215 protein-coding genes, 7 pseudogenes, 2 riboswitches and 2 other annotated features (2 of these 226 running past the window's edge) are annotated in these 230,686 nt (G+C 36.0%); of the genes and pseudogenes, 173 read left to right on the top strand and 49 right to left on the bottom strand.

Going from position 1 to position 230,686, the window contains the following annotated elements; all coding sequences use genetic code 11:
• Positions 1 to 705: the 5' portion of a biotin synthase BioB gene (gene bioB / locus FSZ17_RS13910; protein WP_057771045.1), read on the bottom strand. 291 nt of this gene lie to the left of the window's left edge; the window shows 705 of its 996 coding nt (coding positions 1–705); the start codon lies at positions 703 to 705; its stop codon lies beyond the left edge, outside the window.
• Between the two features lie 19 nt (positions 706 to 724).
• The gene (locus FSZ17_RS13905) at positions 725 to 1,321 is read right to left on the bottom strand and encodes a biotin transporter BioY (protein ID WP_057771043.1); all 597 of its coding nucleotides are present in this window, start codon (positions 1,319 to 1,321) and stop codon (positions 725 to 727) included.
• A 271-nt stretch (positions 1,322 to 1,592) separates the two neighbouring features.
• On the opposite strand from FSZ17_RS13905, the gene FSZ17_RS13900 reads away from it, so the two are divergent.
• Complete coding sequence (locus tag FSZ17_RS13900) at positions 1,593 to 1,982, top strand: hypothetical protein (RefSeq protein ID WP_057771041.1); 390 nt, start codon at positions 1,593 to 1,595, stop codon at positions 1,980 to 1,982.
• A 264-nt stretch (positions 1,983 to 2,246) separates the two neighbouring features.
• Positions 2,247 to 3,896, top strand: a complete 1,650-nt coding sequence (locus FSZ17_RS13895; RefSeq protein ID WP_057771039.1) for a peptide ABC transporter substrate-binding protein — start codon at positions 2,247 to 2,249, stop codon at positions 3,894 to 3,896.
• Positions 3,897 to 3,971: 75 nt separating this feature from the next.
• Here FSZ17_RS13895 and FSZ17_RS13890 read toward each other — a convergent pair whose 3' ends face one another.
• A complete protein-coding gene (locus tag FSZ17_RS13890; protein WP_057771037.1) occupies positions 3,972 to 4,478 on the bottom strand; it encodes a DoxX family protein in 507 nt (168 codons plus the stop codon).
• A 254-nt stretch (positions 4,479 to 4,732) separates the two neighbouring features.
• On the opposite strand from FSZ17_RS13890, the gene FSZ17_RS13885 reads away from it, so the two are divergent.
• Positions 4,733 to 4,960: a hypothetical protein gene (locus FSZ17_RS13885; protein ID WP_057771035.1), complete on the top strand. Its 228-nt coding sequence runs from the start codon at positions 4,733 to 4,735 to the stop codon at positions 4,958 to 4,960.
• A 262-nt stretch (positions 4,961 to 5,222) separates the two neighbouring features.
• Positions 5,223 to 6,902, top strand: coding sequence for a dihydroxy-acid dehydratase (gene ilvD / locus FSZ17_RS13880; protein WP_185150626.1), 1,680 nt, complete (start codon positions 5,223 to 5,225; stop codon positions 6,900 to 6,902).
• 69 nt (positions 6,903 to 6,971) lie between these two features.
• On the opposite strand, the gene FSZ17_RS13875 is transcribed toward ilvD, so the two are convergent.
• From FSZ17_RS13875 to FSZ17_RS13865, 3 genes are all read right to left on the bottom strand, one after another.
• Complete coding sequence (locus tag FSZ17_RS13875; RefSeq protein ID WP_057771033.1) at positions 6,972 to 7,433, bottom strand: flavodoxin domain-containing protein; 462 nt, start codon at positions 7,431 to 7,433, stop codon at positions 6,972 to 6,974.
• Positions 7,430 to 8,476, bottom strand: coding sequence for a ribonucleotide-diphosphate reductase subunit beta (locus FSZ17_RS13870; protein ID WP_057771030.1), 1,047 nt, complete (start codon positions 8,474 to 8,476; stop codon positions 7,430 to 7,432). The genes FSZ17_RS13875 and FSZ17_RS13870 overlap by 4 nt, the downstream gene beginning before the upstream one ends.
• A gap of 101 nt (positions 8,477 to 8,577) precedes the next feature.
• Positions 8,578 to 10,866: a ribonucleoside-diphosphate reductase subunit alpha gene (locus FSZ17_RS13865; RefSeq protein WP_057771028.1), complete on the bottom strand. Its 2,289-nt coding sequence runs from the start codon at positions 10,864 to 10,866 to the stop codon at positions 8,578 to 8,580.
• A gap of 345 nt (positions 10,867 to 11,211) precedes the next feature.
• Positions 11,212 to 11,390, bottom strand: a riboswitch (cobalamin riboswitch).
• Between the two features lie 248 nt (positions 11,391 to 11,638).
• Between FSZ17_RS13865 and FSZ17_RS13860 the strand changes: the two genes are divergently transcribed.
• Entirely contained in the window at positions 11,639 to 13,003 is a 1,365-nt protein-coding gene (locus FSZ17_RS13860; RefSeq protein ID WP_057771026.1) for an amino acid permease, read from the top strand.
• A gap of 147 nt (positions 13,004 to 13,150) precedes the next feature.
• On the opposite strand, the gene FSZ17_RS13855 is transcribed toward FSZ17_RS13860, so the two are convergent.
• Positions 13,151 to 13,801, bottom strand: coding sequence for a LysE family transporter (locus tag FSZ17_RS13855; protein ID WP_057771024.1), 651 nt, complete (start codon positions 13,799 to 13,801; stop codon positions 13,151 to 13,153).
• A gap of 201 nt (positions 13,802 to 14,002) precedes the next feature.
• Between FSZ17_RS13855 and FSZ17_RS13850 the strand changes: the two genes are divergently transcribed.
• The 7 genes from FSZ17_RS13850 (at position 14,003) to FSZ17_RS23465 (ending at position 20,386) form a co-directional block, all read left to right on the top strand.
• Positions 14,003 to 14,335: a hypothetical protein gene (locus FSZ17_RS13850; RefSeq protein WP_057771022.1), complete on the top strand. Its 333-nt coding sequence runs from the start codon at positions 14,003 to 14,005 to the stop codon at positions 14,333 to 14,335.
• A gap of 22 nt (positions 14,336 to 14,357) precedes the next feature.
• Positions 14,358 to 14,816: a YndM family protein gene (locus tag FSZ17_RS13845; RefSeq protein WP_057771020.1), complete on the top strand. Its 459-nt coding sequence runs from the start codon at positions 14,358 to 14,360 to the stop codon at positions 14,814 to 14,816.
• A gap of 185 nt (positions 14,817 to 15,001) precedes the next feature.
• A complete protein-coding gene (gene galE, locus FSZ17_RS13840; RefSeq protein ID WP_057771018.1) occupies positions 15,002 to 16,030 on the top strand; it encodes a UDP-glucose 4-epimerase GalE in 1,029 nt (342 codons plus the stop codon).
• Between the two features lie 1,037 nt (positions 16,031 to 17,067).
• Positions 17,068 to 18,747, top strand: a complete 1,680-nt coding sequence (locus FSZ17_RS13830; RefSeq protein ID WP_057771016.1) for a DUF6044 family protein — start codon at positions 17,068 to 17,070, stop codon at positions 18,745 to 18,747.
• 18 nt (positions 18,748 to 18,765) lie between these two features.
• The gene (locus tag FSZ17_RS13825; RefSeq protein ID WP_057771014.1) at positions 18,766 to 19,803 is read left to right on the top strand and encodes a glycosyltransferase family 2 protein; all 1,038 of its coding nucleotides are present in this window, start codon (positions 18,766 to 18,768) and stop codon (positions 19,801 to 19,803) included.
• Positions 19,757 to 20,194 carry a GtrA family protein gene (locus FSZ17_RS13820; RefSeq protein ID WP_057771012.1) on the top strand — a complete coding sequence of 146 codons (438 nt, stop codon included), beginning with the start codon at positions 19,757 to 19,759 and terminating at the stop codon, positions 20,192 to 20,194. The genes FSZ17_RS13825 and FSZ17_RS13820 overlap by 47 nt, the downstream gene beginning before the upstream one ends.
• Before the next feature lie 27 nt (positions 20,195 to 20,221).
• Positions 20,222 to 20,386 carry a hypothetical protein gene (locus FSZ17_RS23465; RefSeq protein WP_156416234.1) on the top strand — a complete coding sequence of 55 codons (165 nt, stop codon included), beginning with the start codon at positions 20,222 to 20,224 and terminating at the stop codon, positions 20,384 to 20,386.
• A gap of 87 nt (positions 20,387 to 20,473) precedes the next feature.
• Here the strand turns inward: FSZ17_RS23465 and FSZ17_RS13815 are convergent, their stop codons facing one another.
• Entirely contained in the window at positions 20,474 to 21,208 is a 735-nt protein-coding gene (locus FSZ17_RS13815) for a YqcI/YcgG family protein (RefSeq protein WP_057771010.1), read from the bottom strand.
• A 176-nt stretch (positions 21,209 to 21,384) separates the two neighbouring features.
• Positions 21,385 to 21,807, bottom strand: a complete 423-nt coding sequence (locus tag FSZ17_RS13810) for a VOC family protein (protein ID WP_057771008.1) — start codon at positions 21,805 to 21,807, stop codon at positions 21,385 to 21,387.
• Between the two features lie 190 nt (positions 21,808 to 21,997).
• Here FSZ17_RS13810 and crcB (FSZ17_RS13805) point away from each other — a divergent pair, with 190 nt between their 5' ends.
• Both crcB (FSZ17_RS13805) and crcB (FSZ17_RS13800) read left to right on the top strand, forming a co-directional pair.
• Positions 21,998 to 22,387, top strand: coding sequence for a fluoride efflux transporter CrcB (gene crcB, locus FSZ17_RS13805; RefSeq protein WP_057771006.1), 390 nt, complete (start codon positions 21,998 to 22,000; stop codon positions 22,385 to 22,387).
• Positions 22,384 to 22,737 (top strand): fluoride efflux transporter CrcB, encoded by a 354-nt coding sequence (crcB, locus tag FSZ17_RS13800; protein ID WP_057771004.1) that lies wholly within the window; start codon positions 22,384 to 22,386, stop codon positions 22,735 to 22,737. Before crcB (FSZ17_RS13805) ends, crcB (FSZ17_RS13800) begins: the two co-directional genes overlap by 4 nt.
• A 183-nt stretch (positions 22,738 to 22,920) precedes the next feature.
• Here crcB (FSZ17_RS13800) and FSZ17_RS13795 read toward each other — a convergent pair whose 3' ends face one another.
• From FSZ17_RS13795 to FSZ17_RS13785, 3 genes are read right to left on the bottom strand one after another with little or no spacing between them, the layout of a single operon-like run.
• Positions 22,921 to 24,054 carry a Ger(x)C family spore germination protein gene (locus FSZ17_RS13795; protein WP_057771001.1) on the bottom strand — a complete coding sequence of 378 codons (1,134 nt, stop codon included), beginning with the start codon at positions 24,052 to 24,054 and terminating at the stop codon, positions 22,921 to 22,923.
• Between the two features lie 24 nt (positions 24,055 to 24,078).
• Positions 24,079 to 25,182: a GerAB/ArcD/ProY family transporter gene (locus FSZ17_RS13790; protein ID WP_057770998.1), complete on the bottom strand. Its 1,104-nt coding sequence runs from the start codon at positions 25,180 to 25,182 to the stop codon at positions 24,079 to 24,081.
• A gap of 27 nt (positions 25,183 to 25,209) precedes the next feature.
• The gene (locus tag FSZ17_RS13785) at positions 25,210 to 26,649 is read right to left on the bottom strand and encodes a spore germination protein (protein ID WP_057770996.1); all 1,440 of its coding nucleotides are present in this window, start codon (positions 26,647 to 26,649) and stop codon (positions 25,210 to 25,212) included.
• Between the two features lie 539 nt (positions 26,650 to 27,188).
• Here FSZ17_RS13785 and FSZ17_RS13775 point away from each other — a divergent pair.
• Genes FSZ17_RS13775 through FSZ17_RS13765 form a run of 3 tightly spaced genes read left to right on the top strand, consistent with a single transcriptional unit; the run spans position 27,189 to position 29,503 of the window.
• Positions 27,189 to 27,449, top strand: coding sequence for a FeoA family protein (locus tag FSZ17_RS13775; RefSeq protein ID WP_057770992.1), 261 nt, complete (start codon positions 27,189 to 27,191; stop codon positions 27,447 to 27,449).
• The gene (locus FSZ17_RS13770; RefSeq protein WP_057770990.1) at positions 27,433 to 28,155 is read left to right on the top strand and encodes a FeoB small GTPase domain-containing protein; all 723 of its coding nucleotides are present in this window, start codon (positions 27,433 to 27,435) and stop codon (positions 28,153 to 28,155) included. Before FSZ17_RS13775 ends, FSZ17_RS13770 begins: the two co-directional genes overlap by 17 nt.
• Positions 28,130 to 29,503: a nucleoside recognition domain-containing protein gene (locus tag FSZ17_RS13765; protein WP_057770988.1), complete on the top strand. Its 1,374-nt coding sequence runs from the start codon at positions 28,130 to 28,132 to the stop codon at positions 29,501 to 29,503. Before FSZ17_RS13770 ends, FSZ17_RS13765 begins: the two co-directional genes overlap by 26 nt.
• A gap of 310 nt (positions 29,504 to 29,813) precedes the next feature.
• Here FSZ17_RS13765 and FSZ17_RS13760 read toward each other — a convergent pair whose 3' ends face one another.
• Positions 29,814 to 30,908, bottom strand: coding sequence for a CdaR family transcriptional regulator (locus tag FSZ17_RS13760; RefSeq protein WP_057770986.1), 1,095 nt, complete (start codon positions 30,906 to 30,908; stop codon positions 29,814 to 29,816).
• 265 nt (positions 30,909 to 31,173) lie between these two features.
• Between FSZ17_RS13760 and FSZ17_RS13755 the strand changes: the two genes are divergently transcribed.
• From FSZ17_RS13755 to FSZ17_RS24130, 6 genes and pseudogenes are all read left to right on the top strand, one after another.
• Positions 31,174 to 32,313 carry a glycerate kinase gene (locus FSZ17_RS13755; protein WP_057770983.1) on the top strand — a complete coding sequence of 380 codons (1,140 nt, stop codon included), beginning with the start codon at positions 31,174 to 31,176 and terminating at the stop codon, positions 32,311 to 32,313.
• A gap of 19 nt (positions 32,314 to 32,332) precedes the next feature.
• Complete coding sequence (locus FSZ17_RS13750; RefSeq protein WP_057770981.1) at positions 32,333 to 33,673, top strand: GntP family permease; 1,341 nt, start codon at positions 32,333 to 32,335, stop codon at positions 33,671 to 33,673.
• A gap of 190 nt (positions 33,674 to 33,863) precedes the next feature.
• A pseudogene (locus tag FSZ17_RS13745) lies at positions 33,864 to 34,349 on the top strand (DUF255 domain-containing protein); the annotation flags it as partial.
• A 596-nt stretch (positions 34,350 to 34,945) separates the two neighbouring features.
• Positions 34,946 to 35,971: a polysaccharide deacetylase family protein gene (locus tag FSZ17_RS13740; protein WP_057770977.1), complete on the top strand. Its 1,026-nt coding sequence runs from the start codon at positions 34,946 to 34,948 to the stop codon at positions 35,969 to 35,971.
• 115 nt (positions 35,972 to 36,086) lie between these two features.
• A complete protein-coding gene (locus tag FSZ17_RS13735) occupies positions 36,087 to 36,884 on the top strand; it encodes a DUF2935 domain-containing protein (protein WP_057770975.1) in 798 nt (265 codons plus the stop codon).
• 234 nt (positions 36,885 to 37,118) lie between these two features.
• Positions 37,119 to 37,208, top strand: coding sequence for a putative holin-like toxin (locus FSZ17_RS24130; RefSeq protein WP_407643410.1), 90 nt, complete (start codon positions 37,119 to 37,121; stop codon positions 37,206 to 37,208).
• A 198-nt stretch (positions 37,209 to 37,406) separates the two neighbouring features.
• Here FSZ17_RS24130 and FSZ17_RS13730 read toward each other — a convergent pair whose 3' ends face one another.
• Entirely contained in the window at positions 37,407 to 38,657 is a 1,251-nt protein-coding gene (locus tag FSZ17_RS13730; RefSeq protein ID WP_057770973.1) for a bacillibactin exporter BcbE, read from the bottom strand.
• A 164-nt stretch (positions 38,658 to 38,821) separates the two neighbouring features.
• Here FSZ17_RS13730 and FSZ17_RS13725 point away from each other — a divergent pair, with 164 nt between their 5' ends.
• The 8 genes from FSZ17_RS13725 (at position 38,822) to trpA (ending at position 46,578) form a co-directional block, all read left to right on the top strand.
• Entirely contained in the window at positions 38,822 to 39,460 is a 639-nt protein-coding gene (locus FSZ17_RS13725) for an MOSC domain-containing protein (protein WP_057770971.1), read from the top strand.
• A 62-nt stretch (positions 39,461 to 39,522) separates the two neighbouring features.
• Positions 39,523 to 39,831, top strand: a binding site (T-box leader).
• A gap of 37 nt (positions 39,832 to 39,868) precedes the next feature.
• Positions 39,869 to 40,117, top strand: a binding site (T-box leader).
• Positions 40,118 to 40,172: 55 nt separating this feature from the next.
• On the top strand, positions 40,173 to 41,567 hold the full coding sequence (gene trpE / locus FSZ17_RS13720) for an anthranilate synthase component I (RefSeq protein WP_057770969.1): 1,395 nt from the start codon (positions 40,173 to 40,175) through the stop codon (positions 41,565 to 41,567).
• Entirely contained in the window at positions 41,551 to 42,168 is a 618-nt protein-coding gene (locus FSZ17_RS13715) for an anthranilate synthase component II (protein WP_057770967.1), read from the top strand. Before trpE ends, FSZ17_RS13715 begins: the two co-directional genes overlap by 17 nt.
• Positions 42,134 to 43,159 carry an anthranilate phosphoribosyltransferase gene (trpD, locus tag FSZ17_RS13710; RefSeq protein WP_057770965.1) on the top strand — a complete coding sequence of 342 codons (1,026 nt, stop codon included), beginning with the start codon at positions 42,134 to 42,136 and terminating at the stop codon, positions 43,157 to 43,159. Before FSZ17_RS13715 ends, trpD begins: the two co-directional genes overlap by 35 nt.
• Positions 43,160 to 43,933: an indole-3-glycerol phosphate synthase TrpC gene (gene trpC, locus FSZ17_RS13705; RefSeq protein WP_057770963.1), complete on the top strand. Its 774-nt coding sequence runs from the start codon at positions 43,160 to 43,162 to the stop codon at positions 43,931 to 43,933.
• A gap of 28 nt (positions 43,934 to 43,961) precedes the next feature.
• Entirely contained in the window at positions 43,962 to 44,582 is a 621-nt protein-coding gene (locus tag FSZ17_RS13700) for a phosphoribosylanthranilate isomerase (RefSeq protein WP_057770961.1), read from the top strand.
• On the top strand, positions 44,579 to 45,784 hold the full coding sequence (gene trpB / locus FSZ17_RS13695) for a tryptophan synthase subunit beta (protein ID WP_057770959.1): 1,206 nt from the start codon (positions 44,579 to 44,581) through the stop codon (positions 45,782 to 45,784). Before FSZ17_RS13700 ends, trpB begins: the two co-directional genes overlap by 4 nt.
• Positions 45,784 to 46,578, top strand: a complete 795-nt coding sequence (trpA, locus tag FSZ17_RS13690) for a tryptophan synthase subunit alpha (protein WP_057770956.1) — start codon at positions 45,784 to 45,786, stop codon at positions 46,576 to 46,578. The genes trpB and trpA overlap by 1 nt, the downstream gene beginning before the upstream one ends.
• Before the next feature lie 96 nt (positions 46,579 to 46,674).
• Here trpA and FSZ17_RS13685 read toward each other — a convergent pair whose 3' ends face one another.
• The gene (locus FSZ17_RS13685) at positions 46,675 to 47,130 is read right to left on the bottom strand and encodes a DinB family protein (protein WP_057770955.1); all 456 of its coding nucleotides are present in this window, start codon (positions 47,128 to 47,130) and stop codon (positions 46,675 to 46,677) included.
• 304 nt (positions 47,131 to 47,434) lie between these two features.
• Between FSZ17_RS13685 and FSZ17_RS13680 the strand changes: the two genes are divergently transcribed.
• Entirely contained in the window at positions 47,435 to 47,986 is a 552-nt protein-coding gene (locus FSZ17_RS13680) for a hypothetical protein (protein ID WP_057770953.1), read from the top strand.
• On the opposite strand, the gene FSZ17_RS23770 is transcribed toward FSZ17_RS13680, so the two are convergent.
• The 3 genes from FSZ17_RS23770 to chrA form a co-directional block, all read right to left on the bottom strand.
• Positions 47,954 to 48,184 carry a hypothetical protein gene (locus FSZ17_RS23770; RefSeq protein WP_057770951.1) on the bottom strand — a complete coding sequence of 77 codons (231 nt, stop codon included), beginning with the start codon at positions 48,182 to 48,184 and terminating at the stop codon, positions 47,954 to 47,956. The two genes, FSZ17_RS13680 and FSZ17_RS23770, sit on opposite strands and share 33 nt — an antisense overlap.
• 71 nt (positions 48,185 to 48,255) lie before the next feature.
• A complete protein-coding gene (locus FSZ17_RS13670) occupies positions 48,256 to 48,585 on the bottom strand; it encodes a hypothetical protein (RefSeq protein ID WP_057770949.1) in 330 nt (109 codons plus the stop codon).
• A 215-nt stretch (positions 48,586 to 48,800) separates the two neighbouring features.
• Positions 48,801 to 49,994 (bottom strand): chromate efflux transporter, encoded by a 1,194-nt coding sequence (gene chrA, locus FSZ17_RS13665; protein WP_057770947.1) that lies wholly within the window; start codon positions 49,992 to 49,994, stop codon positions 48,801 to 48,803.
• Between the two features lie 236 nt (positions 49,995 to 50,230).
• Here chrA and FSZ17_RS13660 point away from each other — a divergent pair, with 236 nt between their 5' ends.
• The 8 genes from FSZ17_RS13660 to FSZ17_RS13625 all read left to right on the top strand — a co-directional run bounded on the left by FSZ17_RS13660 (position 50,231) and on the right by FSZ17_RS13625 (position 55,617).
• Positions 50,231 to 50,986: a threonine/serine exporter family protein gene (locus FSZ17_RS13660; RefSeq protein ID WP_057770945.1), complete on the top strand. Its 756-nt coding sequence runs from the start codon at positions 50,231 to 50,233 to the stop codon at positions 50,984 to 50,986.
• Between the two features lie 41 nt (positions 50,987 to 51,027).
• A complete protein-coding gene (locus tag FSZ17_RS13655; protein ID WP_057770943.1) occupies positions 51,028 to 51,456 on the top strand; it encodes a threonine/serine exporter family protein in 429 nt (142 codons plus the stop codon).
• A gap of 339 nt (positions 51,457 to 51,795) precedes the next feature.
• Complete coding sequence (locus FSZ17_RS13650) at positions 51,796 to 52,674, top strand: carbon-nitrogen hydrolase family protein (protein ID WP_057770941.1); 879 nt, start codon at positions 51,796 to 51,798, stop codon at positions 52,672 to 52,674.
• A 2-nt stretch (positions 52,675 to 52,676) separates the two neighbouring features.
• Entirely contained in the window at positions 52,677 to 53,342 is a 666-nt protein-coding gene (locus FSZ17_RS13645) for a GNAT family N-acetyltransferase (protein WP_057770940.1), read from the top strand.
• 22 nt (positions 53,343 to 53,364) lie between these two features.
• Complete coding sequence (locus tag FSZ17_RS13640; RefSeq protein ID WP_057770937.1) at positions 53,365 to 54,036, top strand: GNAT family N-acetyltransferase; 672 nt, start codon at positions 53,365 to 53,367, stop codon at positions 54,034 to 54,036.
• Between the two features lie 233 nt (positions 54,037 to 54,269).
• Positions 54,270 to 54,473 carry a DUF1657 domain-containing protein gene (locus FSZ17_RS13635; protein WP_057770936.1) on the top strand — a complete coding sequence of 68 codons (204 nt, stop codon included), beginning with the start codon at positions 54,270 to 54,272 and terminating at the stop codon, positions 54,471 to 54,473.
• Between the two features lie 59 nt (positions 54,474 to 54,532).
• Entirely contained in the window at positions 54,533 to 54,739 is a 207-nt protein-coding gene (locus FSZ17_RS13630; RefSeq protein ID WP_057770934.1) for a DUF1657 domain-containing protein, read from the top strand.
• Between the two features lie 17 nt (positions 54,740 to 54,756).
• A complete protein-coding gene (locus FSZ17_RS13625) occupies positions 54,757 to 55,617 on the top strand; it encodes a DUF421 domain-containing protein (protein WP_057770932.1) in 861 nt (286 codons plus the stop codon).
• 81 nt (positions 55,618 to 55,698) lie between these two features.
• Here FSZ17_RS13625 and FSZ17_RS13620 read toward each other — a convergent pair whose 3' ends face one another.
• Positions 55,699 to 55,965, bottom strand: a complete 267-nt coding sequence (locus FSZ17_RS13620; RefSeq protein WP_057770929.1) for a hypothetical protein — start codon at positions 55,963 to 55,965, stop codon at positions 55,699 to 55,701.
• 308 nt (positions 55,966 to 56,273) lie between these two features.
• Here FSZ17_RS13620 and FSZ17_RS13615 point away from each other — a divergent pair, with 308 nt between their 5' ends.
• The 8 genes from FSZ17_RS13615 (at position 56,274) to FSZ17_RS13575 (ending at position 67,554) form a co-directional block, all read left to right on the top strand.
• On the top strand, positions 56,274 to 57,563 hold the full coding sequence (locus tag FSZ17_RS13615) for a C40 family peptidase (RefSeq protein ID WP_057770926.1): 1,290 nt from the start codon (positions 56,274 to 56,276) through the stop codon (positions 57,561 to 57,563).
• Positions 57,564 to 58,124: 561 nt separating this feature from the next.
• Positions 58,125 to 60,302 (top strand): malate synthase G, encoded by a 2,178-nt coding sequence (locus tag FSZ17_RS13610; RefSeq protein WP_057770924.1) that lies wholly within the window; start codon positions 58,125 to 58,127, stop codon positions 60,300 to 60,302.
• A gap of 57 nt (positions 60,303 to 60,359) precedes the next feature.
• Positions 60,360 to 61,130: an IclR family transcriptional regulator gene (locus FSZ17_RS13605; protein ID WP_057770923.1), complete on the top strand. Its 771-nt coding sequence runs from the start codon at positions 60,360 to 60,362 to the stop codon at positions 61,128 to 61,130.
• 282 nt (positions 61,131 to 61,412) lie between these two features.
• Positions 61,413 to 63,476: a formate dehydrogenase subunit alpha gene (gene fdhF / locus FSZ17_RS13595; RefSeq protein ID WP_228460212.1), complete on the top strand. Its 2,064-nt coding sequence runs from the start codon at positions 61,413 to 61,415 to the stop codon at positions 63,474 to 63,476.
• A 328-nt stretch (positions 63,477 to 63,804) separates the two neighbouring features.
• Positions 63,805 to 64,200: a GntR family transcriptional regulator gene (locus tag FSZ17_RS13590; protein ID WP_057770916.1), complete on the top strand. Its 396-nt coding sequence runs from the start codon at positions 63,805 to 63,807 to the stop codon at positions 64,198 to 64,200.
• Positions 64,187 to 65,086, top strand: a complete 900-nt coding sequence (locus FSZ17_RS13585) for an ABC transporter ATP-binding protein (protein ID WP_057770915.1) — start codon at positions 64,187 to 64,189, stop codon at positions 65,084 to 65,086. Before FSZ17_RS13590 ends, FSZ17_RS13585 begins: the two co-directional genes overlap by 14 nt.
• Positions 65,061 to 67,007, top strand: coding sequence for a DUF6449 domain-containing protein (locus tag FSZ17_RS13580; protein ID WP_228460210.1), 1,947 nt, complete (start codon positions 65,061 to 65,063; stop codon positions 67,005 to 67,007). Before FSZ17_RS13585 ends, FSZ17_RS13580 begins: the two co-directional genes overlap by 26 nt.
• A gap of 25 nt (positions 67,008 to 67,032) precedes the next feature.
• Positions 67,033 to 67,554 (top strand): RNA polymerase sigma factor, encoded by a 522-nt coding sequence (locus FSZ17_RS13575; RefSeq protein ID WP_228460208.1) that lies wholly within the window; start codon positions 67,033 to 67,035, stop codon positions 67,552 to 67,554.
• A gap of 65 nt (positions 67,555 to 67,619) precedes the next feature.
• Here FSZ17_RS13575 and FSZ17_RS13570 read toward each other — a convergent pair whose 3' ends face one another.
• Entirely contained in the window at positions 67,620 to 67,898 is a 279-nt protein-coding gene (locus FSZ17_RS13570) for an excalibur calcium-binding domain-containing protein (protein WP_057770909.1), read from the bottom strand.
• Positions 67,899 to 68,127: 229 nt separating this feature from the next.
• Here FSZ17_RS13570 and FSZ17_RS13565 point away from each other — a divergent pair, with 229 nt between their 5' ends.
• The 9 genes from FSZ17_RS13565 (at position 68,128) to FSZ17_RS13525 (ending at position 77,277) form a co-directional block, all read left to right on the top strand.
• Positions 68,128 to 69,681: a fatty acid--CoA ligase gene (locus FSZ17_RS13565; protein ID WP_057770906.1), complete on the top strand. Its 1,554-nt coding sequence runs from the start codon at positions 68,128 to 68,130 to the stop codon at positions 69,679 to 69,681.
• Positions 69,682 to 70,136: 455 nt separating this feature from the next.
• Positions 70,137 to 70,832: a CDP-diacylglycerol--serine O-phosphatidyltransferase gene (pssA, locus tag FSZ17_RS13560; RefSeq protein WP_057771519.1), complete on the top strand. Its 696-nt coding sequence runs from the start codon at positions 70,137 to 70,139 to the stop codon at positions 70,830 to 70,832.
• Positions 70,833 to 71,053: 221 nt separating this feature from the next.
• Entirely contained in the window at positions 71,054 to 71,701 is a 648-nt protein-coding gene (locus FSZ17_RS13555) for a GntR family transcriptional regulator (protein ID WP_057770905.1), read from the top strand.
• An 84-nt stretch (positions 71,702 to 71,785) separates the two neighbouring features.
• Entirely contained in the window at positions 71,786 to 72,988 is a 1,203-nt protein-coding gene (locus FSZ17_RS13550) for a CaiB/BaiF CoA transferase family protein (protein ID WP_057770903.1), read from the top strand.
• Positions 72,989 to 73,885, top strand: a complete 897-nt coding sequence (locus tag FSZ17_RS13545) for a hydroxymethylglutaryl-CoA lyase (RefSeq protein WP_057770901.1) — start codon at positions 72,989 to 72,991, stop codon at positions 73,883 to 73,885.
• Between the two features lie 14 nt (positions 73,886 to 73,899).
• Entirely contained in the window at positions 73,900 to 74,955 is a 1,056-nt protein-coding gene (locus FSZ17_RS13540) for a TRAP transporter substrate-binding protein (protein ID WP_057770899.1), read from the top strand.
• A 112-nt stretch (positions 74,956 to 75,067) separates the two neighbouring features.
• On the top strand, positions 75,068 to 75,574 hold the full coding sequence (locus FSZ17_RS13535) for a TRAP transporter small permease (protein WP_057770897.1): 507 nt from the start codon (positions 75,068 to 75,070) through the stop codon (positions 75,572 to 75,574).
• Entirely contained in the window at positions 75,571 to 76,851 is a 1,281-nt protein-coding gene (locus FSZ17_RS13530; protein ID WP_057770895.1) for a TRAP transporter large permease, read from the top strand. The genes FSZ17_RS13535 and FSZ17_RS13530 overlap by 4 nt, the downstream gene beginning before the upstream one ends.
• Before the next feature lie 213 nt (positions 76,852 to 77,064).
• Positions 77,065 to 77,277, top strand: coding sequence for a hypothetical protein (locus FSZ17_RS13525; RefSeq protein ID WP_057770893.1), 213 nt, complete (start codon positions 77,065 to 77,067; stop codon positions 77,275 to 77,277).
• Between the two features lie 13 nt (positions 77,278 to 77,290).
• On the opposite strand, the gene FSZ17_RS13520 is transcribed toward FSZ17_RS13525, so the two are convergent.
• Positions 77,291 to 77,914, bottom strand: a complete 624-nt coding sequence (locus tag FSZ17_RS13520; protein WP_057770891.1) for a putative periplasmic lipoprotein — start codon at positions 77,912 to 77,914, stop codon at positions 77,291 to 77,293.
• Between the two features lie 237 nt (positions 77,915 to 78,151).
• Between FSZ17_RS13520 and FSZ17_RS13515 the strand changes: the two genes are divergently transcribed.
• Complete coding sequence (locus tag FSZ17_RS13515; protein ID WP_057770889.1) at positions 78,152 to 78,844, top strand: hypothetical protein; 693 nt, start codon at positions 78,152 to 78,154, stop codon at positions 78,842 to 78,844.
• Positions 78,845 to 78,931: 87 nt separating this feature from the next.
• Here the strand turns inward: FSZ17_RS13515 and FSZ17_RS13510 are convergent, their stop codons facing one another.
• Positions 78,932 to 79,231, bottom strand: coding sequence for a hypothetical protein (locus FSZ17_RS13510; RefSeq protein ID WP_057770887.1), 300 nt, complete (start codon positions 79,229 to 79,231; stop codon positions 78,932 to 78,934).
• A gap of 679 nt (positions 79,232 to 79,910) precedes the next feature.
• On the opposite strand from FSZ17_RS13510, the gene FSZ17_RS13505 reads away from it, so the two are divergent.
• Both FSZ17_RS13505 and FSZ17_RS23935 read left to right on the top strand, forming a co-directional pair.
• Positions 79,911 to 81,734 (top strand): reverse transcriptase/maturase family protein, encoded by a 1,824-nt coding sequence (locus tag FSZ17_RS13505; protein WP_057770885.1) that lies wholly within the window; start codon positions 79,911 to 79,913, stop codon positions 81,732 to 81,734.
• A 54-nt stretch (positions 81,735 to 81,788) separates the two neighbouring features.
• On the top strand, positions 81,789 to 81,920 hold the full coding sequence (locus tag FSZ17_RS23935) for a hypothetical protein (protein WP_267128883.1): 132 nt from the start codon (positions 81,789 to 81,791) through the stop codon (positions 81,918 to 81,920).
• Here FSZ17_RS23935 and FSZ17_RS13495 read toward each other — a convergent pair.
• Complete coding sequence (locus FSZ17_RS13495) at positions 81,912 to 82,376, bottom strand: GNAT family N-acetyltransferase (protein ID WP_057770883.1); 465 nt, start codon at positions 82,374 to 82,376, stop codon at positions 81,912 to 81,914. The genes FSZ17_RS23935 and FSZ17_RS13495 overlap by 9 nt on opposite strands.
• Positions 82,377 to 82,592: 216 nt before the next feature.
• Positions 82,593 to 83,021: a GNAT family N-acetyltransferase gene (locus FSZ17_RS13490; protein ID WP_057770881.1), complete on the bottom strand. Its 429-nt coding sequence runs from the start codon at positions 83,019 to 83,021 to the stop codon at positions 82,593 to 82,595.
• A gap of 919 nt (positions 83,022 to 83,940) precedes the next feature.
• On the opposite strand from FSZ17_RS13490, the gene FSZ17_RS13485 reads away from it, so the two are divergent.
• Both FSZ17_RS13485 and FSZ17_RS13480 read left to right on the top strand, forming a co-directional pair.
• The gene (locus FSZ17_RS13485; RefSeq protein WP_057770879.1) at positions 83,941 to 86,136 is read left to right on the top strand and encodes a sensor domain-containing protein; all 2,196 of its coding nucleotides are present in this window, start codon (positions 83,941 to 83,943) and stop codon (positions 86,134 to 86,136) included.
• Between the two features lie 351 nt (positions 86,137 to 86,487).
• Entirely contained in the window at positions 86,488 to 87,207 is a 720-nt protein-coding gene (locus FSZ17_RS13480; protein WP_407643448.1) for a TerC family protein, read from the top strand.
• Between the two features lie 70 nt (positions 87,208 to 87,277).
• Here FSZ17_RS13480 and FSZ17_RS13475 read toward each other — a convergent pair whose 3' ends face one another.
• Complete coding sequence (locus FSZ17_RS13475) at positions 87,278 to 89,326, bottom strand: molybdopterin oxidoreductase family protein (RefSeq protein WP_057770875.1); 2,049 nt, start codon at positions 89,324 to 89,326, stop codon at positions 87,278 to 87,280.
• A 483-nt stretch (positions 89,327 to 89,809) separates the two neighbouring features.
• Between FSZ17_RS13475 and FSZ17_RS13470 the strand changes: the two genes are divergently transcribed.
• The 9 genes from FSZ17_RS13470 to FSZ17_RS13435 all read left to right on the top strand — a co-directional run bounded on the left by FSZ17_RS13470 (position 89,810) and on the right by FSZ17_RS13435 (position 101,574).
• Positions 89,810 to 90,874, top strand: a complete 1,065-nt coding sequence (locus tag FSZ17_RS13470; RefSeq protein WP_057770873.1) for a M14 family zinc carboxypeptidase — start codon at positions 89,810 to 89,812, stop codon at positions 90,872 to 90,874.
• Positions 90,875 to 91,155: 281 nt separating this feature from the next.
• Complete coding sequence (locus tag FSZ17_RS24015; RefSeq protein ID WP_322107582.1) at positions 91,156 to 91,278, top strand: hypothetical protein; 123 nt, start codon at positions 91,156 to 91,158, stop codon at positions 91,276 to 91,278.
• Positions 91,279 to 91,299: 21 nt separating this feature from the next.
• Positions 91,300 to 91,572: a hypothetical protein gene (locus FSZ17_RS24010; protein ID WP_057770870.1), complete on the top strand. Its 273-nt coding sequence runs from the start codon at positions 91,300 to 91,302 to the stop codon at positions 91,570 to 91,572.
• 158 nt (positions 91,573 to 91,730) lie between these two features.
• Positions 91,731 to 93,695: a putative thiazole-containing bacteriocin maturation protein gene (locus tag FSZ17_RS13460; protein WP_057770868.1), complete on the top strand. Its 1,965-nt coding sequence runs from the start codon at positions 91,731 to 91,733 to the stop codon at positions 93,693 to 93,695.
• Positions 93,692 to 95,635: a TOMM precursor leader peptide-binding protein gene (locus FSZ17_RS13455; protein ID WP_057770866.1), complete on the top strand. Its 1,944-nt coding sequence runs from the start codon at positions 93,692 to 93,694 to the stop codon at positions 95,633 to 95,635. Before FSZ17_RS13460 ends, FSZ17_RS13455 begins: the two co-directional genes overlap by 4 nt.
• Positions 95,636 to 95,657: 22 nt before the next feature.
• Positions 95,658 to 97,226, top strand: a complete 1,569-nt coding sequence (locus FSZ17_RS13450; protein WP_057770864.1) for a SagB/ThcOx family dehydrogenase — start codon at positions 95,658 to 95,660, stop codon at positions 97,224 to 97,226.
• 515 nt (positions 97,227 to 97,741) lie between these two features.
• Complete coding sequence (locus FSZ17_RS13445) at positions 97,742 to 98,797, top strand: DmpA family aminopeptidase (protein WP_057771518.1); 1,056 nt, start codon at positions 97,742 to 97,744, stop codon at positions 98,795 to 98,797.
• Between the two features lie 143 nt (positions 98,798 to 98,940).
• Positions 98,941 to 99,924 (top strand): HD-GYP domain-containing protein, encoded by a 984-nt coding sequence (locus FSZ17_RS13440; RefSeq protein WP_057770862.1) that lies wholly within the window; start codon positions 98,941 to 98,943, stop codon positions 99,922 to 99,924.
• 251 nt (positions 99,925 to 100,175) lie between these two features.
• Positions 100,176 to 100,260: riboswitch (cyclic di-GMP riboswitch) on the top strand.
• Between the two features lie 129 nt (positions 100,261 to 100,389).
• Positions 100,390 to 101,574 carry a sensor domain-containing diguanylate cyclase gene (locus tag FSZ17_RS13435; RefSeq protein ID WP_057770860.1) on the top strand — a complete coding sequence of 395 codons (1,185 nt, stop codon included), beginning with the start codon at positions 100,390 to 100,392 and terminating at the stop codon, positions 101,572 to 101,574.
• Positions 101,575 to 101,632: 58 nt separating this feature from the next.
• Here the strand turns inward: FSZ17_RS13435 and FSZ17_RS13430 are convergent, their stop codons facing one another.
• Positions 101,633 to 101,842 carry a hypothetical protein gene (locus FSZ17_RS13430; protein ID WP_057770858.1) on the bottom strand — a complete coding sequence of 70 codons (210 nt, stop codon included), beginning with the start codon at positions 101,840 to 101,842 and terminating at the stop codon, positions 101,633 to 101,635.
• Between the two features lie 278 nt (positions 101,843 to 102,120).
• Here FSZ17_RS13430 and FSZ17_RS13425 point away from each other — a divergent pair, with 278 nt between their 5' ends.
• The 13 genes from FSZ17_RS13425 (at position 102,121) to FSZ17_RS13365 (ending at position 119,474) form a co-directional block, all read left to right on the top strand.
• Positions 102,121 to 102,660, top strand: coding sequence for an NADPH-dependent FMN reductase (locus tag FSZ17_RS13425; protein WP_057770855.1), 540 nt, complete (start codon positions 102,121 to 102,123; stop codon positions 102,658 to 102,660).
• Positions 102,661 to 102,675: 15 nt separating this feature from the next.
• On the top strand, positions 102,676 to 103,782 hold the full coding sequence (gene menC, locus FSZ17_RS13420) for an o-succinylbenzoate synthase (protein ID WP_057770853.1): 1,107 nt from the start codon (positions 102,676 to 102,678) through the stop codon (positions 103,780 to 103,782).
• 789 nt (positions 103,783 to 104,571) lie between these two features.
• Positions 104,572 to 106,848 carry a type III-A CRISPR-associated protein Cas10/Csm1 gene (gene cas10 / locus FSZ17_RS13415; RefSeq protein ID WP_057770851.1) on the top strand — a complete coding sequence of 759 codons (2,277 nt, stop codon included), beginning with the start codon at positions 104,572 to 104,574 and terminating at the stop codon, positions 106,846 to 106,848.
• Positions 106,845 to 107,294: a type III-A CRISPR-associated protein Csm2 gene (gene csm2 / locus FSZ17_RS13410; protein WP_057770849.1), complete on the top strand. Its 450-nt coding sequence runs from the start codon at positions 106,845 to 106,847 to the stop codon at positions 107,292 to 107,294. The genes cas10 and csm2 overlap by 4 nt, the downstream gene beginning before the upstream one ends.
• A gap of 11 nt (positions 107,295 to 107,305) precedes the next feature.
• On the top strand, positions 107,306 to 107,986 hold the full coding sequence (csm3, locus tag FSZ17_RS13405) for a type III-A CRISPR-associated RAMP protein Csm3 (RefSeq protein WP_057770846.1): 681 nt from the start codon (positions 107,306 to 107,308) through the stop codon (positions 107,984 to 107,986).
• Between the two features lie 5 nt (positions 107,987 to 107,991).
• The gene (gene csm4 / locus FSZ17_RS13400) at positions 107,992 to 108,930 is read left to right on the top strand and encodes a type III-A CRISPR-associated RAMP protein Csm4 (protein WP_057770844.1); all 939 of its coding nucleotides are present in this window, start codon (positions 107,992 to 107,994) and stop codon (positions 108,928 to 108,930) included.
• A gap of 58 nt (positions 108,931 to 108,988) precedes the next feature.
• On the top strand, positions 108,989 to 110,470 hold the full coding sequence (locus FSZ17_RS13395; protein WP_146846478.1) for a hypothetical protein: 1,482 nt from the start codon (positions 108,989 to 108,991) through the stop codon (positions 110,468 to 110,470).
• Between the two features lie 9 nt (positions 110,471 to 110,479).
• A complete protein-coding gene (locus FSZ17_RS13390; protein ID WP_057770840.1) occupies positions 110,480 to 111,895 on the top strand; it encodes a magnesium transporter CorA family protein in 1,416 nt (471 codons plus the stop codon).
• A 13-nt stretch (positions 111,896 to 111,908) separates the two neighbouring features.
• Complete coding sequence (gene cas6, locus FSZ17_RS13385; protein ID WP_185150625.1) at positions 111,909 to 112,904, top strand: CRISPR system precrRNA processing endoribonuclease RAMP protein Cas6; 996 nt, start codon at positions 111,909 to 111,911, stop codon at positions 112,902 to 112,904.
• Between the two features lie 153 nt (positions 112,905 to 113,057).
• On the top strand, positions 113,058 to 114,293 hold the full coding sequence (locus FSZ17_RS13380) for a hypothetical protein (RefSeq protein ID WP_057770836.1): 1,236 nt from the start codon (positions 113,058 to 113,060) through the stop codon (positions 114,291 to 114,293).
• 4 nt (positions 114,294 to 114,297) lie between these two features.
• Complete coding sequence (locus tag FSZ17_RS13375; protein WP_057770834.1) at positions 114,298 to 117,423, top strand: AAA family ATPase; 3,126 nt, start codon at positions 114,298 to 114,300, stop codon at positions 117,421 to 117,423.
• A 1,174-nt stretch (positions 117,424 to 118,597) separates the two neighbouring features.
• Complete coding sequence (locus FSZ17_RS13370; RefSeq protein ID WP_228460204.1) at positions 118,598 to 118,984, top strand: hypothetical protein; 387 nt, start codon at positions 118,598 to 118,600, stop codon at positions 118,982 to 118,984.
• Entirely contained in the window at positions 118,974 to 119,474 is a 501-nt protein-coding gene (locus FSZ17_RS13365) for a hypothetical protein (RefSeq protein WP_057770832.1), read from the top strand. Before FSZ17_RS13370 ends, FSZ17_RS13365 begins: the two co-directional genes overlap by 11 nt.
• A gap of 79 nt (positions 119,475 to 119,553) precedes the next feature.
• On the opposite strand, the gene FSZ17_RS13360 is transcribed toward FSZ17_RS13365, so the two are convergent.
• Positions 119,554 to 119,778, bottom strand: a complete 225-nt coding sequence (locus FSZ17_RS13360) for a hypothetical protein (RefSeq protein ID WP_057770829.1) — start codon at positions 119,776 to 119,778, stop codon at positions 119,554 to 119,556.
• A 185-nt stretch (positions 119,779 to 119,963) separates the two neighbouring features.
• On the opposite strand from FSZ17_RS13360, the gene FSZ17_RS13355 reads away from it, so the two are divergent.
• Positions 119,964 to 120,590: a metal-dependent hydrolase gene (locus tag FSZ17_RS13355; protein WP_057770827.1), complete on the top strand. Its 627-nt coding sequence runs from the start codon at positions 119,964 to 119,966 to the stop codon at positions 120,588 to 120,590.
• Between the two features lie 295 nt (positions 120,591 to 120,885).
• Here the strand turns inward: FSZ17_RS13355 and FSZ17_RS13350 are convergent, their stop codons facing one another.
• Together FSZ17_RS13350 and FSZ17_RS13345 are read right to left on the bottom strand one after the other, a co-directional pair.
• Entirely contained in the window at positions 120,886 to 121,656 is a 771-nt protein-coding gene (locus FSZ17_RS13350) for a S1C family serine protease (protein ID WP_057770826.1), read from the bottom strand.
• Positions 121,657 to 122,072: 416 nt separating this feature from the next.
• Positions 122,073 to 123,323 carry a helix-turn-helix domain-containing protein gene (locus FSZ17_RS13345; RefSeq protein ID WP_057770823.1) on the bottom strand — a complete coding sequence of 417 codons (1,251 nt, stop codon included), beginning with the start codon at positions 123,321 to 123,323 and terminating at the stop codon, positions 122,073 to 122,075.
• 457 nt (positions 123,324 to 123,780) lie between these two features.
• Here FSZ17_RS13345 and FSZ17_RS13340 point away from each other — a divergent pair, with 457 nt between their 5' ends.
• The 3 genes from FSZ17_RS13340 to FSZ17_RS13330 all read left to right on the top strand — a co-directional run bounded on the left by FSZ17_RS13340 (position 123,781) and on the right by FSZ17_RS13330 (position 129,373).
• On the top strand, positions 123,781 to 127,860 hold the full coding sequence (locus FSZ17_RS13340; protein ID WP_057770822.1) for a S8 family serine peptidase: 4,080 nt from the start codon (positions 123,781 to 123,783) through the stop codon (positions 127,858 to 127,860).
• A gap of 206 nt (positions 127,861 to 128,066) precedes the next feature.
• Positions 128,067 to 128,624, top strand: coding sequence for a signal peptidase I (locus FSZ17_RS13335; protein ID WP_057770820.1), 558 nt, complete (start codon positions 128,067 to 128,069; stop codon positions 128,622 to 128,624).
• Positions 128,625 to 128,653: 29 nt separating this feature from the next.
• A complete protein-coding gene (locus FSZ17_RS13330; protein WP_057770817.1) occupies positions 128,654 to 129,373 on the top strand; it encodes a hypothetical protein in 720 nt (239 codons plus the stop codon).
• A 263-nt stretch (positions 129,374 to 129,636) separates the two neighbouring features.
• Here FSZ17_RS13330 and FSZ17_RS13325 read toward each other — a convergent pair whose 3' ends face one another.
• Positions 129,637 to 130,974, bottom strand: a complete 1,338-nt coding sequence (locus FSZ17_RS13325; RefSeq protein WP_057770815.1) for an aminotransferase-like domain-containing protein — start codon at positions 130,972 to 130,974, stop codon at positions 129,637 to 129,639.
• Between the two features lie 116 nt (positions 130,975 to 131,090).
• On the opposite strand from FSZ17_RS13325, the gene FSZ17_RS13320 reads away from it, so the two are divergent.
• Positions 131,091 to 131,999, top strand: coding sequence for a DMT family transporter (locus FSZ17_RS13320; RefSeq protein WP_057770814.1), 909 nt, complete (start codon positions 131,091 to 131,093; stop codon positions 131,997 to 131,999).
• On the top strand, positions 131,999 to 132,862 hold the full coding sequence (locus FSZ17_RS13315) for a DMT family transporter (protein WP_057770812.1): 864 nt from the start codon (positions 131,999 to 132,001) through the stop codon (positions 132,860 to 132,862). Before FSZ17_RS13320 ends, FSZ17_RS13315 begins: the two co-directional genes overlap by 1 nt.
• A 619-nt stretch (positions 132,863 to 133,481) precedes the next feature.
• On the opposite strand, the gene FSZ17_RS13310 is transcribed toward FSZ17_RS13315, so the two are convergent.
• Complete coding sequence (locus FSZ17_RS13310) at positions 133,482 to 134,102, bottom strand: DUF3298 and DUF4163 domain-containing protein (RefSeq protein WP_146846476.1); 621 nt, start codon at positions 134,100 to 134,102, stop codon at positions 133,482 to 133,484.
• A 158-nt stretch (positions 134,103 to 134,260) separates the two neighbouring features.
• Here FSZ17_RS13310 and FSZ17_RS13305 point away from each other — a divergent pair.
• Positions 134,261 to 135,460 (top strand): annotated as a pseudogene (locus FSZ17_RS13305) (iron-containing alcohol dehydrogenase).
• 262 nt (positions 135,461 to 135,722) lie between these two features.
• Positions 135,723 to 138,056, top strand: a complete 2,334-nt coding sequence (gene helD / locus FSZ17_RS13300) for an RNA polymerase recycling motor HelD (RefSeq protein ID WP_057770810.1) — start codon at positions 135,723 to 135,725, stop codon at positions 138,054 to 138,056.
• 94 nt (positions 138,057 to 138,150) lie between these two features.
• Here helD and FSZ17_RS13295 read toward each other — a convergent pair whose 3' ends face one another.
• Positions 138,151 to 138,633: a hypothetical protein gene (locus tag FSZ17_RS13295; protein WP_057770808.1), complete on the bottom strand. Its 483-nt coding sequence runs from the start codon at positions 138,631 to 138,633 to the stop codon at positions 138,151 to 138,153.
• 275 nt (positions 138,634 to 138,908) lie between these two features.
• On the opposite strand from FSZ17_RS13295, the gene FSZ17_RS13290 reads away from it, so the two are divergent.
• Positions 138,909 to 140,015 (top strand): HD-GYP domain-containing protein, encoded by a 1,107-nt coding sequence (locus FSZ17_RS13290; RefSeq protein ID WP_057770805.1) that lies wholly within the window; start codon positions 138,909 to 138,911, stop codon positions 140,013 to 140,015.
• A gap of 569 nt (positions 140,016 to 140,584) precedes the next feature.
• On the opposite strand, the gene FSZ17_RS23450 is transcribed toward FSZ17_RS13290, so the two are convergent.
• Positions 140,585 to 140,740 (bottom strand): hypothetical protein, encoded by a 156-nt coding sequence (locus tag FSZ17_RS23450; protein ID WP_185150624.1) that lies wholly within the window; start codon positions 140,738 to 140,740, stop codon positions 140,585 to 140,587.
• Between the two features lie 266 nt (positions 140,741 to 141,006).
• On the opposite strand from FSZ17_RS23450, the gene FSZ17_RS13285 reads away from it, so the two are divergent.
• From FSZ17_RS13285 to mtnA, 8 genes are all read left to right on the top strand, one after another.
• Positions 141,007 to 142,245 carry an ATP-binding protein gene (locus FSZ17_RS13285; protein ID WP_057770803.1) on the top strand — a complete coding sequence of 413 codons (1,239 nt, stop codon included), beginning with the start codon at positions 141,007 to 141,009 and terminating at the stop codon, positions 142,243 to 142,245.
• Between the two features lie 611 nt (positions 142,246 to 142,856).
• Positions 142,857 to 144,563, top strand: coding sequence for a methyl-accepting chemotaxis protein (locus FSZ17_RS13280; RefSeq protein ID WP_057770801.1), 1,707 nt, complete (start codon positions 142,857 to 142,859; stop codon positions 144,561 to 144,563).
• Between the two features lie 70 nt (positions 144,564 to 144,633).
• On the top strand, positions 144,634 to 145,758 hold the full coding sequence (locus FSZ17_RS13275) for a sugar ABC transporter substrate-binding protein (RefSeq protein ID WP_057770799.1): 1,125 nt from the start codon (positions 144,634 to 144,636) through the stop codon (positions 145,756 to 145,758).
• 504 nt (positions 145,759 to 146,262) lie between these two features.
• Positions 146,263 to 147,375 (top strand): sugar ABC transporter substrate-binding protein, encoded by a 1,113-nt coding sequence (locus tag FSZ17_RS13270; protein ID WP_057770797.1) that lies wholly within the window; start codon positions 146,263 to 146,265, stop codon positions 147,373 to 147,375.
• Positions 147,376 to 147,479: 104 nt separating this feature from the next.
• Complete coding sequence (locus FSZ17_RS13265; protein ID WP_057770795.1) at positions 147,480 to 148,988, top strand: sugar ABC transporter ATP-binding protein; 1,509 nt, start codon at positions 147,480 to 147,482, stop codon at positions 148,986 to 148,988.
• Between the two features lies 1 nt (position 148,989).
• Positions 148,990 to 149,991, top strand: coding sequence for an ABC transporter permease (locus FSZ17_RS13260; RefSeq protein ID WP_057770793.1), 1,002 nt, complete (start codon positions 148,990 to 148,992; stop codon positions 149,989 to 149,991).
• A gap of 15 nt (positions 149,992 to 150,006) precedes the next feature.
• Entirely contained in the window at positions 150,007 to 151,245 is a 1,239-nt protein-coding gene (gene mtnK, locus FSZ17_RS13255; RefSeq protein WP_057770791.1) for an S-methyl-5-thioribose kinase, read from the top strand.
• Position 151,246: 1 nt separating this feature from the next.
• On the top strand, positions 151,247 to 152,317 hold the full coding sequence (mtnA, locus tag FSZ17_RS13250; protein WP_057770789.1) for an S-methyl-5-thioribose-1-phosphate isomerase: 1,071 nt from the start codon (positions 151,247 to 151,249) through the stop codon (positions 152,315 to 152,317).
• Between the two features lie 210 nt (positions 152,318 to 152,527).
• On the opposite strand, the gene FSZ17_RS13245 is transcribed toward mtnA, so the two are convergent.
• Positions 152,528 to 153,289 carry a DeoR/GlpR family DNA-binding transcription regulator gene (locus FSZ17_RS13245; protein ID WP_057770787.1) on the bottom strand — a complete coding sequence of 254 codons (762 nt, stop codon included), beginning with the start codon at positions 153,287 to 153,289 and terminating at the stop codon, positions 152,528 to 152,530.
• 441 nt (positions 153,290 to 153,730) lie between these two features.
• On the opposite strand from FSZ17_RS13245, the gene FSZ17_RS13240 reads away from it, so the two are divergent.
• The 12 genes from FSZ17_RS13240 to FSZ17_RS13185 all read left to right on the top strand — a co-directional run bounded on the left by FSZ17_RS13240 (position 153,731) and on the right by FSZ17_RS13185 (position 162,024).
• The gene (locus tag FSZ17_RS13240; RefSeq protein ID WP_057770785.1) at positions 153,731 to 154,519 is read left to right on the top strand and encodes a class II aldolase/adducin family protein; all 789 of its coding nucleotides are present in this window, start codon (positions 153,731 to 153,733) and stop codon (positions 154,517 to 154,519) included.
• A gap of 202 nt (positions 154,520 to 154,721) precedes the next feature.
• The gene (locus tag FSZ17_RS13235) at positions 154,722 to 156,296 is read left to right on the top strand and encodes an aldehyde dehydrogenase family protein (RefSeq protein WP_082625217.1); all 1,575 of its coding nucleotides are present in this window, start codon (positions 154,722 to 154,724) and stop codon (positions 156,294 to 156,296) included.
• A 9-nt stretch (positions 156,297 to 156,305) separates the two neighbouring features.
• A complete protein-coding gene (locus tag FSZ17_RS13230) occupies positions 156,306 to 156,626 on the top strand; it encodes a BMC domain-containing protein (protein WP_057770783.1) in 321 nt (106 codons plus the stop codon).
• Between the two features lie 13 nt (positions 156,627 to 156,639).
• On the top strand, positions 156,640 to 156,930 hold the full coding sequence (locus tag FSZ17_RS13225; protein ID WP_057770781.1) for a BMC domain-containing protein: 291 nt from the start codon (positions 156,640 to 156,642) through the stop codon (positions 156,928 to 156,930).
• Positions 156,927 to 157,313: a BMC domain-containing protein gene (locus FSZ17_RS13220; RefSeq protein ID WP_082625216.1), complete on the top strand. Its 387-nt coding sequence runs from the start codon at positions 156,927 to 156,929 to the stop codon at positions 157,311 to 157,313. The genes FSZ17_RS13225 and FSZ17_RS13220 overlap by 4 nt, the downstream gene beginning before the upstream one ends.
• An 18-nt stretch (positions 157,314 to 157,331) precedes the next feature.
• Entirely contained in the window at positions 157,332 to 157,607 is a 276-nt protein-coding gene (locus FSZ17_RS13215) for a BMC domain-containing protein (RefSeq protein WP_053476391.1), read from the top strand.
• A gap of 55 nt (positions 157,608 to 157,662) precedes the next feature.
• Entirely contained in the window at positions 157,663 to 157,938 is a 276-nt protein-coding gene (locus FSZ17_RS13210) for a BMC domain-containing protein (RefSeq protein ID WP_057770779.1), read from the top strand.
• A gap of 14 nt (positions 157,939 to 157,952) precedes the next feature.
• Positions 157,953 to 158,615 carry a phosphate propanoyltransferase gene (locus tag FSZ17_RS13205; protein WP_082625215.1) on the top strand — a complete coding sequence of 221 codons (663 nt, stop codon included), beginning with the start codon at positions 157,953 to 157,955 and terminating at the stop codon, positions 158,613 to 158,615.
• A gap of 14 nt (positions 158,616 to 158,629) precedes the next feature.
• On the top strand, positions 158,630 to 158,914 hold the full coding sequence (locus tag FSZ17_RS13200; RefSeq protein WP_057770777.1) for a EutN/CcmL family microcompartment protein: 285 nt from the start codon (positions 158,630 to 158,632) through the stop codon (positions 158,912 to 158,914).
• A 119-nt stretch (positions 158,915 to 159,033) separates the two neighbouring features.
• Positions 159,034 to 160,365 (top strand): CoA-disulfide reductase, encoded by a 1,332-nt coding sequence (locus tag FSZ17_RS13195; protein ID WP_057770775.1) that lies wholly within the window; start codon positions 159,034 to 159,036, stop codon positions 160,363 to 160,365.
• A gap of 121 nt (positions 160,366 to 160,486) precedes the next feature.
• Positions 160,487 to 161,302 (top strand): CoA transferase subunit A, encoded by an 816-nt coding sequence (locus tag FSZ17_RS13190; protein WP_267128882.1) that lies wholly within the window; start codon positions 160,487 to 160,489, stop codon positions 161,300 to 161,302.
• Positions 161,299 to 162,024 carry a CoA-transferase subunit beta gene (locus FSZ17_RS13185; protein WP_057770772.1) on the top strand — a complete coding sequence of 242 codons (726 nt, stop codon included), beginning with the start codon at positions 161,299 to 161,301 and terminating at the stop codon, positions 162,022 to 162,024. Before FSZ17_RS13190 ends, FSZ17_RS13185 begins: the two co-directional genes overlap by 4 nt.
• Positions 162,025 to 162,052: 28 nt before the next feature.
• Here FSZ17_RS13185 and FSZ17_RS23445 read toward each other — a convergent pair whose 3' ends face one another.
• Positions 162,053 to 162,187: a DUF5634 family protein gene (locus FSZ17_RS23445; RefSeq protein ID WP_185150623.1), complete on the bottom strand. Its 135-nt coding sequence runs from the start codon at positions 162,185 to 162,187 to the stop codon at positions 162,053 to 162,055.
• A 220-nt stretch (positions 162,188 to 162,407) separates the two neighbouring features.
• On the bottom strand, positions 162,408 to 163,319 hold the full coding sequence (locus FSZ17_RS13175; protein ID WP_057771513.1) for an EamA family transporter: 912 nt from the start codon (positions 163,317 to 163,319) through the stop codon (positions 162,408 to 162,410).
• 626 nt (positions 163,320 to 163,945) lie between these two features.
• Here FSZ17_RS13175 and FSZ17_RS13170 point away from each other — a divergent pair.
• From FSZ17_RS13170 to FSZ17_RS13105, 14 genes and pseudogenes are all read left to right on the top strand, one after another.
• A complete protein-coding gene (locus tag FSZ17_RS13170; RefSeq protein ID WP_057770770.1) occupies positions 163,946 to 164,299 on the top strand; it encodes an acylphosphatase in 354 nt (117 codons plus the stop codon).
• Positions 164,300 to 164,771: 472 nt separating this feature from the next.
• Entirely contained in the window at positions 164,772 to 165,356 is a 585-nt protein-coding gene (locus FSZ17_RS13165) for a Crp/Fnr family transcriptional regulator (RefSeq protein ID WP_057770769.1), read from the top strand.
• Between the two features lie 180 nt (positions 165,357 to 165,536).
• Positions 165,537 to 166,505, top strand: coding sequence for an NAD(P)-dependent alcohol dehydrogenase (locus FSZ17_RS13160; RefSeq protein ID WP_057770768.1), 969 nt, complete (start codon positions 165,537 to 165,539; stop codon positions 166,503 to 166,505).
• A gap of 203 nt (positions 166,506 to 166,708) precedes the next feature.
• Positions 166,709 to 167,012 (top strand): annotated as a pseudogene (locus FSZ17_RS13155) (alcohol dehydrogenase catalytic domain-containing protein); the annotation flags it as partial.
• Between the two features lie 272 nt (positions 167,013 to 167,284).
• On the top strand, positions 167,285 to 167,428 hold the full coding sequence (locus tag FSZ17_RS24125) for a hypothetical protein (protein WP_407643409.1): 144 nt from the start codon (positions 167,285 to 167,287) through the stop codon (positions 167,426 to 167,428).
• Between the two features lie 487 nt (positions 167,429 to 167,915).
• Positions 167,916 to 168,110 (top strand): hypothetical protein, encoded by a 195-nt coding sequence (locus FSZ17_RS23760; protein ID WP_228460202.1) that lies wholly within the window; start codon positions 167,916 to 167,918, stop codon positions 168,108 to 168,110.
• Complete coding sequence (locus FSZ17_RS23755) at positions 168,111 to 168,413, top strand: DinB family protein (RefSeq protein WP_228460354.1); 303 nt, start codon at positions 168,111 to 168,113, stop codon at positions 168,411 to 168,413. It abuts the gene before it with no gap.
• 407 nt (positions 168,414 to 168,820) lie between these two features.
• Positions 168,821 to 169,294: pseudogene (locus FSZ17_RS13140) on the top strand (NUDIX domain-containing protein).
• Between the two features lie 97 nt (positions 169,295 to 169,391).
• Positions 169,392 to 169,937 carry a DUF1697 domain-containing protein gene (locus FSZ17_RS13135; RefSeq protein WP_057770766.1) on the top strand — a complete coding sequence of 182 codons (546 nt, stop codon included), beginning with the start codon at positions 169,392 to 169,394 and terminating at the stop codon, positions 169,935 to 169,937.
• Positions 169,938 to 170,246: 309 nt separating this feature from the next.
• On the top strand, positions 170,247 to 170,510 hold the full coding sequence (locus FSZ17_RS13125; RefSeq protein WP_057770764.1) for a hypothetical protein: 264 nt from the start codon (positions 170,247 to 170,249) through the stop codon (positions 170,508 to 170,510).
• Between the two features lie 41 nt (positions 170,511 to 170,551).
• Positions 170,552 to 170,755 carry a hypothetical protein gene (locus FSZ17_RS23750; RefSeq protein WP_057770762.1) on the top strand — a complete coding sequence of 68 codons (204 nt, stop codon included), beginning with the start codon at positions 170,552 to 170,554 and terminating at the stop codon, positions 170,753 to 170,755.
• A gap of 270 nt (positions 170,756 to 171,025) precedes the next feature.
• Positions 171,026 to 171,964, top strand: coding sequence for a DNA/RNA non-specific endonuclease (locus FSZ17_RS13115; RefSeq protein ID WP_057770761.1), 939 nt, complete (start codon positions 171,026 to 171,028; stop codon positions 171,962 to 171,964).
• A 425-nt stretch (positions 171,965 to 172,389) separates the two neighbouring features.
• Entirely contained in the window at positions 172,390 to 172,602 is a 213-nt protein-coding gene (locus FSZ17_RS13110) for a spore coat protein (RefSeq protein WP_228460200.1), read from the top strand.
• Positions 172,603 to 173,003: 401 nt separating this feature from the next.
• The gene (locus FSZ17_RS13105) at positions 173,004 to 173,723 is read left to right on the top strand and encodes a CPBP family intramembrane glutamic endopeptidase (RefSeq protein WP_057770757.1); all 720 of its coding nucleotides are present in this window, start codon (positions 173,004 to 173,006) and stop codon (positions 173,721 to 173,723) included.
• A 280-nt stretch (positions 173,724 to 174,003) separates the two neighbouring features.
• Here the strand turns inward: FSZ17_RS13105 and FSZ17_RS13100 are convergent, their stop codons facing one another.
• Positions 174,004 to 174,402: a YhfM domain-containing protein gene (locus FSZ17_RS13100; RefSeq protein ID WP_057770754.1), complete on the bottom strand. Its 399-nt coding sequence runs from the start codon at positions 174,400 to 174,402 to the stop codon at positions 174,004 to 174,006.
• Positions 174,403 to 175,024: 622 nt separating this feature from the next.
• Here FSZ17_RS13100 and FSZ17_RS13095 point away from each other — a divergent pair.
• Positions 175,025 to 175,468: a GNAT family N-acetyltransferase gene (locus tag FSZ17_RS13095; protein ID WP_082625213.1), complete on the top strand. Its 444-nt coding sequence runs from the start codon at positions 175,025 to 175,027 to the stop codon at positions 175,466 to 175,468.
• Positions 175,469 to 175,812: 344 nt separating this feature from the next.
• On the opposite strand, the gene FSZ17_RS13090 is transcribed toward FSZ17_RS13095, so the two are convergent.
• The 3 genes and pseudogenes from FSZ17_RS13090 to FSZ17_RS23440 all read right to left on the bottom strand — a co-directional run bounded on the left by FSZ17_RS13090 (position 175,813) and on the right by FSZ17_RS23440 (position 177,303).
• The gene (locus FSZ17_RS13090; RefSeq protein ID WP_057770752.1) at positions 175,813 to 176,352 is read right to left on the bottom strand and encodes a hypothetical protein; all 540 of its coding nucleotides are present in this window, start codon (positions 176,350 to 176,352) and stop codon (positions 175,813 to 175,815) included.
• 441 nt (positions 176,353 to 176,793) lie between these two features.
• Positions 176,794 to 177,120 (bottom strand): annotated as a pseudogene (locus FSZ17_RS13085) (redoxin domain-containing protein); the annotation flags it as partial.
• 15 nt (positions 177,121 to 177,135) lie between these two features.
• The gene (locus tag FSZ17_RS23440) at positions 177,136 to 177,303 is read right to left on the bottom strand and encodes a hypothetical protein (protein ID WP_185150622.1); all 168 of its coding nucleotides are present in this window, start codon (positions 177,301 to 177,303) and stop codon (positions 177,136 to 177,138) included.
• 601 nt (positions 177,304 to 177,904) lie between these two features.
• On the opposite strand from FSZ17_RS23440, the gene FSZ17_RS13080 reads away from it, so the two are divergent.
• The 3 genes from FSZ17_RS13080 (at position 177,905) to FSZ17_RS23435 (ending at position 180,536) form a co-directional block, all read left to right on the top strand.
• On the top strand, positions 177,905 to 179,137 hold the full coding sequence (locus tag FSZ17_RS13080; protein WP_057770747.1) for a CPBP family intramembrane glutamic endopeptidase: 1,233 nt from the start codon (positions 177,905 to 177,907) through the stop codon (positions 179,135 to 179,137).
• A 370-nt stretch (positions 179,138 to 179,507) separates the two neighbouring features.
• On the top strand, positions 179,508 to 180,068 hold the full coding sequence (locus FSZ17_RS13075; protein ID WP_057770745.1) for a GNAT family N-acetyltransferase: 561 nt from the start codon (positions 179,508 to 179,510) through the stop codon (positions 180,066 to 180,068).
• 306 nt (positions 180,069 to 180,374) lie between these two features.
• Positions 180,375 to 180,536 carry a hypothetical protein gene (locus FSZ17_RS23435; RefSeq protein WP_156416232.1) on the top strand — a complete coding sequence of 54 codons (162 nt, stop codon included), beginning with the start codon at positions 180,375 to 180,377 and terminating at the stop codon, positions 180,534 to 180,536.
• Positions 180,537 to 180,771: 235 nt separating this feature from the next.
• Here FSZ17_RS23435 and FSZ17_RS13070 read toward each other — a convergent pair whose 3' ends face one another.
• The 3 genes from FSZ17_RS13070 to FSZ17_RS13060 all read right to left on the bottom strand — a co-directional run bounded on the left by FSZ17_RS13070 (position 180,772) and on the right by FSZ17_RS13060 (position 181,983).
• Positions 180,772 to 181,266: a hypothetical protein gene (locus FSZ17_RS13070; RefSeq protein WP_057770743.1), complete on the bottom strand. Its 495-nt coding sequence runs from the start codon at positions 181,264 to 181,266 to the stop codon at positions 180,772 to 180,774.
• Between the two features lie 135 nt (positions 181,267 to 181,401).
• Complete coding sequence (locus tag FSZ17_RS13065; protein ID WP_057770741.1) at positions 181,402 to 181,662, bottom strand: hypothetical protein; 261 nt, start codon at positions 181,660 to 181,662, stop codon at positions 181,402 to 181,404.
• 48 nt (positions 181,663 to 181,710) lie between these two features.
• On the bottom strand, positions 181,711 to 181,983 hold the full coding sequence (locus FSZ17_RS13060) for a hypothetical protein (RefSeq protein WP_057770739.1): 273 nt from the start codon (positions 181,981 to 181,983) through the stop codon (positions 181,711 to 181,713).
• A 180-nt stretch (positions 181,984 to 182,163) separates the two neighbouring features.
• On the opposite strand from FSZ17_RS13060, the gene FSZ17_RS13055 reads away from it, so the two are divergent.
• From FSZ17_RS13055 to FSZ17_RS13040, 5 genes are all read left to right on the top strand, one after another.
• The gene (locus tag FSZ17_RS13055) at positions 182,164 to 182,376 is read left to right on the top strand and encodes a hypothetical protein (RefSeq protein WP_057770736.1); all 213 of its coding nucleotides are present in this window, start codon (positions 182,164 to 182,166) and stop codon (positions 182,374 to 182,376) included.
• An 84-nt stretch (positions 182,377 to 182,460) separates the two neighbouring features.
• Complete coding sequence (locus tag FSZ17_RS13050) at positions 182,461 to 182,970, top strand: MepB family protein (RefSeq protein ID WP_057777003.1); 510 nt, start codon at positions 182,461 to 182,463, stop codon at positions 182,968 to 182,970.
• Positions 182,971 to 183,090: 120 nt separating this feature from the next.
• Positions 183,091 to 184,122 (top strand): serine hydrolase domain-containing protein, encoded by a 1,032-nt coding sequence (locus FSZ17_RS13045; protein ID WP_057776583.1) that lies wholly within the window; start codon positions 183,091 to 183,093, stop codon positions 184,120 to 184,122.
• Positions 184,123 to 184,305: 183 nt separating this feature from the next.
• Positions 184,306 to 184,452, top strand: a complete 147-nt coding sequence (locus tag FSZ17_RS23430; protein WP_185150741.1) for a hypothetical protein — start codon at positions 184,306 to 184,308, stop codon at positions 184,450 to 184,452.
• 101 nt (positions 184,453 to 184,553) lie between these two features.
• Complete coding sequence (locus tag FSZ17_RS13040; RefSeq protein WP_057776584.1) at positions 184,554 to 185,189, top strand: FMN-dependent NADH-azoreductase; 636 nt, start codon at positions 184,554 to 184,556, stop codon at positions 185,187 to 185,189.
• 234 nt (positions 185,190 to 185,423) lie between these two features.
• Here the strand turns inward: FSZ17_RS13040 and FSZ17_RS13035 are convergent, their stop codons facing one another.
• The gene (locus tag FSZ17_RS13035) at positions 185,424 to 185,918 is read right to left on the bottom strand and encodes a DUF3267 domain-containing protein (protein WP_057776639.1); all 495 of its coding nucleotides are present in this window, start codon (positions 185,916 to 185,918) and stop codon (positions 185,424 to 185,426) included.
• A 224-nt stretch (positions 185,919 to 186,142) separates the two neighbouring features.
• Here FSZ17_RS13035 and FSZ17_RS23425 point away from each other — a divergent pair, with 224 nt between their 5' ends.
• Positions 186,143 to 186,316, top strand: coding sequence for a DUF6054 family protein (locus tag FSZ17_RS23425; RefSeq protein ID WP_156416288.1), 174 nt, complete (start codon positions 186,143 to 186,145; stop codon positions 186,314 to 186,316).
• A gap of 142 nt (positions 186,317 to 186,458) precedes the next feature.
• Entirely contained in the window at positions 186,459 to 186,632 is a 174-nt protein-coding gene (locus FSZ17_RS13030) for a DUF6054 family protein (RefSeq protein ID WP_228460198.1), read from the top strand.
• Between the two features lie 310 nt (positions 186,633 to 186,942).
• On the opposite strand, the gene FSZ17_RS13025 is transcribed toward FSZ17_RS13030, so the two are convergent.
• Positions 186,943 to 187,428 carry a pyridoxamine 5'-phosphate oxidase family protein gene (locus FSZ17_RS13025; protein ID WP_057776585.1) on the bottom strand — a complete coding sequence of 162 codons (486 nt, stop codon included), beginning with the start codon at positions 187,426 to 187,428 and terminating at the stop codon, positions 186,943 to 186,945.
• Between the two features lie 207 nt (positions 187,429 to 187,635).
• Between FSZ17_RS13025 and FSZ17_RS13020 the strand changes: the two genes are divergently transcribed.
• From FSZ17_RS13020 to FSZ17_RS12900, 25 genes are all read left to right on the top strand, one after another.
• The gene (locus tag FSZ17_RS13020; RefSeq protein WP_057776586.1) at positions 187,636 to 187,824 is read left to right on the top strand and encodes a DEAD/DEAH box helicase family protein; all 189 of its coding nucleotides are present in this window, start codon (positions 187,636 to 187,638) and stop codon (positions 187,822 to 187,824) included.
• 166 nt (positions 187,825 to 187,990) lie between these two features.
• Positions 187,991 to 189,304, top strand: a complete 1,314-nt coding sequence (locus FSZ17_RS13015) for a hypothetical protein (protein ID WP_057776587.1) — start codon at positions 187,991 to 187,993, stop codon at positions 189,302 to 189,304.
• Between the two features lie 206 nt (positions 189,305 to 189,510).
• A complete protein-coding gene (locus tag FSZ17_RS13010; protein WP_057776588.1) occupies positions 189,511 to 191,034 on the top strand; it encodes a Na+/H+ antiporter NhaC family protein in 1,524 nt (507 codons plus the stop codon).
• Positions 191,035 to 192,363 carry an argininosuccinate lyase gene (gene argH, locus FSZ17_RS13005; RefSeq protein WP_057776589.1) on the top strand — a complete coding sequence of 443 codons (1,329 nt, stop codon included), beginning with the start codon at positions 191,035 to 191,037 and terminating at the stop codon, positions 192,361 to 192,363.
• 258 nt (positions 192,364 to 192,621) lie between these two features.
• Positions 192,622 to 192,858 (top strand): hypothetical protein, encoded by a 237-nt coding sequence (locus tag FSZ17_RS13000; RefSeq protein ID WP_057776590.1) that lies wholly within the window; start codon positions 192,622 to 192,624, stop codon positions 192,856 to 192,858.
• A gap of 59 nt (positions 192,859 to 192,917) precedes the next feature.
• A complete protein-coding gene (locus FSZ17_RS12995; protein ID WP_057776591.1) occupies positions 192,918 to 193,592 on the top strand; it encodes a DUF6946 family protein in 675 nt (224 codons plus the stop codon).
• 231 nt (positions 193,593 to 193,823) lie between these two features.
• Positions 193,824 to 194,105: a hypothetical protein gene (locus tag FSZ17_RS12990; RefSeq protein WP_057776592.1), complete on the top strand. Its 282-nt coding sequence runs from the start codon at positions 193,824 to 193,826 to the stop codon at positions 194,103 to 194,105.
• A gap of 450 nt (positions 194,106 to 194,555) precedes the next feature.
• A complete protein-coding gene (locus tag FSZ17_RS12985; protein WP_057776594.1) occupies positions 194,556 to 194,957 on the top strand; it encodes a (deoxy)nucleoside triphosphate pyrophosphohydrolase in 402 nt (133 codons plus the stop codon).
• A gap of 127 nt (positions 194,958 to 195,084) precedes the next feature.
• On the top strand, positions 195,085 to 197,979 hold the full coding sequence (locus FSZ17_RS12980; RefSeq protein WP_057776595.1) for a DEAD/DEAH box helicase: 2,895 nt from the start codon (positions 195,085 to 195,087) through the stop codon (positions 197,977 to 197,979).
• A gap of 121 nt (positions 197,980 to 198,100) precedes the next feature.
• Entirely contained in the window at positions 198,101 to 198,424 is a 324-nt protein-coding gene (locus tag FSZ17_RS12975; protein ID WP_057776596.1) for a nucleoside triphosphate pyrophosphohydrolase, read from the top strand.
• Positions 198,425 to 198,452: 28 nt separating this feature from the next.
• On the top strand, positions 198,453 to 198,836 hold the full coding sequence (locus FSZ17_RS12970; RefSeq protein WP_228460196.1) for a hypothetical protein: 384 nt from the start codon (positions 198,453 to 198,455) through the stop codon (positions 198,834 to 198,836).
• 145 nt (positions 198,837 to 198,981) lie between these two features.
• A complete protein-coding gene (locus tag FSZ17_RS12965; protein WP_057776597.1) occupies positions 198,982 to 200,244 on the top strand; it encodes a hypothetical protein in 1,263 nt (420 codons plus the stop codon).
• A gap of 190 nt (positions 200,245 to 200,434) precedes the next feature.
• Positions 200,435 to 200,830, top strand: a complete 396-nt coding sequence (locus FSZ17_RS12960; protein WP_057776598.1) for an AbrB/MazE/SpoVT family DNA-binding domain-containing protein — start codon at positions 200,435 to 200,437, stop codon at positions 200,828 to 200,830.
• A gap of 2 nt (positions 200,831 to 200,832) precedes the next feature.
• Complete coding sequence (locus FSZ17_RS12955) at positions 200,833 to 202,014, top strand: macrolide family glycosyltransferase (RefSeq protein WP_057776599.1); 1,182 nt, start codon at positions 200,833 to 200,835, stop codon at positions 202,012 to 202,014.
• A gap of 169 nt (positions 202,015 to 202,183) precedes the next feature.
• Positions 202,184 to 202,828 (top strand): YczE/YyaS/YitT family protein, encoded by a 645-nt coding sequence (locus tag FSZ17_RS12950; RefSeq protein WP_057776600.1) that lies wholly within the window; start codon positions 202,184 to 202,186, stop codon positions 202,826 to 202,828.
• A gap of 338 nt (positions 202,829 to 203,166) precedes the next feature.
• Positions 203,167 to 203,835, top strand: coding sequence for a 7-cyano-7-deazaguanine synthase QueC (gene queC / locus FSZ17_RS12945; protein WP_057776601.1), 669 nt, complete (start codon positions 203,167 to 203,169; stop codon positions 203,833 to 203,835).
• Entirely contained in the window at positions 203,835 to 204,320 is a 486-nt protein-coding gene (gene queD / locus FSZ17_RS12940) for a 6-carboxytetrahydropterin synthase QueD (RefSeq protein ID WP_057776602.1), read from the top strand. Before queC ends, queD begins: the two co-directional genes overlap by 1 nt.
• Entirely contained in the window at positions 204,317 to 205,045 is a 729-nt protein-coding gene (gene queE / locus FSZ17_RS12935) for a 7-carboxy-7-deazaguanine synthase QueE (protein WP_057776603.1), read from the top strand. The genes queD and queE overlap by 4 nt, the downstream gene beginning before the upstream one ends.
• A gap of 118 nt (positions 205,046 to 205,163) precedes the next feature.
• Complete coding sequence (locus FSZ17_RS12930; RefSeq protein ID WP_082625444.1) at positions 205,164 to 205,622, top strand: ABC transporter permease; 459 nt, start codon at positions 205,164 to 205,166, stop codon at positions 205,620 to 205,622.
• A gap of 513 nt (positions 205,623 to 206,135) precedes the next feature.
• Positions 206,136 to 206,513 (top strand): SET domain-containing protein, encoded by a 378-nt coding sequence (locus tag FSZ17_RS12925; RefSeq protein ID WP_057776604.1) that lies wholly within the window; start codon positions 206,136 to 206,138, stop codon positions 206,511 to 206,513.
• 432 nt (positions 206,514 to 206,945) lie between these two features.
• Entirely contained in the window at positions 206,946 to 207,179 is a 234-nt protein-coding gene (locus FSZ17_RS12920; RefSeq protein ID WP_057776605.1) for a hypothetical protein, read from the top strand.
• A complete protein-coding gene (locus tag FSZ17_RS12915) occupies positions 207,172 to 207,510 on the top strand; it encodes a DUF2085 domain-containing protein (protein WP_228460194.1) in 339 nt (112 codons plus the stop codon). Before FSZ17_RS12920 ends, FSZ17_RS12915 begins: the two co-directional genes overlap by 8 nt.
• A gap of 120 nt (positions 207,511 to 207,630) precedes the next feature.
• Entirely contained in the window at positions 207,631 to 208,473 is an 843-nt protein-coding gene (locus tag FSZ17_RS12910; RefSeq protein ID WP_057776606.1) for a MerR family transcriptional regulator, read from the top strand.
• A gap of 104 nt (positions 208,474 to 208,577) precedes the next feature.
• Positions 208,578 to 209,600, top strand: coding sequence for an NAD(P)H-dependent amine dehydrogenase family protein (locus FSZ17_RS12905; protein WP_057776607.1), 1,023 nt, complete (start codon positions 208,578 to 208,580; stop codon positions 209,598 to 209,600).
• A gap of 912 nt (positions 209,601 to 210,512) precedes the next feature.
• The gene (locus FSZ17_RS12900) at positions 210,513 to 214,313 is read left to right on the top strand and encodes a S8 family serine peptidase (protein ID WP_057776608.1); all 3,801 of its coding nucleotides are present in this window, start codon (positions 210,513 to 210,515) and stop codon (positions 214,311 to 214,313) included.
• Positions 214,314 to 214,542: 229 nt separating this feature from the next.
• On the opposite strand, the pseudogene FSZ17_RS12895 reads toward FSZ17_RS12900, so the two are convergent.
• A pseudogene (locus FSZ17_RS12895) lies at positions 214,543 to 214,773 on the bottom strand (MFS transporter); the annotation flags it as partial.
• Positions 214,774 to 214,884: 111 nt separating this feature from the next.
• Here FSZ17_RS12895 and FSZ17_RS12890 point away from each other — a divergent pair.
• Positions 214,885 to 215,175 carry a hypothetical protein gene (locus FSZ17_RS12890; RefSeq protein WP_146846470.1) on the top strand — a complete coding sequence of 97 codons (291 nt, stop codon included), beginning with the start codon at positions 214,885 to 214,887 and terminating at the stop codon, positions 215,173 to 215,175.
• A 190-nt stretch (positions 215,176 to 215,365) separates the two neighbouring features.
• Here the strand turns inward: FSZ17_RS12890 and FSZ17_RS23745 are convergent.
• A pseudogene (locus FSZ17_RS23745) lies at positions 215,366 to 215,467 on the bottom strand (VOC family protein); the annotation flags it as partial.
• Positions 215,468 to 216,180: 713 nt separating this feature from the next.
• Between FSZ17_RS23745 and FSZ17_RS12880 the strand changes: the two are divergent.
• A complete protein-coding gene (locus tag FSZ17_RS12880) occupies positions 216,181 to 220,320 on the top strand; it encodes a S8 family serine peptidase (RefSeq protein ID WP_057776611.1) in 4,140 nt (1,379 codons plus the stop codon).
• Positions 220,321 to 220,378: 58 nt separating this feature from the next.
• Here the strand turns inward: FSZ17_RS12880 and FSZ17_RS23420 are convergent, their stop codons facing one another.
• Positions 220,379 to 220,537, bottom strand: coding sequence for a hypothetical protein (locus tag FSZ17_RS23420; RefSeq protein ID WP_156416291.1), 159 nt, complete (start codon positions 220,535 to 220,537; stop codon positions 220,379 to 220,381).
• 213 nt (positions 220,538 to 220,750) lie between these two features.
• Here FSZ17_RS23420 and FSZ17_RS12875 point away from each other — a divergent pair, with 213 nt between their 5' ends.
• Positions 220,751 to 221,191, top strand: coding sequence for a hypothetical protein (locus FSZ17_RS12875; RefSeq protein WP_057776612.1), 441 nt, complete (start codon positions 220,751 to 220,753; stop codon positions 221,189 to 221,191).
• Between the two features lie 207 nt (positions 221,192 to 221,398).
• Here FSZ17_RS12875 and FSZ17_RS12870 read toward each other — a convergent pair whose 3' ends face one another.
• The gene (locus FSZ17_RS12870; RefSeq protein WP_057776613.1) at positions 221,399 to 221,701 is read right to left on the bottom strand and encodes a DUF5634 family protein; all 303 of its coding nucleotides are present in this window, start codon (positions 221,699 to 221,701) and stop codon (positions 221,399 to 221,401) included.
• Positions 221,702 to 222,221: 520 nt separating this feature from the next.
• Here FSZ17_RS12870 and FSZ17_RS12865 point away from each other — a divergent pair.
• The 7 genes in view from FSZ17_RS12865 to FSZ17_RS12835 are tightly spaced (at most 23 nt apart) and all read left to right on the top strand, a layout consistent with a single transcriptional unit that may run on beyond the window.
• Positions 222,222 to 223,568, top strand: a complete 1,347-nt coding sequence (locus FSZ17_RS12865) for a M20/M25/M40 family metallo-hydrolase (protein ID WP_057776614.1) — start codon at positions 222,222 to 222,224, stop codon at positions 223,566 to 223,568.
• Complete coding sequence (locus FSZ17_RS12860; protein ID WP_057776615.1) at positions 223,537 to 224,739, top strand: M24 family metallopeptidase; 1,203 nt, start codon at positions 223,537 to 223,539, stop codon at positions 224,737 to 224,739. The genes FSZ17_RS12865 and FSZ17_RS12860 overlap by 32 nt, the downstream gene beginning before the upstream one ends.
• Before the next feature lie 5 nt (positions 224,740 to 224,744).
• Complete coding sequence (locus FSZ17_RS12855; RefSeq protein WP_057776616.1) at positions 224,745 to 226,079, top strand: M20/M25/M40 family metallo-hydrolase; 1,335 nt, start codon at positions 224,745 to 224,747, stop codon at positions 226,077 to 226,079.
• Positions 226,027 to 227,241, top strand: coding sequence for a M24 family metallopeptidase (locus FSZ17_RS12850; RefSeq protein ID WP_228460192.1), 1,215 nt, complete (start codon positions 226,027 to 226,029; stop codon positions 227,239 to 227,241). Before FSZ17_RS12855 ends, FSZ17_RS12850 begins: the two co-directional genes overlap by 53 nt.
• Positions 227,222 to 228,181, top strand: a complete 960-nt coding sequence (locus FSZ17_RS12845) for an ABC transporter permease (protein ID WP_057776618.1) — start codon at positions 227,222 to 227,224, stop codon at positions 228,179 to 228,181. The genes FSZ17_RS12850 and FSZ17_RS12845 overlap by 20 nt, the downstream gene beginning before the upstream one ends.
• 23 nt (positions 228,182 to 228,204) lie before the next feature.
• Positions 228,205 to 229,125 (top strand): oligopeptide ABC transporter permease, encoded by a 921-nt coding sequence (gene opp4C, locus FSZ17_RS12840; protein ID WP_082625442.1) that lies wholly within the window; start codon positions 228,205 to 228,207, stop codon positions 229,123 to 229,125.
• Between the two features lie 19 nt (positions 229,126 to 229,144).
• Positions 229,145 to 230,686: the 5' portion of an ABC transporter substrate-binding protein gene (locus FSZ17_RS12835; RefSeq protein WP_057776619.1), read on the top strand. 171 nt of this gene lie beyond the right edge of the window; the window shows 1,542 of its 1,713 coding nt (coding positions 1–1,542); it begins with the start codon at positions 229,145 to 229,147; its stop codon lies off the right edge, out of view.

Here is a 230,686-nt window from a genome sequence, read left to right as displayed (position 1 = left end):
GAGAAAATTGACTGGTATTGAATCTGCATCTAAAGCTTTTAAGCTTCTTGCCATGGAAACGACATCACTCTTTGTTTCCTTCATGCCAATAATTACTCCAGAACAAGGTGAGATTCCTTGCTCTTTAATTAATTCTACCGTGTTTACTCTGTCATTAAAAGTATGGGAAGTCGTAATCGATTCATGATGGTTTTCTGATGTGTTAATATTATGATTATAGCGATCTACTCCAGCATCTTTTAGCGATTTTGCCTGCTTAGGCTTTAATAGACCAAGGCAAGCACAAATCTTTAGATTGTATTTCTCTTTAATTTCTTTTACGGCAGATACAACGTGATCAACATCTTTATTACTTGGCCCTCTGCCGCTGGCAACGATACAATAAGTACCTACATTCATCTGGTAGGCCTGCTCTGCTCCCTTTACAATAGCATCCTTATCCATCATCCGATACTTTTCGATTGGTGCAGTAGAAATACTAGATTGTGAGCAGTATCCACAATTTTCAGGACATAGCCCTGATTTTGTATTGATGATCATATTCAGCTTAACTTTTTTTCCATAGTAGTGATAACGAATCTGATAGGCGCTTTGTAATAGCTCTAGAAGCTCTTCATCAGGGCTTTCCAAAATACTCAAGGCTTCGTCATCAGTTAGTTCATATCCTTTTAATACTTGTTGAGCTAATGTTTCCCATTTTGCCATCATCTTTCCTCCACTTTCATTATGATGCCCGTTGAATATTCCTAAATTGGCTTCGTGCAAGTACTTTGTGCTCTAATCGATAAGCCATCATCCCTGCACAAACAGAAAGTATGATATCCTTTGGAAGAGGTGGAATCATCCACATCCAAGCTAATTTATAAGTAAAACCATCTGGTGCTGCTGCCCAAAATTTATAAGCAAAATACATCCAGTTTGTACCGAAAACATAATTAATAACTAAGCCAACCAATGCAGCCGAAATATAAACGGGAAGGGTCCTTTTTCTTTCAATGATTTTTCCGGTTACATAGGCTGTAAGAATAAAAGAAAGAATAAAACCAAAGGTTGGACTTAATAAATGAGACAATCCTCCGCCAAATTTAGCGAACACAGGTGCTCCAACAAGGCCAACAAATGCATAAACAGCCATAGTGATTGCTCCTAATCTGCTTCCAAGAATGGCTCCTGAAAGAATAGCAAAAAACGTTTGTAAGGTGATTGGTACTCCGCCAATAACCATGAATGGAACAATTGAAGTGATATTAGCACCTACACACATCAAGGCAACAAACATTCCTGCAAGTGTTAATTCAATCGGTCTTAATCTTTTTTTCATATAATTTTTCCTCCAAAAACAGTTGTAATATAAATAAAGGATAAACCTTCATATCATAATATGTCAACTTGATAATAATAAAGTTAACATATTGCGATTGATTAATGACAGATTGTAAAGTACAGTTCATCTTCTGTTCATATTCAAAAGTTAAATTAAAGAAGTAATATTGTGTGGAATTAAACTTAATGAAATAAACCAAAAGCTTAATTTTGATTAGGCATAAATAATCTATTAAAATAAGAAGAAAAAACGAATGGAGGATAAAAAGATGAATAGTAAATATAGTAAATTATTATTAAGATTGTCAGCTTTATTTGGTCTAATCGGAGCTTTTTTAGGCTCACATATGGCTGGTTCAGGTGATTATGCTTTCAGACCAATACATGCACATATACTTGTTGTTGGATGGTTAACACTATTTGCATGGGCGATATATTATAAGGTGTTCTCACCAAAAATTGGGCTATTAGCTAAGCTTCATGTGTATTCAGCTTGTATAGGCTCAATTGGATTAACAGGTGGAATGGCACTTTATATCTTTAAGCCCGAATTTCTTCCTAGTGCATTAAACACTGTATTATATATTGTCGGAGGATCCATTTTATTGTTGAGCTTTCTGTTATTTTTCCTATTAACGTTTACAAAAGAAGATAGATAATTGAGGCACTTGCTACAAGTGCTTTTTTTTTGTCGAAAAATGTATAAGATAGTACAAAAATATCTCTTGCACCTAGTTTTTTGATTATTTATAATTATCTAAAGAAATAGTTTTATAACATAGGAACCGTCACAGTTTACAACTGGAATTAAATACTAGTTTAGAATTGTTTTTATTATGACCTAGTACTTTAGTTTAGGTTGTGTTTAAACAGGATGGCGCTATGGAACAGAGTTTGTGGAAAATTATAAAGGGGGAAAATAAGTGAATAAGAAATTTTTAGTCTTTTTTAGCATGTTATTAGTTTTTAGTATGTTCCTTACAGCTTGCAACGGCGAGAAGAAAACTGGTGGTGAAACAGCAACTGGGCCTGAAAAAACAGAAGAAAAGCCTAAAGTACCACAGGACTTACGAATAAACATTAATACTGAACCACCATCTTTACATCCTGGTTTAGCGAAGGATTCAACATCTGGAACAGTACTGCGCCAAACCTTCGAAGGGTTAACTCGTATTAATCCAGAAGGAAAAGCTGAAGCTGCAGCTGCGGAAAAAATTGATGTTTCTGATGACCAGAAGGTTTATACTTTCACTCTTCGTGATGCGGTATGGTCAAATGATGATCCTGTAACTGCTAAAGACTTTGAATATGCATGGAAATGGACATTAGATCCAAAAAATCAATCAGAATATGCCTATCAGCTTTATTATATTAAAGGAGCTCGCGCGGCAAATACTGAAGGTGGATCACTTGATGAAGTTGGAGTGAAAGCGTTAGATGAGAAGACGCTTGAAGTAACACTTGAAAATCCAACACCGTATTTCTTAGAACTGACAGCGTTCTATACCTATCTTCCAATTAATAGCAAAGTTGCTGAGGCAAATCCAAATTGGGCAAATGATGCAGGGGATAATTATACTTCCAATGGTCCTTTTGTGATGACTGAATGGTCTCACAGCGACAAAATTCTACTTGAAAAGAACGAAAAATATTGGGATGCTAACAATGTAAAACTTGATTCAATCCAAATGGTCATGATCAATGATCCAAACACCGAACTATCTATGTTTGAAAATGGTGAACTTGATTGGGCAGGATCTCCTAATGGGAATCTTCCGACAGATGCTATGCAGACTCTTAAAGATGAAGGCCGTTTAACAACACACTCAATTGCAGGTGTATATAATTACAAGTTCAATACAACAGCGGAGCCATTTAACAATGTTAACATCCGTAAAGCTTTTGCGCACGCAATCAACCGTCAGGAAATTATCGATAACATTACACAAGGTGAGCAATTGCCTGCTATGGCAATCGTTCCACCATCAATGTTCCCTGAGAATGAAAAAGGCTATTTCGCTGATAATGATGTAGAGAAAGCAAAAGAATATTTGCAAAAAGGATTAGAGGAATTAGGATATAAGGATGTATCTGAGTTACCAGCAGTTACTTTGTCTTTTAACACTTCAGAAGCTCATCAAAAGATTGCGCAGGCAGTCCAAGATATGTGGAAGAAAAATTTAGGTGTTGAAGTAACATTAGATAACGAAGAGTGGGCAGTTTACATTGATAAGCTTCACTCACTTGATTATCAAATCGGACGTTTAGGCTGGTTAGGAGACTTTAATGATGCCATCAACTTCCTTGAATTGTACCGAGATGCTGATGGTGGTAATAATGATACTGGATGGGAAAGTAAAGAATTCCAAGATCTGCTTGCAAAATCCTCACTTGAGGGTGATCATGAAAAGCGTCTGCAATTATTAAAAGATGCAGAAGCAGTCTTTATGGAAGATATGCCAGTATCACCAATTTACTTCTATACAAACAACTGGATCCAGAATGAAAGCTTAAAAGGAGTTGCTGTATCAGGACTTGGAGATGTTCAATACAAATGGGCATACTTTGAATAATTAAATATAAACAAAAAGGAATATGGGATATCCTCATATTCCTTTTTGTTTTCATATTAAATAGAATTTATTAACTTATGAAGCAATAGTTCCAGATGTGTTATTCTTTCCTTTAAATTGTTTACGAATAAAAGGTATAACAAAACGATCTAGTCCGAATTTTCCAGCGTTATAACCTGCCACTAGTATGAATATAGTTAATAAAACTAACTGTGGATTTGTACTAACTGTTCCAGAAAATAAGAATGCGAAGTTCATAACAATACCAAAAAATGCAGCCGCTGACGTTAAGCAACCTAAAATTAAGCCGATTCCCACCAATAGTTCTCCCCATGCAACCAGAAAACTAAATAATCCCGCATTAGGGATTGCAATCCCTTCTAAAAAGCTTGCCCACCAACCCTGTACTGCCGGATGTTCACCAGTTGCTTTAGCTAATGCACCTTGTAAGAAACCAGAAGCATCAAACCCCTCTACAACTTTATGATATCCAGCTGTAATCCATGAATAGCCAAGATATAATCGAATAATTGTTAATAATCCTGCAGCAATTTGACTTTCTCTTAACCATTTAACAAACATACAAATCTCTTCCTTTCAAAATAATTAATAATTATATGTTTATAATAGCATAAATATTTCCTATATTTAACAATATTGTGATACAAATCACATTTTTGCTAATAAAATGTGAATTATTTTAGAACGAACTATTAAATTGAAGGGATTCTAAATGTCAAGAAAAAAATAAGTGATATTTTGTCTTTTCTACGAATGAATTATTTGTAATTATCTTATAATTCTTATAAAATAGTGAAAATAAGGGGGGGATAAATATGGTTCGCTTAGGTATATCAGGAATAGGTGGATTTATTTTAATATTCCTTGAAGTTTATATAGTTATGTTTTTAAAAGGTTATCAATCAATTGAATTTGGAGGAATTAGCCCATTTATTTCGGTTTGGGCTATGAATTTCTTTCTATTATTCTCAATTCTTACTCAAATAATGAATTGGTATGATCAGCGTTCTACTGCTAAAGTGGAATCTTCAATTAAAGAATAGATGAATTTCCTAAAACCGTTCAGTTTACTGGACGGTGTTTTAGTATAGAAGAAAAATTAAATGGGGGCATTATTCTCCCCATTCTTATTGCGCAAGTAAATAAATTATGCAATATCTATCCAGTAAACATTTGAGAAAGTGAAGATTCCTGAAAAATTCCTTTACACAAGTAAAGAAGTGGTGTTAAATAAATAGTATTATTGAAATATTTTAATAATATAAAAAGTTTAAATTTTTTAATGGAATATGGAGGGGAATTACCGTGGCTGATCTACGCAGTAATATGATAAAAACAGGGTTTGATCGTGCACCACATAGAAGTTTGCTTCGTGCAGCTGGTGTAAGAGAAGAAGACTTTGATAAACCGTTTATCGCAGTAGTAAATTCATATATTGATATTGTCCCAGGCCATATTCATTTACAAGAATTCGGTCAAATCGTCAAAGAAGCGATCCGTGAAGCCGGAGGAGTACCATTTGAAATGAATACAATCGGAGTTGATGATGGTATTGCAATGGGGCATATTGGAATGAGGTATTCGCTGCCAAGCCGAGAAATTATAGCTGACTCTGTCGAAACGGTCGTTGCTGCCCATTGGTTTGATGGGATGGTTTGTATTCCTAACTGTGATAAAATTACTCCTGGAATGATGATGGCGGCCCTTCGTGTTAATATTCCAACGATATTTGTAAGTGGCGGGCCTATGAAAGCCGGAAAAGATAAAGCTGGTAATCCACTGGACTTAACATCTGTTTTTGAAGGAGTCGGTGCTTACCAATCTGGAAAAATTAATGAAGAAAGATTGCAAGAGATCGAGCAGTTGGCGTGTCCTACCTGTGGGTCCTGTTCAGGAATGTTTACTGCAAATTCAATGAACTGTCTAGCAGAAGGGCTGGGACTGGCTCTTCCGGGAAATGGAACGATCTTAGCTGTTGCTGAGGAACGAAAAGATTTTGTTAAACAGTCTGCTAAGCAATTAATGGAGCTAATTAAGAAGGATATTAAGCCTCGTGATATCGTAACGATAGATGCAATTGATAACGCATTTGCATTGGATATGGCTATGGGCGGTTCTACTAATACAGTTCTACACACATTAGCATTGGCAAATGAAGCTGAAATTGACTATTCACTTGAACGAATTAATGAAATAGCGAGCAGAGTCCCACATCTTGCAAAAATCGCTCCTGCGTCAGACTATCATATTGAAGATGTACATAATGCAGGAGGGGTAAGTGCCATCATCAATGAGCTGCTTAAGAAGCCAGGTGCTTTTAATGGTAATTGTTTGACTGTGTCAGGAAAGACAATTCGTGAAAATGTAGCTGGCAGTGATATTTTGGATAAGGATGTCATTCGTCCATTGGACCAGCCGCATTCTGAGCAAGGCGGGCTTGCTGTATTATTTGGCAACTTAGCACCAGATGGCTCTATTATAAAAGTTGGAGCAGTTGATGAATCTGTTGGCGGCTATCATAGAGGCCCTGCAATTTGTTTTGATTCTCAAGAAGATGCTCTATCCGGCATTATTACTGGCAAGGTAAAAGAAGGTGACGTTGTAGTTATACGTTATGAAGGTCCTAAAGGTGGGCCGGGTATGCCAGAAATGCTTGCACCAACTTCACAAATTGTCGGAAGAGGCCTTGGAGCAAAGGTTGGTTTAATAACAGACGGAAGATTCTCAGGTGCTTCAAGAGGGATTTCAATCGGTCATATTTCTCCAGAAGCAGCAGAGGGTGGCCCGATTGCTTTTGTACAAGATGGTGACGTCATCGAGCTTGATTTAAATAAACGTACTATTCAGTTGGAAATTTCAGATGAAGAATTTGAGAATCGTAAATCAGCCTGGAAAGGCTTTGAACCGAAAGTCAAAAAAGGATACTTAGCTCGTTACTCTAAACTAGTTACATCAGCTAGCACGGGTGGAGTAATGAAAATATAATGAAAAAAAACCTGTAGGAGTCTCAATGTATCCTACAGGTTTTTTGATTTAAATGAATCTGTAAATTCATTATGAATAAACATTTAGTTGATGCTTCATTTGTACACGTTCACTAATAATATTAACAAACTTCATGCAGCGATTTAAATCAAGTTCTTGTGGTAATAATTCGACCTTTAGTGTAACCGCTAGATCTGTACAGTTTTTTAATACATCCTTGAATCTGTCTACAGCTCCACAAAAAAGAGGATAAAAGCGATCACCAGTCCCAAAAATTCCTGTAATTAGGTTTTTTCGTTCTCTTTTTGCAATTTCTTGATAAAGCAGTTCCATTTCAAAAGGAATATCCCCATTTCCCCATGTATAGGTACCTATTACAATGGCGTCAAAGTTTTCTAATGTATGAAGTGGAAACTGGTCAATCCTATATAGAAATGTGTCGAATTGCTTCTTCTTGAATTGTTCAAAAAGCAATAAGGCTAACTCTTCAGTATTCCCAGTAATTGATGTATAAATAATAGCTGTTCTCATAGCTCATCAAAACCATTGTCTTGAGATACTTTCGTATAAGTTCGTGATTTTTGCTCGAAAAAGTCAGACTTAGTTTCATTCATCATTTCATCACTAAATACATGAATCCAAGGCATAGGGTTTTCACGTCCTTCGTAAAGGTTATCAAGACCTAATTGTCGAAGACGTTTGTTAGCAAGATACTCCACATAACTTTCATATTCAGTTAAATCAATCCCTTGAATATTTTTTAAAATAAACTGAGCCCACTCTTTTTCAAGCTGAACTGCTTTGTGAATTGTATCATAAACGAATTGTGTATTAAGATCTGTTTGTAACTCAGGATTTTCCGTTTGCAGGATCCGAATAAATTGTGCAATAAAGTAGGCATGCTGCATTTCATCCCTTTGAATATAGCTGATCATAGTACTAGTTTTGAGCATTTTTTGCTGACGGGCTAAGTTGTAAAAATAGGCAAAGCCAGCATAAAAATAAATTCCCTCTAATATGATTGAATGGATTCCAAGCTCAAATAAATTTTGCAATGAAGGACTATTTCTGAATTTTTCATAGCTCTCTAATATGAGTTGATTTCGTTTCTGGACAATCGGATCATCTTTTGCTTGATCAAACCTGTCAATTTGTTCACTTAATGGAATGAGCGAGCTTAGAATATAGGAATATGATTCATTATGAACAGCTTCCTGCTGTGAGATAACGGCGAAAATTGCTTTAAAGCTAGGATCTGTCACATAGTCCATTACTTGAGTCATTGTAGGTGTCTGCAGGCTATCAAGGGAAGCTAATTGTGTATTTATTCGTAAAAATACATCCTGTTCAATTGAACTAAGTATATCCCATTGTTTAATATCATCTTGCATATTAATTTCTTGAGCCTTCCAAAAATTAGATAATAATGTTTGATACATCCGATACATTTGCGGGTATTTTATGTCATTCCAATTTAGAATGCCGGAAGCTTGACCGTTAATTAAACCTGTAGATTTATTTGGAAACTCAGGGTTTAATAATTTTATTTTCCTGAGTGGTTGCTGGATATTCATGGAATCCCTCCGAAAATTTTTATAGATTATGATAATCAGAGGGTTAGGAAGTCTAACCCTCCATTTTCTTCGACTTAACATACTAAAGATTATGGCTAACTTTAACTATGACATGCTTCACATTCTTCAATTTCAGTTTGTGAAGTACTTCGTATATAATAAGTAGTTTTTAATCCTTGCTTCCAAGCTTCCATATGAAGCTGGAGTAGCTCTTTTGCTTTTATATCATGACGGACATATAAATTGAAGCTAATGGATTGATCAATATGACGCTGACGTGCTGCATTTTGTCTAATGCTCCATAATTGGTCAAGTTCATGTCTTACGCGTCGATAATAATTGTAATTATGGTGATCCAGATCAGGTGCAACTATTTTTAACTTGAAGTTTTTCTTTTCCTCGGCATATTCAATCGCATAAAGGGGATCAATTCCGTCTGTTGAACCGCCAATTTTTGCTGTTGAAGAATTTGGTGCTACAGCAAGCATCCACCCATTACGAACACCATATGATTGAATTTCTTCCTGAAGCTTTTTCCATCGTTCAGAATTGTATTTTTTTCTATTAAAATATTCGCCTGTTTGCCACTCTGAGCCATGAAACATTGAATAGTGGCCTTTTTCCATTGCAAGCTCCATTGAAGATTGAATGGAAAAATAGGCGATATCCTCATAAAGTTCATCTGCATAGTCAACTGCTTTCTCTGATTCCCAATAGATTCCTTCTGTGGCAAGCAGATGATGCCAGCCAAATGTTCCAAGTCCAACTGCTCTATATTTAGAGTTGGTTTGTTTTGCTTGTCCGACTGATATATTGTTTATATCAATTGTGTTATCTAACATTCTCATTTGGATACGAATGAGACGCTCTAATACATTTGCTCTGACCGCATTTGGGAGATGGATGGAGGATAAATTACAAACAACAAAATCTCCAGGCTTGCGGATAATGACGATATTTCCTTCATCGTCTTCGTATTCATTTTGTATTACAGTAGGTGACATATTCTGGGTAATTTCAGTACATAAATTACTGCAGTATATAGAAGTACGGCCTCTTCCTTTCACATGTTTGTTCGGGTTTTGCCGGTTGACTTCATCTCGATAAAACATATAAGGCGTACCTGCTTCAAGCTGAGATACCATAATTCGGGCCATAATATCCATTGCACGGTATGACTTTCTTGGAAGTAGAGGATGTGCAACAGCTTCTTCGTATTTTTCAGTAAAAAGCTTTTCATCTGACTCATCATAAAAATCTTCAAGCCCTAAAGGCGTTCCATTTTCATCCTTCCAGCCCATTATCAGTTTTATTTGATGCGGACAAAAAGTATGCCATTGCCCAACGCTTCGCCCAGTATCATCAATCTCTTCAAGCTTTTTCATAAATAGGTCTGGTATAGAAACGCCTGTGAAAATATCGTGAGCTTTACGACGCTCATCTCCATTATTTGTTTTTAAATCTAAAAATCCATTCATAATATCCTTATGGAAAACATCTAGGTAAACGGCAATTGCTCCTTGTCTTTGCCCTAGTTGATCAACGCTGACAGCAGTATCATTTAACAGCCTTATCCATGGAATGACACCTGATGAATTTCCTTTAAATCTTTTAATATCAGACCCTAAAGCCCGAACCTTTCCATAATAGATGCCAATGCCGCCACCATCTTTACTCAATCTAGCAATATCCCAATTATTCAAATAAATACTGTCTAAGGAATCATCAACTGTATCAATAAAGCAAGAAGAGAGTTGACCGTAACTTTTTCCTGCATTTGAAAGGGTAGGAGTGGCGACAGTCATATATAGATTGCTTAAAGCCCAGTAAGCCTCTCTTACTAATGCTACACGGTTTGATTTATTTTCATTCTTCATTAATGTCATTGCGATGATCATGAAACGTTCCTGAGGCAACTCATATACATTTTTTTCATAATCTTTCGCAAGATACCGATCTGCAAGTAAAAATAAACCTACATAATTAAACAAATGATCTCTTTCTGGAACAATTTCTTTAGCTAATTCAAATATTTCTTCTTTTGTGAATATTGAAAGTAAATCCTCAGAATAAATTCCAATCCTTGTTAACTTTTGAATTAACTCGTAAAAATCACCATATTTTTTTCCTCTTTCGTATCCTCTATTTTCAGCTGCTTTTGAATATAGTTCATTTAAATATAAATTTGCAGCTAGAAAGGTCCAGTTTGGCTTATCCATTGAAATTTGGTTTAAAGAATAGAGGAGTGAATGTTGATTTGCTGATTCACTGGTCAAATTTTGTTCAAATAATTGCTTTTTAAGCTCAGCTATATCTAGTTTGTATAAATAGGAAGCTTTGTCTATTGTTTCTATTACTGAATCCAAATTAATTTGAGTAATTGATGTCATTAAAAACGTTCCCCTTTAAATGAGTTTTTTATAAAGATAATTAAGTTCGACTAAAGTTGTGCCCTCTATGGATTGATATCAGGCGAAAGGACAATTTTTCTATGAATTGTGCTAGATCCATTCGATGATAATTAGTGGATCATTTCATACCTCTTTTCTAAAGTTGTATTTTCTGATTCCTAGGTATGAGGGGATAAAAGGGTAGATTTAGAGGAATAATATGCATCTAAATAAAAAACCCATCACTCAAAAAAGAGGATGGGTTTTAAAAACGTTGATATATTCATAGATAATAAAATATCTATCAAAATACCCTCGTTCTACCTTCCCAACTCCCGAAGAAGATAACACGCTATAAATACGGCAGGTCTCCTGACTTGTGCCTTTTCCTACTCTAAGCCCTTCCATCTTGATAGACAGTGGATTTACTTATTTCGATGGCACTTACAGTTGCGGGTACAGTTCTGGATTCTCACCAGATTCCCTATTAAGTCTTAATCGACACCATATTCATTGGTTTGTTACTGTATATTGTGTTAACGTTGTAAAAATAGCACTATATATGTACTTTTATGATTATAAGTCATACTCTAAATTTTGACAACCTTTTTAATGTACGATGAAATTCTATATCATTCGCAAAAGACACATTGAAATCAATTAACCTTTTCTCCCGTATAGCCATTATTCGCTAGACTAAAACGAGCCTAACAATACATATTTAATTGCCTAAAGCTAATAATAATTTGGATTTGAATGGGAGGGATTCTCAATGGAGATACCTGCTCGGGCGGCTTGTCAAGGCGATGAGAAGGGTAATAAAAAATTAGTGTGGTGGCAGCTGTCACTTATTGGTGTAGGATGTATTATCGGTACAGGTTATTTTGTTGGTTCTGGAATTGGGGTAAGAATGACAGGTCCAGGTATTCTAATCGCATTTGTACTTGCTGCCTTAGGTACATATATTGTTTTTGATGCCTTGGGAAAAATGGCTGCCAAAGACCCGCAAAAGGGTGCGTTTCGATCTTATGCCAAGAAAGCGTATGGCCATTGGGCTGGTTTTAGCAGCGGCTGGGTGTATTGGTTTTCGGAAATGCTGATTTCAGGGAGTCAACTGACTGCACTTTCTCTGCTAACTCGTTTTTGGTTTCCAAATGTTCCTCTGTGGATTTTTTCGATGATTTACGCAGTACTTGGGGTGCTTGTCGTAGTTATTGGGACGAAGGGATTTGAAAAGGCGCAGAATGTTTTTGCAGTAATAAAAATCGCAGCTATAATGATGTTTATTTTTTTAGCAATTGCAGTTTTATTCGGATTATTTGGTGGAAGCATAAAAGATTTCAATGTTCCGACTGATAAAAAAGAATTTTTGCCCAATGGGATGCATGGATTATGGTCAGCACTTATCTTTGGGTTTTATGCTTTTGGCGGGATTGAAATTATGGGAATATTAGCTACACGGCTAAAAAATAAAGAGGATGTACGGAAATCAGGAACTGTTATGCTAATGATGTTAACAAGCATCTACATAATTTCATTAGCCTTAGCAACAGGGTTGGCAGCAATAAACAAGTTTCATACAAATGAAAGTCCCTTTGTCATTGCTCTCGAAAAATATGATATTAATTTTTTCCCACATGTTTTTAATGGAGGAATAATTATAGCTGGTTTTTCAACAATGGCCGCATCCTTGTTTGCTGTAACAAGCATGATTGTCACCTTATCTGAGGATGGAGATGCGCCAAAAATTTTTTCTAAAAAAGGGAAACTAAAGATTCCTCCTTTTGCGCTTAGTTTAACAATTTGCGGGCTAATTACTTCAGTAGTGCTAGCTCTTGTCATGCCAGATGTTGTTTATGAGTATATCACTACTGCAGCAGGGCTAATGTTATTATACAATTGGCTTTTCATCCTCGTTTATTTTCCAAAGCTCATAAAAGCAACAGGATTTGATCATGTAAAACGGTTTGTTGGAATGATTTTGATCTTATTGGCCATAAGCGGAACACTTTTTCAAAAATCGAGTCGCCCAGGATTTTTTGTCAGTCTATTGTTTGTCGGGATAATAGTGATTGTGTTAACGATCATGAATATTAATAAAAAAAGGAAAAGAAATAGAGGATATAACCCTCAGTAAGCATAACTCCACATGTTATCAAAGTGGAGTTTTTTTAGCTAAAAGGAAAGTTTAAGTTTATTAACGTACTAAAGTAAAGTGTGTTATCAATTAAATATTTGCTAATAAGATCGCATAAGAAAAACTAAGGCATTCGCCAAAAAGGACTTAGCGAACGTCAAGTTTTTCTAATGTAAAAAACAGTAATAAAATAGCTTGGTAACCAAAATAAATACCGAAGCCGATTAAGGATAAACCTGAAATGATTGAGATAACAGCCAGGATTTTTCCTGTTAAAAATCTTTTAAAACTGCTAGCGACTACTGCCATAGTGATATCCCAAAGCAGAAGTCCGATAATGATCCCTGAACTATAAATCATAACCAGCGATTGATCATATTCTGCAACAGTTTTGGCAAGAACAGAACCATATATGCCTAACCAGAAAAGAATCGTCAAAGGATTTGATATGGAAAGCAGAAAGCCTGAAAAAAATGATTTAACTGCAGCTTCTTCACTTTTTCTTGTAAATGAAATCAATTTATTGGCACTTATTATACTTTCGACACCTGTATATACAAGTACGAAAAATCCAAACGACCAAAGAAAGATCTTAATGAAAGAAATCTCAAGAAAATTTACGAATCCGAGAAAGACCGCAATCATATAGATGACATCCGCAGCCATAGCCCCTAAACCTAAAAGCCAAGCATGAAAGAAACCGCTTTTAATACCTTTATCCAATTGGGCAGCATTGACAGGTCCAATCGGTGCAGCTAGAGACAAGCCGAGAAAAATGTAACTGAAGAATATAGCCATAAAAACAACTCCCTAATTTACATTTAAATATTTGTACAATTCTATTCTTTAGGGAAAGCTTGTACGACAACTATTTGGAGACAGATCTAAGCAAGCAGAATTTAATACTCCTTTAATTGAGTAAATGAATTACCGTGAATAATTAGGCTTTTCGAGCAAATAATAAAACAAAAATGTGTATCGTTTTAAGGGGGGCAGAAGATGTCTGTAATTGTTTATCAGACCTTTGAGATAAAACAGGAAAAATTTAAAGAAGGTATAGGAAATTTACAGGAAATTAAAAAGTACCGTAATGAAAATTATCATCATAGGGTTGACATATTAACACCCATTACGGGAAAGGATCATACATATGCCCTTATGTCAACTTATGAAGGCCTTGCAGAAATGGAGCTGCAAAACAAAAAAATGTTTGATGATGAGGAATATTTGAAATTAATTGGTGAATTTTTTCTTGAAAATATTGTACAAGGAAGCATGAATACGCAATTATATCGATCAATGAATGATAAGCAAGATAATAGAAAAACATAATAAAATAAAAGGAGATGATAATATGAAGCATGTTAAAGCATTGGCCATAAAGTTTATTTCATGTTTTGTCCTTTTATATATTATTCTCGGTGTATTTTATGGAATGTCCTTTTGGGGAGTGTTCATTGTTTCGTTCGGTTTAGTCTTTGTTTCCTATACTTTAGGAGACTTGCTCATTTTGCCGCGAACAAATAATATTGTTGCAACCTTAGCAGATTTTGTAATGTCCATATTTATCATTTGGCTCATGATCTATAGTCTAACCTTTGCTAATAACTTATTTATGAGGTCACTTATCGCATCAGCAGGCATTGCAATTTTCGAATTCTTCTTTCACAAATATATGACGATTCAAGTTATTAATAATACACAAATTAGCACGATTAACCCTTTAAAAGTGCAATTTCAGACCGAAGCTTCAGAAGAACTGACACCTAATAGAACAGAATTGAAAAAAATGGATGATGAAAATAATAAGTGATAAGCTTTTTGACATAGAATAAGGAGAGTCAAGCATCTCAAATGGGCTTGGCTTTTTTCTTTTGATGAATTGAAAATTTGCTGATTACGGTCTCTTGAGAAAAGTGTTTAGCAAAGCTAGTGAATACTTGACATTATCTCTGCATATAGAAAATTGAGTTACAAGATATTATGCGGGGTGATAATGTGGCGATTTTAGTAACGGGCGGTGCAGGTTATATTGGTTCACATACTGTCTATTTTCTGCTGAAGCAAGGTTTAGAGGTAATCGTAATAGATAATTTGCAAACAGGACACTTAAAAGCAGTTCATCCAAATGCAAAATTTTATGAAGGTGATATTCGCTCACCGAAATTCCTTGAAGATGTTTTTTCAAAAGAAAGAATTGAGGCTGTCTTTCATTTTGCAGCATCTTCCCTTGTTGGAGAATCTATTAAGGAGCCGCTAAAGTATTATGATACAAATGTATGTGGGACTTTGAACTTATTAGAATCGATGGGCAGGTTCGGTATAAATTTCCTCGTTTTCTCATCTTCTGCGGCAGTATATGGGAAGGCTAAAGTTTTACCTATTATTGAGAGTTCTCCACTTCACCCAACTAATCCATATGGAGAGACAAAACTGGCTATGGAAAGAATGATTAAATGGTGGGGGAATGCTTATGGAACTCATTACGTTTCCCTTCGTTATTTCAATGCAGCTGGGGCGATGGGAACAGGAGATATAGGGGAGGATCACACGCCTGAAACACATTTAATTCCGATTGTCCTACAAACTGCATTAGGAAAAAGAGATTCTGTTACAATATTTGGGGACAATTTTTCGACTAAGGATGGAACATGTATACGTGATTACATCCATGTAGAAGATTTGGCAGAAGCTCACCTGCTTGCACTCAACTATTTACAACATGGAGGTGAAAATAATGTATTTAATCTAGGCAGTAAAATTGGATATTCAGTTAGAGAAGTAATAAAAACAGCAGTTGAGGTAACTGGGGAAAATATTCATGTGATAATAGGGGAAAGAAGGAAGGGGGATCCTGCAGAATTGGTAGCTTCTTCGGAAAAAGCTGAAAAAATATTAGGTTGGAAGCCTAAGAAAATGATGAACCAAATCATTAAAGATGCGTGGGAATGGCATCAAAGATATCCTGAAGGCTATAATGACAAACGATATTCAATAGTACGCCCAACCAAAACTCATACTAATTAGGAAAGGCTTAGTGAGGAAAGCATAAGACAATGTGGCAGGAATGAAAATAATTGAATTTGTTTTAAGTATTGCAAAAGCCTTTCTTTAAATTCAGGCCTTTTAAATGCAAAGTCGATAGAGGCTTGTAAAAAAACGAACTTATTACCGATACCATACCTTTTTACTGTTAAAATATAGGAATGAATGTCCTCGTGTTTAAGCAGTAAATGCAATGCATCGGTAAGCTGTACTTCATTATTTTTGTCCGGATGCACTTGTTCGAGATGTCAAAAATAACGGTGTTAAAATATACCTGCCTATTATTTCTTGTGTGGATGGTGCCTCTTCGAAAGTGGGCTTTTCGATGAGGCTACTTACTTTATACAATTCTTCCTTTTGCTCTGAATAGTCTATAATTCCATATTTATTTCTGAGTGAGGCACCTCTTTACGCCTATTAATACTTGTTCTCGTTTTATTAAATTGTTGTATAAATGATATCGTCGCCTAAAAGAATAGCAAAAGGTTGATTGCCAGAGATTTTTTGCACATAATATGGCATGACCAAGCCCTAAAGGCACTTTTTGCCTAACAAAGTGAATATCGGTCATTTCTGAAATATAACGTACTTCCTCGAGCATCTCTAGTCTTCCTGTTTTCTGTAATAGTAGCTCCCATCTCAATTGAATTATCAAAGTGATTTTCAATTGCTCTTTTGTTTCTTCTTGTAACAATAATGATTTCTTCAATTCCTGAATTGATTGCTTCTTTTAATAATAAATTGAATGGCGGGCTAATCCACGATTGGCAGCATTTCTTTAGGCTGGGCCTTTGTTGCTGGGAGAAATCTTGTTCCTAAAACAGCAGCAGGGATAACCGCGTTTTTAATCATTCTAATCCCCCTTTATTTTTTTCTTTCCGTTCTCATTCAAATGAAATAAAAAGGTTGTATTATCCCTATACTTTACAGGAATTAAGTAAAAAGGAATAATTTCGTTTCCTAGGTACATCTTAAGATAGAGAAAATTTTTATTGAATCAACTTCATGGGGTGTAATGATTGCTGAAACAAAAACAATATGTCGAGCAAAGATTCATTATATTTGCCTTGCTCGCAATAGCTATATTTGTATCCCCGCTCTTTATTTTAGGGGAGGACGCACATATACGTGTTCATGATAATTTAGATTCCAATCTTGCGTGGTATAAGGTTCTTTCGGAAAGTGGTCAATTAACCGGTTCTGTTCATGCAAGAATTCCGCAAGTAATTAATGGATATTTATCTCGAAATGCATTTGGGACAGAATACAGTTTAATCGTTTGGCTGTATGAATTGTTTCCAACTATGGTTGCATATGCATTAAGCCAGACGGTAACAAGATTCGTTGCTTTTTTAGGGATGTATTTACTATTGAAAGCTCATTTTCTTAAAGGAAGAGGATGGGAGACATTAGCTATTAATATTGGCACCTCGCTAGCGTTTGCATTTACTCCTTTTTGGCCATCAGGTATGTTAAGCACACTTGGAATGCCTTTAGCATTATGGGCTTTCTTGAATATCCGAAAGGGAGAAAAAATGTGGAAAAGCTATGTTGTGCTAACTCTTCTTCCACTTTATTCAAGTATCGTATTAGGTTTTTTCTTTTTTTTAAGTGCAATGGGGCTTTTTTGGTTATCTGATGTAATAAGAAGGAAAGGGTTTAATTGGCGCTTCCTTCTATCAATAGCCTATATGACCATTATTTATATAATCGTAGAATATCGACTTGTTTATTCTTTCTTATTTGATGATGAGCCAAACAGCAGAGATGAATATTTTCACGCAAGATTGTCTTTTTGGCAGTGTATCCGTCTAACATTCAAAAATTATATTTTTGGCCACACTCATGTTGCGACAATACATACTATTATAATCCTGCCAGTTATGCTGATTGCATTTTTTATCGTTATTAGAAAAGGGTTGTGGAAGGAAGAAAAGGAGTTTGTATTTCTTTTTTTTCTAAATTTCGTTTTATCTGCATGGTATGCATTTTGGTTTTATAAAGGCTGGCTTCCATTAACAGAACGTTTTCATTTTATGGATACATTCAATTTTGCCCGCTACCATTTTTTAAGACCTCTAGTCATTTATGTTTTGTTTGCCATTTCTTTAAAAATACTGCTGAAAATAAATTGGACGTGGGCTGTTCCAGTCTTTATTGCTGCACAGATTTTCGTTGTTTCATTAACAAATGAAGAGATAATATTTCAAAATAAACCAACAGTTAGACAATTTTTTGCTGAGGAGCAATTTAATGATATTAAAGAATTTATAGGGATCCCTCAAGAGGAATATCGAGTTGCGAGCATTGGTATCCATCCTGCTATTGCGCAATATAACGGATTCTACACCCTCGACACCTATAATAATTTTTACCCATTAAGCTATAAATATCAGTTTAGAAGAGTTATCGAGAAAGAACTTGCAAAAAACAAAACGATTCGAACTTATTTTGATGAATGGGGCGGGAGATGCTATATATTTACAAAAGAGCTAGGTAAACACTATATGTTTAAGAAACATTCAAAAAGGCGGCTGAAGAACCTTGAACTTAATATGGCTCCATTTAAGGAAATGGGAGGCACTTATATTTTCTCAGCCATCCCTATTGATAATGCATCTGACAACGATTTGAATTTAGAAAAAATTTTTGAATCAAAAAGCTCTGCGTGGAAAATCTACCTATATAAAGCCATTTAACTGCCAGGAGGAAACAAAATGAAAAGTCCAGTGCTTACTATCGTCGTTCCATGTTACAACGAACAAGAGGTTCTTCCAGAAACCATTTTACAGCTAAGCAGCTTTCTAGGCGAAATGGTGAAGGAGGAACTTGTTTCGGAAAAAAGTAAAATCTTGTTCGTAGATGACGGAAGCAAGGATCATACTTGGCAGATCATTTACAAAAGCAGCTTAAAAAATGAGATGATCCGGGGACTGAAGCTATCAAGAAATGTAGGACATCAGAATGCACTTATTGCCGGACTCATGACCGCTAGAAAAGCATCGGACTGTGTGATTTCTATTGATGCTGATCTTCAAGATGATATACATACCATTCGAGAGTTTCTTATTAAATTTCAAGAAGGATATGACATTGTCTACGGCGTCAGACGCCGAAGGGATACCGATACTTTTTTCAAAAGGAATTCTGCCCAAGGCTTTTACAATTTAATGAAAAAAATGGGTGTGGATCTCATTTATAATCACGCCGACTTCCGTTTAATGAGTAAGAGGGCACTTGATGAACTCAGTCGCTATGAAGAGGTAAATCTGTTTCTGAGAGGTATTATTCCTCTTTTAGGACTAAGATCAACAACGATTTACTATGATAGAAAGCAGAGGCTGGCAGGGGAAACAAAATATCCATTAAAAAAGATGCTTGCATTCTCTTTTGAAGGTATTACTTCTTTTTCTATCACTCCTATTCGATTAGTATTGGTCATTGGGTTTATGTCTTTTTGTATTAGTTTCTTGTTCGGAGCATATTTTTTAGGATTAAAATTTTTTGGACATACAGAAATGGGCTGGACCTCCTTAATTACATCTATCTGGCTAATAGGAGGGCTTCAGTTGATCGCGATAGGATTAATAGGGGAATATATAGGGAAAATATATAGTGAGACGAAGCGCAGACCGAAATTTATGATTGATATAGATACATTTAATATGCCGATACCCCGACATATCATAAATGACGGAGGTAATGAAAATGAACTCTTTAACCCTGATTTTGGAAAAATATCTGAAACGAACTAATTCTTTTATTCGTTTTTTGCTCGTTGGAATCATGAATACATTGACAGGTCTTTCAATTATGCTTTTGCTATTAAATGTAATTGGGTTATCTTATTGGCTATCGACATTTATTGGAAATAGTGCAGGCGCATTTGTAAGTTATTTCTTAAACCGAAGCTTTACATTCCAAAGTGAATCGAAAATAACAAAAAGCCTACCCCGTTTTATTGCAGTCATTCTTGTTTGTTACTTCATTTCATTCACAGTTAGTCACACTGCAGCAGAAATCATATCCGATATCTCTTTCTTTGGTTACATTTTCCTTTCTAAAGAAAATCTAGCTGTTATTATTGGAACAGGATTTTATACAGTAATGAACTATTTCGGGCAGAAGCATCTCGTGTTTAATTAAAGTGACCAAAAAAATGGAGGTATAAAAATGAAAGAAAATCATTTAGGGCAAAATGGTGAAGAAATAAAGCAAAGCTTAAAAGGGACAACTAATAAAGAAGAGTTTGAAATTAGTTCTACTGGTTATGGATTAGAATCTGTAACTGCCGAAAAAAATCAGGAAAATAATAATTCTTCTTGCGGAGGATTGTAATTATTTCAAACTTTTGTACAAAAAAGTACAGGTATGGAAAGCTTTATTATTTTCCATTAAAAATCCTTCCATAATCGGAAGGATTTTTTAATTATTGTTCCTTTTTATAAATGGACATTGTATTAATTCAGTATGATCATCATGTAAATAATATTGTTTCCATTCAAAATTGTCTTTTTTTCCATAGCTATTTAAGGAAGAGTGGATTGGTAATGTATCATAATCTTTTAATCTGCTTCGAATCTGATTTTTTACTTTAAGTGCATATTGTTCATTTGTATTAAATTCCATTAGCGCAGATCGAGGGGTTATAGCTAATAACATATAAGGGGAATATCTGCTTTTTCTATTTTTATGAGCGGGAGTAGCACAGTACATAAAATATTGCTCACCGTGAAAACAAAACTCCCAAAAAGGATTATCTGGGTTTTTAGGAATCTTTACTGGCCATTGTACTTCATCAAGGTTATTTAAATTTATTAGATGTTGCCAAAAAAATACTTCGAAGTCTTCTACACTGGATTTTAATTTCAATTCTTGGGGAGTATTAAAAAAGACAATGAGTGATGTATATTTTCCGAAGTCTTTATAGTTAATCGAATAATCTTTTAGTAATTCTGCCAGTTCCTTGGAAGTTTCGGGTCTTATAGGACTACCAACAAACCCGTATCTTAAATGGTTTAATGAAAATGCCTGAGTGGCTGGTATACAGGGGAAAAGCTTCTCTTTATCGATTATTTTATTTTTAAAATGATTATAGGCATGATATTGCCAAGACTTTTTTGAAAGCTCTTCAAGTTGTGAATTTTGTAGTAAAGTCATCCATTTCACACTCCTTATCCTTAAAATATGTTTTATCTGCTAGTTAGGTGAAAAAGGATAAGGTTGAATTCATGTAGGAAGTAAGGGGACAATTCCACTAAAAGGAAATAACTAGAGGCATATAATAAAAAAATGGAACATCTCACTTATGTAGATGTTCCATTTTGTCAATTATATTACATTTCTTCACTTTCGAAGTTGAATTGCCAATTAATACCGAATTTATCAGTTAATTGTCCATAACATTTGCTCCAAAATGTTTCTTGAAGTTCCATGGCAACAGTACCACCAACTTTAAGTTTCTCGAAAGTAGATTTTAAACCATCTAGATCTTTATTGACAATGGCAAGGCTGATATTGTTGCCTTCAACAAACGGCATTCCTGGAAAAGTATCAGAAAACATTACGTTGCTGCCATCAATATTAAGTCGAGTATGCATGATTAAATCTTTTGCCTCATCTGGAAGGGGATAATTAGGATCTTGAGGTGATTCACCAAAAGTCATAAATTGTGGTTTCTCTGTTCCAAAAACCTCTGCGTAAAACTCTGCTGCTTCTCGGCAATTACCATTAAAATTAAGATAGACATTAATAGCCAATTCAGTCACCCCTAAAGCTCAATTTTAAAAACAATTTACATCAATTATTGTATCATTTCACGTTATATAATAAAAATATTTCAAGAAAAATTTACAAAATAATAGAATTACCTTAAGGACTCGTCAACCTTTATCTATTTTTTGGTATGATATCAATACAGATAAATATTAATTTGAGGTGTACTAATTATTGAATATTCTATTGGTGATGATTGGCGGATTTTTTGGTGCTATAACTAGATACGGCATCGGAGAATGGATACATATTAATAATGGATTTCCATTCGGAACATTTTGCATAAATCTTACAGGCTCTCTAGTTCTTGGGTGGCTCTTAACATTTATAAGTCAAAGAAGAAAAGGTATGAAAAGATTGTCATTATTTGTTGGTACAGGATTTCTAGGATCTTATACAACTTTCTCTACCTTTTCAGTGGAAACCATTAATTTAATTGCAAATAAAGAATATTTTTTTGCAATCCTGTATGTTTTTTTAAGTGTCGCCTTAGGATTAGTCTTTGCTTTTCTTGGATATAAATTAGCTATATTAAATAATAAAGAAAAAGTTGATGTCTTATGATTTGGCTTATTGGAGTAGGCGGCTCATTTGGGGCATTGTTAAGGTATTTAATAGGTGACCTTATTAATAATAGATCAAAAGGTACTTTTCCATTAGGAACATGGATCATAAACCTAACTGGGTCACTATTATTGGGATTGCTTGCAAAATTACATATAACAAACCAAATCCAAGATTGGGTATGGTTTTTGTTTGGAATAGGGTTCTGCGGGGCTTTTACAACCTTTTCAACATTTAGTTATGAAACCGTTAAACTTCTTCTAGAAAAACAATATAAAATAGCATTCATTTATGTTATAACATCAGTATTTTTTAGTGTGACAGGAGCTGCAATTGTATTTTTTATATAAATAAAATAGGGAGTGCAGATAGCACTCCTATTTTTGGCTAATAGGAAAGTTTAAGTTTATTAACGTACTAAAGTAAAGTGTGTTATCAATTAAATATCTGCTAATAAGGTCGCATAAGAAAAAATAAGGCATTCGCCAAAAAGGCTTGGCGAATGCCAAGTTTTTCTAAAAGTATGGAGAATTTCACAGACTGTCGTTTAATAAATAAGTATGGTTAATACTACTCTTAACCTCAATAGAATAATCAAGCTTGGGATAAAGATTTTTCCAGTCTTTGTTTATTTTCTTCCATCTTTCAGGGTATTTCCTATGGATTGATTCTCCAATACCAATTAGGTCTAAGTTTTCAGTTTTTGTATAATCCAAAAACTCTTCTACTTCTTTCTTTATTTTCTGATTCAACTTTTTTTCCCAACTAGCAATTTTTGCAGGTGTAATCTCATTAAAATCTCCATGTACATCCGCAATATTAAAATTAGCGAATATTTCTATGGATATCGCGGGTTTTCCTTGTGATAGGGAAGGTTCAATATTGGTGTGACTATTTAAGTTCTCAAATGTTATAAATTTACCTTTACCTTCATTCAAAGTTTCTACAGCTGATTTTGCTTCATTTATTAAGCGAAGATATTGTTTGGTAAAAGAAGCATCGATAAAAGATACTAAGCGATCATTTCTAAATCCATATAATCCAGTTGTTTTTAAAAGCCCTTTTTCTGTTTTACTATTTATAAAAATCGCAGGGATTGTTAATTCTCTATATTCATTTACTAAATCAGAATAGACCGTTTGTAACGTTGTTTTTTTTATTGTACTAGTAAGATTTTGTGATTTCATCAATCCTTTCAAACTGGTAGAGACCAAGTTTTCTTGGACAACTTTAGATTTAATAATTTCTTCAGCACTTCCAGAAGCAACAAAAATAAGTGCTGATTGGCGAAAGTGTCTTTGGCGATATAGGATATCCACTTGTTTTTTAAGTCCTTCTTCAGCTACATCTTTTCCAAAAATGATGACACTAGAATGCCCCCAAAAGACCGAACGAGATGATTTTTCTCTTAATTTCCTTGCTGCTTCAAACAAGGTATCTCCATCCTGACTAAGATACAACTTTTTTCCCATCAATCCGGATGGACCTTGAGAAGAACCGGTTATTTTCAAAAATTCAATCGTAAGCTTTACTTTGTTATTCTTTCCCTTATCAATTCCTGTAGTTTGTACCAATATTACTTCGTTTATTTCCTGATGTCCCCAGCAGCCTGTTAGTACAATGGTACATAATAGAATATATACCCAATTATACTTGCGCGAATTCATTTTGGTACCCCCTAACAAAGTTCTCTATGAAGTAACTACTTTATTTCGTTTCCACTTTTGTTTTATAAGGGCAAAAAGCAGGATGAGCAGCGGAACCAATGCCTGAAATGTTAAGAAATACATCCCATGCTCAGAATAAAATGTAGTCAGATCTGTATATCCATCAACCTTATATCGTGCAGAAACAATATAGACTAACACAATGGGGAAAATTATATATCGACGATCTCTAATAGAAAAAATTTGACACGCAGCTTCTGTGCTTGCCCACAAATACGATGTTATTTTTACATACAGACCTATCATCCAAAAAGAAACGACTATTACATCAAACCGATCAATGACACCGCCTATACTTATATTTGAAATTAACGAAAATATAGGATATGTTTCTTTTGAGGTGGCTTCAGCTCCCATTACTAAAATGGAACTTAACACGGTTAATAAGAATAAAAAAACAGTAACCCCCATCCCAGCTATTGCAAATAAAGATGTACGCTTCGTTGTTTTTACATAATTTATCAACATGGAAATACACACTATATCTCCAAAGAATGTAATGGTGGGAACAGAATGAATCAGGGGCTTAATCAAACCATTTTCTAAAACTGGAAGGAGGTATTCAAAGTGAACTAAATTTAAAGTCAGAAGGGCAATACTAATATATGTTAAGAGCTCAACTGGAAAAATAACTTCTGAGACACGTACAAAGGTTCCTAGTCCACAAAATATAGTATAGGCAGACATGACCATCCCGATTATTAGATAAACGAATAACGGCGTTGAAGGTTCAATGTTGGCCAATAAAAATTCTACGAACTCACGTAAAACCCATGAACCTAAATCTACGAAATAAAAAAGCATCACTACATTAATAATTCCCCCTAAGAACCTCCCGAAAACTTCTTGATTTATTTGAACTAGACTTTTTTTAGGGAATATCCGTACAAGCGATACAAATATCATGACAATGAACATCCCTATTAAGCCTGAAAAAATAACCATATACCATCCGTCTCTTCCCGCTCCCTTCGTTACCTCTGCGGGTAAGAAAAAAATAGGTGAAGAGACTGTAATTAGAGTAATCAAAATCATGAGTTGTCTGTTTGAAATCTGGGATCCTTCCATATGTCAAACTCCTTATTCGATGTGCATTCATTTTGTGAAATATGAATTCTTTTTCCTGTTCATGTGGCGACGCATCAGCAAGTCCTTTAATTGAGAAAAACGAAATGGATGAAGATACGGCACACCAAAGGAATTTAGAGAAGCCAAATGTATAAGAATTAACATGCCCACAAATACCAAACCAATAAAACCTAGAAATCCTGAAGAGAATATAACTAAAAATCTAAGCATACGAAGGGCATATCCAGCATTTTGTGCAGTAAGGGTAAAAGAACAAATACCTGATAAAGAAACGATAATAACTGTTATGGGACTAATAATTCCAGCCTGAACCGCTGCTTGTCCCAATACAAGAGCACCTACGATACTAACCGCTTGTCCAGTTTGACGAGGCAAGCGAACTCCTGCTTCTCGTAAAATTTCAAATGTTACTTCCATCATCAAAACCTCAACAATAACTGGATAGGCAATAGGTTCCCGCCCTTGTGCGACGCTCAATAAAAAAGCAGTTGGAAGAAACTCATGATGAAAGCTAACGGCTGAAATAAAAAATCCTGACAAAAATAGCGTAATGAGTCCACAAATCAACCGGGTAACGCGTAATATAGAAGAAACAAAATAATGCCAATAGTTATCCTCGCTAGATTGGAAAGTCTGAAGGAAAACATAAGGAATAAGAACGACTGAAGGAGAACCGTTAACAAGAATGGCTATCCTTCCATATATTAATGACTCAACGACCCGATCTGGTCTTTCTGTTGATTCGGTTAATGGAAAAATGGTTTGTCTATAGTCAGTTAAGCTTTCCGATAGATAATGGCTATCTAAAACCGCATCAAGCTGGATATTTTTAATTTTCTGATGCACTTGAGCTAGAATTTGTGGATCTACACAGTCAGTTACCGAAACAATAGCGATTTTTTGTTTGCTTACCTTGCCTAAGTGTAAATAATCAATTTTTAGTTTGGGGGTAGGTAAATGAAATCGAATTAATCCGATATTATTTTGTAATGACTCGGTAAAGCCGTCATGTGGACCTTTTACAGTTACCTCATTATCGGGTTCCTTTATGGAACGTGTCTCTATGTCTAAGGAGTCAATCGATATTCCTATTTGGTTTGAAAATAAAAATACTGTAGCTCCATAAATTAATTGATCAACTACGTCTCCTACTGTTTTTACTTGAGTTGTATTTTTTATTTTTAACATTTCTTCTATAACATTTTCTTCAATAGCATAATGCGTGTTATTCTCCAATTTTAGTTGTAATAGTTTATCAAAAATTGGAGTTGGATCTGCTAAATTTGATAGATACAAAACAGTGATAAAATGAGGTTTTTTTGAATTTTTCTCACTCAATGGAATGTTTTTGATAATTAAATCAACCGTATTTTGCATTACTTCTTTGATTGAACGTATATCTCCTTCTTTATTACTAATCATACGTCCAGGAAGATAGGCTTTCATTTCCATTCACCTCTAATGCATAACATAACCGACTTCATTCAATTATATGCCTTAATGAATAAAAACAGGGGTTTGGGAAATCATTCGTATAATAATGAATTTACGGAGGGTTACATGAAAGCTGTCATATTCCTGCATATTTTCTCTTTTGTTTGGCTGATGGTTATGATTTGGTACATTCCTAACAGTTTTATCGATTCAACTTATAAGCACTTCACTTGGCGATTTCTAATGGTCAATGGATTAACACTAGTTCCAATTACCATATTTATATTTATTGCAAGTCGTTTTCCATCATTTTCAGTACGAAAAAAATGAGGAAAGAGGAGGGAGCTAGTGAAAATATATGAAGGGGGACCACCAACAATACGCGATTTTTGTAGGCTAAGCGATTGCAGTCTTGTAGCATCTATATTGAGTGTAATTTTTTTGAAAATTATTAATGAATTAAGTTAATACCATTGACAATATAAAAATATATTCATATTATTATACTAAAAGTTGCGTTAGGGAAAAATAAAGGCAGGGGTGAAAAAAACATGCGTTCGACCAAGAGGTTGACCTTATATCAAGGGAAAAAAGGTGATTTCATCCGTATTACTGATATATTTTTAGAAGGTGTAATGAGAAGAAGGTTATTAGACTTAGGGTTTGTACCAGGAGCTATAATTGAAGTTTTGAAGAAAAGTCCGCTTGGAGATCCAATTGCTTTTCGAGTGAGTCAAACAACAATTGCATTAAGGAAAGAAGAAAGTTCTAAAATTGAAGGCGAGTTGATCAGCAATGACGAACCCAATTAGAATTGCCTTAGCTGGAAACCCGAATACTGGAAAAACCACCTTATTCAATGCCCTAACTGGTTTAAGACAACATACAGGAAATTGGGCAGGTAAGACCGTTTCGCTTGCAGAAGGTAATGTTCAATTTAAGGGAAAAACTTATCATTTTATTGATCTTCCAGGCACATACTCTCTATTTTCAAATTCAACGGACGAAGAAGTAGCTAGGAATTATATTGTGTTCGAAAGACCAGATGTAACGCTTGTCGTGTTAGATGCAACATCATTAGAAAGGAATTTCAATCTTGCATTGCAAATTTTAGAAATGACAAGGAATGTGATCGTTTGTATTAACTTAATCGATGAAGCAGAAAAAAAAGGGATTAAGATTAATGAGCGTTTATTGACTAACAGACTCGGTGTTCCAGTTATTAAGTTGTCAGCTCGTAACAAGGTAGGTTTTGATCTATTACTTGATACGATTGAACGGATTGTAAATGGAGCCATTGAATGTAATCCAACTCAAATGACATATTCCGATGAAATCGAAGAACAAATAAAAAAAATCGAACCCTATATAAGAGAAATGGTAGGAGATCGTTTATCGTCACGATGGGTTTCTCTTAGATTACTAGATGGGGATGAGAGGCTACTAGATGAAATAAAAAATCGTCTGCAATTGGAGGAGGTAAAGAAAACTAATGAATATCGAACAGCTATACTCTGAGGCACAACAACTGTCTTCACCAAAGCTAAGGGACGAGATTGTTCATCATTTATATAAGAGAAGTAGCCAATTGTGTCAAGAAGGGGTCACTTATTCAAAATCAAAAAGTGATACAAAGACAGAAAAGTTAGATGCGATATTTACTTCTCCGCTTTTTGGTTTCCCAATAATGATTGTTATGCTAGGGCTTGTTTTTTATCTAACCATTGCAGGTGCTAATATCCCATCTTCAATGCTCGCAGAGTTTTTTGGATGGTTGGAAAATTATATAACTGCATTCTTTACCTTTATTCATGCTCCTGAATGGCTTCATGGTGTATTGGTATTAGGTTTATATAGGGGAACAACTTGGGTCATAAGTGTTATGCTTCCTCCTATGGCTATCTTTTTTCCAACATTCGCCCTATTAGAAAACTATGGCTATCTGCCACGTGTCGCATTCAATATGGATCGGATATTTAAAAAAGTAGGGGCCCATGGAAAGCAATCATTAACAATGGCGATGGGGTTTGGTTGTAACGCAGCAGCAGTTATTTCAACTCGAATTATTGAATCGCCAAGAGAGCGTATGCTAGCAATATTAACGAATAATTTTGTTCCATGTAATGGACGTTGGGGCACATTAATTGTATTAGCATCTCTTTTTATGGCGGCAAATTTTACTGGAGGACTTAAATCGCTTGTAACAACTGGGGTAATAGTCGGACTGGTCTTATTTGGAATTATAGTCACCTTCTTTGTTTCATGGGTTCTTTCAAAAACAGCGCTTAAAGGTGTTCCTACTCATTATACGTTGGAATTACCTCCATACCGCCGTCCGAAGTTCTTTGATACGGTAATCCGATCATCTCTTACAAAATCATGGACAGTATTAGTGAGAGCTGTTAAGGTAGCAGCTCCAGCAGCGATATTAACTTGGGTTATTGCAAATATATACATTGGTGACACAAGTATCTTGATGTATATGGTTCAGTTTTTGGACCCGTTCGGACAATTGCTAGGATTAGATGGTTACATCATGTTGGCATTTATTTTAGGTATGCCTGCTAACGAAATTGTATTTCCAATCCTTTTGATGGGATATTTATCAACTGGCGCTCTCACAGAGGTTGATAACTTAGTAGACTTGAAGAATATTTTTCTTGAACAAGGATGGACGTGGGTAACAGCGCTTAACATGATGTTATTTTCTCTCCTGCATTATCCATGTGGAACAACATTAATTAATATTTACAAAGAAACCAAAAGTAAGAAATGGACTTTTCTTGCGTTCCTCATTCCAACAGTAATCGCTATTCTTGTACCATTTATTATTGCACAAACTGCAAGGTTGTTAGGGTGGATATAAAATAAACAAGAATAAAAAAAGAGTGAGTATAATTAGTTTAACTTCACCCCAATTGTTAGACACAACTAACAATTGGAGGTGTTTTTTTATGACTGACTATGTTAAAACTTAGTGTTGAAAATGCTATTTTGTTGTTGATTGGAGCTGAAGGCGCGAGACCCCTGCGGGAGAAGCGAGTCAAAGGGAGACCCCGCAGGAGCGCTCTTCGACGAGGAGGCTTCCAGACCGCCCGCGATCGCTAAGTGCCTGCAGCGAAAATCAACAGGGAAGTTTAACTGAAGGCAGTTATTACTATCTCCACATCTAATTCTTATTCCTCTCCTTCCATCTGCCATATCCAAATTGAAAGCTGTAATGTCATTGCATCATGGAAGGATTGAGGATCATATCCTGTTATTTCCTTGATTTTTTTTAATCTATAAATAAGCGAATTTCGATGAATATACATATTTTTTGCACATTCCCCAATGTTAAGGTTATGTGCAACGAATTGTTCTATTGTGTCAATGAGTTTTTCTGATAAATCTCCTAAAACTCTATTAGAAAATTGTTGTTTTGCTCGTGCATCAAGTTGATCTAAAAGTGCTTTCGTTTCTATTTCACTATACGCAATTAAGGGCTGCTCTTTCCTTCCCAGTTTTAAAGCGCATAATGCTTCATCATAGGAGTATCTTATATGTGCTTGATCTATAACCGGAGTCCCTATTCCAATTCTTACAGCAATTCCTTTTGACTTAAGGATACTTAATATCTGTAGCAATTTTTGTCTTAAATAGTCTTCAGGCAGGTTCAAGGCTAAAATGAATATACGATTAACGCTTAAAAAACCAATGAGCGTCTGTTTTAAAGGGAAAAAATCCTCAAATTGCTGAAGCAAATCACTTTTTGTTGATTCATTTAAATCTAATTCAACGACAGCTACTTGATTAGGCGACTCAATTTTACTCTCAATTAAATGTAGTCTTTGATTAATAGTTTCACTTTTTAATGGAATATTAATTAAATCTTCAAATATTAATTCCTTTAAGTGCTGTTTCCATTCAAGCTGTTCTGTTAGAAAGGAATGCTGAATGATCATTTCAGTAATCATTTTGACTAACTCTCCAAATTCCATAATTTCGTCTGGATTTCCCGTTATTCCAATTACTCCAATTATTTGATTTTGAAATTGGATTGGGAGATTAATTCCAGGGTAAGCACCCTCCCAGTGATGCCTATCCATTTCTCGAATAATAAGCGGTCTACCTGTTCGAAGTACTTCTATGGCACCAAAATGAGCCTGATTCATTCGCTTTAAATTACCGGAAGCAATAATGGTTCCGGTTTTATCCATAATATTAATATTTCGATTTAATCGTATCATTGTTTGCTTCACGATTTCTTTTGCTATATTTACCGTTAACATAAAGGACATCCTTTATAATTGTGATTTTTATCTATTATATACAATAAAACATATAAAAAAATACTATTTTTTGTTTATATTAAACGATGATTAATCTAGTTCAAGTAATTATAATATTAATTAAGAATTGTTGTGTTATATAACAAATTATTTTTCTGTAATTAGTTATATAAAAGAATGTTAGCTTTTTGAAATTCTGATCAATTCGTTGGATCAATTTGCAAAGTCCAAAGCAAATTATTTATTTAGTAAGGTGGCATGCGATATGAGAATAGTCATTGCACCCGATTCATTCAAGGGAAGTTTGACGGCACTTGAAGCCGCACAAGCAATTGAAAGAGGGGTGAAAAAGGCAGTACAGGGAGTAAAAACAGTTATCGTTCCTGTAGCAGATGGTGGAGAGGGGACGATGGAAAGCTTAGTTGCGGCAACTCAAGGCCGAATGGTTGAATTAACAGTTAAAGGCCCATTACAAGATCCTGTTCAAGCAGCTTATGGCATATTGGGTGACGAGGAAACTTGTGTAATCGAAATGGCAAGGGCCTCAGGCATATGTCTTATTGATTCTACAAAACTCAATCCGATGGATGCTACGACATACGGTACAGGGCAATTAATTAAAAAAGCGCTGGATGATGGGTTGCGAAAATTTATTTTAGCGATTGGTGGAAGCGCTACCAATGATGGTGGAATCGGCATGCTTCAAGCTTTAGGTATGAAGTTGTTAGATTCAGATAATCAACAAGTTGGCTATGGAGGCGGAGAACTTTCTGGAGTTATCCAAATTAATGACCAACATTTTGATTCTCGTATTGCCAAATGTGAATTTTTGATTGCAACAGATGTACAAAACCCATTGGTTGGAAAAGACGGAGCATCTCATGTGTTTGGACCTCAAAAAGGGGCTACACCTGAAATGGTAGAGGTTCTAGACAACAACTTACTTCATTGGGCGGATTTGGTTGAACAGAAGACAGGAATTCGATTACATGAGAAGCCTGGTGCAGGCGCAGCAGGTGGAATTGGTGGAGCTTTCCAAGCTTTTTTTCCATCCAAAACAAAAAGAGGGATTGACATTGTTATAGAATATTCAAAGTTAGTAGAACATTTAGCTGGTGCCGATTGTGTTTTTACTGGAGAAGGACAAATTGATTTCCAAACAGCATCTGGAAAAACACCGATGGGAGTGGCAGAGGCCGCTAAAAAGAAGGGAATCCCGGTATTTGCTCTTACTGGATCAATTGGTCAAGGAATTGAAGTTTTGTACCAGCATGGGATTACCAGTGTTTATAGCATTGTAAATGCCCCTATGACTCTTCAAGAAGCCATGACAAGAGGAGCTGAACTGCTTGAGCAGACAGCTGAGCAAGTCATCCGTACTTATATGATAGGTTTGCAAAAATAGAAAAAGCAGGAGGAAAAAAATGTTATTTCTTGTTATAGCCATTGGAGTATTGTTAATTATCGTTGCCACAACTAAGTTTAAATTGCATCCTTTCCTTTCACTTATGTTAGGTGCATTGTTTGTAGGATTTGCTTCTGGTATGCCGCTTATGAAAATTGTAGAAAATATCAATACAGGTTTCGGTGGAATAATGGGTGGTATTGGTCTCGTCATAGTATTCGGAACAATTATCGGGACAATCTTGGAAAAGTCTGGTGCTGCCTTACGGATGGCAGAAGTTGTGCTCCGTATTGTTGGGCCGAAAAGACCACAGTTAGCGATGAGTTTAATCGGTTACATTGTTTCAATCCCAGTCTTTTGTGACTCTGGCTTTGTTATTTTAAACAGTTTAAGAAAGGCGTTAGCGAAACGAGCAAAAGTTGCCCTAGCCTCTATGTCTGTTGCACTTGCAACTGGTTTATACGCAACACATACACTTGTTCCGCCAACACCTGGTCCGATTGCAGCTGCAGGGAATATTGGAGCAGATGGCTTCTTAGGGACAATCATATTAATTGGTTTAATTGTAGCTATACCTGCAACCGTTGTCGGTTATTTTTGGGCGACAAAGGTTGCTAGTAAAATAGAAGTGGAAGATGATGGCGAGGAATTAGACTACGATGAAATTGTTCGTTCATTTGGTAAAATGCCATCGACATTCAAAGCCTTTTTACCAATTGTATTACCAATCATATTAATAGGAATTGGTTCTGTTGTTTCATTTCTCAAAATAGAAGGAAATATAGGATCTTTCCTAAGTTTCTTAGGTCAACCGGTCATTGCATTAATGGCTGGTGTTATAGCGGCTCTTACTTTATTGCCAAAATTTAATGAAGAAACATTAACAAAATGGGTGGCAGAAGCCTTATTAGATGCAGCTCCTATTCTTCTCATTACTGGAGCTGGTGGTGCTTTTGGTACGGTGATCAAAAACTCAGGCATTTCTGAAATGATTCAAGGATGGAATCTTGCCGATTCATTTAGCGGTGCTTTATTCTTACTGATTCCTTTCATTATTGCAGCAGCTTTAAAATCAGCACAAGGTTCATCTACTGCTGCTCTTGTTATTACATCTTCTCTCATTGCTCCATTACTGCCAACAATGGGAATAGAAGGTGCTGTCCCTCTAGCCTTAGTTGTCATGGCAGTTGGTGCAGGTGCAATGACAGTCAGTCATGTGAATGATAGTTTCTTCTGGGTTGTTACCGAATTTAGTGGTTTGAAAGTGAAAGATGCATATAAAGCACAAACAATGGCTACATTGTTACAAGGTCTTGTAACGATAGTTGTAACGATGATTCTGTGGGTATTCTTAGTTTAATAGAATAATATAGACAGAGAGCTTAAGGTGGCTCTCTGTTTTTTTGATATTTATTTTGAGATATTAATCGTTCCATTGCGTGTTTTTTCTTTCTATGATGGAAATGATATATGTGTCAAATTTAGATAAAAGTGTTTGCTGTTGGGAATGGTTGTCGTTCTCCCAATTCTAATTTTTAGGAGTGTGGCTAATGCAGTCTTTCTTATCTGAGGATCGGTATTCACCTACATATAATTGGTTAGTGCAATCCAAAAGCCCATATTTAAAGCAATATGAAAAGAATCCTGTAAATTGGCTTGAATGGTCACTAGAGGCGTTTGAAAAAGCTAAGAGAGAAGGGAAGGCCGTTTTTGTTAGTATTGGCTATAGTGAATGTCATTTGTGCAACGCCATGAAACAAGAATCCTTCGAAGACGATGAAACAGCTAGGCTTTTAAATGAACGTTTTATTACAATTAAAGTAGACCGAGAAGAACTGCCAGATATCGATTCAATTTATATGAATGTTTGCGAGATGATGACTGGCCATGGTGGCTGGCCATTAAGTGTGTTTTTGACACCAGATCAGAAGCCTTTTTATGCCGGAACGTATTTTCCCAAAGAAAGCCTCAATGGTACACCTGGATTTAAGGAATTGATCATACAACTGTATGATCAATTTACAAATAGTCGTGATCGATGAGACTGTCCTTCTTTTCATGCAATTTAAGTTAAAAAAAATCAGATGAAAAATATCCGCTCATGTAAGCACATAAGATTATAAGGTTTTGGATTGATTGGAAATAAAACACAAAAACAACATATAGTGTTAAGTTAATTGAAAAACACTATATGTTGTTGTTTTTGAATCTATCATATTTGAACTTTAAGAGTAAATAGTTTTATTAGAATAATAGAAAAAATAATAACGAAAAAATTATATAGAAAGTTAAAAAAATCCATTAAAAAGCCTGGAAAGATTTGAAAATGATTTTGAGATTAGTTACTCTTAAAAGGAAGGGTAGTTTTATAGCGAAATATAAAAAGATTTGTAGATTTATAAAGAAATATGACAACTTTTTTTACATCTAATTCGTCTAATTAATGAAAGCATGAAAATCAAATAAATGCCTGATTCACTCCACAATCCTCTGAATGAAAAAGGCAGAGATAACCTCAGAAATAATCTGCGATGCTTTCCTTTAATAATCAATGCTTTTATAAAAATTCCTAAATTAATGTTTGTTTTTTTTTACAACAAAGTATGGTCAAGAAATGGTAAGGTGAACCCTCGTGAGAAGAAAACGAAAAAGAAAATCTATCAAAACAAGAACAAAACTGATGCTTTCTATGATGGTGTGTACTTCTTTAGTTTTAGTAAATTTTGATTCTAGCAAAAAGAATGAAACATTAGCAGTTTCTAGTTTGACTCAGCCAATTAACATTATGTATTCATTAATGACAAACAAGAATTTTCAACAATATGATGAAATGAATGGTCCTATACATAACTATTTTCGCAGAATCAATAATAATAATAATAAGCAAATAAAAGTTGAAAAGGATAAAAAAATTAACGAGGGTAAAGAAACGAATATAGAATCTCAAAAGCAAATAGTTAAAAAGGAAACAGTAGATAAAACAGCTGGAGTTAGTAATTCTAATACGACTGAGTCTTCAAATAAGGGAAATAAACAAACGCAAACAATTAAGCAGCAAAATGAATTGAAAAAAGTATATCTCACCTTTGATGATGGGCCATCGGCATATACAAATGATATTCTAGAAACGCTTAGTTCTTATGGAATGAAAGCAACCTTTTTCATGCTTGAACCTAATATGAGAACATATCCAGAAGAAGTAAAGAGTATTATTAACAATGGGCATATTCCGGCATTACACGGTGTAACACATAATACTTCGAAAATTTATAGTTCGGAAAAAACAGTAGTTGATGAGATGACAAAGGCACAAGCAACATTGAAGAATCTCACTGGCGAAGTTACACATCTAATTAGAACACCATATGGTTCTGCACCTTATATGAAGCCTTCCTATAAACAGGCAGTTGAAACGGCAGGGTTTCAATTATGGGATTGGACAGTTGATAGCGAGGACTGGAAATATAAAAATGGGGAATATGTTTCCCACGTTATTTATCAAATAGAGAATTACCCATACCGTGATAAACCAATAATTATTTTATTGCATGATAGAAAAACAACAGCTGAACATCTGCCAGCATTATTGGAATATTTAAAGTCAAAAGGATATGAAGCTGAGATATTAAATGAACAGATGACTGCCATTAATTTTTAAACCATGGGACTCTAGGCTTCCGTTTAGTAACGGAAGCGGAGTTCCTTTTTTATGTCATAAAAGTTAGATGTTACTGATAAGCTTTTATGAGAAAAGGATATAGGGAGGAGATTGTTTGGCTGCTAGCTTTGAAAAAGCTGCTAAATTAGAACATGGATTTTGGCTGCAAGTGTTAGGAGATCATGCCCGATTTATTTATGATTCACTCGCCCCAAAAGAAAAAGAATTAATAGATGAAGCGACTTATTTTATTCAGGTGTTTGACTCTCTTCTTACCAGGGTTGAAGTAGAAAACCTAGTAGAGCTTAGTATGAAGGCAGATGAAGAAGCAAAGAAAATTAGGGATTTTAAGCTAAAGATACTTGAACGCCATCTTGTTGGACAAATTAAGATTCATCTTGGTCCAACATTTATGAATCATATGGTTAATGAAGTGGAAGAATATTTACTTATTTTAAAATATTTAAAGAAAGGTGAGACACCTCCTGTATTTCATGAGCTCCATCATCATTTGATTTGGTTATTGGATGCCGCTGGTCATGCAAGTGCAATTTCACATAATATGGATCAAATTGAAATGAAAATTAAAAATAGGAGCGATAAATTTATAAAGGATTTTGAATCATTTTATATAAAAGCAGTTGAAATGGCGGGATTTCTTCGTTCAAATATTAAATCATTCCCTGCTTTGGAAAGATTTAATAAAGATATTTCAATTGAAATGAAGCTTTTCATGAATTTTTTAAATGAAATTGAGGAATTAGAACTTAGTAAAGAGGCTTTAGGAACATTTGCAGCATTAATGGCTGATCATATGTTTAGAGAGGAATGCTATTATTTAATGAAGCTCGCCGAATCAACTAACTTAGAAAAACCCGACTGTGATCCAACAAAACAGAGGATAAAGGAATAATTATATTTCCACCTGATTAGGTGGTTTTTTATTTCGTTTCAAACATGAAATAAAGAATTTTCAAATATTTATAATGCAAAAGCAGTAGTCTAACATCACGATATATAGGCTGGAAGGATCATTTTGCCTGAAATGGAACGCATGTTCTTTCTTGTGGACAACGATATGGTATAATGAAGAAGCAATAGGGAGTTTTCGGTAAGGGTGGTCGGCTAACCCCGTTGAAAGGGGGTGATGCCTATGACAGTATTCGAAACGATCATGATCATGATTTCATTTTCGAGTTTAATTATTGCTGTCTTGTCTTTTAACCACAAAAAATAGACCTCCCTTGACCTGATAATTGAGGAGAGGTCTAGTCTTTGTACTGGCCGATCCCCTAAAGGAACGACTATTGCAAGTGGCCGTGGGTGCGCCAACACCTGCGGTCATTTTTTTTACTATTTAGGTTTTTCTAATAAATGATTCTTCACCATTAGGATACCATATATGTGTCGGAAAGTCATCTAGAATTATATTATCTCAATCAGGCTTTATAGCCATAAATGTTGCAATGATCGCTATGGCAGTTAGGCCGCTTAGTACATAAAAAAGGGAATTTTCAGCGTTCTTCATCAATATTGCTACAGTCGGAGGTCCTGCAGCAACACCGATAAATCTCATCGAACTATATATAGACGTTATGGTTCCTCTTTCTTCCTTCTCAATTCCACAAGTAATTAATGCATCTAAACACGGTAAAGCAACACCAATACCGATTCCCCCAAAAATGAATAATATGATCATGAACCACACACCGTCCGAAAAACTTAGAATAGCAACGGCAATAGATGTTAGAGTTGAACCTCCAAAAATGATCCATTTCATTAAGACCTTATTTTCTTTAATCACTTTTCCTGTAATAAAGGAAGCAAGGCACAATGCTCCAAGCGGAACAGCAAGAAGGAACCCTTTTTTAATAATTTTTATATCATACGTTTTTTCGAGTACATCAGATAAATAAAAAAGAACTCCAAAGAGGACAAACATCATAATTGCCCCAATAATAAAGATGGCATATAGCCATTTTCCATTGTGGATAAAGGTGTCTTTTATATTTTGCAAAAACTTCTTAAATGGAATGGGCACCTGTCGTTCTTTAGGTGCTTTGATTAAAAGGGATACAAGCAAAATGGAGATTCCACAAAACACTGGAAACGCAAAAAATGGTAAATACCAAATGAATCCAGCTAGAAAGGCTCCAAGTATTGGACTTAATACTTTACCAAATGTATTAGAAGTTTCTATCATCCCAAGTGAACTGCTAATTTCATCATCATTATTAAACATATCCCCAATTAAAGGCATAACGATAGGTGCAGCTCCAGCTGCGCCTACACCTTGCAATGCTCTTCCACAAAGAATAATCCAATAGGCGTCATCTATTTTCCAAGCAGCCCATCCAGATACAATGCCACCGATACCAGCAATAATGAGGCTAGGAATAATAATCTTTTTCCTTCCGAAATGATCGGATAAGCACCCAGCAACAGGAATTAATATAATTGCAACTACTGAATAAACTGTTAATATCATACTTGTTTGAAATGGAGTGATATTTAAATTTTTCTCCATTTCTGGCAAAACTGGAATAAGCATAGAGTTACCAAGTGTCATGACGAGTGGTATGGAAGCGAGTGAAAGAATCGCCCATTTTTGCTTTTGAACATTATCTCTAGACCTTTTTTTATCTGCATTTTTGCTTCCAAATTTTAATTTCTCAACATGCTCCATTTAATGCTCCCATCCCTTAAATATAATCAAACTTAATAATAATATTTGTTTTATTATGTGAAAATAGAACGAACTATTTATGGAAATTTTAAAAAAAGAAATGATTGACTACCTATTTCTATAAAGGATAATATAGGGAATAATATTTTTTCGAGGTGAAAGAGATGGAGAGGAAGATTATTACATTAAATATTGGAAGGCCGAATTTACATAGATGGAATGGGATGACGGTTAACTCTGCTATTAGAAAAAAACTGGTAGAAGAAGTGATGCTGACAAAGGAAGGATTTATTGGCGATGCAGTTGCAAATAGAGAGTTTCATGGCGGACCGGATAGAGCCGTTTGCTTATATCCTTATGAACATTACGAGTTTTGGGAAAAAGAATTTAACAAACCATTGGAATCACCGGCATTTGGCGAGAATATTTGTGTACAGAATATGTTAGAAAAAGATGTTTATATAGGAGATATTTTTTCATTAGGTAAGGCAATTGTTCAAGTTACACAAGGTCGTATACCTTGCGCAGCAATCTCAAAACATAATGATGTGGATCAATTACTGAGAAGAGTTGTTGAGACTGGATTTACTGGTTATTTATTTAGAGTTATTGAAGAAGGCATTGTTGATATAGACTCAAATTTTGAGTTAATCGATCGAAAACAGGAAAAATTTTCAGTCCTCACAGGGAATCATTTAATGTTCCATGATCGAAAAAATCGAAAAGCGATTGAAGAATTCATTCAGCTAGAGGAGCTAGCAGAAGACTGGAAAACTAAATTCACTAAAGCGTTAAATCACTAAAAAAGAATATTTATCCATATTGACTTATTATAAAATTTAGAATACTATAAATATCAATATTAAGTAAGGCGTTGATGAAGAGGAGTAGCCTATACGAACTCTTAAGAGAGCTGATGGTTGGTGTGAATCAGTGTGTGCGCATAAGTGAATGGACTTCGGAGCCCCAAACCGAAATTTATTGAGGTTTATTGAAATGAGTTATTTAGAGTTTTTCACTCGTCTAACCACTAACCTCTATAATAAGTAGGCTTTGGCGAACAGTCTCATCGTTACAAGAGACAGGTATTCAAATGATTTTCATTTCGATACCTGTTAAGTGAGCTAATTTATTTAGCTAATGAAGGTGGCACCACGGGTTTCTCGTCCTTTTTAGACGGGAAACCCTTTTTGTTATTCAATAATTTTAATAGTAAATCGTTGAGTAAGAGTAGTACATTGCTTCTAATCGTTTCAGAGAGCCGGGTTAGGTGAGAGCCGGTACGACGAGGGCAAATGGAATGGACTTACGAGAGGCTTCTTGAAGGAGAGTAGGGAAGCACGGAATTCCACCGTTATAAGGATAGGATATCGATTGCTACAATCCGTATCCGAAAAAGGGAGCAGACTTTATTGCTCTAAATTTGAGGTGGCACCACGATCAGCGGATTCGTCCTCTATACACACTATTTATGTGTGTATAGAGGACTTTTTTTATTTTAAGGAGGGAAGAATCATGAAAACGAAAGATCAAATGTTAATAAAGGAACTTGAAGGAGATACATTGACTCCAATCCTTATCTTTCAACGATTAAGTGGCAAGAAAAAGTTCCTCCTCGAAAGCTCTTTAAAACATGAAAGGTCTGGCAGATTTTCTATTATTGGTGCAGACCCAACTTTTGAGTTGATTGGGGAGGGGAATTCATCCTTCGTTATTTCGGGAAATGAAAAAGAAATGATTCATGAAAAACCATTGGAAGTATTAAAAAAATTATTGCCCGAAGATCATTTACATGCATTAGAGCAATTTCCGTTTTGTGGAGGGGCGGTTGGTTTTATTGGCTACGATGTCATTAGACAATATGAAAATATAGGTGAGCCGCCAAAAGATGAATTAAAAATACCCGATGTGCACCTAATGTTTTTCGAGGAGGCCGTTGTATATGACCATCTTGAACAAAAGGTTTATTTAGTGGCTATCCCATTGAAGAGAAAAAGAATGGAACTCGAAAAGAGATTGGAAAAACGCAGTGCAGAAATTTTTAATGATTTCACAAATAGTAATTCTGGAAAAGCTGCTTTGTCTGCCTTTCAAGCTTCAATGAGTAAAGAGAATTTTATTAAAAAGGTTAAAAAGGCAAAAGAGCACATCTTGGAGGGCGATATTTTTCAAGTAGTACTGTCTCAGAGGCTTCAAGCCACTTTAGAAGGAGACCCATTTGAATTTTACAGAAAGCTAAGAGTCAAAAATCCATCACCATATATGTATTATTTAGATTTTGAAGACTATAAAATTGCAGGTGCATCCCCTGAGAGCCTAATAAAAGTGAATAGCAATAAAGTGGCCATTAACCCGATTGCTGGTACGAGGCATAGAGGAAAAACCGAAACGGAAGACAGCGACTTAGAGAAGGATTTACTACAAGATGAAAAGGAGCTTGCTGAGCACCGCATGCTTTTAGATCTTGGCAGAAATGATATAGGGCGCGTATGTGAGTTTGGTTCCATCCAAATTGAGAAGAAAATGCAAATTGAAAAATATAAACATGTGATGCACTTAGTTTCAGAAGTAAGCGGAAAATTAAAAAAACCTTATAGTGCCATTGATGCTTTGATCGCATGTTTACCAGCGGGTACTGTGTCAGGTGCTCCGAAAATTAGAGCAATGGAAATAATTAATGAATTGGAGGATGTGAAAAGAGGGGTTTACTCTGGGGCTATTGGATATTTTTCAGCAAATGGAAATATGGACTTTGCACTAGCGATTCGAACAATGCTAGTGAAGGATCAGAAAGCCTATATTCAAGCAGGGGCGGGAATCGTGCATGATTCCATCCCAGAGAAAGAGTATGAAGAGACGATTCATAAACTAAAATCTTTTTTGGAGGAACAAGATGATATTACTTATTGATAACTATGATTCCTTTACTTTTAATCTCTATCAATATTTTGGCGAGCTAGGTGAGGAAGTGAAGGTTGTTCGCAATGACATGATCTCTCTGGCAGAAATTACGAGCCTAAAGCCTGATGCGATCGTTTTATCACCTGGACCAGGTAGACCAGAGCATGCTGGTCAATGTCTAGCAATTATTGAATCTTTCCATCAATCAATACCGATATTAGGAATTTGCCTAGGACATCAAGCAATTGGATATGCATTTGGTGCGAAAATAGATAAGGCAAGAAGGATTATGCATGGCAAAATCTCAAACATAAAGCATACCGGTTCGGAATTATTTGAATACATGCCTCAGCCTATCACTGTAATGCGCTATCATTCGCTCGTTATTGCAAAAGGGACCATGCCAGCGAGTTTTAAAGTTCTTGCTAAATCGATGGATGACAATGAAATTATGGCAATTCGACACGAGACTTATCCTGTTTTCGGTCTGCAATTCCATCCTGAATCAATTGGAACAGATCTAGGTAAGCGTATGTTAGCAAACTTTTTACTTATTGTTAGGAGGGAAAGAAATCATGAAAAACATACTAAAGCGTTTAGCAGATCGTAAATCTTTATCAGAGTTAGAAATGAAGGAAGCAATGGATCATATTTTAGAAAATGATGTAACAGATAGTGAAATTGCTGCGATTATGATGAGTCTCGTTATTAAGGGAGAAACAGTAGAGGAAATTGCAGGGATCGCGAAGGCAATACAGGAGAAGTCCCATAAATTTAACAAAAAGATTCCGAATGTTTTGGATAATTGTGGAACAGGGGGAGATGGTTCTAAAAGCTTTAATATCAGTACAACATCTACGTTTGTTATAGCAGGAGCCGGAATCCCAGTGGCCAAACATGGAAACAGGAGCATAACAAGCAGGACGGGGAGTGCAGATGTTTTAGAGCATATCGGAATGAACTTGAATTTGTCACCAGAAAGAATAGAAGAAATCCTCGAGGATATTGGAATCGCCTTTTTATTCGCTCCAAATGTTCATCCACGTATCAAAAAAATTATGAAGGTAAGGAATGATTTAAGGATTCCGACAACCTTCAATTTAATCGGTCCGCTTACAAATCCAGTCAGGTTGGAATCACAGGTGCTGGGTATTTATCGCAGAGATATGACAGCGATATTTGCTGAAGTATTAAAAACACTGGGCAGAAAACGAGCAATCGTTTTGAATGGTGCTGGATATATGGATGAAGCATCTCTTCAAGGCGATAATCATCTTGCTATTCTTGAAAATGGAACAATCACAGAGAAAATTCTGCATCCGAATGATGTTGGATTGCCTACTTACACAAATGATGCCATTAGAGGTGGAGATTCAAAAGATAACGCTGAAATTTTGCTGAAGGTTTTAAAGGGGGAAAAGGGTGCGTTCAGAGACACAGTCCTTCTTAATGCTGGGATTGGCATTTTTACAGGCGGGAAGGCACGAACGATCCAACAAGGTGTAAAAATTGCGGAAGAGGTTATCGACTCTGGTGTGGCATTGGAAAAACTTGAACTGCTAATAAAATTAAGTCAATCCTCCCAGCAGGGGGTGATCTAAATGGCGACAATTCTTGATAAAATTTTAGAGCAAAAAAAACATGAAATTTTAACACTGAAAAAGGAAGCGTTGGTCGTGCCTAATTCCCCTTCAAGAAAGAAATGCTCCTTCTTGGAGCGGCTACAAACAGGCAAAGAAATAGCGATTATTGCAGAATTCAAGAGGGCGTCTCCATCAAAAGGAGATATTAACACCGAATTAGATCCTGTTTCCCAAGCCCTTTCCTATATTAAATATGGCGCAGATGCAATTTCTGTATTAACCGATACACCATTTTTTAAAGGAAGCTTCGCAGATCTAAATTCTATTCGAGAAGCGGTTAATGCCCCAGTTTTGTGTAAAGATTTTATCATTGATGAGGTTCAGATTGTAAAGGCGAAATCTGCAGGAGCTAATATAATCCTATTAATCGCAGCTGCACTAAATGAAGGAAGATTAAAGGAGCTTTACACTTTTGCAGTTAACAATGGGATGGAAGTGCTAATGGAGGTTCATAACGAGGATGAGCTTTATAAAGCTCTACAGGCTGGTGCAAGAATAATTGGAGTAAATAATCGAGATTTAAAAACATTTACAGTTGATTTGGCGGTGACAGAGAGACTTGGCCCTAAAATCAAAAGAGCTGGTGCCTTTCTTATTAGTGAGAGTGGCATTAGAACTAAAAAGGATGTCCAAAGAGTGATAAATGCTGGTGTGAATGGGATTCTCGTTGGTGAGGCTTTTATGCAAGCGAGTAACTTAGAATCATTAATAAGTGAAATGAAAAATTATTGAATAGCATTTCAAAAGAGGTGTAGGACAAATGAAAGTAAAAATTTGTGGCATTACAGATCTCGAAACGGCATTATTTGCCGTCCAATCTGGAGCGGATGCAATAGGTTTTGTATTTGCTGATAGCAAAAGAAGAATATCTCCCGAAATGGCAAAAAAAATCATCTTACAGCTACCCAAAAAAGTATTAAAGGTTGGAGTGTTTGTAAATGAGGTAGTGGAAGTTATTCAAAATATAGTGAATGAAACTGGCATTAATGTCATTCAGCTTCATGGAGATGAAACACCTGAATTTTGCACACAGTTTACTAACCCAGTGATAAAAGCGTTAAGCATCAAAACAACCGCTGATTTACAGCAAATGAAACATTTCTCATGTGAATATTTTCTATTGGACAGTCCGAGAGGCAAATACCATGGAGGAAACGGAGTCGCCTTTGATTGGAGCATTCTTAACAATGTTCAATTAGAGGGGAAGAAAATCATACTTGCTGGCGGTTTAACGAGTGAAAATATTTTGAGAGCCATTGAAATAACCGACCCACACATGGTCGATGTCAGCAGTGGGGTTGAAACAAATGGAAAAAAGGATATAGCAAAAATAAATGGCTTTATAGAAAGGGCTAAAAAACTTAAGGAGGAAGTATTATGACGTCATTAACTTACACATTGCCTGATGAACGAGGGCATTTTGGTGCATACGGAGGCAGGTATGTTCCAGAGACATTAATGCAGGCTGTTCTTGAATTAGAAATCGAATATAAAAAAGCGATGGCAGATCCATCCTTTCAAAGGAGTCTTCATGGACTCTTGAAAGACTATGTTGGTCGCGAAACCCCATTATATTTTGCCCATAACTTAACGGAGCATTTGAAGGGGGCAAAAATTTATTTAAAGCGGGAGGATCTCAATCATACTGGTGCACATAAAATTAATAATTCATTAGGGCAAGCTCTATTAGCAGAAAGAATGGGGAAAAGGAAGGTCGTAGCGGAAACTGGAGCCGGACAGCATGGAGTTGCAACTGCCACTGCTTGTGCACTGCTAGGCTTAGAATGCATGATTTATATGGGAGCTGAGGATATTCATAGACAGCAGATGAATGTTTTTCGAATGGAGCTCCTAGGTGCAAAGGTAATAAGTGTAAATTCAGGGAGTGCTACATTAAAAGATGCAGTTAATGAAGCTCTTCGTTACTGGGTAACAAATGTAGAAGATACTCATTATATTCTAGGGTCAGTTATGGGCCCACATCCTTTTCCAATGATTGTTCGTGATTTTCAAAGTGTAATCGGATATGAAACAAGAAAGCAATTTATTGAGAAAGAAGGTAAGCTTCCTGAAGCGGTTGTTGCCTGTATCGGAGGTGGGAGTAATGCTATGGGAATGTTTTATCCATTTATTAAGGATGAAACAGTTCGATTATTTGGTGTAGAAGCAGCTGGATTAGGGATTGATACGTATAAGCATGCAGCTTCCATGACAAAGGGGAAACCAGGTATTCTGCACGGAGCAATGATGTATTTACTTCAGGATGGGAACGGACAAATTCAAGAAGCACATTCTATTTCAGCTGGACTTGATTATCCTGGCGTAGGACCTGAACATAGTCATTTAAAGGATATTGGCAGAGTACATTATGAATCCATTAAAGATGAAGAAGCATTAGAAGCTTTAAAGCTGCTTTGTCAATTAGAAGGAATTATTCCTGCTTTGGAAAGCTCCCATGCGATTGCCTACGCACTAAAGCTAGCACCTACAATGAATCGTGATGATGGAGTTGTGATTTGTTTATCTGGCAGAGGAGATAAGGATGTAGAAACAGTGAGAGCAAGATTAGGGGGTAATGAGTAATGACCCGAATTCATAAGGTTATGCAAGAATTGAAAAATAATAATGGGAAGGCGTTTGTTCCATATGTTATGGCAGGTGATGGAGGATTACAATCTTTACCTGAGCGCATAACATTTTTAGAAAAAGCAGGTGCAACTGCGATTGAAATCGGCATACCCTTCTCAGATCCCGTTGCAGATGGACCCGTTATTCAGCAAGCTGGATTAAGAGCATTAGAAAATGGCACAACATTAAAAGCAGTCATACAGACCATAGGAGAAATTCGCCCCATTGTTCATATTCCTTTAATCATCATGACCTATATGAATCCTATATTGGCTTATGGAATACCAAAATTCATTGAAGATAGCTTTCGAGCTGGAGTAGATGGATTGATTCTGCCCGATTTGCCAGTTGAAGAGGAGGATATTATTGCTGGCCATGCGGATAAAGCGGGTATTGAGATAATAAGACTTGTTTCTTTAACAAGCCCGCTTGAGCGGATTCACAATATCGCTAACAGGGGAAAGGGATTTCTATATGCAGTTACAGTGAATGGGATTACTGGCGTAAGACAAGGATTTAATGAACAACTTCTTCAGCACTTGAAAAAAGTAAAAAACATAAGCAATTTGCCTGTTTTAGCGGGATTTGGTATTTCCACTTCAACTCATGTACAGGAAATAATTCAATACTGTGACGGAGTTATTGTTGGCAGCAAAATTATAGAGCTTTTTAACCAAGGAGATTTAGATGGGATTGTAGAATTAATTAATGCTGTGAAAACAGTAAAAAACAGTTTAAAAGATTTATAGAAGTTTGATAGAAGAATAACGGACTTGCTTTATTAAACTGTAATCTCCAGTTTGATGTGGGGCAGTTCCAATTAGGCAAGTCCGTTCCGATAATTTTTATTTTACATTCATATATAGTGGAAGCTCAATGTGCCCCATTTCCCGTACATATACAAACAAGTTGCCTTTATGATGTATTTCGTGTTCAATTGCCATTTGCACCATTTGGTGGCCTGTTACATTCATTCCAAATATTTTTGTCATATCGATATCACGATTCAACTCATCTTCTGTCAAGGATTCGAGAAGCTCTTTTGATAATTCTGTGTAATGTTCACCTAATTGTGAAAGATTAAATTCTGGATGCTCTAATTTCTCCATAAAAGGGGATCCATCTCCCACCTTCACCGTTTTAATAAATTTATAATAGGAAGTGTACATATGTGTAACAAGTTTTTCAGTGCTCATTGAAGTTTCAGTTGGTTTATAGGAGTAATTAGACTCCTCGATTTTTTTGACTAATTCATTTGTAACGTTACGGTGCGATAAAAAATGCTTTAAAAGCTGACTCATTTAAACGCCTCCTCGAAAATTAAGTTTCATTAATAAATTCCATCACAGATTATATTAATCCTGCAAGGAGAAATATTCAATATTCCAAAATGACTAAATGTTTTAATTCCCAAAGATCAATAATTTTTGTATAATAATGGATATGAAAATGGATTTAGAAGAATGTCAATACGCCTCTAGTCTTATAAAAATTTAAATCTCTAGTGTCTTTATGAATGGAAAATAGTTTGATTAAATGGAAGCAGATGGATAGAATACAGGCAAAAAAATCCTATCCGAGAAGTATTTTGCAGGAGGGTTATTTATGGGCGATAGAAGGGTATATCTTCTGCTTACCGATACCGGAACATTGTTTACTAGAATGATAAAATTATATACGAAGGAATGCCTCAATCATGCTTCAATTAGCTTTGATAGTGAGTTGACAGAGGTATACAGTTTTGGAAGAAAACGTCCAAGAAACCCCTTTATTGGCGGCTTTGTAAAGGAAGATATTCGTTCAGAGCTTTTTAGAAATGCATCTTGCGCGCTATACGTTTTTACAGTTAAGGATAATCAATATCATCGAATGGTGGAATTGATAAAAGAAATAGACGATAATCAGCAAAAATATAGATATAACTTAATCGGCTTGTTTGCTATCGCATTAAATAAACAAATTCATAGAAAGTATGCATTTTTTTGCTCTCATTTTGTTGCGATGATTTTAAAGGAAGGAAGGCTCCTCGAAACGAATAAGCATCTATGCATGATAACTCCGCAAGACCTTAAAGAAGCATCCTCTCACAGGCTAATTTACCAAGGAGATTTACACAACTATTTATCATATCGTGAAAAATACCTTGAAGCTCAATAAGGGTAAAAAATAAGAACCATCACTGCTTTGATTGAGTGATTGGTTCTTATATTTTTTACAATATAGATAATCTTTTTTAGTCTTCGTTTTTCTTGTCCTCATATCCGCGAAAATAAAAGGGCTTCGATTTGCTTCAGGATTTCTTTTCCCCTCACGAACAGATTTTTCACGAATTTTTTTTGCATTGGATTTAGCCAAATGTATCACTCCTTATTATAGATATCCTTATCATCATATATCTGGTGAATATGTTCGTCAATCTCTATTCATTAAGCGGGAGGGATGACTTTCGTTAACAATAAAATGAAAAAGATCAAACCGATAATTAGGAATAGGATGGATGCGAAGACTGCATAATTAGGTTGTAATTTAAAGTCTTCTCTTTCAGTAATTAATCCAGTTCTTGCGCTTGTCTGACTATCAATAAATTTTGTCATTGCTCCACCGCTGCTGGAAAACCAAATCGTAAATGCAGAAAATGCAGCCCCTGCGAAAAACATGATCTCAATAAAGCGGATAGAAAGCAGTGAGGCGATTAGAAATGTTAACCCGCTTTCGATGATTAATGTAATAAGGAAAATGATAATATTCTTTTTCATAATGAAATCCTCCTTTTACTTGTATACGAATCTCTTAAGGATAAGTTTCAGAAAATTTGGTATTCTATTTAATAAGCACTGTTTTGGACGTCTAATCGGAGGAACCCTTTCCATTCAATCCACAAAAGGGCGAGGAACAAAAATCATCCTCGAAGTGCCCTTATAAATACAAATAATTAAAAAAAGCTGCAAAAACTATGCAGCTTTTTGAATTATTATAGCATTCCAATAAAAACTCCACCTACTCCTCCTGTTAAAACAATGATCCAAGGAGGCAGCTTCCAGTATACGAGCATGCTGAACAATAATGAAGCAAATGCAAAATCAACTGGTTCAAAAATAGAACTTGTCCAAATTGGGTGGTAAAAGGCAGCAATTAATATCCCGACTACAGCAGCGTTAACCCCCATCAAAGCGCCATTAATCTTTGGATTTTTTCGAAGAATATTCCAAAAAGGCAAAGTACCAATGATTAATAAAAAAGCAGGTAAAAAAATAGCAAAGGTTGCTAGTAATCCTCCTTGCCAGCCATTTATGACCGCCCCAATATAAGCTGCAAATGTAAAGAGAGGTCCAGGCACTGCCTGTGCAGCACCATAGCCAGCTAGGAAGGCTTCCTCACTAATAAAGCCGGATGGAACAAATTCACGTTCAAGCAATGGAAGAACAACATGACCTCCTCCAAATACTAGAGAGCCAGAGCGATAGAAACTGTCAAACATAGTGAGCCAATCTATGGACAAGCTTCTACTTAAGATTGGCAAAGCAAAAAGCAAGGCGAAGAATAGGATTAGGTTTCCTGCAGCTAAACGCTTTGAAATAGGAAAATGAAATTGATTTTCTTCTAGTTCTTTATCATTTTTATAGAGAATAAACCCAATGAATCCAGACAATAAAATGATGCCCACCTGTATAAAAGCCGTTTGCCATAATAAAGCTGCAATAATCGCAAAAAGAGCGATAGCTTTCCTTTTTAAATCCGGTGCGAGCTTTTGTGCCATTCCTAAAATAGCATGTGCCACAACAGCTACAGCAACGATCTTCAATCCATGGATCCATCCTGCATTTGTTATATCCATGCCATCTAAAAGCTGAGCAAATAAAATCAATGCGATGACAGAAGGCATTGTAAAGCCAAGAAAAGCCACTACTCCGCCTATAAAACCACCACGTATGACTCCAATGCCAATCCCGACTTGACTGCTAGCTGGACCAGGTAGAAATTGGCATAAAGCAACTAAATCAGCATAGCTTTTTTCATCTAGCCAATTTCGTTTTCGTACATACTCATTATGAAAATAGCCAAGATGTGCAACGGGTCCTCCAAAAGAAGTAAGTCCTAGCCTCATTGAAACAAACAATATTTCTAACAATGATGTAAATCCTTTTGTTCGATGCTTTTGAATCATTTATCTTCTCCTTTTTTATTCCTCATTGAATATACTAACAATATCAAAGATTCTTAGTAATGAACGTGAATAAATCTTAAAAATATCTTTACATTTTAAATTGTATAAAAGGTTGCAAATCTTTCCTTTTGGTCTTATAGTAATTAAGCATTTCATAAAATTCGATTTCAATTTTAACTATAAATTTTATCTAGTGGAGTTTGTGATCAATATAAGGATTAAATAGGGGGATAAATATGGAAAATAAACTTCCTCAAACAATTGAAGTGATCGATTTATGCCTGCTTGCAGGAAAAATCATGCTTCAATGTGGAGCAGAAACATATCGGGTTGAAGATACAATGACTAGGATTGCTGCATCATTAGGCATCCCTTCATCACATAGCTATGTAACACCAACTGGAATTATTTTTTCAATTGATGGAACAGAGCCTGCTAAGCTCATTAGAATTTATGATCGTACAACCGATTTATATAAGGTCACAGTAGTTAATGGCATATCGAGGAAAATTAGCAGTGGAGAAATAAGTGCGAATGAAGCTTTTAAGAAATTAATGGATATAGAAAAAGCTAACTACACCTTTCCGTTATACCAACAAATTCTCGCTGCAGCCATTTCTAGCGGCTGCTTCCTAATGATGTTTTTAGGACAGTGGAAAGACTTTATTCCTGCTATCATTACAGGTGGGCTGGGATTTATTTGCTTCGTATATATTCATAATTTGGTAAAGATCAAATTCTTCTCTGAATTTATGGCATCTGTCGTCATAGGCTTAAGTGCCTATATACTTGTGTCATTAGGGATAGGGGTTCAACTGGATAAAATTATTATCGGATCAGTCATGCCGCTTGTGCCTGGACTTTTAATCACAAACGCAGTAAGAGATTTGATGGCTGGACATTTAGTTGCTGGATTATCAAAAGGGGCGGAAGCATTTTTAACTGCCTGTGCGATTGGAACAGGAATAGCTATTGTTTTTGCTTTTTATTAAGAACTGCATGTTCGTAATTGAATAATGGAGGATATCGAAAAATGATTGTACATTTAATAACAAGCTTTGTCGCCACAGCCGCTTTTGCCATCCTTTTCAATGCACCTAAAAAGACACTATTTCAATGTGGATTTGTCGGCATGGCAGGGTGGTTTGTCTATATATGTCTTGTGGAATATGATTATGATGCTGTCTTGGCATCATTTATCGCCGCTTTTTTTATTGCTATTATCAGTCAAATCTTTGCTAAAATGTATAAAACACCTATAATCATTTTCAGTATATCGGGAATTATTCCACTAGTACCCGGTGGGACCGCGTATGATGCAATGCGTCATTTTGTTGAAAATGATTATAATATGGCTATACAACTTGCTGCCAAAGCGTTCATGATATCTGGTGCGATTGCAGTAGGACTTGTTATTTCTGAAGTGTTAAACCAACTCATACTAAAAATTAAATTTAAATAGATGAATGGGAAAACTTTTCCTAAAAAAGCTTAAAAACCAAGAAAGGCAATGCTTTCTTGGTTTTTTTTATTTAAAATTCAAATAATTTTTAATTGAGTATTGTTATTTAAGAAGAAATATTTAATAATCAATATTGATTGAGTTTACAACTCATCTCTGATGTTTATCGCAGATTAACGGGCAGTAAGACCCCCACTTCAATGATTCGAGTAAAACAATGAAGAGTAAGTGGGGGATCAACTGCCCGTAAAGGCCCGATAAGTTCAACTAACAATCAGTGGGGGATGAGGAAAACCCCCACTGATTGAAGTTTCACTTTATTAGAAAAGGGGGATGACATTGAAATTACGTGTTTCTGCAGTGCAGTATCATCTTCATACAATTCATTCTTTTGAGGATTTTGCCAAGCAGTGTGAACATTATATTAAAACTGCACAAGAATTTGGTTCAGAATTCGTTTTGTTTCCTGAATTTTTTACGACTCAGCTTTTATCTATAGGAAGTCATCAAGGAAAAAATCTTACCATTAATGAACTTCCTGGTTTTACTGAACAATATCGAAATTTATTTTCTCAATTAGCGAAAGAAACAAATATGCATATTATAGGCGGCACACATGTGATAAATAATAATGGCCGCTTGAATAATGTTGCTCATCTTTTTTATCCAGATGGAAGAATCGCTGAACAGGCGAAATTGCATATGACACCAACAGAGGTTGAAGAATGGAATATGTCACCTGGTGAAGGATTAGAGGTTTTTGATACTGACAAAGGTCGAATTGCCATTCTCACTTGTTATGATATAGAATTTCCGGAAATCGTTCGGATGGCCAAGGCAAAGGGAGCAGATGTCATTTTCTGTCCATCGTGTACAGATGACCGCCATGGATTTCATCGAGTTCGTTATACTAGCCATGCGCGTGCCATCGAAAATCAAGTGTATGTTGTTGTCACAGGTACAGTTGGTTCCTTGCCGACTGTGGACTTCATGCGAGGCAACTTTGGTCAAGCAGCTGTTATTACGCCAAATGATGTTCCATTCCCACCAAAAGGAATTATGGTGGAAGGGGAGATTAATGATGATATGATCATTACGGCTGACCTTGATTTAAGTCTTTTATACGAAGTTCGGGAAAAAGGATCCGTCACAACTTGGCGAGATCGCCGAGTAGACTTATATACAGATTGGGAAAAACTGAATACTGAAGAGGTATAACAATGCCATATAAGAGCGAGTTTTATGCCTTTAATCAGGAGAAGCCAATTCCTATTGTCATTCGCAATTATTTGCAATCTGATTTTGATGAGCTGATCCAAATTCAGACTGAATGCTTTCCTCCGCCTTTTCCAGCTGAATTATGGTGGAATAAGAATCAGCTGAAGAATCATGCTACATTATTTCCAGAAGGGGCACTTTGTGTTGAGGTAGAAGGTCAATTAGCAGGCTCCATTACAGGAGTCTGTGTTGATTTTGATCCAACACATCCTTCACATAATTGGGAAGAGATTACGGATAGCGGTTATATTAGAAATCATAATCCACAAGGTAACACTCTGTATATCGTTGATATTAGTGTAAGGCCGAAGTTTCGTAAGCTTGGTCTTGGTTATTATATGATGCAAGCGATGTATCAGGTTGTCGTCCAACTTGGATTAGAAAGATTACTTGGTGGAGGAAGAATGCCAGGGTATGCTCAAAAATCAGATAAGATGACACCAGTTCAATACGTTGAATCCGTTATCAAGGGAGAAAGTAAGGACCCTGTTATTACTTTTCTACTTAAATGTGGCAGAACGCCTGTATCCATAATTGAAGACTATATAGATGATGAGGAATCTCATAATCATGCAGTATTGATGGAATGGAAAAATCCATTTAAATAGGGGAAGAGGAGAGAAAAAGCATATGGATTATAGAAGAATAACTAATATAGAAGATCCTTTATTTGTGAAAATGCATGATTTGATGAAAGAAGTTTTTCCTCCCGAAGAAGTTCTAGAATTTGAACTATGGAAGGAGCCATTAGAAGATCCAGGAATTCGCGTTTTTGTTGCTGTCCATGATGATGAGGTTGTTGGAGCCACTGAATACAGATATTATCCTGATTGGAATATTGCTATGACAGATTTTACAATCATTGGACATGCAGGATTAAGCATTGGCCGTTTTTTAGCACAAAATCGTCAAAAGGATTTAGAGGAATTGGCTAATGCTAATGGAAATCAGCTTTTTGGCATGTTCGCCGAAATTTATGATCCATATCAGTTAGACGATCACGAGTTTGGCGGAGTTAAGCCAATGAACCCTTTTGTTCGCCGTGAAGTTCTATCACATTTTGGCTATAAGCGCATTGAATTATCGTATTTACACCCATCTTGGAAAAATGATGGAGAGGGTGTAAAAGGCCTTGATTTATGCTTTATGCCAACTGAGGAGAATGTATTTGAAATTCCAGCTTCTTTAGTAGCGAAGTTTTTAACCACCTATTATTCAGTGCTATCTAACAAGCCCCAGGAATGGGTTCAAATGATTGAAGAAATTAATAGTAAAGAAAAAATACGCTTGTTACCATTATAAAATAGTACACCCCCGTTAAAACACGGGGGTGAACTTAAACGACTCATTATTTATTTTGCAAGTATCATTTAATATGGTACATTCTCCCTCGCGAAAAATAATCCTTTTTGTAATCTTTCCTCGATTTATTTTATTGCCCTTCTTAAATTACCAATAATAATAATCATAATCCTAAGTAAAAAAGAAATAATAGCTATTGTAAGTTATTTTTCATTAGGAATGAGGGAAAAGTAATGACAGTAAGTACAGAAGTCCAACAGACGATTGCCGGGTTAAAAAGTGCTCAGGCCAGCTTTGAAACATTTGCATTGGCTACAGATAATCAACAGGCAAAGCAATTATATAAAAATGCTGCACAGCAAACACAATCGATTATTGACAGTGTAGAACCACGTTTGCAGCAAATTCAACAAGAAGAACCACAATACAAACAATAGCATTAAATTGGTTGGCTCTTAGCCAGCCTTTTCAACATTTTTAGATTGGAGTAAAATTCATGACTGTTATTTCTAATGTTAAACAAAGCTTATCTACAATTAAAGGAATTGAATCTCAACTTTCAATTTTGGCATTAAATTCACAAGATCCTGAGGCACAAAGAACCTTTCATGAAATAATGATTATGATGAATGAAATTAAGAAAGATCTTCAAGTTCGCGTGAATGAAATGTTGTTAGAAGAACCGCAATATAAAGGATCTTAAGAATTAGAGGTGATAAAATGTCAGATTGGAGTCAGATTATTGTCCGTTCATTTATATTCCTTTTTGTTTTATTTATCATGACCAAAATATTAGGAAAGAAGCAAATTTCCCAAATTTCCTTTTTCGAATATGTTTCTGGAATCACCATTGGCAGTATTGCAGGCGAAGTAATTATGGGACTGGATGGAAATATTGGGCATGGTATACTGGCTATTGGTATTTTTGGTTTAGTCACTCTTTCCGTTGGTTTCATTTCATTAAAAAGCAATTCATTCCGTGATTTTGTTGAAGGCAAAGGGACTATTTTTATAAAAGATGGAAAAATAATGGAAGATAATTTAAAGAAGGAAAAATACTCTACAGATGAGCTTACGACATTGCTTCGGCAGAAAGATGTTTTTAGTCTAGCTGATGTTGAATTTGCCGTTTTAGAACCAACGGGTGATTTAAGTATTTTGTTAAAAAAGGAGAATAGGCCAATTACGCCTAAAGATCTTAACGTTAAGGTCGCGAATGATAAAGTTCCGCAAACCGTCATACGAGACGGACATATTGTATACGATTCCCTTGCATCAGCTGGGAAATCGCTAAAATGGCTAACAAATGAATTAGAAAAGCTAGAGGTTACACTTGATAATGTATTTTATGGGCAAGTGGATTCATATGGAGATTTAACGGTGGATCTTTACGATGATAAAATGAAACAGCCAAATCCTCAAACAAGGCCACTTTTAATGGCAATGCTCAAAAAATGCCAAGCAGATATGGAGATTTTTGAATTAGAAACTGAATCTGAAAATGCAAAAAAAATGTATCGAAAAAATGCAAAAAAGCTTAATGAAGCAATCAGTATTTTGAGTCCATATTTAACTAATTAATACTTACATAAATCAAAAATTTAAAAAGGGCTGTCCCGTAGGGTGTCTTGCATCCACTTAATATTCTATCTAGAATCCCATTCACTTATTGATTCTGAATATTATTCGTGGTGCCTGACACCTTTGCTTTCGGGACAGCGCTTTACAGTAGGATATAATAAAAAACGAATTTTGGTCATCAACCTTTAGAATTGGAAAGACTTTCCTTGTGATTTCAATATCTTGCTTAACATTCATTAAAGTTCTAGCTTGTTTTTGCATTTCATTGCCTTTTTCCACTTTAAAAAAAGCTACACGTTCCATTTCTAATTCCAATTCATGGATTCTTCTTGATAATACACTCTTCAACTTAACTGCTTCCTCATAAACCCCTTATTTTTGGTTTTATTATTGCTACTATATTTCATAAAGTAAAAGATCAATTATGTATTTTTATTGTGGAATTGGAAGTAGATGGCACTGATTGAAATACTTTTGTAATATAACTAAAATAGTCCTGTTAAATTAGGATGCTATAATTCTCTTTGAAGGAAACGAAAAACGATAAATAGTGTTTCTATATATACATAATCATATCATAAGACAGGTAAGTTAATTCGAGATACATATGCCAAAGATCAGCTAGATCTATACACATTTGGAAGGCAGGAATTGGAATGAAAAAGAAACTTGTAATCTTAAACACGACATTAATAATGGGTCTAAGTAGTGCATTTGTAATTCCGTCAGTTGATGCAGCATCTTTACATAGTCAAAATGTAGAATTACAGAAACAAAGATCAAGTGTTCAAACTAATCTTTCAAAAGCGGATCAAGAATTGTCAGCTGTGCTTGAAGAATTAGTTACATTACAAGCACAAATAAATCGAGTAAATCAAGCAATTGCTGATAATAACAATATGATAGCAAAAACAGAAAAAGATATCGTTAGTACAAAAGCAGAAGTCGAAAAGTTAAAAGTAGAATTGGCAGAAATACAAGAGAGAATTGATAAACGTAATGAAATTTTGAAAGAACGTGCTGTTGCTTACCAGCAGAATGGAAATAGCCCGATTGGGTACGTAGAAGTACTACTTGGGTCAACTAGCTTTGGTGATTTCATTGAAAGAGTTGGAGCCGTATCAAAAATTGCTGAAGCTGACCAAGATATTTTAGCTCAGCATGATGCTGATAAAAAAGCATTAGAAGAAAAAAAGGCAACTATTGAAACGAAGCTATCAGATTTAGAAAATATGAAAACTGAGTTAGTTGGCATGCGTTCATTAATGGATGAGCAAAAGCAAAAAAATAGTGATCTAGAAAATGAGCTTAAACAAAAAGAAAAAGAGATTACAGATTTAAAGACAAATCTAAAAATCCAAGACAGTGAACTAGCATCTAAACAAAATGAAATCCAAGAAAGAATGGAAGCTAGTAAGAAAATTCCAGCAAGACAAAGTTCATCAGTTCCTTCTGACTCTAATTCATCAGCTGGAAACAATGAATCAAATAAAAATAATAGTAATAGTAATAATAATAATTTTGAAAAACCAAAGCATGAAAACAATAAACCTGCAAAAGGAAACGTTAATACAGTTATTTCAGCAGGTTACAAATACATTGGTAATTCAGTATATGTTTTTGGCGGAGGAAGAACTCAAAGTGACATTGATAATGGCAGATTTGACTGTTCAGGCTTCGTATCATGGGCTTATTCCCAAGCTGGAGTTAGCTTACCAGCCTATACAGAGTCATTAAAAAATGCTGGACGACAAGTTTCATCAAGTGATATGCAACCAGGCGATCTTGTATTCTTTGACACGTATAAAAAGGATGGGCATGTTGGAATATACATTGGCGGTGGAAAATTCATCGGCTCTCAAAGCTCAACAGGTGTAGCGATCGCTAATATGAGCAGTGGATATTGGAAAGATAAATTTAATGGACGTGTAGTAAGAATCTTTTAATCATAGTTTTTCTAATAAACAGCTGGCCACAAAATTCTGTGGTCAGTTTATTTATTTATAAATGGTTCAAACCACCCGTTAGGATGTAGCGGAATTGTGAATAAATAACATAAAACATATGAAGGCATCGCATAAGGGTTAAGATATGCAGAAATTAAGTCATAATGAATTATTAATTTTTTGGCTGTGTTAAATCTCAGTGTTGATAATGCTATTTTGTTTTTGATTCTCGCTGCAGGCGCGAGTTCCCCGAAAATGCTAACGCATTTCCTGAGTGCGGTGATTTTTCAAGGAAGCTTATTCAATGTCCTGCGGGAGAGCGCGTCAAAGGGAGACCCCGCAGGAGCGATAGTGACGAGGAGGCTCCCGGACCGCCCGCGATCGCTAAGTGCCTGAAGCGGAAATCAACAGTGAAGTTTAATATAGATAATTTTTTGAATATTATTGAAATTATATAATGATTTATGTTACTCTTTTTTTAACGATAGAATGAAACGGTGTTTCGTAATACCAAACAATCAGATAAATAAGGTGTAAAAAAATTTTGAAGGAGGCCATAAAATGTCGGCTTATAAACAAATAGGAAATCTGCAAGTAGCCAGTGAGCTTTATGAGTTTATTAATCAAGAGGTTCTTCCAGGAAGTGATGTAAACGAAGTGAAGTTTTGGAATGGTTTTGAGGAAATCATTCATGATTTATCACCGAAAAATAAAGAATTACTTGCTGTAAGGGATGAGCTGCAAAGAAAAATTAACACATGGCATCTAGAAAATAAAAATTTTGATCTTACAAGATATAAAGCATTTTTGAAGGAAATCGGCTATCTTGAAAATGAGGTCGAGGATTTTTGCATATTAACTGAAAATGTAGATGATGAAATTGCGATTCAAGCTGGTCCACAGCTTGTTGTGCCTGTTAATAATGCCCGTTATGCTCTAAATGCTGCTAATGCTCGCTGGGGGAGCCTCTATGACGCATTATATGGGACGGATGTAATCACAGAAGAAGCTGGTGCACATAAGAGCGGAGCCTACAATCCTGTTCGTGGTGACAAGGTTATAGCCTTTGCAAGGACTTTTTTAGATGAAGCAATTCCATTAAAGACTGGGTCGCATAAAGATGCAAAAATGTACCTAATTAAAGATGGAAAATTATCTGTTACGCTCGACAATGGCAATGAGATAGGATTAGCAGATGAAGATAAATTGGCTGGTTATCAAGGAGAACATGATCATCCAAATGCCATTTTGTTAAAAAACAATGGACTTCATTTTGAAATTCAAATTGATCGTACACATCCAATTGGGCAAACAGATGAAGCGGGAGTGAAGGATATTCTTCTTGAGGCAGCACTGACAACAATCATGGATTGTGAAGATTCTGTAGCTGCCGTTGATGCAGAAGATAAAGTTTTTGTTTATCGTAATTGGTTAGGCTTAATGAAAGGGACTTTATCAGCCTCATTCAATAAAGGAAATATAACGATTACTCGAACACTTAATGCCGACCGAAGCTATTTATCGCCTAAAGGAGAACCTTTTACTCTATCTGGCAGATCATTAATGTTTGTCAGAAATGTTGGTCATTTAATGTCAATCAATGCGATTCTAGATAAGAATGGAGAAGAAATTCAAGAAGGAATTTTGGATACTGTTGTTACTAGTTTAATTGCAAAGCATTCTTTACTTGGAAACAGAGCTTATCGGAATTCAACAAAAGGGTCCATCTATATCGTCAAACCAAAAATGCATGGATCAAAGGAAGTTGCTTTTGCAAACGAATTATTTGATCGTGTTGAAGATCTAATAGGAGTAAAGAGAAACACACTAAAAATTGGCGTAATGGATGAAGAGCGCCGTACTTCATTGAATTTAAAGGGATGCATACGTGAGGTTAAGGAGCGAATTGCTTTTATTAATACAGGTTTCCTTGATCGCACTGGAGATGAAATTCATACTTCAATGGAAGCAGGATCTATGATTCGTAAAAACGATATGAAGGCAACTGAGTGGCTTGGTGCCTATGAAAAATCAAATGTCAATAATGGTTTAGCGACTGGATTTCAAGGTCGAGCACAAATTGGAAAAGGAATGTGGGCAATGCCTGACATGATGGCAGAAATGGTGAAGCAAAAAATTGGCCACCTTCAGGCTGGTGCAAATACAGCATGGGTTCCATCACCTACTGCAGCAACACTTCATTCACTTCATTATCACAAGGTTGAAGTGAGAAAAGTCCAATTTCAACTGCTTGAAGGAATAAAAGATTTAAGAGATGAAATTTTACAAGTACCAGTAGCTGATAAGCCAGAATGGAAGCATGAGGAAATCCAACAGGAGCTTGATAATAATGCACAAGGCATTCTTGGCTATGTTGTTCGTTGGGTAGACCAAGGAATAGGCTGTTCGAAAGTGCCGGATATCAATAATATAGGTCTAATGGAGGACCGTGCTACATTAAGAATTTCAAGTCAGCATGTAGCAAACTGGCTGCATCATGGAATATGTACGAAGGAACAAGTGGAAGAGACTCTGATGAGAATGGCAAAAGTAGTTGATGAACAAAATGCAGACGATCCTGCTTACCATCCAATGGCTTTAGACTACGAAAACTCTATTGCTTATCAAGCTGCATATGACCTCATTTATAAAGGCTATGAACAGCCAAATGGCTATACTGAGCCGATATTGCACTGCAGACGATTAGAGGCAAAAGCGAAGTTTGCTGTTAAACAATAAAAAAGATTGCTTCATTATTGAAAATAATAGACAGATTTCACCTTGGGAGAGAAAAATGTGGATAGAGAGAATATGGTTAAATCAGTAAGTAGGGCTCTCGATATTATCATGCTAGTGAGCATGAAAAAGGGAGGACTTGGAGTTACAGAGATTGCTAATCAAATTGATATTAATAAAAGCTCAGTTTATCGAATTCTTTCAACACTTGTCCAATATGGATTTGTTGAGCAGGACAATGAAACGGGGCGCTACAAGCTCGGATATAAATTTTTAGAAGTAAGCTCAAGACTGCTGGAATCTATTGATTTAAGAGAAGAGGCAAAGCCTTTTTTGAAGGAGCTTGAATATGAAACAAATGAGGTCATTCATCTCGTTGTATATGATCAAGGAGAAGTCGTCTATATAGAAAAATTAGATGGCAGTGAAACGCTGAGAATGCATTCGAAGGTAGGAAGGAGAGCCCCAATGCATTGCACTTCCGTTGGTAAAGCAATCCTTGCACATCTGCCTACAAATGTTGTGACAGATATTCTTGAACGGAAGGGATTACCTGTTCATACCGACAAAACCATGACAGATAAAGAGATGTTTCTTCAGGAGCTAAATCAAATACGTAAAAATGGCTATGCGTTAGATTTAGAAGAAAATGAGTATGGTATAACATGCATTGCAGTTCCATTATTTGATCATTTAGGAAAGGTGATCGCAGCTGTCAGTATTTCGGGACCGACGCTGAGAATGACGGCCGATCGATTAGAAAAGCTGCATCCAAGAATGATTCACATTGGCCGCGAAATTTCGGCAAGGCTTGGGCATATAATAAAATAACTTTAATAAAATATGCTTGATTTACCTCATATATTTATAGGTGAATTGAGCATATTTTTTTAGAGACATTTGGGCAGTTATTTCTCATAATATTCTTACTCTGCGTATTAACCGCCAAAATAATATATAGTATAATAAGGATATATTTAGAAAATTCAAATGTGTAACCGTTTCCTTTTCATCTTTTTGGAAACCAAGTTTTGTAAGAAGCTCTCTAATTATTGTTTAGAAATGATTGAACGATGCTAGAGACTCTTCTTGAAATAAAAAGGAGGCTAGAAAATGGAAGAGACTGCCAAGATCAAAACGGTTTGTGGGTATTGCGGAACAGGCTGTGGACTAATCCTTGATGTCGACCAAAATAAAATTGTAAAGATTCGCGGAGACAAAGATGCTCCAGTTAATAAAGGTCAGACATGTGTAAAAGGATCTTTTGCGTATGAATATGTCCATGCGAATAGCCGATTAACATCACCACTAATCCGAAAAGCTGGTAAGCTTGTGGAAACAACATGGGATGAGGCTTATCAATTTATTGTTGAGAAACTTAAAGAGATTAAAACTCAATTTGGACCTGACGCCATTACGATGTTTGCCACAGCTAGAAGTACGAATGAAGTTAATTATGTGACTCAAAAATTTATGAGAACGATCATTGGAAGTAATAATATCGATGGCTGTAATCGAACCTGACATGCCCCTAGTGTTGCCGGTCTGGCAACTGTATTTGGAAGTGGATTTCCAACAAACACTTTAGAAGATTTTGATAAGGCAGAAGTGCTTTTATTAATGGGCTCTAATACAACCGAAGCTCATCCCATTATAGCAAACCGTATGAAAAAAGCAGTAAAATCTGGATTGAAGATTATTGTAGTAGATCCTAGAAAGATAGATATGGTAAAGAGCTCTCATCGACATTTACAAATAAATGTTGGCTCGGATATTGCTTTAATGAATGCCATGATTCATGTCATTATTGAAGAAGAATTATATAAACCTAGTTTTATAAATAAATTCACTGTGGATTTTGATACATTAAAAGAGCAAGTGAAAATGTATACTCCAGAATTTGCTGCGAAAATTACAGGGGTAGCTGCTCAAGATATAATTGATACAGCAAGGGAATATGCAAAAGCAGATAAAGCAATGATTGCTTACACTTTAGGTATTACAGAACACCATTGTGGTGTAAACAATGTATTCGATATTGCTAATCTGGCCCTTTTAACCGGACATATTGGAAAAGAAGGAAGCGGAATCATGCCATTACGCGGTCAAAATAATGTACAAGGTGCCGGCGATATGGGATGCTTGCCAAATCAGCTTCCTGGTGCAGTTAGCCTGACGAATGACGAATACCGTGGCCGTTTTGAAAAGGCATGGAATGTAAAAATAAATCCTGAATCTGGTGATACGCAAACGAGAGCATTTGAAAATATGGAAAACGGTTCTGTGAAAGCGCTTTATTGTATTGGTGAGAATCCGCTTGTGGCTGATGTCCATATGCATCATACAAGGAAATTGCTCGAGAAATTAGACTTATTAATTGTTCAGGATATTTTTCTAACAGAAACTGCTAAATTAGCAGATGTTGTGTTGCCTGCAAGGTCCTGGGGTGAGGTTGAAGGGACTTATACGAATACGGACCGGCGAATTCAACGAGTTCGTAAGGCGGTAGATGCACATCCGAATACAAAGGATGATTGGGAAATTCTTTGCGACATTTCAACTAGGCTTGGTTATGATATGCACTATAACAGCAGTGAAGAAATATGGGAAGAACTGCGTTCGTTAGCTTGGGAAATGTATGGAGGGATGCCTTATTCAAGACTAGAGAAAGAATATAGTCTACATTATCCTTGCCCAGACGAATCCCATCCAGGAACCTTTATTCTTCATCAGCGTTATCATGATGAAGGTGAAACAAGCTCTAGACAATCACCATTTGTACCTGTTATGTATACCGAGCCAATCGAACTCCCAGATGAAGAGTATCCATTCACACTTACAACTGGAAGACGCTATGAATCTTATAATACACATACACAAACAAAGTTCTATGCAAGCGGTGTGAAGATAAAACAAACAGAGGAAACAGCTGATATCCATCCAGAAGATGCGACTCGATTAGGTATTGAATCTGGTGATCTAGTTGAGGTCAGCTCTAGAAGGGGAAGTGTAACAGTTAAAGCAAAAGTGACTGATCAGGTTGCTCCTGGCCTTGTTTTTATGAGCTTCCATTTTAGCGAAGTTCCAACAAATGTGTTAACCATTAATGAATTCGATCCAATTTCCGGTACTGCAGAATTTAAAGCATGTGCGGTTAAAATTAGAGCACTTCAATAGCTATATAGAAAAAGGAAAAGCGGCTGCCGCTTTTCCTTTTTTCAATATATCCGCCACTTTTTCAATATATCCGCCACTTTTTCAATATATCCGCCACTTTTTCAATATATCCGCCACTTTTTCAATATATCCGCCACTTTTTCAATATATCCGCCACTTTTTCAATATATCCGCCACTTTTTCAATATATCCGCCACTTTTTCAATATATCCGCCACTTAAAATAATTTTACATAATCTATTCCCATTTCTAAATTTATGTAATATAATCAAACTGTATTAACTGTACTACGAGTCGTAGTACACTACATACAGATTGGAGGGTTGGTATGTTTGAACTGGATGTCAGAAGTCGAAAACCGATATATGAGCAATTGGTTGAACGGCTTAAAGAGCTGATAATAACAGAGGTATTAAAGTCAGATGAACAGCTACCTTCAGTAAGAACGCTGGCCCAACAGCTGACAATTAATCCGAATACAATTCAAAAGGCTTATCGGGAGCTGGAGATACAAGGATATATTTATTCCATTAAAGGAAAAGGAAGTTTTGTAAGCCCTGCTAGTCCTAAGCCAAATGGTGAAAAACTATTAAAGGTGAAAAATGAACTAATTAAGCTGCTTTCTGAAGCAATGTACTTAGGAATGACAGCAGAAGAATTATATAAAATCATCAAAGATCTCGAAGCTTCAGTTGGAGGTGGGATGGAAAATGATCAAAATTAGTAATGTTCGGAAGTCATTTGAGGAGCAAGAAGCGGTTGAAAATGTAAGCATTAACGTAAATAAAGGCTCGATTTATGGGTTACTTGGTTCAAATGGTGCAGGAAAAACAACACTTTTAAAGCTATTAACTGGAATATACATTCAAGACGAAGGATTAATTACTATTGAGGACCAACAAGTGTATGAGAACTCAGAAATAAAGAATAGGATATTTTTTATTCAAGATGTCCCTTTTTTCCTTCCTCAATATAATGTTAAGCAAATGGCACAGTTCTATGAAAATATTTATCCGAACTGGGATCAACAGCGGTTTGAAGAATTGGTGAAGGTGTTTGAAATGAATGTTCATAAGAAAATACATAAATTTTCGAAGGGTATACAAAGACAGGCTGCATTTATTCTAGGGTTATCAACTCGACCCGATGTGTTAATCCTGGACGAACCAATGGATGGACTTGATCCTGTCATGCGAAAAAATGTAAAAAGCCTGCTAATTGAAGATGTAGCTGAGCGTGAAATGACAATTTTAATATCTTCCCATAATTTAAGAGAAGTTGAGGACATATGTGATTTCGTCTGTATAATGCATAAAGGCCGAACGATCATTGAAAAAGAGCTGGACGATCTAAAATCAGATACACATAAAATTCAACTTGCATTTAAGGGCCCAATCCCTCCAGGAATCTTTGAAAATATCAAAGTCCTGCATAAGGAAAAAAGAGGTAGTATACTTCTATACATTTTGAATGGAAAACAAGATGAAATTGTTGCCAATATTGAAAAGTATAATCCTGTCATATTCGATATCCTGCCACTTACATTAGAAGAAATTTTTATTTATGAAATGGGGGATGTTGGCTATGCAGTCCAAAATATCCTTGGTTAATAGAGAAATTTGGAAGACACTTACAAGAAGTGTCGGCTGGGTTTCTATCATATATTTTCTTGGTCAATTTATTGCAGTTCCATTAGAAATATTAATGACATCTTCCTCAGAAGAACATAGGAAATATGTGTATGAAGAAAGTTTGTTCCAATTTAATTCTGGAATACAGGTAGTTTTAAATATTGCCATTCCTGTTCTGTTAGCAGTATTTTTATTTCGATTTTTACAAGTAAGATCATATAGCGATTTTATGCACAGTCTCCCTATTAGGAGAGAAAGAATCTATCATCAATACACACTAGCTGGCTGTGTCTTTCTAATCCTGCCTAATGTTATCAATGCGATCATCATATTTGCCCTATATATACCATTGAATTTAGCAGATTTTTTTACGATAGCTGAAATTTTTAAATGGTTGGGCATTACGATAATGTTCAATTTGCTGATATATATGACAGGGGTATTTGTTGCGATGATCACGGGGCTTTCTGCTGTTCAAGGAGCTTTAACCTATATTATTCTATTGCTTCCGATTGGTCTCTTAATATTATTAGGATATAATTTGCCATTTTATCTTTACGGATTTCCTGATCAATATTTTATGGCCAACAAGATTGAATCGATTTCACCACTTGTTGCACTTACTTATTTAGGTCATAGCCCATTAGGGACAGTTGAAATCATCATTTATATTCTGCTAATTTTTATACTCTATGGATTTTCCTTATGGGTGTATAAAAGAAGGAAGCTAGAAGCTGTTTCACAAGCACTGATGTTTCCATTTCTAAAGCCTGTTTTTAAATATGGAGCAACCTTTTGTACGATGCTGCTAGGTGGCATGTACTTTGGAAAAATGGAAGGAGGCACCTTTTGGCTAATTGCCGGCTATTTATTTGGAGCCATTCTTGGTTATTTCGTCGCGGAAATGGTGCTGCAAAAATCTTGGAGAATCGTTATTCATATTAAAGGGCTTATTAAATACGCTGGTGTAATGGCGATATTAGTGGTTTTATTTCAGTTTGACTTTACACAATATGAAAAAAATGTCCCTTATACGAGTGAAATTGAACGTGTTCACTTTAGTGATAGTTACTATTTATTTAGCGACACGAAATCTCCCTATTATCTTAAAGAACCTGAAAATATTGATTTAGTTAGAAGACTCCATAAGGAGATTGTTTCGAATAAAAACGATAATAAAATGAATGGAGATCCTGCCTTTTTTGCCTATGAATTGAAAAATGGTAAGACGCTTGTAAGGAGTTATCAGATTGATAAGAAGGAATATGCTCACTATTATAAGCTTATTCATGAATCAGATGAATATAAGAGAACCACAAATGAGATTTTCAAAATAAATGTCGATCAAATTGAAAAAATAACCATTCGCCCAGTGGAACCAATAAGCAAAAAAGCCGTCATTGTTGATCCAGTAGAATTGAAGGAAATGATCTCTGTTTTAAAAAAAGAAATAGATCGTTCCACATATGAAGAAACTCAAAATGATAATGGGCCTTATTCCGTTATTGAAATTATGCAAAAAGATGACAAAAACATATCAATGGTATGGCGTATTTCATATAAGCAGTTCGAACAATGGCTAAGCCAAAAAGGATTGTTAGAGAATGCTAGAGTAAATGCTTCAGATATCTCAAAAATCTATATCGCTCGGGAAGAAGATCTTGACATCAATTTTGCCAGAGGGTTCTCGTATGAAGAGGTATTCGATAAAATGGAAGGTCATCCAAACACTTTGAAAATAACGGATAAAAATAAGATTGAAACGATCTTGCAAAATGCTAGCAGCAATATCGATGGATCATATTTGGTCGGGTTTTACTATAAAGAGGAAGGTACGATTGATATAAAAAGCTTTACCGATAAGAATATACCAGATTTCGTAAAACAGTATTTTCAATAAGTACAAGTGAGGGAGGAGGATGGGAGTGGAGAATTCTTCAGTTGATATGAAGGAGATTTGTGATCTTTATCATAAGCGTCTATTCCATGTAGCTTACGGTATTACACGAGATTATTATCTAGCTCAAGATGTTGTGCAGGAGACACTCATTAAGGCTTACCTAAAAATCAACACGATTCAAGAAAAAGAGAAAATAGGTGCCTGGCTTTCTGCAATTGCAACAAGAACTGCGATTGACTTTATCCGAAAGGAAAGGAAAACGAATGAAAATATTGAAGCATATGCGGATTTAGACAATGCCCAAATAAAAATGAATCATAATGTAGAAGAGGAAGTGGAGATCAATCTCCTCAATGAAAAAATCAACGATTGCATAAACTCCCTCTCTATTGATCAAAAAAGGGTTTTTATGCTAAAAATTAGACATGGTTTGAAGGAAAGAGAGATAGCAGAGCTGCTAGAATTAAATCAAAATACCGTCAAGACTAAATTATATCGGGTACGCAAGTATTTGAAGCAAATGCTAGTGGAAAAGGACTTGGCATAGAAGGATTAAAAGGGTTCAATCGGAATGATGATATTCCAATTGAGCCCTTTATTTATATAATTCTATTATCTTTCACAAGCGATTAAGTCACCATCACGGTCTTTTGATTGATTTGCGTCATACAGTTCTTTTGAAATATGTGGTTTATACTTTGTTTTTCCACCTTTATTTTTAGCAGAAGCTGTTTTAGCGACTCCTCCTGCATAATCTTTATTCAGCTCTTTACAATTCTGATATTTTTTTGCCATTATTGGAGATTTTGCATCAACAGTACTAGTATTGGCGCTGTAGGAAAAACCAATAGCTAATAAAGCTGAAAGGAAAATAGTACCTATTTTTTTCATAAATATTCTCCTTTTATATTATATTTTTACCAATACATCATACTATATATAGTCAGAATATTCAAAGACTAATAGATTATTTGTTTTTCATTATCACTTTAAGCAGCTGGAAGATATGGGCTTCAAACGATGTTTGAGGGTCACGCTATGGAAAATGCAACCGTTAATGAGCGATAAAAAAAGTCCTTTTAGAATTTCCATTATCAAAAGATTGAAGGAGGAAAACTAGATGACAATAACAATCGGAAAAATATTTGACTTAACAGTAGAAAAATATCCGAACAAGGAAGCTTTATATGATGTGAAAAAGAATTTAAGATTCACTTTTAAAGAGTGGAGTCTTGAAGTGAATAAGCTAGCCAATGCATTTTTGCTAGAAGGTGTTAAAAAAGGGGATATCGTTTCAACCTATTTATTCAACACTGAGGAATTAGCAACTGTATTTTTTGCCTGTGCAAAAATAGGTGCCATATTTAATCCGATTAATTTCCGTTTGATGTCTGAAGAAGTCGCATATATTCTTACAGATGCACAACCAAAGATTGTCATTTATGAAAAAATGCTTGAAGCAGGTATTTGTCCGATTACTACACGTTTTCCTCAAACATCCTTCTTGGCGATAGATGGTGATGTTCCTTCATATGCTGCAAGCTATAAAGAGAAAGTATCTGCAGCTCCAATATCTGAACTAAAGACAGAAATACATGAAGATGATGTCTATGCAATTATGTATACGAGCGGTACAACCGGCAGGCCAAAAGGAGTTGTTCACCGTCACCGCGAAATGGTTGAGCAGAGCTTAATTTGTATTAGTGCGACAAAACTAGATAAAAATGATAATGGGCTCGTTATAGCACCGATGTTTCATTGTGCTGAATTACACGTTGCGTTTTTACCACGTGTACATGTCGGTGCAAAAAGTACGATACTCCATCATTTTGACCCTAAAATAGTGCTTCAATTAATTAATGATGAGAAAATTACAAAGTTCTTTGCAGCACCAACAATGTGGAATATGCTGCTACAAGAAAATCTTGAGGTATATCAGCTAGAAAGCTTAAAGCTAGGACTTTATGGAGCGGCTCCAATGGCGCCAACACTCGTCAAGGCATGTAGAGAAAAATTAGGAATTCAACTCGTTCAGGCTTATGGTATGACGGAAATGGGTCCAGCAATTTCATTTCTGACAGAAGATGATCAGATTAGGAAAGCCGGCTCGGCCGGTCAAGCTTGCCTAAATCATGAAATTAGAATTGTTCGGCCAAGAGAGGATGGTCCTTCAGAGCCAAATGATATTGTTCCGATTGGAGAGTCAGGAGAAATAATTGTAAAAGGTCCTTGCATGATGAGCGGATATTATAATAGAACAGAAGCTACCAAGAATGCGTTATATCGTGGCTGGTATTATTCTGGAGACATTGGCTACCTTGATGATGAAGGATATCTATGGGTGAAAGACCGAGTAGATGACATGATTATTAGCGGGGGAGAGAATATTTACCCTCGAGAAGTAGAAGATGTTCTTTATACACATAGTGGTGTCTTGGATGTAGCAGTCATTGGTCAGCCAGACGATCAATGGGGAGAGACAGTAACGGCATTCGTGGTGAAAAAAGATCAAAGTCTTTCGGAAAAGGATCTCGACGATTGCTGTAAAAATAGTATGGAGCTGGCTAATTACAAGAGACCACGAAAATATATTTTTTGCGATGTTCTACCTAGAAATGCGAGTGGAAAAATTCAAAAATTCATGCTCAGAAAGCAGCTTGAAGAATTATTTTAAAATGAACAACAATAGTATAGATACCGATTTATGATTGAAAAGTATCGGTTATTCCGGTGCTTTTTTTAGCTAATAAGAAAGTTTATGTTTATTAACGTACTAAAGTAAAGTGTGTGTTCAATTAAATATCTGCTAATAAGATCGCATAAGTAAAACTAAGGCATTCGCCAAAAAGGACTAGGCGAACGCCAAGTTTTTCTAATTAATTTATGTATTGCTTAATCAAGTAAGGAAAAAAGTGTTATAATCTTTATTGGCTAGTAAAAAAGTTACGTTTTTTTAACGTACTAAAGTGAATGAGTAGTTATTATAATATTATTGCTAGATAGCGCATATGTAAAACTATAGCCTTCGCCAGAATAGATTTAACGAAGGCGAAGTTTTTTAATAATTATTGGGTGAAAATAACATAATTACATATGATTAAGAAAATGAATTAGGAGAGAAAAATGCCAGTGCGAATAAAAAAAGCAATCCCAAACATGCTTACACTTGGAAACTTATATTGTGGTTTTTTGTCTATTGGATTTGCGGCAAACGGCCAGTTTAACAATGCAGCTATATTAATTTTAATCGGTATGATGCTGGACAGTATGGACGGTAGACTTGCTAGAATGTTAAATGCTGACAGTCAATTAGGGAAAGAACTGGACTCATTGGCCGATATCGTTACTTTTGGAGTGGCTCCATCATTTTTAATTTTTTATACATATTTTTTTCAATTTGGGATGATAGGATTTTTCGTCGCAGGATTATTCCCATTATTCGGGGCATATCGCTTGGCAAGGTTTAACATTAGTTCAACTAAATCCTCGATGAACTATTTTGTTGGTGTACCTATAACCGCGGCTGGTGGAATTTTAGCTATTCTTACTTTATTTGGAGATAAAATACCTCAAATAATCACAACAGTTGTTTTTACAGGAATGTGTTTTTTAATGGTAAGCAAAATTAGAATCCCGAGCCTAAAAGAAATTCCTTTACCAAAGTACGGTACAATCGTTACAATCTTTCTCGGCTGTCTGCTTTATATTATTTACGAAACAGGTACACATGGTCAGTTTCCATATTTAATTTATATTGCTGCTCCGCTGTATATTGCTTATTTAGCCTATCGATTTGTAAAAGGCAAGAATAAAAAACATGAATGACCATTAATTTTTAACAGTAATTAATAATGAACTGATCGTAGAGAGTGAGACATTTTTGTCTCACTCTTATTTATTTTGATAATAATTTCTATTATCTATTTCCACATATTATTTTTAAAAAATAATTTGCAGAAAATTAAATTATTGACTAATAAAATTATTCATATTATTCTAATAAATATGTTATGCATACAGTATACCGTCGACGAAGAGGGGAGTATATGACAAAGAAAATTATTAGAAGAGATACTTTGTTAGATCAGGTTTATGAATATTTACGAGATCAAATTGTTACAGGTGGAATTGAACCAGGTCAGAGATTGATAGAAGAGAAAATTGCTGAAGAACTAGGGGTCAGCCGCAGTCCGGTTCGTGAGGCCATTCGGAGGTTAGAAAAGGATGGACTAGTTGTTGAACAGCTCCAAGGTGGAGTCACAGTATATAATCCAACAATAAAAGATTATCAATTCTTATATGAATGTAGAATCGAGCTTGAGCCACTAGCTGCCATGTATGCTGCCGAAAGAAGGACTGAAAAACATATAGAAGAGATGGAATACATATTAAATATTTCAGCAGTTGAGGTAAAAGAAAACAATATGAAAAAAATTCACGAATTAAATCAAAGATTTCACCAAATTATTGTGGAATCGAGCGAAAACCCTTTCTTAATTAAAATGATTACTGAGTTGAGGGGAGTTATAAGTTTTTATAGAAGCACCATTTTAGAAATTAATCCTATGAGAAAAGAAACGGCCCTTAGGGATCATTACAATATTTTTCTTGCGATTAAAGAGAAAAACAAGGAAAAAGCCAAACAAAATATGAGGAAGCATCTTGAAGCAGATTATCAGCTTTACTTAGGATAAACGGCGGTAAATGCAAGCATTCCTCAGATTTAAGCTTCAATTATGTAAAGCGGAAAAATAGCAGCTAGGAGGGAGAAGATTAAATTGGCAAAAAAAATGCCTCTTGAAGGTATAAGAGTATTAGAGTTAGGTAATTTAGTTGCAGCGCCTTTTGCAGGTAAAATATTCGCAGAATTTGGGGCGGAAGTTATAAAAGTGGAAGAGCCAAAAAAAGGAGACCCACTCAGAAATTGGAGAATCATGCATGGAGATAATTCAGTTTGGTGGTATGTCCAAGCAAGAAATAAAAAATCAATTACCATTAATTTACGAGATCAACAAGGGCAGGAAATAGTAAAAAAGCTTGCTGGTGAAGTAGATGTTGTTCTAGAAAATTTTCGCCCAGGTACGTTGGAGAAATGGGGAATTGGCTACGAGCACTTAAGTGAAATTAACCCAAGTCTGATAATGACAAGAATATCTGGTTATGGCCAAACGGGACCTAATAGCCACAAGCCTGGTTTCGGAAGTGTCGCTGAAGCGTTTGGAGGTTTAAGATTTTTAACTGGTTATCCTGATAGACCACCTGTAAGAGTTGGAATTGCAATAGGAGATTTAGTTGCAGGACTTTATGCTGTTATCGGAACAATTATGGCGGTAAGAGCACGTGACAATGATCCTGAGAAGAAAGGCCAGCTAATTGATGTTGCGCTATATGAGGCTGTCTTTAGTTTATTAGAAGGAATCCTTCCGGAATACGATTTAACAGGATTAATCCGTGAAAGAACTGGTAGTACTTTACCTGGCATAGCACCATCGAATACCTATGAATGTGCTGACGGTAAGTATTTAGTCATTGGGGCTAATGGTGATAGTATTTTTCAGCGATTAATGAAAACGATGGGGAGAGAAGATTTAGCAAATGATCCAAAGTTAGCAAACAATCAAGGGCGTGCTGACAATGTTGAGTTCATTGACAAAACAATTGAAGAATGGACTAAACAACGTCCCCTTAAAGAAGTTCAAAAATTACTAGATGATGCTTCAGTACCGGTAGGCCCGATTTATAGTATTAAGGATATTGTTAAAGATGAACAATTTAAGTCTAGAAAAATGCTGGAACCAATCGAACTTCCGACTGGCGAAACAGTACTAGCACCTGGCGTAGTGCCTAAATTATCAGAAACTCCTGGTAATCTGAAATGGATTGGCCCTACTCTAGGTGAGCATAACGATGAAATTTTTAAAGATTTAATTAATATGGATGCTAATGAAATTGCGAAATTAAAGCAGTCGGGGGTTATATAAATGGAGAAGGTTTCCATTATTGAGGTTAGTCCTCGCGATGGTTTGCAAAATGATCCGGTATTTATACCAACCGTTAAGAAAAGTAAATTGATCTATTTATTAGCTGAAGCTGGTATTAATCATATCGAAGCAAGCTCATTTGTTCATCCTATGAAAGTTCCTCAAATGGCAGATGCTGAAGAAGTGATTAAATCATGTGCTGTACTAAATGATATTGAAATCACTGCCCTTATTCCGAATGTAAAAGGCTTTGAGCGTGCAACGAAATTCCCAATTAACGAAGTGAACTGGGTAACTGCTGCTACCGAAACATTCAATCAGCGCAATATTGGGATAAGCATTGAAGATAATTTTAAAGAGTTTACTAAATTAAAAGATAAAATCGATCAGACCAAAATGAAAATGTGCTTTTCAATAGCAGTTAGCTTTGGCTGTCCTTATGAAGGTAACGTGAATCCAGATGTAGTTCTAAAATTAGTAGAGCGAGCAGTAGAAGCAGGTGCTGATCGGATTGGTATTGCAGATACGATTGGTATCGCCGATCCAGAGCAAACTTTTCGATTGCTTTCTCGTGTATTAGAAGTAACTGGGAAGACACCTGTTGCTATTCACCTTCACGATACGAGAGGTCTTGGTCTTACAAACGCATACGCGGCATTTAATGCAGGCGTTAGAATTTTCGAAACGTCAGCTAGTGGGATTGGCGGCTGCCCTTTTGCACCTGGAGCAGCAGGGAATCTCGCTACAGAAGATTTAGTTTATATGTTTAATAGAATGTCGATAGATACCGGAATAAATTTTGAACGTTTATTGGAAGCAGCTGACTATGCAGCAAGTTTATCAAGTAAAACCCCACTTGGAAGAATACGCCAAGTAGTAAGGAAAAAAATAATATAAGGGTTGGGATTAGGATGAAAAAATTAACAGCAAGCATTTTAGCTTTGTTTCTTGTAATGGGAATCTTAGCAGCTTGTGGAGGACAAGTGTCAAAAGAACCTGCATCATCTTCAGGGGAAAGCGGAGCAGAAAATGGTGGAGATGGATATGAAAAAGCAACAATCAGATTAGCATATAACCTGCCACAGGATCACCATATTGCAGTTGGTATTGAAGAATTTGCAAAGAAAGTGACTGAAAAATCTGGCGGTAAAGTAAATGTCCAAGTTTATCCAGCTGGACAGCTTTTAAGTGACAAAGAAATGAACCAATCTATTTTAACAGGCGGAGTTGAAATGGGTGTGAACTCTTCAACTTTATGGGCTTCTACAGTTCCTGCAATGGGAATTTTTGATGTTCCTTACATTTTTCCTAACTATGAAGCAGCCGGTAATGCACTTTCTGGAGAAATGGGAAACAAGCTTAAAGAAGCAATGGAAGAAAAAGGTGCAAAAGTTTTATTTTTTGCAGACTATGGTTATGCGCAGTTTGTTAATAATGTTAGACCGCTAAAAAAGCCTGAGGATTTCAAAGGACTAAAAATTAGAAGTATTGGTGATATCCCTTCAGAATTAATTAAAGCTTACGGTGGTTCTCCAGTATTTATGGGTGGTGGAGAAGTATACATGGCATTACAGCGTAACACAGTTGATGGTGCAACATCTGGAACAACTGCCATGGTGCAAAGAAAATACGATGAAGTTGTAAAATATTTAACTATTAATAATTATTCATACTTAGAATTTATATTAGCTGTCAATAAAAAATACTGGGATAACCTTCCGGAAAAAACACAAAAGCTAATCGAGGAAACTGCCTCAGAAACAGAACAATGGATTCGTGAACAGGCAAAAGCAGAAGATGCAAAAACAGCAAAAGAATTAGAAGAAAAAGGCATGGAAGTTTATGTTGTCCCTGAATCCGAGCTTCAAGTATGGAAGGATGCTGCAAAACCTGTTTATGATATTTTCCTAGACCAATCAGGTGATCTCGGGAAAGAACTACTTGATCTTGTGGAAACAGGTAATTAAAAGAAAATTAAGGATGAAGATTTAAAAACGAACATCAACTGTACGGGGATTCTCTCCCCGAAGGTTGAAGTTTTAAATCAATATGGTGTGACGTCTTAAGTTGGAGGCAATAATGAATTTTTTAAAATTACTTTATAAAAACATAGACAGGATGATTCGTTTAGGAGGATTCATTTCTGGAATTTTTATTGTACTGATCACAGGAATGATCTTTTATGAGGTGCTTTCACGTGCATTCTTTAATTCTCCAACTGTATTTGCTACAGAATTATCAATTTATTCACTCATTGGGAGCTGTTTTATCGGGAGTGGCTATGCGTTAAGAACATTTTCCCATATTACAGTAGACTTAGTTATAAATATAGTATCAGACAAAGTGAAAACTATTTTGGCAATATTATCAAATTTTCTAGGATTGCTTTTTAGTGTCATTTTCACATGGTATGGAATTCATCATGTCCAGAGTACTTACACATTAGGTGTTACGTCTTCATCTTTGTTAAGGGTTCCCATGTATTTGCCTGAATTGCTGCTTCCAATCGGTGGAATTTTACTTTGTTTCGCTTTTGTATTACAGATAGTAGATTGTTTTAACAAGAAAGGAGAGCCTCAGGCATGAATCTATTTTTTCTTGGTGGAATGGGAACTCTCCTATTAATCGGTTTACCAGTTGCTTTTACTCTTGGACTTTTGGCAATCGGAGGAATGTACTTTTTTAATGGAGGTACATTTGCCTTCATGCAGATTCCTATTATCTCTTATAAAGCATTAGATTCCTTTGAACTGACTGCCTTACCATTATACGTATTGATGAGTCAGATATTATTAGTCTGCGGTGTTGGAAAAGACTTATACGAAATGGCTAGCAGATGGTTTAGGCATTTACCAGGGGGACTTGCAGTTGCTACCATTTTCTGCTGTACAATATTTTCAGCCATCTCTGGCTCTAGTGTCGCAACAGCAGTAACGGTAGGTTCAGTTGCTCTTCCAGAAATGGTGAAGCGAGGTTATACGAAGAAATATGTTCTAGGCCTTCTTGCAGCGGGTGGAACTTTAGGAATATTAATTCCTCCAAGTGTTCCGATGATTCTTTATGGAAATATAACAGGGGAATCTGTAGGAAAGCTTTTTATTGCGGGGATTGTTCCTGGTATATTACTAACATTATTGTTTACAATATTTGCTTCATGGCAAACACGACACATCAAAGATAAACCAGCAACTTGGCCTGAAAGATTTGAAGCTTCAAAGAAGGCAATATGGGGTCTGATTTTACCAATTATTATTATCGGCGGTATTTATACTGGAATATTTACTCCAACAGAGGCTGCTGCAGTTGGTGTAGTTATCAGTTTGTTAATAGGTGGACTTGCCTACCGTAATTTAACGATTAAAAATATGAAGGAAATATTATTTTCGACTGTACAAACGAATGCAATGATCCTTTTCATAATCGTTGGTGCGATGCTGCTTGGTTTTATTCTAACTGTTCTTAGAATTCCACAATCGATAACAGAATTTACTACATCTTGGGATGTCTCACCATGGATTATCTTTATTTTAATTAACATCGTTCTACTCATATTAGGATGTTTCTTAGAAACGGTATCAATTATTGTAATAACAGTACCAATTCTGTATCCAATTATCACAGCGCTTGGCTTTGATCCAATATGGTTTGCTATTATTTTGGTAATCAATATGGAATTAGCACTCATTACACCTCCTGTCGGATTGAATTTATTTGTGCTAAAAGGAGTCGATCGGACAACCTCGATTTCGGAAATTGTAAAGGGTGTTTATCCATATGCGATTATCATGATATTATTTATCGTTGTTCTAGCATTTTTCCCGGAAATCGCAACGTATTTAACAGATACAGGTAAAGTGAAATAATGGTAAGTTAATTGACCAAAGGCCGTTTTTATTTGCAAAAGGGATAAAAAAAGAAAGAATGAGGGGATTATGCTTCTCATTCTTTCTTTATCCGCAATCACGTAACATCTTAGTCATCTCCTTACATAAATAATACAAACATTAGTTCTTAAGTCAACTTGAAACAGAACGTTAGTTCGTGTAAAATATTTATTAATAAAGGAGGACTGCAGCATGAATCGATTACTGGTGAGTGCATTTGAAGAGGGATTTCCTGTTGAAATTATTTATTGTAATAGGGATAATAAATTTTCAAAAAGAACTATCTTGGTAAAAGGTATCAATGAGAATTATATAAAAGCCTTTTGTATGACTAAGAAACAAGCTAGGATATTTAAACTAGAATCGATTCTTGCTGTGGCTAGAATAAGAAAAACCGCCTCCTAAGAGACGGTTATTTTTATTCTTTTAATGCATCGTGCATCCAAAATTGATCTGCAACTTCTTTAAAATTATTATAGTCAAAGTTTTTCCACTCAATCTTATTAAAAGTATCTTTTGTTAAAGTAATTTTAATCACATTTTCGTCAGTTGTGTTCGCATAAGAATTAACTAAAGGTAATTGCCAAAACAAAGCGACTTCCTCAACTTCTTCATTTTTAAACACTTTTTGAAACACTACTCCACTATTCATTAACAGGCCCTTAACAGTCATTTCTGAAGTAAGGTTTTCATCCCCATTAAGAGTAATAAGAATAATTTTATCTCCCTCAGCTTCGGTTCCAGCATGGTCATTTACCTCCACTTCCACTATCCTGTCTTTTTTTATGTTGGTCCTTGCACCGAGATTATTTGTGATTATATTTCTTACCTTCATTAAAGTATTAATCTGCTCTTCTTGTTCTGCTAATATCTTATCCTCTTCTTCAAGGCTTTTTATCTTAGCCTCGGCCACTTCCTCAGATTTCCCTTTCTCATCCTCATTTACTTCTTCCTTTTGTTGATCAACTGGTTCTCCTCCAGAGTAATGAGTGCAAGCTGTTAAAAGGGCAGCTATTGCAAATATAAGTAATAACTTCTTCAAGGTTCATCCTCCCACTTCACTAGATTATCAATCAATATACCTAACATACGTGATAGCTTTACAGATTGAATAAAATCGGGATGAGCATGGTTGTTCACCCATCTTGAGAATTCAGTCAAGTGATCACCCTCAAACCTTTAATAACATTCAACAAAAGAAGGGAAAATCCTACAAAATAAAACAATTTTTTAATTAATCAACTCTTGAATTATTAAGTTTACTAGATGTAAGAAAGGGGTGAGTGTAATCAAGATTTTTCATGTTGCTGTTAATAGTTCCACGGCTGAAACGGAAGCCCTTAGAAAAGTAAGGCCACAAAGATTATTATTGTCGTATTTCTATTTTCGTAATAAGCCATTGAAACAGTTTGTTGAAAAGCTTGGTTACAGTCCCGAAATTATGTTGGATAGTGGGGCTTACTCAGCTTGGACTAAAGGAAAAGGAATTGCTCTCACTGATTATATGAAATACATCGAAGAAAACAGGGAATATATCACAAACTTTATCAATCTTGATGTATTCGGTGATAACGAAATGAGCTTTGATTACTTCATGATTCTAAAGAAAAAGGGCTTTTCTCCAATACCTGTTGTCCAGTATGGTGACGATCATGAAGAATGGCTCCATAAATATTATAACCTCGGAGAAAGGTTTATAGCTTTGGGTGGAACGGTACCAATAAAAAACAAATGGGAAGTATCTGAATGGGTACGACTGCTTGCATGGCAATATCCAGAGATAAAGTTTCATTTGCTCGGTAGTAGCAGCCGTCAGAATATTAACCACTGTGACATGTACAGCTGTGATTCAAGCACCTGGTTTATGCAAGCAATAATGGGGAAACCAAATCATATTAAAGGTACTTCGAGAATAGCAAAGATAGAACGAGCTGCATATAAATTGAAAAAAGAATTGGAACTTGTTGTTTAAAGAAACAAAAGAGTAAAAATGTTTTAAAAAAAATAAGTGATAGCTTATCAAAGCTACCACTTATCAATACTGATATTTAACTAGCTACTAGTACTGACTTTGCTTATTAGTATTCCAGCCCATTATATAAGATAGCAGTGAGACAACAATCTTTAAAATTATGAGAATTACAAAAGGGCCTAAAATAATTGCTAAGTTTGTAAATAAAGATAATTTATCACCCATGTCAACTGCATAATTTAAAACGTAAAAATACAATATTATTGATGCTGGAATTAATACTACTTTTGCTAATCTTGTTTTTATTGTGTTTCCGAAGAAGTTAACTATAAATGAAACAAGAACAAAAAGTGAAAAACTATTTAATATAGCCATAATCAAGAACATGAAAAATCCTCCAAATGTATAGTGCTTAATTCCTATTAAATCATATTAAATAAATATTTTCACTATGAGTTTTAATAAAAAGTATTTGTCTAGAAACATTTTAAGCATTATGTAGTGCGCCCATAAGGGCAGATAAGAATTCGCTGTGTGGCAACAGCGTAGGTTAAAATTCACAATCTATACCTATCATCAATCATCTTATCCGAAAGGGAAACCAGACGGGGAGTGTAGCATGATGAATAATGCTATAAGTTGGCGAGATTCTACGTCACGACTGAATGGCTAGATGAAATATGTAAATAAGGAAGAAAGCTATACTGCTTGAATGATAGTCTAAGGACGATGATGCTTGCGCATGAAGAATGGAATCTGAAACTTCATGAGAATATGGGGGAGGTGTTGGAACACTGCACCAAACCAAGTGAATCATATTCTTCCATCTACCATCAGTAGAAACAGACGAAAGTCATTTCCGACATTACAATAAGCTATGTTTTTTATCTGTCTAAATGGGGATTACCTAAGTTGGAAAGCCTTCTGAGGCTATGATAGTTGTATCTGAATATCCAATAGGGTAACGGAGTTTCCGTAGTAGTCTGAGATAGGGAAAGCCTATTACATGGCGAAGGGAAACAGTTTGTCGAGTTTGATACGAAAATGGGTCAATGCGGGAGGCATTATGAGAAATCCAATATTAGTGTTAAACACTCTATCTTCCAAAGCGAAAATAAAAGGATATCAATTTGAACGCTTGTATAGGAATCTATACAATCCTGAATTTTTTCTCAAAGCTTATGGGAAAATATATGCCAAAACAGGGAATATGACTGCTGGTTCTGATGGAAAGACAATTGATGGTATGAGCATGGAAAGAATTGAACGTATTATCGAGAGTCTAAGAAATCAAACCTATAGTCCAGTGCCTGCCAAACGTGTGTATATTCCCAAGAGTAACGGAGGAAAAAGACCCCTAGGAATTCCGTCTTTTGAAGATAAGCTCGTTCAAGAGGTAGTTAGAAACTTATTGGAAGAGATATATGAATCTGCTTTTTCACCCAATTCACATGGATTTAGACCAAGAAGAAGCTGTCACACAGCACTTCTACAATGTAAAAATACTTTAACACATACAAAGTGGTTTGTAGAAGGTGACATCAAAGGATTCTTTGATAATATTGACCACCATATTTTAATAAACATTCTTCGCAAAAGAATAAAGGACGAAAAGTTTATCAATCTAATATGGAAGTTCTTAAAAGCTGGCTATCTTGAGGATTGGAAATTTCACCAAACATACAGTGGAACCCCACAAGGTGGGATAATCAGCCCAATATTATCTAATATCTATTTAAACGAATTGGACACTTATATCGAGGAATATAAAGCTTCCTTCGATAAAGGAACCAAAAGAGCAGCTAATAAGGAGTACATGAAAATAAGCAAAAAAATACATGAACTCAAGAAAACACTTCACAACGAATGGCAAAATCTCACAGAAGAAAATAGGTTTGATTACAAAAAGGAAATCAAAAACCTGTACAACTTACGAGGTACTATGCGGAGAACGGTTCAGAATGACCCTAATTTCCGAAGAATGCAGTACGTAAGATATGCCGATGATTTCCTTATAGGAATTATAGGAAGTAAACAGGACGCCGAAAAGGTTAAGGAAGACCTAACAAGATATCTAAAGGAAAAGCTTAACTTAGAGCTATCACAAGAGAAAACCCTAATTACCCATAACAAGAAGAAAGCACGTTTCTTAGGATATGACATCATGATTTCGCAGGATGAATCCCTCAAAGGAGGTACTTTCAAGGGTAAGAAAATTACTCGCAAATCTGCAAAAGGTAAATGCTATCTCAGTCTACCTAGAGAGAAATGGATTAACAAATTATTATCTCTAGGTGCGCTTAGAGTGTCCTTCGGACATATCTGGAAGCCAATACACCGTACCTACTTAAGTAATCTTGAAGATATTGAAATAATTAGTAAGTACAACAGCGAAATTGAAGGACTATATAATTATTACAGAATGGCTTTCAATGTTAGCAATCTTCATAGCTTTTATTATGTAATGAAACTTAGCTTTCTTAGAACAATGGCCCAGAAATATAAGTCATCGGTTGGTAAAATGGCTAGTAAATACAGAGTTCACAAGGACTTGGGCGTAAAATTTGAAACCAAACAGGGTGTTAAAATCCGACTATTTTATAGTAAAGGTTTTAAATACAACCTATCCGTTTTAAGAGTAGAAGGAATGGATTTTAGAGAGCAAACAGCTATGTACGGTGGAAGGACTAGCTTAGTAGAGCGCCTACTTGCGAATAAATGTGAATGGTGCGGAGCTGAGAACGTTCCCATCGAAGTTCACCATGTGAGGAAAATAAAAGACCTTAAAGGCAAAAAGTTATGGGAGCAAAACATGATAGCGAGAAGAAGAAAAACCATGTCACTGTGTAAAGAGTGCCATGTAGACTTACACGCTGGAAGATTAGATTGACAAATGGAGAGCCGTATACATCGAGAGGTGTACGTACGGTTCGGAGGAGAGCGTTTGGAAACCTATCATAGCAATATGACAAGGCGCTGGGCGCTTATCCTACTCGTAGTTGACATAAAAAGCGATGCATTATTAAATCTAGACGGCTGCCTAAGGCAGCCGGATAACAAGCTAGTTCTAATTTAGTGGGTAATCATAACGTATGAAACCTTTATGATGTGCTATCTTGTCATAGAGAGCACGAGCAGTAGTATTATCCTCGCGAGTTTGCCAATAGAGCTTAGAAGCTTGATGTTCGCAAGCATATTCAGCTACCTGCTTAATTAGTCCACGAGCTACACCATGACCGCGAGCAGTTTCATCTACGAAGAGGTCTTGTAAGTAACATGCTTTTTCCATCCAGATTGTGCGATGAAATAGGAAGTGGGTAAAACCGATCAAATTTCCTTGAAGGTATGCTCCTAAACCGAAAATTTCATCTTCATTTAACAAGCACTCCCAAACCTCATCGTAACTCTTGTCTGGGAGCTCTGTTTCGTAAAATGCTTTATAGCTCCTTGCCAAGACATTCCATCGACTACGATCATTAGCTTTGAGTGGTGCTATTTCAATTACAATTTGTTCGTTCGTTATTTTTGCCATCTGGTATCTTCCTCCAATTTGTAGGGTTTAGCGATATTCAAAATTATCCTAAGCCTTATGTACTAATCCAAATTAAATAAATATGGATATAATTTATTGAAGTTAATTGCGTATTTCGAAGATTTGGCGAAACAAAATGATAGCTTAGTTTCTTTTTAAACTATAAGGGAAGTTTAATGAAAAAACAAAAGGTAGAGGGGAACCTCTACCTTTACCTTATATTAACTTTAGATGCAGTATAGGATATGGACGTCCAGAAGAATCTGTTTCTGTTTCATTTACTATTAAAAAGCCATTATTTATATAGAATTTAGTTGCATTTTTATTGTCTTTATTTACATCAACTGTCTTAATATCAAAGTCTTTAATTAATGAATAAATAATAGCTTTACCGTATCCTTTACCTGTTTTATTTGGTTTTAAGAATAACATTTCTAAATGTTGTTTATTTACAGCAGAAAAACCGATTAAATCATCTTTTTCATACCATAACTGGATATTAAGATGTTGGAAATATGAGGGTATTTCTTTTTTTATCTCTACTCTATCCGTATCTGTTAAAAAGTGATGAGTAGCTAAAACCGACTCTTCCCATATGTTCAAAATAGTAACATAATCTTTCTGATTTGCTTTTCTATATATCATGAATATCTCTCCTTTAGTCTTAAATTAACAACTCCTTCCCCATAAGGAATTTATAATTTTCATGTTATATAGCCATGAACTTATTTGGTTCATTAATAAAACCTCCATTAAACATTTAATTAATTATTTTATAAGATCTTTATTATTTATTCAACAAACGAGGGCTATAGGTTAAGTAGTGAACAAAAGGTAGGAGGTGTTAATTTGGTTAGACTGCAAACGCAGTAACAACTAAGCAGAATGAATAAATAACCTAAATGCCGTATGAAGATTTTGAATGGTTAATCAGATATACCGAAGAAGGTCTAAAGATTAAAAGTGGTTTAAGGATAACAATGCATGTCACTACGTTTTCCGGCAACTCAGTAAGACGTGCTATGCTACCGCATACCACAATGGCAAAGCTACAATATATTATAGAAACACCTTAATAGCATCCTTCGGGTCCTTTTTTATTTTACGAGGTAAATAGTAATGAGTATATCTACTGAAAGATTAACTTAGTTATTTATCAAACATCTCCTTTAATCTTTCATAAGTTTCTGGATACATTACAGTACCAGCTTCCTTTTTTGTAACGCTAAGAACAGCCGCCTCAGTAATCGCCCCTTATCACAAGTTTTTATGAACACCTTCCATTCTATTTATAAATCGTAAGATCTCTTGCATGAATATTCATTGTTAATGTGTAAATAGTGTAAAAATGACATGATATTGTAATAAGCGACAAAATATGATAAAAATGATATTAAATTACTAAAAAACACCTTTCTTTTAGAAAGATATTACATTTTTTTAATAGAATTTCCCTAGTTTTTCTGCATAGACATTCGTTATTAATTATTTTCTTAAGTTACTTAAATTGTATTTTCATTCGATGGTATTAATAAAAATAATAGCGAGGTAAAGGAGTGAAATGATGGCTGATATGTTTGAAGATAAGCAAGTGCAGCCATGGATTGATTCTTTAAAAGAGTTGTTTAGGAATGGTCATCAGAACTACAAAAATCTTTTACAAATGGAACAGGATATTCTTCAAATAGGACATTTCCTAGAAGATTTCTCCAATTTAAAATATGCACTTGATGTTTCTGCGATCGTTGCTTGTACAGACACAAATGGGAAAATTATTTATGCGAATGATAAATTTTGTGAACTATCAAAGTTTAGCCGTAAGGAACTGATAGGAAATGATCATCGTATTTTAAATTCAGGTCATCATGATAAACAATTTTTTGTGGAAATGTGGAATCAAATTAGACAAGGTGAAGTATGGGAAGGTGAGGTGAAGAATAAAGCAAAGGATGGTTCGTATTACTGGGTAAAAACAACCATTGTCCCATTAAAGGATCTTACTGGAAATACTGTTATGTATATAGCTATTCGTACAGACATCTCTGAGGGAAAGAATGCACAGGAAAAATTAATAACCGCCTTACAAAATGATTATCGCCATGTTGTCACTTCTATGCAAAATCTAATCTTTAAAGTCATCAAAGATAAGAATGGGCAATTCGTGTATACCCTGAATGAGGGGAAATTAGCGTATGAATTAGGCTTGGAGAAGGAAAAAATGCTGAATAAAAGTCTGAAAGACATTTTTTCAGAGGAACTCCAGTTAATGTTGGAAAAATATTATTGCGAAGCCTTCTTAGGACGACAGCTCTCCTATAATTATTCCTTTAGAGGTCGACAGCTATTAACCTATCTTTCTCCCATTGTCAGTGATGGAAAGGTTGTAGAGGTCATTGGCTGTATGAGTGATATTACTGAACTTCATCAAGCTAAGCAGGAAGTAGAATTTTTAGCTTATCACGATTCATTAACTAGCTTACCAAATCGTCGTAAGCTGAACGAGGATTTAAATCACATTATTGAGAAATCACAAAATAATAATGATAGATTTGCTTTATTTTACATTGATTTAGATCGCTTTAAGCATATTAATGATTCATTTGGTCATAGTGTTGGGGATTGTTTAATTACAAAGGTTTCTTCGATGCTAAAAAAAGCTATAGGTAATAATTCTCGATTATATCGTTTTGCTGGTGATGAATTTATTATCATTTTTCCGCAAATGAAAAATCATGAAGAAGCAATGATAAAAGCAAAGCAAATACTTTTACTTTTTGAGCAATCAATCAATTTATCGAATCAACTCGAGATAAATGCTACATGCAGCATTGGCATAAGTCTTTTTCCTGAGCATGGTGAGACAAGTGAAGAGTTAATTAGAAATGCAGATGCAGCTATGTATGCCGCTAAAACATATGGTCGAAGTACATATAAAATGTATGAAGAAGAAATTTGTCAATCACAGGAAAAGGCATTACTCATCGAATACCATTTACGTAAAGCAATCGATCAGAACGAGTTTGAACTATATTTTCAACCTAAGATCGATTTAAATACGAAAGAAATGAATGGTATGGAGGCATTATTACGTTGGAATAACGAGGAGCTCGGAAGTATACCGCCTGATACGTTTATCCCGATTGCAGAGGAAACAGGGTTAATTCTTAAAATTGATCGATGGGTATTAGAAAAAGCATGTGAACAAAATAAGAAATGGAATGATTCGCAATTTTTCAAGCCTATGAAGGTGTCTGTTAATATTTCACCTCTCCATTTTCGTACTCCTAAATTTCAACAAGTGGTTCAGCAGGTTTTAGAGCAGACTGAGCTAGACCCGAATCTTCTAGAAATTGAAATTACAGAAAATAGCTTCATGAATCAAACTGAAGAATGTATTGAATGTTTAAATGACCTGAGGAAAATGGGTATTACAGTAGCCATTGATGATTTTGGGAAAGGCTATTCGTCGTTAAATTATCTGCGGAAGTTTCCTATCCATGCCTTAAAAATTGATCGAACATTTATTCATGAGGTTTCGCGAAATATGGATGACATCGCCATTGTGAAAGCGATTACACTGCTTGCCCATGAATTAAATTTAAAAGTTGTGGCAGAAGGCATCGAAACGAAAGAGGTGATTGACGTATTAGAGGAGATAGGGTGTGATGAAATTCAAGGATTTTATGTAAGCAAACCTCTATCAAAAAATGAATTCGAGAATTTGATTAAACAAAATACAAATCAAAATTTCATATTATAGATATTATTAAGCTCGTGGCTAAAAAATAGACTGTGCCAGAATCCAAAATGCCTTCAATATTGTTTTGGATTCTGGCATTTTTTTGATTTAACTTCAAGCATACCATTAGTAATTTTAATAATATTTCACTATAATTATTATGTTAAGTCCCTAATTTCATTTACGTTGTACCGTATCAGTATAATAAATTCATTGATATGGAATCATAAGAAAGAAGTGTGATATTCGTTTCGATAATAGAAAAATGAATGAGGAAAAACATTAATTATGAAACCTTAAATTAAAGGAGTCTTTTTTGTGGAAGTTCTTAATCATTTACTAGACACGTATGCTTCATTTTTTGATTGGGATATGTGGGTAAAAGTTTTATCAGACCCTGTTTCTTGGGGATATATTGGCACATTGGTCATTTTGGAAGGATTATTATCAGCGGATAATGCTCTTGTTCTTGCCGTAATGGTGAAGCATCTTCCAAAAAAACAGCAGAAAAAAGCTTTAACATATGGCTTGTTTGGAGCATATTTCTTTAGATTCATATTCATAGGATTAGGGATGCTACTTATAAAATTTTGGTGGATAAAGGTACTTGGAGCTGCTTACTTAGCTTGGATTGTCATTAAGCACTTCTGGGTTGGGGATAGTGATGAAGAAACGAACGGCTTGAAAAAGGACAGCTGGCTTGTTCGTACATTTGGTTTATTTTGGGCAACCGTTATTTCTGTAGAAATAATGGACCTAGCATTCTCTGTTGACAGTATTTTAGCAGCATTTGCAGTATCAGAGGAAGTTTGGATTTTATTAATTGGTGGGATGCTTGGTATTTTGATGATGCGGACGGTTGCAAAGGTTTTTCTCGTTCTCATTGAAAAGGTGCCTGAATTAGAGAATACCGCATTTATTTTAATTGCTATCATCGCTGGAAAAATGTTTGCAAGTGTTTTCGGATATGAACTTGATCATTTAGTGTTTTTTGGAATCTTAATCATGGCATTCCTATTGACATTTGTTATCCACTATATAAATAAAAGAAAAAATGCAGAGGACGATATCGCAGTAATAAATAAAAAATAAATAAATATGAAAAGGGGGCAATTCTATGAATTGGCCCCTAAAATCATAAATTGGTTAATTAATATTATTTTTATTTAACCTTCATTTTTTCAACATGAACCTTACCTGAAAAAAAGGTTGCTCCTCCGCCCATATCGGATAAGCGATCTGGTGTAAGTGCGTTAACATGCTGCTTTTTTCCTTTCGCATCTGCCCATAATCCTTGTGAAACGACGACTCCTTCCAGAACGAGTTCACCCACTTTTGCTTTTAGTTCACATTCTCCTCGATCATTCCAAACACGAATTATTTCTCCATCCTCAATCCCTAATGACATGGCATCAATTTGGTTCAGATGAAGCCGTGGCTCTTTTTCTAATGAAATATGTTTCTCATTGTTCGAAAATGTTGAATTTAAGAAATTATGAGTAGGAGCTGGAATAAATAAAAACGGAAAATCACCATCTTCAACGATTGGAATATAGGTAGGAAGGGGAGAATAGCCATCCTCTTTCATTCTTTCCGAATATAATTCAATTTTTCCGCTTGGTGTCGGAAGAGTGCCTGGGAACAATGGCTTTATCTTCGCTTTTACATAATGTTTCTCAACTAACTGATCATAATGGATTCCTTCTAAATACGGGTTGCTCGGATTATCTAGCGCTTTTGCAATCATTTCTGTCTCTGTTTCTTGAAAGGCAGGTTCATGGAAGCCCATTTCATCAGCGAGCAATCGGAAAACTTCTACATTCGATTTAGACTCACCAACAGCCTCAATGACTGGCTGTTGCAGCTGCATATAATGATGCCAGTAAGAGGTATAGAAGTCAGTCATTTCAAAGGAAGATTTCGCTGGTAAAATAATATCGGCATACTTTGCCGTTTCAGTCAAAAATAAATCATGTACAACAAGAAATAAGTCTTCTCTCATTAATCCTTTTCTAACCAAAGTTCCCTCTGGTGCAATAACTGCAGGGTTGCTGCTATACACATACATCGATTTTACAGGTGGGTCTATCTCAAGCAATGCTTTCCCAAGCAAGTTCATATTGATGACACGTGTGTTTTTATTCTCAAGTAAATCTGGCCTCTGCAATCGTTCTGTATTGTGAGCTAAATATCCGGAGTTAGCTTTGATTGCGCCGCCACCTTTTTCAAGCCATTGGCCAGTTAATGCAGGAAGACAGGAGATGGAACGAGTCGTCATTCCTCCATTATCATGATGCTGAAGTCCATTTCCAATTCGAATGAAGGATGGAGTGATGTTACCATACATTCTTGCAAGCTTATAAATATCTTCAACTGCAACACCTGTAATCTCTGAAACTGTTAGAGGGTCATATTGAATTACATGTTCACGCAGCTCATCAGCACCAATTGTATATTTTTGTAAAAAAGATTCATCAACTAGATTTTCTGCAAATAATATGTGCATGATCCCAAGTGCTAGAGCACCATCTGTACCAGGTAAAATAGGGATGAACCAATCCGCAAGTTTTCCAGTTTGATTTTTATGAACATCAATCACAACAATTGTTGCGCCATTTTTTCGTGCTTTTTGAGCTAATGCTACTTGATGCATATTCGTGCTGACCGCATTGATACCCCAAAAAATGATCAATTTTGAATGGATTGTATCTTCTGGATCCATTCCAAAGCTGCCTCCCATTGTATAGGAATAGCCAGTTGTACCAGCCGACTGACATATTGTTCTTTCGAGTTGAGAAGCACCTAATCGATGAAAAAAACGGCGATCCATACCCTCAGCGCTAAGATTCCCCATGTTTCCATAAAAACTATAAGGAAGAATGCTTTCAGGGCCGTCTGTCTCAATCAAATCTTTCCAGTGAGTGGTAATCGTCCTTATTGCTTCCTCCCAACTGATTCGTTCAAATTTCCCTTCTCCTTTGGCACCGATACGCTTCATTGGGTATTTTAAACGATTATCATCATATATTCTGGCTGTCATATTCCTGACTTTATTACAAATATTTCCCATTGTGACCGGATGATTCGGATCCCCGTTAACTTTAACAATTTTTCCATCTACTTTATGTAGAAGCAGTCCACACTGATCAGGGCAATCAAGGGGGCAAACAGAGGGAAAAACTCCATTACGATCAGTTACAAAAGTGTGCATAATAGAAACTCCTTTTTGGTAAGATTAATCATTTGCAAATTGTTGATTAAGTTTGTTAGGAATTCTTATGATTATGAATTTTTTTATAGTATAAATAAAAAGCGATTAAAAATCATCATGAAATTTTAATAGACCATGAAATTTATGCTTCTATTCTACTATAAAAACATAATATTCTTTTTTATTCGACAAATAAACTAAGAAAATCCTCCTTTTTTTAGCGTAGATTTTCAGTGACAGAATAATTAATGTAAATAAAATAGATCTTTATTCAGACCATTTGGAATAATACTGATTGAATTTTCATGCTATTTCATGACTTACTAACTAAATACTTATTAAAATTTTCCTAAAACATACGCTAATTGACTTTTTTCGAGAGGCGAAATTTGTCTAATGATTAGGTATGTGATTCTATTAACACAATTTATTTCAAAAAGTACAATTATAAATGAATACATACAAAAATGGAGGAATGAATAAATGGGGTTAAAAAAGAAGGTTTTATCTGTTTCTTTATCTAGTTTAATGGCGTTGGGAGCTGTTACAACTGTTTCGATTCCTGCAAGTGCAGTTGGAAACGGTCCGAGTGCTGGAAATGGAGCTATCCAAACTTCAATCCTGCATACATATGAGAGTCTTGTAGACTATCTCAAAACACAAGATGCTAAACAAGCAGCTATGGAGCTAGAAGTTATCGGTCAAACAGTAAAAGGCCGCGATATTTATATGGCCAAGTATATGTCTAATCCTAGCAATCCGACTATTCTTTTTTTAACACAGCAGCATGGAAATGAGCAGCTTACGACTGAAGGTGCACTTGAATTTATCAAACATTTAGGAACAGGAAAAATGAAAGGTGTTCTTGATAATGTAAACGTTCTCATTATACCAATGCTAAATGCAGACGGAGCAATGGGGGATGTTGATTTCTCACTTGATGATTACTTAGCTGACGGGGATCGCCATCTTACTCGCTATAATGCTAATTATGTAGATTTAAACCGCGAACATGATAAGCCAACGAGTAAAATGCAGCCTGAAGCAAAGGCATTGCATGAAAATGTTTTACAAAAATATGATATTGATTACTTGATTGATCTTCACCATCAAGGAACTTTAAGCGAGACAGAAGGAGAGCTTGTCTCTGGTTCAATTCTGTACCCAACAAGCTCTAATGTTAAGCCGGAAGTATTAGAAGGCTCTAAAAAACTTGGTTCTGTTGTTTATAATTCGATAGAACCAACTGGTTGGGGACATCTTGGGAAATATGATGGAGGATCAGGAAATAATATTGGCCGAAATGGAATCGCTGTAAGTTATGATATTTCAACACTCCTATTTGAAATGCGCGGCATGTCTGATCACTATATCAAATCATATGCTATTGGACAAAAGAGTAACGGTTATTTAATTAAGCAAACGATCACCACTCTAGATGCAACTGTAAGAGCGATTTCTGATGGTTCTATCGATACAGCAGATACAAGCTTCTGGGATACTCTTCCTACACAGAATAATAGACAAAGCGAAGAATCCGACGAATAATAGATTAAAAAAAGTATCCCCGTTTTAATGAGACGGGGATATTTTTATTTTCAAAATGGGCCTTAGAACAATAAAAATAGGCATTCACTTCAGTAACAATACCCAATCAGTGTTCATATTTTGTTGGGGAGAGGTACATGTGGCTTCGCCTATAAAATATAGCTATTCTGTGATTCTCTCATGTTGCTAGACATCTTGAAAAAAAATAATGATGGAGGCTATGCAAATGTATGATTTTCAAAGAGAACTTCAAGGCCTGAATCTTGGAGATTTCCAAGCGTATGATGCAGTTCCTTGGGATCAAAGTCAGTACTATGATGATTCTGAGAGAAGGTGCTTTGGAGGATTTGGAAGGTGCGGAGGATTTGGAAGGTGCGGAGGATTTGGAAGGTGCTTTGGCTTAGGCTTAGGTTTAGGCTTAGGTTTTGCAAGTTGCTTTGGTTTTGGTAGTTGCTTTGGCTTTGGAAGTTGCTTTGGCTTTGGAAGTTGTGTTGGTTTTGGAAGTTGTGTTGGTTTTGGAAGTTGTTTTGGATTTGGTTTTGGAAGTTGCTTTGGCTTTGGAAGTTGCTTTGGAAGGTGCGGTTTCCGCTGCGGTGGTCGTTGTGGTCGTTGTTTCCGATCCGAAGGTTGATTGTTCTAGTTTTCTAAGAAAAAGCTGTACCCCTGCAAGAACGATTGCAGGGGGCTTTTTAAGATAATAAGAAAGTTTAAGTTTATTAACGTACTAAAGAAATGTGAGTTATCAATAAAATATTTACCAATAAGAATAGACATATGAGACAAATTTCCCTACATAGGATAAGAGTGAAAATAATGATGCAGAATTGAGTACAGCTCACGGGTAAGGAGGAGCGGAATGACAAAGATAACCCCTTCTATGCGTCTTAAAGTGAAAAGGGACACGTTTTTTTTCCCAGATTCAAATAATGGCGTATATTTTCGGAACAACTTATGTTCGTTTCGTATGGAAGGCAGTACGATCGATCAGTGGGTTGAAAAGCTGATGCCTATGTTCAATGGGGAATACACGATAGGAGATTTAACCGGTGGACTGCCGAATCAATACCAGAATAGGGTCAATGAAATTGCAGAAGTTCTTTATAAAAACGGTTTTGTCCAAGATATTAGTAACGATCGTTCACATCAATTGTCGGATCAAATACTTAAGAAGTATGCCTCTCAAATTGAATTTTTAAACAATTTTGGTGATTCGGGTGCGTACCGTTTTCAAACTTATCGACAGACAAAAGTATTGGCAGTTGGTTCTGGGCCTTTTCTTGTTTCGTTGGTTTCTGCATTAATCGAATCAGGGTTGCCTAAGTTTCATTTCCTAATCAAGGATTCTAATCAAACCAATAGACGACGTATGATGGAAATCGTTTCACATGCACGACTTACAGATTCCGAGGTTGCTATAGAGGAGGTCTTCCTACAGAAAGAAGGGAAGGATTCATGGCGTGAAATTGTGCAGGGATATGATTCAATTATGTACGTGTCCCAGGATGATGATATCGAAGAACTAAGGTCTCTTCATGCGATTTGTAGGGAAGAGGGTAAGATGTTTATACCAGCAATAAGCTTACAGCAGGTGGGACTTGCAGGTCCTTTAGTGAATCCAGAATCAAAGGGATGTTGGGAGTCTGCGTGGCGCCGAATACACCAATCAGCGCTTTCCAAAGACGAGGAGTTCACTGCTTACTCATCTACAGCAGGAGCAATGTTGGCCAATGTGATTGTGTTTGAATTATTTAAAGAGATTACAAGAGAAGAGAAATCGGAACAGGAATATCAATTTTTCCTGCTTGATCTGGATACTTTGGAAGGAAACTGGCATTCGTTCATTCCTCATCCTATGGTGGATGGAAATGTGTCTGCGGAGTGGGTTCAAGATTTGGATTTGCAAATTGAAAATAGCAAACGTAAAAGTGAAGAAAGTGTATTATTCCTTATCCTTAGCCATTTGACATCTGCTGAATCAGGAATCTTTCATATTTGGGAAGAAGGGGATCTAAGTCAGTTACCGTTGGCACAGTGTCGTGTTCAAGCAGTCGATTTGTTATCTGAAGGGCCGGCTGAGCTCTTACCAGAGATTATTAGTGCAGGATTGACTCATGAAGAGGCACGGAGGGAATCAGGGCTAGCCGGATTAGAAGCGTATGTATCGCGAATCGCCAATCTGCTCGATACGACTCAATCTCCACAACAGGAAGTAAATGGTAGTTTTAGTGATGAAAAGGAATATGTCGGTGTTGGAGCGGGTGAAACGATTGCGGAATGTGTAGCACGCGGATTACAAAGATGTTTAGAAGAGGAATTGAACAAACAATTATTTGATCAAAAATATTTAATCTCTCGGGTGCTTTTGAGTGAGATAGGAGATGAGCGATGTCGTTATTATTTACAAGCATTGACGACATTGCAAGGAGAACCAGTAATTGGCCTTGGAGAGGAAGTGGATGGCTTCCCTGTTGTATGGATTGGCACGAATGATGACTGGCATAGAAATACGGGTTTGAATATCACTTTGGCATTAAGAAATGCACTGCAGCAAGCATTAATGGATGCCCAAAATAAAGTGAATTCGAACACGATGCAACAAGTGGAAGCTTCGTCCATTCTTCTTGAAGAAAAGGCACCACAAAACATCATTATTCCTGCATGTGAAGATATTGCACAACCAGAGGTCTTGAAATACGCTTTGCAGACCTTGGAACAGAATCACAAGCGTCTCTCAGTCATTGAACTAGCGGTAGAACCATTTTTGCAAGAGGGTCTGGCAAGAGTGTATGGTGTATTGTTGCGAAAGGAGGAATCTTCTTGAGCGATGTCGTGGCAGTTATCGGAGAAGGAGTGTTGGCGGACCACGTATCACAAGCATTGTCCACTCAATACAAGGTAGTTTGTCATACCGATTTCGAGGCAGGTATACCGGATGAGGCTAATTTAGTTCTCGTATTGCACGATGCTTGGCATCCCTCTATTCATCAAAAGGCAGAAGAGGTGCTGCGACAAACCGATATCCCTTGGCTTAGAGGTTTCGTTTCATTTGGCGAAGGAGTCGTCGGACCATTGGTTCACTCAAGGAAGCCAGGGTGTTCTTCGTGTGCTAACATGCGCAGACTCATGGCAGGAAGAGACCGTAAAGAGATGTGGGAGATAGAGCAGATTCTTGCGGAAAGTGAAGATCGTTCACCTGATCCTTGGGCTTCGCGAATAGGACTTTTGCAGATCGCCCATTTGCTTGAATCTGAGGTACAGAGGATATTAAAAGGTGAACAGGCTCGATCGCAAGGTCAAGTATTTTTAATCAATTTGAAAACATTGAATAGTTCATGGCATTTCTTTCTGCCCGACCAGCTATGCCCTGTTTGTGGCCAGTTACCTGACGATTCAGCGGCCTCGGCCCGAATTTCGTTGCAGCCTAGTCCAAAAATCAATGCTGATAGCTTCCGCTGCCGTTCAATCGATGATCTGAAAAAGGTTCTAATCAAAGACTATCTGGATCATCGAACCGGCTTTTTAAATGGTAAAATGCTTGACCTTGCGACTACGTTTGCAGACGTAGGTGTCAATCTTCCTCTTTTATCTGGGGACGAGGGCGTAGGAGGCAGAACGCATTCCTATGCTGTAAGTGAGTTAACGGGCATCATGGAGGGGTTGGAAAGATATTGTGGTTTGTTACCACGTGGAAAGCGAACTATGATCCATGACAGTTACAGCAATCTGGAGGATCATGCCCTTAATCCGTTAGATGTAGGTGTACACGCAAATGAACAATATGCTCGTCTTGATTTTCCTTTCGAGAAGTTTAATCCAGAAAAAAAGATTGATTGGGTGTGGGGCTATTCATTTTTACAAGAGCGACCGATTTTAGTACCAGAGTTGCTTGCATATTACAGCTTGGGCTGCGGTCAAGGCTTTGTCTATGAAACTTCTAACGGATGTGCTTTAGGAGGAAGCTTGGAGGAGGCCATTTTCTATGGGATTTTAGAAGTAGTGGAACGTGATTCATTCCTTCTGACTTGGTATGCTCAGCTGCCACTCCCGCGCCTAGATCCTTATTCGTCAAAAGACGCCGAATTGCAGCTGATGATAGATCGTGTACGTGTTGTGGCTGGCTATGATATTTATTTTTATAACGCAACGATGGAGAATGGAATTCCAAGCATTATGGCGATAGCAAAAAATAGGAAAAATAAAGGAGTAAATATCATCTGTGCTGCTGGAGCTCATTTGGACCCAATACGAGCTGCGAAAAGCGCGATCCACGAGTTGGCTGCTATGATGTTGAACCTTGATAATCATTTTGAAGCGAATCAAGAGGAATATTTACGAATGTTGAAAGATCCTTTCCAAGTCCAAAAGATGGATGATCATGGTATGCTGTATGGATTGCCGCAAGCTGAGGAGCGCCTACAGTTTTTGCTGGATGATAGTCGGCCATTGCGACAGTTTGATGAGGAATTCAATTGGAATTCAAAACATACAGATTTGACGGATGATCTAAAGGACATTTTACAAGCATTTCGCCGATTAAACCTCGATGTGATTGTGGTGGAGCAGACGACATCAGAAACTATACGAAACGGACTACATTGCGTGAAAGTGTTAATTCCGGGGATGCTGCCGATGACTTTTGGGCATCATTTAACCCGAGTAACAGGTTTGGAGAGGGTGTTGCGGGTACCAATGGAACTTGGGTATACCAAACAACCTTTAACTCCTGAACAACTCAATCCACATCCGCATCCGTTTCCATAAGCATGAATAGGAGGAAACGAGGATGAGTCTAGATGCATTTTTGTACAATCTGCATTTTGATGTTGAAAAACTAAGCCCGCCGGACTGGGAAGTGAATTGGGATGATGCACCGTTACCTTATAAGATATATCGTGATTTGCCGGTAATTCCGTTATCTCTAGAAGTACCTCTTACACTTGAAGGATTGGAATCACCATCGACACCTGACCTTTACAGGTTCGGTCATTTTCTATGGTATGTATTCGGCCTTACCCAGTTTAACCAGTCAGTTTATACGATAGAGAATATGCCTGAGCTCATGCAGTCTTTTAGAAGGTTTGTTCCATCTGGAGGGGCGTTGTATCCAAATGAATTATACGTGTATTTGAAGCTGGAGGATTTGCCTGAAGGGGTATATCATTACGATGTGGTGCATCATGGTTTAGTGCTGCTGCGAGAAGGAAATTTCGATTCATTTATCGCCAGAGCTCTTGGAAATGGTTGTGATGTATCGTCTTGTTTTGGTACGGTGTTTGTATCAACGATGTTTTGGAAAAATTACTATAAATACAATAATTTTTCCTACCGACTGCAAGGACTGGATGCTGGTGTAGAGATTGGACAGTTACTGGAGGTATCGAAGCGATTTGGCTTCGAATCGGGAGTGTACTTCCAATTTCTTGATCGGGCTATCAACCATCTTCTTGGTCTTTCCGAAGAAAAGGAAAGTGTGTACGCTGTTATACCGCTATCTGCTGACCCTACAAACTGGTCACCTAACATAAGTGACAGGGAGGGAATGATCACTGACGCAGAATTGGGCCGAGAGTTAACAGTCATTCAGTATGATCACAAAGAACGGTCACAGAAGGTCGATAAGTGTTTGATGTTAACCAAGATGAATGAAGCGTCTATGCTGGAATCAACGCAATCGTTTCGAAATATTCCTTTCAAAGAGAATATAAGTTATGAGGGGCATGTTATAGCACTGCCTCGTGTGAAGAGGTTTCCGTATGATTTGGCATCCTTTTGTAGAGAAAGATTTTCACCAGACATGGACTTCGTGTTGGGAAATGTAAGTGTATCTCAATTAGCCACTCTTTTACAGGAGGCGACTGCCTCTTTTGCGTATCGAAATGATTTAGATGCAGCATATTCTAGAAAAGAGCTCCGTGTCTCTCTGTACTGCTGTTTGTATAATATAGAAGGCGTAGCAAACGGTGCTTATTATTATGATCCCTTAGACCATTCCTTGCGACAGATAAATCTTGGAGACCATCGACTTCAGTTGCTTGACGGGATGACTGGCCATAATGTAAATATTACTCAAGTACCAATCTGCATTCATGTGGTAGGAGATAAAGATTACTATAAATCGACATTTGGATATAGAGGATATCGCATTCAGCAAATGGAAGCGGGTATGCTTGTACAGCGATTACTAATAGCGGCGTCATCCAATGGAATGGGGGGACACCCACTCCTCGGATTTGATGCGAAAATATGTGATGAGATTTACAAGCTCGATTCACAAGAAAAAACCTGTCTCATCCAAATCCCGATTGGCCCTTATCGAGATCGGCCATGGTTACGGGGAACCCTGCTTAGTTAATATAGTTAACAGCGAAAAAAAATATTCTAAGATAGACCAATTGATAAGAGAGGAAATTATTTTGTCTCTTTTAATTGGTCTTTTTATTTGTTTAACTTAAAGCAGAGAGAAACTGTGTTTAAGAAAAGTATATAACTATTTGAGATAACAAAAATCATTTATAATTATTATTGTTAAAATAAAAAAAATTAGACATTTTCAATACTTTTCGTTTATATAACGAATATTTAATATCATATCTCTATTTGTTAACTCAATATATTTTAAAAAATGGCTGTGTTATAGCTCAGTGTTGTTAATGCTAATTTGTTGTTGATTGGAGCGGAAGGCGCGTGACTCCTGCGGGAGAAGCGAGTCAAAGGAAGACCCCGCAGGAGCGCTCTTCGACGAGGAGGCTTCCGGACCACCCGCGATCGCTAAGTGCCTGCAGCGGAAATCAACAGGGAAGCTTAACATAGCCAATAAAATGAAAGTATTTAGATTAACGCTAAAATGAGGACAAGATGGAGGAATTTATGCAAAGAAATAAAAAAATTAGAAATAGGGGTATCTCAATCGGGGCACTTAAAACAGGAAGGAATAACTGTATTACTGATGTAGAAGGGGTAAAAGTTGGTCATGTTACACTTGATCATCCATTAGAGGGAGATGAGTATGCCTGTACTGGAGTAACAGCTATCCTTCCCCACGGAGGGAACTTGTTTAGAGAAAAAGTGGTTGCAGCTAGCTATGTATTGAACGGATTTGGAAAAACAACGGGATTAGTACAGGTAAATGAATTAGGTGTGATCGAGTCTCCTATCATGCTTACGAATACTTTTGGTGTTCCAGCCGTTACTCAAGGGACATTAGAGTATATGCTTGATATCACTCCGGAGATCGGAGAAACGACTGGAACAATTAATATTGTAGTTGGAGAATGCAATGATAGCCATTTGAATTCGATTCGGCATTTTCCTGTAAAGCCAAATCATGCGAAGGAAGCAATTTCTAAAGCATCTATAAACGTATCTTCAGAAGGGGCTGTTGGAGCAGGTAAAGGAATGGTCTGCTTTGGATATAAAGGTGGAATTGGGAGTTCCTCTCGAATTATTATTGATGGAATTGAAGGGAAGGAATACACAGTAGGATGTATGGTTTTAAGCAATTTTGGATCAAAAGAAGAGTTTCCGTCCCATCGGTTTTCAGGACTTGGAACTCAAGAAACTGCGGTATCCAAAACGACTGATGGCTCTATCATCATAGTTCTTGCCACAGATGTTCCTCTCAGTGATAGGCAGATGCTAAGAGTCGCCAAGCGCTGTGGCATTGGATTAGGCCGATCCGGCAGCCATTTTAGCCATGGCAGTGGAGATATCGTAATCGCATTTTCTACAGCTCAAAAAGTTTTTCATCAAAATGAACAAGTTTTTGAAGCCTCTCAGCATATAAGAGATGATCACCCAATGATGAATCAACTATTTGCCGCTGCAGCTGAATCAACAGAAGAGGCTATTTTTAATTCGCTATCCCAAGCAGAAACAACAAGTGGGAGAAAAGGGAACATTGTCGAAGCATTGTTTCCTGAATGAAAGTTTCCATCTTTTCATTAATCTGTAAGACGAGCCGGATGTCCTATTTTCTCGTATTACATAATATGTTATAATTTTTTCTGCTTTGCATAGAAGAAAATGAATAATTGTACATATGTTATGAATGAAAGTAGGAACGCAACATGAGACTAATAAACATAGACGATTACAATCCAATTTTTATGCAGCTTGCCCGTCCTGTTTTTGATAGGCAAAGGAGAGTGCTGCTTGCTGCTGGGAGAACGATTCACCCTGTATATTTAGAACGGCTTGAATCAATAGGTGTACGCTATTTGTTAGTTGAGGATGCTCTATCTGAAGGAATATCCATGGATGAAATTGTTGATGCAACGACCTGGATTGCGGCTATTGAAATTATTCAAAAAGCTTTTCAGGATGTTGCGCAAAAAGGCAATCTACCCATAATTACATTGCAAAAGCTTGTTTCGAATCTAGTGGAAGAGGTTTCAAAGCGAAAAGCAATCATTTTATTCCCGACAACCTCACTTGCCGAGGATTTAAGAGAATATGCTCATGCGGTAAATGTTGCGCTTTTATCTTTACACCTTGCGAACAAAAAGCAGATTCCCCCTAATCAATTAAAAGATGTAGGGATGGGAGCATTGCTTCATGATATAGGGAATGCTATTAAGGTTAGTGATGCTGGGCATCCATTAGTTGGATTTAACTTCTTACGAAATATAAGAGAAATAAGCTTACTTTCTGCTCATATGGCCTATCAGCATCATGAAAAGGTAGATGGAACGGGCTTCCCACGCGGTATAGCAGAAGATCAAATTCATGAATTTGCCCAAATTTGTTCAATTGCTAATATGTATGATAATCTCTTATCAAGTCAAGAGATGCCGCCTCATGAAGTGATGGAATATATTATGACGAAAGCAGGTACTGATTTTAGTATGGAGCTTGTTCAACTATTTGTGGAAGTGGTTCCTTCCTATATCCCGGGCACAAGGGTGATAATGAATAATGGAAGAGAAGCGATCATCACAAAGATAAAAGGGAGTATGCAAAGACCATACATTCGTTTTATCGAATCTGGGGAAGAAGTTTCATTAGTATCCAACCCCACTTTATTAATAAAGGAAGTTCTTCAAAAAGGATAGGAAAAGATTCAGGGATTTGAGAATTATATCTCAAGTTGCTTACACATAATTAACATAATCGAACCTTGATTAAATGGCTGCCTATCTGCTTAGGCAGCCATTTTAATTACATGATTTATCATAGATTTTCTTATATCACGGTTTAATTTCCTATAAAATCCTTTTTTTTGAAAATGAATTGACTATGGTAAAAAAGAACTATATGATTAAAGTATAAGTTATGGGATAATTCAGAAAAACTTAATAATATCTATTAGAAAAGGCAAATTCATTGAAAAATGAAGACGCAAAGCTAAAGGGGCTAAAGTCGATTGACTATGCCAGCCAGTTACCGAAATCATTAACCATGTCATTGATTAATCGGTACAGATTAATCTTTTTTTTGTGTAAGAATGAATTTATTCCATTTCCGTCGAACAGGATAATTAATAGCCTATTTAAAATCTATTTTTGGAAGTGTTTAAAATGGCAAATATGGAAGGTATTCGCTATATATTAAGAATCTTTGACCAATTATTAAAAAAAATCGGTACAGAGAAAGATATCATTTCTAATGAAAATTATTTGGAGATCGAAAAGAATATTGAATATCCAGAGGATAGAGAGGTCATAGATTCAGTACTCTTAGAACTTCAAGTTATTAATGACCAAATAGAAAACATGAGATGGCTAAATCAGCATTATAAAATTCTTCATGAATTTGCCCAGGTTTGCAGCAAGACGCTGAATGAGGAGATCCTACTTAAAAAGGCATACGAAATGGTTTCTCAAGTAATGTCTACAGATGCCTTTTACATGGCTTTATATAATGAAGAAAAGCAGCAAATTCAATTTCTGATTATGCTGGAAAATGGAAAGATCTATCCAAATAGAACAGTAGACATGGGTGATACTTATACTTCAAAGGTTATTGAAACAAGAGAAATCATTCATTTGAAAAAAGAAGCGCAAGCCTATGAATCGAAAGCAAAATTTGGAGAGAAGGAATCAAGGTCATGTATTTTTGTACCAGTAATCATAGATGATCGTGTAAGAGGAGTTATATCATCTCAAAGCTTATCAGATTTTGCCTATCGTAAAGAACATGAGGAGCTTTTGCAAATAATTGGATCTCAAGTAATCAATTCAATTGGAACAGCTAGGCTATATAAAAAGATTTTTTTAATGTCAAGGACAGACGAATTAACAGGATTGAAAAATCACCGTGCTTTTCATGAAGATTTAACAAAGCTTATGAATGAAAAAGGTCATGAAAAAATGACTCTTATGATGATTGATTCTGATCATTTGAAGAGGATTAATGACAACTTCGGGCATGATACAGGTGATTTGTATTTAAAAAAATTAGCAAATGGGATAAAAAGTGTTTGTCATGATCATATTGTTGGCTATCGATATGCAGGAGACGAATTTATGCTGATCATCCAATCTCCATCGGATGTTGAGGCAATTTATAATAAACTCTTAGAATTTTATAGAGAACACCCCATCAAAATATCTAATAATGAAATTCTTATTTCAGTCAGTGTTGGCGTTGCAATGTATCCAGAACATGGCAGGACTGTTGATGAATTGAAGAAGTCCGTTGATCAAGTGTTATACAAAGCAAAGCAACAAGGTGGTAATCAAATTGTGATTGTGAATAAATAGTGTCAGCCAAGCGAGAAGACGCATGTTTTTTCGCTTGACTTATTGGAAAGTTAAGGACTTAGTTAAGATCCTCCCAATCAGAAAAATGGCCGCTTCCATTGCACCCTGGACAATCAAAAGAATTTCCATAAAAGGCGAATTCATTTACAGGATATGACATGAAGCCTCTTCCATAGCATTCCGGACACTTATCTACTTCTTTCATTTGAGAGACATGGTTTTCATATCTAGCTGCTCTCCATTCGTTAAAAGCTTTTACTAGCCCCATATGATTCACCTCCAAATTTTTTTTCTTATTTTCTGTAAAATGAAAGAATTTTATTCATGGGATAGAAAAAAAACTCGAGTTTGCTAGTCAAAACTTGATTGCTTTTGCCCCACTTCTATATGAACACGATTAACTTCTACGCTATTAATAATTAGTTGTGAGACAGGAAAACAGAAATCTCTTATGAGTAGTTGTATAATGTAGGAAGAATCAGGATAATTTTAGATTAAGATAGGTTAATTATTCCTAACGGAGTGATAGAAGGGAGATTTCGAATAATGAAAATATTAGGTATTTCAGGGACAATTTTGGGAGCAAAGACAGCGATTTTAGTGGAGGCTGTGATGAAAGAAATCAAAGAGAAACACCCTGAAATTGAAACTGAGCTGCTTGACTTAAGAAATATACAAATGGAATTCTGTGATGGCAGGAAACCAGAATTATATAATGATGATACAAAGAATATGATAAAAGCCGTATCTGAGGCTGATTTTTATCTTGTTGGATTTCCGATTTTCAATGGATCATTCCCAGCACCTTTGAAAAATTTATTTGATATCGTTCCACCTTCCGTTTTTCGTCATAAAGTAATGGGGTTTGTTGCAAATGGAGGGACTTATCAACATTATTTAGTCGTCGAAAATCAAATGAAGCCGATCGCAGGTTATTTCAGGTCCTTTGTAGCGCCAAGCTATGTGTATGTCAACGGAAGCCACTTTAATGAGGCGAATGAAATCGTTGATGAAGATGTATTAAAGCGCATTGAGGATTTAGCGGAGGAACTAGTTTTTATGGCAAGTGGTTTAGGCCATTTATAGAAAAGGTGAATATTTATGAGGTTAAAAGAGGTCACACTCCGTCATTTAAAAATGAGAATGAAATCCCCATTTGCAACAAGCTTTGGAACTTTTCAAGATAAAGAGTTTATTTTACTAGAGGCAAAGGATGAAAGCGGAAATTTCGGATGGGGTGAATCTGTTGCTTTTGATTCACCTTGGTATACGGAAGAAACTGTAAAAACCAATTGGCATATGCTTGAGGATTTCCTCATTCCGGCTATATTAAATAAAGAAATTCAACATCCTGATGAGGTTTCTGATATTTTTTCGTATATTCGCAAAAATAATATGGCGAAGTCAACGATTGAGGGGGCCATTTGGGATTTATATGCTCAAGAAAAAGGAATTTCCCTTGCAAAAGCACTTGGGGGGGAGAAAAACAAAATTGAAGTAGGCATCAGCATTGGCATTCAGAATACAGTTGATGATTTATTGAAATTAATTGATGAGTATGTCACTGAAGGCTATAAGCGGATGAAGGTGAAGATTAAGCCAGGCTGGGATGTAGATGTTTTGAGAGAAGTAAGAAAACACTTCCCGGATGTGCCGCTAATGGCAGATGCCAACTCAGCTTACCGACTTAAAGATATTGATCATTTAAGAAAACTGGATGAGTTTGAATTAATGATGATTGAGCAGCCATTAGCCTCTGATGATTTCATTGATCACGCAAAGCTTCAAAAAGAAATTAGTACTCCTGTTTGTTTAGATGAAAGTATACATTCATATGAGGATACTCGTTTGGCGATTGAAATAGGGAGCTGCAAAATCATCAATATTAAAATCGGACGTGTCGGCGGTTTAACGGAATCAAAAAGAATCCATAACCTCTGTCAAAAGCACAATATTCCTGTCTGGTGCGGGGGAATGCTTGAAGCTGGCATTGGAAGGGCACATAATATAGCACTCACATCATTAAGTAATTTTGTTTTACCCGGAGATACGGCAGGCTCATCACGTTATTGGGAACAGGATATTATTGACCCAGAAGTGGTTGTAAAGGATGGGTATATTAGCGTTCCAGATGTACCTGGCATTGGGTATGAACCGAATAGAGAAACGATTAAAACATTTACTGTGAATGAAAAAACCTTTTCTTAAAGGAGTATACAAGGAGAACTGAAAAATCATATAAAACAGCCCTTCTCAAGTGAGAAGGGCTGTTTTGTTGTAAGAACAATTAATGCTCTAAACGAGGTTTTATTATTTCTACCAGATATGTTTGCAGCGATCAGAGTTTGTAGTGGATTGTGTTAATCCTCTAAACGAGTTCTTCACCATTTTAACACTTATGGATCAAGGTTTTCACCCCATATTTTGTAAACCTTTTAATGAGAAGTTTTTCGATTTAGATATTTAGAAGTAATATCAGAATACTAACAACTTGTAATTTTCTTGCGTATATAACTTTTCTTCATTTTATTCATTGTATCATTTTAAACATCTATTACGCAGTATAAGGCTTTTAGGACTATTTTAGAAGATGAACGAAGGGTGATTTAAGTCTCAATATTTGTATGCTAAGGTCTATTTTTTAACAGTAAACTAAGGTTACTAATAGGCTGATACTTGCTTTGGTTTATCTTTGAAGACCTGTAAATCCATTAAAGATAACAAATGAAATATTTATAATCATATTAAAAATAAGAAAGTATAAATTTGGTAAAATGAAACTATTTGCATTTTTAGAAAAATATGTTGTTATTGAATTGCCGTTAATCTTTTTCAGTACAAGGATTTCTCTTTAAATTGAATGATATTTCAAAATAATTGTTGATGTCGGAAAAGGCTGTGCGATATGCATGCACGGTTATGTCCAGTATGAATAACATCACTGAACAGATTTCTCGCAGAAGATGAATTTTTCTGTTTTGAAAGAAGGGATCATAAATGAGCTTTGATAAGGATGTTTTTATCAAAAGGGCAGAATACACTGTTCTTTATGCCCTTTATGCCAGGTTGAAGATCTACGCTCCTATACAGGCAATGGCATGTAAAAACAAAATAGCCGAAATCCCATGGGGGGAAGAGTGGATTTGCAGCTGGGATCATCCAGATTCACAGATCAGCTTCTATCAACAAATTGAAGACATAATTGATGAACATCCAACGGCTCTTGAATCAATTTTTAGTCATCTTCATTTATTTCAGGAAGAAGCGGGCCGCCGTATGACCTATTATGAACCTGAGCAATGGGATAAACCTGTCTATTATCCTTCTGTATCCAGACCAAATCATAAGGATTTATATAAATATTGGGAGAAGATTGGTGATTCTTTTCACCGATTTTTGTCCGATGCATTACAGGCAGACAGCGAAGTAAGAATATCCCAATTTTTTGCCTGGGCTGAGCTCTGGCTGACATCTATTGCCGCGGGTGCTAAATATCCTTTTATTTCTCTTGCAGAATACTTAAAAACACTAAGTGCGATCATCATTGCATTAAGAGATCATCATACATTAAAAATTGTACTCGGCGATGTATCGGGAATCCAATCCTATTTATTTGATATTGCCCGTATCGGTACTGGAAATGTAGCAAAAAGGCTCAGGGCTAGAAGCTTTGCGCTGGGATTGCTTGCAGAATCATCGGCCCACCGTCTTTTATTGGATACGAAGATGCCGATTCACAATCTAGTACTGTCAGCAGGTGGTATATTCTATGCACTCATCCCTGGGAATGAGTCACTAGAGTGTTGGAAAAATAGCACCAATAACTATTTTTACCAACGTTTTCATGGATCCATTAGCTTAAATACAGCAGAGATGGAAGTATCTCCTTTTGAATTGTGGAGTAATTTTCCAGATGTTTTATCGAATTTGCATGAGATGTTGCAAATTGTTAAGGGACAGCCGTTCAATGTGCAAATAATGGATGAGGAAGGATGGATAGAATCATGTTTTATTCATAACAGTTTTAAGAAACATGTTCCTTGTGAAAGCTGCTATAAGTTTCCGAAACAAAGCGGTGAAGACATTTGTGAATACTGCAGCTTAGATGAAAAAATCGGTCAAATCCTGCCAAAGACTAATTATTTACTGTTTAAAAAAGGGCCTTATTCCAAGCTGAGAAATAAACGGTCCGTCGATTTGGGAAATGATATTTGTGTAGAATTAGCAGAAAGTGGATCCGATGCTGATGAGAATACTTATTTGATCCAATCGTGGAATCAATCTCCTTTATTGAAAATCGATACGCCAATCCAGGGGAAATGGATGGCAAACTTTATTCCACTGGCTTCGAAAGAAGATTGTGAAAATCTTAATTTAAAAGATTTAAATGAGGAATGTAAACTCAACAGTCCACTAACCTTCAGTCAGCTGTCAGCATTCAGTAAAGGAAAGCATTTAATTGGATATTTCAAGGCAGATGTAGATCGTTTAGGGATGCTGTTTTCAGTTGGTTTAATCAATGAAAGAAAGCAGCAATCCTTTTCCCTCATGCATATCGTTATGTTAAGCAAGCAGCTTGAACGATTCTTTTCAGGCGGAATTAACGATCTATTATGCACAAAATATAAAAGAATTTATACTGTCTTTTCCGGGGGAGATGATTTATTTTTTATCGGTCCATGGAGTGAAATTATGGAAGCCGCGAAAGAAGTTAGACAAAAGTTTTATAGTTTTGCAGGGCTGAATAAAGAAGTTTCTATTTCTGCCGGTATATCGATTGTTAAGCCTAATATGCCGCTTCCCCATGTAGCTAAAGAAGTTGAGAAGGAGTTGGAAAAAGCAAAAGAAGTTCCAAATCGGTTCCGCCGTATGAATGAGGAGCAAAGCGGACGTGATCAAATCGCTCTTTTTGATACAGTGATGACCTGGGAGGATTTCAATCTGCTTAATGGAGAAGCGATAATGATTGCCAACTGGTGGAATGAAGGGAAGATCAGTTCAGCTTTTCTCTATCAACTCGTTCATTTTAGCAGGATGTACCAGCTTTATAAAGAAAAAGGGGATACAGAAAGCTTGAAATTTATTCCAATGCTGGCTTATTCGATTCGCCGCAATATGGAAGAAGCCGGCGATATCAAAACGGATCAGCGTGTTCTGAATTGGGCAAATGCTCTTCTGCAAATAGATGATGACAAAACCGATTGGCTTTGGGGGTATATTAAGCCAATTATTCAATTAAGTGCTTTGTATCGGAGAAGGGAGGAAATGCATTGAATAAACGACCGTATTTACAAGGCGGCTATTATCAGGATGGAAAAAAGAGAAGGGAAATTTATATTGAATGGGCAAAAGATATGGCTGTTAAATTATCGCAAGGTGGGATGACAATGGCCGCACTCCGCCGATTCTATGGTCAAATTAAAGCAATTCAACCTTTAATGGTAGATGATGAGGCTTTTGAAGTACATAAAGAGAAAATATACCCGATTATTCCGCTGGCAAACTATGCAGCCAATAAAGAAGAAGGAAAGGTACCTGAAGCTTTTCGAGATTTTATCGAGAAAAACATGGAGCTTTCCCTGCAAAACAGGGCCAATTTTTTAGCATTTATTGATCATTTTCAAAGCATCGTCGCTTACTTCAAAGAACCGTCCAACACGCAAAGAGGACGCTCAACCCCTCCATCTAAAACATTTCAACACAATAAGCAAAAAAGATAGGAGTGAATCAAATGCAATTGGTTAAAATCATTCGCAAAAAGGGGATTATTCACTGTGAGACAGGACTCCGCATCGGCGGTTCCAAAGACTCCATTGAAATCGGCGGCCTGGACAATCCAATCATTCGTCATCCCATTACAGATTTGCCATATATTCCTGGTTCCTCGTTTAAAGGGAAGCTGAGGTCTCTTTTGGAAAGTGTTTACGGAAGAAAAAATGCTTTCGATGAGGCGCCAAAAAAAGGTGAACCGTGCGGATGCGGAAAATGTTATGTTTGCCGTGTATTTGGTCCTCATAAAAATACAAAACATGAACTTGGCCCAACCCGACTTATAGTCCGGGATGCGCGCTTAACAGCTGAATCAGAAGCTGAATTAAAGGAAGCACAATTGACCAAGGGGATCTTTTTTTCTGAAATAAAGACGGAAAATACAATTAATCGCGATAAGGGGATGGCCATCAATCCCCGACCTTATGAACGTGTTCCGGAGGGAACAGCGTTTGAATTAGAAATGATGATTAAAATCTATGATGTTGATAATGAGTCAGAGATTCTTCATTTCATCAAAGAAGGACTGGAATTAATGGAGCATGATTACCTCGGAAGCTCGGGTAGCCGTGGATATGGAAAAGTAAGAATTGAAACAGTTGAACAACAGGAAGTATTCTTGAAAAATTCGATTAAGGAGTGAGGAATATGGATCTTTGGGAATTTCAATTTCAATTGAAAAGCCCTTTTGTTACTCCTTGGCAAAATGATACGTTGTTTGGCCATTTGGCTTGGGCATACCGGGATATGTATGGGGCAGATGAGTTGGAAAAATGGCTGCAGGACTTTCAGTACGATCCACCATTTGTCATTTCAAACGGTTTTATCACTGGAACTTTTCCTAGGCCTTTAATCCCTCCACCGAAGAAAACAGCCGTCAAAAAGACGGAAATTATCGAACATATTCATCAAGGAAAAAGACTTAAAAGCTTGAAATATTTACATCAAGATGATTTTTTGCGTTTGATACGTGGTGAGCGTCTGCTGTTTGATCAGGAAATAGAAGGCGGTCTGAAGCAAACCGTTCAAACTTATAATACCATTGATCGCCAAACTGGAAGAAGTTTGGAGCAAAATGGACTTTATGAAATGGAATCAACGGTTTTAACGAATCGGGAGCAAACAATATCGGTTTTTTTCAGAGTCAAAGATCAGACTGCCTTTTCCCTGCTTGAAAAATTATTACACATTACATCTTTATTAGGATTCGGCAATAAAAAGTCTGTTGGATTCGGCCAATTTGAAATCGTAAATAAATTGAAACGCGATGATATCGATTGCCAAAAAGATACTGGCAATGCTGTTGTATGGCTGAGTCATGGTGTTCCTGCCCATCAGGATCCAACAGATGGATGGTATAAGCTGGAAACTAAATATGGTAAATTAGGCAGAATTTTTGAAAAAGAAGGTACCATGTTTAAAAGACCTTTAACCCGTATTATTCCTGGCGCACTTTTTCGCACGGATGAGCCTAAGCCGTATTATGGAAGAATGGTTACTCACATTTCGCCATTTTATGACCAGGTCGTTCAATATGGATTTGCATTAGGACTAACGATAAAGTTACCAGATTATTTAGCGTGTTAAAAAAGTGAATATTTCTATAATTTAGGTTTTTTATTTGGAATGTGAAGCGAGTGATGTTGTGAAAAAGAATATATTAATCTGTAATGTGGGCAACAGGGATGTACAGTTTGCTCAAGGTGAAAATGAATTTCCTAAAAACAACTTTCGTGAGGTAAGTAAGAAAATATATGGACAATATGAAGAAAAAAAAGAAAATCTGCATTTTCCTATTATTACAACAATATTATTGGATCTGACCAAAAGAATAAAGAAATTAAATATCCATGAGATTCTGCTAATTGCGACCGATCAGAACCCTCCTCACTTTTCGGATACGCTTTATTCTGCACAGCTGATCCGTAAATATTTGCTTGATACAAAAGACGATCGGAAGATATGGGGAGGCTATTTGAATCAGTTAAAAAAGCCAAAAATTATCGCAATGCAAAATAATCCTTCTAATATGGATGATATGTATAAGTTTTATAGCGAGCAGCTCCCACAGATATTAGGAGATTTGGACCAGTATCAAAACATCTTTTTTTCGATAACAGGCGGCACACCCGCCATGAATACGATGCTGATGATTCACGGGATAAATGTCGGGAAGGATAAGGCCCAAATTGTCTATGTTCCCAATAAAAGCGGCAGATCACGTAACTTGAATATTACAGGGCGTATGCTGCTGGAAAACCATTTATTAACCATAAGACAAAATATACAGCATTTTGAATATCATTCCGCTATACAATACTTAGAAAATAACCAGGAATTTTTTGCTTCCAGATTTCCGATCAAAATGCTGCAGAACTTAATATGTATTTTTAAGTATGCTTTTCTGCGGATTTCTTTTCAATTCGGTGAAGCATTGGAGTTCATCGGCCATTTTTCGGAGAGTAGGGATGATGCTTCGCTAGAGAATTTATATGATTATATTCGCGATTTGACAGAACATAATGTCGATGATCATGTGGATAAATATATGGCGGAATTATATTGGAATATCAATATGCTGTACAGCAAAGGTCAATTTATTGATGTTTGTTTACGATTATTCCGCTTTCAGGAACAATCTTTAAGAGAGTTTGTTAAACGAAAGCTTGGTGTCGTTCTCGATGAGAAAGTAATTAACCAGGAGTGGCTCAAAAATAATACTGGACTTCGAGCATATTTGGAAAAAAGCAAAATCCGCTATCAGGGTACGATCACTCGGGCAACCCTACAGGAGACGGCCAATTATTATATCCAAAATCAAGAAAGTGCCTTGAACCCTATCTTATCCAAGATTAATTTGTTTGATGAGCTATCCACCTTAAGAAACAACTGTATAGGTGCACATGGTTTTTCAGGCATTACCGAAGAGAAAATGTATGAGTTGATGCAAAATAAATTTAAGCTCGATGCCATTGAAGATTTTAAAGAAGCATTGTTCTCTACTATGAAAGAAATATATACGGCTATTTTTGAAAATGATGAATTACTTACGGAGAATCAGTATGAACAAATGAATCAGGTGATATTTAAGCAGTTAGATAAAATGAGTAAAGTTGAAGTTGAATAGGGGATAAACATGGTCAATAAAGAGAATATACCAAAAGTTGAAAAGCAGGTTACTTTTTTAATCGTACCATTTGCTTTCAGAGCGGAATATGAAAATACTGATCGTCTCATCGATCACAGCAACTTTGAAGAAAAAACGCCAGTTTCTGAGAGACTGTATGATCATGTGCAAAATTTAATCAGTCCGCAGGGAAGGAAATATGAGGCTATTGGCAGACGGTTTGTTCTAAAGGATGAAGTGCGTACGAAATGGAATTTGCCCAATAGGAAGGATACTTTTCTAACTTATCAGTATTCAAAACAGTCCTTTTCTTTTTCGATAGAATCGATCGAACTGTATGTATTTGAAACACAGGTAGGATTTGTCTTATTTAAAATAGGTCACCCAAAATTTAGCAGTATTGAGCAGATGATTGAAACAAATTACCATATTAAAAGATTAGGAAAGCTAAGAAATACAAAAGTTTTTTATGATAAAAAAACGGGGAAAGATACTTTGTTAGAACAGGAAATTCACCTGAACGATCTGATCGATTCCTTTCTGTCTAATCTCGAGGTTGATACATATTTTGAAGGGGATGATACACATGTGAAGCAAAGTCTGGTTTTTTCGGCTGCATTTCTCAATCAGCCAGGTCTAGAGGAATCCAGTGTGACTGCTTGGTTATTTAGAATGCAAAGAGCATTTAAAGATTCCTATAAGCCGGTAAAAGAGATGGAAAACAGAAGGGATTTATTTATCCCGTTCGATAACAGCTACTGGGGTGTTTCCCTTGAAGGAATGGCCAATATTGTTACGAAAACGAATGATACTACAGCCGATCAATTTTTTGGTACGGATTATTTTTATCGCCTAGAGAATACGTACTTATTTATGTATATATTGGCTCTTCATCAAAGGTATGCACTGCTTTATTTTTCTAAACAAATATCCCTGCTGCCATATCAATTAAATCAAATTGAAGATCAGCTTGAAAAGCAGAATGAGCTTATTACTAAGTTTCGTAAAAATATAGTCAATTTCATGCTGAAGTGCTCCTATAATCAAGTTTCGAATGTGACGCATCAAAGTGAGTTGTATGAAATGATTCGGACCAATTTAAAGATTGAGTATTTATTTACTGAAATTAACGATGAACTCTATTCACTGTCTTCTTTAATGGAGATTATTGAGCAGAAGAAGCTTCAGCTATTGGAAGAGAAAAAACGGGAAAAATCCGACAAAATGACGAAGGGAATTGGTTTGTTATCATTTGTTTATCTTCCATTAACCATTATTCCAGGCTTATATACAATGATACTTCCCTTTATAACAGAAAACACCTTAAATTGGATTTTGGCTGTTTTAATTACACTACTATCTTTCGTCCCTACATTCTATCTGTTGAAGAAATATATTTGGGTAAGGTTAAAAAATGATGGATAAAGGATGTTTGGAAATGAATGGGGCTGATTTGGTAAGTGAGTCGCCAGGCATTCAGATTGACGAAATTAGAATTCGGGCAACGAAAATTACGTTTACTCTAGTTGCTTCATCAACAGGGAAAATGCCTTATTATTCATCCTCTATTTGGCGCGGGATGTGGGGCAGGGAAATAAAGAGAAAAACATGTTTGTATACCGAACTCGATTGTAAATATTGTTCACATATGCCTAATTGCGCATACGGCTCTGTTTTTGAGCCAACAAGTGAGGTTTTCGCAGGGTCTTTAAAAGAAACTAGGCAATTTATTTCTCCACCAGTCGTCATTGAGGCCCCTCACTTCGTTAACGAGATCTGGAATGAGGGGGAAACAGCAGAATTAACAATTACTTTTTTTGGAGATGTGATTCATTTTTTATATTATTTTGTAGATTCTTTATTCGAAATCGGAGTCAAGTATGGAGCGGGTCCGAACCGCATCAGGTTCCATATTAAAAAGATTGAGCAGATTTTAAAAAACGGAACAAAATATTTGTTAAACCATCGACAAATCCGAGATTTAGGCGTCTTTTTCGAAGACTATGTCTGGAGAGAGGAGGAACATTCTGTCTCCTCTTTGTTCATATCCTTCGACACTCCGATCAGGATGCAAAAAAAAGGAACCATTTTAGACAGTCTTGATATTCAGGAATTTCTATTAAACTGTCAAAGACGAATGGAATACTTGACTAGTTTATACGGAAACAACGTCACGATTTCAAAGGATTGCTTATTACAATTATCATCCGCATGCACAGTTTTAAAGGATTTTGTCGTTTGGCGAGACTGGGAACGATTTTCTTCCAAGCAAAAGAAAGCCATGAATTTAGGGGGGCTTACAGGGGCCTTTCATTTACAAGGTAATCTGACTCCTATCCTGCCAATGCTGAAGCTTGCCTCTTTTGCCCACGTTGGTAAGCAAACCGTCTTCGGACTTGGGAAGTTTTCACTCTACCAGTCAATTGGGGAATAGATTCGGAAGCCTTATTTATGGTAAGTGGGATCCATTTTTTAGGATGTCGTTTATGCAAATAGTAAAGCATGTTTTTAAAGAATGCTGATTTTTGCAAGATTAAAAGATTGCCGAAAATATAGGATATTTACAATTTATGAGAGGAAAAGTGAAATGAGTGAATTGATTCATTCCGAAACAAGTGAAAAACTGAATTATACCCTTTTCTTAGGATGCGGCCGAATGATGGGACAATTAACAGAGGAAGAATCTGAAGAAGATAATATGTTCCTTGTAGGGAGTTATTCAAATTTAGCGACACTCTCTTCAAAGGATTTTGCTGTTTATATGCAAACCATCCATGCCAGTACAATGGGAGAATGGGGAGATATCTGTATTAATAGGGGATTAATTGAAGATTTAGAGGAACTGGAGTATTACGAGGATAAGTTTAGAAATGAGCATATTCTTATTCATTACCAATTTGATCATATTAATGATCCCATTTTAAGTGAATATTCCATCACAAAGAACGGGCAATCTTATGGCTTGATAGAAGAAAAACAGAAGTGGATAATTAATAGTATTTTTCCTAATGAAAATGGTTTTGAAATGGAAAAAGAAGAATATGATATTTGGCGGTCTGCTTCCGGTCTGTATACGATCCGTGAATTCATCCATCAAATCTCAGCAATGAAAGAATGTTCAATGGAAGAGGCGTTTTCTGTTTTCACGGCCTATTTGCCATTCTTTCATAAAGCGGGATTGTGGACGATTGAATATTGCGGAGATCTCCATCGAAACCGAACAGAACAAACTGGGAATGACAAGTTCTTTAATGTATCAGAACTCAACGTTAACTCGCTAATACTATCGGTAGGAGAAGTATTTGGCGAATCAGGTGACGAAATCATGATCATCATAGGTGATAAAAAAGTTCCGCTTCACGCTTATGAATATTTTATTTGGACTTTATGTAGGATTCGTAATGCATCCATTTCAAACATTCATAAAGCATTCAAAATGGATATTAATGTCTTGAAATCAGTCATTACGAGTCTAATGAAAAAACGATTAATCCTTTTGTGGTCAGGCAATTGGAGCCTGTCGAGTGAATGTCCTATTTCAATTGTTCCCCATGGAAACTCAGTCGGTTTCATAACCAACGATACTTATACAGCAAAAGATATAATCACTGGGGAAGCACAGCCTATTTCGAAAGCATTATATTTTATCTGGGTATTTGCACAAAAATATGTCTCACTTTCTATGACTCTGCAAGCACTCAGTGAAGTTATGGAAATTTCACAGGAAGAAGCAGAATTACTAATAAGAGATGGTATACCACAGCTTTTGGAAAAAGGTTTGATCAGCCTGCAAATATTCGAAAAGGATAATATCGAGGAGTAAAAATATGGCAGATGATAAAGAAAAAAAAGATGTAAATAAGCATATTGAAGTTACTGGAATCTTAGAGAATACTCTAAAAGATGCAAATGAAGAAGTTAGGAGTCGATTCTTTGCAGTAATTGATACGATATTAACGCTTAACCCTTATGATTCAAACTATACCTTTGGGGGCAGCACTTTTGAAGGTATTGCAAATATTGCGAGTGGAAATGTTTGGGGTTTTAGGTCAATTCAACTTTTTAAAGTCCTGATCCAAGATATAGTTAGATATTATGTGATGAATAGCAATTCCCAAGATCCTGAAATGTTAAAGCTGAAACTAAAAGCAAACGGTCGTAATTACGTAACATCAGGAGAAGCCCTTGCGATTTACGAGGAGTCTCAGCTTATGGATAAGATATTGGAAGGCATAGCAACTGCGACAGTAGCTTCCATGGGAACTACTGGGCTTTCAGCAATGGTACTCGGAGAATTATTTAAATTCCTGGCGGCTGTATGGGAATATGAAAAAGTTGAGGTGCCGCGTAAAGCAATTACTAAGGCAGAAGAGTACGAAATGAAAGTAACGGAAAGCACAGCTAAGGCTAACATCGAAAAGCTTAAAGCAGAAGATGCAATTGCTGCTGCAAAATTTTCTATACGAGAAGGACGATTTACAGGGGATCCGGAAAAAGCTAAAGAGGCATTCCGGAAAACAAAAGAAAAAATCAAAGAAGCTATTGTATATGCAAAAAATGTAGATAAAGAGGCAGAAAATGCAAATAAATATATTGAGAGTGTAGAAAAAAATGCTGAATTAGCACGTAAAAACGGAGTACCGGAGTTATTAGAGAAGAAACGGAGTCTTGAACGGGAAGCAAAAGAATTTGAGAAGAAGGCAGAAGCAGCTGAAAGTGAAGTAAAGAAGGCTAAAGAAAAAGTTGAGAAAGGTGACATCTCTTATATTTATGATGAAGATCAGGCCCAAAAGTCGGCACACAATCTTAGAGTTAAAGCAAAATATGCTAAATTAGAAGCAGAAGAAATAGCAGTAGACGAAAAGTGGGTTTCGAAATTCGGTATCAGCGAGAAAAAATCACAGAAAGCACTAGTAGACGCTGTACAACAGTCAAAACATATAAGAGATTTAAAGAATAAAGCAAAGGAAATTACCTCTGTTGCGATTCAATTAAGTAGAGAAGTAGAGGTATTACGTTCAAGAGGAGAAAATTTAGGAGAAGAAATATTAGAGGCAAATTTAACTCGAGATTTAATGGATGAGGCAGGAATGGATAAATTTGCATATGGAGACGATGAAGAAACGCTTTTGTCGGAATATGAGGACTATGTAGAGATAGATGAAGCGGAATATGGGGACTATGAAGATATAAATGATCCAGAATTTAACGGTGATGAAGGAACGAATGATCCGGAATATGGAGGCAATAAAGGAATAGGCCTTCCAGAAGGGAGCAATCATGGGGGGAATAACACCCAGAAAGTTGGGAATAGCAGTGGAGGCGGAGCAGGTAAAAATCCACAAAAACCAAAATCTGCACAATCGCCTGCAGGGAACAGCCAGAAAGGTAGGAATTATAGTGGAGCCGGAGCGGATACAATTCCACAAAATCCTATATCTGCAAAATCGCTAGCAGAGAACATAGAGCAAGGTGGGAATCCTAGTGAATCCGGAGGAGTAAATCCGCAAAACCCCAAATCTTCACTATCACCTGATGGGAGCAGCCTGAAAAGGGGACAGTCGAACCCAGCAGAAAAAACCGAAGTACTGCGGCCAAAAAAACAAGAAATTGCGCAGACACCATCACAGTTATCTAGCAGGAGAAGTGAACCAGTCATTGAGGAGCAGACAGGTCAGATAGATGAACCAACTGTTAAACAGTCTTCAGGCCGGATAAGTGAATCAACTGATACAGAGTCAACAGACTCGATGAACAAATCAACTACTGCACGTCCGGAAGAGCAAAAAAAGGAATCCAAAGCTAAACATTCAACAGACTGGGGGCACACACCGGATAAATCGAAGCCTACAGATTCTGGAAAACCATCTGGGATTAAGGGGTTCTGGAAAAAAGCTATAACATCACTGAAACAGGTAGTGAATCCCGATAGTCATGATGACAAAATAACTGGAATTTTGGAGGAAATTGAAAGAGAGTCAAATAGATCAGATAAGTCTATGCATAAAAAGAACAAACAACAGGAAGTTGCTTTGCAGGAAAAAATAGCACAGATTAATAAAGTAAAAAACCCATTAAACAAACCCCGTTCAGATTCTGATTCTAAAGTCCATGATCATACCTCAGACTCAACAAAAAAAGACAGTGTTATAGCCAAAAAACAGCGTGTTAATGTGAAAAGGGGTGAACATGCTGGTACAGCAAAAATAAGAGGAATCTTAAACAAAAACCATTCAGGTTCTGGAGTTCATGAACATAACTCCATTTCAAAAGAAGACATGAAAGGAGAAATTACAAATCCACAAATATTGAGGAAATCGACATCACAGGCTGAACATGCAGTAGGCAAAGACAGTGTCACAGCAACAAATAAGCATGCTATACCGGGTGAGAGAAGAATTGAAAATGCCACCGCAGCAAAAATTAAAGGATTTTTAAACAAAGACTTTACAGATTCTAAAGTCCATAAACATACCCCCAACTCAAAGAATAATAAGCTAAATACTGACTCTACCAGAGCAAACCATTCAGAATTAAAATCGTCAACCAACATTACGAATAAAACTAACAGGGTACAAGAATCAACACATGTCTTAAATAAAAATTCTGAACCTAATTCAAAGAAAACAAATCAGCAACACAAATCTGACAGTTCATTCTTTGGAAAATTAAATAAAATTGTAGAAGGATTAAATAAACACGAAACACATCAAAAGAAACATGAAACACCTAAGAAAGAAAACCATCAAGGATCAGGACGCTCAATTATTTCTAATCAAAAGCCTAATAATAGTCAAACTCCTCGGAAAAATCATCAAGGACACTCGACTGGCACTGGTGGAAGTAGCTCTAAGGGCTCCTATACACTCAAACCAGGAAACAGAACTACTGTCTCCTACAAAGGTAAATCAGGGAGAAGTGGAGGCAGCAGTTCCGGAAGAAAACGCCGATAGACACACATCAATTAGTGAGAGAGTTTGACAGTCTATGTTTTCCAGCTTTAGTGTATCTGTTCAAGGAGTTACAGTACAGCTTATTCATTAGCAACGGTCAAAAGAAAATCAAAGCGCTCACCATTTCTGTGGATATGCAGTATGTGATAAGATGACAAATGCTGCCGAACGTGATGACTCTGGCAGCTTTTTTTGACCTATATCATTCAATAGCGAAGTTTGGCAGTGAGCTACAGACTATCAGTTAAACATTCTATACACTATTTATTCATTTTACTGAGGGCACTGAAAAAGGTTATTTCACAATAAAAAGAAGCTGATTACCTACTATATGTAGATGATCAGCTTCTTTTTATTTTCTATTTATTGACATGTTCTACTAATATTTTAATCCTCTAAACGAGGTATTTTTATTTCTACGAGAAATACGATCCTATCGGAGCAGTCCTATCACGGATGTGTTAATCCTCTTAACGAGGCTCTTATATTTTTACCGTCTGGGACGGCATTGGAACAGGAACATTGAAATTTTAATCCTCTAAACAAGGTTTTTCATTTTTACTTTCTAGGTAGAAATTTTATGAAGAGACCTTTGCTGATGTGTTAATCCTCTAAACGAGCTTCTATTATTTCTAATGTACCTCCATTTTACCTTACTCTCCCAAGGGTTTCAAGAGCCAATTTTTACACCCTACATTTTTTTGTATCAGGGCAAAAAATATTATACAAACTACGGCTGGTTTGAAAATCATTTCATTTTTTTGATATGCACAGGACCTGCGTACATAAAGCATAATCAATTAAAATATATTATGAAAATGACACGCTATTATAGATTTTTGACATCTTTTATGAGCGTGTCATTCCTTTAGCTCCACTCAAATATGTTTCTGGAGCATTATTGTTTTTTTGCAAGAAAACTCGTTTCAGCCATCTAAAAACATTAGGGAATTAGAGGATTATCTCAGTTCGCAGGAAAAATATACCTAAAGAGATTGGGTTATTATACCCTTTAAAAATAAGTAGAGTTCTATTTCGGCACCTCCATTAGACATTTATTTTTTCCATACAGATAAGACTAATGATGTGTTTTTTTGTTTTAAATAGAATTCTCGTATACTTGCTGTATAATAATAAAATGTATGTTAATAGATTTAGTAAAGGGAGGCAAAGAATGATGGGATGGGCGTTAGCCATTTTATTCATTGCAGCAGTTTCACTGCTCATTTTGTCGTTTTATAAAACGGGGCAATCATCAACGAGATTAGAGCAACAGATCGATCAGCTTACCTTTTCTTTTAAAGATGATATAGATCAGCTACAACAGCAGATTCGGAACTTCGAGCTAGATGCCGAAATTGCAGCACAAGAAGCAGGTGTTCAAGCTGATACCCAAGAGCAAAGGGTCTTATTGCGAGAGATGCTTGATATGCATAGACGCGGATACTCATTTGAAAGTATTTCTACTAAAAACCAGCTGACGAAGGAAGAAGTTGAGCAATTACTGGCTCCTTACATAAAAACGAAGGATGAAAGGAGCAAAGTTGCCAATGAAAGCTAATTCGATGCGCAGCTTTGCCGCAGGACTCATTGTTTCAGCAAGTGTATGTGGTGCAGTCTATTTCGCTGGCCCAAATAAAGCAGCAAGCACTCAAAAAACAGTTGAAAAACCTACAGTTGACGAGATGAAAACCATGCTAACGTCAGAGGGCTATGTCATCCAGACCAATGAAGAGTGGAATAAACAACTTGCAGCTGCAAAAAAAGAAAAAAATGATGTAAAAGAAAAATCAAATGAGAATAAAAATGAAAAACCAAACGAAAAACCAAACGAAAAAATAGTATACCGGACGATGCTGACAGTGACATCAGGTATGACTAGCATAGATGTCGGGAGAGCTCTTGAACAGGCACATATCATTAATAGTGCTAAAGACTTTTTTAATGAAGTTGAAAAGAGAGGATTGTCCAATGATCTGCGTCCAGGTACTTTTGAAGTAGAAAGCGGAAAGTCGATGGACGAAATAATCGCTACCATCTTCAAAAAATAACTATCTTTTTGTGCCTGATCTCCACTGAAAAATTAATGGAGATCAGGCACTATTTTTATCGTGTTATGGCGTTTTGATCTTATGATGTTTTCTTTTGATTATCATTCATTGGAATAAGCGATCCTTTTCTGATCCAATATTGAAAGGTGTCTGAAGGAAAAACTCCCCTGCAATCCGGGTTATTCATCTGGATGACAACACTAGAATCTGTAACATCTAAAACTTTTAGTGATTCTGAATTGCTTATGTTGGGCATAAAGCAGCTTTTCATTTCAAACTCCATGTTGATGTAGGACTTAATCATAAACACCCCCTATTATGTAAACTGTTTACTAGTAGTATCCCCGTATTTTTATTTGCCAACCAATTATTGGATGACGTGACAGAAATAATCCAACTTTTTTGACTCATAAAGATGAGCTTTCGTAATAAATATTACTTTGAACCAAAAATAAGTATATACATATTAATAGAAACAGGTGAAATTCATTGAACGGCACATCACATACAGTCATCGGAGCGGCATCAGGCTTATTTACAGCAAACCTGTTACAAACAAATCCAACCGAAACCATGATTCTTGTAGGTTTAGGTGCTATATCAGGTTTGATTCCGGATCTGGACATCAATGGAAAGCTAAGTAACAAAGTAACGGTATCTCACAAGTTAATTCGATCCATCGTTCAGTTTATTGCAGTTCTTATGATCTTGTATAGCTATTTTACAAGGGTTGGAATGGATAAATGGTTAGGAATCGGACTGGGTCTTGGTATTATCATTATTTCTACATTCTTAACACAAAGGAGAATGCTAACAATTACAGGGATTGGAGTGATTGTTGGAGGTCTGTCATTTCATGAAAATTGGATATGGCTGCTAGGTGTTTACATAATTATTGCTTCCTTTGTCTCCCATAGAAGTTATACTCATTCATTAATTGGAATTATTTTCTTTGGATACATAGCGTTTCAGTTCGAAAAATCAGTTCAGCTCGATGGGGTATTTATTACTTGTCTTCTAGGATATGCCAGTCACTTGATTGCAGACATGAAGCTCCTGCCATTTAACAAGAAGGGGGTAAAATTGTTTTTGCCTTTTTCGAAGAAGGAGTTATAAGAGATATTGAAATGCTGTAGAGACCTGTAATAAGTGCGAAAATGGCGTTAATAAAAAAAATACCTGTTCCACGAAGCTTCGGTGGGTAGGTATTTTTTTGATAAACCTTCACTGATTATGTTGACATATTAAGTTGATATCTATAACAAACCCAATTAACCTTGTTGGGAGAGGAGAAGTGGTTCAATTAACCGATTAGCGGTAACGAATTAGTGAAAATCGTGCCCGTCCCTTTTTGAAGCAATGCTGATGGGGTATTTAACCATCATTCCGCACTATTTTCCGATAAACCAATTTAATAACCATTTGGTAATTTTTCTAATATTTTTTCAATAGGAATCGCAAATCCGGATTGATCTGTCGTTGATTTTGCATAGACAACTCCAATGACATCCCCATTTACACTGATAACAGGACTTCCGCTGTTGCCTTTATAAATTGGAGCACTCAGCTTTAGCACACCGTTTTTCTCTGAATCATCTAATATTTTTCCTTCATTGGCAATTTGATTGTGAAAAAGTGGATTTCCTATCACATATATTTGATCGTTAACTTGCCATAAATCAGGTTTGCTTAAGGAAAGAAACGGCAAATTTTCTCCCTTAATCTGCAAGAAGGCAAGGTCTAATTCAGGTTCTGAATGAATAATACCCGCATTAAATAATTCACCGTTTGGAAATACAACATTAATTGGATGCATGTCCTCAACAACATGATGATTTGTTATGATTAATCCGCTTTCAGAGATGTTAAAGCCAGTTCCTTTTGAATATGTATCTTGTATCGTAACAACCGCTTCTTTATATTTTTGAATGTCTTCTTGTTTTGAAAGCTCAGCAGACTTTTGTAAAAAATGGATAGAGGAAATATTGAAGATTTGTGGCCATATTTGAATCATACTGATAACCAAAGAAAAGGCTAGACCGATAATAACCACTTTTTTCACAAAGGAATTTCGTTTTTTCTGCTGTTCTTTTAACAACTCATCTTCTTCATTTGGTAAAAAATCTTCCAAAGATGGTTCATCGAAATGACCTTCATTTTCCTTTTTTTCATGAGGATCCATATGAGATATCCCCCCAAATATGTATTTTCCTTAGTCATTCTAATAGCTAAGAAAGTAGGTGAGTGATATAACCAACTATACTATTGGAGTGTTAATATTACCATGGTAGGAGGAGAGTATTTCTTCACGGAAGGTGAATTCTTGAAAAATGTATCATTTAAAAAACGTGTAGAACAACTGCTTTTTTCATTGTGATAATTAAACAACAGTTGTTTTGTGACGATTAAGTTCTTTACTAGATAAAAATATTCTTCTTATCCTGCATTAACGTGCAGTAAGCCCCACTTCAGTAATATGAAATGACTTAGCATGTGGAGTGACACTTTACTTTCAAGAACTTATTCTGTAACGTGAAAATCACACAGTTGCTTTCTAGATAAAATAGCAAAGGAAATTTATCCTAAATAAATCCTTCATTAGAATATTTCTACAGGTGCTTTTCTAATAAATTCCTTTGCGAGCAATAGTGCATCATCATTTTTGGAAGTAGTAATAAAATGCTCAAATAGCTCCTTAATATAAGCCATTTCTAGTTTTACATAGGGATAAGTACTATAATATGGAAGTGCTTTAGTTCTTAAATAATGAAAATATTGTTCTGTTTTGTTATTAACTTTATAGATGAATAGTTTAAAAAGGATTTGATAGCTTTCGTCTTTGATAGTTTTTGCGATCTGAAGCCCACGATGGGCAGCTTCTAATAGTGAGAATCGGTCAATTAAGTTTCCTTTTAAACAGCTGTTAACATATCCATAAAGCGAAATAAGATATATTTGGGAATTGGCTTCTTTTAGTTCCATAGATTCATTATATAAATTGACTGCTTTCTCAAAAAGGTTCATTCGATAGCAAACGTAAGCAAGATTATTAAGTGCTTTGGATTTTTTTATCTTATTTTGAATCATGTTGCAATTTTTGATGATATGTTCATAGCGTTCATAAAATTCATAAAATTCATCGAAGTCCCCATTTAGTTCGCCTATTGGGATTTGACTTAACATGAGCAGTTCACAGTCGATGATTTTAATAATATTCTTTGTTTTTTGAAAATGCTGAATTGCTTTATCTGCATAGTAATAGGCCAAAACATTTGAATTTTTATAATGGTAGGCAATGCCGAGATGGTAGAAATACTCCGGATTATGATATATGTTCGGGTCTATGGTTTTTAAAGTCCTAATTGATTCATTAACTTCACCAATCAACAATAAATATAATCCCGAAATGTGTTTAAATAGGTTTTCCTCAAATTTGGGGAGTTTTTCCTTTTTCATAGACTTAATTATCTTATTGGCATCGTCCAAGGAACCTTTTGTTAGAAAATACCATGCTTTGATGAGCTGATAGCAGTTCTTATAATCAGATAATAAAACGAGCGGTTCTTTTTCTAATAGTTCCGCATATTCTTCGATCCTATCTTTTTCCTCACGAACCATGCTATCTAGCCATCTGTGCAATATATTATTAACACCATTGAATCGAATGATCTCTTCATCTAGATTTATGTTAAGCCGTTTTGATAAAAGCATGATAATTTCAGAAGAGTACTCTGTAATCCCTCTTTCAATTTTACTGATATGTGTTACGGAGCAAATACCGTTTCCAAGCTGCTCTTGGGTCATACCAAGCTTTTCTCTATATAGTTTGATAATTTTCCCTTCCCTCATAGTATCCTCCTTTTATTAATACCCTTCTATGAAATAATTATATTAGTATTATTGGTTTAGTAATATAGGGCGATTTAACTACTATGAGAAGTTGAAAAAGCGCTATATTCTGAAAATTGAGTGATTAATCAGAATACAGGGCCAAACGGCAGATATAGTCAGTAAAGAAAATATATAATTGGAACTGTGGGATGATGGAAAAATTTGTTGGAAAGTGTTAAATAACCCCAATAAAATGATAGAGATTTCATACTTAATGACTAAAAGTTGTGTGAAAAACACGCTTTTTTACTAAATTAATTAAGTTATATACACAAAAAGTCACGGCTAAAAACCCCAATAGCCACAAAGTAAAAAAGAGATTACTATATTAAATGAAATATTCAAAATATTTAGAAAGGATCTGTTATTTGCTAGTATTCTGAAAAGTTTATCAAAATTAGAAAGCAGGGGTCATATGGAAATTAATTCATTAATCAAGAAAGCAGCTGCTGTGGCATTTTCAGCAGGCTTAATAATCTCACCTATTCATTCGGTACTTTCTACTGAAGCAGTAGCACAAGAACTTAAGGCAGAGGACATTCTTTTATCCTTGACAAAGGAACAACGTGAAGCATTACATCAATTGCAATTGAACGATCATACAGGACTGCAAGGATTTAGTGAGGCAGACCTAGAAACGGCAGAAGAAGTATCCGTCATTGTCGAATTCAAATCAAAACCGGGCAAAGTGGCTGTCTTGGAAGCTGAATTTAAAGGCAAAACATTGAAAAATGAAGATGCCGAAGCACAGGTCGAAAAAGAGCATAAAATCTTTAAGGAAGACATCAAAAAGTACTTGCCTCAAGAAAACTCCAAAGCGAAGAGCAATTCAAATTCCATCACCCAGACATTCAAAAAAGCTTATAACGGCGTAGCCATGAAATTGCCGGGCGATAAAGTCAAGCTCCTTTTGGAATCAGATGTCGTCCAAGCCGTTTACAAAGACGAGACCTTTACGGTTGATCCTATTAAGCAGGATCTTCCCAAAGATGTTGATAGAGAAATCACCACTTCTGTTGAAAGTATTCCTTATTTAAAGATTGATAAGCTACATGAGGAAGGCATTACGGGGGACGGAGTAAAGGTAGCTGTTCTTGATACGGGAATTGACTATAATCACCCCGATTTAAAGGATGCTTACAAAGGCGGATATGATTTTGTGGATAATGATAATGACCCAATGGAAACAACCTATGCAGATTGGGAGAAATCGAATCAGCCTGAGTATGCTTATGGAACTGCCTATTACACGTCACATGGTACTCATGTTTCTGGAACGATTGCCGGACAGAACAAAAATGACAGTGAAGTGTCTGTTGTGGGTGTCGCGCCAGACGCCGACCTTTATGTATACCGCGTTTTAGGACCATATGGAAGCGGAACATCTGAAGCTGTTATTGCTGGGATTGAAAAAGCAGTGGAAGACGGAATGGATGTTATGAACCTTTCATTAGGTGCATCGATAAACAATCCGTATTTTCCAACGAGTACCGCGATTAATTATGCCGTATTAAATGGTGTAACAGCTGTCGTTTCTGCTGGTAATTCCGGTCCGAATTCCAACACAGTAGGCTCTCCAGGTACAGCGGCTCTGGCGCTTACAATCGGAGCAAGTGATGTCCCTGTTGCGATCACTTCGTTTACAGGGAGCATTTCAGGAAACTGGTCCACTGAGCTCATCAGCATGGGAAGAAGCTTTGCAGATGATTTCTCTGCATTAAATGGGCAATCACTTGAACTTGTCGATGTAGGTTTTGGTTCACAAGAAGAATATACTGAAAAAGATGTGAAAGGGAAAATTGCTTTCGTCCAGCGCGGGAATCTTGCCCTTAATGACAAAATCAAATTTGCCAAAGAACACGGTGCGAAAGCGGTTATTATGTATAACAATGTTGACGGACAGATCGGCGTTAATTTAGGGGAATCACATGTATATGTTCCAGCTTTCTCCATAACAAAAGAAGCAGGCGAGAAATTTAAGGCGAATATTGCGCAAGGAAACACTGCATTCACTTTCTCTAATATGAAAGATATCGTTTCCGAAGGAGATAAATTAGCTGACTTCAGTTCAAGAGGACCGGTTAATCTTAATTATGATATGAAACCAGAAGTTGTTGCTCCGGGGGTGAGCGTGCTATCTACATTCCCTTCCTATATGATTGATCATGAAAATCAGGAAGATTACAAATATGCCTATGCACGTCTTTCAGGAACATCTATGGCAGCACCGCACACAGCTGGAATTGCTGCATTATTATTAGAGGCGAATCCGAAGCTTGATCCAGATGATATTAAAACAGTTCTGATGAATACGGCAGATCCTTTAAATGGCAGTTATAGTTTGTATGAAGCAGGTGCTGGCCGAGTAGACCCTTATCAAGCCATCCATGGACAAATGAAAATGCAAGTGACTGATGAAACCGATATTCCAGATGGGGAATATTTAGAAAAATTTAAAAATCCATCCGGAGATATTAACTTCGGCATTCATTTTGGGGCGGAAGGAAGCAATGTCAGAGCGAATGAAAACATAAGTTTTACAAACAACAGTAATAGTACCAAAAATTTCTCCGTTTCTATCGAAGAAAATGCAGCGGAAGGTACGAACAGTCTAAGTAAAAATGGCATCGCCGTCAGCACCAGTAAAAACATTAAAGTGAAAGCAAATCAAGAAGTAAAACAAAATGTGTTCTTGACAGCACCAAAAACGGCTAAAGCGGGGCGATACGAAGGGTTTGTTGTATTGACGAACAAAGCAGATTCATCCGATCAATATCGGATTCCATTTAACTTCAGAATTACAAAGGATGGAATAAGCTCTTTAGACCTCCTTAGACCGATCATTTCACCGGAATATTTAAATCAGGCACCGTTGAGGCTTGATTTACTTCAAAATGTTGCGACCGTTATTAATTTAGGTTCACCAGGAAAAACCATGGATGTCACTCTGCAGGATGGAGAAACCGGGAAAGACTTAGGTCTGATCGGAACGCTGGATTTAACTGGCGCGCCACTGGATAAAAACCTTTTAATACTTGCGTTTAATGGAAGATACTATTCATTTACAGGAGACTCCAAGCAGCCTATAGCAGAAGAAGTAAGTTATGCAAAGCCAGGGCACTATAAGCTGAATTTTGTGACAACAAGCCAGACTGGAAAAGTGACAAAAGAAACACGTGATATTTACATCAAAATTGACGATCCAACATTTACAAGCTCTTTAGATGGACCATCTCCGTTTGTTGAATATAAGCAAGGTCAAGCAACCTATCCATTTGAAGTTCAATTATTGGATCCGCTCATGGAAGAGATGCAAAATAATGGAGTAAAACTTGATCAATCTGCGAATACAGTCATTTATACGTGGGGAAATATCCCATTCCCATCCAGTCCTATTCGAATGGATAAAGATGGCAAATGGGCAGAGGAAGTAGCAATGGAAGAATCCATCCCTGCCTTGAGATTTACATTGTCTGGTTATGATGCAGCCGCTAATACACCGCTAACAAAAGAATATTTCTTTGTTAAAGAAGGGACACCAGTTACCTACGCAAAAAGCGATATCAAAAAAGTAAAAACAGGCGAAACGATTAAAGCCCAATTATTTTTGGACAATGTAAGTGATGCAAAAGAAGTCATTTGGAACTTGAAAGAACAGTATAAAAATGACATGGACTTAATTGATGCCAAACTGGCTGAAGAATTTTCCGATAAAGGAACTATATTGGTAAATGGTGACGAAGTGAAGGTGGTCTTCAACGATGCGAATGTGACATTTGATCAAGCGGCAGTAGTAGATGTTACGTTAAAGATAAATGATGAAACCTTCACTACAAAGGCCAGCATAACTCCAACAGCAACAGTGAAAAATAGCCAAAGTCAATCAAGCAATCTGCTTAATGCCGGTTATGCTTTTGAGATTTCGCCGCAATTCAACGCTGCATTCGGCTACGTGCTGCCGGACGGATTCCGTAATCCTGCGAACGGTCTTTATGATAGAAAGGACTGGACAAAGGTTGGCGCATCGTTAAAGTTTAAAGAATCAAGCGGGTATGTTTTTGATGCTACTTCTCTGATAAAAGTAGGAGCAGACTACAGGGTAGAAAAGCTTCCGTTAAGCAAAGATCCATACATTTTAGAAATTAAGATTCCTGGTCATTTTGAAGTGCAAAGCAAGCAAAATCTTTCGTTTGAGTATAAGGGAGAACTATTTGGTAGAAGTCATTATGTCAGCCCAATCAAAATTAAGGCAGGTGATGTCAACCAGGACAACGTTATTGACGTCTTGGATGCTATAGACATCCAAAAAGCTTGGAAGACGGATAACCGTGCAGCTGATATTAATTTTGATGGCATGGTGGATGCAAAAGACATTGGCTTTGTCAAAGACAATTATCTACTGCAAAACAAATATGTTGATAATCCTCCAGCTCCAAAAGAAAATCATGAAGGCAAGACATTAGAAAGTATTTTGAAAGAGTTAGGGATTCAGTAAACAAAAGAAGAAAACTGAATAAAAATTAACAAATATAGAAAACGTACAGAAACCTATTGTTTCCCCTGCAGCTGTCATTAAAATTCTTTTCTTGATAGAAAGCGGCAGGGGAACAACAAGAGATAAATATTTCACATTGAATAAATTTACTGACATCAATATCAATTAGAAAAAAACACAAAAATAATGATGTTGGGAGCAAACCTATGAAAAAAAGATCGATAAAATGGCTTTCAAATATTATTTTTTCAATTTTCTTTCTACTAATCGTCTATATCGGTGTAACTGTATTCCAAACTAGTAAAAATCCCGGCAGTTTGCCAAGTTTCTTTGGATTTACACCATTAACTGTACTTTCGAATAGTATGCAGCCACACCTGCAATCGGGAGATCTTGTATTTATTAAAAAAGCAGAATTCGAAGATATAAAAGTGAATGATGTTATTACCTTTAAAGAATCGGATACAAAATTCATTACACATAGAGTAATAGATGTTAAAGAGCAAGCTGGACAAGCTGGTTTGGTGACAAAAGGTGACAACAACAATGTTGAGGATTCAATGATTGTAACGAAGGATCATTTCGTTGGAAAACAAGTAGCTGCAATACCTAAACTTGGATATGTATCAGATTTTGCAAGCGGTCCGATTGGGTTTTTGCTGTTAATCACCATTCCTCTCACGGGCTACATTTGTCTAACAGTTTTTGAACGTCTTTCCCGCAAAGAAAAACAGCATACAAATGAAGAAATTGTATCTAAATAAAAACTATTTTTAGTTGGGGGAATTATTTTATGAAGATCGCTAAAGCAAAAAAAGTATTATTAGGTACAACACTTGCGGGTGTAATTGCAGTTTCAGTAAGCTATGGAACATACTCTTGGTTTACTTCTGAAACAACTGCTAAAGGTGAAATAACAAATACACTTTTGCAGCTTAATAACGGTGAAGATATTAACGAGAGTATTGTAGCAGTTGAGAATTTTGCTCCATCACAACTAGTGTTTGGAGATTGGCTCACGATTGATAACACTGGGACTGTCGATACATTCTTACAAGCAAAATTGCACCAATCATTAGATAAACCTCTTTCATTAGATACGTACAAAGTTGGCTATGTTGCACTGAAGTACAAAGTAAAACCAACGGAAGAGGTGTTAAAAGCATCACAAATTAAACTTAAGGAATTATTCGAAGGAACAACAAATGAAGTTACTCGTTCGGTTTCGGACGAACCAGTTGAAATTGCAGAGGGGGTAGAAATTATTACAGGCTACCTAAATTCTTCTGAGCTGCGTTCTGCTGCTACTGGCGAAAAAGAATTTCTTTTGGGTGATGGTGCAGAATCAGGTAAGGGCAATAAGTTTTGGAATTTAAAGACAAATGAATACATTGATCTTTCATTTGGTGTAAAACTAGATGAGGCAGCAACGAATGACTATCAAGGTGTGACATACTCTGCGAATCTATCAGTTAAAGCAAAACAAAAAGATGATGGTGCTTTATACGAATAATGGTAATGGGTAAAACAGACGACTACTGGTCGTCTGTTTTTCAATATTATGTAAATGCCACTTCTCAATTATTGCCTATCATTCGTAATGTGAAAATCTATCATACGATGATAAAGTAAACCTAATTTCGAAGAAGGAATACTAGAAGATCCGTCAGACAAAAAATAAAATATGAATGTATTTTAGACAAGAGTAAAAGGGTTAGGGATATTAGTCATGTATAGTATCCCTAACCCTTTATTGGGGTATTTGGGGCGGTACGCTTAAAAGTAATGATTAGGTTGATTGAGAGCATGGGCAATTTCTTTTATCCCCGTTTCAATTTTTGGGTCATCAACATTTGAAACATTTAGTTTTAAAATTCGTTCACGGTAAAATCCATTCAAGAAGTTGTGATCAGCTGTAGCCAAATAAATATGTTGCTGTGCCAAATGCTGTATTAGCCTATTAACATTAACTTCCCTTGGCAATACGATATGACTATGCATACATATTTCTGTAGTTGCTTTATATTTTGACAAATATGTTTTGATCGATTGCTGAAGCGTATTGGCACGCATTGTATATATTTCACTAACTTTCTTTTTGTAACGCTCAAACATACCACTTTTCAAATATAGTTCCAGCGCAGCCTGTGAAATCATAGCGCTATCAATATCAGTAGTGTTTTTATATTGCTGAAAAGTATCAATAAATGCATTTGGTAAAATAGCTAGTCCAATACGTAAGCCAGGAAACATAATTTTAGAGAAGCTTTTCAAATAGATCACATGCTCCTCTGTATCATCTGTGAATAATGGATCAGTCTTTGTATTTTGATCAAAATCCGCCAAATAATCATCTTCAACGATATAAACATCATATTTATAGGCAAGCTTACGGATGTCATCCTTCTCTTTTTTACTAAAGGAAGTGCCCAAAGGATTCTGGAGGCGTGGCATTGTATAAAAAAACTTAATGTCATCTTTTTTAAAAATACTTTCTAATTCCGCCAGATCAATTCCCTCCGCAGTTCTTTTGATGCCCTTTACTGGTAGTTGGTATGTTTTTAAATAATCCATGTATAGATGGTAGCTAGGTTGTTCTACTAGAATGGTTGTCCGATTATTTGGAAAGGGCATAACACTTAGCAAAAACAATGACTGCTGAACGCCAGAAGTAATAAAAATATTACCTTCTTTAATAAATATTTGATACGTTTCTAACAATTTTTTTACCTCTGTAATTAACGAAGGTAAACCTCTTGCTGTACCGTATCGAAATAAGTCCGCTTGATATGTGTCAATAGCTTTATTGATACAATGCTGAAAATCTTTATATGGAAATGCGTGCCAACTAGGTGATGATGTCGCAAAATCTATACAATTGTTTACAAGTGGTTTATAGGAAAGCTGATGGTCAACCACGTAATAACCACTTTTGGGTAGGGCATATATAAGATGCTGATCTTCCAATTTTTTTAAAGCTGTCATAACGGTGCTTTTATTACATGAAAATGCTTGAGATAAATTACGGATAGAAGGGAGCTTTGCACCAGCCTGTAGAGCACCAGTTTGTATTTTGTTCATTAATTTTGAATAGATAAACTCGTATTTTAGCATATACATCCTCTCGCACATCTATACCGGTACAGATGTGCATTTTTTATATCGTACAAATCTATAATTTTTACTATGATAACTTTACCAGCTGGAATAAAGAGAAGGAGTTTAACCATATGACTGCAAAAAGAAAAGCATACTTGGCCGCGATTATTTATGCTTTCATTATTGGACTTTCATTTATGTTTGTCAAAGTTACATTGACTGTGACAAGTCCTATAGATACACTTGCGCATCGATTTACCGTTGCATTTATGGGGATCATCATTTTACTAGTTGTTACGAAAAAAAAGGTAATAATAAAAAAACATGATGTACGGAAAATTTTACCGTTAGCATTATTATACCCAGTAGCTTTTTTTACTTTTCAGGTGCTTGGGCTTGCTAAAATTTCCTCGTCAGAAGCAGGGATTATTCAAGCAACAATCCCTATTTTTACATTAATTCTTGCGATTATGTTTTTAAAGGAAAAAGTGTCACGTGGACAACTTGTTTTTATTAGTTTATCGGTAATTGGGGTCATATATATGCTATTTAGGAATGGGGAAAATGCCAATACAGGAAATCTAATTGGTTGTGGGTTTATTGTACTCTCAGCACTTGCTGCATCACTATATAATGTTTTTGCAAGAAAGCTTACCAAACAATATCCATTAATGACAATAACATGTGCTATGACAGTATGTGGATTTTTAATTTTTAATGGAATAGCTATTGGAAACCACGTAATAAATGGCACATTAAATCAATTTTTCAAGCCATTTATGAATGTTGATTTTGTCATATCAATTTTATATTTAGGTATATTATCATCACTCGGTACGTCTTACTTGTCAAATTATGCTTTATCTAAAATAGAAGCTTCCAAAATGAGTGTTTTTAGTAACTTTTCCACGCTCATCACAATACTTGCAGGCATAATTTTTTTACAGGAAGTCTTTCACTTTTACCACTTTATTGGAGGAATAATCATAATTATCGGTGTCATAGGGACAAACTATTTCGGATATCGGAGGGAATCATAATGAAAAAGTATAGCCTCTTGCTTTTAATCAGTTTTATTTGGGGCTCCCAATTTTTCTTCGTAGCCTTAGTAACGGATGATGTTGGAGCAATTACCTTATCATTGTTAAAAGCTCTTATCGGTGCCATTTGTTTATCCTTCATTAGCTTATTTTTAAAAAAGGAGACTGGCCAAACCCATATAAAATTGTATGTTACAATTGCTTTTTTTGAAGTAGTGTTACCCTTTATCCTTATTGCTCAAGGTCAAAAGTATGTATCAAGCAGTATTGCATCCATGCTCATCGCTACGGTACCAATCATCACTTTAGCTCTTTTCGTTATTTTCTTTAAAAAGAAAGTAAGTCAGTTTCAATTTGTTGGCATTTTATTGGGCTTTTTAGGTATGGTCATTCTATCATGGCCGACACAAGCAATGAATGGTTCAGGAACAGTATTAGGGAATGTGCTTATTCTATTGGCTGCCATTAGCTTTGCACTATCATTAATTTTAATGGAAAAATTAGGTGATGGTTCACCAGTAATTCATATGCGAAACGTTTTATGGATCGCTACCATTCTATTACTACCATTAGCCTTTATCTTTGAACGCCCTTTACAAGTAGATGTGAGCAGTCTACAAATAACTTCGATTATTATATTAGGTATTTTCCACGCAGGAATTGTTTATATGCTATATAATCTTTTAATTAAAGAAGAGGGTGCTATATTTGCATCATTTAGTAATTATATTGTTCCTGTAGTAGGTGTTTTGCTAGGTTATTTTATTTTAAACGAACCATTATCATTTCAACATTTAATAGGAATTTGTATAATTCTTTGTGCGCTTTTGTTGTCGAATAAACAGGCTTTCAAAAGTGAATAGACAGATGCTAGTCAAGCCTCGAATACAACTAATCTCTTAAATGTTAAGCATTTTAGAGATAAGTTGTTAATATTTGTAGAAGTTACTGAATTCTGTTCCTAAAAATACAAACGATATTCCTAACGTAACTCTCGTAATTTCTTATTGGGGTACCGTAGGAAAATGCGGTTATCTTGACTCGTAAATAGAAAACCTTTGCTATCGATGGTTTATTCGGTGAATTTGTAGGTCCATTTGCCAGTGGTGCACCAGCTATTTTGAACGAACAGATACTTAAGTTTAAGATTCGTCTGCTCATGAGGGGACATATCTTTTGGAAAAGGATTAATTTGGAAACATAGTAAATGACTTTTTTATTATGGCGTACAATTGCTCTATTACAATCGGTAAAGAACTTACATCTGATTGTTGAAATTTAGAAGGTCGATCGAGAGGGGGGGACAGGAGTCTTAGTAAGAACTTTTTTTCAAAAGACAACAGTTGAAATATTGAGAACTACATAAAAAACCTCAAATTAAGAGGTATAAACTATGTCTTATATTCTATTTTTTATTAAATTTCTTTACTTTTTAGTACGGACTATTGCTCCAATTAGTTTAAATAGGTAAGAATATAGTCATTAATTGTTAACAGCCATGCGTCCAAGAGGGCCGTTTTCGTCAATGATATTTTGTATATCATAAACTGAAATCGGAAACATCGGAAAACCATAAGCATATGGAGTGATTTCGTAAAGCTGAAAATAGATCACTAGGGTTTTATCTGCAATATAAAAGTCTTGGTTGGGCTTAATTTTTGTAAAGCTGTTAAGAAGCTGAATATTGCGTTGATTAATTTGTTCACTAATTAAGCTTGAAAGCCTGTTAACATAATCACTTCTAGGTTTAAATAAGTCTTTAAGTTCATAAAGCTTTTCCTTTTGCAGGTCAAATGTTAATGACTTGATATACGTCATCCCATGGGCAGCATGATAGTGGTAAGTATAATTGGAGAGGGATAGGCTAAGAACCTCGCGCTGGTTATTTTTAATTTCATAATACCCAATCATTTCCTCAACGGTTGTCGGCATATTTCCAACTTGCTGATTGATAAGCTGCTGAGTGACAGAGGAGATTGTCTGATTTATGATTCTTTCAAATGTTATATTTTTCATTCCTTTAACCTCAGGATAATAAATGATCTTTTTTGGACCGATCCTAAATGTTACTGTATCAATTTTCACAGGAAATGAAACAGGCATACTTCTCCATCCTTTTAGGTTTTTACCTATTGTATTCAGAGGATGGATGAAGGTGAGAACGAGAATAATGGCATGCACCCTTAATGTTCTGAATAGATAGAAATCTGTGAATATAGTATTATTAATGTAAAACATTTTTTCAAAAGCGGGGCAAAGATATGTACAAATTGTATTGTAGAACATATCAAGCCATGTTCAGAGTCACTTCTCACTTTCTGCCATGGCGTAAACCAGAGTTGATAGAAGGAGAAAATTGCTTGAGTCAGCTTCCGAAGCTTATAAAAAACAGAGGAGTTAATAGAGTATTAATTGTTTCGGACAAAGGGATTACATCACCTGGATTAATGGAAAATCTTCTAATCTATCTTGAGAGTGAAGGGATATCATTTGCCCTATACGATAACACAGCTCCAAATCCAACGATTACCCATATTGAAGAGGCATTGGAAATGTATAACGCCAATCATTGTGAAGGAATTATCGCTTTCGGAGGCGGTTCCCCAATGGATTGTGCAAAAGGAGTAGGGGCGCGTGTGGCAAAACCACATTTGAGTATACCTCAAATGAGGGGAGTATTAAAGATAAGAAAGCAAATCCCTTTCCTGTGTGCTGTGCCAACAACGGCAGGTACAGGCAGTGAAGCGATGGTTGCAGCAGTCATTACCAACAGCGAGACGCACGAAAAATATGCTATCAATGATATGGCACTCATCCCGCATTTTGCTGTACTTGACCCTATCCTAACGATTAATCTGCCTCCACATATTACTTCCACAACAGGGATTGATGCGCTGACTCATGCGATAGAGGCGTATATCGGCCGCAGTAATACGTAAGAAACAAAAGAATTTAGCAGAGAAGCGATACAGCTTATTTTTGAAAATATTTATGAAGCCTATTCAAACGGGTCAAATTTAATGGCGCGAACGAATATGCAAAAAGCTGCCTATTTAGCAGGATTGGCATTTACGCGTGCCTATGTTGGAAATGTTCATGCCATTGCACATACACTTGGAGGATTTTATAATGTCCCTCATGGGCTTGCCAATGCCATTATCTTGCCTTATGTCTTAGAGTATTATGGCAAGTCCGTTCATAAACCTTTAGCTGAATTAGCTGACTTGATCGGGATAGGCAAGCACGGTGAAAGTGAGCAACAAAAAGCAGCTTATTTTATAGTAGCAATAAAAAAATTAAATGAAAGCATGGAAATTCCAAAGAAAGTTCGCGGCATAAAAGATAAAGATATTCCCTTAATGATTGAGCGTGCATTGAAAGAAGCGAATCCGCTTTATCCTGTGCCTAAGATATTGGGGAGAGAGGATATGAACAAATTATATGAGGTTATTAAAGAGTAGCGGGATCAAAAAAAGCCGTAAAGTCTATGTGATATTAAGACTTTACGGCTTTTTAATACGTATATATATTCTAATGCAATCATAGATTTTCATAAAACACAAAAAACAGCCTTGCATTTCCAGCCATTGCATGCTAGAATGAAAAACGCTGTAGCCTTTTTTGTATATCAATTATGTTATTAAATAAATATCCTATATTAACATTAACACAAAAAAAATCTACTGTCAAGCAGCGGCTAAAAAAATCATTAGGAGTGATTTCATGAGTAGAGAACAACAGGATAACCAAATTGAGCAGAAGAGGGTCCATTTCATTGCCGAAGAAATTCAACAAAAAATAGACAGCTTAACTCAACATGTTAAAAAAGTAAGTTCTGATGCTCTTGAAATTCGAAGAACATTTTGGGATGACGTGACGGTTAATATGGATGGACCGGATGATATCGATGAAACTTTTTTTAGTATTAAGCAGCAGACAGAACTGCTTTTAGAACGGGAAAGAAGCGAAAAGCAATTGGACCGACAAATTAAAACATTGTCCAGATTAAAGAACTCTCCTTATTTCGGACGAGTGGATTTTGAGGAAGAAGGAGATCCTTCTGACGAATCCATTTACATTGGAATCACCTCTTTTATGGATAAGGAAAATGAAAATTTTCTAATCTATGACTGGAGGGCACCGATATCAAGTCTTTATTATGATTACGCGCCAGGAATTGCAAAATATGAGACACCTGAAGGAATGATTGAAGGGGAGATGAAGCTAAAACGCCAATTTATTATTCGTAATAGCGAAATTGTTGGCATGTTTGATACGGGTGTCACGATTGGCGACCAAATTCTTCAGGAAGCATTAGGAAACAATGCGAATACACAAATGAAAAGCATTGTTGCAACCATTCAAAAAGAACAAAATCAAATCATTCGAAATGAAAAAAGCAAGCTATTGATTGTCCAAGGGGTTGCCGGAAGTGGAAAAACATCAGCCGCCTTACAGCGGGTAGCCTATTTGTTATACCGATATCGAGGAATTTTATCTTCTCAAAATATCATGCTTTTTTCTCCAAATCCTTTATTTAATAGTTATGTTGCCACTGTTCTTCCTGAATTAGGTGAGGAGAACATGCAGCAAACGACTTATTTTGAGTATTTAAATCACCGTGTGGGAGGGGCTCTAAAGCTAGAAGACTCCTTTCAGCAATTAGAATATCTCCTTAATGAGGATAAATCAAAGGAATATGATAGAAGGGTTCATAATATCCGTCTAAAATCTAGTCTCCAATTTAAAGAAATAATCGATCGCTATATTCAGTACTTAAGTACAGAAGGAATGCAATTTAAGGATATAAAGTTAAGGAAGAAACTGCTTATTTCCAAAGATCAAATTCGAGAAAAATTTTATTCCTTTGCGCAGAATATATCCCTTCCTGACCGGATCCAGCTTTTACAGGAGTGGTTATTAAGAGAATTGAAAAAACGAAAAAAAGCAGAGAAAAAGCAGGATTGGGTGAGGGAAGAAATCCAATTTTTAGATAAAGAGGATTATGTGGATGTTTTTAAAAGGCTTCAAAGTGAAAAACGATCAGATAAATACACATTTGATGATTTTGAACAGGAAGAAAAGCTGCTTTCTGAAATTTTGGTTAGCAGATATTATAATCCGATCATCAAACAGGTAAAAAACAAAAAGTTTATCGATTTTATAGGGATCTATAAACAGCTATTTAATTGTGACATACTCGAAAAGGCGGAATTAGGAGCTGCAATAAGCTGGGAAGACATATGTGCAAACACATTAAGCAGGCTGAATTCTATGGAAATGAGCTACGAAGATGCGACTCCGTTTGTGTATTTAAAGGACCGAATTGAAGGGAAAAAAGCTCACACATCCATTCGCCACGTTTTTATAGACGAAGCCCAAGATTACACACCTTTTCAATTTGCCTATATCCAGCAATTATTTCCAAAAAGTAAAATGACGCTGCTTGGTGATATCAATCAAGGCATCTATACCCATTCACAGGAAGAGGATGTCATGGCCGCTGTTGACATAGATGAATGTGAAAAGGAAACAATCGTCTTAACAAGAAGCTATCGTTCCACTCGGCCAATTGTAGAGTTTACAAAATCATTATTAAAGAATGGTCAACAGATCGAACCATTTAACCGAGATGGAAATAGACCTACTTTAACCATAGTAAAAAAAGAAAGATTAATTCCTTCCGTCATAGAAAAGGTAAAAGACCTAAAGAGAAGCGGGCATCAAACAATAGCAATTATTTGCAAGACATCGAAGGAAAGTGCGGAAGTGTACTCCACTATTAAGGCGGATTTACCTGTCCGCTTGATGGAGAAAGGAACGGTTTCATTTGAAAAAGGTGTACTCGTGATCCCTTCTTATTTAGCTAAGGGCATCGAATTCGATGCAGTCATCATTTACGATGCATCTGAAAGAAGCTACGGCAAAGAGAGTGAGCGCAGGCTGTTTTATACAGCTTGTACACGGGCCATGCATGAGCTTCATATCTTTTCAGCTGGAAAAATCAGTCCATTATTAGAGAATAGCAGTGATTATTTGCAGGTAAAGTCCTCGTGAAGAGGGCTTTTTTTTTATGGCTCTATTAAAATTAAATGTTGATATTAAGCAAGGTTTATGGGAAACCCAATTTCTACAGGTTTCCCCAATTTTCTCAATTCGTTAGCCTTAGGTAGTGAAATTTTGCATCTTGTAGTGCACTATTTAAATCAAATGATGCATCAAAGGCAATAAATAATGCAATAATACCTGATAATACAGCTACAATTGCTCCACCATCTTTAAGTATTTTTCTGTTCCTCTTGTATAGGAAAAATGATATTACCGCAACAATTATAAAGTATGATAACGATAGGATTAGTTTAGTAAATACCGCTTCAATATTACTTACAGCCATCATAAAATTTTGTAATTCATCTTCATTGTCGATACTTTCTTCGATAATAGTTATATCTCCTTTGTAACCAACCTGCCAAGAAAATGTGTTTTGCTCTTTTGTTATGGTGTACTCATATCCCAAAACTTTACCATCACTAATAATCCCTGAATATTCCTGTGTATCTTCTTCGTTTTGGGTACAAGCTGATAATATTAAAGTGAAACAAATTAACACAAGCGGAATATATTTTTTCATCATAATCCCTTTACACCATCCCAATGTTTGTTCTTATATAATTATATCAAGTTTCTTAAGGTATCAAAAATCAACATTATTCTTTAACAGAGCCTTTTCGATAAAAAAAGTTTGACAATAAATTGTGCAAAAGTTATATTTTTTTACACGAAATATCATAATTCGATACAATTGTTTCGGAAACTTTAGTATCATTTAACTAAGAGTAGTTTGAAAGATATAGGTAGATAGTTTCTTTAACTTAAATAAGTATACATAAAACTGGAGAAGAACGAAAAATGCGTTTAATTAAATTGGATGGATGTACAACTGGAACTAGAATAGGAAAATCGATTTACCGTGACAATGGAAGAGTTCTTCTATCCAAGGGGACCTATCTAACAGATAGTTTGATAGAAAAATTAAAGAAATTTAATGTCTATACCATATATATTGAGGATGACATGTCTGAAGGCATCGAAATAGTAGATGCTATTCCTGAGGAATTACGTGTAGAAGCAGCTAGTATTATTACATCAGGATTGGATGATATTGCAGGGCTAAATTCACACAAATCAAAATTAGAAAAAATGGTGAAGTCTAGCAGAGCCGTTCGCAGTATGCAAAAGATTTTTAAAGATATATTAAGCTGTTTAAATGAAAATCGAACGGCACTCAATTTATTAGCAACGACAAAGGTGCATGAAAACCATGTGTATACTCATAGTTTGAACGTAACCATATATGCTTGTCAGCTGGCAATAGAAAACGGATTGCCTCTTAAGAATATTGAAGAGATCGGTTTAGGTGCTATGCTGCATGATATAGGGAAAATATATATCCCAAATGAAATATTAAATAAGCCAGGAAAATTGACAGATGAAGAATATGAGCAAATCAAATCACATTGTGAATTAGGATTCAACCATCTCAAAAAGATTCACGAGATTCCACTCACAGTATCACATTGTGCACTGCAGCATCATGAAAGAATTGATGGAACAGGATATCCAAGAGGGTTAAAGAGTAATGAAATACATAAATACGCAAAGATCATAAGTGTTGCAGATGTATTTGATGATGTTACAAGCCATCGTGAATACCGCAAACCGGTGTTACCGCATAAGGGGATTGAAATCCTATATAGCGGTAATGGAACACAATTTGATAGCAAGCAGATTCATATGTTTAAAAACAGTATTGCCATCTATCCTCCAGGGTTGACAGTTAAATTAAATGATGGAAGAACGGGCATCGTCTCGAAATATAATTTTAATGCCGTTGGCCGACCAGAAATTAGGATAATAAAGGGTGAAGAAAACCAGGAAGTAAGCCCTTATGAAATCGATTTAGCTGCAAATGAGCATTTGACTGTTGAGATTGTAGAGGCGGATGCATTGTTGTAATTCTTATAAATAGGATAGTTAAATTGATGAATCAAGCCCTTGCTTTTTGAGCAGGGGCTTTAAAATTTTTGGCTCTGTTATACTATTAGTGTAGATCTCTAACACTAGTAATTTTCGGGTGAATTAAACATAGCCTTCCAATAAAAAACGATTCCATATTGATTCCTCGACCATAAAGAAACCTTCATGTGAACACGTAGCAAATACGCACTTATCATTTTTGTAAAACATTAAGTCTTTCTGGTAATTCGGGACTTATCCAACCAAAAAGAGAATTACTACGGTCTTTTAAAAATTCTCTTGTAATGTTATTTAATCGAAAATAATAAAGTGAAACTTCAATCAGTGGGGGTTTTCCTTCATCCCCCACTGATTGTTAGTTGAACCAATCGGGCCTTTACGGGCTGTTGATCCCCCACTTAGAAATTTTTCTTAATTCAACTTCTTGAAGTGGGGGTCTTACAGCCCGTTAATCTGCGATAAACATAAGCTGTATCTTCACAAAGTTTTGTCGTTTCCCATTCCTTTTGAATCTTCCTTTCAATAAGATGTTCTACAATCTCAGCTATTTAACCTTCAACGTATGCAAGACGTTCTTCTTCACTAGCCATCAATTGTCTATTTTCTACAAAAGCAAAACGATTACATTCTCTCGAAAGTAAATCTATTAATTGTTTATATTGCTTTCCCCTTACGTCTTCACTAATATTTATCATTTTCAACATTTAACCACCTTTTTCATAATGATTCATCCTTAAAACTCTCTCGTTATATATTGTTGGAATGACTTTAGAAGCTTATTGAGAAAAATACTTTACTATATAATTGCTTTCAATCTTTTGCACATAAATTTCCCTGCGTTGGATCGGCTAACTTGTAAATCATTACCACTATGTTAGTACTGGTAAATTATATGTAACTTTCCCATTCGAAAATTGCTATAATAGTCATGATTGAAATCTATTTGCGACGATTTTGAAAGGAGCATCTTGTGTTAGAATCTTTACTTATTAATTTCTTTTTCCTTCTTGTTCCGGTGTTAATTTATCTCATATTTTTTGAATACCGTTCCTTTACATATAACAAATTCATCATTTTCGTTTTTGCAGCTATTACAATGGTCCTCTGCATGGTGTTTCCGATCAAATTAGAAATTGGCTATATTGTAGATATGCGCTATATTCCTTTCCTGATTTTCGCCCTTTATGTAGGTTACAGATATACATTTCTGCTTTATATAGTTTTAAATATAACGCGATTTATCATTGGAAACGAAGGGTTTTTGCAATCCCTTGCTTTTTCAACGATTATTTTGTTTGTCGTTCCATTATGTCATCAATGGTTTATTAAACAGCCACCAAAAAAACGAATCTTGTGCGCAATCATTGTCTCGATGTCAACGACAATCTTCTATGATTTGACACTTATTGCCTTTATTCATGCGTTGGATAGGGAATACTGGACATTGGTTGTCCATACTTTATTTACACACGCTTTGGTAATGGCCGTTATTATGATTTTAATTGAAAAAATAATTGCCAATCATATGGCCCGAGATCTTCTTTTTCAGTCGGAAAGAATAGATGTGGTCAGTCATTTGGCAGCTAGTGTCGCACATGAAATTAGAAATCCGCTTACGGTCACGAATGGGTTTCTGCAGCTACTAGGCAAATCGCAGACGATTACGGAAGAGGAAAAAATGTATATCGAATATTCATTAATTGAATTAAAACGGGCTGAGGGCATTGTAAGTGAATTTTTAGCTTTTTCCAGGCCCCAATCCGAAAACATGGTATATTCCAATCTCGAAGCTGAAACTGAATATATAAAGAATATTATGACACCTTTTGCCAATATGCATGATGTACAAATTCAATCAAGTGTTCGGAACACTTTAAAGCTGAGGTATGATAAAAATCAAATTCAGCAATGTCTCATAAATTTATTTAAGAACGCCATTGAAGCCATGAGAGACACAGGAGGAACTCTAACCATCGATGTGAGCGAGGAAAAGAGGGCCGTTGTCGTGAAAATTACCGACACAGGAATCGGCATGACAAAGGAAGAAATAACGCAATTAGGAAGACCGTATTACTCTACGAAAAAAGAAGGAACAGGTCTCGGCATGCTGATGGTTTATAGTACGATTAGAAAATTAAATGGAAAAATAAAAGTGGAAAGTGAGAAAGGGAAAGGAACCACTTTTAGTTTTACGATTCCGACATCCTGAATACAGACAAAAAGGACAGCATATTCTACATGAGCAGAATGGCTGTCCTTTTTTTAGTAGTAGCTGATTGCGTTATATAATTACAAATTTAACATAGAGCGGTTTCCGCATGTTTACTTAAATAAGAGTAGCGATTTGGAGAGAAATCGATGTTGCCATCTGTTCTAAAATCGGATACGAGCCTATTTTATGACTTCACATTATCTGGTAGTCTTGTACGTGCTAGTGATCCTTTATAAGAAATGGGAGGTTAGAGACTTAACTTTATCCATTAGAACCACCTTTTCATTTCATCAAACGAAAAAATTGAACATTTCTAGTATTGATAGTAACGAATTACTTCAGCCTAATCTTATATGTTATTAATAGCTATTACCTTCCACAATAACCTCTTCCCTGAACTTGTAATGCGATCTCCGATAATAGATTAATTTTTTAAAGAACTAAACGGACCGCATCCTGCCAATATCAAGTATTATAAGACCTTTATTGAATAAAACAACTAAAAACAAAATGCAATATGTGTTTATAACTATTTTATGTTATGTTTGTAGGGAATAAGTAATAATATTATTAGTATTTTTGTGGATTTCTGTGGGAGGAGACGTAATATGCATAGTTTAAGTGTTGGTAAAAAAATAATGTCTGGGTTTGGGGTTGTGCTTATTTTACTCGTCGTCTTTGCATTAATATCGATAAACCGGATGTATCACATGCAAAGTAAGACAACTTCTATTGTAGATGAATGGATGCCTTCTGTGGAACTGATAAACTCTATTGGTTACCAGACAGAGCATGTTATTACACTTTCATTAAGATATATTCAGTCTGATGATATCCAAGAAAAAGAAATGCTAAAAAAAGAAAGAGCTAGTTTCATAGATGAAGCAGAAAAAACAATGGCTTCTTATGAAAAGCTAATAAACTCAGACGAAACTAGAAAAAATTTCGAGGACTTAAAATACAAATGGGGATTTTTCCTCAATGTAAATGAGGAAACAATTGAGCTCAGTGATAAGGGAAAAGCTGAATTTGCCTACCTTTATTTTAAGAAAAGTGCAAAAGCCTTTGATTCAATGAAACAAAATTTGGATCATTTAGTTCAAATTAATAAAATGGGTGCACATCAAGCTGGAGAAGATTCTGAAAAAGTATATGACCTGACAGTTGTCATAATTATAGGTTCAATTTTAATAGCTTTAATATTAGGTATATTAGCTGCTTTATTTATTACTAGAATGATTGCACAGCCTCTAAGATTAGTTACTTCTAGAATAAATGAGATTTCAAAAGGGAACTTGTCTTTTCCTTCTATTGATATTAAGAACAAGGATGAGATTGGTGTTCTTGCAAAATCGGTAAATGAGATGAAAAGTAGTTTACATAAAATTGTAACTGAGGTTGTTAATGTTTCGGGTCAAGTAAATAAACAAAGTGATGAGCTATCAGTTTCATCACAGCAAGTAAAACTAGGCAGTCAACAAATTGCTACAACGATGCATGAATTGGCTGGCGGTGCTGAGGAACAAGCAAACTCCGCTTCTGAATCTGCTAAAGCTGTTGAGGATGTTAATGTTCAGATTAAAGAAGCTGATTCGGCTGGTAAGAATTTGAAGGATGCTTCAAACGAAGTGTTAGAAAAAGCGCAAGAAGGTAAAAGATTAATGGATCAATCCGTTCATCAAATTGAAAAAATTAGTCAGATTGTAACGGAATCAATGGAAAAAGTAGTGAATTTGGATACGAAAAATGAAGATATTTACCAGTTGGTCCATGTTATCCAGGATGTTGCAGCTCAAACAAACCTTTTAGCTCTGAATGCAGCCATTGAAGCAGCAAGAGCGGGAGAATATGGAAAAGGGTTTGCTGTTGTTGCGGATGAAGTTCGGAAATTAGCAGAGCAGGTTTCGAAATCTGTTCAAGATATAACTTATATTACACAAGGTATCCAAAGTGATTCCAAACTAGTTGTTGAAACGCTCCAAAATGGAGTGCTGCAGTCAAAGATTGGTAATGAACAAATAAAAACAACAGGTGAAACATTTAACTCGATTTCTGATTTTGTATTACTGATGGTTGAAAAAATTGATCAAGTATCAGACAACTTAGATCAAATTCAACAAGGAAGTGAACAATTAAGTGCCTTTAGTGAAGAAATCTCAGCAGTATCTGAACAATCCGCTGCTGGAGTTCAGCAAGTTTCAGCGTCAGCAGAACAACAGGTTGCTTCTATGGAAACAATTGCTCAAAGTTCTGAATCGTTAAAGATGCTTTCTGCTCAGCTAGAAAGCTTAGTTAAGCATTTTAAAATCCAATAAGGATATGGGTAAAACAAGCATGGAGCTAATGATAGGGATAAATATTAGTTAAAGAGGGAGATGAATAAAGATGAAGAAAGGCCGAATAAGTATTATAACCATTTGTTTTTTTGCTTTGATCTTGCTTATAGCGGGATGCTCGAATAGCAATGGAAAAGAAAATTCTAAAGAAAAGAGTGGCCAAGATAGTGAAGTATCACTTGGAAATATTCCCGAAAAATTTAAAAGTGGAGAAGAAGTAAAAATTAAGGTGATTCGTAAAATAGGTGGAGATGACCATACAGAACAATTCCTTGCTGGAGCAAAAGAAGAAGGGGAAGCAATGGGATTGAAGGTTGATGTTTTTTCTGCCGGAGGAGATAGCAAAAGCTTTCATAATGAGATCACGAAGTCTTTAGAAGAGGGGTATGATGGTTTTATTATTTCTCATGGAGATGATCCAGAAACAATAGATAGTGTAAAAAAGATAGTAGAAAAAGGGAAAAGTGTTGTAACATTTGATTCAAATACCGATTTGGCAAAAATAGATGGAGTAACTCTAACTTCTCAAAACGATGAAGTGTTAGCTACACTTGCCATGGAGCAATTAATAGAGGATTTTGATGGTCAGGCGAACATTGCTTATTTATGGGTAGATGGATTTCCGCCAATGGTGAGACGAAATGCTGTCTATATGGAGAAATTAAAAAACAATCCTGGTATTAAAGAAATTGAAAGATTTGGAGTAGCTTCAGCTGATACTTCGGGAGAAACAAAAGCCGCTGTCGCTGAAATGCTAAAAAAACATCCAAAGGGAGAAATTGATGCGATTTTTGCCACATGGGATGCCTTTGCAATAGGTGCAGCGGAAGCGATTAAAGAGGCTGGAAGAGATGAAATTAAAATATATGGCATTGATGTATCAAATACGGACTTAAATTTAATGAAGGAAGAAGGCAGCCCGTGGAAATACACTGCAGCTGTCGATCCTAAACTAATTGGTGCTTTAAACATGAGGCTTGTTGCAAAAAAAATAGCTGGTGAGGAAACGCCTAAGACATATAATTTGGAACCTTATTTAATTGCGCAAAATGAACTTCAAGTTTCTAAAAAAGAAGTGACAATGAATGACTTAGGTGAAGTGCTGCCTGGCTGGGGGTTATCAACAGAATTAGAAGAGGACTGGATGAAAACACTAAAAATAATGAACGAATAATTATCAAAGGGAGACCCCGCAGGAGTGATAGCGAAGACGAGGCTTCCGGACCGCCCGCTACGCTTTAGTGCCTGCAGTGAAATTAACATATCATTATCATAAAATAATATAAATTAGGAAAAAATAGATTTCATTTTTTCACCGACATTCAAAAGAAAAAAGTAGAATGTCGGTGTTTTTTTGTTGTATGGATATAATTTTTGTTTTTATTATGTTCTTTTGTTGGATCAATGACAATTATACCTATATATAAGAAGTTTTTTATTGGAAAACATAGAGAATAATGATTAAATAAATATAATGATAGGAATACGGGTGTCAGTTAGAGTAGAAATTATGTATAAAACCAAAAAACCTACGAATAACTCAAAAAAAATATTGTATAAGAGAGGGACTCGTGTTAAAATTTAGTTAATTTAGAATGAAAGCGCTATATTCTATTCCTTCTATTATTCTATCGGATAATAGTTAGGAAAGATATACTAAAAAAAGGAGTGTTTCAGAATGAAAAGCTATTTCAAAAGTGCGTTAATTCTATTTTTATCTTTTGCACTTTTATTAACAGGCTGTTCTTCTAACGAAGCGAATTCTAAGCCTAAAGAGGGAAATAAGGATGTTTCTCTTGAAAATGTACCTGATCGATTTAAAAATGGAAAAGAAGTAAAAATTAAGGTTGTTAGGAAAATAGGTGGAGATGATCATACAGCTCAGTTTTTGGCAGGTGCGAAAGAAGAAGGTGAAGCACTTGGTTTTAAGGTAGATGTGTTCACTGCAAATGGCGACACTGCTAAGTTCCATGATGCGATCGCACAAGCATTACATGAGAATTATGATGGATTTATCATCTCACATGGCGATGATGCTGCTACTGTAGAGGATGTTAAGAAAATTGTAGATGCTGGAAAAAGTGTCGTAACTTTCGACTCTAATGGTGATATTGCTTCTGTTAATGGAGTAACCCTTACTTCACAGGACGATGAGGCATTAGCTACCTTGGCGTTAGATCAGTTAATTAAGGATACAAATGGTGAAGCAAATATTGTTTATTTATGGGTAGATGGATTCCCTCCTATGGTAAGACGTAATGCGGTATACCAAGAGAAGTTAAAGAGTAATCCAGGCATTAAAGAAGTAGAAAGATTTGGTGTAGCTGCTGCAGATACAGCTGTTCAAACTCAAAATGCGGTAGCTGCGATGTTAAATAAGCATAAAAAAGGCGAAATTGATGCGATTTTTGCAACATGGGATGCGTTTGCGATTGGTGCAGCCCGTGCGATAAAAGAGGCTGGAAGAGATGAGATTGCGCTGTATGGAATTGATGTTTCCAATGCGGACCTTCAAATTATGCAAGAAGAAAAAAGCCCTTGGAAATATACAGCAGCTGTTGATCCGAAGTTAATTGGTTCTGTAAACATGAGAATTCTAGCTAAGAAAATTGCAGGAGAAGAGACTCCTAGCACATACGACTTAGAGGCATCACTCATTTCTCAAGAAGCATTACAGTCATCAAGCTCTCCTGTTAACATGGTTAACCTTGCTGATGTTGTAGAAGGCTGGGGAGTTTCAACAGCCTTTGAAGAAGATTGGATGAAGACATTAAAAGAATATTATAAATAATAATTATGAAACCTTATATCAGCAGCAATTAAGCTGATATAAGGTTTCAATACCATTCTAGGCCTTTAGTATGGAAACCAATTGATTTTTATGGAAGGAGGCTAATGGGCGTGTCAATTTTACTAGAAATGAAAAACATTTCCATTGAGTTCCCCGGTGTGAAAGCGTTAGATGAAGTCTTTTTTTCTACTAAAACGGGTATGACTCATGCCCTAATAGGCGCGAACGGGGCGGGTAAATCTACACTAATGAAAGTACTTTCTGGAGCCTATGGTCACTATACAGGTGAAATATACATAGAAGGAAAGAAAATCGATATACGGACACCGAAAGATGCCCAGGACAATGGTATTCAAATTGTTTATCAAGAGGTAGACACGGCTTTGATCCCATATTTAACGGTTGGAGAAAATATCATGTTAAATGAAACGGTTAATGATATGGGAAAAAAACAGTTTGTTAAATGGAACCAGATTCACAAGAAAGCAACAGACATACTGAATAGGATGAATGTAAATATATCCTCGAAAAAGCTTGTAAGTGAATTAACTTTAGCGGAAAAACAAATGGTTCTTATTGCAAGGTCAATATCTAAGCAATGCAAGTTTTTAATATTGGATGAACCGACTGCACCACTTAGTCATTCTGAAACAAAAGAACTATTTAGAATTGTTCGGGAACTAGTAAAAGAAGATGTTGGTATCATTTTTATTTCTCATCGATTACCAGAGTTATTTGAAATATGTGAAGAAATTACCGTTATGAAAAATGGGAAGTTTGTCATTAAAGAAAATATTGCTGACACAACTCAAAACAAAATTGTGGAGTACATGCTTGGTGAAAAGCTTGAGGAACAATTTCCTAAGTACCACGTTGAAATTGGCGACACTGTCCTAAAGGTTACAGGACTTCATGATAAAGGTTTAGTTAAAAATTTCAGTATGCATGTAAATGAGGGTGAAATCGTTGGGATTGCTGGCTTAGTAGGTGCTGGTAAAACAGAGATATGTAAGGCTTTGTTTGGTGCTTCTAAGGTAACGAGCGGCGAGATCCAGATTCGTGGTAAAAGTGTGAAAATAAAGGATCCTAGCGATGCGGTAAAAAAAGGCATTGCTCTTGTACCAGAGGAACGAAGAAAAGAAGGGATTCTCGTTCAAGAATCTGTTTCTACTAATCTTACATCTGCGAGCTTAAATAAGTTTTCTAAGTTTCTTAGCTTTGTAGACACAAAGGGAGAAAAGAAGATTTCTATAGAGATGATTAAAGATTTAGGGATAAAGACACCGTCAGAAGAGACCAAGGTACAAAATCTTTCTGGTGGGAATCAACAAAAAGTAGCAATTGGTAAATGGTTAATTTCAGATGCTGAAGTGTACATATTTGATGAACCTACAAAGGGTGTAGACGTAGGTGCTAAAAAGGATATTTTTGAACTTATTTCTGGTTTAGCAAAACGAGGGAAATCTGTCATTTACGCATCTAGTGAGCTTTCTGAAATTCTTGGGATAACTGACCGTGTGTATGTTGTTTATGACGGTGCAGTTGCAAAAGAATTAGAAACAAAATCAGCAAACGAAGAAGAATTATTATTCTATTCAACAGGAGGTAAATAAGATGAACACGGCAAATCCTGTTCCGAAAACAAAGCCTGCAAAGAAAGGCTTTGAACTTTTTGAGTTCTTATATAAATATGGAACGATTATTACGATCTTTGCCTTGATTGCCATCTTTACAATTGCAAATCCAAGCTTTATTCAAGGGGCAAATATTGTAAACATTTTGAGGTCTATTTCGATTGTAACCATTATTGCTATAGGTATCACGATATCCCTATCGGTAGATGGATTCGATCTATCAGTTGGTTCTACTGTTTCTCTATCAAATGCAGTAGTAGTTTCCATGTTTGTGTGGTTTTCGCAAAATATTTATATCGCAATTATTGCAGCTTTAGCAGCTGGACTGCTTGTAGGAGCTTTTAACGCTTTTATGATTGTTAAAGTGAAAATTCCAGATATGCTTATGACCCTTGCTACGATGTTTATCATTCAAGGGATTGCCCTTACATATACAAAAGGTGCAACAGTATCGCAAAACATGATTATGCCAGATGGAAGTTTTTCAACGGGTGTGATTCCGCCTTTCTTTGCAAAAATTGGTCAAGTGCCTTGGATCATTATCATCATGGTTGTGGTAGTTGCTGTCGTTCACATTTTCTTGAATTATACAAAGCATGGCCGTTATATGTATGTAATAGGCGGTAATAAGGAAGCAGCTAGATTATCAGGTATTCCTGTTAATAAATATAAAGTTCTCGCTTATTTACTTTCAGCTACGTTCGCTTCAATTGGAGGAATTGTTCTAGCATCTCGCGTCATGACAGCAGAGATTAATTCTGGTGCACCTTACTTAATGGACGCTGTCGCTGCTGCATTTATTGGATTATCTGTATTAGGGGCTGGTAAGCCGAATGCTTTCGGTACCTTTGTTGGAGCTGTATTAATCGGGATACTATCCAATGGTTTAGTTATGATGTCTGTTCCGTATTATGCCATGGATATTGTAAAAGGAACTGTTTTAGCGCTTGCACTTGCATTAACTTATTATAGACAAAAATAAGATGGAGGGATTGTTATGAAGGACTTTACGAAGGAATACTTCACGATGACTGAGGAAGATGCTATCGAATACGCCAAAACAAATCTTGATATCTTTCAAAAAGATGCACAGTTGGAATGCAAGGAAATAGGAGACGGTAATTTAAACTATGTATTTAAAGTCGTTGATTCGAAAAGTAAGCAATCAGTCATCATAAAACAAGCTGGTCCTGTAGCTCGTATTTCTGATGAATTTAAATTATCTCCTGACCGAAATCGAATTGAAAGTGAAATCTTACAATTGCAATTTAAATTGGCTCCAGGCTATGTACCGGAAGTATACAAGTATGATCCAATTATGAATTGCTGTACGATGGAAGATTTATCAGATCATGAAATGATGAGAGCAGCTCTTATCGAACATAAGAAATTCCCACTTTTTTCAGAACATATTTCTACATTCCTAGTCAATACTTTATTATTAACTTCTGACGTTGTAATGGGGCATAAGGAAAAGAAAGCCTTAGTTAAGAGCTTTATCAACCCTGAGCTATGTGAAATTTCTGAGGATCTTGTGTATACAGAGCCATTTTATGACTGCCCGCGAAATGATGTTTTTCCAGGAACAAGAGAGTTTGTTCAGGAAAACATTTGGAAAGATGAGAAATTGCAGCTCGAAACTGCTAAGCTAAAATTCGAGTTTATGACGAATGCTCAATCCCTTATACATGGAGACCTGCATACAGGTTCTATTTTTATTAAAGAAGATTCTACTAAAGTATTTGATCCGGAGTTTGCTTTCTACGGACCGGCAGGATACGATATTGGAAATGTAATCGCAAATCTTATTTTTGCATATGCAAACGCTAAATTCACGATAGAAGATGAAATAAAAAGAAAAGATTATCTCGATTACTTAGGAAACACGATTAAAGACGTTATCGATTTATTTATTGAGAAATTTTTAAGAGTTTGGGATGATCAAGCAACTGAACATGTTGCGAAATACAAAGGATTTAAGGAGCATTATCTTGGCACTGTCATTAGAGATACTGCTGCTGTTGCTGGTCATGAGCTTATTAGAAGAATCATAGGCTTAGCGCATGTAAAAGATATTACTTCCATTTCAAACCCAGAATCTCGTGTGCGAGCTGAGAAAATCTGTTTGACGATCGGAAAAACTTTTATCCTTAATAGAGAGAATATGAAAACGGGTGCTGACTTTATTGATGTCATTCAATCAGCAGAAACTAAGCTTCTTAAGGAGGCAGAATAATATGGGAAATCCAGTAGAAGTTATACAATCAGTTAAATTAGATGATGAAAATAGCACATTAATACTTTTGGACCAAACTGTATTACCAAATGAAACAATATTTTTAGAATTGAAAGAAATGGAAGATGTTTGGGATGCTATCTATCAATTAAAAGTTAGAGGAGCACCAGCAATCGGAATTGCTGCAGCGTATGGTGTTTACTTAGGAACAAAGAAGTCGAATGCTGAGACTTATGAAGCACTTTACGAAGATTTTAAAAAGGTTAAAGAATACTTAGCTTCCTCTAGACCGACTGCAGTTAATCTTTTCTGGGCACTCAACCGAATGGAAGATAGATTAAAAAAAGAAGCAGGGAAAAATGTTTCTGAAGTAAAGGCTGCTTTAAAAGAAGAAGCCGAACTGATTCGAGCGGAAGATGAAAAAATCTGTGAATCTATCGGGCAGTATGCATTGTCATTACTAGAGACGGGCTGGGGAATCCTAACCCATTGTAATGCTGGAACAATCGCAACGGCTAAGTATGGTACTGCTTTAGCACCTATTTATTTAGGGCAGGAGAAAGGTTATGACTTTAAAGTGTATGCCGATGAAACAAGACCTTTACTTCAAGGTGCTCGTCTAACAGCCTGGGAGCTTCAGCAGGCGGGAGTAGATGTTACATTAATCTGCGATAATATGGCTTCAATTGTCATGAAGGAAGGAAAAATTCAGGCTGTTCTTGTAGGTTGTGATCGAGTGGCTGAAAATGGAGATACCGCTAATAAAATTGGAACTTCGGGTGTAGCGATTTTAGCTAAGCACTACAATATTCCATTTTACGTATGTGCACCGCTTTCTACAGTCGATTTAGAATGCAAAACAGGAGAAGATATTCATATCGAATTAAGGCCGTCAGAGGAGATTACTAGCAAATGGTATGAAAAACCGATGGCACCGAAAGATGTAAAGACGTATAATCCTTGCTTTGATGTAACCGATCATTCTTTGATTACAGGGATCATTACCGAAAATGGAATTGCTTATGCGCCATTTAATGAGACCCTTCCGAAAATGTTCCAAAGCAATAAATAAGAAAGAAAGGGCTGAGTTCAATGACAACTCAGCCTCTTTATATGAAATAAAATTGTAGTTAGATTTGCACGGGCAAGCCTTGATGGACAAAGTTATCACCATCGCAGCGAAATGATGCCGGCAACATTTACATACTAGATTTAGAGAAAATACTCATGAATTTATCGCAGATTAACGGGCAGTGAGACCCCCACTGATGGAAGTTTCACTTTATTCGCATTCATAGAGTGTTACATTTTGTTCTTTTAAGAATTGCTTCCATTCTGATGAAAGGGTTTTATCTACTACGACATTATTTATTTTGTCAAAATCACATATTCTTGCAAAAGAAGTTTTGTCAAATTTGGTATAGTCAGCAATAAGGAAAACATTGTTGGCGTGCTCTGCGGCTAATTTTCGGATTCCTGCTTGTTGTTCGTTAGAATCCGTAATGCCATGCTGCATACTGACTGAACGGCATGAAATGAAAGCGGTGTCAAAGAAATAGTGCTTTAGTGTATACTCCGAGCTTCTTCCAGTGTTTGATAGGGAGGTTGGAGATAAAGTACCTCCAATTACAACAATGTTAATATTGGGTTTTTCTACAAGAGTATTAATAACTTTAAGTGAGTTCGTAACAACAGTCAATTTTTTATCCTCAAGCATACTAGCAATAACAAGAGAAGTTGTGGAGGCATCTAAGAAAATGGAATCACCATTTTTAATTGTGGAAATGCATGTTGCTGCAATTTTTCTTTTCCCTTCTACATGGATATGTTCTCTTATATTCACATTAACATCGTTTTGAACTCCATCTGAAATAAAAGCACCACCGTAAGTTCTAGTTAAAACACCTTCTTCCTCAAGCTGCTTTAAATCCCTCCGTATAGTCTCCTCTGTCACATTAAATTGAATAGTGAGTTCGGCAACAGTAACACTCTTTTTTTCTAGTATGATTTCTTTTATTTTTTTCTTTCGTGCTATTGGAAGCATGATTTTCTCCTTAATTTTATTTGTTTTTAAAAAATATTATAGCATATTGTGTGGTATTTAATAAGTGACCTCCAAAAAATTTATGGGTCGATTTTCGCTGAACAATAAGGAAAAGGGCTGCTAAATACGTTTAAAGTGAAACTTCAATCAGTGGGGAGGTTTCCTGATCCCCCACTTACTCTTCATTGTTTTACTCGAATCCTTGAAGTGGGGATCTTACTGCCCGTTAATCTGCGATAAATTTGGTTTCTTGTAAAACTACAATAAAATACAACAAGAAATAACTATAAATCCAAAATAACATTTGACAAAACCACATGAAAGTAAGAAAATTATAAGTAGAAAAAGAACTTGAATGCTGATATTCCACTCACTTCTCAATAGTTAAGTCATAGATGTAGGAATTAACTAGAAAGCATTCATGTTAAGGAGTTGTAACTAATGGCTGAGAAACAAAAATTCTATTCTGATTTTGAAGCAAAGAATCTAATCTGTGAGATTGGCAGAAGGGTATATAATAAAAACTTTGTCGCAGCTAATGACGGAAATATTTCTGTTAAGGTTGGACCTAATACGATTTGGACGACTCCAACTGGGGTTAGTAAAGGCTTTATGACCCCAGATATGATGGTGAAGATGGATCTTTCAGGGAAGGTTCTCTCTGGAAAAATGAAACCTTCTTCAGAAGTGAAAATGCATTTGCGGGTTTACAATGAAAATCCTGAAGTAAATGCTGTTGTTCATGCGCATCCACCTGTTGCTACATCTTTTGCTATTGCTGGAATTGACCTTGATAAACCGATATCCCCAGAAGCGGTGGTCCTATTAGGTAGAGTTCCTGTAGCTCCATATGCCACTCCAGGAACATTTGAAGTTCCAGATTCTATTGCACCTTATTGCAAAGATTACAATGCAGTACTATTAGCTAATCATGGAGCTCTAACATGGGGAGCGGATTTAATTCAAGCCTATTATCGTATGGAATCACTTGAACATTACGCGCTAATGCTTATGTACTCTAATAACATCATTAATAAAGCGAATGAATTAAGTTGTTCACAAATATCAGACTTAATTAATATCCGCGAATCGATGGGAATTAAAACTGGCGGAGTGCCGCCTTGTGAAAAAGAAACGGTAAATATTAATCAAACGAATAATAAAGAATCCGTAATTGAGAGTATTGTTCGAAAGGTAACAGAAGAGGTATTGAATCATTATATGAAATAGAAAAAACATAAAGCGGAAGCGCCTTCGGAACAATTAAAGTAGAATTGTTCCTGCGATGAGAACTAGCAGATGCTTTCCTTTGTGCTCAGCCGCGACAAGCATAAGACAGCTTACGCAAGTGACTTGCCTTTTTGTTACTGGAGTAAGATGCCTTTGGCCCTGAGCGGCTAGGCGCTGAAGCTGGATTAGGAGGAGGGGAATTATGGCAGTCAATATTTCAGAGCAGGATATTCAAAAAATTATCCAGTCTGTACTGCAAAATGTAGAAGCAGTTAAAAGTCAGGACTTAAACCATCAAAATGATCGTCTTAATCATCATACTAGCGCTCCAAAACCGATTCAGATGAAGAGAGTTTTGCCTTCATCAGCGGAAATAAATCACGCTGATTTAAAACCTCATCTAAATACTTTACATGTTGAGGGTGTTTTTGATGAAATGGACGACGCGATTGAATCAGGCTATTTAGCTCAAGTAAATTATGTTAAGCAGTTTCAGCTTAAGGATAGAGAGAAAATTATATCTGCTATTCGAGAAACAGTGATTGTTAATAAAGAAAAATTAGCAAGAATGGTTTTTGAAGAAACAAAACTTGGCCGTTATGAAGATAAGATTGCCAAACATGAGCTTGTTGCAAGTAAGACACCAGGCACTGAGGACATAACAACAGCTGCATTTTCAGGAGATGAAGGCCTGACGATCGTAGAACAGGCTCCATTCGGATTAGTAGGGGCAGTAACACCAGTAACGAATCCAACCGAAACCATCATTAATAATTCAATCGGTTTATTAGCAGCTGGAAATGCAGTTGTTTTTAATGTCCACCCATCATCTAAAGCATCTTGTGCATTTGTTGTGAATTTAATTAATAAGGCAGTTCAAGAAGTTGGAGGACCAGCAAACCTTGTAACGATGGTAAAAGAACCAACTTTACAAACACTTGAAAGATTAATAGAAAACCCTAAAGTGAAATTACTAGTTGGTACAGGCGGACCTGGAATGGTAAAGACATTATTGAAATCAGGAAAAAAGGCGATTGGAGCTGGTGCAGGAAACCCTCCAGTTATTGTTGATGAAACGGCCGACCTAAAAAATGCTGCTAAAAGTATTATTACAGGTGCTTCTTTTGATAATAATCTTTTATGTATCGCAGAAAAAGAATTGTTTGTCATTGACTCTGTAGCTGATGACCTGATCTTTCATATGCTGAATGAAGGCGCTTACATGCTTGACCAGCAGCAGCTTTCTCAATTGATGAGCTTTGCGCTTGAAGAAAATGTTCATCATGAAGCTCGTGGCTGCTCACTTAATAATAAACGTGAATACCATGTCACCAAGCAATGGGTAGGCAAGGATGCTGCTTCTTTTCTTCGACAATTAGGAATTGAAAGTGAAGAAAATATAAGACTATTAATTTGTGAAGTAGATTTTGATCATCCTTTTGTCCAATTAGAGCAAATGATGCCGGTCTTCCCTATCGTTAGGGTCAAGAACCTTGATGAAGCAATTGAAATGGCTCTCTTAGCTGAGCATGGCAACAGGCATACAGCGATCATGCATTCAAAAAATGTAGATCATTTAACAAAATTTGCTAGAGCAATCGAAACGACCATATTTGTCAAAAATGCTTCTTCCTTGGCGGGTGTTGGATTTGGTGGTGAGGGACATACAACCATGACAATCGCGGGCCCTACAGGTGAAGGGATTACATCCGCAAAGACATTTACTCGACAAAGAAGATGTGTACTAGCAGAAGGTGGATTCCGAATCATAGGGTAGGTGAGCAATATGTCGAAGGCAGTTGGATTTTTAGAAGTTCAAGGGTATAGCATCGCACTCGCCTCAATGGACAAGGCCTGTAAAGCGGCTAATGTCACGATTGAAGGGATTGATGTAAATAATCCCAAAAACGGAGATCAAGCATTTATTCCAGTTGTCGTGCAGGTGAAATTTAGTGGTGAAATTTCTGATGTGAAAGTAGCCCTTGAGGCTGCAGAATACGAGGCACGCAAATATATCGACGAAGGAGATATTCTCACTCATGTCATCCCTTCTTCAATGGAAGAAATAACTAAGTTGCTTACGATTGGAAAAGTGAAGCGAAAATAAAGGGGTGTAGGGAATGTATCGTTCATTCGGTCTAATTGAAGTCATTGGCTATGTGACGGCTGCCGCTTGTATAGATGCAATGGTTAAATCTGCATTTGTAGAACTACACGATATTAAACGTACCGGATCGGGAATGATTACGGTGGTCATTAGGGGAGACCTTGCCTCTGTAAAGGAAGCATTAGATATTGGAGCAGAAGTCGCTTTAAGATATGGTGAAGTAGTAGCAATTAAGGCGATTGCAAGACCTTATGAAGGTCTTGAGCGTTTACTCGATCCCGAAGAAAAAGGTGGGAAAGAATGAAAACATACGAAGCACTTGGGGTGGTAGAGACACAGTATTTTACCGTCGCAATGGAATTATTAGATCAAATGTGCAAGTCTTCAGATGTAGAATTGCTTGCAAGTGAGAATTATTTAGGTGGTAGATTAGTTACTTTGATTGTTGGTGGAAGCGTTTCCGACGTGAATGTTGCAGTTCATGCAGCAAAGCAAGCAGCTGAAAATAAATCGAATAATCCTTTGAAAATGGCACTTGTTATTTCTAATCCTCATTCAGAGATTATGAAATATATTGTTTCCCGAGAGCCAAATGCGGAAGTCGAGGGAACAGAATTAGAAGTATTGAATCAAGAAAAAGAAGAAACAGAAAAGAAAAAAAAGACAGTTTCTAAAAAGAAAAAATAATATTAGGAGGATTTTATCATGAATGGATCTTTAGGAATTATTGAAACAAGAGGATTAACAGCAGCAATTGAGGCAGCAGATGCTATGTTAAAGGCAGCAAATGTTGAGATTGTCGGCAGTGAAAAAATTGGCTCAGGTCTAGTTTCTGTCATCATTCAAGGTGATGTCGGTGCTGTAAAAGCGGCTACAGAAGTTGGGGCAGAAGCAGCCGGAAGAGTAGGAGAACTTGTTGCGGTACACGTAATCCCTAGACCTCATGGTGATGTTTCTAAATTACTTCCAAGCTTAAAATAATTGTTAACGATTTAAATACATCCATTTTAAATATACATTTTTAGGAGGAAATAACATGAGCAAATCATTAGGTATCATTGAAACTAAAGGATTAACAGCAGCAATTGAGGCAGCAGATGCCATGCTAAAGGCCGCGAATGTAGAGATTGTCGGCAGTGAAAAAATTGGTTCTGGCTTAGTGTCTGTTATCGTTCAAGGAGAAGTTGGTGCTGTAAAGGCGGCAACAGAAGTAGGTGCAGAGTCAGCACAAAGAGTAGGCGAGCTGGTAGCTGTACATGTTATTCCAAGACCACATGCTGATGTTGAAAAATTATTGCCATTCATAAAGTAAGCTGGTGATGACAGTTGAATAACAATCATTCTGAGCTGATAGAAAACATTACAAGACTAGTAGTGAGAGAGCTTGAAAGTCATCAGCTGATCGAAAAAGAAAGAAAAGATTCTGTTCCGGTAAGTATTTCTGCACGACATCTGCATCTTAAGCAAGAGCATGTGGAGATGCTTTTCGGAAAAGGGTATGAACTTACAAAATATAAAGATATTTCACAGCCAGGTCAATATGCGTGCAACGAAAAAGTAACACTAAAAGGGCCTAAAGGAATCATCGAGAATGTACGCGTGTTAGGTCCTTTAAGGAAACAAACACAGGTCGAAATTTCTCGGACTGATGCAAGAAAAATTGGCGTCTCTCCTCCTGTAAGAAATTCTGGGAATATTGAAGGATCTGCAGGAATTACTCTAATTGGACCAATAGGTTCCCTTACCCTAAATGAAGGATGTATTATTGCTGATCGGCATATACATATGACACCCAAAGATGCATACCAGTTTGCAGTGAAGGATAAACAAAAGGTATCCGTCCTTGTTGAAGGAGAAAAGGGCGGAATTATGGGACAGGTCACGATTAGAGTGAACGAGCGTTATGCACTCGACATGCATATTGACACGGATGATGCGAATGCTTTTGATTTAAAAGGAAATGAATGGCTAAAAATAATAGCTGATTAATGGAGGTTCGTAGGATGATTATCGGCGAGGTAATAAGCAAGGTAGTTTCCACAAGAAAATATGATAGTTTGCAAGGGTTTAAGCTTTTAGTTATTAAGCCTTGCTTTGGTAGTAAGGACGACTACTTTGTAGCAGCAGATGAACTAGGCGCTGGTGAAGGAGAGCTAGTTTTAGTTTCGAGAGGAGAAGCTGCTCAGCATGCCTTAATCAAAGATACTCCTATTGATGCTCTTGTAGTAGGACTTATAGATGAAAAACCGTCCATTAACGTGAGTAATACAGCTGGCATGAAACAATAATAAAAATGGGTCCTTGTTGTTAGTTATCCTGAAGTTATCACGTACATTGACCCAAGTATTCAAAAATCGATCCTTTTGGAAACGAAGATCGTGCAAATTGAATGTAGGAGACGCTGGCTATGAAGTTAATAGTGATTGGGGGGGTAGCAGCGGGTATGTCTGCTGCCTCTAAACTAAAAAGATTAAATAAAGATGCACAAATTGTTGTCTATGAAAAGGGCAGATTTTTGTCATATGGAGCATGCGGGCTTCCATACTATGTATCTGGGGAAAATGATGATTATACGAAAATGATTGCTAGAACAAAGGAACAATTTGAAGAAATGGGAATGGAACTTTTTCTTCAGCACGAGGTTGTTAAAGTCGTGCCGGAAAAGAAGCAAGTCATGATAAAGGACCTTGTCAAAAACAAGCTTTTTATAGATAGCTATGACAAGCTGATGATTGCGACGGGTACGATCCCAGTTGTTCCGCCATTTCCTGGGATCAAGCTGAAGAATATTTACGGATTAAAGACATTGGAAGATGGAATTCGCTTAAAAGAAGTAACAGAGCAGCCTGAAATTCAAGATGTTGTGATTGTCGGCGGCGGCTATATCGGAATTGAAGTCGTTGAAGCGATGATCAGACAAGGTAAAAGAGTAAGGGTAATCGAGCTCTCTGAGCGCATATTAAGAACCTTTGATCCAGAACTGACTGATCTTGCTGAAAAGGAATTAGTTAAGCATGGGGCCATGTTAAATCTTTCGGAAAAGGTAGAAGCCTTTATCGGTTCAGAAAAAGTAGAGGCAGTTCAAACAGACAAGGGAACATACTCGGCTGATCTAGTCCTTCTCTCAATTGGTGTAAAGCCTGCGACAAAATTTTTAGAGGGCTCCGGTATTGCTTTAGCGAAAAACGGAGCAGTTATCGTTGATAGAGAGATGAGAACAAATATAGAGGATATTTACTCCGCTGGTGACTGTGCACAAGTTTATCATAAGGTAATGGAAGAAAACACCTTTATTCCACTTGGAACAAATGCAAATAAGTGTGGACGTATCGCTGGTGCAAACATAGCTGGCCAGCATCAAAAATATATTGGCACTCTTGGCAGTGCTGCCATCAAGGTTTGTGACTTAGAAATGGGCCGAACCGGGTTATCAGAGGAAGAAGCAAAAAATTTAGCGATTGACTACACAACTGTTTTTGTGAAAAGCGCTGACCACCCAGGTTATTACCCGAATCAAACCCCGATTTGGATAAAACTGATTTGTGAGAAGAGATCAAGAAGAATTCTTGGAGCACAAGCGATTGGAAATAAGGGAGCAGTATTAAGAATCGACATTTTTGCTGTTGCCATCCATAATCATATGACAGCTGACGAATTAGGTATGACTGATTTAGTATATGCACCCCCTTTTGCTGGAGTATGGGATGCTGTTCATATTGCCTGCAATGCTGTAAAGTAATCCTTCAAAAAATAGTAAGGCTGTAATAAGAATTAAGTTTTTTAATAATAAAAACTTACATGAAAACGGCTTGGATAACACCTAAGAAATGGAGGTGGCCAATATCAAAAAGGTTAAAAGCTTGAAAGAAGCAATTCAGATCATTAAGGATGGAGATACCATTTCGTTTGGGGGAAATGTTCTTCATCGGGCACCAATGGCAGCTGTCCGAGAAATAGCCAGGCAAAATAAGAAATCACTAAAGGTAGTGAAAACAGCAGGTGCTCAGGATATTGATTTACTGTGCTCCATGGATTGTATAGAATCGGTTGATGCAGGATTTGTAAGCTACGAGACGAAATATGGGTTAGCAAACCATTATCGTAAAGGGGTACAGACTGGGAAGATAAAAGGAAATGAACATGCTTGCTATACGGTGATATGCGCACTACGAGGCGCGGCAATGAATGTGCCATTTATGCCTGTAAAAGGACTTAATGCCGGTGATTTATTAGTGAAGAATGATTACTTTGTCGTTGTAGAGGATCCGTTTAGCGGGGAACCGATTACACTTGTTAAATCACTTGTACCTGATGTTGCCATTATTCATGTACATGAATGTGATGAAAAAGGAAATGCCATTATTTATGGTCCTAAATTTGAGGATGTCCTTATAAGCCGAGCAGCAAACAAAGTGATTATTACAACCGAACAGATTGTTCCGGAGAGCAAAACAAAATTAAATGCAGATCGAATCGATATTCCAGGATTCTTAGTTCACTCTGTTGTTCATGTACCAAAAGGTGCTGCACCTGCATCCTGTTATAAAAAATATGAGATTGATGATAAGTCAATTACCTCGTTTATAAAAATGGAGAGCAAGGACGAAATCAAAATGTACCTGAAAGATTATGAGTCAAGAGATTATATTGGAGAAAGGATGGGGAGAGCTTTATGAGGAATAAAGAGTATAGAGTAAGTGATATTATGACTTGCTGTATTTCGAATATGCTTCAAGATAACGAAACTGTCTTTCATGGCGTCTCCTCACACCTGCCAATGGTTGCTATGAAGTTAGCTAAATCGATGCATGCTCCAGAATTAGTACATTTAAATATTCCTGGCGGTGTGAATCCTAGCTCGATCAAAAATGCATCCTATTCGTCTGCAGGCGCCGATTTATTGGGTACTGCTGAGGCCTATTTCCCATTAGAAGAGGTGTTTGACCTGTCTATGCGCGGGAAATTAGATGTTGCCTTTCTTGGCGGGATTCAATTTGATATAAATGGAAATGTAAATGCATCGGTTATTGGTGATTATCATAAACCAAAGGTTAGACTGCCAGGTGGTGCTGGAAGTGCTGTTCTAATTCCTACTGCAAAAAAAGCTATTATTTGGAGAGTCAAACATGACAAAAGAACCTTTGTTGAACAGGTTGACTTTACAACAACTAGAGGGAACTTATGGAAAATTGTCACCCCTCTTTGCGTGTTTGAATTTCGAAAAGGGAAACTCTATCTAGAAAGCATTCACCCTACATCGAGTTTTGAAGAAGTAAGGGATAACACTGGCTTTGAGTTACTGTACGATGAAATTAAATTTACGCCTGAACCAACTGAACAGGAGCTTGTCATGTTAAAGAAAATAGACCCTTATGATTATCGTTCAATTGAATTTTAACTAAGAAAAGATCATCATGTTCTATCGTTCATGACGGTCTTTTTAGTTCCTCCTGACTTTCTTCCTCAAAAATACCGATATCTTCTATACCGAATTGAACTATATAAGATTGAAGTGGTTTTTGTAAATCGTTCATTATTTGCTCTCGTGGTAAAAAATCCATAAATTACCTCATTTAGCTAATTTTTATAATGTTTCTAGAAGCGGTTGCTGATTCTAAACAGAATATTAATATAAACAAGAGATGGCGGACGTATTTATTTATATTTTGCAGTTAGCGGATAAAATGAATATAGATTTGGAAGAGGAAGCATTTAAGATAATGGAGAAAGAAAAGGGACGGTTCTCATGCTTCCTTGAAGCAGTAGAACCGTCCCTTTGTTTTAACCTAACATCGTTTGTTTTGACATTTTATTTTTACTTAACAAGCTATTTTTATTTAGCAATGTTGGTAAACTCGTACCGATAATGATGGTTACGATCCCTGCTATTTGCAAAGGTGTAACCGTTTCGTCTAATAAGATAACGGATACCATCACCGCGATAGGCAATTCAATCGCACTCAATATCGATGACATCCCTAATCCAACTTTAGGAACGGCCATAGTGAATAAGAATACAGGTATAATCATTCCGAATAACCCTAATGCCAATCCATACATCCAAAGTCCTTCGTTAAACAAGGTACCGTTCCAAATAATTTCCGGAGACTGAAAAGCCGCCGTAATCATAAAAGCAGAAAAAGAAACCCATACTAAACGGTTAGAGGCAGTCATACTTGCAGTGGCCTTTCCGTTCACAAATAAAAAGAAGGAATAACTTACAGCAGCAGCTAGCCCCCATAGCCACCCCTGTAAAGGGATTTGGGATAAATCAACATCAAACAAACCTGCTGCTGGTATCGTTCCAGCTATCAATACGAGTAAGGATATGGCTTCAATTCTGCTTGGAAATTGCCGTTTAGAGATACAAGAAATCAGCATGCCAATCCATGTGAATTGAAATAGCAGGACAACCGCCAAAGATGCAGGCAAAAAGTTCAAAGAATGACCATATAAAATATTGGTTAACCCAGTTAATATACCTGCACAAATAAGTATTTTAACCCCATTAAAGCTAAATTTTGATCTGTTTGTAATTAAGAAAATACATACAGCGATACAAAAGCCGATAAAAAACTGACTGGTAACCGCCTCAGACACTGAAAAACCACTGCGCATGGCCAATTTTATGATGGTGGAAACAACACCAAAACTGCTAGCTGCAATAATTACTAGCAGGGGATAGAGATACATCTTCATCATACTACTTCCTTCCTAAAATTCCTGATGACTTAAATTTTGATTATGATTTTAGGAGTGTTAAAAAAATCATAAACTCTAATATAAAATACATAGTGCCTTTTTTGCAATCTTTTTTTGTCATAATGGACTAAATGAATGCTTATACATAACTGGTTTACAAAATCTGCTGATGAGAGGTGGTTAACTTCCTAGAGTGATATTCCACGATTGAGCAGGTACATGAAGGAATGTCATTTACATAGATAGAAGCAATTTTGCTATTAATGGATTTTCATATTGGCAATTATTTTGTCATTGCTGATGACAGTGGTATTTTATTTTGGGAGAGATTAACATCAAACAGGTAATAACAAACTCTTATGTCTGCCTTATCTTATGGCTGTAATTTGCCGATCAGACAAATGGAACGGAAGATTCGGGATTTTGATGGTCCTTAAGGTAATTTTGAAAAGGAAAGTCCTAAACAGTGTGGAACGAGGAACAAAAATCTTATTCAAAGACTAGGCAGCGTTATTCCAAGAAGGATTAACGCTAATTTTTGTTGAAGTTATTGAACTAACGGGTAGGCTAGTTGAAGAAAAAAATTTACCATAATACTAATAAAAAAGGGGATAAGAATGAAAGCATTAAAAAGATTAAGAGATGATTACGTTATTTGGCATGCCAATAATATTAATTTTCCCGAATTTGATTCAAGCAATGTGGTAAGAAAAAAAGTTATCTTTTCTGGGAGAGTTCAAAAAGTAGGATTCCGTTTGGAATTATTTACCCTTTCTAAAAGATTGAAATTAACGGGATGGGTGAAAAATTTAGAAGATGGAAGTGTAGTAGCAGAACTGCAGGGGGAAGAAACGAAAGTAGATTTTCTAATAAAATCCATGAAATCTTTGAAACGTGCATCTGTAAAGAAATGTGATGTCATAAACATTCCTATTAGTAGGGATAGGGAAGATTTTATTATAGTAAGATAGATAAGTATATGTAGGCAAAAGATTTCCTTGGGCTCTGCCCTTATTAAACTACCATGAAAGAAAAGAACATAATTATCTTTCATTCTCTGTAGTGAATATCTGATTCATGAAGACTAACGAGAGCTTTAGTTAAATAACGAGCTCCAACAATCGGGCGCTTTCTGTAAAAAGGAACAGCGCTTATTTTCAATATAGGTTCATTAGTGAATAAAAACTTCTAACTTTCAACTTTTTACGGGCAAATATTGGTGATATCACCAAAAAAACTAAACGATTTAGGTTATAACAAAAAGGAACAAATACCGTATCGGTAATGGGGATAAATCTAAAAACATAAAAATACCCTTCTTGTTTCAACCAATTGATTAAAAGAGGGTTAAGTAAATTTTATATAAAAAGGAAAAAATTATGGATAAAAATGATAAAATGATTTAGGAATAAATAAATTAACTCAATTTGAAAGGAAGGTAAAATGAAGAAAATTCTCTTGAAATATATGACTGATTTTACTTCACTCAGTGAAGAGGAACAGCTGGCAATTTCTGAATGTTTACGAATTGAAGAATATAAAAAAGGAAAATACCTTCTTAGACAAGGAGAACTTTCCGCCATTAAATGTTATTTCGTATTAACTGGGTGTGTCAGGCAGTTTTTTATAGATGAATCAGGTAAAGAGGTCACATCAAATTTTTTTACCGAAGAACAAGCTATTCCAATTATCAATGAACAGAAACAAAATGATTTATCAAAGTATTCATTATTGTGTGTCGAAAACTGTATATTAGTTGTTGGCGAGGTTGATTCTGAAAAAACGATGTTTAGCAAATACCCACAACTGGAAACTATGATACGCAAAATGATGGAGATAAACCTTGGTGATATACAAGAACAATTCGGAGAATTTATCAATTTTTCTCCTGAAGAACGCTACGAATCCATTTTAAAGAAACGACCTCAGTTAGTTGACCGTGTACCACAGCATCAATTGGCTAGTTATCTTGGAATCACTCCTGAGTCATTAAGTAGAATAAAAAAGCGAAAAAAAAATAAATTTTAAAATAGATGTCATACACATTCCGTAATCCTCCCTCCTATAGAAGCATCCAAATAACCACCATAAAAAAACTCTAAAGTCTCTAGAAATTAACTTAAGTCAATGAAAGGTTTTAATCCCCTTGTTACAATTAAATAAAATTAAATTTATAATATTCTTTTATTTTAATTGGAGGGACTTTTTATGAAAGCAATAGTTTGTGATAAATATGGTTCACCTGATGTACTTGAATTGAAAGAGACAAGTAAACCTTTACCCACCGAGAATCAAGTATTGGTAAGAGTCCATTCAGCATCCTTGAACTTTGGTAACTTGGTTCTTTTGAAAGGCAAACCTTTCTTAGCCCGCTTCGCTTTCGGACTAACGAGACCAAAATATTCCATACCAGGAGGTGACATAGCTGGTGTAGTTGAAGCTGTTGGTAAAGACGTTAAGCTATTTCAAGTAGTTGATGAAGTATTTGGCGATCTCTCTGGTTGTGGCTGGGGAGGTTTTGCTGAATATGTAGCTGTCCCCGAACATGCTATAGCCTTAAAACCAATCAATATCTCCTTCGAAGAAGCTGCTGCAGCACCTATGGCAGGTGTGACGGCCTTACAGGGATTACGTGATAAAGGTAAGATTAAATCGGGACAAAAGGTTTTAATTTATGGGGCATCTGGTGGTGTCGGTACTTTCGCGGTACAAATTGCCAAATCATTTGGTGCTGAAGTAACAGGTGTATGTAGTACAAGAAATTTAGAGATATTGCGTTCAATAGGAGCCGACCATATCATTGATTATACAAAAGATCATTTCCCCCAAGATGAAAAGCGTTACGATTTGATTCTTGGTGTGAACGGTTCTAATTCCATTTCAGCTTATAAACGTCTACTAAAACCAAATGGGCATTTTGTTCACGTAGGAGGTTCCGAATCCCAATTTTTTCAAACATTATTTCTTGGACCTTTTATTTCAATGACTGGAAGCAAGAAAATAAGTAATCTGTTACAGAGAGCAAACCAAAAAGATTTAAATCATGTAAAAGAATTACTTGAAACTGGCAAAGTAAAACCGATAATTGATAAACGCTATAAGTTAAATGAAATAACAGAAGCATTCAAGTATTTTCAGGAAGGTCACGCTCAAGGGAAAGTGGTAATTACTGTATAATTTTAAACTGATATTAACCCCCTTAACTACTTATGTAAAATAAACTGTCATTAACGGTAGAATGTTACTTTTTTCTTTATCAGCTCCTTAATCAAAACTACATTAGCATACCTAATCGTACACCATTAGCAAGTACCAGAATTTTCATTATGGTTAGTGTTACAATTATGGTCATTATAAAACGAATTTGAGGTGGAGGATAAATGAAAGCCATTGTGTATACAAGATACGGTCCCCCCCGATGTTCTTGAACTAAAACAGGTAGTAAAACCTGTTCCGAAAGAAAATGAAATCTTAGTTAAAGTAAAAGCCACAACCGTAACAGTAGCAGATATTAGGTCATGGAGTTTTACAGTTCCTCCTGCTTTTTGGCTGCCTGCACGTATAACACTTGGTTTGAGACGACCAAAAAAAGAGATATTAGGAATGGAGTTAGCTGGAGAAGTGGAGTTGGTTGGAAAACATGTAAAATGGTTTAAGCAAGGGGAGGGTGTCTGTACAGGAACAACTGAAGTTAATGGCCATATCATCTAAATTTGTATGGTGAAAATATAATTATTTTTCACTAACGGGGTGCTTTAGCACAATAAATAAGGTGATATTTTTGCAGCTTTTTCTCATTTTCCACTATTCAACAATCGGGCCATATAATTAAACAACGTCCTTATAAATTTCCCTGTCGATCATCCAATGATTAAAACACTACAATCGGCTTATCAATCGATTACAGGGAATGAACCCACACTTTTAACATCTGGCGGGGATCATATGCAGCGTAAATGAAAAATGCAGTGGCTTACGGTGCGCTTTTCCCTGGTAAGGTAGATAGCTCTCACCAAATAGATGAATTTATAGAAATCGATGATTTAATCAAAGCGACAGCCATCTATGCCAAAGCATTATATGAATTAAGCCAGTTATAAAATCAAAGGCCAGGTATGTCGTTTAGCCAACAGGTCAACCAGAAAAATAAACTATTGAGTAGACACTTAAAAAGGTCTGCCCTATAGGGTACTTTATTTGTCGTGATGAAGGAATAAAAGCTGTATGAGCCGAATAAGTCATATTGATCATGGTTTTGTTGTATTCTCAAAATAAATGATTGGAGGATTTCATTGAGAACATTTTTTCGTTATATGGACGACAGTAGCAATTGAAGATGATTTTGATGCGTATGAATGGCTTTTTTGAAATCGTTTGAGGATTATTGTTATCGTCACCCGGAAATTTCAGATTACCCTGCCATGTTGGAGAGAATTAGAAGCTGGAGAGAAAGGTATGTCCAATATGAAAGGGACCACTTGGATTTGGTTTTTACCTTTTTAGGAACGATTAATTTATACTATAATCAAATTTTTTCATGTCTTTTAACTTTGAAAGATTACACTAAACAGTGAGGAGATTGATGTTATGCAAGTTGTAGCCAAAATGTTTTTAGAACAACTCGACATGCATTGCTATGAGAATGAGTGGTTTGCATCCATGGATCAGGCGCTTCATGGAGTCATCGCAGCTGAGGCAGCTTGGACAAGTTCGGGAACCAGCAATTCGATTTGGCAGATTGTCAACCACTTGATATTTTGGAATGAAGACGTAATCCATTGAATTAAGGGCACAGAGAATCCGCATAAGGCTGAAGAAAATGAAGAAACCTTTGGAAATCCGGGGGATCCAGAAGACGAAATTGGGTGGGCCCAGACAGTGCAGCACCTTAATGAAGTCATGAATAAATTAAAAACGGTCATTGCGGACCTTGACGATGAAAAGTTAAAAGCTCCGTATGCAGCTAACAGGTACTCTGTTGAGCGTTTACTCAGCAATATCATGATGCACGATACGTATCATCTCGGCCAAATTGTTCTGTTGCGAAAGTTGCAATCCTCTTGGGGTGGCGTTGATTGGTCCTAAAGTACCATAATTCAGCGACATTCCTCGCCCAGCCGTAGAAGCAGTATTGACGGTGTGAAGCCCTTTTCATTCTCTATGGTGAAGCGGGTGATTTTCCTGCTTTATGGATGGCTAAACGGGTGTGTTAGTCAAATAAATTTGAACGTATTTGCAGAGCGATTTTTCGCATATTTCATTGTTCAACAGTCGGGCGCTTTTCATAAATAAGAAAGCGTCTTTTTGCATGTACAACACATTTAGGGATTGAGTTTAATGAGGTGTAAAAAAAGATTGTGAAGTCCTGTACTTAAAGTAAAGGGGTGCGACTGTTCAAAATGAACAGTCGCTTTTTCACGAACGAGGCAGTTTAGTGCAAAAGGAACTAAGAAATATATGGTAAAATTGAAATAAAAAATATGTGGGAAACAATGAGTAATTCTGTAAATTATATAATGTGGACTGTTGCATGATTCAAAAAGAAGACAAGGTTTTACTACTTGATAGACAACACGATAATTTCAAAGGGTTTATTCCACCTGGTGGCAAAGTTGAATTTCCTGAAAGTATAGTAGAAAGTGCAATTAGAGAAGTAAAAGAAGAAACTGGATTAGAAGTAAGCAACCTTATTTTTAAAGTTCTCTATGAATATGTAAATCCAGTTGCTATGGATAGATACATGATTTTTAACTACATCACAAAAGATTTCAAAGGAGAATTACTTGAAGATGCACCAGAAGGAAAGGCAGTTTGGGTAAATATAAGGGAAGCATATAACCTTCCAATGACAGGAATCTATTCGAAGAAGATTCCCTTTATTCTTTGAAGAAGGGACATTTGAAATACAAGTTGAATGGAATCATGCAGAAAATAAAGAGGGAAAAGTTAATATAAAGAAGACTTAAACGTAAATGTTGTGCAACAATCGGGGTCGTTAGTTTAACAGGAATAGTCAATAAGATATTATGGATTAATAAGTAAAAAGTCGAAAGGAAGATGGCTATGGTTTATATCGCTCTTCTTCGGGGAATTAATGTGGGTGGAAAAAATAAAATTGACATGAAGTTGCTTAAACAAACGTTTGAACAAGCTGGAATGAATGATGTGGTGACATACATCAATACAGGTAATATTATTTTTTCATACAAAGGCCAATTAAAAACTGAACTATCACGTATTTTTGAAGAAGCGATACATTATGATTTCGGATTACAAATTAAAGTAGTAGTTCGTAGTATCGATGATGTCAGAGGAATCATTAACGCAATTCCAGACACATGGAAAAATGACAAAGACATGAAAAGTGATGTTATGTTTTTATGGGATGAAATTGATGATGAATCTGCACTTAAAAATTTGGTCATCAAACCAAATATTGACACGGTAAAATATGTCCCCGGCGCGATTCTATGGTCCGTTGACAAGAAAAATGTAACCAAAAGCGGAATGGTAAAGATAATTGGTTCAAAGTTATATAGACAAGTTACTATAAGAAATGTCAACACAGCTCGTAAGATATACGAACTCATGCAAGCTCAAAACAGTTAGACCGCCGATGATAATCGTACAATAGATTTTTATCATTTTGGGCAAGGAGACCCGGTTTTTTTAGGGCTGTTTTGGATAAGGATTCAGACAGAAATCTAATAAGAAAAGCAGGAATAATGGGAGTTACATTGCAGAGTGGAGAAGTGAAACCAGGTGATATCATCCGTGTTGAATTACCTCCAAGACCATAACGTGTTTTACCAGATTGGTGCGTATTTGTACCTTAATGAAATTAATCTTGTTTGTGAACATATTTACATAAAGTAACAGGTTCATTAGTAAAAATATATAGAGGATGATCCAATAATAATGAATTTTCAAGTAAAGCTTCAAGCTATTATTGAAGAAATGGAGATACAGTTTGAAGAGTCTCGGACATTTCGGAGTATTAAAACTGGCGAAATAATTGTAGTAACATCAGATGACTTAAGAGCTGCTGAAGATGAAGAACCATTCGATCATTTACCTGATTGGGAACAAGAAGATAAAAAAATTGCTAATGATGTAGTGGAAAACTTCGAGAATTACAAGGAACTCCCAACAAAAAATGAAGTAGGAATAGAGAGAAGTTAAATGAAAAAAGAATATAATATTAAAAGTGAGGAGATGATTCTTTGGTTAGTCTATTGGAAGATATATTCCAATTATCGGCAATAATACTACTCCTATGTTCATTTTATTATTATAGACATTTTAAAAAAATTAAGAGAGAAAGAAAACTAACCTCTTTTGAATTTTCAATTTATCTTCTAACTCGAGTTGCATTTTTCCTTTGTGCAGGTAGTTATCTACTTTTGTTTCTGGATAAAAATTATTAAACTAACGGGGGCTTTAGTTGTATAATGCTCTTCAACAATAGGGCGCTTCTCCGTATAATATTTCATAGATTAGATGCATTATTCGAGTTGCAATTTGAAACTGTACAAGCCTTTATTGAAATTTAATACTGCACACTTCGAACAAAGTATCTACTGTAATAAAGTTAATCTTGGAATATACTATTATCAATAGGTTAACAATGTTAATCTATGTTAAATTCCGAGATTTTTAGAATGAACAGTATGAAACTATTATAGGAGAGTCTTAAAATGAAAAAGAAAATGAACTATTTTATCTTACTTTTAACGACCATCTTAATGGTTGGTTGTACCAACGTAGAAGATGCATCCGTTAAAGATGGAGAAACAGATTCACAAGAAGGAACCACAGTTGAAACAAATAAAAATAGCGAAAAAGAAGAAACTATCACTACGGTTGTTGATGAGCAAGTTGTAGAGGAAACACCAACCCAACCAAATAATGAACTGTTCTCAGGATACAAACTTATTGAAGTTGATGGTGGTGATGTGTCTGGATATCGTGAACCTAATGTCGTCGTTGACATTGGTTATGGGGACCGTGAATATTGGGCCTTTACTAATGAATACGGGCAACTAGTTCGTGTCATTGCTGACGAAATCATTCTACAAGATGACCGTAACGAACCTGTATTATCGTCTGGCAGATACTACCCTGATGAGGCAAAGGTTCCTGGCGTCGAAAGTGACGTTTTAGATGAAGGACATATCATTGCTGATTCTCTCGGAGGGGTATCGAATGCTTATAATATTACCCCACAAGATAGTACGCTCAACCGACATGGTGATCAAGCTTATATGGAAGACGTGATCCGTAGCGCAGGTGGAGCCACTAATTTTGAAGCAATTATCACATATCCGAATACGGAAACGCAGATTCCTTCAAGTTATCAGTATACCTATACTTTAAAGGGGAACGAGATCGTTGATAAGTTTGACAATGTGAACCCTGATGAAGTAAACTCATCACTCGGTTTAACAGGCAGTGAGCCTTCTGATCCAACTAGTTCAAACACAAACGGTGATATTTCTAGTGTTGATACAAACGGTAATGGACAGGTGACGATTAAAGAAGCAAAAGCAGCAGGTTTTAGTATGCCAATAACGAGTGATCATTGGTTATACCCATATATGCAAGATAATGATAAGGACGGTATGGTAGGTGAGTAAGCCCTTAGAACTTTGAGGCAAAATAAATGAACGACAGAACAGTTTCCTCGTTGGACGATCTATAACAATTTACGAATGGGTGTCTGTACAGGAACAACTGAAGTTAATGGTCATATCATCTAAATTTGTATGGTGAAAATATAATTATTTTTCACTAACGGGAGAGTTACTTAAAGATGGGATTGCTGCGGCGATCCCTTTTTTCTTATTGCATTAACGGGCAGTTTAGTTGAATAAGTATGTTGGTTGTATAATTTCAACAGAATGCTGAATTGATTTTAACATAGACCAATAGTTTTGAATGAAATGTCCATTTGATCTGTTGGTTTCCGCACATGTCTATTTAAATTATAAATTTCAGGACAAATACCCAAGAACTTTGACCTAAAATCGCATATGCTCTAATGTAAAATGAAATAAGGAGGATGACTGTTTGTATGAATAATGCTTATAACGAGAGGATTTGGCCAGGTTATGGTTTAGGAGGACCAGGATCAGGATTTGGTTTTGCACCAGGACTTGGTTTTGGAGCTCCAGGGGTTGGATTTGGCTATCCGCACCACCACTACTATCCGTACCACCACCACCACTACTACCCATTCCACCATCACCACTACTACCACCACTATCCTTATTAAGATTTGATTGATTAAACCGTTCAAATTATTATGAAAAGATGTTTCCGTCAAACAGGCGTTTTTCTACGATAGTAGAACGCCTGTTTCTTTTAGGAATAGGAGGTTTTTGTTTTATGATTAAATTTACAAAGTAGATTGTGAAGAATTGTACTTAAATTAACAGGTGCATTACTCGAATAAAAGGAGCTATAATTAGCTTCTTTTTTTGTCACTACGGAGCTGGATAGTTCAATAAGTTTTTTGTTGTTTAATAAGTAAAAAAGTTAGTCTTCATAGGGCAGGTGTTCTAAATAAATGTAATAAATATATTTATTTGTATTATTATCTATAAATTGTGCTATTTTCTAGTATATGGGTATATAATCTCGATAGAGATTATATACGATTTAAGGGGTGGTTACATGAATTTATTTTGGAAAATACTTGGGCTAGAACTATTGTTAGTATTTTTTTATACAGCAAATGGGGTCTATTCTAGTATAGAGGCACCTTCCAGTCCATTCTTGCAATTCATTGGTTTAGTGCCGTTAGCATTGGGGATTCTCATCTATTTGGTAGTGAGAAAGAAATGGTCACATTACTTTTTTGATGGATTAAAAAATTTTCAATTTGTATTAATATCACCATTAATTTTAGTGCTATTGATTATCTTAATTGGCAATAAAGGACTTGATGTAAGTTCGATTTCCAATTTGGTAAGTATGTTAATTATGCAGGTTTTAGTAGTAGGTTTGATTGAAGAGACTTTTTTCCGAGGATTTATGCTTCGGATGTTAATGTCGATTGGCGTTAAGAAGGCAGTAATTATTTCTAGTTTACTTTTTGGGATTACACATGCTCTGCAATTAATAAGCGGTCAGTCTGTAGAAGATACCATTCTTCAGATAGTCTATGCAATTTTGGTAGGTTTTGTACTATCTTTACTCATTATTCATACACAATCCATTATTATTACGATTGCTTTTCATGGCTTAAATAATTTTTTAAATTTCATGGGTAAACAGGAAGGTAATACGATTTTTGCATATTCGATAATTGTTGTTTTATTTATGTATACTATTTATTTATGGAAACGAATAGATAAAATAGAGATAAAACAGGATTGCCAATCTGTATTTTAATGCTGGATAAATAAATCTAAGCTTTTTCTAACGGAAAAGATTTGCAATCCTATAATAAATAAACAGAGTATATTTGTTAAAATTGAAAGTTTTTGAAAATGTGCACTTAAACTATAGGGGGCGTTAGCTTTAGAACGAATTAAATAAAGGACCACACATATTAGACATATCTAAAATGTGTGGTCCTTTTATTATCAACTGTCTTAACTCTCTAACCTAAATATAAGATTTTGGTACTCTTTTTAACTGGAATTTTTTCTGCGTTTAGAAAGTGTGTTATTCAGTTATTTTCGTTTAACAAGAGATTTAACATCTTTTTCGTTCGTTTTTCAGTTATAAAATAAGCATTACAGTTATTGCCATAAAGTAGAGTTTTATTCTTATCGAACCCCTGGTGAATCCACAATATATCATTTGTTTTATCCTTGTAGATGATTTCCATTTCGTATGATGGCTCATTTGCTAATTCATAACATACGCTCTCGTGTTTCGCTCTATTCAGAATGCCAGTAATAGTGGCTATTTTATCCTTATCTGTGGTAATAACCCCTTTTTTAAAAGGTTTATCATATGTTTGTATGGCTATACTCTCGATATCTGAAAATCCATTATAAAACATTTTATATCCGATAAAACCAATAACAACTATCAATAGTAGTATTACTATACTTTTTTTCATATGAATCCTCCTTTTTATAGATATTACATTAGATGGAAATTCATTACGAGATTTATACAAAAATCAGTTATAGCTTCGCTCAATCTGTTCTTTGGTGTAAGGATAAGGAGCCTTCCATTGTGTATATTCTCAATACTTGGAAATTATTTTTCTATTATTATTTTCTTCCAAAGTATGTGCCAAAATAAAGGTATATGTAAGGTCAATCTAGTTGTAAAAAGAGGAAAACAATAGGATAAGCGTTGTATTTTTAAAGGTGTTTTTTGCCTTGATAGGTTTTTGGTCATTTTTCTCACAAAAAAATAGATGATGTATTCATTAGGCAAACAAAGATTCATGTATTATTTGAGGCATGGATACCAACTTTTCATACAACGGTAACAAGATGGCTAATGTATATAATTGGGGCATTTTTAATTTTTCTAGGTATTTTAATAAAAAAGTAATAACTAACAAGCACATCCTTATTGAACTAAAGGGTGCAATCCTTGAATAAGGATGAGCGCTTATTTCCATTTTTGGGCCAAATTAATTGAATACTACAATAAATAAAATGGATATTTATGTTAAAAATGAGTAGATGTTGTGAAAAAATATACTTATACAAATAAGGAGTACTAGGATGAAATATGAAATTGAAATTTTATTGGAGAACAATGAAGAATTTTCAGCTTTTTTAAAGACAATGATTCAGGAGTTTAATAATAAGCACTCAATCCACCATAAAGAAGTGAGGAACAAAGGTTCAGTGCAACCCATAAATATTATTGTTACAGATGATAATAAAAAGTGGGTAGGTGGTATAACGGCAGATGTTTACTGGGGCTGGGTTGAAATCAATGACTTTTGGTTTTCTGAAGAATTTAGAGGTAAAGGTTTGGGTGGAAATTTGCTTGATAAAACGGAAAAGTTAGCTATAGAAAAAGGTGCAAAAAAGGCACTATTAACTACGTTTGATTTTCAAGCACGGTCTTTTTATGAAATAAAAGGATATAAAGTTGTCGGTGAAATTAAAGATTACCCCCCTGGTAGTAGTTATTTTACAATGGTTAAAACATTAATATAGTATTCCTTATTCCACAATCGGGCGCAATTCTTGAAGAAGAATTGTGCCTTTTTCAGTAATAGGGTCATTTAATGCAGGAAGAATATCAAGAATAATTGAATACTTCCGGAAATGATGGTATGGTGTTGGTGAAGTTTTGTACTTAAACTATCGGGCAGTTTTGTTTAAGAACGGGGATATATTTATTAGCCAATAAACAAATAAATCCATCCAAGAGGGATTCTCCAAGGATAGATTTATTTGTAATTCCAGCTATCTAAACATTCTTTAGTTGGCAGGATTCTTCTTCCCAGTTACTTTCTTTTACTAACAACTATCCCGCAGTGTCACTTCTTCTTAAACTCCTAATAATCTAATTGACGTAAATACAATAAGATTTCATTTTCATTTAGTTTTTTAAACTTATACTTACGAACTTGGCTTTCAATTTTCTTTTTGTCATCATCTTTACTACTGAATAAATCTACTAAGTGCAAAATTACTTCTGTCAACACAGTTACTAATCCACCTGACCATACTGCCCCTAATTCCCAACCTAATGTTTCTGTATCAGAAAGTTGTGACTTCGCTAATTCATCCATTTCTTTTTTGTATTCGCCTTTGATTAGAATATATTCTTCCTTATTTCTAAAGGCTAATAGTAAATCTTCAGCATTATAAACTTGGAAATAAGCATTTTCCTTCTCTAATTGTATTAATTCATCTAGCACAGTTCCTTCACTTTTCTCTACTGTTTTCGCAATAGCTTGAATTGTTTTGACTGAATAATGATTGACACTTTTTTTATTAACACTTGAAAGCATTTGCTGACTGATTCCTGTTTCTTTAAATACATCGTATCGTTTTTTCCCGTTCTTTTGCAGATAAATATCTAATAGACTCATTTTAATATTCTCCTTTCCCTATAATAAATTATTTTTTACTAAAAATTTTTTTACTTAATTATATTTTAGTATATGTGTCAGAAAATGTAAATTGTTATTTTATTTAATAATCAATTAATTTTATTTTTTCGTTGTATCACGTAAGTTTGTGAAAGTTTGCACTTCAACTAACGGGTAGCGTTAGTTGAAGAAGACATTAAATAAAGGACCATACATATTAGACATATCTAAAATGTATGGTCCTTTTATTATTATCTGTTTAACCTATCTAACCTAAATATTAAAATATACTCTGAGCATTTGATATTATTGTTTCGCTTATTCCCGTTACATTAAGTAAAAAGGTTCATAAATATCTTTTTCAAATTTTTTTTGTTTATGCGGATAAAATAAAGACCTAAACCATTATATTTTCGGGTTAGAGAAATAAATCTAATTTTTTTATTTAAGTTTATTATATTCTTCTTTAATCTTTTCAACTGTTATCTCGATTTGCTCTCCCCAATGATCATTTTTAGTACTAAAAATAATAATTCCCTCTTTATCAATCATGCCATAACCTCTATGAGCTACACCATTTTTCTTCATTCCCATTTTTTCAATTAATTCTAATTTCGGATCGGAAATAAAGGAGATGCTATGTCCAAAAGTTTTTTCCAGTTTATTCTGTAATGTACGCAGCTCTTCTGGGGAATCTTTGCTAATTACAAACATTTCAATATTCATTCCATACAATTTATTCATATTTTCATGCAACTGAACCAGTTGCTTCTGGCAGAGAGTTCATTTATATGTTGTTATAAAAAAGAATACTGCTGGTTTTTCTAACGGAAAAGTTACCTCTGTTTGTTCGTGATTTAATAAAGTGATTGGTTCGATAGGTGTCTTTTGTCCAAATGCTGATAATACTAGAAAAGAAAGTAAGTACAAAATTATTATTTTAGTTCGCATTTTTAACTCCTTTCTTATAAATTAAAAAAACAGATTTGGATTATCTGATTGGAATGGGGCTAAATAATCCCTATGTGGAAAAATCACAATATTCATCCCCATTTTTTCTTTATTAGAATGAACAAAACAATGAAACACTATCCAAGTTTTTTTAAAATTAACCCTTTAAAAGATTCAAAACCACTTCTCACTAAAAAAGGGCTTTGTCATTTTGGGGCTAGTGAGGATGATTTTGTTGTATATTTGTGAAAAAGTGTACTTAAGCTAACGGGGTGCAAGAGTTAGAGAGCGAGGAGCGGTAGGTCGTCCTTTTTTTCTTATTGAACAAACGAGAATTTGGTTTAACAAGAATTTTCATTTAATTAAAATACTCTAGCAGTCGTCTGACAAGGAGAAAATCCTCCCTTTCTAAGAGACCCAGTAGCAAAATAGACCGTTCATACCAAAGCACTTGGAGACGGTCTATTTTGCTGAAAGAATAAATTATTATTTCTAAATTTGAATGTAATTATTAGACAGCTCAATTGGCTATTTTATACCCAATTAGTATAATTTAGTTGAATAGTTTAATTCATACAATGATTTAAGGGGAATCTGAAAATTGAGAAATGTTTATTGGGTTTTGGCAGGTATTTTAGTATCTCTATTGATAAATGCTTTTATTTTAGAAACGACTATCTATAAACAGTATCATGAAATTAGTTACGACTTAATATTCTTGTTTATTGGATTATATTTATTATATTTCCATTTTACAAAAAGACTAAAAGGCTTTATTTTATTCACTTTTCCAATTATCTTATTCTGTTTAGCACCTATGATTTCAACGATACTGGGCAATCTTTTAAAGGATAACTATACTCTATTTTCTATTTTTGCAAATTTCCTAGCTTGTATTTTATGGAGCTTCATTCTTTTAAAATTAACAGATAAAATTACGTTTAATCGAAAAGCAAGTAATAAAAGTGTTATCGTGTCTCTGTCATCAATTGTTATTCTTTTTATTTTTTTTAGTATATTTTTAAATACATATAAAACACAAATTATAGATTCAGCCAAAATATTACAGGAATATTCACACGGTTTATTAAATTTTGATTTGATACTAAATTTAAGTTTGTTTCTAATCGTTTCATTTTTATTATTTTTAATCATCCCATTTAGTTTATTCAAGAGGGCGATTCATGAGGTAATCCATTTAGATAAAATAAAAGGAGGATTTGTATATTTATTAATCATTTATTTATTTTCTAATGTATTTGCTCTTGGAGTAGAACTGCTTTCAAACCAACCCATTTCTAGTTTGATAGCAGAAACAGGCGTTTTAAATTTAGTTGGGGAATTTATAGGGTTGTTATTTGGGGTTGCTCTCTCTGAGGAAGCAATGTTTAGACTTTTTTTACCAGTTCTGCTTGTAATGCTATTAAGAAATTACTTTAAAAAAAAGCATGCAATCTTTCTCGCTATGTTAATAAGCTCGGTATTATTTGCTTTTGTTCATACAATAACTGGTTTTGGTGGCTTTGAACAATTAGATTATGAAGAGGCTATTAATCGTCTTTTTGGGTTATTTTTAGCAGGGCAAATATTTATTTATATATACATAGTAACAAAAAATTTATGGATACCCATTATAGTACACGCACTTAATGATTATGGACTTCCATTATTTTTATTTGTTGATTTTTCTAATTATTCATTTGTAAATGTAATTTGGGTAATGGTGTTTACATCCATTATTTTAATTCAAAATCAGAGTAAAACTTCAAGTCATAAAGATAACATATTAACACTAAATTCAATGATGAATGAGGATGGTAAAGCTGTTTACTAAAAAGACGGGGATAATTACATTAAGGGTGCTATATTCATTTTCAGAATCTATTTCTATTCGGAAATTTGTGAAATCATGTACTTAAGCTAACGGGGGCGTTAGTTGCATAACAGAGATCGACTATTTAGTCGGTCTATTTTATTGTGCTGGCAATATAGTTCAATACGAAGGACTAATATAACTGAAAATAGAATTATGAAAAAGTACGATAAAAGGGGGAGATTTCATTAAATACATTTATCATATGGTTCCAAAAAATATGAGTGGAGAAACACTTATGTCCGTAAACAAATAACGCTTTTGGATTTAGAACTATATATTTAAGTTACTTAAATGTAAATTTTAATAAATAGTATAGGAGCAGAAACCAATGAATCCATTATTATTAGAAATCCCAACTAAAATCGATACTAAGAGATTGTACTTAAGAATTCCGATGGCTGGCGATGGTGAAACAGTTAATGCTGCAATAAGAGCTTCAATTAATGAATTTAAACTTTGGTTACCCTTATATCAAAGTATGCCTGAAATTACTGAAACAGAAATCATTGTGCGACGTGCACATAATCAGTTTTTAAATCGTGAAAGTTTTCGTTTTTTTATATTCAGTAAAGAAACAGATGAGTTTATTGGGACGTGCAGTTTACACAATATTATTTGGGATATTCCTAAATTTGAAATAGGATACTGGATTGATATTCGTTTTAGTGGTAAGGGTTTTATGACAGAAGCAATACAAAGATTAACCCATTTTGCAATTCAAGAATTGAATGGTAGACGAATTGAAATACGATGTGAATCTAGTAATACGAAAAGTCGTACGATCCCTGAAAAGTTAGGATTTGAGCTTGAAGGGATTTTACGTAATGAAGATTTCTCAGCTGATGGTAAAAAACTAACTGACATCTGTATTTATGCAAAGATAATTTAGCATATAATTTAAATTTTCTTATTCAACTAACGGGTGTTTAGTTTAACAAGACATGTACTTATGATCTTCCACAAACGGGAGCTTTTCTGTAATAAGGAACAGTGCTTTTTTTCCTTTAAAGAGCCAGATTGTTGAACAACACCTTTTAAGAAAAATGGGTATCTATGTTAATAATTAGAAGAGCTTGTGAAGAAATGTACTTAAAGTAACGAAGCAGGATAGTTAGAGAAGGATTAAAATGGAAAAACTGCAGTTTTTTAGGGTAAACCTTAATGAAGAATCTAGAACTTAAGGGGTGTATAAAAGTTGGAAGATGTAATTAAAAAACTAAATGAAGAAGAAAATACTCATAAATTATCTACACTCCTTGAAAAAATTGGACAAGGAGAAATTGAAATTGAAGATTGTTCTCAAATCATTAAATTCATTAACGATAAGCGTACAGCAGTCAGCTTCATGGATGGCTAGTGATATATAAATTAGTTTAAATTGAGGTACCAAAATAAGTGTCTGCTTGAACATAACAAGTACTTTTTGGGGAAATACATTTTTTAGTTTGGGTAGTTTTAAAAAATGCATCTCAATTAACACTAAATAAAACTCAACATAATTGATATTATGTTGAGTTTTATTTTCAATCTACTTTTAGCAGAGAGTTTCATACGAAACAAATGAGAATGAAATTTAGGTGTCCTTTTAATCGTTATTCCTTTTTCTGAAACAGCTTTGCTATTTTCTGAAAAAATTGTGCTAAACGATCCATCAATTGCCTTTCTCTCTTCTTGGGTAATGGCGCTGTGGTCATTATCATATCTTCTGAAATAGCTGTGCTAGGTGATTCATGTGATTCATCAATTGCTTTACTCTTTTCTTGGGCAATAGCGCTGTGGTCATTTTCCGCTGCTGCATTACTTTCCTTCATAGCAACGGCAGCTCTTTTTATATCATTCATGTTTGTTAGTTCTGGGTTCTGGTTCTGTTCTTGTGTCAAATAAAGATTAATATTTATTTGAAGTGGGATATCCTTTAGTGCATCGTTTATTTTTTTACTCATTTCTTCTTTTATTGAAAGTTGAACATCTTTTTCTGTAATTGTAAACCTTGGTTGATCTACTATGGTATCTAGGTGTTCTACTATGGTATCTGGTTGTTCTACTATGGTCTTTCGTTGTTGAATTCCGTCACAAATATCACTCATTTGGTCTTCACCACATTTGTATGCATTATAACGAAAATTACCACCCATACTTTTGATAAGTAAAGATGGTATTCCTGTCCTAATGACTATTTTTGGGGATACCTGACTTTCAGGCTTTATCTACAATGATGCCTTCTAGTCTTTTTTATGATGCTCAACTTCCTGATCTACATCGGAAGCAATTGGGTCACGAGATGCATTACTATCATCTTGAGCAACAGCACTGTTAATTGGATCATCAGATGCATTGCTCTTATCTTGAGCAACAGAACTTCCAATGTTATTTACAGCCGCATTACTATTTTTAAAGGCAGCAGCAGAGGTATCAATATTTGAAATGGAAATTAAAGTAGGATTTTGACACTTTTTATCCTTTTTTTCATCTTCATAAGACATTTAAGAATCACTCCTTTATTATTAGTTTGATAGATAAAAATTTATCGATCACTTTTTCTTTTTAGTCTCAACTTCCTGATCTATATCGGAAGCAATAGGGTCACGAGATGCATTACTATCATCTTGAGCAATAGCACTGTTAATTGGATCATCAGATGCATTACTATTATCTTGAGCAATAGCACTATCATTGTTATCTGTAGCCGCGTTACTACCATCATAAGAAACAGCAGACGATTGCAATTGATTAAGGCTAATTAAAAGAGGACCCTCTTCGTCATGATGTTTTTTCTTTTCCATATCTTTGTCTTTGTTTTTCATTTAAATTCTCCCTCCTTTCGATTAGTAGTGTTGTGTTACAGTATTAATATATTTTCTTTTCGTCATTTTGTTTGGACAAACTAACGGGTAGAGTTAGTTTAATAAGAATTAATTAATTTTAAGACTGAGGTCAAATTTAGTTACTCCATTAAAGGGCGCTTTAATTGAGGAGATAATAACATGAAATTTATTTACTTTAACGATACAGGAAGAAAAGTGAGCATACATCCAGCTATTTTTTCACATGGTTGTACTGGCTTACGTGAACCAATCAAACCTCTAGAACAAAGAGTATTTGAATTACCAGAAGGTACATTTCCTTGGGTTAAGATGTGGGATTATGGTGAAATTGGATCAAGCATATTAGTTTCCCCTATGAAGGAAGCTGAATAATATATCTTTCAAACTTACTAAACAAACGGGCGCGATTCTATTTTCATTAAAGGGCCATTTTGTTTGAAATTTAGGAGTGAAGAAATGAATGATTTTTTTACAGCATTAACTTATATAGATAAAATGATTTATGAGTCGAATCACTTAACTGTAAAGTCAGTTCAAGAAGAGAAGCAAAATTCTAAGTATGGTGCTGGTACATTTCAATTATCTTCTAAAACAGTTCGATTCAGAGTTGCGAATATAACCCCTACCAAAGTAGGGCAGTTTGTTGCGCTTTGGGAAAAGGACGAAAATAATAAAAATCAACCCTACTTATATGAGGAAGCCCCAGATTTATTAGTTATAACTACCTTTAAAAATGAAAATGAGTTTGGTCAATTTATTTTTCCAAAAGAAATTCTTTTAAAACAGAACATTCTTAGGTCTACTTCAACAAAGGGTAAAATGGCAATAAGAGTTTATCCTAGCTGGGATAGTCCGAGTAGTAAACAAGCGATGAAAACTCAAAAATGGCAGTTACCTTATTTTATTGATATGTGTAATCTGAATAAATTACCCTTAGAAAAAATAATAGAACTGTATTCTCTTTAATCCTCTGCAATCGGGCGCAATTCTTGAATAGTAGGCGTCCATTTTTTATGGAAAAGAGGAAATTTGGAATCTAAATCGAAATTTGTAAGAATACCTTGATAGAAAGGTTGGGTGCGAAGATTGAATATTAATAGAAATCTTAACCAGGACTTTTCCTCGGTTTTAGACCATGTGACCAATACCTATAATCGGGTCGTTTGCAGTGGAGCAGCAACTATAGTTATACATAATGATGAAATTGTATTGGAAAAATATCTAGGTCGACAGTCTAATACTCATAATGCGAGGATTGTCCAGGTCGACACTCAATTTCACGTCGCATCTGTAAGGAAAAGTTATATAGGATTTGCAGTAGCTTACGCAGTCTATTACGGTTACATAGCTTCCATTGATGATCTTGTATTAACATACAAACCAGGTCTTGATCATATTGTTTGGAAAGATACATCTATTAGACATTTATTAACACATACTCATGGGTTGGATGAACTTGAAGGTATAGCCTTTCGAGAGTATCCTCCAGGGGAAAACTGGACATATAGACAAGTTGGAACAAAAATTTTAACAGAAATTGTGGAGCAAACTACTGGAAGAACAGTCTCAGATATTCTACATGAACAAGTGTTTAACCCATTAAGCTTTACAGAATCCAATTGGTATTCAAAAAAACATGAAAAGCTTGTAGATGTCATTCTTAGGTATGATGGAGATGGGAACTGGCAAACAAGTGATAGTACTAAAGGCGACAAAATGAACATGTACGTATCGGCACGGGAGTTGGCATATTGGGGCTATTTTCATTTAAATGAAGGAAGGATAAGTGGTAAACAAATTGTTCCAAGAGAAATCATTCGTTTAGCAACAGAATTACAAAGTCCCTCCCTTTTAGATGATAGTTTACCTCAGAATGGATTTTTATGGTTTGTTAAGGATCTTCCGGCTATGAAAACAGAACTAGGTGAATCTGTTCCAAAAGGTTCCTATCAAATCCTTGGTTATACGGGTGTAACCTTATTAGTCATTCCTCAAGAAAATATTGTAGCTGTCCGAATGTTTAATAGTTTTGGTTCACCACAAGGTTATAACTATTTAGCTGATGTAAGATCCTTTGGTGATACAGTGATAGGATGCTTAAAAAAAGTTAAGGGCTGATTCTTATTCAATTATAGGACGCTTTTGTGAAACTGCGACTAAAGCCTAATTTCTCAATTACATTACTGAGAAATTGGGCTTTTTATATTTAAGAAGGGCTTATTAGTATTAATAAAAATAACCAATTTATGCATGAAATATGGGGAGAGAGAGATATTAAAATGATTGGAGGTGAAAAAGGTATTGCAAAAACCTAATCATTATGACGGAAGTGTTCAACTTGATTATGATGTAAACAATGAGCCTCATTCAAATGAATCATTTCAAATAACGGATGAAATGAGAGCAAACATTGGTGGTAACCCTTATTTTTTTGATGAAAATAAATAACGAATAATTTTATTATAGGGATTTGTATGAACTGACAAATCCTTAGTTTCCTTTCATTCTTTAAAGAAACGGTAATAAATAAAATCAGAAGGTGAAATAACATGGCAAAAGTATTATACATTACAGCTCATCCAAATGATGAAACACAATCTTTCAGTATGGCTGCAGGAAAAGTATTTATTGAGACATACAAAGAAGTAAATCCGAATGATGAAATCGTTCACATTGATTTATATAAAGAGAATATTCCTCATATTGATACGGATGTTTTTAGTGGATGGGGGAAACTTCAATCTGGTAAAGGATTTGAAGAACTTTCAGCGGAAGAAAAAGCAAAAGTAGGACGTCTGAATGAATTGAGTGAACAGTTTATTTCAGGTGATAAATATGTTTTTGTAACACCTTTATGGAATTTCTCGTTCCCTCCAGTAATGAAGGCGTATATAGATTCTGTTTCTGTTGCAGGTAAAACATTTAAATACACTGAACAAGGGCCAGTTGGTCTATTAACAGATAAAAAAGCACTTCATATTCAAGCTCGTGGAGGTGTTTATTCAGAAGGACCGGCTGCCGAAGTAGAAATGGGTCATCGTTTTTTAAGTGTAATTATGAATTTTTTTGGTGTTCCTTCTTTTGATGGTTTATTTATTGAAGGACATAATGCTATGCCCGATAAAGCACAGGAAATAAAGGAAAATGGAATTGCGCGTGCAAAGGACTTAGCTCATACTTTTTAATTAATTGTAAGTAACTGACTTAAAAAATTCATCTATATATCTTCAACGAAAGAGCGCGTTTATTTAGGAACGCGTCTCATTAAAGAGATATTCCTGGGAAATGGGAATGTTTTTGTGACTGATAAAGCTACCCGATAGCCACCTTAGAAAACCGCCCCGTTGAAAGGGCGGTTAAAAGTAATGAACGATCGTTTTTCGTTCGTTCAATGAATAGATGTATGGCATGCCTCAATACTATTGCAAACGGTAATAGCCTTTGCAAAATACTGAGTTTTTCGGTTTCATAGCAATGAAAAATGAATTAATGATATCTGAGGCAGAAATCAAAGTGTTTATCCAACTCACAAATAAAAAAATTGACTTGATATCTTCAGATAAAAAAAACGATACAATGAAAGGCACTACTGATAATGTAATGAAGGGCAAGCTCATAAACACCCAAAATCTAGGTTTGGATAGAATTGCATTTGTATGTAGCCAGAAAAATATACCGCTAAACGTTAAACTAATGTCACCTTTTTTGTTTACGACAATTATGTGAAGGGTTTCGTGAATGATGAAGACAAAGATCCATATTAAGAAAAGATTGAAAGTATTGATATGTGGGAACCATCCTGCAAATAAAAATGGAAATAGGAATATAATGACCTGGAGTAGATATACAAACTTCATATAGTGCTTTCGTAACCAATGATTCTGTATAAAAGGGGTCCATTCTGACAAATCCATACTTAATTGTGGTAAGTGTCTAAACCACAATATCATAAATTTTCACTCCTTCAATTAATCTATTACCCATATATTACCACGTTATAAGAATCTATGTTTAAATAAGCGGGACATTCATATTTTAGTAAAGGTAACCTTTATTTTCGTTTTGTTAGTGGAATGGTTCAGAGCAATGTGAGCGATGGTACTATATAGCGAAATAATTAGCAAGGGGAGATGGGATCATGGCAAAGTATGAAAACACATTGATTGGTGAATTTGAGAAAGTGGTTAAGCGTTTGGAAAACGATATTGGCAATAGTGGAATCAGCATGAAATTAGTTGATGAAAGCAATCATACGATTGGAGCTACTAAAATAGCGGTGCGAGTTTATGATAAATATTTTATCGCAGATTAACGGGCAGTAAGACCCCCACTTCAAGGATTCGCGTATGCAAAGAAGAGTAAGTGGGGGATCAACTGCCCGTAAATGCCCGATTGGTTCAACTAACCATCAGTGGGGGATGAAGAAAAACCCCCACTGATGGAAGTTTCACTTTATGAGAAATGGCAACAGAGCAAGTTTGAGCCTTACTGTAGTCGGTGATAACAGAAATATTTTTATTTCAGCCATTGGAGCTGGCGGAGGAAGTGGAGTTTTTTTAAACTTTAGTCTTGGGGCAGAAAACGATATGGTAGAAATCGTGAAAAAAAGTGTAGAACAAATGAAATAAACTTCATTCTATGTCTAATTATAGCTTTCTGTAAGGGTTAGATGAAATGACCCTATAGATGATTATCGCCATATGTTGAATGTAGGTGTAGATCTAATTTATTGCATACTAAATGATCAGCAAGAAAAAGGACCATACTTTAATGAAAGTAATATCCTATCTTTTTTCAAAATCGAAATGATTTTCCTTGTAATCAGAAGGAACATATTTCACTTAAACTAAGGATGAATATAGAAACAAATGGATCAACATCACTCAACATAGCAAAATGGATTGTCCTATAAACAGACAACCCAATTATTGCTGTTATTTATTCCAATTCAACCGTTTCATTCATATCAATCGATTTAGAGCTTTGCCCTGTCATGCGTTTATAGAGAAAGGCGATTTTCTTCGTAAAATTACCGGTTTCCCAATATTCGGCTGCTTCCGCTTTTACCTTTATCAAGACAACGTTCGGATCATCATAAGAGGTTTGCATGATTGCCTCATATGCTTTGCTCCACAATTCCTTTTTCTTGTCTAAATCTTCAACGATTTCCGCTCTTCCACGGACGGAAACATAGGATTTACCTGCATAAGCTACATTAACATCCTGATCATGGATAATTTCTTCATATTTATTAGTCTCTTTTTTAGTGAAAAACCATAAGTCACCATCAAACTCTACTTCTTGTGTTTTCATAGGACGAGAAACAAGCCCTTCTTCAGTTACTGTAGTCAGCATGGCCGTGTCTACTTCTTTGATTAACTCTCTTAATGTTTCCAATTCTTCTTGTTTTATCATGTTAGACATTTCCATCACCTCATTCATGTTCATAGAAGTATACTACCCTTCAAACCAGCTTTTATTCAGGTAGGGTGGATTATTAAATTGACTTTAACAAATTGAACCAAAGAAAAGGAACAAATAGAGGTTTTAAACAGCTTTCTTAGTGATTATCCTACAAAATTGTCAGCACTTTTGGCGTATTCTTTTAAGAAGAAAGAGACTGACGCCTTCATGGATGATAAGAATGATGATGGATTAAGAGTGCATGGGGAACAAAAGGTTAGGGAAGAAAATAATTGCCGGATGAAGGAATTATTGAGGGAGAATGGAATTGAATTTGAGAGTATTAAGGGTACTTATCAAGAACGTTTGGAAAGAGAGATGGAGTTGATTGGCAGTACTTTTGCAATAAAATTTTAAGGTATAGGGTAGTTCGTGCCTGTCCCCAAGTACTTTAAAGTATGGAGGAACAGGCATCTTTAAGTTCTTAGTGGCTTTTTATAAAATTAACTTAAAAATTTTCAAAATAATGTGTATGATTAGAAGAGACTTATAGTTATCAGTTTTTTAAAGGAGTGTTTTGTACATGCTTAGAGTGGGAGTTGTCGGTCCACAATCCACTGTGGACAGAATACTGCATATTGCTCAAGGCTTAGATATAGAAGCTATTTTTCTTACTTACCCATATAAAAAAGTCAGGGAAACTGCTGAAATAATGAAGAATCATCATCACCAAACTGATTTTTGGATTTTTTCCGGGAGGATTTCATATAACATAGCGTGCAAAGAGGCTGAAAATAAAGATAATCATATTTTTATCGATCATACGGAAGCTGGTATTTTTAAAGGGTTATTAGAATTCGCCTACCAGACAGGTTCTGCCTTCGGTGATTTTAGCATTGACGAGATTTCAAAAAGCCATTTAGAGAATGCTTTAAATCAACTATCCATCAAGCCTAAAAATATCTTCATTAAAACTTTTTCAGAGGATACGTCAACGGATGAGTTAATCGATTTCCATTCCCTTAATTGGAAAAGCGGCCAGACGAAAGGGGCTATAACTTGCTACGAAGAGGTTTACCTGCGGCTTAAAAAGTTGGGGATCCCTTCATTTAGAATTTCAACAAGTGATATTGAAATTAAACATACGTTAAATATTCTTTCTGAAAAAATAAAGACCTTCTATTTTCGGGATTCCCAAGTTGCCGTTCAAGTATTTGAAATGGTTCAATTAGAAAATCAATTTAAGAGCTCTAAGCAAACTTATCAATTACAATTCATGGAAGTAAAGTTGAAAGAGATTTTAATCAATTTAAGTGAACAATTAAATGGATCACTCATTGAAAAAGGGCTTGGACGATATTTAATCTTTAGTTCTCGTGGCGATAGTGAAAGAGAAATACACAGAATTGAAGAAGCTGTAAACAAGCTCATACTAGAGTCAGGATTGAAAGTGGGCGTTGGAATCGGCTATGGAGAAACCGTATTCTCTGCAGAATTAAATGCACATAATGCATTAAAACAATCAAAAGAAAAATTCGGCTCTATTATGATTGTTCATGAAAATGGCACTGCTTTCGAAGCTAACCGTGAGAACATGGAAATGGAGGATTTTCCGTATTTTAATGATAAAAATTTTATAAGTATGCTAGAAAATGCAAATATTAATGTAAAACATTATATTGAACTATTTGCCCTAATTAGGAGTTTAAGAATAAAAGAATTTACGGTCAAAGAAATTTCCAGCCGCCTATCTAAAGATGAAAGAAACACAAGGCGTTTTATTGAATGCTTATGTGAAGCCGGTTTGGCTGAATGCATGGGCTTCGAACCAGCCTCTGTAAGAGGAAGACCGCGGCGGATTTATAAATTAACGAATACTCCATTTAAAGCAATTTAAGACTGCTGGGAATAAACCCTGGCAGTCTTTTTTTGTGTATTTTTGGAAAAGTTTATAGAGTCTTCTAATAAAAATATTCACTTGTTAAAAAAGTTTATTGCATTTCACTATGGTGTTCCATATAATCTATTTTAGGGTAAATTTAGAATATTTACCCGATTATATTTATGCACTAGAATAATATTTTATGAGAGGGAGATTTATTTATGGAACACATGGGCTGGGTATCTTTGATACCACCAATTATTGCAGTTGTTCTTGCAATAATAACGAAGAACGTTATTGTGTCTCTATTCTCCGGTGCTTATATCGGAGTACTCATTCTTGTTGGAGGTCACCCTCTTAAAGCAACAATGGAGACGATTGGAAATTACTTTTTTCCACTTGTGGCAGATAGCTATAATGCAGCAGTATTAGTTTTGCTGTTCTTTATTGGCGGATTTGTTGCACTTATGGAGAAGTCTGGCGGAGGAGCCGCACTTGCCACTCATGCCATTAAATTCATTAACACGAAGGCAAAAGCACAGATTTCTGCTTGGGTCGGAGGAATTATCATCTTCTTCTCAGATTTGGGTACACCGCTCATCGTTGGACCTGTATTTGAAAAGATTTTTGATAAAGCGAAAATTTCAAGAGAAAAGCTCGCTTGGATTATCGACTCAACATCATCTCCGGTCGCAGTATTAGTCCCTTTTATTGGTTGGGGCGTTTACATAATGGGCCTTATTCAAAAAGAATATGAATCTTTAAATATCACGACATCGGAATTTACTACACTTATAAAAGTTATTCCTTTTCAATTTTATGCTATTTTAGCTGTTACAATGGTTCCTCTAATTGCCCTTACTAAGTTGGATTTTGGACCAATGGCTAAAGCAGAGCAAAGAGTGCAAAAGACTGGAGAACTTTATTGGCCAGAGTCAAAGCCGTTAAGAAAAGCAGAAATTGGGGAGGAAAGCACAAAAAACAGCCGTGCTATCATGATTTGGCTGCCTTTATTGGTATTATTCATTACGTTATTCGGGTTATTAATTTCATATGGCTTCCCATTCAAGCCTGTTCCAGGAAATGATTTTAGGGTTTCACTAAGTACAGCCTATTTATTTGCGGCAGTGACTATTATTATCTTAATGCTTGCATATAAAGTAAAAAAATTCAGTGAGATATTTGATATTTATACAACGGGTATGCAAAAAATGGTGTATGTCGCTGTTACACTTATTCTGGCATGGTCCCTTGGTAAAGTAATTAAGGAAATGGGAACGGCTTCCTTTATTGTTGAAGTCATGGATGGAAATGTTCCTGCATTCATTATTCCAGCCATCTTATTCGTAGTCGGAGCATTGATGTCTCTTGCATCTGGAACTTCATGGGGAACATTTGCAATCATGCTGCCAATCGCCATTCCTATGGCTGTTTCACTCGATGCTCATTTATTAGTTTGTATCGGGGCTGTCCTGTCAGGAGGAATATTCGGGGATCACTGTTCACCTATTTCCGATACAACCATTTTATCGTCTACAGGAGCAGGGGCAGATCATATCGATCACGTGAAAACACAATTCCCTTATGCACTCCTTAATGCATCGATCGCATTCATTGGATTTATTGTTGCAGGAATTACGGGCAGTGCATTCACGATCATCTTGAACATTGTCTTGCTTATTGGAGCAATTTTTGTTTTATCCAAGATTCACAAGAAAAAATATAGTGAAGGAGCGGGATTGTAATTGAAGCTATGGGGAGGACGCTTTACGAAGCGCGAAGATGAAATTATGGAGAAGTTTAATACTTCTTTGCCTGTAGATCATAGACTTTACTATCAAGATATAACAGGAAGTATTGCGCATGTAAAAATGCTTGTAGAATGCAACTTGCTTTCAGAGGCTGAAGGGATTCTACTTATAGATGGACTTGAGTCCATTCTTAGAGATATCGAGTCAGGTCTACTAAAAATGGAAGGTGCTTATGAAGATATCCACTCCTTCGTTGAAATGAACTTGACGAAGAGAATTGGCGAAACCGGTAAAAAACTTCATACTGCAAGAAGCAGAAATGATCAGGTTGCAGTCGACATGAGACTATATGCAAAGCAAAAAGCCGGAGAAGTAATGATGGCCCTTCAGCAGCTCATTGATTCGTTACATGACAAAGCAGCTAAAAATAATGTCATCATGCCTGGATATACTCATTTGCAGCGTGCACAGGTTGTCACATTTAGTCATCACCTTGGTGCTTATGCACAAATGTTTAGCCGGGATAAAAAAAGAATGAGCAATGCCATTGACATTTTGGATGAAAACCCGTTAGGCTGCGGTGCATTGGCCGGGACAACTCATCATATTGATCGGCAAATAACGACTGAGCTATTAGGTTTTTCCAAGCCTGTAGACAACTTCTTGGATGGGGTTAGTGACCGTGATTACTTGCTTGAGCTGATGTCCAGCTTTTCCATCACGATGATGCATTTGAGCAGATTAAGTGAAGAACTAATCCTCTGGAGCAGCCAAGAGTTTAAATTCATTGAAATGGATGATGCGTATTCAACTGGAAGCAGCATCATGCCACAGAAAAAAAATCCGGATGCTGCGGAATTGATTAGAGGAAAAACAGGAAGAGTGTATGGCTCCCTTCTTTCCTTATTAACGACCCTAAAGGGATTGCCGCTCACCTATAACAAAGATATGCAGGAAGATAAAGAACAGTTTTTCGATGCGCTAGATACGGTAATGGACTGTCTTGAAATCATGTCGAAAATGATTGATACCCTTCATGTCAATGAAGAAAACATGAAGGCCGCTATCAAAGCCGGCTTCCTAAACGCAACTGAAGTTGCTGACTATTTGGTCAGCAAAGGGACGGCATTTAGGGATGCCCATGAGATTGTCGGCAAAATCATTATTTATTGCGAGCAGCAAAAGAAAGCGATTGAAGATTTAACGATTGAAGAATTAGCCAAGTTCAGTGACAGCATAACGGATGATATTTACGATTACATCGACTATGAAAACATCCTGAACAAAGGAAACAAAAAACTTATTAAACAGATTACAAAATAATCATTTTCTCGTAAAAAGGGCCATATTGGTCCTTTTTACGTTGCATTTGAACCTCATCCCTTGAGATAAGCATCTTCCTGTCAGATTTTCTTCAAGGTAGGAAATTTGGAAAAGATATGAATTCTTCATCCCAAAATAAATCCGCATCAACTGTTTTTGAAAGTTGTTGCAGGTGTAAATAGCTTACAGAATTATTAGAGCAGGAAGTACTGGGACTAGAAAAAGTAATAATAATTTTTTAAAGGTGGATGAATAACGTTGGAGTTTAAAGTATATTTAAAGCAAAAGCATGTATTAAAAAACGGTGAGCGGAAATTGAAGGATATATCTGAAGATCAGTATATGAATAGACTAGAAAATATGCGTCTTCGTGGAATATATAATGAAGAAAAACAAATAGACTCGATTTTAGAGCGGAAAGTCCAAGAACACTATCGCGTTTGGAAATCATATTTAAAGACAATTGAGCATTATCTTTCATCTAAAAACTATTAATCAATCAAAGTATGGTAAATATGGATACAACAAAAATATTAATGTAGGAGTGAGGGGAAATGGGTAAATACTTTGTTCCTTCAAACGGAGCAATATCATGGAAAGAATTCCTTGTAGATCCTGAGAAACAGTGGAAAAAAGGGTATTCTGCATATGAATTGGCTAATTGTTGGGAAGACGCTAACAATTTGCCACCTAGTGTTGAAAGGGTATTCAAACAAAGTCAGATACCTCTGTTTAAAAATGTTGAAGTATTGTATGGATTTCCTGAGTACAAGGTTCCTTTACCTGGAGGGAGCACAAGCTCACAAAATGATCTTTATGTACTTGCAAAGGGAAATAATGAGCTTTTAACGATTATGGTGGAAGGAAAAGTTTCAGAACCCTTTGGAGAAACTGTAGCATCCTGGTTAGGCGATAATCCTAGTAACGGTAAAAGAATAAGATTGAAATACTTGCTTCATATACTGGGTTTAAATGAAGAAAGTGTACTAAATAAAAGATACCAATTAATACATAGAGCTGCATCCGCACTAATTGAAGCTAAGAATGTTAATGCTAACAATTCACTTATGCTGGTACACTCTTTTAGTGAGACAGGAAAATGGTTTGATGACTACGCTGAATTTGTTAAACTTTTTCATTTTTCCCCTAAGAAGGATGGAATTGTTGGGCCAGTACAGTTAGATGGTGTTAATCTTTACTTTGGATGGGTAACTGGTAACTGCAGCTAGGAAAGTATGCGAAGAGAGTACAGAAAGAAGTAGATGAATTGCTTGGTCATGTTTATGAGAAATATGATCGAGGGGGACTCACTCCTGGTGAAGTGTACATAAGGTTAGAGTGGGTAGAAAACTTTGAACAGATAACTAGGTTTATAGATAAGGCGTATGAATTGAGGCTGCAGAAGTAGTAGTTACTAAAAATATTTACATTATTATTTTCAACTTAAAAGGAGGGGCATTATGCTAGCCAAGATCAAAAAGGTGAAACTTAACACAGAAGGGAAAAATCCAGTATATAAAGTTATTCTGGAATGCCCTGAAGGTAAAGAGCTTTATATTCATTTCGATTATACACATGCAACAAATACGTTTTGGCCATTAGAAGTTAACTATGATGGGCAACATAAAGATGCAAAACTAGCATGGTATACAAGAGAAGTGGAACATCTGACTGTAGAAGGATTCTTAAAGGCCATTGCTGAAAAGATTAACAAGAAATACGGGTATGATTTTGGAGAATAAAATAAATGAGAACTGAACAGTTTTATCAATGAATGCTGAATAATGGTTATGATACAAGCACTAGTAAATCAAGATTGTCCAACGGCATTAGAGTTTCTGAATACGAAGTTGATTTAGAATTTCATCTTAGAAAAGATACATGTAAGGAACTACTACAGAAACTCACATATTCTAATCGAGATAAAACGGTAAAGAGACCCAAAAAACACAATATTCCTATTAATGGAGATGTATATAATGGAACTGCTAATTTAGAACAAGTAGTAAGGTTATATGTAAAATTTCATAGTAAAGAATAGCAAGTAAAATGCACTTGTATGGTTATTAACATAGTGGGCACTGCATGACGCTTACGTAGTTAGCATTTACACTCTAACAATAATCATAATTTGAGTTATAATATAAACATCTAACTTTTTATGTAAATATGTTGTTATATAAGGAGGACCCATGAAAAAAAACATCCATGTCGTCGGTGCTATTATCATCGATAACAATAAAATCCTTTGTGCCCAAAGAGGCCCAGATAAATCTCTCCCTCTAAAATGGGAATTCCCAGGCGGTAAAATTGAGGATGGAGAATCTGCTCAGGAAGCATTAAAACGTGAAATTAGTGAAGAGATGAATTGTAAAATAGAAATAGGTGAGCAGGTCGATCATACTGTGTATGAATATGACTTCGGAATCGTTCATTTAACGACTTATATCTGTAAGCTTGTAGAAGGAAAACCAAAGCTAACAGAACATGTTGCGATAAAATGGTTACCAAATAATGAGCTTTCTTCACTTGACTGGGCACCTGCGGATATTCCGGCCGTAGAAAAATTATCAGGGGCCTTTAATGTAAAATAATTGATAAAAATGGACAAAGAAGCTACTCACAATTCGTGGATAGCTTCTTTTGCTTTAAAAATAAATTGCACTCAAAAATTAAGAGTATTACAATTAGTATAAACAAATGGAAATGATTGGGGATTATATGGAGAATTTGATTCAAAGCTTAGAAGCATCACTACATAAGGGTTTTATTGATAAACAGCTTAATAAATCTGGGCGATATAAGCCTAAGCTATTAGTCAATAATTTAAAGAAAAATGAAAACGTTTTATCAACATTGTTAGAAGAACTTGATCAAAGCAAGTCCTTTATTTTTTCTGTCGCTTTTATTACGGAAAGCGGCCTAGCTACACTTAAATCCCATTTTCTTGACCTTAACCGAAAAGGAGTAAAAGGTCGTATATTAACATCTACCTTTTTACAATTTAATCAGCCTAAAGTGTTTAGGGAATTGATGAAGATAAAAAACGTAGAAGTGAGATTAACAGATTTAAAAGGCTTTCACTCGAAAGGATACATATTTAACCATGATACACATTACTCTCTTATTGTCGGAAGCTCTAATTTAACTGCACATGCCTTGAAGATAAATTATGAATGGAATGTAAAATTAACTTCACTTGAAAATGGTGAGATCGTTCATCACTTTAAGAGTCAGTTTGAAGAAGTATGGGATCAGGCTAGAGTTTTAACAGAGGAATGGATTGAGGAATACGAAAAGACCTATTCTCAAGTAACAGACACAAAAGATTTTGATCAGGTAGTAGAATTACCTACCCAATATAAGACGAATGCCATTGAGGATGCATTAAAGATTGTCCCTAATAAGATGCAGCAAGCAGCGCTGGAACAAATTGAAGCGGTCCGAGCAGCGGGCAAGGATAAAGGATTAATTATTTCGGCAACAGGGACAGGGAAGACCTATCTTTCTGCATTCGATGTAAGGCGTTTTGGTCCTAAGCGCATGCTTTTTATTGTACATAGAGAGCAAATCTTAAATAAAGCGAAATCAGACTTTAAGAGAATTCTTGGTGGAATGGATGAAGACTTTGGAATTTTATCTGGTTCCAATAAGCAAACAAACGCGAAGTATTTATTTGCAACCATCCAAACCATTTCAAAAGAAGAAACATTAAGGCAGTTTGATCCGCAGGAATTTGATTATGTATTAATAGATGAAGTCCATAAAGCAGGTGCCGAGTCTTATCGAAGAGTGATAGATTATTTTAAACCGCAATTTTTTATGGGAATGACTGCCACACCTGAACGAACAGATGACTTCAATATTTATGAGCTATTTGATTACAACATTGCTTATGAAATTCGCTTACAGGAAGCACTTGAGGAGGATATGCTATCTCCTTTTCATTATTTCGGTGTGACTGACCTTGATATCAATGGAGAAAATGTGGATGATGCGACCATTTTAACGAAGCTTGTTAATGAGGAACGTGTGAATCATATTATCGATAAGGTTGAATATTATGGTTTTTCTGGTGAAACGGTTAAGGGGTTAATATTTTGCAGTCGGAAAAAAGAAGCGAAAGAATTATCAAAAGCATTGAATGACAAAGGATTGCGAACAGTTGCGCTGACAGGTGATGATTCTCAAGAAGATAGAGCCTATCAAGTGAATCAATTAGAAAATGGTCATTTGGATTATATTTTAACAGTCGATATTTTTAATGAAGGGATTGATATCCCGTGCATTAATCAGGTTGTCATGTTAAGACAGACTCAGTCTAGTATTATATTCATTCAGCAGCTTGGCCGAGGACTTCGTAAGCATGAATCAAAGGATTTCGTTACAATCATCGATTTTATTGGTAATTATAAAAATAACTATTTAATTCCAATAGCTTTATCAGGTGATCAGTCACAAAACAAAGATAATATTCGCCGACATACGAAGGACACTAGCTATTTAAAAGGTGTTTCAACGATCAACTTTGAAGAAGTTGCAAAAAAGCGGATTTTCACCGCCATAAATAATAGTAATCTTACAACTCTCAAAATCTTAAAGGATGCCTTTAATGAGGTCAAAAATAGACTTGGTAGAGTGCCATACCTTTATGATTTTGTCACTCAGCATTCAATAGATCCAGTTGTAATTGTTGATAAATATTCAAACTACTATCAATTTTTATTAAAAATGAAAGAAGAAGTACCAACTATAACAAACTATGAAAATCAGGTTTTGACCATGTTGTCGTTAGAGATATTGAATGGCAAACGTAAGCACGAAATCGTATTGTTGGAATTGTTAATGCAGCAAGAGAAGGTAGAATATGAGGCTTTTATTAATCATCTACTCGAAGAAGGTTGCATTATAGGCGAAGATACAATTGCATCAGTCAAAGGTATCTTTGATTTATCATTTTTTACCCAAGCCTTTAAGAAAAAATATGGGGATCAACCAATTATTACTTTCAAGGAAAATTGTTTTACGTTTAATGATTCGATCCATGAAAGTCTAGTAAGAAATGATTATTTCAAAACAATGGTATTGGATATTTTATTAAGTGCAAAAGAAAAAAGTAAAAAATATGAATGTAAACAACCACTGACTTTGTATGAAAAATACTCTAGAAAAGACTCTTGTAAACTATTGAATTGGCAAAATGACGAAAGCTCTACGATGTATGGATACAAAACCAAACATCATACTTGTCCGATTTTTATTACCTACCATAAAAAGGGGGAAATTGAATCGAGTGTAAATTATGGTGATGAGTTTCTCAGTCAGGATGTTCTTAAATGGTATACGCGTAGTAACAGAACATTAAACTCAGATGAGGTTAAAACAATTATTGATGCAGAAGAAAATCATATCAATCTCCATATTTTTGTCAAAAAAGATGACGATGAAGGCAGTGACTTCTATTACCTAGGTCAAGCGAAGCCTGATAAGAGCACAGTTCAGCAAGATGTAATGAAGGATGGCAAGCCGGTTGTTCATATGAATATGATTATGGAGCAGTCGATTGATAACAAACTTTATCATTATATTATTGAAGGTAGTGAAGAGGCAGAATAATTAGGGTTGTCTGATCACTAATGTATTTGGGGATCAGGTATCTTTAACCTAATCCAGGTGAATTTTTACCCTACAACATATATTGTGAAAGTGATTGTATAAAAGAGAGGAAGAATCTCATATGCCAACATACAACAAACTAGTCCGAGATCGAATTCCAGAAATCATTGAAAAAACCGGGAAAAAGTTCTCAACGAAAATATTAGATAACACCGAATACATAAAAGAACTAAAGAAAAAAAGCTTCGAGGAGCTTGAAGAGTATGTGAATACAACGAATAATGAAGATGCTATTGAGGAATTAGCAGATGTTCTAGAAATCATCCATGCGCTTGCAGATTTTCATGGCGCATCAATTGAAAGACTTGAAGAGGTTCGTAAACAGAAAGCAGAAAAAAGGGGCAGTTTCCTTGAGAAAGTATTTTTAATAGAGGTTAGTGAATAAAAAGACTATTAATATGAGCAGGTGTGGTATGAGTCATAAGCTTCAAATAGGAGAAATGAGGGCTGAATATTTAACAGATAAAGAAATATGGGCTTATTTTAATTTTATTTTTTCTACAAAGTCTCGTAATTCGACTACCTATAAATTTGTGTTAATTAAATCCCTAATTGAAAACTTATATAATGTAAATGAAAAGCTTGAGTTGCAATATGATTCTCTATTTAATAGTTTTTCAGTCATTTACTGGAATCTTGTTATTCATCATCATCTCAATCAAATTAATATGGTTGGCAAAATGTCTGAGGTTCAAAGGATTCTATTAAATGTTCAAAGCACACATCAAATTCCAGATACATTAGTGTTTGATAAGCTTTCGAATGAACTCCAGATTTTAATAGTACATAAGGTTTAGCCATTAATGAGGGCATTAAGGATACAATACAATTCACTTTAAATGAGACGGTGGATCTAATAAAATAAAAGAAAATAAAATAAAAGATAGTTTTTCAATTAGTGCGATATTCAAATTAATGATTAAAAGGGAGAGGCTGGTGTTCATGTTTTTAGACCTGTTTGATACTATAAGGACTTCGGAGAATCAACATAATATTGATGAATGTAAAAAAAATGCTATACAAGGGGAAAGTATGTTGTTTTATTTATTACTTAGTGGGCAAATGCCAATCTTAACGCAAACACAAGTGATAGATTCAAAAATTATCCATAATATTTTATTTAATAATGAGATGAAAGGGCATTTCCTCGAATTAATAAAAAATGGAAAGTTGAGATTAGCTTTATACACAGGACATAATCGAATGAAAAGTTTGCAAGATTACTTTATGAATTCATTAAGTTATGGGTTAGATGATCAAACGGATTTTTTCGATTTTTCCACTTTGCCATTTTTAAAACATTATGACCCAAAAATTAGGAAAAAATTAAATCTAAGAATAATAGAATCTCTTGAACATAATTCTTATCAATTTGAAACAGATGGAGTTAAACCTGAGCATATTGAGTTTATAGAAAAAATTATAGATAACATTCAAAATATCGATCGAGCAATAAGAGGGAATTTTACTTATACTAATGGTTTCAAAAAAAATTTGGATGACTTATTTAATGCCCAGAGCCAGATATTAATTAATGATGAATTTTTAAATCTAGAGTTTTTAAATTTATGTAGGGAGATTATTAAAAAGGGGAGTTTTAATAATAGAAGATCTGCTTACTATAGTTTTCTTGAATCAAGAAAAGATGAATACTCTAGTGATAGTATAGAAGAGGTAAAACAAATTGTTGACAATTGTTATAATGAGGCTATAGCCTCATCGTTACCTAGTGAGGAATATAATTTGAATTTTGCTAGTAAATTTAGTGAATTAGTAAAACCAATTCAATTAATAAGTGAAATTTCAAAAAAGGAAGTTATTAAACTTAAGCCAAATCAAAAAGAAAGTTATATTACATGGGAAATCCTTGTACATATGTTAAATGAAGTTGATACATTGCAAAAAGAAAAAAATTTGAGCCGTATTGAAGCATTATTCGAATTTAAAAGAAGGCAATCGTTCAAGCCTGTTGTAGCAATATCTAAATATATAGGAATTGGCTTAATACCTTCATTTATTCCAGGTGCGCCAGAAGGCATAGAAATTTTAACTGATTTAGTTTCAGGAGCCGCTACGGAAATAACTGATAATTTGTTAAAGAAGCCCACACTAAAAGATGTTAAGAATACTTTCAAAGAAAGAAAAATTACATCAAAAATGGTAGATAATACAATGGAATTTATTTCTTTGACAATGCAATCATAATAATAAATTGTAATTTTTTCTAAATATTAAACTATGGTATTTGTTTTGAATTATAAAGAAAACTCATTTAGATACACCACGGTGAACCGTATCATAAGTAAATAAGGTTTTTTAAGAAAACTCTCTTAGGCTATTTTTGGATTGGAAGGGAAAAATAAGTTTTGTTTACATATTTATAAATTTTTAAGAGGTGTGCCGTACAATATTAAGACCTGAGAGGGTAAGTGTTTCGCGTCAGACGGTAGCGAAGTGGGAGAACGAAGAGGCGTTGCCAGATATTCATAAATGTAAAATGTTAGCTGATATTTTTCAAGTAACATTGGATCAATTATCCGATAGTATGAGTGAAGAAGAGGTAGAGCATCTTGGTCCTAAGGGGAAACAGTTTTTCGGTGTTGTGAAGGTCGGCGAGCGTGGACAGATTGTTATACCAAAACAGGCGAGGGAAATGTATCAGATTCAAGCCGGTGATAAGCTTGTTGTTTTGGGGGAAGATGTGACAAAAGGAATTGCCATCTTAAAAACGGATAGTTTTCTAGAGTTTGCAGATCTAATCCGTAGGGCTGAAACGGAAGAGGAGGAATAAGAATGAGTAAAATAGTATTCTTTTCAATTCCGGCACACGGTCATACAAATCCGACACTTCCGGTTGTCTCCGAGCTTGTAAATAAAGGGCATGATGTATGGTACTATTCATTTTTAGAGTTTAAAGAAAAAATAGAAAATCTCGGTGCCAAGTTTATTCCTTGTGATGAGTTCCTGCCGCCGATCTCACAAGAGGAATTGAATCGCAAAGCTGGAAAAGATTTTGCGGCATTGATAGAAATGATTGTTGATACGACCATTGCTTTAGATGAAAAAGTATGTACGGAATTGAGAGAATTGCAGCCGGATTGCATTGTTTCTGATTCCTTATGCTTTTGGGGAAAATTATTTGCCAAGAAATTAGGAATTCCGTACATCTGTTCAACAACCACCTTCGCATTTAATCGCCATACGGCAAAACTGATGAAACGCAGTATAAAGGAAATGTTGAGCATGATAACTGGAATGCCAAGAATTAATAAAAAGATACAGACGCTACGTTCCCATGGGTATGAAGTAGAGAATTTTATATCGATTATTCAAAATGATAATGAAACGGATACCCTTGTTTATACAACAAAAAAATTCCAACCTATGGCAGAAACATTTTCTGACAAATATTCCTTTGTTGGTCCTTCAATAAGGAAATCTTCTGAGGCATCTAAGGAAAGACAAAGTAGAAAATTGATCTATATTTCATTAGGAACAGTACTCAATCAAAATAATGATTTTTACCAAAATTGCATCAAAGCATTTGCTGATAGTAGTCTTGATATTATGCTGTCGGTTGGTGAAAAAACAGAGATAGATTCTCTTGGCAGGATACCGGAGAATTTTACTGTACAAAACAGAGTAGTTCAGATGGCAATATTACAGAAGGCAGATGTATTTATAACGCATTGCGGAATGAATAGTGTGAATGAAAGTTTGTATTATGGAGTTCCGATGGTTTTATTTCCTTTGCATAGCGAACAAAGAGCAGTGGCTGACCGTGTAGCTGAACTTGGTGCTGGAATAAAATTAAAAGGAAATAAGCCAAAACAGCTGGCAAAAGCAGTAGCAGATGTGCTGGCGGATCGAACCTATTTAGAAAAAGCGTCGGGACTCTCTGAAAACTTCAGGAATGCCGGTGGAGCTTTAGAAGCAGCTAATGTTGTATTGGCTAAAATTGATCATAAGTACTAAATGCTATAAAGGAGCACATGATTTCAGTAGAATTTACTGAATTAATGCGCTTCTTTATTTTCATCCGGAAAATGAAAAGTGTTTATATTCGCAAAATATTGTATTATCATTCCCCTTCATTCTTATGGTATATTTGAATAGCATTTTTTAAGATGAAGGAGCAGTAATAATGAAAAATGAATGGTTTCTACGCTGGTCTTTTTTTGTTTTTGGATTAATGATTTTGGCTTTTGGGATTTCTTTAACAATTGAAGGGAAGCAATTAGGAATTGGACCGTGGGATGTTTTCCATTATGGGTTATTTCTCAAATTCGGGCTAACAATTGGATCTTGGTCGATCATAACTGGATGTTTTCTTTTGTTGATTTATTCTGTAATCAAAAAAGAATGGCCAAAAATAGGGTCGATTCTTAATATGGTGTTACTTGGATTATTTATTGATTTCTTTAATTGGCTTTTACCACCAATTGATAGTTTAATAGGAGAATCATTGGTGTTTATGCTCGGTGTTATTTTACTAGGATATGGAATCGGGTTATATGTTTCAGCTGACCTTGGAGCAGGGCCAAGAGACAGTTTTATGCTGTTGATTGTTGAAAAAACGGGCTGGAGCATCCCATGGGTACGAAATGGGATTGAAGTATTCGTTCTTCTTATAGGCTGGTTGTTAGGGGGTCCTATCGGAATAGGCTCGGTGTTTATTGCATTTGGGTTAGGGCCAATTTTAGGGATCTCTATCCCTCAATGTAAAAAATTATTTTCTTTTTTACTCAAACAAGAGACTTCGACCACTGCAAACACATCAATTAGATGATTAGGAGACTGACTCATTATATTTTATTAAAAGTAAAGATATTTCTTAAAACCCTTATCAACATGAAATTCATATTTAATGTCAGACATGATAATGGATAAATTAAAAAGGATAGGTGAGCAGTAGAAATTATGCACTTTCTATCCTCTTTTTTGTACAACAAATTTCCAAAGGACAATCTTGTACATTTTGTCGAATTTTGTGTTATTATAACCATAATTAATATAAACCCGTTAGGAAGACGGTAGAGGTTCTAGCACCCCTCTCTAAAAAAACTAAGATGAAGCAGCACTTCTATCTTGGGGTGCTGTTTTTCTTTTTTGAAAGGGGAGTTATTTGTGTTAAAAGATGAAAAAGCAATAGTTGTCTTTAGTGGTGGACAAGATAGTACGACATGCTTGTTTTGGGCATTGCAAACGTTTAAAGAAGTGGAAGTTGTAACTTTTAATTATAATCAAAGGCATAAAGAAGAGATTGAGTGTGCCAAAAATATTGCAAAAGAGTTAAATGTTAAACATCATTTATTAGATATGCACCTGCTAAATCAATTGGCTCCGAATGCATTAACAAGAGATGATATTGAGATAAAAGAGGGAGAAAATGGTGAGTTACCATCGACGTTCGTTCCAGGACGTAATTTGATTTTCCTCTCATTTGCTGCTGTGTTAGCGAGCCAGGTTGGTGCTAAGCACATCATTACTGGTGTTTGTGAAACAGACTTTAGTGGATATCCAGATTGCAGAGATGTTTTTATTAAATCATTAAATGTCTCCATTAATTTATCGATGGATAAACAATTTGTGATCCATACGCCATTAATGTGGTTAGATAAGTCAGAAACATGGAAACTTGCTGATGAATTAGATGCACTCGATTATGTTCGTGAAAAAACCTTAACTTGTTACGATGGAGTAATAGGTGATGGCTGTGGAGAGTGCCCAGCGTGTAAGCTAAGAAACCATGGGTTAGAAAAATATCTAAAGTCACAAGAAGGAGCGGAAGTATAATGGGTCTAGACTTCTATGGTTTTAGAATAGTAGAAAACCTGCAAAAAATGGACCAAGATATTAAAAAAGAAGATCTTAAATATCATAAAAAGCGCGTGCTTGTGAGCAAAGAGTTTACCTTTGATGCAGCACATCATCTTCACTGTTATGAAGGGAAATGCAAGAATTTGCACGGGCATACGTATAATGTTGTATTTGGTATTAGCGGGTATGTAGATGAAATCGGTCTTGTTATTGATTTTGGAAATATCAAAGAGATCTGGAAAAAAGAAATTGAAATTCATCTTGATCATCGATATCTGAATGAAACATTGCCAAAAATGAATACAACAGCAGAAAACATGGTAGTTTGGATTTATGAAAAAATGTCGGATGCTTTTAATAATCGGTCAGAAAAATATAATGATGCCAGAATAGAATTTGTTCGTTTATTTGAAACCCCTACGAGCTATGCAGAAGTAAGACGGGAGTGGATGGAAGGTTGAGTAAAGTACCTGTAATGGAGATTTTTGGTCCTACTATTCAAGGAGAAGGGATGGTTATTGGCCAAAAGACCATGTTTGTTCGAACAGCTGGCTGTGATTATTCTTGTTCATGGTGTGATTCTGCTTTTACATGGGATGGTTCGGGAAAAGAATTAATTAAGCAAATGGATGCAGAAGAAATTTGGCAAGAACTTAAAGCATTAGGCGGTGACGGTTTTTCATTTGTAACGATATCTGGCGGAAATCCAGCATTATTAAAAAACCTTCAATACCTAATCGATTTATTAAAAGATAATAATATAAAAATTGCTTTGGAAACACAGGGAAGCAAGTGGCAGGATTGGTTCTTAGAAATTGATGAATTAACGATTTCACCTAAACCACCTAGCTCTGGAATGGTCACTGATTTTTATGCGCTTGATATGATTATTACTAAGCTTAAAGAAGCAGTTCCAGCGCAAAGTGTCAGTTTAAAAGTAGTTGTTTTTGATGATCATGATTACGAATATGCAAAAAAGGTGCATAAACGCTATCAGGAAGTTCCATTTTTCTTACAAGTAGGAAATGACGATAATCAAACAACAGACAATCAACACCTTGTTTCCCAGTTATTGCAGAGATATGAATGGTTGATTAATAAATCTATGCTAGATGATGAGGTAAGAGATGTGAAAGTACTGCCCCAACTCCATACCTATATTTGGGGAAATAAGCGTGGAGTATGATTTTTTGAAGGTAAAATATTAAGTTAGTAATATTATGAATTGATAAATGGTAGGGGATCTCAACACCATTTCTAGATAGTTATTGACCGTAAGTCTTAATATCTTTAAGACCCGTAATATGCGAGCTCAATTGTTTATTGGGCAATCAAAGCTTTTATCCTTTACTATATCGAAGAGAACAACGTTCGGAAGACAAATTAGAGCGGTTGGATCAAATGAACAAGCAGCTAGACTTTCTGGCATCCATGTTGAAAAGGTAAAGCTGCGTGTGTATGCGCTCATAGGAATCCTTGTATCGATCTCTGCAATCATTCAAGTATCCAGAATTGGATCAATGGACTTCTCGAATGCAGGAAGAGGAATGGAAATGGACGCCATTGCTGCAGCCATTGTCGGTGGAACAAATATGATGGGAGGAAGAGGATTTATCCTTGGCACGTTCTACGGGATGCCTATCATTGCTGTTATGAATAATCTATTAAATCTATTTTGCGTTCCACCTTTCTTGAGAGAAGCCTTCAAAGGGGTGATCGTTATTGTTGCAGTGCTTTTACAAAAGAAGGAGAAGACATCTTGAGTTGCATTTTAAACTTATTAATATGAACAACTGTAACGAATTGGGCCGGCTTTTGAAGGAAAGCCGGCTGTATTTATTTGAAAAATTGCTGTAATAGAGGAAGCTTTCCATTTACATGCGAGTTTTTTGAATATGCTTGATAAGCAATATGAAAGTGAAAAATATAGGTTAGGATTTGAATTGTTTAAATAAAGAATTAATTAAGTAAATGAAAATTGTTGTTAAACAAAATTCCTGTTTGTTCAATAAGAAAAAAAGATCGACACAGCGATCCTCGCTCTCTAACTCTTGCACCCTTTACTTCAAGAATCCTTTTTATACCAATTAATGATGCTACGTCAAGAAAATAGACACAGATTATCTTGAAGTAGTATCATAATTCAAAAAAAGGAGGGATTTCCTATACGCTGTAATACAATAATAAAGTTAACTTTGCTTTCAAAATAACATGAGCTAAATGCTCAAATGTGTTACAGTAAGAAAGTAAATCTTAAAAGTAAGTAGGCGAACAACATGATTGAAGTAAGAACATCTCCAATAAGTGATGGAGAATTCAATAGAGGGGTATTTGCTACAAGAGATATCAAAAAAGGAGAGCTTTTACACGAAGCACCTGTCATTTCATATCCAAACAACCAACATCAACATATTGAAAAAACTATACTTGCTGATTACGCTTTTGAGTATGGGAAAAATCATTCTGCTATCCTTCTTGGCTATGGAATGTTGTTTAACCATTCTTATGAACCTAATGCAACGTATGAAATTAATTTTGATAACCACACATTTGACTTCTATGCCTTCACAGATATAAAGGCAGGAGATGAAATTTTAATCAATTACAATGGCGATGTGGATGACAAAGATCAACTGTGGTTTAATCAGGATTAAAAAGAATAGCAAAAAAAGAACTTTGCCTGTATTCGAAAATACCTATCTTAAGTGTTAGGCTGACTGTATAGCAAATAAAAGAAGTGCCGATTTCTAGTAAATAGATGATGGTGCTTCTTTTATTTTATAGGAGTAAAATGATGGATAATGAGTTAGTGAATGAAGCAAAGAGTAAAAAAGGCCTGTTAAGATGATGAGTGTAACAAATTTATCTGCCAAACTTCATCATTTGGGGTGATTATATTTGAGTGATAAACTAAAAGTTAATTTTCCATAACAAGAAAAAGTAAAAATGAATTTGCAATATACAGGGAGATTCTTCATAATATAAAACTAGGTTTCTACTAAGAAATTATCTATAACAAGTCATAATATAGCTGTTCAAGAATACTCAAGTATATTAAGTAAGAAATAAAGGAAAAGGTGATGTCCATGTTCTTTCTTGTACTATCAGCCATGATTATTTCTATTATTGTTGGAACCGCCTTACTAATAGGCGGGAAGATGTTATTTGGCATTATGGCATTTGTCATTGCAGGAATACTGTTTTTATTTATCCTTGTTTATTATGGAAAAAGGAAACATCGCAAGAAAAAGTTTGATTGTACGCCTGACTGTGATTGTGGTCCAGATTTAGATTGTGAATGCGGGCCGGATTGTGATTAAACTAAAGGATGTAGCAGCGATTGTCCCATGTCATCGCAAGAAAGAGAGATGTCTAACGATTAGAGGGTATAAACTCCCGCTCTGTGCAAGATGTACGGGGATCTTGGTTGGATATCTCTTTTTTCCTATTTTAATCGTTTTTCATTTACAGCTACCCATATGGTTAGGATTGCTGCTAAATATGCCAATGGTTTTAGATGGATGGACACAGAAAATGAACTATCGTCTGAGCAATAATCTATTAAGACTTTTAACTGGAATCTTATGCGGTTTTGGACAAAGTATATTGATTGTTGGGATAAGTGAGCGGATCATTTCTTATGTTCTTTAAACAAGCAGCCATTCCTTTTCCATAAAATGTTCAAAAAATATGGTAAAATTATACTCTTTAGCTGTCATAATAAAAGTAATCATTTTTTACTACTTTGATAGACAGCTAGGAGGTTTAAATATGCAAAAAAAGATTTCAATTGGGAAAATGGCGAAGCTAAACAATATTTCTATTCAAACCTTACATCATTATGACAAAATCGGTCTACTGTCACCAAGCTATATTGATCCAGAAACAAACTATCGTTTTTATAGTATTAAGCAATGCGCATGTCTTGATTTTATAAAGTATTTAAAGTGTATGGGTTTTACACTGCAAGAAATGAAAGAAGTTTTTACAGAAAAGGATGCAGATTCGATTCCGAAACTTCTTGATGAGCAAATTCAATTGATTGATCAAAAAATGAATGAGCTTGTACAAATGAAAAAAACACTGAAGGTAGCATCCGAAAACTACAAGACTTATATACAAATCCCGAAAATGGGAGTAGTTGAGCGGAACTTTCTACCGGAACGAAAAATTTATTGCTATGACGGTAAAAAAGATATTTATGAAGATCAGTTAGAAACATATGAATATATATTGAGGGAGCTGAGAAATCAAGCACTTATTCATCAGTTCCCAACTTCGTATTTTTGTAATGTAGGCTCGATTACTCGTAAGGAAACCATTAAACAGCGGAAGCTAACGTCAACAGAGATTTTTATGCTTGTTGATGCTGATTTTTTCAACTTAAAGGAAATAGAGTTTCTGCCTGCACATGAATACGTATCGATTTACTGTGATCACTTTTCGCAGGAGAAAGAGTATGCCTTTAAATTAATCGATTACATAGAGGAAAATCAGCTTGAAATTGCAGGAGATTATATTTGTGAGGTTATTGTTGAATTGCCGTGCTGGACTCAATATGAACGCCAAATGATTATGAAACTGCAAATTCCTGTGAAAAAAAGAATCAAATAGTGCTTGACCCTATTGTAACAATAAGGTTTACCATATAAGTATAGAAACTCTATTACATGTATAACAACATGTGAAATATTGAGCAAACCAAGGAGGAATAAGTGATGTTAGAAAAAGTTCGCGTTATTCAATATGGTTGTGGAAAAATGGGTATGGTCAGCTTGCGTTATTTATATGAAAAGGGTGCAGAAATTGTTGGAGCCATTGATTCGAATCCAGCTGTTATCGGCAAGGATGTGGGGGAAGTCGCTGGGTTAGATGTAAAACTAAATATCCCTATTAAAAGTAATGCTGAGGAAGTATTTAAAGAAACGGATGCTGATGTTTGTATTATTATGACAAAGAGTTTAATGACAGACACTATTGATGCTTTTGAATTGGCTGCTCGTCACGGTGTAAATGCGATCTCTACTTGTGAAGAAGCGTTTTATCCATGGACCACTTCACCGGAAATTACGAATCGTTTAGACCGCATAGCAAAAGATCATCATTGTACATTAACAGGGTCTGGCTATCAGGATGTATTCTGGGGCAACTTAATCACAACTTTAGCTGGTGCTACACATAATATTATTAAGATTGAAGGGAAATCCAGCTATAATGTTGAGCATTACGGAATTGCTCTCGCCGAGGTGCATGGGGCAGGTTTATCATTAGAAGAATTTGAGGAAAAAATTGCGAGCAATAATGATCTACCATCCTTTATGAGAAATTCAAATGAATGGCTATGTTCACAATTTGGCTGGACGATTAAATCTCAAAATCAGAAATTAGTGCCAATGACACATAACGAAGATTTATATTCAGAAACATTAGGAAAAACGATCCCTGCTGGACACGCGACAGGAATGTCAGCTGTAGTGACAACTGTAACCCATCAAGGACCTGTAATTGTAAGCGAATGTATCGGCAAAGTGTATGCTGAAGGTGAAACAGATTGTAATGATTGGATCATTCAAGGTGAGCCAGAAACCGTTGTGAAAATTTCTAATCCAGCAACAGTCGAATTAACCTGCGCAACAGTTGTGAATCGAATTCCAGATTTATTAAATGCTGCTCCAGGCTTCTATACTACTGAAAAAATGCCAGTTGCAAGCTATCGTACGTATCCGCTTCATTTTTATTAAGCTGAGAGAAGTTGCTCCTAGGATATTCTAGATTCACAGGAGATAAATAAAGATATATATAACTAAGGAGAGTCGTTCAATTTTTGAATGGCTCTCTTTTGTTAATCTAATATACTATTAAGTTTATAAAAATTAAAAAACGATTCCTTCACTTTTTAAAAAATGATTAGGCAGAATAAGTATAGTAAGTGTTAAACATTAACAAAGCCTGATATATAGGCATTTTAAAAGAGCCCAATTCATATGTGAATTGGGCTCTTTTTGTATGTTTAATTTAGATTTTGTACCAGATTACTGATCGGGTTAGTTGAAAGTTCATGTAACTGTCGGCGCTGCTACATTTAAGTACTTCCACATATTCGTTAACGTTATCTCGCCATGGCGATGCACGCAATATAAAACGGTCCGTTGAGCCGCGAACAAATCATATTTTTTCTATACCCAATTTAATTCCTTATTCAATAAACGTGTCTTTTGAAAAATATCATGGAATAGCGGATATCCTCCTTTGTTTATCTAGCTAACTATAGAATTATTATTTGATTGTCGAAACTTTTAAAAGGTTGGAATTAAACTGGTGTTTTCGACGTAGGGAATCTTATATTTCGCCAAGATGTGTTATAAAAAATAACCTGCCCCTCATTATGTCAAAATTGTATAAAACTTTTGTTTTATACATGTATAGTACCAATTACAACATAAGTTACTACTTAAGTTACTACTTAAGTTCTATTTACATAAATGTGGTAATATTTGATAATTATTGCAATTGTCTCGTATTTCAGAATATTCGATACTTCGAGTTGAAAGACAGATCCGTGTATAAAATTTGATGGCACGTCACTTTCACGGAACCATCACATTTTTACAAATATGTTAATCTGCTATTTAGTCAGGAAGAGGAGAGATTTAATGGGGAAGATGAGGAAAAGGGGAAACAAAAAAATTTTTAATGTAATGACCACAGGTTTGGTATCTGCAATACTATTGTCAACAAGTGCTGCTAATTCATTTGCTTATGATGCCACTACCCCAAAATCGACGGCTACCCAAGCGTCCAAACAACTACAGAGTAACACGGTTGTCGACTCACATACTGTTACCCTTATTACGGGCGAAGTTCTGATGATTGACAGTTATGCAGACGGGTTACAGGCAGTAACAGTCGCACCGTCGCTCGATGGCGAACCAACTCAAATAACTCAGATGCGGATTGGTGAAGAACTCTATGTCATCCCAGCTAAGGCTCAGCCATACATCGATGCGGATGAGCTTGACCGCGACCTGTTCAACATTACCAAGTTGATAGAGTACGGATACGACGACGCTAACGGCTTAGATATACCGGTAATCGCGACTTACACGGGCACACCGGCTAAAGTGGGCAATTCGTTAGTAAAAAAGCCTTCTCCGGCAGGTTCTAAAAAGGACATGGTATTAGAGAGTGCCAACGGTGTTGCGTTAAAGGTGAGCAAATCGGAGGCTGAGACGTTCTGGGAAGCAATCGACGACGACAGCTTCTCCGCAGCGACCGAGCCGGTGCTAGCAGGTGGTATAGAGAAGGTGTGGCTTGACAAACAGGTACAAGTGACGCTTGAAAAGAGTGTTTCGCAGATCGGGGCACCGATAGCGTGGGAGGCTGGATATGATGGCAAAGGCGTGAAAGTAGCCGTCTTAGATACTGGCATTGATCCGAATCATCCTGATGTTAAAGGAACGATCATAGAAGAGAAGAACTTCACAGACGACCCCGATTCTGTCGATCATCACGGTCACGGAACGCATGTTGCTTCGACTATCGCGGGATCTGGCACAGCTTCCGGAGGTAAATTAAAAGGAGTAGCTCCAGGTGCTGAGCTTTTAATTGGAAAGGTGCTTAGCAATGATGGTAAAGGTCCTGAATCGGGAGTCATCGCTGCAATGGATTGGGCAGTAAAGGAAGGGGCCGATGTCGTCAGTATGAGTCTTGGTAATCCTACTCCTAGTGACGGCACAGATCCAGTGAGTCAAGCGCTTAACAATTTGAGTGAAACCTCTGACACATTGTTTGTTGTGGCTGCAGGTAATGATGGATCAGGTAAGAAAACTGTAGGATCACCAGGTGTAGCCGAAAAAGCATTAACCGTTGGGGCAGTAGACAAAACAGGCGTGTTAGCTCCCTTCTCAAGCCGTGGTCCGGTTATCAACAATTACCGTGTTAAACCAGAAATTATGGCACCAGGAGTAGGAATCGTAGCTGCTCGTGCTACAGGAACTTATATGGGTACTGCCGTTGACGCCAATTATACCGCTGCTAATGGTACGTCGATGGCTACACCACATATTGCTGGAGCTGCAGCCATTCTTAAACAAAGGCATCCCGACTGGTCTGCTGACCGTATAAAGCAGGTGTTGATTGGAACAGCTAAGCCAAATCCCTTTAATTCAGCTTATCAGCAGGGAGGCGGGCTTGTAAGCATAGATAAAGCTCTGGATGCGAACATCTATAGCAGTCCTGCAGTCGTCAGTCTTGGAAGTGCTGAGGAAACTAGTGACCCCCTCGAGAAGACATTTAATTATGTCAATCCATCCGATAGTGAGATGAAATTGACGCTTAATATGGTATCTAAAGATGAAACTGGAGCCTTGGCTCCGGCTAGTATGTTTACACTTAGTCAGTCAGAAGTAACGATTCCTGCCCATAGCAGCAGTGAGGTGAAAGTGACGTTTGATCCTTCATTTGGAACTGTAAGCGATTACAAATCAGTGGTTACGGCTACTTCAAGTGACGGTAAAACAGTAAACACGACCATTGGCGCAACGAAGAAGGTACCATCAGTGGATTTAACGATTAATTTGATTGACCGAAACGGAAACCCAACAAGTGGAAATATCCTAGTGGTTAACCTTGATACGGGATTCAACAGAACAGTTCAACCAAGTGTAGACAATGGGTTCAAGCTCATCGAAGTGCCGCAAGGGCGTTACTCGGTAATGGGAACCGTGGATACCTACGATGAAGCTGGATTCCGTGTAGAGAATCTTACCCTCGCAGGTGATCCTGAAGTTGAGCTTAGCGAGAACAAGATGCTCACGTTAGATGCGCAGTTGGGCAAAGAGGTCAAGATCTCTACTCCTATGGAGTCCGAGGGGACCGGATACAAATTAGGATACCGCCTGGATCAAGCCAAGTTTAAAATTGATGTTATGACTGGTTATTATAATCCATTCGTTGATCACGCATACGTGGTACCTACCGAGCCTGTGACGACCGGCACGTTCGATTTCAGCTTCCAACAGCGCAGATTCGCCCCTTTGATCCGTGCATCTTATGACGGAAATGGTGGTTCGATTCCGCTCGAGCATATAATGCATACGCCTAAGTTGGACGGCGATAAGACACTGGAAGCAGTCAACCTCGGCTTTGCACGACCTGATGACCTCAGTGCTAAGGATGTCAGTGGCAAACTGGCAGTCATCACCCGTGATACGAATTCGACGATTACCGACCAGATCAAAGCTGTGACTGCTGCCGGTGCGGTGGGTGTATTTGTTGTCTACGACGGACCAGGTATTTTCTGGACTAGCGTATTGAAAACCGATGGCATTACAATTCCGGCCTGGACCCTTCAACAAGACGAAGGAGCGGTGCTATTCGATCGAATTGCCAACGGTTCAACTACTATCAACTTGAAGGGTATTGCCAACAGCCCGTTTGTGTACAACATGGCGATGATTGTTCCGGATGTGATCCCGGCTAACCCAGTCGACGCGGTGACTAAAGAAAACTCTGCAGTAGTGAATGCACACTACCGCGGTTCAAAAGGCAGGATACTCGTTGATTCGCTGGCGCCGATCCGCCCTCGTGAGTATGCAACCTTGCAAGTCTTGGATTATTATTTCGACGCACCACTAGACCGGGAAGAATGGTATTCAAGCGGCAGCAATTGGCCGACCCTGAAAGATTATAAATGGAACCACATTGTCCATGACGAAAATCGCCTCAAACGTAGGATGAATGACACATTCCGTAACTATATTCCGGGTGAACAGCGCGAGGAGACATGGCTTGGCGCGGTGAACGGTCTGGCTGAAAGAGAGGTAACCCTGGCATATCGTGAGGGAGACATATTCACTCTCAACATATTTGAACAGGGTGACAGCCAACCGGGGCACTGGGGCAATTTTGCTTTTGAATACCCTGAAGACACTTCGATAGCTCGGTTGTACAAGGACGGGAAGCTCCTTACAGAGAGTCCTTATTTCTCATTCTTTTACCCGCTGACAGTTAGCCCTGACCCAGCGACTTACCGAATCACTATGGACACGGTGCACCCGACGGGGTTCAGAATGTCTACAAAGACCAATACTGCGTGGACGTTCAAGTCTGAGCGGCCGGCAAGTGGGCAGGAAACCCTGGGCCTATTGTGGCCGAAGTATGAAATTAGTCTGGATGGGGAGAACAAAGCAAAAGGTGGCCGTACTGACCACTTCGACCTATCATTCGTCCTTCAATCAGGTGCTACCCCAGACTTGAAAGGGGTCGAAGTCCAAGTATCCACTGACGACGGCGCTACCTGGAACAAAACAAAAGTGGATAGCAAGAAAAATGGCCACTACAAAGTGTATTTGAAAAACCCAGCCACTGGCTACGTTTCACTTCGCATCAAGGCATGGGACGCAAACGGTAGCCAGATCGAACAGACTATAATTAGGACCTACGGTGTACACTAACACTCGCGATAGATAAATAGATTTGCATAAAGTGCAGTAGCTATATATAAAAATCTACCAATAAAATACCAGTTGCTTTTGTTAAAGTTCTTAGAGTTGCTTCGGCAACTCTTTTTCTGATTGAACTCCCATGAAAATTAAAATCAAAAATGAGCAAATTAAAGTAGTCCCCGTTAAAAAGTTAAGAAAACAGACCCGAATTCGCATGGTCTGCCTGTTTTCTACTATGTTACTTAGATATCACACTCGCTGGCCCTTTCCATTTCATCGACACGAAAGTTGTCATAACAAGCACGACTAGTCCCATGATAAGTGGATACAAAATATGCATATCATATAATAGTTCTGCATGAAGCGGCCCTAAAACGTTTCCGATACTCATATAAGCATTGTTCATGCGATTTGCAAATCCTTGTTCATTCCTCGCCAATTTTGGTATCAATTTGGTAAGAACAGGTCTCCCGGAAAGCTCCGCCCAAAAACTCCAGTTAAAATGACTATCGAATCGACTCTCAAAACTACTAATGTTAATATGAGTGATCCGTTTTATAAAAAGAAACGAGATGAACTTTTGGAGAAAATATTCAACTCCTCTATACCTGGAAGTTCCTATATCGAAGGTGAATCGAAGAAATGGAAAAGTTACGTTCTTAAATGGATTAAAGATGGGACGGTAAACGATGAAGTTTTAATTTCTTTGCCAAAGTTAGTAAGTGCCCTTAAGCAAGATGGGTATAGGTTCAATCAAAGAGATGAACTCATACAACACCCGATTCAAGCATTTTTAACTTACTATCAGAAAGAACTCAATAATAATAAATACTTAAAGCAGAGGATCATTATTCCTTATCATAAACTCTAGGATTAGGTTAGTACTGGCGTATATATATCAATTGAAGGAAATGTTAATTTGAGTGTAGCTGACAAAGTAATCTTCATTTAACAATTTTTTAGTTAAAATCAGTTAGCTGCTCAACCAGCTTTTATTCTTATTCAACTAACGGGTTCGGTTATAGGGGAGAAAACATTAAATAACAACCAAATTGGGGACATCCACCAGTTTGACTACCGACAAATGGTTCTTGTTCTGGCTTTGAGGCCCTTGCTAATAAGATCGAAGTGCCAGTTGAACCAGGTGGTGCAACGACTACCCATCACTTACTGAAATTTTGTTTGACACATGCAATGATTAAAGTATTTGATACATAAAGTACTTCACCCTAAATCCTCCTAACACTAATTGATTTTTAGATTTTCCCTTAATTGTAATCTACATTCAGAGTAAAGCAGCATTCATAGACAGTTAGTTCTATTAATCATGAATGGTGATTTTGGTACAAATGTCCTGGTTAAACTTCTATTCCTCGAAACGAGTCCCTAGTACTATCTATCGATTTTATTCTATTAAAATCACAAGAATTGATAGAATGTTTTAATTTTCGCTCTTTTCCCCCAAGGTTAAAATGTATTGCATTCATAACTTGATGATTTAATACAAAATTTCACCCATCCACCTTGAAAATATGCTATTTTCACAGGTTTTCGTGCTTTATTGACACGTATTTAAAATATTTTTTAGATGAATGGGTCAATGGAATCACATGGAAATCCCCCAATTGACGCTGTTCTAAGGAGTAGGTACAATGTCAATTATAAAAATTTTCAGACAGGAGGGAAGGGGATGTGATTTAGAAGAAATAATATTCTCGGGCAAGATGGCTCTAATGCCAAATTGAAAAATGTAGGAGGAATTTTGTTGAAATCAAAATTGTTAAAGCGCACTTTTTCAGTTCTATCGCTTTTTACGTTTATACTACAATAATTTCGTTACAATCTTTACAAATTCTAAGCAAGAAAGAGGGAGCTTATGAAAGAGAGAAAATATAGTTGGTATAGCAAAACATCGAAAACTTCAACTGCCATTGCTTTATCATTGGGATTACTTTTCCCATCCGTCCAGTTTGGGATCGGACATGTTTCGGGTGCAACTGGTAAATCAGCAGAACAAATCTTAGCATCGCTCACCCCAGAACAACAAGCGGCCTTAAACCAACTCGAGATGACAGAAAACTATGGCTTGCAGGGATTTTCAGATGAAGATCTGAAATCAGACAAAGACATTTCTGTTATCGTACAATTTAAGTCCAAGCCAGGAAAAGTAGCTGTATTAGAGGCCGCTCTGAAAGGCAAAAAAGTAACCAAACAAGAAGCCAACGAACAGGTAGATCAAGAACATTCCACATTCCAAAGTGATCTGGAAAAAATCTTACCTGCTGCCACTTCTTCTTCAGAAGTCAAAAGTGCAGAACCTTCGTATAAAATCACCCGTTCTTACAAAACTTCTTATAACGGCGTGGCACTTACCCTTGCTGCGAACCAAGTAGAGGAGTTGATGAAATCGGAAGTGGTCCAATCCGTACACAAAAATATCACCTTTACGGTAGAGCCCCCTTCCATCGCACTGGAAGAATCTAATAACGCTTCGACGCAAGCGGCTAGTGTTCCCTTTGTAGGAGTAGACAAGCTTCATGCGGAAGGAATCACAGGGAAAGGCGTAAAAGTAGGGGTCATTGATTCAGGGGTCGACTACAATCATCCTGATCTAAAAGATGCCTTCAAAGGTGGCTATGACTTTGTCGATAATGACAACGATCCGATGGAAACCACCTACGAAGATTGGAAAAAGTCAGTTGACCCGGAATTTAATAACGGAATCTCCTACTACACGGAGCATGGGACTCACGTATCTGGAATCATCGTCGGTCAAGCTAAAAACGATAGTGAAGTCTCTGTCAAAGGAGTCGCTCCAGATGCTGACCTCTATGCGTACCGTGTCCTTGGACCATATGGTAGCGGTACTTCGGAAGCCGTAATGGCGGGGATCGACCGAGCCGTTGCCGATGGCATGGATGTCATTAACATTTCCTTGGGAGCAGGAATTAACGATCCATACTTTCCAACGAGTACAGCCGTGAACTATGCGGTATTAAGTGATGTCACTGCCGTGGTGGCTGCGGGTAACTCAGGACTTAACTCTTATACTCTCGGCTCTCCTGGAACTGCTGCACTCGCTCTCACCGTTGGAGCCAGTGATGTATCCATTTCTCATTCGTCCATGAAAGGGGCGATCGGAACACTCAGTGAGCTGGAACTACGTAACATGGCGAAATCCTTCACTGATAACCTATCTACTCTAGAAGGAAAAAGTTTAGATATAGTAGACGTAGGTCTTGGTGGTAACGCGAATTACACGGGCAAAGATGTGAATGGCAAAATCGCTTTCGTTGCTCGGGGAACATATGCATTTACAGATAAAGTGAAGTTTGCGAAACAACATGGCGCGGCGGCTGTCTTAATGTATAACAACGCACCTGGCCATATTCCTACTTACTTGGGAGAAGATCAAAACTATATTCCTACTTTCTCTCTTACTCAAGAGGATGGACTCAATGTGAAGGAGCAACTAACTGCAGGAAATAAATCCTTCACATTTAGTAATTTAACTGAAACCAAAACACAAGGGGACACCCTAGCTGACTTCAGTTCTCGTGGACCAGCCAAAAGAACCTATGACATCAAGCCAGAAGTCACCGCTCCTGGAGTCAGTGTGTTGTCTTCTGTACCCGCTTACATAGGGAACCATGACGCACCAACCGATTACAAATATGCGTATGCTCGTCTCTCAGGTACTTCCATGGCGACGCCAAATGCAGCTGGTGTAGCAGCACTCTTATTACAAGTCAATCCAACGTTACAGCCTGAAGATGTAAAAACAATCATGATGAACACGGCTGATCCACTGAATGGTTCTTACAGTGTATTTGAAGTGGGAGCAGGACGCGTGGATCCTTATCAAGCCGTTCATACGGGGATGAAGATTCAAGTACAGGATACGACCCTAGTTCCTAACGCTGATGGAATCACTACTATCAAAGAAAAAACAGGTGGCATTGCGTTTGGCACTCATTATGCAGGTGAAGATCTTAGAGTAAAGAAAAAGTTGAAATTTCAAAACCTAACTGATAAAGTAAAGAATTTCAATTTGAACGTTCAGTTCCAAGCGGTGAAAGGTAGCCTAGATGCCGTAGCCAACCAGGTACAAGTGAAATTCCACCCAACCATAACAGTGGATCCAGCTTCTACCGAAAGTCTACATGTTACCATCGAAGTACCTAAAGCTGCTGCTGAAGGAATTTACGAAGGTTACCTCTTAGTGACCAACCAAGAGAATCAAACCGAGCAATATCGGATTCCATTTAGTGTTCGTACAGCGGAAGACAATTTCAAAACACTGGATATCGGAGATAGTAATATCATTTCCCCAGCCTACTATCGCTATGATCACTATGGCAAATTTAATACACATTCTTCGGTAAATGCGCTAATGAACTTGAAAACACCGATGAAAACCATGGACATGATCTTAGTAGACCGGAAATCGGGGCAAGAGCTTGGTTTCGTTGGACGACACAATCTGGTTGGAAAAAACATCGATACAAACTATCAACTAGTTATGTTTAATGGAAACTACTATCCGTTTAGGGCCAATGGAATCTCCACAGAAACAGTACAAGCAAAACCGGGGCAATACCAACTGAAAACGATTACGACTACTGAGGCTGACAAAGTTCTTACCAATTCCTTCGATATCTTAGTAGATATTGATCAACCTACTTTTACAAGCTCATTGGATCAAGAGTCTCCGATCCTTGAGTACAAACCAGGTCAAACTACTTATCCAATTGAAGTGCAAATCTATGACAAAGAAATTGAAGCGGCAAATCAAGCAGGGATGGCAGTCGACCAATCCAAAAACTGGCTCTCGTGGTCCCGGAACAGTCCAGTATCCAGCACTGTCCGTATGGACACAGCGGGAAAATGGAAAGAAGAAATACTGATGGATGAAAAAACTCCGGTCATAAGCTTAAAGATGGATGGATTTGATGGAGGCGGGAACATAGGTGGAAGGAAAACCTACTACTTTGTTAAAGAAGGTACTCCATTTGCTTATGGAACCAGTAAACAAAAATCGATCGCATTAGGGGAAACGATTACCACTACCCTAACACTGGACAATGTACAAAAATTAAAGTCAGCCACTTGGAATTTGTTAGACTATGGCTCTTATGTTCCTAAATTTGGCACTCAACTAGAAGTTGTTGAGGCAAAACCCAATGCAGCATTAAGTGAGTTTGGTGAAGGAACAGTAACCGTTACCTATACGAATGGAAAACCATCGATCAAACTGGATGTAGCGTCTACGAAAGAAGTTTCTGGCAAAATCCCTGCTGTAGACGTAACTATTAAGGTGAAAGATACTGCTTACACTACAGTAGCAGGATTTAATGCAAATGTTTCTTATGTGAATGAAGCGGGCACATCAACCAATCTCTTCTTTGCACCATTTTCTTGGAACGTCACTCCTACGTTCTCTGAAGCATTTGGCTATCTTACAGCAGAAGGTTTTAGAAAGTATGTATCTGGTCAAGTTATAGTCTGGGATAAAAAAGATTGGGTTCAAGCTGGGGCTAAAGTAATCTTTTCCGATGCTATGGGTAAAGTCTACGATGCAACTATAAATAGCAAATTCCAACCAGAGTTCCTTGTGACTAAGCTTCCGTTAACCGATCAACTATTTACCAAAGAAGTACACCTACCCGGGCACTTTATTACGATACAAAAAAATCAAAAAGTTGGCTTCTTACGCAACGGTGTGTGGTATGGGCAATATATGTACATTGAAAACAAAGAAGCAGTAGCGGGTGATGTAAACCAAGACCAAGTAATCGACATTTACGATGCACTGGCGATTCAAGAAGCTTGGGGCACAAATAAACGCGAAGCAGATATTAACTTTGATGGTATTGTTAATGCAACAGACATCGGATTTGTCAAAACCAACTACTTAAAAGTAAATCCAGATGTAGAAAACACGCCAAAACCTGCAAAAAATGTGAAGAATAAAAGATTAGATGATATTTTAAGAGAACTTGGAGTTACACCTTAATTCAATTTGCTTTGGGAGTCCTGATCAGATCAGGATTCTTTTTTTATCATTTTAGCTCTTATTTGGACTGATAGCATGGTCCACTATAAATTCTGCCATAGGCTTCAAACGTTTCATTACACTCTAAACGTTGACCGCAATCTGAACAACGCTCCCTATACACATTTGGGTCATGTGTATAGGCAGAATTAGAATTTCCTGTTTTGTAATCACTCATTTCATTACCTCCCATCCTCTTGCAGGGGGTGTCACTTCGTTATTTCTGATGCGATTAAGGTTACAATTCGAGGTGTAAAAATAGAAATAGGTATTTTATGTTAAATATTAGGGAAGCAAAGTAGTTCCTGTTCTGTTAAGGTGCAGAGTAGTTTAATAAGATAAATGGATTTTTATGGTATAATTAAGGGGGTGAGGGGGGTAGAATTAATAAATGAATAAGACACTTAGGACAAAAGTTAGGAAATATTTAGCCTTTTTACTAATTGGCAGTATTGTTGCTGGTGTCACATATCTTATAGTTTACAAAGTTTCATTTTTACCAAACGGATATGATATTGTTGCATTGCAAAAAGATAGTATATCGCTAAAATCATACAATGTGTTAGGGATTGAAAAAGCTATTACAACCGTATCTTTTTCAGAAAATGATATTTGGAAAATTGATGCCATAGATTATGAAGTAAATAGACAAAAAGAATTTTTATGGATGTTGTTTTTTACGGTGATTTTATCCCTAATTTTGTTTGTTTATAAGGTTCGTAACGAATTAAAATTGTGGAAAGCAATCTTTGAGAGTAATATTATTTTTTCTGCCTTGCCTTTATACATTATTATTACTTCATTGAATAGAATAAGGGATTTAATTTACTGAAAATTTAGTCAGTAAAGGCTTTAATTGAGCATCAGACAAAAGGGAAGCTCGGAGGCCATATAGGAACTCTGAGCTTTTTTATGCGTTTTTTACCGAGCCAATTAACCTATGGACTAAAATATTATTTAGTTCGTAATTTTAGGTTTCTCCATAATAACTGAACTACTTATGTTTATATTACAGGGTTTGCTTTTATTGGCTGAATTTCTAAATCTCACGAAACACACTTTCTATATCGTGATAGCCCTCAAGATCCTCTTTTTGTGGTTCATCAGTCTCAACGGTCCATTCATTTTTCATTGGGGTTAAACCACCATTGTTATTTTTTTTAAAGGGACAATGAATATGATAGGTTTTTCCATCCTTTTTTACGGTATATCCCATATAGTAAATATCTCCTTGTCCCTCTTCCTCAAATATTCCGATATCCTCTATACCGAATCGATCTAAATAAGATTGAAATGGTTTTTGTAAGTCATTAATAATTTGCTCTCGTGTTAAAAATTCCATAATTTCTCTCCTTAAGCTCAATTCTATATTTAATATGGCTTTCTTTTCTTTAATTAAACATAACAATTTAGTTGCCCTTCAAAAATCTTTTGTATGAATAAGAAAAATCTCAACATTTACTCTGGTAGATTTAATATTGTATATGGATCGGCTACACATAGTTGGACAGAAATTTTAAGGTTAAGTAGACTACAGATAATATATTTGAAGAGAATCTACGATGACTAAAAGAGAACGACGAACAATTTACCACACTGATAAAGGAAAACCTATTCCAAAGAATAACATAATTGCCTAACTTATAATTATCCACTAGTTGTGTTTTTTTTGCGCGCAAAATCTCCGATTGTCCCCTGTAAGAACCGTCCATTTGTTTTATTACATTTGCCTTCAAGAGCCAAACTATACTCTGTTTATTTTTTTAAAAATCCGAATTTTGTAAAGTGTTTTACATTAATGGAATGTTCTTAATATTATAATTAATTTAATCTTGGTAGTTAATTGTGAAGGTGGTGAAGTGTTGATTAAGTCGTGGACAGATGTAAAGGAGGAAGCTGCGGAGTATTTGAGTAGATTGATTCAGATTAATACGAGCAACTCCCTACAAAATGAAATGGAAGCGATTCGGTTATTAGTGGAGATCGCAGAACGAAATGGGTTGTATACAAAGGTGCATCAAACTGGGGAAAATAGAGGGAATGTTGTTATATCCTTGAAAGCTGATTATCATGAACCAATCATTCTTTTGTCTCATTTGGATGTAGTTCCTGCAAATGAAGAAGATTGGGAAGTTCCACCTTTTAGTGGAGAAATTGTAGATGATGTGATGTGGGGAAGAGGAACGATTGATACGAAACAATTAACCATTACTCAACTTATGGTTCTCCTTCTATTAAAACGAAATAACATCACCTTAAATAGAGATGTGATTATGGTTGCAACTTCTGATGAGGAAAATGGTAGTCAATATGGGTTGATTCCCTTTTTAGAAGATTATCCCCACCTTTTTAAAAATAGTATTGTCTTCAATGAGGGGGGAGGTTTCCCAATTCTGATTGATGAACACGTTTACTATTTGTGTGAATTAGGTCAAAAAGGTTTAGCTAGAGTAAAAATTACAGCAAAAAATGATTTTACTTCCAATCCTTATCTTCCCAATAACAGTGCATGGCAAAATATTATAAAGACAATTGAAGCTTTTCAGTCTCCAGAAATCATCGAAAGAATACCTTCATCGACGAATACGTTATTCTCTACAATTGCTTTTGACAAAGGGATATCTTTTTCAGAAAAAGACTTTGAAACGTTTATTAAGATTATTCCGTCTTCCTATGTCTCACTTTTTAAAGCGATGGCGAAGTCAACTTTTTCGATTACAAAATGGGATGGAGGTAAGAAACACTCTACTGCAGGAACAAAATATGAGATTTACTTAGATTGCAGGCCCATTCCTTCAGTAACAAGAGATTTATTTAAGGAAGTGCTACGGGAAATTCTAGGTGACATACCTGTTGAATACGAAATATTATCTTTTTCACAAGGCTATGAATCTCAAATAAATAAAACCCACTTAGCCCTTTTTGAAGAAGAAGTAAAAAAAGAAGTGCCGCATGCAAAGGTTGTTCCGTTTCTGTCAATTGGTGGAAGTGACTCAAGGCATTTGAATTCACTTAGTTCTCAAATATACGGTTATTGTCCGATGTTACCTGACATGACGTTTGATAAGGTCATTACAATGGTTCATGGAATTAATGAAAGAATACCTTTAGAATCATTAAGATTCGGTATTCAAAATATGTACAATATCCTTGTTAAAATGGAAGGGAGCGATAGATATGATAACGGCTACGAAAGAAATTACATCTGAAAAATTGATACAAGCTACTAATTTATTAAATCAATATGGCTTGGATACATGGTTATTACTTACTAGGGAAGGATCTGACCCAGCATTGCCATTAGTCGTTGGAGTGCGGTCCGTTCATAAGGCAGCAATCTTTATTCGAAATAATGGAGAGCATATTGCACTTACATCAGTAAGTGATAGAGGAAGCTATGAAGCTACTAATCTATTTAAAAATGTGCAAGTCTATGAGGCGAGCATGGAAGAAGCTTTTCTTAAACTATTTGAGGAAATCCAGCCACAAAACCTTGCCTTAAATGTATCAGAAAGTGATCACTTATGTGATGGACTAACTCAAGGTTTGTATGAATGGCTTAAAGATGTCCTTGGTGAAGAAAGACTAGCCGAAATCGAAGTTTCAAGTGAAGTGGTTTTAAAAAAACTACGTAGCATTAAGACTGCGAGTGAGTTGGAAAATATCAAACAAGCGATCGAACATACGACAGATATTTATGATGAAGCGTTTGCTCAGATTAAATGCGGCATGACAGAAAAAGAGATCGGGCAATTGTTTGTCAATGGGATGAAAAAACGTGGGGTAGCAAACGGCCACGGGGATTCTAATGAGCCGCCTCTAGTATGTATCGTTCGTAAGGGATTGGCTCACAGAAAGCCAGGTAACCACAGGACGGAACCAGGAGACATCGTGATCATCGATTTCAGCCTGAAGTATAACAATTATTGTTCAGATATCGCACGAACTTTCTATATTCTCAAAGATGGTGAAACACAAGCACCTGATGATATTCAGAAAGCTTTTGATACGGCAATTGCGGCTATCACGGCATCCATTGATGCACTACAGCCAGGTAAGGCAGGCTATGAGGTTGATGCGGTTGGAAGAAGTGTGATTGAGGAAGCAGAATATCCGACTATTCGTCACTCTGTTGGACACCAAATCGGCAGAGCCACACATGATGGTGGAACCATCCTCGGTCCAAAACGTTTACCTCCGAGACCTGAAGTGGAAGGAATCATTGAAGTGGGTGAGGTCTATGCGATTGAACCAACTGTTATTCAGGATAATGCTCTCCCATGTATTTTAGTTGAAGAGAATGTTCTTGTAACAGAAGACCAACCAATCATCCTGAGCAAACGCCAGACAGAACTTGTTCTGATACCTTCAGAAGGTTGATGATTATGGATTTGATGAAAGAAGCATTGCACCATTTTAGAGAAATAATAAAGGTTGATACGACAAATCAGCTTGAGACTGAATATAAGGTAGCCGAATATTTGAAAGAAGTTTTGGAAAAAGAGGGAATTGCATCACAACTTGTGTATAGCCCAAATAACAGGGCTTCGATCATTGCGAAACTAGCTGGAAAAAATGAGTTGGTAAAGCCAATTGTCCTTCTTTCTCATACGGATGTGGTGGAGGCAACAGAAGAGGAATGGACATTTCCTCCTTTCTCAGCAACCATAGATGATGGAAAGATCTGGGGGCGTGGCACCCTTGATACAAAACAGCTAACCATTATGCATCTTATGGCATTTATTCAATTAAAAAGAAGTAATCAACCCTTGAACGGTAACGTCTACTTTATAGCAACAGCAGATGAGGAGAACGGAAGCAAGGAAGGAATGGAATTTGTTTCAAAAAAATATACTGAATTTTTTGAAAATGCAATTATCCTAAGTGAAGGAGGAGGTTTTACTGTCGCTTTTGAAGATGAACTTTATATGTTATTTGCTTCTGGTGAAAAAGGGACTGCTAGAGTTAAGCTTACATCTTTTGGAGATGGGGGACATGCAGGAAGTCCTCCAGAGAATCAGGCTGTCATGACATTATCACAAGCCCTTAAAATAATAAATCATTTACAGTTTCCTACTGGCGATTATCCAATCCTTCATCAATTCCATCACGAATTAAAAGGAATGTTGAGTAAGGAGGGGGAACAAGGAGATTTAGTTAGAAGGCTATATGATTATATGGCGTATATGACTTTCACACCTGAATTAATTACTGTTGGTGGAGAACAGTTGAATGTGATTCCGTATAAGGCAGAGGCGATACTTGAATTCAGAACTCTCCCGAACCAAACTAGAGAGCAGTTTGAGTCATACTTACAAGAATGGCCACTCCCTCCAAAAGTAAATTGTAAGTTGCTATCTTTTGAAAAAGGATATGAAAGCGATCCAGAGGAAGAAATCATCAAGTTGTTCAAAGACACATCCTCTATATATGGAAAAAAGGTAAAATGGGTTCCTTTTACTGCGTTAGGTAAAACAGACGGAAGGTTTGTTGGAGATGTAGCGAGTCAAATTTATGGCCTATCCCCAACCTTAACTCCTTTTACAGAGGTGCTCAAAAGGGTTCATAACAAGGATGAACGAATCGAAGAAGAGTCATTTGAATACGGTGTAAAACTTATGGTAGCAGTTTTAGAAGAGTTATGTATATCAAATGGAGGTGGAAAAAGTGTATCAGGTACAAAAAGAGAAACTGAAACAAGCTGTCGAAAGTTTACGTGAACAAGATATTGATATGTGGCTGATCCTTACATCGGAGGGAAGTGATCCATGTATCCCTCTCATCACAGGTGTGGGGACGGTTGGACCAGGTGTTTTTATCGTAACGAAAGAGGGAGAAAAATTAGCTCTTTGCAGTAGTATTGATGCGCAGGATATAGAGGAGTCGGGACTATTTGATGAAGTCTATAAGCATACTGGTAGTTTAGCGGATTTACTTGCTGAAGTGGTAGGGAAGATTAATCCGAACAAGATTGCGCTAAATATTTCGAAGGAAGAACATTTAACAGATGGATTAACTGCTGGACGATATCGCTGGTTAAAGAAAACATTACAAGATGTATTCCAAGGTGAATATGTCTCTTCAGAGGAATTTCTCACATTAATTAGAAGTATCAAATCAAAAACAGAAATTGAGCATATTGAAAAAGCAGTTAAGATCACTGAAGCAATCTACAAACAGGTCTTTACTGAAATGAAAGCAGGAATGACTGAAAAAGAATTAGGATCTTTATTTGTTAAAGAGTTGGAGAAACACAGAGTTGTAAATGGAGTAGACCGCACACTATCTATGCCAATTGTTTTGAAAGAGAACATTGCACATAGAGGGCCAGGGGATGCTGTTGTTTTAGAAGGAGACCTTGTTATTTTTGACTTTAGTGTTGAAGTAAATGGTTATGTTTCGGATATTGCAAGAACAGTCTATTTCTTAAGAGAAGGAGAAACGGAACCTCCTGAAGAAATACAGGCTGCATTCTCAGCCGTACATGAAGCCATTACAAAAGCTGCCCTCATGATAAAACCGGGTGTTAAAGGGTATGAAGTGGATTCAGCAGCAAGAAACTATTATGTTTCGCTTGGCTATCCGGAAATTACCCATGCGACTGGCCACCAAATCGGAAGAGATGTACATGATGGAGGTGTACTTCTAGGACCGAGATGGAAAAGGTACGGAAATGCGCCTTTCGGAGAGCTTAAAGAAGGAATGGTTTTTACCATTGAGCCGACATTATTTTTAGACAATGGGATCCATTTCATCGTTGAGGAAAATGTTGTCGTTACATCTGACGGAGTTAAGTATTTAACAGAACGTCAGAATGAATTGATCTACATTCAAACTACCAAGAAAGAAGGGAAGGAGTTTCTTGAAAAAATATCTGATTAAAAGACTCCTACAATCAATTCCCATCTTAATCGGTATCACAATTATGACCTTTGCAATCATGCAATTATCACCAGGAAATCCAATGCAAACAATGATTGATCCCAAAATATCATCTGAAGAAATGCAAAGGGCTCAAGAAAATCTCGGATTAAATGATCCGTTGCCGGTTCAATATTTTACTTGGATCAAAGAAGTTTTCAAAGGTAATCTTGGATACACAGTTAAAACAGGTCAGCCAGTAGGTCAACTGATTTTGGAACGTTTGCCTGCCACGTTGTTATTAACAGGTACGGCCTTTGTAATGGCGTTTGTAGTTGGAATTCCTTTAGGGGTTTATTCTGCTACAAATCGCTTTAAGGCACCAGATTATGTGTTAACCGTTTTATCTTTCATTGGTATTTCTATTCCATCTTTCTTTTTTGGTTTAGGAATGATTTTTATTTTCGCATTAAAGCTTGGGTGGTTACCTACATCCGGAATGGTTACAATTGGTGCTGATTTGACGGGTTTTGCTAAGTTTATGGATTATGTCAAGCATGTCACGATGCCATCCATTGTACTTGCATTACCAACAATCGCTGTCGTTATGCGGTTTACTCGTTCCAGTATGCTAGAAGTACTTAACCAGGACTTTATTCGAACGGCTGAATCTAAAGGATTAAGCAAGTTAAAGGTTAACCTGAAACATGCATTGAGAAATGCGTTAATACCAGTTATTACGATATTTGGTTTATCCATTCCCTTCTTATTCGGTGGTGCCTATATCACAGAGCATATTTTTAACTGGCCAGGAATGGGAAGCTTAGGAATTCAGTCAATCGTCGCAAGAGAATACCCCGTCATCATGGCTCTAAATCTATTTACCTCAATCTTAGTTATGTCAGGTAACTTATTGGCTGATGTTATGTATGCATGGGCAGATCCAAGGATTAGGTACTGATTATGAGTAAAGGGGGGAATTAAATGAGTAACATTGAAATACAGCATAATCAAGCGGGACTAGTCCAGATAAATAGAAAAAAAGGATGGCAAAACAATGCTTCATGGAAACGATTTAAAAAGAATAAGCTCGCCGTATTCGGAGCAATCGTCCTTTTAACGTTACTCATTGTTTCAATATTAGCTCCAGTCCTTGCACCACATAGCCCTTACGAATCTACAAAGGGAGAGTTTGGATTATATGATGTTCTATCTCCTCCTAGTGGAGAGCATCTGCTTGGTACGGATAGTTTAGGAAGGGATATGTTATCACGGATTATATATGGCGGAAGAGTATCCTTAACAGTTGCCTTTGTTGCTGTAATGATTGCGACATTTACCGGTGTACTACTCGGGGTTGTAGCAGGCTACTATGGAAAATGGGTCGATACGGTAATTATGCGAATCACAGATGTTGTCATTTGTTTCCCAGTCCTTTTCTTAGCAATCACGGTTGCAACCATTCTCAAACCTAGTCTTTTTAATGTAATTATAATTATTGGTTTGGTAAGTTGGACGACTATGACAAGGCTCGTACGGGGAGAAGTATTACGTTTAAGAGAAATGGAATACATTGAAGCAACGAAAGCGATGGGGCAAAGTGATTTCATTATTATTATCAAACATATCCTACCAAACATTATGGCTCCGATTATTGTACAAGGAACACTTCAGACAGCCGAGGCAATCTTAACAGAATCTGCACTAAGTTTCTTAGGGGTAGGTGTTCAACAGCCAATCCCAAGTTGGGGTAACATGCTAAATGAAGCAACTTCGATTATGGTTCTGCAATTTAAACCATGGGTTTGGATGCCAGCCGGATTTGCAATCCTACTCACTATTCTTTGTATTAACTTTGTGGGAGATGGACTCCGTGATGCTTTAGATCCTAAGGTGAAAAATTAAAACATATGGGGGAAATTAGATGAAGAAAAAGTTTGGTTTCATTAGTGTATTTGTTCTATTTGTATTCCTTTTCTTAGCGGCTTGTTCATCGAAGACAACAACAGAAAACAATACAGAAAAAGAAAATGATAATACATCTCCAACTGAAACATCAAAAGAAGAAACGCCTAAAGAGGGAGGTAACGTAACCGTTGCCTTCAATAGTGAACCAGGGAATCTTAACCCTGTTATTTGGGCAACGACATCTGATACGAACGTAACACATATGGTATTTGACTCACTCGTTATTCCAGATAAAGAATTGAAAATGGTAGGTCGTCTAGCAGAAAGCTGGGAAGTATCTGAAGATGGTAAAACGTATACTTTCCATTTGAAACAAAATGTGAAATGGCATGATGGAAAGCCATTTACAGCTAAGGATGTGGAGTTTACATTTACATCATTAGCAGATAGCACATATGATGCTGGAGCGTATTGGAGAGTTGATCCAATTGTGGGTGCTGTTGAATATAAGGAAGGTAAGGCAGACAAAATTAAAGGAATCGAAGTTGTAGATGATCATACGATTAAGTTTACAACGAAAGAGCCATTTGCTCCATTCATTTCAGGGCTGTATATCGGAGTACTTCCTGCACATATTCTACAAGACACGCCTCCTGGTGAGTGGGAAAAACATGCTTCAAATCGTTCACCAATTGGTACTGGTCCATTCAAGTTTGTGAAATGGGAATCAGGTCAATATATTGAGCTAGAGGCAAACAAAGAATATTTTGATGGAGCACCAAATTTAGATAAAGTAATTGTGCGTTTTGGAGACGCGAATACAATGCTAGCATCTGTATTAAGCCAAGATGTAGATATCACTTCCGTACCAGTTGCGGAAACGCCGTCAGTATCGACATTGGATTATGCTAGCTTGGTGAATCAGGATGCATTAAGCGTCTATTATGTAGGATTTAACTCTAAAAATGATCATTTTAATGATCCAAAAGTTAGAAAGGCCCTTGCTCATGCAGTCAATAAAGAGGCAATTGTAGCTTCAATTTTAGGGGAATATGGAGAAGTAGCGGATGATGTGTTCCCATCAGCTCATTGGTCACATAGCCCGAATTTAAAAATTTATGATTATGATACATCAAAATCAGATGCATTGCTCCAAGAAGCAGGATATCAAAAAAATAGCAATGGTATTTATGCAAAAGATGGCAAGGAGCTAAGCTTTTTAATGGAGGTTCCTACTGGTACGAAAGAAAGAGAAAAATCAGGAGTCTTATTAAAGCAAATGTGGGAAGCAATAGGTGTGAAAATGGAAATTCGTTCACTTGATTTCCCAACACTTGTAACGAAACTATTACCTAAAACGGATGATGGTAAGCAAAGGGAAGTTACGAAAGAAGATTATGATGCTTATATTCTAGGATTTGGTATTGAAGCAGATCCAGATGAGTATAGAAGCTACTTCGGCAGTGCGTACATGCCTCCTAACGGTTATAACTTTGTTGGATATTCTGATCCGAAAGTTGATGAACTGCTTGAGGCTCAGACAAAAGAAATTGATCTT

It is taken from the genome of Cytobacillus dafuensis (genome assembly GCF_007995155.1).
Lineage (GTDB): Bacteria > Bacillota > Bacilli > Bacillales > Cytobacillaceae > Cytobacillus > Cytobacillus dafuensis.
This window is presented reverse-complemented; position numbering and strand designations above follow the sequence as displayed.

Excerpts from the sequence above, each read along its gene's own strand:
- FSZ17_RS13905 (WP_057771043.1), bottom strand. The coding sequence starts at position 1,321 with ATGAAAAAAAGATTAAGACCGATTGAATTAACACTTGCAGGAATGTTT.
- FSZ17_RS13900 (WP_057771041.1), top strand. The coding sequence starts at position 1,593 with ATGAATAGTAAATATAGTAAATTATTATTAAGATTGTCAGCTTTATTT.
- FSZ17_RS13890 (WP_057771037.1), bottom strand. The coding sequence starts at position 4,478 with ATGTTTGTTAAATGGTTAAGAGAAAGTCAAATTGCTGCAGGATTATTA.
- FSZ17_RS13885 (WP_057771035.1), top strand. The coding sequence starts at position 4,733 with ATGGTTCGCTTAGGTATATCAGGAATAGGTGGATTTATTTTAATATTC.
- FSZ17_RS13875 (WP_057771033.1), bottom strand. The coding sequence starts at position 7,433 with ATGAGAACAGCTATTATTTATACATCAATTACTGGGAATACTGAAGAG.
- FSZ17_RS13870 (WP_057771030.1), bottom strand. The coding sequence starts at position 8,476 with ATGAATATCCAGCAACCACTCAGGAAAATAAAATTATTAAACCCTGAG.
- FSZ17_RS13865 (WP_057771028.1), bottom strand. The coding sequence starts at position 10,866 with ATGACATCAATTACTCAAATTAATTTGGATTCAGTAATAGAAACAATA.
- FSZ17_RS13860 (WP_057771026.1), top strand. The coding sequence starts at position 11,639 with ATGGAGATACCTGCTCGGGCGGCTTGTCAAGGCGATGAGAAGGGTAAT.
- FSZ17_RS13855 (WP_057771024.1), bottom strand. The coding sequence starts at position 13,801 with ATGGCTATATTCTTCAGTTACATTTTTCTCGGCTTGTCTCTAGCTGCA.
- FSZ17_RS13850 (WP_057771022.1), top strand. The coding sequence starts at position 14,003 with ATGTCTGTAATTGTTTATCAGACCTTTGAGATAAAACAGGAAAAATTT.
- FSZ17_RS13845 (WP_057771020.1), top strand. The coding sequence starts at position 14,358 with ATGAAGCATGTTAAAGCATTGGCCATAAAGTTTATTTCATGTTTTGTC.
- FSZ17_RS13825 (WP_057771014.1), top strand. The coding sequence starts at position 18,766 with ATGAAAAGTCCAGTGCTTACTATCGTCGTTCCATGTTACAACGAACAA.
- FSZ17_RS13820 (WP_057771012.1), top strand. The coding sequence starts at position 19,757 with ATGAACTCTTTAACCCTGATTTTGGAAAAATATCTGAAACGAACTAAT.
- FSZ17_RS23465 (WP_156416234.1), top strand. The coding sequence starts at position 20,222 with ATGAAAGAAAATCATTTAGGGCAAAATGGTGAAGAAATAAAGCAAAGC.
- FSZ17_RS13815 (WP_057771010.1), bottom strand. The coding sequence starts at position 21,208 with ATGACTTTACTACAAAATTCACAACTTGAAGAGCTTTCAAAAAAGTCT.
- crcB (WP_057771004.1), top strand. The coding sequence starts at position 22,384 with ATGATTTGGCTTATTGGAGTAGGCGGCTCATTTGGGGCATTGTTAAGG.
- FSZ17_RS13795 (WP_057771001.1), bottom strand. The coding sequence starts at position 24,054 with ATGAATTCGCGCAAGTATAATTGGGTATATATTCTATTATGTACCATT.
- FSZ17_RS13790 (WP_057770998.1), bottom strand. The coding sequence starts at position 25,182 with ATGGAAGGATCCCAGATTTCAAACAGACAACTCATGATTTTGATTACT.
- FSZ17_RS13785 (WP_057770996.1), bottom strand. The coding sequence starts at position 26,649 with ATGAAAGCCTATCTTCCTGGACGTATGATTAGTAATAAAGAAGGAGAT.
- FSZ17_RS13775 (WP_057770992.1), top strand. The coding sequence starts at position 27,189 with ATGCGTTCGACCAAGAGGTTGACCTTATATCAAGGGAAAAAAGGTGAT.
- FSZ17_RS13770 (WP_057770990.1), top strand. The coding sequence starts at position 27,433 with ATGACGAACCCAATTAGAATTGCCTTAGCTGGAAACCCGAATACTGGA.
- FSZ17_RS13765 (WP_057770988.1), top strand. The coding sequence starts at position 28,130 with ATGAATATCGAACAGCTATACTCTGAGGCACAACAACTGTCTTCACCA.
- FSZ17_RS13760 (WP_057770986.1), bottom strand. The coding sequence starts at position 30,908 with ATGTTAACGGTAAATATAGCAAAAGAAATCGTGAAGCAAACAATGATA.
- FSZ17_RS13755 (WP_057770983.1), top strand. The coding sequence starts at position 31,174 with ATGAGAATAGTCATTGCACCCGATTCATTCAAGGGAAGTTTGACGGCA.
- FSZ17_RS13750 (WP_057770981.1), top strand. The coding sequence starts at position 32,333 with ATGTTATTTCTTGTTATAGCCATTGGAGTATTGTTAATTATCGTTGCC.
- FSZ17_RS24130 (WP_407643410.1), top strand. The coding sequence starts at position 37,119 with ATGCCTATGACAGTATTCGAAACGATCATGATCATGATTTCATTTTCG.
- FSZ17_RS13730 (WP_057770973.1), bottom strand. The coding sequence starts at position 38,657 with ATGGAGCATGTTGAGAAATTAAAATTTGGAAGCAAAAATGCAGATAAA.
- FSZ17_RS13725 (WP_057770971.1), top strand. The coding sequence starts at position 38,822 with ATGGAGAGGAAGATTATTACATTAAATATTGGAAGGCCGAATTTACAT.
- trpE (WP_057770969.1), top strand. The coding sequence starts at position 40,173 with ATGAAAACGAAAGATCAAATGTTAATAAAGGAACTTGAAGGAGATACA.
- FSZ17_RS13715 (WP_057770967.1), top strand. The coding sequence starts at position 41,551 with ATGATATTACTTATTGATAACTATGATTCCTTTACTTTTAATCTCTAT.
- trpD (WP_057770965.1), top strand. The coding sequence starts at position 42,134 with ATGAAAAACATACTAAAGCGTTTAGCAGATCGTAAATCTTTATCAGAG.
- trpC (WP_057770963.1), top strand. The coding sequence starts at position 43,160 with ATGGCGACAATTCTTGATAAAATTTTAGAGCAAAAAAAACATGAAATT.
- FSZ17_RS13700 (WP_057770961.1), top strand. The coding sequence starts at position 43,962 with ATGAAAGTAAAAATTTGTGGCATTACAGATCTCGAAACGGCATTATTT.
- trpB (WP_057770959.1), top strand. The coding sequence starts at position 44,579 with ATGACGTCATTAACTTACACATTGCCTGATGAACGAGGGCATTTTGGT.
- trpA (WP_057770956.1), top strand. The coding sequence starts at position 45,784 with ATGACCCGAATTCATAAGGTTATGCAAGAATTGAAAAATAATAATGGG.
- FSZ17_RS13685 (WP_057770955.1), bottom strand. The coding sequence starts at position 47,130 with ATGAGTCAGCTTTTAAAGCATTTTTTATCGCACCGTAACGTTACAAAT.
- FSZ17_RS13680 (WP_057770953.1), top strand. The coding sequence starts at position 47,435 with ATGGGCGATAGAAGGGTATATCTTCTGCTTACCGATACCGGAACATTG.
- FSZ17_RS13670 (WP_057770949.1), bottom strand. The coding sequence starts at position 48,585 with ATGAAAAAGAATATTATCATTTTCCTTATTACATTAATCATCGAAAGC.
- chrA (WP_057770947.1), bottom strand. The coding sequence starts at position 49,994 with ATGATTCAAAAGCATCGAACAAAAGGATTTACATCATTGTTAGAAATA.
- FSZ17_RS13660 (WP_057770945.1), top strand. The coding sequence starts at position 50,231 with ATGGAAAATAAACTTCCTCAAACAATTGAAGTGATCGATTTATGCCTG.
- FSZ17_RS13655 (WP_057770943.1), top strand. The coding sequence starts at position 51,028 with ATGATTGTACATTTAATAACAAGCTTTGTCGCCACAGCCGCTTTTGCC.
- FSZ17_RS13645 (WP_057770940.1), top strand. The coding sequence starts at position 52,677 with ATGCCATATAAGAGCGAGTTTTATGCCTTTAATCAGGAGAAGCCAATT.
- FSZ17_RS13640 (WP_057770937.1), top strand. The coding sequence starts at position 53,365 with ATGGATTATAGAAGAATAACTAATATAGAAGATCCTTTATTTGTGAAA.
- FSZ17_RS13635 (WP_057770936.1), top strand. The coding sequence starts at position 54,270 with ATGACAGTAAGTACAGAAGTCCAACAGACGATTGCCGGGTTAAAAAGT.
- FSZ17_RS13630 (WP_057770934.1), top strand. The coding sequence starts at position 54,533 with ATGACTGTTATTTCTAATGTTAAACAAAGCTTATCTACAATTAAAGGA.
- FSZ17_RS13625 (WP_057770932.1), top strand. The coding sequence starts at position 54,757 with ATGTCAGATTGGAGTCAGATTATTGTCCGTTCATTTATATTCCTTTTT.
- FSZ17_RS13615 (WP_057770926.1), top strand. The coding sequence starts at position 56,274 with ATGAAAAAGAAACTTGTAATCTTAAACACGACATTAATAATGGGTCTA.
- FSZ17_RS13610 (WP_057770924.1), top strand. The coding sequence starts at position 58,125 with ATGTCGGCTTATAAACAAATAGGAAATCTGCAAGTAGCCAGTGAGCTT.
- FSZ17_RS13590 (WP_057770916.1), top strand. The coding sequence starts at position 63,805 with ATGTTTGAACTGGATGTCAGAAGTCGAAAACCGATATATGAGCAATTG.
- FSZ17_RS13585 (WP_057770915.1), top strand. The coding sequence starts at position 64,187 with ATGATCAAAATTAGTAATGTTCGGAAGTCATTTGAGGAGCAAGAAGCG.
- FSZ17_RS13580 (WP_228460210.1), top strand. The coding sequence starts at position 65,061 with ATGCAGTCCAAAATATCCTTGGTTAATAGAGAAATTTGGAAGACACTT.
- FSZ17_RS13570 (WP_057770909.1), bottom strand. The coding sequence starts at position 67,898 with ATGAAAAAAATAGGTACTATTTTCCTTTCAGCTTTATTAGCTATTGGT.
- FSZ17_RS13565 (WP_057770906.1), top strand. The coding sequence starts at position 68,128 with ATGACAATAACAATCGGAAAAATATTTGACTTAACAGTAGAAAAATAT.
- FSZ17_RS13555 (WP_057770905.1), top strand. The coding sequence starts at position 71,054 with ATGACAAAGAAAATTATTAGAAGAGATACTTTGTTAGATCAGGTTTAT.
- FSZ17_RS13545 (WP_057770901.1), top strand. The coding sequence starts at position 72,989 with ATGGAGAAGGTTTCCATTATTGAGGTTAGTCCTCGCGATGGTTTGCAA.
- FSZ17_RS13540 (WP_057770899.1), top strand. The coding sequence starts at position 73,900 with ATGAAAAAATTAACAGCAAGCATTTTAGCTTTGTTTCTTGTAATGGGA.
- FSZ17_RS13535 (WP_057770897.1), top strand. The coding sequence starts at position 75,068 with ATGAATTTTTTAAAATTACTTTATAAAAACATAGACAGGATGATTCGT.
- FSZ17_RS13530 (WP_057770895.1), top strand. The coding sequence starts at position 75,571 with ATGAATCTATTTTTTCTTGGTGGAATGGGAACTCTCCTATTAATCGGT.
- FSZ17_RS13525 (WP_057770893.1), top strand. The coding sequence starts at position 77,065 with ATGAATCGATTACTGGTGAGTGCATTTGAAGAGGGATTTCCTGTTGAA.
- FSZ17_RS13510 (WP_057770887.1), bottom strand. The coding sequence starts at position 79,231 with ATGTTCTTGATTATGGCTATATTAAATAGTTTTTCACTTTTTGTTCTT.
- FSZ17_RS13505 (WP_057770885.1), top strand. The coding sequence starts at position 79,911 with ATGAGAAATCCAATATTAGTGTTAAACACTCTATCTTCCAAAGCGAAA.
- FSZ17_RS13495 (WP_057770883.1), bottom strand. The coding sequence starts at position 82,376 with ATGGCAAAAATAACGAACGAACAAATTGTAATTGAAATAGCACCACTC.
- FSZ17_RS13490 (WP_057770881.1), bottom strand. The coding sequence starts at position 83,021 with ATGATATATAGAAAAGCAAATCAGAAAGATTATGTTACTATTTTGAAC.
- FSZ17_RS13485 (WP_057770879.1), top strand. The coding sequence starts at position 83,941 with ATGGCTGATATGTTTGAAGATAAGCAAGTGCAGCCATGGATTGATTCT.
- FSZ17_RS13480 (WP_407643448.1), top strand. The coding sequence starts at position 86,488 with ATGTGGGTAAAAGTTTTATCAGACCCTGTTTCTTGGGGATATATTGGC.
- FSZ17_RS13475 (WP_057770875.1), bottom strand. The coding sequence starts at position 89,326 with ATGCACACTTTTGTAACTGATCGTAATGGAGTTTTTCCCTCTGTTTGC.
- FSZ17_RS13470 (WP_057770873.1), top strand. The coding sequence starts at position 89,810 with ATGGGGTTAAAAAAGAAGGTTTTATCTGTTTCTTTATCTAGTTTAATG.
- FSZ17_RS24015 (WP_322107582.1), top strand. The coding sequence starts at position 91,156 with ATGATGCAGTTCCTTGGGATCAAAGTCAGTACTATGATGATTCTGAGA.
- FSZ17_RS13460 (WP_057770868.1), top strand. The coding sequence starts at position 91,731 with ATGACAAAGATAACCCCTTCTATGCGTCTTAAAGTGAAAAGGGACACG.
- FSZ17_RS13450 (WP_057770864.1), top strand. The coding sequence starts at position 95,658 with ATGAGTCTAGATGCATTTTTGTACAATCTGCATTTTGATGTTGAAAAA.
- FSZ17_RS13445 (WP_057771518.1), top strand. The coding sequence starts at position 97,742 with ATGCAAAGAAATAAAAAAATTAGAAATAGGGGTATCTCAATCGGGGCA.
- FSZ17_RS13440 (WP_057770862.1), top strand. The coding sequence starts at position 98,941 with ATGAGACTAATAAACATAGACGATTACAATCCAATTTTTATGCAGCTT.
- FSZ17_RS13435 (WP_057770860.1), top strand. The coding sequence starts at position 100,390 with ATGGCAAATATGGAAGGTATTCGCTATATATTAAGAATCTTTGACCAA.
- FSZ17_RS13430 (WP_057770858.1), bottom strand. The coding sequence starts at position 101,842 with ATGGGGCTAGTAAAAGCTTTTAACGAATGGAGAGCAGCTAGATATGAA.
- FSZ17_RS13425 (WP_057770855.1), top strand. The coding sequence starts at position 102,121 with ATGAAAATATTAGGTATTTCAGGGACAATTTTGGGAGCAAAGACAGCG.
- menC (WP_057770853.1), top strand. The coding sequence starts at position 102,676 with ATGAGGTTAAAAGAGGTCACACTCCGTCATTTAAAAATGAGAATGAAA.
- cas10 (WP_057770851.1), top strand. The coding sequence starts at position 104,572 with ATGAGCTTTGATAAGGATGTTTTTATCAAAAGGGCAGAATACACTGTT.
- csm3 (WP_057770846.1), top strand. The coding sequence starts at position 107,306 with ATGCAATTGGTTAAAATCATTCGCAAAAAGGGGATTATTCACTGTGAG.
- csm4 (WP_057770844.1), top strand. The coding sequence starts at position 107,992 with ATGGATCTTTGGGAATTTCAATTTCAATTGAAAAGCCCTTTTGTTACT.
- FSZ17_RS13390 (WP_057770840.1), top strand. The coding sequence starts at position 110,480 with ATGGTCAATAAAGAGAATATACCAAAAGTTGAAAAGCAGGTTACTTTT.
- cas6 (WP_185150625.1), top strand. The coding sequence starts at position 111,909 with ATGAATGGGGCTGATTTGGTAAGTGAGTCGCCAGGCATTCAGATTGAC.
- FSZ17_RS13380 (WP_057770836.1), top strand. The coding sequence starts at position 113,058 with ATGAGTGAATTGATTCATTCCGAAACAAGTGAAAAACTGAATTATACC.
- FSZ17_RS13375 (WP_057770834.1), top strand. The coding sequence starts at position 114,298 with ATGGCAGATGATAAAGAAAAAAAAGATGTAAATAAGCATATTGAAGTT.
- FSZ17_RS13370 (WP_228460204.1), top strand. The coding sequence starts at position 118,598 with ATGATGGGATGGGCGTTAGCCATTTTATTCATTGCAGCAGTTTCACTG.
- FSZ17_RS13365 (WP_057770832.1), top strand. The coding sequence starts at position 118,974 with ATGAAAGCTAATTCGATGCGCAGCTTTGCCGCAGGACTCATTGTTTCA.
- FSZ17_RS13360 (WP_057770829.1), bottom strand. The coding sequence starts at position 119,778 with ATGATTAAGTCCTACATCAACATGGAGTTTGAAATGAAAAGCTGCTTT.
- FSZ17_RS13350 (WP_057770826.1), bottom strand. The coding sequence starts at position 121,656 with ATGGATCCTCATGAAAAAAAGGAAAATGAAGGTCATTTCGATGAACCA.
- FSZ17_RS13345 (WP_057770823.1), bottom strand. The coding sequence starts at position 123,323 with ATGAGGGAAGGGAAAATTATCAAACTATATAGAGAAAAGCTTGGTATG.
- FSZ17_RS13340 (WP_057770822.1), top strand. The coding sequence starts at position 123,781 with ATGGAAATTAATTCATTAATCAAGAAAGCAGCTGCTGTGGCATTTTCA.
- FSZ17_RS13335 (WP_057770820.1), top strand. The coding sequence starts at position 128,067 with ATGAAAAAAAGATCGATAAAATGGCTTTCAAATATTATTTTTTCAATT.
- FSZ17_RS13330 (WP_057770817.1), top strand. The coding sequence starts at position 128,654 with ATGAAGATCGCTAAAGCAAAAAAAGTATTATTAGGTACAACACTTGCG.
- FSZ17_RS13325 (WP_057770815.1), bottom strand. The coding sequence starts at position 130,974 with ATGCTAAAATACGAGTTTATCTATTCAAAATTAATGAACAAAATACAA.
- FSZ17_RS13320 (WP_057770814.1), top strand. The coding sequence starts at position 131,091 with ATGACTGCAAAAAGAAAAGCATACTTGGCCGCGATTATTTATGCTTTC.
- FSZ17_RS13315 (WP_057770812.1), top strand. The coding sequence starts at position 131,999 with ATGAAAAAGTATAGCCTCTTGCTTTTAATCAGTTTTATTTGGGGCTCC.
- FSZ17_RS13310 (WP_146846476.1), bottom strand. The coding sequence starts at position 134,102 with ATGCCTGTTTCATTTCCTGTGAAAATTGATACAGTAACATTTAGGATC.
- helD (WP_057770810.1), top strand. The coding sequence starts at position 135,723 with ATGAGTAGAGAACAACAGGATAACCAAATTGAGCAGAAGAGGGTCCAT.
- FSZ17_RS13295 (WP_057770808.1), bottom strand. The coding sequence starts at position 138,633 with ATGATGAAAAAATATATTCCGCTTGTGTTAATTTGTTTCACTTTAATA.
- FSZ17_RS13290 (WP_057770805.1), top strand. The coding sequence starts at position 138,909 with ATGCGTTTAATTAAATTGGATGGATGTACAACTGGAACTAGAATAGGA.
- FSZ17_RS23450 (WP_185150624.1), bottom strand. The coding sequence starts at position 140,740 with ATGTTGAAAATGATAAATATTAGTGAAGACGTAAGGGGAAAGCAATAT.
- FSZ17_RS13280 (WP_057770801.1), top strand. The coding sequence starts at position 142,857 with ATGCATAGTTTAAGTGTTGGTAAAAAAATAATGTCTGGGTTTGGGGTT.
- FSZ17_RS13275 (WP_057770799.1), top strand. The coding sequence starts at position 144,634 with ATGAAGAAAGGCCGAATAAGTATTATAACCATTTGTTTTTTTGCTTTG.
- FSZ17_RS13270 (WP_057770797.1), top strand. The coding sequence starts at position 146,263 with ATGAAAAGCTATTTCAAAAGTGCGTTAATTCTATTTTTATCTTTTGCA.
- FSZ17_RS13265 (WP_057770795.1), top strand. The coding sequence starts at position 147,480 with ATGGGCGTGTCAATTTTACTAGAAATGAAAAACATTTCCATTGAGTTC.
- FSZ17_RS13260 (WP_057770793.1), top strand. The coding sequence starts at position 148,990 with ATGAACACGGCAAATCCTGTTCCGAAAACAAAGCCTGCAAAGAAAGGC.
- mtnK (WP_057770791.1), top strand. The coding sequence starts at position 150,007 with ATGAAGGACTTTACGAAGGAATACTTCACGATGACTGAGGAAGATGCT.
- mtnA (WP_057770789.1), top strand. The coding sequence starts at position 151,247 with ATGGGAAATCCAGTAGAAGTTATACAATCAGTTAAATTAGATGATGAA.
- FSZ17_RS13245 (WP_057770787.1), bottom strand. The coding sequence starts at position 153,289 with ATGCTTCCAATAGCACGAAAGAAAAAAATAAAAGAAATCATACTAGAA.
- FSZ17_RS13240 (WP_057770785.1), top strand. The coding sequence starts at position 153,731 with ATGGCTGAGAAACAAAAATTCTATTCTGATTTTGAAGCAAAGAATCTA.
- FSZ17_RS13235 (WP_082625217.1), top strand. The coding sequence starts at position 154,722 with ATGGCAGTCAATATTTCAGAGCAGGATATTCAAAAAATTATCCAGTCT.
- FSZ17_RS13230 (WP_057770783.1), top strand. The coding sequence starts at position 156,306 with ATGTCGAAGGCAGTTGGATTTTTAGAAGTTCAAGGGTATAGCATCGCA.
- FSZ17_RS13225 (WP_057770781.1), top strand. The coding sequence starts at position 156,640 with ATGTATCGTTCATTCGGTCTAATTGAAGTCATTGGCTATGTGACGGCT.
- FSZ17_RS13220 (WP_082625216.1), top strand. The coding sequence starts at position 156,927 with ATGAAAACATACGAAGCACTTGGGGTGGTAGAGACACAGTATTTTACC.
- FSZ17_RS13215 (WP_053476391.1), top strand. The coding sequence starts at position 157,332 with ATGAATGGATCTTTAGGAATTATTGAAACAAGAGGATTAACAGCAGCA.
- FSZ17_RS13210 (WP_057770779.1), top strand. The coding sequence starts at position 157,663 with ATGAGCAAATCATTAGGTATCATTGAAACTAAAGGATTAACAGCAGCA.
- FSZ17_RS13200 (WP_057770777.1), top strand. The coding sequence starts at position 158,630 with ATGATTATCGGCGAGGTAATAAGCAAGGTAGTTTCCACAAGAAAATAT.
- FSZ17_RS13195 (WP_057770775.1), top strand. The coding sequence starts at position 159,034 with ATGAAGTTAATAGTGATTGGGGGGGTAGCAGCGGGTATGTCTGCTGCC.
- FSZ17_RS13185 (WP_057770772.1), top strand. The coding sequence starts at position 161,299 with ATGAGGAATAAAGAGTATAGAGTAAGTGATATTATGACTTGCTGTATT.
- FSZ17_RS23445 (WP_185150623.1), bottom strand. The coding sequence starts at position 162,187 with ATGGATTTTTTACCACGAGAGCAAATAATGAACGATTTACAAAAACCA.
- FSZ17_RS13175 (WP_057771513.1), bottom strand. The coding sequence starts at position 163,319 with ATGTATCTCTATCCCCTGCTAGTAATTATTGCAGCTAGCAGTTTTGGT.
- FSZ17_RS13170 (WP_057770770.1), top strand. The coding sequence starts at position 163,946 with ATGAAAGCATTAAAAAGATTAAGAGATGATTACGTTATTTGGCATGCC.
- FSZ17_RS13165 (WP_057770769.1), top strand. The coding sequence starts at position 164,772 with ATGAAGAAAATTCTCTTGAAATATATGACTGATTTTACTTCACTCAGT.
- FSZ17_RS13160 (WP_057770768.1), top strand. The coding sequence starts at position 165,537 with ATGAAAGCAATAGTTTGTGATAAATATGGTTCACCTGATGTACTTGAA.
- FSZ17_RS24125 (WP_407643409.1), top strand. The coding sequence starts at position 167,285 with ATGAAAAATGCAGTGGCTTACGGTGCGCTTTTCCCTGGTAAGGTAGAT.
- FSZ17_RS23760 (WP_228460202.1), top strand. The coding sequence starts at position 167,916 with ATGCAAGTTGTAGCCAAAATGTTTTTAGAACAACTCGACATGCATTGC.
- FSZ17_RS13135 (WP_057770766.1), top strand. The coding sequence starts at position 169,392 with ATGGTTTATATCGCTCTTCTTCGGGGAATTAATGTGGGTGGAAAAAAT.
- FSZ17_RS13125 (WP_057770764.1), top strand. The coding sequence starts at position 170,247 with ATGAATTTTCAAGTAAAGCTTCAAGCTATTATTGAAGAAATGGAGATA.
- FSZ17_RS13115 (WP_057770761.1), top strand. The coding sequence starts at position 171,026 with ATGAAAAAGAAAATGAACTATTTTATCTTACTTTTAACGACCATCTTA.
- FSZ17_RS13110 (WP_228460200.1), top strand. The coding sequence starts at position 172,390 with ATGACTGTTTGTATGAATAATGCTTATAACGAGAGGATTTGGCCAGGT.
- FSZ17_RS13105 (WP_057770757.1), top strand. The coding sequence starts at position 173,004 with ATGAATTTATTTTGGAAAATACTTGGGCTAGAACTATTGTTAGTATTT.
- FSZ17_RS13100 (WP_057770754.1), bottom strand. The coding sequence starts at position 174,402 with ATGAAAAAAAGTATAGTAATACTACTATTGATAGTTGTTATTGGTTTT.
- FSZ17_RS13095 (WP_082625213.1), top strand. The coding sequence starts at position 175,025 with ATGAAATATGAAATTGAAATTTTATTGGAGAACAATGAAGAATTTTCA.
- FSZ17_RS13090 (WP_057770752.1), bottom strand. The coding sequence starts at position 176,352 with ATGAGTCTATTAGATATTTATCTGCAAAAGAACGGGAAAAAACGATAC.
- FSZ17_RS23440 (WP_185150622.1), bottom strand. The coding sequence starts at position 177,303 with ATGCGAACTAAAATAATAATTTTGTACTTACTTTCTTTTCTAGTATTA.
- FSZ17_RS13075 (WP_057770745.1), top strand. The coding sequence starts at position 179,508 with ATGAATCCATTATTATTAGAAATCCCAACTAAAATCGATACTAAGAGA.
- FSZ17_RS13070 (WP_057770743.1), bottom strand. The coding sequence starts at position 181,266 with ATGAGTGATATTTGTGACGGAATTCAACAACGAAAGACCATAGTAGAA.
- FSZ17_RS13065 (WP_057770741.1), bottom strand. The coding sequence starts at position 181,662 with ATGTCTTATGAAGATGAAAAAAAGGATAAAAAGTGTCAAAATCCTACT.
- FSZ17_RS13060 (WP_057770739.1), bottom strand. The coding sequence starts at position 181,983 with ATGAAAAACAAAGACAAAGATATGGAAAAGAAAAAACATCATGACGAA.
- FSZ17_RS13055 (WP_057770736.1), top strand. The coding sequence starts at position 182,164 with ATGAAATTTATTTACTTTAACGATACAGGAAGAAAAGTGAGCATACAT.
- FSZ17_RS13050 (WP_057777003.1), top strand. The coding sequence starts at position 182,461 with ATGAATGATTTTTTTACAGCATTAACTTATATAGATAAAATGATTTAT.
- FSZ17_RS13040 (WP_057776584.1), top strand. The coding sequence starts at position 184,554 with ATGGCAAAAGTATTATACATTACAGCTCATCCAAATGATGAAACACAA.
- FSZ17_RS13035 (WP_057776639.1), bottom strand. The coding sequence starts at position 185,918 with ATGGATTTGTCAGAATGGACCCCTTTTATACAGAATCATTGGTTACGA.
- FSZ17_RS23425 (WP_156416288.1), top strand. The coding sequence starts at position 186,143 with ATGGCAAAGTATGAAAACACATTGATTGGTGAATTTGAGAAAGTGGTT.
- FSZ17_RS13030 (WP_228460198.1), top strand. The coding sequence starts at position 186,459 with ATGAGAAATGGCAACAGAGCAAGTTTGAGCCTTACTGTAGTCGGTGAT.
- FSZ17_RS13025 (WP_057776585.1), bottom strand. The coding sequence starts at position 187,428 with ATGTCTAACATGATAAAACAAGAAGAATTGGAAACATTAAGAGAGTTA.
- FSZ17_RS13020 (WP_057776586.1), top strand. The coding sequence starts at position 187,636 with ATGGATGATAAGAATGATGATGGATTAAGAGTGCATGGGGAACAAAAG.
- FSZ17_RS13015 (WP_057776587.1), top strand. The coding sequence starts at position 187,991 with ATGCTTAGAGTGGGAGTTGTCGGTCCACAATCCACTGTGGACAGAATA.
- FSZ17_RS13010 (WP_057776588.1), top strand. The coding sequence starts at position 189,511 with ATGGAACACATGGGCTGGGTATCTTTGATACCACCAATTATTGCAGTT.
- FSZ17_RS12995 (WP_057776591.1), top strand. The coding sequence starts at position 192,918 with ATGGGTAAATACTTTGTTCCTTCAAACGGAGCAATATCATGGAAAGAA.
- FSZ17_RS12990 (WP_057776592.1), top strand. The coding sequence starts at position 193,824 with ATGCTAGCCAAGATCAAAAAGGTGAAACTTAACACAGAAGGGAAAAAT.
- FSZ17_RS12985 (WP_057776594.1), top strand. The coding sequence starts at position 194,556 with ATGAAAAAAAACATCCATGTCGTCGGTGCTATTATCATCGATAACAAT.
- FSZ17_RS12980 (WP_057776595.1), top strand. The coding sequence starts at position 195,085 with ATGGAGAATTTGATTCAAAGCTTAGAAGCATCACTACATAAGGGTTTT.
- FSZ17_RS12975 (WP_057776596.1), top strand. The coding sequence starts at position 198,101 with ATGCCAACATACAACAAACTAGTCCGAGATCGAATTCCAGAAATCATT.
- FSZ17_RS12970 (WP_228460196.1), top strand. The coding sequence starts at position 198,453 with ATGAGTCATAAGCTTCAAATAGGAGAAATGAGGGCTGAATATTTAACA.
- FSZ17_RS12965 (WP_057776597.1), top strand. The coding sequence starts at position 198,982 with ATGTTTTTAGACCTGTTTGATACTATAAGGACTTCGGAGAATCAACAT.
- FSZ17_RS12955 (WP_057776599.1), top strand. The coding sequence starts at position 200,833 with ATGAGTAAAATAGTATTCTTTTCAATTCCGGCACACGGTCATACAAAT.
- FSZ17_RS12950 (WP_057776600.1), top strand. The coding sequence starts at position 202,184 with ATGAAAAATGAATGGTTTCTACGCTGGTCTTTTTTTGTTTTTGGATTA.
- queD (WP_057776602.1), top strand. The coding sequence starts at position 203,835 with ATGGGTCTAGACTTCTATGGTTTTAGAATAGTAGAAAACCTGCAAAAA.
- FSZ17_RS12930 (WP_082625444.1), top strand. The coding sequence starts at position 205,164 with ATGCGAGCTCAATTGTTTATTGGGCAATCAAAGCTTTTATCCTTTACT.
- FSZ17_RS12925 (WP_057776604.1), top strand. The coding sequence starts at position 206,136 with ATGATTGAAGTAAGAACATCTCCAATAAGTGATGGAGAATTCAATAGA.
- FSZ17_RS12920 (WP_057776605.1), top strand. The coding sequence starts at position 206,946 with ATGTTCTTTCTTGTACTATCAGCCATGATTATTTCTATTATTGTTGGA.
- FSZ17_RS12910 (WP_057776606.1), top strand. The coding sequence starts at position 207,631 with ATGCAAAAAAAGATTTCAATTGGGAAAATGGCGAAGCTAAACAATATT.
- FSZ17_RS12905 (WP_057776607.1), top strand. The coding sequence starts at position 208,578 with ATGTTAGAAAAAGTTCGCGTTATTCAATATGGTTGTGGAAAAATGGGT.
- FSZ17_RS12900 (WP_057776608.1), top strand. The coding sequence starts at position 210,513 with ATGGGGAAGATGAGGAAAAGGGGAAACAAAAAAATTTTTAATGTAATG.
- FSZ17_RS12880 (WP_057776611.1), top strand. The coding sequence starts at position 216,181 with ATGAAAGAGAGAAAATATAGTTGGTATAGCAAAACATCGAAAACTTCA.
- FSZ17_RS23420 (WP_156416291.1), bottom strand. The coding sequence starts at position 220,537 with ATGAGTGATTACAAAACAGGAAATTCTAATTCTGCCTATACACATGAC.
- FSZ17_RS12875 (WP_057776612.1), top strand. The coding sequence starts at position 220,751 with ATGAATAAGACACTTAGGACAAAAGTTAGGAAATATTTAGCCTTTTTA.
- FSZ17_RS12870 (WP_057776613.1), bottom strand. The coding sequence starts at position 221,701 with ATGGAATTTTTAACACGAGAGCAAATTATTAATGACTTACAAAAACCA.
- FSZ17_RS12860 (WP_057776615.1), top strand. The coding sequence starts at position 223,537 with ATGATAACGGCTACGAAAGAAATTACATCTGAAAAATTGATACAAGCT.
- FSZ17_RS12855 (WP_057776616.1), top strand. The coding sequence starts at position 224,745 with ATGGATTTGATGAAAGAAGCATTGCACCATTTTAGAGAAATAATAAAG.
- opp4C (WP_082625442.1), top strand. The coding sequence starts at position 228,205 with ATGAGTAACATTGAAATACAGCATAATCAAGCGGGACTAGTCCAGATA.